The 230686-nt window shown below is 38.5% G+C and carries 204 protein-coding genes, 8 tRNA genes and 4 pseudogenes (2 of these 216 only partly in view); 111 read left to right on the forward strand and 105 right to left on the reverse strand.

Annotation, left to right across the window (positions count from 1 at the left end):
* The 4 genes from V5M36_RS01530 to V5M36_RS01545 all read right to left on the reverse strand — a co-directional run.
* Positions 1-584: the beginning of an FAD-dependent oxidoreductase gene (locus V5M36_RS01530; protein ID WP_338561295.1), read on the reverse strand. The gene continues 700 nt to the left of window position 1, outside the view; only the first 584 of its 1284 coding nucleotides appear in the window; its start codon is at positions 582-584; its stop codon lies beyond the left edge, outside the window.
* Between the two features lie 180 nt (positions 585-764).
* The gene (locus V5M36_RS01535) at positions 765-1868 is read right to left on the reverse strand and encodes a hypothetical protein (RefSeq protein WP_338561297.1); all 1104 of its coding nucleotides are present in this window, start codon (positions 1866-1868) and stop codon (positions 765-767) included.
* 70 nt (positions 1869-1938) lie between these two features.
* Entirely contained in the window at positions 1939-3390 is a 1452-nt protein-coding gene (locus tag V5M36_RS01540) for a hypothetical protein (protein ID WP_338561299.1), read from the reverse strand.
* Between the two features lie 474 nt (positions 3391-3864).
* Positions 3865-5667, reverse strand: coding sequence for an ABC transporter ATP-binding protein (locus V5M36_RS01545; protein WP_338561301.1), 1803 nt, complete (start codon positions 5665-5667; stop codon positions 3865-3867).
* A 161-nt stretch (positions 5668-5828) separates the two neighbouring features.
* Here V5M36_RS01545 and V5M36_RS01550 point away from each other — a divergent pair, with 161 nt between their 5' ends.
* The gene (locus V5M36_RS01550) at positions 5829-6455 is read left to right on the forward strand and encodes an alpha-ketoglutarate-dependent dioxygenase AlkB family protein (RefSeq protein ID WP_338561303.1); all 627 of its coding nucleotides are present in this window, start codon (positions 5829-5831) and stop codon (positions 6453-6455) included.
* Here V5M36_RS01550 and V5M36_RS01555 read toward each other — a convergent pair.
* On the reverse strand, positions 6445-7233 hold the full coding sequence (locus V5M36_RS01555; protein WP_338561305.1) for an IclR family transcriptional regulator: 789 nt from the start codon (positions 7231-7233) through the stop codon (positions 6445-6447). The genes V5M36_RS01550 and V5M36_RS01555 overlap by 11 nt on opposite strands.
* Before the next feature lie 349 nt (positions 7234-7582).
* Here V5M36_RS01555 and V5M36_RS01560 point away from each other — a divergent pair, with 349 nt between their 5' ends.
* The 3 genes from V5M36_RS01560 to V5M36_RS01570 all read left to right on the forward strand — a co-directional run bounded on the left by V5M36_RS01560 (position 7583) and on the right by V5M36_RS01570 (position 10965).
* A complete protein-coding gene (locus V5M36_RS01560; RefSeq protein WP_338561308.1) occupies positions 7583-9715 on the forward strand; it encodes an FUSC family protein in 2133 nt (710 codons plus the stop codon).
* On the forward strand, positions 9708-9908 hold the full coding sequence (locus tag V5M36_RS01565) for a DUF1656 domain-containing protein (protein WP_338561312.1): 201 nt from the start codon (positions 9708-9710) through the stop codon (positions 9906-9908). Before V5M36_RS01560 ends, V5M36_RS01565 begins: the two co-directional genes overlap by 8 nt.
* Positions 9909-10008: 100 nt before the next feature.
* Positions 10009-10965: an HlyD family secretion protein gene (locus tag V5M36_RS01570; protein WP_445206320.1), complete on the forward strand. Its 957-nt coding sequence runs from the start codon at positions 10009-10011 to the stop codon at positions 10963-10965.
* A gap of 108 nt (positions 10966-11073) precedes the next feature.
* Here V5M36_RS01570 and ruvX read toward each other — a convergent pair whose 3' ends face one another.
* The 3 genes from ruvX to recN form a co-directional block, all read right to left on the reverse strand.
* Positions 11074-11517: a Holliday junction resolvase RuvX gene (gene ruvX / locus V5M36_RS01575; protein ID WP_338561316.1), complete on the reverse strand. Its 444-nt coding sequence runs from the start codon at positions 11515-11517 to the stop codon at positions 11074-11076.
* Positions 11510-12064: a YqgE/AlgH family protein gene (locus V5M36_RS01580; RefSeq protein ID WP_338561318.1), complete on the reverse strand. Its 555-nt coding sequence runs from the start codon at positions 12062-12064 to the stop codon at positions 11510-11512. The genes ruvX and V5M36_RS01580 overlap by 8 nt, the downstream gene beginning before the upstream one ends.
* A 172-nt stretch (positions 12065-12236) precedes the next feature.
* The gene (gene recN, locus V5M36_RS01585) at positions 12237-13901 is read right to left on the reverse strand and encodes a DNA repair protein RecN (protein ID WP_338561320.1); all 1665 of its coding nucleotides are present in this window, start codon (positions 13899-13901) and stop codon (positions 12237-12239) included.
* A gap of 530 nt (positions 13902-14431) precedes the next feature.
* Here recN and V5M36_RS01590 point away from each other — a divergent pair.
* From V5M36_RS01590 to V5M36_RS01605, 4 genes are all read left to right on the forward strand, one after another.
* Positions 14432-15183 (forward strand): IS5 family transposase gene (locus tag V5M36_RS01590; protein WP_445206301.1). Its coding sequence is split into 2 segments (ribosomal slippage): positions 14432-14645 and positions 14645-15183, totalling 753 coding nucleotides; the frame shifts between segments, so codons are not numbered across the junction.
* 355 nt (positions 15184-15538) lie between these two features.
* Positions 15539-15862, forward strand: coding sequence for a pyrimidine/purine nucleoside phosphorylase (gene ppnP / locus V5M36_RS01595; RefSeq protein ID WP_338561323.1), 324 nt, complete (start codon positions 15539-15541; stop codon positions 15860-15862).
* A 133-nt stretch (positions 15863-15995) separates the two neighbouring features.
* Entirely contained in the window at positions 15996-16745 is a 750-nt protein-coding gene (rlmB, locus tag V5M36_RS01600) for a 23S rRNA (guanosine(2251)-2'-O)-methyltransferase RlmB (RefSeq protein WP_338561327.1), read from the forward strand.
* A gap of 105 nt (positions 16746-16850) precedes the next feature.
* The gene (locus tag V5M36_RS01605) at positions 16851-17774 is read left to right on the forward strand and encodes a DMT family transporter (RefSeq protein ID WP_338561329.1); all 924 of its coding nucleotides are present in this window, start codon (positions 16851-16853) and stop codon (positions 17772-17774) included.
* Positions 17775-17805: 31 nt separating this feature from the next.
* On the opposite strand, the gene coaE is transcribed toward V5M36_RS01605, so the two are convergent.
* From coaE to pilB, 4 genes are all read right to left on the reverse strand, one after another.
* Positions 17806-18426 (reverse strand): dephospho-CoA kinase, encoded by a 621-nt coding sequence (gene coaE / locus V5M36_RS01610; RefSeq protein ID WP_338561331.1) that lies wholly within the window; start codon positions 18424-18426, stop codon positions 17806-17808.
* Positions 18427-18556: 130 nt separating this feature from the next.
* On the reverse strand, positions 18557-19417 hold the full coding sequence (locus V5M36_RS01615; protein ID WP_338561334.1) for a prepilin peptidase: 861 nt from the start codon (positions 19415-19417) through the stop codon (positions 18557-18559).
* Positions 19417-20643: a type II secretion system F family protein gene (locus V5M36_RS01620; protein ID WP_338561335.1), complete on the reverse strand. Its 1227-nt coding sequence runs from the start codon at positions 20641-20643 to the stop codon at positions 19417-19419. The genes V5M36_RS01615 and V5M36_RS01620 overlap by 1 nt, the downstream gene beginning before the upstream one ends.
* Positions 20644-20668: 25 nt before the next feature.
* Positions 20669-22381, reverse strand: a complete 1713-nt coding sequence (gene pilB / locus V5M36_RS01625) for a type IV-A pilus assembly ATPase PilB (RefSeq protein WP_338561337.1) — start codon at positions 22379-22381, stop codon at positions 20669-20671.
* A gap of 263 nt (positions 22382-22644) precedes the next feature.
* Between pilB and tpiA the strand changes: the two genes are divergently transcribed.
* From tpiA to V5M36_RS01710, 17 genes are all read left to right on the forward strand, one after another.
* Positions 22645-23436 (forward strand): triose-phosphate isomerase, encoded by a 792-nt coding sequence (tpiA, locus tag V5M36_RS01630; RefSeq protein ID WP_338561339.1) that lies wholly within the window; start codon positions 22645-22647, stop codon positions 23434-23436.
* A gap of 13 nt (positions 23437-23449) precedes the next feature.
* Positions 23450-23779, forward strand: a complete 330-nt coding sequence (gene secG / locus V5M36_RS01635; RefSeq protein WP_338561341.1) for a preprotein translocase subunit SecG — start codon at positions 23450-23452, stop codon at positions 23777-23779.
* Between the two features lie 53 nt (positions 23780-23832).
* A tRNA-Leu gene (locus V5M36_RS01640) sits at positions 23833-23917 on the forward strand.
* A 47-nt stretch (positions 23918-23964) separates the two neighbouring features.
* Positions 23965-24041 (forward strand) — tRNA-Met (locus V5M36_RS01645).
* A 65-nt stretch (positions 24042-24106) separates the two neighbouring features.
* A tRNA-Met gene (locus V5M36_RS01650) sits at positions 24107-24183 on the forward strand.
* A 165-nt stretch (positions 24184-24348) separates the two neighbouring features.
* Positions 24349-24425 (forward strand) — tRNA-Met (locus tag V5M36_RS01655).
* A gap of 65 nt (positions 24426-24490) precedes the next feature.
* A tRNA-Met gene (locus tag V5M36_RS01660) sits at positions 24491-24567 on the forward strand.
* 194 nt (positions 24568-24761) lie between these two features.
* Positions 24762-24838, forward strand: a tRNA-Met gene (locus V5M36_RS01665).
* Between the two features lie 203 nt (positions 24839-25041).
* Positions 25042-25566 carry a ribosome maturation factor RimP gene (rimP, locus tag V5M36_RS01670; protein ID WP_338561343.1) on the forward strand — a complete coding sequence of 175 codons (525 nt, stop codon included), beginning with the start codon at positions 25042-25044 and terminating at the stop codon, positions 25564-25566.
* A gap of 40 nt (positions 25567-25606) precedes the next feature.
* Positions 25607-27091, forward strand: coding sequence for a transcription termination factor NusA (gene nusA, locus V5M36_RS01675; RefSeq protein WP_338561345.1), 1485 nt, complete (start codon positions 25607-25609; stop codon positions 27089-27091).
* Between the two features lie 14 nt (positions 27092-27105).
* Complete coding sequence (infB, locus tag V5M36_RS01680) at positions 27106-29805, forward strand: translation initiation factor IF-2 (protein WP_338561348.1); 2700 nt, start codon at positions 27106-27108, stop codon at positions 29803-29805.
* Complete coding sequence (locus tag V5M36_RS01685; protein ID WP_338561351.1) at positions 29805-30209, forward strand: ribosome-binding factor A; 405 nt, start codon at positions 29805-29807, stop codon at positions 30207-30209. Before infB ends, V5M36_RS01685 begins: the two co-directional genes overlap by 1 nt.
* A 553-nt stretch (positions 30210-30762) precedes the next feature.
* On the forward strand, positions 30763-31353 hold the full coding sequence (locus V5M36_RS01690) for a LemA family protein (RefSeq protein ID WP_338561353.1): 591 nt from the start codon (positions 30763-30765) through the stop codon (positions 31351-31353).
* 73 nt (positions 31354-31426) lie between these two features.
* Positions 31427-32533 carry a TPM domain-containing protein gene (locus V5M36_RS01695; protein ID WP_338561355.1) on the forward strand — a complete coding sequence of 369 codons (1107 nt, stop codon included), beginning with the start codon at positions 31427-31429 and terminating at the stop codon, positions 32531-32533.
* On the forward strand, positions 32527-33087 hold the full coding sequence (locus tag V5M36_RS01700) for a TPM domain-containing protein (RefSeq protein WP_338561357.1): 561 nt from the start codon (positions 32527-32529) through the stop codon (positions 33085-33087). The genes V5M36_RS01695 and V5M36_RS01700 overlap by 7 nt, the downstream gene beginning before the upstream one ends.
* 329 nt (positions 33088-33416) lie before the next feature.
* Positions 33417-33953, forward strand: a complete 537-nt coding sequence (locus tag V5M36_RS01705) for a hypothetical protein (RefSeq protein WP_338561359.1) — start codon at positions 33417-33419, stop codon at positions 33951-33953.
* A gap of 250 nt (positions 33954-34203) precedes the next feature.
* A complete protein-coding gene (locus V5M36_RS01710; RefSeq protein ID WP_338561361.1) occupies positions 34204-34989 on the forward strand; it encodes a hypothetical protein in 786 nt (261 codons plus the stop codon).
* 32 nt (positions 34990-35021) lie between these two features.
* On the opposite strand, the gene V5M36_RS01715 is transcribed toward V5M36_RS01710, so the two are convergent.
* Positions 35022-35642: an HAD family hydrolase gene (locus V5M36_RS01715; RefSeq protein ID WP_338561363.1), complete on the reverse strand. Its 621-nt coding sequence runs from the start codon at positions 35640-35642 to the stop codon at positions 35022-35024.
* Between the two features lie 104 nt (positions 35643-35746).
* On the reverse strand, positions 35747-36013 hold the full coding sequence (locus V5M36_RS01720) for a hypothetical protein (RefSeq protein ID WP_111884149.1): 267 nt from the start codon (positions 36011-36013) through the stop codon (positions 35747-35749).
* A 159-nt stretch (positions 36014-36172) separates the two neighbouring features.
* Here V5M36_RS01720 and V5M36_RS01725 point away from each other — a divergent pair, with 159 nt between their 5' ends.
* Positions 36173-36382 (forward strand): helix-turn-helix domain-containing protein, encoded by a 210-nt coding sequence (locus V5M36_RS01725; protein WP_338561368.1) that lies wholly within the window; start codon positions 36173-36175, stop codon positions 36380-36382.
* Positions 36383-36451: 69 nt separating this feature from the next.
* Here V5M36_RS01725 and V5M36_RS01730 read toward each other — a convergent pair whose 3' ends face one another.
* Both V5M36_RS01730 and V5M36_RS01735 read right to left on the reverse strand, forming a co-directional pair.
* A complete protein-coding gene (locus tag V5M36_RS01730; protein WP_338561369.1) occupies positions 36452-36877 on the reverse strand; it encodes a hypothetical protein in 426 nt (141 codons plus the stop codon).
* Between the two features lie 15 nt (positions 36878-36892).
* On the reverse strand, positions 36893-37276 hold the full coding sequence (locus V5M36_RS01735; protein WP_338561371.1) for a helix-turn-helix domain-containing protein: 384 nt from the start codon (positions 37274-37276) through the stop codon (positions 36893-36895).
* A 117-nt stretch (positions 37277-37393) separates the two neighbouring features.
* Here V5M36_RS01735 and V5M36_RS01740 point away from each other — a divergent pair, with 117 nt between their 5' ends.
* From V5M36_RS01740 to V5M36_RS01760, 5 genes are all read left to right on the forward strand, one after another.
* The gene (locus tag V5M36_RS01740; RefSeq protein ID WP_338561373.1) at positions 37394-37585 is read left to right on the forward strand and encodes a hypothetical protein; all 192 of its coding nucleotides are present in this window, start codon (positions 37394-37396) and stop codon (positions 37583-37585) included.
* Between the two features lie 192 nt (positions 37586-37777).
* The gene (locus tag V5M36_RS01745) at positions 37778-39205 is read left to right on the forward strand and encodes a tyrosine-type recombinase/integrase (protein WP_338561376.1); all 1428 of its coding nucleotides are present in this window, start codon (positions 37778-37780) and stop codon (positions 39203-39205) included.
* On the forward strand, positions 39202-41139 hold the full coding sequence (locus V5M36_RS01750) for a hypothetical protein (RefSeq protein ID WP_338561378.1): 1938 nt from the start codon (positions 39202-39204) through the stop codon (positions 41137-41139). Before V5M36_RS01745 ends, V5M36_RS01750 begins: the two co-directional genes overlap by 4 nt.
* A complete protein-coding gene (locus tag V5M36_RS01755) occupies positions 41136-43175 on the forward strand; it encodes a hypothetical protein (RefSeq protein ID WP_338561380.1) in 2040 nt (679 codons plus the stop codon). Before V5M36_RS01750 ends, V5M36_RS01755 begins: the two co-directional genes overlap by 4 nt.
* A gap of 3 nt (positions 43176-43178) precedes the next feature.
* Positions 43179-43538, forward strand: a complete 360-nt coding sequence (locus tag V5M36_RS01760) for a hypothetical protein (RefSeq protein WP_338561382.1) — start codon at positions 43179-43181, stop codon at positions 43536-43538.
* A 65-nt stretch (positions 43539-43603) separates the two neighbouring features.
* On the opposite strand, the gene V5M36_RS01765 is transcribed toward V5M36_RS01760, so the two are convergent.
* Positions 43604-44056, reverse strand: coding sequence for a pilin (locus V5M36_RS01765; RefSeq protein ID WP_338561384.1), 453 nt, complete (start codon positions 44054-44056; stop codon positions 43604-43606).
* An 800-nt stretch (positions 44057-44856) separates the two neighbouring features.
* On the opposite strand from V5M36_RS01765, the gene V5M36_RS01775 reads away from it, so the two are divergent.
* The 3 genes from V5M36_RS01775 (at position 44857) to V5M36_RS01785 (ending at position 48647) form a co-directional block, all read left to right on the forward strand.
* Entirely contained in the window at positions 44857-45267 is a 411-nt protein-coding gene (locus V5M36_RS01775; RefSeq protein WP_338561386.1) for a pilin, read from the forward strand.
* Positions 45268-45315: 48 nt separating this feature from the next.
* The gene (locus tag V5M36_RS01780; RefSeq protein ID WP_338561388.1) at positions 45316-46959 is read left to right on the forward strand and encodes a PglL family O-oligosaccharyltransferase; all 1644 of its coding nucleotides are present in this window, start codon (positions 45316-45318) and stop codon (positions 46957-46959) included.
* A 62-nt stretch (positions 46960-47021) separates the two neighbouring features.
* The gene (locus V5M36_RS01785; protein WP_338561390.1) at positions 47022-48647 is read left to right on the forward strand and encodes an O-antigen ligase family protein; all 1626 of its coding nucleotides are present in this window, start codon (positions 47022-47024) and stop codon (positions 48645-48647) included.
* 104 nt (positions 48648-48751) lie between these two features.
* On the opposite strand, the gene bfr is transcribed toward V5M36_RS01785, so the two are convergent.
* The 6 genes from bfr to gmk all read right to left on the reverse strand — a co-directional run bounded on the left by bfr (position 48752) and on the right by gmk (position 53551).
* Positions 48752-49216 (reverse strand): heteropolymeric bacterioferritin subunit Bfr, encoded by a 465-nt coding sequence (bfr, locus tag V5M36_RS01790; protein ID WP_338563979.1) that lies wholly within the window; start codon positions 49214-49216, stop codon positions 48752-48754.
* A 241-nt stretch (positions 49217-49457) separates the two neighbouring features.
* Positions 49458-49652, reverse strand: coding sequence for a bacterioferritin-associated ferredoxin (locus V5M36_RS01795; protein ID WP_338561392.1), 195 nt, complete (start codon positions 49650-49652; stop codon positions 49458-49460).
* A gap of 160 nt (positions 49653-49812) precedes the next feature.
* On the reverse strand, positions 49813-50196 hold the full coding sequence (locus V5M36_RS01800; RefSeq protein WP_338561395.1) for a RidA family protein: 384 nt from the start codon (positions 50194-50196) through the stop codon (positions 49813-49815).
* Between the two features lie 72 nt (positions 50197-50268).
* A complete protein-coding gene (locus V5M36_RS01805; protein ID WP_338561397.1) occupies positions 50269-52374 on the reverse strand; it encodes a RelA/SpoT family protein in 2106 nt (701 codons plus the stop codon).
* 199 nt (positions 52375-52573) lie between these two features.
* Positions 52574-52855: a DNA-directed RNA polymerase subunit omega gene (gene rpoZ / locus V5M36_RS01810; RefSeq protein ID WP_004809957.1), complete on the reverse strand. Its 282-nt coding sequence runs from the start codon at positions 52853-52855 to the stop codon at positions 52574-52576.
* A 75-nt stretch (positions 52856-52930) separates the two neighbouring features.
* Positions 52931-53551 carry a guanylate kinase gene (gene gmk, locus V5M36_RS01815; protein ID WP_338561409.1) on the reverse strand — a complete coding sequence of 207 codons (621 nt, stop codon included), beginning with the start codon at positions 53549-53551 and terminating at the stop codon, positions 52931-52933.
* A gap of 133 nt (positions 53552-53684) precedes the next feature.
* Between gmk and ispH the strand changes: the two genes are divergently transcribed.
* The 11 genes from ispH (at position 53685) to rplS (ending at position 64555) form a co-directional block, all read left to right on the forward strand.
* On the forward strand, positions 53685-54635 hold the full coding sequence (gene ispH, locus V5M36_RS01820) for a 4-hydroxy-3-methylbut-2-enyl diphosphate reductase (protein ID WP_338561411.1): 951 nt from the start codon (positions 53685-53687) through the stop codon (positions 54633-54635).
* A gap of 521 nt (positions 54636-55156) precedes the next feature.
* Positions 55157-55675, forward strand: a complete 519-nt coding sequence (gene pilV / locus V5M36_RS01825; protein WP_338561414.1) for a type IV pilus modification protein PilV — start codon at positions 55157-55159, stop codon at positions 55673-55675.
* Complete coding sequence (locus V5M36_RS01830) at positions 55675-56697, forward strand: PilW family protein (protein ID WP_338561416.1); 1023 nt, start codon at positions 55675-55677, stop codon at positions 56695-56697. Before pilV ends, V5M36_RS01830 begins: the two co-directional genes overlap by 1 nt.
* Positions 56697-57434 carry a PilX N-terminal domain-containing pilus assembly protein gene (locus V5M36_RS01835; RefSeq protein WP_338561419.1) on the forward strand — a complete coding sequence of 246 codons (738 nt, stop codon included), beginning with the start codon at positions 56697-56699 and terminating at the stop codon, positions 57432-57434. The genes V5M36_RS01830 and V5M36_RS01835 overlap by 1 nt, the downstream gene beginning before the upstream one ends.
* A gap of 115 nt (positions 57435-57549) precedes the next feature.
* The gene (locus V5M36_RS01840; RefSeq protein ID WP_338561421.1) at positions 57550-61251 is read left to right on the forward strand and encodes a PilC/PilY family type IV pilus protein; all 3702 of its coding nucleotides are present in this window, start codon (positions 57550-57552) and stop codon (positions 61249-61251) included.
* A 7-nt stretch (positions 61252-61258) separates the two neighbouring features.
* A complete protein-coding gene (locus tag V5M36_RS01845; RefSeq protein WP_338561424.1) occupies positions 61259-61765 on the forward strand; it encodes a type IV pilin protein in 507 nt (168 codons plus the stop codon).
* Positions 61749-62219: a type IV pilin protein gene (locus tag V5M36_RS01850; RefSeq protein ID WP_338561426.1), complete on the forward strand. Its 471-nt coding sequence runs from the start codon at positions 61749-61751 to the stop codon at positions 62217-62219. The genes V5M36_RS01845 and V5M36_RS01850 overlap by 17 nt, the downstream gene beginning before the upstream one ends.
* A gap of 138 nt (positions 62220-62357) precedes the next feature.
* On the forward strand, positions 62358-62615 hold the full coding sequence (gene rpsP, locus V5M36_RS01855; RefSeq protein WP_067655474.1) for a 30S ribosomal protein S16: 258 nt from the start codon (positions 62358-62360) through the stop codon (positions 62613-62615).
* 25 nt (positions 62616-62640) lie between these two features.
* A complete protein-coding gene (gene rimM / locus V5M36_RS01860) occupies positions 62641-63189 on the forward strand; it encodes a ribosome maturation factor RimM (RefSeq protein WP_338561430.1) in 549 nt (182 codons plus the stop codon).
* Between the two features lie 42 nt (positions 63190-63231).
* Positions 63232-63966, forward strand: coding sequence for a tRNA (guanosine(37)-N1)-methyltransferase TrmD (trmD, locus tag V5M36_RS01865; RefSeq protein ID WP_338561432.1), 735 nt, complete (start codon positions 63232-63234; stop codon positions 63964-63966).
* A gap of 211 nt (positions 63967-64177) precedes the next feature.
* Positions 64178-64555 (forward strand): 50S ribosomal protein L19, encoded by a 378-nt coding sequence (rplS, locus tag V5M36_RS01870; protein WP_338561434.1) that lies wholly within the window; start codon positions 64178-64180, stop codon positions 64553-64555.
* 77 nt (positions 64556-64632) lie between these two features.
* Here rplS and V5M36_RS01875 read toward each other — a convergent pair whose 3' ends face one another.
* From V5M36_RS01875 to V5M36_RS01890, 4 genes are all read right to left on the reverse strand, one after another.
* Entirely contained in the window at positions 64633-65592 is a 960-nt protein-coding gene (locus V5M36_RS01875) for an esterase/lipase family protein (RefSeq protein WP_338561437.1), read from the reverse strand.
* Positions 65593-65818: 226 nt separating this feature from the next.
* A complete protein-coding gene (locus V5M36_RS01880; protein ID WP_338561439.1) occupies positions 65819-66028 on the reverse strand; it encodes a hypothetical protein in 210 nt (69 codons plus the stop codon).
* Positions 66029-66307: 279 nt separating this feature from the next.
* On the reverse strand, positions 66308-67291 hold the full coding sequence (locus tag V5M36_RS01885) for an esterase/lipase family protein (protein WP_338561441.1): 984 nt from the start codon (positions 67289-67291) through the stop codon (positions 66308-66310).
* Positions 67292-67405: 114 nt separating this feature from the next.
* Positions 67406-68443 (reverse strand): lipase secretion chaperone, encoded by a 1038-nt coding sequence (locus tag V5M36_RS01890; RefSeq protein WP_338561443.1) that lies wholly within the window; start codon positions 68441-68443, stop codon positions 67406-67408.
* Positions 68444-68587: 144 nt separating this feature from the next.
* Here V5M36_RS01890 and truB point away from each other — a divergent pair, with 144 nt between their 5' ends.
* From truB to V5M36_RS01905, 3 genes are all read left to right on the forward strand, one after another.
* Positions 68588-69493, forward strand: coding sequence for a tRNA pseudouridine(55) synthase TruB (gene truB / locus V5M36_RS01895; protein ID WP_338561445.1), 906 nt, complete (start codon positions 68588-68590; stop codon positions 69491-69493).
* Positions 69494-69608: 115 nt separating this feature from the next.
* On the forward strand, positions 69609-70376 hold the full coding sequence (locus V5M36_RS01900; protein WP_338561447.1) for a sulfite exporter TauE/SafE family protein: 768 nt from the start codon (positions 69609-69611) through the stop codon (positions 70374-70376).
* Between the two features lie 191 nt (positions 70377-70567).
* Positions 70568-71026: a hemerythrin domain-containing protein gene (locus V5M36_RS01905; RefSeq protein WP_338561449.1), complete on the forward strand. Its 459-nt coding sequence runs from the start codon at positions 70568-70570 to the stop codon at positions 71024-71026.
* 69 nt (positions 71027-71095) lie between these two features.
* Here the strand turns inward: V5M36_RS01905 and V5M36_RS01910 are convergent, their stop codons facing one another.
* The 3 genes from V5M36_RS01910 to serA all read right to left on the reverse strand — a co-directional run bounded on the left by V5M36_RS01910 (position 71096) and on the right by serA (position 74617).
* Complete coding sequence (locus tag V5M36_RS01910; RefSeq protein ID WP_338561452.1) at positions 71096-71986, reverse strand: EamA family transporter; 891 nt, start codon at positions 71984-71986, stop codon at positions 71096-71098.
* Positions 71987-72273: 287 nt separating this feature from the next.
* A complete protein-coding gene (locus V5M36_RS01915) occupies positions 72274-73152 on the reverse strand; it encodes an EamA family transporter (protein ID WP_338561454.1) in 879 nt (292 codons plus the stop codon).
* Positions 73153-73384: 232 nt separating this feature from the next.
* The gene (gene serA / locus V5M36_RS01920) at positions 73385-74617 is read right to left on the reverse strand and encodes a phosphoglycerate dehydrogenase (RefSeq protein WP_338561456.1); all 1233 of its coding nucleotides are present in this window, start codon (positions 74615-74617) and stop codon (positions 73385-73387) included.
* Positions 74618-74968: 351 nt separating this feature from the next.
* On the opposite strand from serA, the gene V5M36_RS01925 reads away from it, so the two are divergent.
* The 6 genes from V5M36_RS01925 (at position 74969) to craA (ending at position 81573) form a co-directional block, all read left to right on the forward strand.
* Positions 74969-76381: an FAD-binding oxidoreductase gene (locus tag V5M36_RS01925; RefSeq protein ID WP_338561458.1), complete on the forward strand. Its 1413-nt coding sequence runs from the start codon at positions 74969-74971 to the stop codon at positions 76379-76381.
* 80 nt (positions 76382-76461) lie between these two features.
* Positions 76462-76875: a hypothetical protein gene (locus tag V5M36_RS01930; RefSeq protein ID WP_338561460.1), complete on the forward strand. Its 414-nt coding sequence runs from the start codon at positions 76462-76464 to the stop codon at positions 76873-76875.
* Positions 76876-76974: 99 nt separating this feature from the next.
* Complete coding sequence (locus V5M36_RS01935; RefSeq protein ID WP_338561462.1) at positions 76975-77358, forward strand: hypothetical protein; 384 nt, start codon at positions 76975-76977, stop codon at positions 77356-77358.
* A gap of 95 nt (positions 77359-77453) precedes the next feature.
* Positions 77454-78848: an AbiH family protein gene (locus V5M36_RS01940; RefSeq protein WP_338561464.1), complete on the forward strand. Its 1395-nt coding sequence runs from the start codon at positions 77454-77456 to the stop codon at positions 78846-78848.
* 104 nt (positions 78849-78952) lie between these two features.
* Positions 78953-79837 (forward strand): pirin family protein, encoded by an 885-nt coding sequence (locus tag V5M36_RS01945; protein ID WP_338561466.1) that lies wholly within the window; start codon positions 78953-78955, stop codon positions 79835-79837.
* Positions 79838-80343: 506 nt separating this feature from the next.
* Positions 80344-81573 carry a chloramphenicol efflux MFS transporter CraA gene (gene craA, locus V5M36_RS01950; protein WP_338561468.1) on the forward strand — a complete coding sequence of 410 codons (1230 nt, stop codon included), beginning with the start codon at positions 80344-80346 and terminating at the stop codon, positions 81571-81573.
* Between the two features lie 175 nt (positions 81574-81748).
* On the opposite strand, the gene yccS is transcribed toward craA, so the two are convergent.
* The 5 genes from yccS to V5M36_RS01975 all read right to left on the reverse strand — a co-directional run bounded on the left by yccS (position 81749) and on the right by V5M36_RS01975 (position 87397).
* Positions 81749-83911 carry a YccS family putative transporter gene (yccS, locus tag V5M36_RS01955; protein ID WP_338561470.1) on the reverse strand — a complete coding sequence of 721 codons (2163 nt, stop codon included), beginning with the start codon at positions 83909-83911 and terminating at the stop codon, positions 81749-81751.
* A gap of 137 nt (positions 83912-84048) precedes the next feature.
* Positions 84049-84627, reverse strand: a complete 579-nt coding sequence (locus V5M36_RS01960; protein ID WP_338561473.1) for a hypothetical protein — start codon at positions 84625-84627, stop codon at positions 84049-84051.
* Positions 84628-84789: 162 nt separating this feature from the next.
* The gene (gene sodC / locus V5M36_RS01965; protein WP_338561476.1) at positions 84790-85353 is read right to left on the reverse strand and encodes a superoxide dismutase [Cu-Zn] SodC; all 564 of its coding nucleotides are present in this window, start codon (positions 85351-85353) and stop codon (positions 84790-84792) included.
* Positions 85354-85509: 156 nt separating this feature from the next.
* Positions 85510-86619, reverse strand: coding sequence for an AI-2E family transporter (locus tag V5M36_RS01970; protein WP_338561479.1), 1110 nt, complete (start codon positions 86617-86619; stop codon positions 85510-85512).
* A 133-nt stretch (positions 86620-86752) separates the two neighbouring features.
* A complete protein-coding gene (locus V5M36_RS01975) occupies positions 86753-87397 on the reverse strand; it encodes a ParA family protein (RefSeq protein ID WP_338561481.1) in 645 nt (214 codons plus the stop codon).
* A gap of 134 nt (positions 87398-87531) precedes the next feature.
* Here V5M36_RS01975 and V5M36_RS01980 point away from each other — a divergent pair.
* The 3 genes and pseudogenes from V5M36_RS01980 (at position 87532) to V5M36_RS01990 (ending at position 89698) form a co-directional block, all read left to right on the forward strand.
* Positions 87532-88009 (forward strand): annotated as a pseudogene (locus V5M36_RS01980) (Holliday junction resolvase-like protein).
* 460 nt (positions 88010-88469) lie between these two features.
* Positions 88470-89027 carry a hypothetical protein gene (locus V5M36_RS01985; protein WP_445206302.1) on the forward strand — a complete coding sequence of 186 codons (558 nt, stop codon included), beginning with the start codon at positions 88470-88472 and terminating at the stop codon, positions 89025-89027.
* 263 nt (positions 89028-89290) lie between these two features.
* Positions 89291-89698 (forward strand): protease inhibitor I42 family protein, encoded by a 408-nt coding sequence (locus V5M36_RS01990; RefSeq protein ID WP_338561483.1) that lies wholly within the window; start codon positions 89291-89293, stop codon positions 89696-89698.
* 162 nt (positions 89699-89860) lie between these two features.
* Here V5M36_RS01990 and V5M36_RS01995 read toward each other — a convergent pair whose 3' ends face one another.
* Both V5M36_RS01995 and V5M36_RS02000 read right to left on the reverse strand, forming a co-directional pair.
* A complete protein-coding gene (locus V5M36_RS01995; protein ID WP_338561485.1) occupies positions 89861-90415 on the reverse strand; it encodes a hypothetical protein in 555 nt (184 codons plus the stop codon).
* A 39-nt stretch (positions 90416-90454) separates the two neighbouring features.
* On the reverse strand, positions 90455-91255 hold the full coding sequence (locus V5M36_RS02000) for a class I SAM-dependent methyltransferase (RefSeq protein ID WP_338561487.1): 801 nt from the start codon (positions 91253-91255) through the stop codon (positions 90455-90457).
* 121 nt (positions 91256-91376) lie between these two features.
* On the opposite strand from V5M36_RS02000, the gene V5M36_RS02005 reads away from it, so the two are divergent.
* Together V5M36_RS02005 and V5M36_RS02010 are read left to right on the forward strand one after the other, a co-directional pair.
* The gene (locus V5M36_RS02005; protein WP_338561490.1) at positions 91377-92639 is read left to right on the forward strand and encodes a hypothetical protein; all 1263 of its coding nucleotides are present in this window, start codon (positions 91377-91379) and stop codon (positions 92637-92639) included.
* Positions 92640-93386: 747 nt separating this feature from the next.
* Entirely contained in the window at positions 93387-94340 is a 954-nt protein-coding gene (locus V5M36_RS02010; RefSeq protein WP_338561493.1) for a 2-hydroxyacid dehydrogenase, read from the forward strand.
* Between the two features lie 189 nt (positions 94341-94529).
* On the opposite strand, the gene V5M36_RS02015 is transcribed toward V5M36_RS02010, so the two are convergent.
* The 10 genes from V5M36_RS02015 to glyQ all read right to left on the reverse strand — a co-directional run bounded on the left by V5M36_RS02015 (position 94530) and on the right by glyQ (position 107838).
* Entirely contained in the window at positions 94530-95180 is a 651-nt protein-coding gene (locus V5M36_RS02015) for a hypothetical protein (protein WP_338561496.1), read from the reverse strand.
* 736 nt (positions 95181-95916) lie between these two features.
* On the reverse strand, positions 95917-99150 hold the full coding sequence (locus V5M36_RS02020) for an efflux RND transporter permease subunit (RefSeq protein WP_338561499.1): 3234 nt from the start codon (positions 99148-99150) through the stop codon (positions 95917-95919).
* A complete protein-coding gene (locus V5M36_RS02025; RefSeq protein WP_338561501.1) occupies positions 99140-100414 on the reverse strand; it encodes an efflux RND transporter periplasmic adaptor subunit in 1275 nt (424 codons plus the stop codon). The genes V5M36_RS02020 and V5M36_RS02025 overlap by 11 nt, the downstream gene beginning before the upstream one ends.
* A 1-nt stretch (position 100415) precedes the next feature.
* Complete coding sequence (locus V5M36_RS02030; RefSeq protein ID WP_338561503.1) at positions 100416-101804, reverse strand: TolC family protein; 1389 nt, start codon at positions 101802-101804, stop codon at positions 100416-100418.
* Positions 101805-101861: 57 nt separating this feature from the next.
* The gene (locus tag V5M36_RS02035; RefSeq protein WP_338561506.1) at positions 101862-102257 is read right to left on the reverse strand and encodes a cation efflux protein, CzcI-like; all 396 of its coding nucleotides are present in this window, start codon (positions 102255-102257) and stop codon (positions 101862-101864) included.
* A 361-nt stretch (positions 102258-102618) separates the two neighbouring features.
* Positions 102619-103002 carry a hypothetical protein gene (locus V5M36_RS02040; protein WP_338561508.1) on the reverse strand — a complete coding sequence of 128 codons (384 nt, stop codon included), beginning with the start codon at positions 103000-103002 and terminating at the stop codon, positions 102619-102621.
* A gap of 132 nt (positions 103003-103134) precedes the next feature.
* The gene (locus V5M36_RS02045; protein ID WP_338561510.1) at positions 103135-104109 is read right to left on the reverse strand and encodes a hypothetical protein; all 975 of its coding nucleotides are present in this window, start codon (positions 104107-104109) and stop codon (positions 103135-103137) included.
* 142 nt (positions 104110-104251) lie between these two features.
* Positions 104252-104653: a hypothetical protein gene (locus V5M36_RS02050; protein ID WP_338561511.1), complete on the reverse strand. Its 402-nt coding sequence runs from the start codon at positions 104651-104653 to the stop codon at positions 104252-104254.
* A 132-nt stretch (positions 104654-104785) separates the two neighbouring features.
* Complete coding sequence (gene glyS / locus V5M36_RS02055; RefSeq protein ID WP_338561513.1) at positions 104786-106855, reverse strand: glycine--tRNA ligase subunit beta; 2070 nt, start codon at positions 106853-106855, stop codon at positions 104786-104788.
* Positions 106855-107838: a glycine--tRNA ligase subunit alpha gene (glyQ, locus tag V5M36_RS02060; protein WP_338561515.1), complete on the reverse strand. Its 984-nt coding sequence runs from the start codon at positions 107836-107838 to the stop codon at positions 106855-106857. The genes glyS and glyQ overlap by 1 nt, the downstream gene beginning before the upstream one ends.
* Positions 107839-108163: 325 nt before the next feature.
* Here glyQ and V5M36_RS02065 point away from each other — a divergent pair, with 325 nt between their 5' ends.
* Positions 108164-108970: a transglutaminase-like domain-containing protein gene (locus tag V5M36_RS02065; RefSeq protein WP_338561517.1), complete on the forward strand. Its 807-nt coding sequence runs from the start codon at positions 108164-108166 to the stop codon at positions 108968-108970.
* 349 nt (positions 108971-109319) lie between these two features.
* On the opposite strand, the gene V5M36_RS02070 is transcribed toward V5M36_RS02065, so the two are convergent.
* Both V5M36_RS02070 and V5M36_RS02075 read right to left on the reverse strand, forming a co-directional pair.
* Positions 109320-110729 (reverse strand): SLC13 family permease, encoded by a 1410-nt coding sequence (locus V5M36_RS02070; RefSeq protein ID WP_338561520.1) that lies wholly within the window; start codon positions 110727-110729, stop codon positions 109320-109322.
* A 76-nt stretch (positions 110730-110805) separates the two neighbouring features.
* Positions 110806-111588, reverse strand: a complete 783-nt coding sequence (locus V5M36_RS02075; protein ID WP_338561522.1) for a sulfite exporter TauE/SafE family protein — start codon at positions 111586-111588, stop codon at positions 110806-110808.
* Between the two features lie 668 nt (positions 111589-112256).
* Between V5M36_RS02075 and V5M36_RS02080 the strand changes: the two genes are divergently transcribed.
* The gene (locus V5M36_RS02080; RefSeq protein ID WP_338561524.1) at positions 112257-113504 is read left to right on the forward strand and encodes a hypothetical protein; all 1248 of its coding nucleotides are present in this window, start codon (positions 112257-112259) and stop codon (positions 113502-113504) included.
* Between the two features lie 217 nt (positions 113505-113721).
* A complete protein-coding gene (locus tag V5M36_RS02085; protein ID WP_338561526.1) occupies positions 113722-114831 on the forward strand; it encodes an HPP family protein in 1110 nt (369 codons plus the stop codon).
* A 153-nt stretch (positions 114832-114984) separates the two neighbouring features.
* Here V5M36_RS02085 and V5M36_RS02090 read toward each other — a convergent pair whose 3' ends face one another.
* The gene (locus tag V5M36_RS02090; protein ID WP_338561528.1) at positions 114985-115236 is read right to left on the reverse strand and encodes a PspC domain-containing protein; all 252 of its coding nucleotides are present in this window, start codon (positions 115234-115236) and stop codon (positions 114985-114987) included.
* Positions 115237-115543: 307 nt separating this feature from the next.
* Between V5M36_RS02090 and V5M36_RS02095 the strand changes: the two genes are divergently transcribed.
* Positions 115544-116143: a hypothetical protein gene (locus V5M36_RS02095; protein ID WP_338561530.1), complete on the forward strand. Its 600-nt coding sequence runs from the start codon at positions 115544-115546 to the stop codon at positions 116141-116143.
* 161 nt (positions 116144-116304) lie between these two features.
* Here V5M36_RS02095 and V5M36_RS02100 read toward each other — a convergent pair.
* The 4 genes from V5M36_RS02100 to V5M36_RS02115 all read right to left on the reverse strand — a co-directional run bounded on the left by V5M36_RS02100 (position 116305) and on the right by V5M36_RS02115 (position 122235).
* A tRNA-Lys gene (locus V5M36_RS02100) sits at positions 116305-116380 on the reverse strand.
* 21 nt (positions 116381-116401) lie between these two features.
* Positions 116402-116477 (reverse strand) — tRNA-Lys (locus V5M36_RS02105).
* A 130-nt stretch (positions 116478-116607) separates the two neighbouring features.
* Complete coding sequence (locus tag V5M36_RS02110; protein ID WP_338561532.1) at positions 116608-118449, reverse strand: long-chain-acyl-CoA synthetase; 1842 nt, start codon at positions 118447-118449, stop codon at positions 116608-116610.
* 204 nt (positions 118450-118653) lie between these two features.
* On the reverse strand, positions 118654-122235 hold the full coding sequence (locus tag V5M36_RS02115; RefSeq protein ID WP_338561534.1) for an Rne/Rng family ribonuclease: 3582 nt from the start codon (positions 122233-122235) through the stop codon (positions 118654-118656).
* A gap of 749 nt (positions 122236-122984) precedes the next feature.
* Between V5M36_RS02115 and V5M36_RS02120 the strand changes: the two genes are divergently transcribed.
* From V5M36_RS02120 to V5M36_RS02135, 4 genes and pseudogenes are all read left to right on the forward strand, one after another.
* Positions 122985-123959, forward strand: a complete 975-nt coding sequence (locus tag V5M36_RS02120) for an RluA family pseudouridine synthase (protein ID WP_338561536.1) — start codon at positions 122985-122987, stop codon at positions 123957-123959.
* A 90-nt stretch (positions 123960-124049) separates the two neighbouring features.
* Entirely contained in the window at positions 124050-124733 is a 684-nt protein-coding gene (locus V5M36_RS02125) for an HAD-IA family hydrolase (protein ID WP_338561539.1), read from the forward strand.
* Positions 124734-124793: 60 nt separating this feature from the next.
* Positions 124794-125492, forward strand: a pseudogene (locus V5M36_RS02130) (helix-turn-helix transcriptional regulator).
* A gap of 51 nt (positions 125493-125543) precedes the next feature.
* A complete protein-coding gene (locus V5M36_RS02135) occupies positions 125544-126152 on the forward strand; it encodes a glutathione S-transferase family protein (RefSeq protein ID WP_338561541.1) in 609 nt (202 codons plus the stop codon).
* A gap of 46 nt (positions 126153-126198) precedes the next feature.
* On the opposite strand, the gene hcaR is transcribed toward V5M36_RS02135, so the two are convergent.
* On the reverse strand, positions 126199-127104 hold the full coding sequence (gene hcaR, locus V5M36_RS02140) for a DNA-binding transcriptional regulator HcaR (RefSeq protein WP_338561543.1): 906 nt from the start codon (positions 127102-127104) through the stop codon (positions 126199-126201).
* Between the two features lie 1112 nt (positions 127105-128216).
* Between hcaR and V5M36_RS02145 the strand changes: the two genes are divergently transcribed.
* Positions 128217-129221: an MBL fold metallo-hydrolase gene (locus V5M36_RS02145; protein WP_338563984.1), complete on the forward strand. Its 1005-nt coding sequence runs from the start codon at positions 128217-128219 to the stop codon at positions 129219-129221.
* Between the two features lie 99 nt (positions 129222-129320).
* Here the strand turns inward: V5M36_RS02145 and V5M36_RS02150 are convergent, their stop codons facing one another.
* Together V5M36_RS02150 and V5M36_RS02155 are read right to left on the reverse strand one after the other, a co-directional pair.
* Positions 129321-130841, reverse strand: a complete 1521-nt coding sequence (locus V5M36_RS02150) for a catalase (RefSeq protein WP_338561545.1) — start codon at positions 130839-130841, stop codon at positions 129321-129323.
* Positions 130842-131704: 863 nt separating this feature from the next.
* Positions 131705-133954: a TonB-dependent receptor gene (locus V5M36_RS02155; protein WP_338561547.1), complete on the reverse strand. Its 2250-nt coding sequence runs from the start codon at positions 133952-133954 to the stop codon at positions 131705-131707.
* 290 nt (positions 133955-134244) lie between these two features.
* Here V5M36_RS02155 and V5M36_RS02160 point away from each other — a divergent pair, with 290 nt between their 5' ends.
* From V5M36_RS02160 to V5M36_RS02170, 3 genes and pseudogenes are all read left to right on the forward strand, one after another.
* Positions 134245-135894, forward strand: a complete 1650-nt coding sequence (locus V5M36_RS02160) for an acyl-CoA dehydrogenase family protein (protein WP_338561549.1) — start codon at positions 134245-134247, stop codon at positions 135892-135894.
* A 417-nt stretch (positions 135895-136311) separates the two neighbouring features.
* Positions 136312-137427 carry an efflux RND transporter periplasmic adaptor subunit gene (locus V5M36_RS02165; protein WP_338561552.1) on the forward strand — a complete coding sequence of 372 codons (1116 nt, stop codon included), beginning with the start codon at positions 136312-136314 and terminating at the stop codon, positions 137425-137427.
* A gap of 5 nt (positions 137428-137432) precedes the next feature.
* Positions 137433-139253 (forward strand): annotated as a pseudogene (locus V5M36_RS02170) (ABC transporter permease); the annotation flags it as partial.
* Between the two features lie 757 nt (positions 139254-140010).
* On the opposite strand, the gene V5M36_RS02175 reads toward V5M36_RS02170, so the two are convergent.
* The 3 genes from V5M36_RS02175 to V5M36_RS02185 form a co-directional block, all read right to left on the reverse strand.
* Positions 140011-140832 carry a DUF4882 family protein gene (locus V5M36_RS02175; protein WP_338561557.1) on the reverse strand — a complete coding sequence of 274 codons (822 nt, stop codon included), beginning with the start codon at positions 140830-140832 and terminating at the stop codon, positions 140011-140013.
* Positions 140833-141138: 306 nt separating this feature from the next.
* The gene (locus V5M36_RS02180; RefSeq protein WP_445206321.1) at positions 141139-141624 is read right to left on the reverse strand and encodes a transposase family protein; all 486 of its coding nucleotides are present in this window, start codon (positions 141622-141624) and stop codon (positions 141139-141141) included.
* Positions 141557-141796: a transposase family protein gene (locus tag V5M36_RS02185; RefSeq protein ID WP_338561561.1), complete on the reverse strand. Its 240-nt coding sequence runs from the start codon at positions 141794-141796 to the stop codon at positions 141557-141559. Before V5M36_RS02185 ends, V5M36_RS02180 begins: the two co-directional genes overlap by 68 nt.
* 889 nt (positions 141797-142685) lie before the next feature.
* Between V5M36_RS02185 and V5M36_RS02190 the strand changes: the two genes are divergently transcribed.
* Positions 142686-142862 (forward strand): DUF7230 family protein, encoded by a 177-nt coding sequence (locus V5M36_RS02190; protein ID WP_338561564.1) that lies wholly within the window; start codon positions 142686-142688, stop codon positions 142860-142862.
* A gap of 3 nt (positions 142863-142865) precedes the next feature.
* Here V5M36_RS02190 and V5M36_RS02195 read toward each other — a convergent pair whose 3' ends face one another.
* From V5M36_RS02195 to V5M36_RS02205, 3 genes are all read right to left on the reverse strand, one after another.
* Positions 142866-143078: a hypothetical protein gene (locus tag V5M36_RS02195; protein ID WP_338561567.1), complete on the reverse strand. Its 213-nt coding sequence runs from the start codon at positions 143076-143078 to the stop codon at positions 142866-142868.
* A gap of 46 nt (positions 143079-143124) precedes the next feature.
* Positions 143125-145419 (reverse strand): phosphoenolpyruvate--protein phosphotransferase, encoded by a 2295-nt coding sequence (ptsP, locus tag V5M36_RS02200; protein WP_338561569.1) that lies wholly within the window; start codon positions 145417-145419, stop codon positions 143125-143127.
* 70 nt (positions 145420-145489) lie between these two features.
* Complete coding sequence (locus tag V5M36_RS02205; protein ID WP_338561571.1) at positions 145490-145990, reverse strand: RNA pyrophosphohydrolase; 501 nt, start codon at positions 145988-145990, stop codon at positions 145490-145492.
* A gap of 184 nt (positions 145991-146174) precedes the next feature.
* On the opposite strand from V5M36_RS02205, the gene V5M36_RS02210 reads away from it, so the two are divergent.
* The 5 genes from V5M36_RS02210 (at position 146175) to V5M36_RS02230 (ending at position 150322) form a co-directional block, all read left to right on the forward strand.
* Positions 146175-146825: an HAD family hydrolase gene (locus V5M36_RS02210; protein WP_338561574.1), complete on the forward strand. Its 651-nt coding sequence runs from the start codon at positions 146175-146177 to the stop codon at positions 146823-146825.
* A gap of 489 nt (positions 146826-147314) precedes the next feature.
* A complete protein-coding gene (locus V5M36_RS02215; RefSeq protein WP_338561576.1) occupies positions 147315-147554 on the forward strand; it encodes a DUF2789 domain-containing protein in 240 nt (79 codons plus the stop codon).
* A gap of 228 nt (positions 147555-147782) precedes the next feature.
* The gene (locus V5M36_RS02220; protein WP_338561578.1) at positions 147783-147980 is read left to right on the forward strand and encodes a hypothetical protein; all 198 of its coding nucleotides are present in this window, start codon (positions 147783-147785) and stop codon (positions 147978-147980) included.
* Between the two features lie 430 nt (positions 147981-148410).
* On the forward strand, positions 148411-149802 hold the full coding sequence (locus V5M36_RS02225) for a GntP family permease (protein WP_338561580.1): 1392 nt from the start codon (positions 148411-148413) through the stop codon (positions 149800-149802).
* Between the two features lie 58 nt (positions 149803-149860).
* Positions 149861-150322 (forward strand): MaoC family dehydratase, encoded by a 462-nt coding sequence (locus V5M36_RS02230; RefSeq protein ID WP_338561582.1) that lies wholly within the window; start codon positions 149861-149863, stop codon positions 150320-150322.
* Positions 150323-150605: 283 nt separating this feature from the next.
* On the opposite strand, the gene V5M36_RS02235 is transcribed toward V5M36_RS02230, so the two are convergent.
* On the reverse strand, positions 150606-151466 hold the full coding sequence (locus tag V5M36_RS02235; RefSeq protein ID WP_338561585.1) for a LysR family transcriptional regulator: 861 nt from the start codon (positions 151464-151466) through the stop codon (positions 150606-150608).
* A gap of 322 nt (positions 151467-151788) precedes the next feature.
* Between V5M36_RS02235 and V5M36_RS02240 the strand changes: the two genes are divergently transcribed.
* Entirely contained in the window at positions 151789-152940 is a 1152-nt protein-coding gene (locus V5M36_RS02240; RefSeq protein ID WP_338561586.1) for a hypothetical protein, read from the forward strand.
* Between the two features lie 110 nt (positions 152941-153050).
* On the opposite strand, the gene V5M36_RS02245 is transcribed toward V5M36_RS02240, so the two are convergent.
* Positions 153051-153281 carry a DUF2061 domain-containing protein gene (locus V5M36_RS02245; protein WP_338561587.1) on the reverse strand — a complete coding sequence of 77 codons (231 nt, stop codon included), beginning with the start codon at positions 153279-153281 and terminating at the stop codon, positions 153051-153053.
* Between the two features lie 240 nt (positions 153282-153521).
* On the opposite strand from V5M36_RS02245, the gene leuC reads away from it, so the two are divergent.
* The 4 genes from leuC (at position 153522) to leuB (ending at position 157447) form a co-directional block, all read left to right on the forward strand.
* Positions 153522-154985 carry a 3-isopropylmalate dehydratase large subunit gene (leuC, locus tag V5M36_RS02250; RefSeq protein WP_338561589.1) on the forward strand — a complete coding sequence of 488 codons (1464 nt, stop codon included), beginning with the start codon at positions 153522-153524 and terminating at the stop codon, positions 154983-154985.
* A gap of 20 nt (positions 154986-155005) precedes the next feature.
* Positions 155006-155656, forward strand: coding sequence for a 3-isopropylmalate dehydratase small subunit (gene leuD, locus V5M36_RS02255; RefSeq protein WP_338561591.1), 651 nt, complete (start codon positions 155006-155008; stop codon positions 155654-155656).
* Between the two features lie 104 nt (positions 155657-155760).
* Positions 155761-156336: a hypothetical protein gene (locus V5M36_RS02260; protein ID WP_338561593.1), complete on the forward strand. Its 576-nt coding sequence runs from the start codon at positions 155761-155763 to the stop codon at positions 156334-156336.
* A 31-nt stretch (positions 156337-156367) separates the two neighbouring features.
* Positions 156368-157447, forward strand: coding sequence for a 3-isopropylmalate dehydrogenase (gene leuB, locus V5M36_RS02265; protein ID WP_338561595.1), 1080 nt, complete (start codon positions 156368-156370; stop codon positions 157445-157447).
* A 144-nt stretch (positions 157448-157591) separates the two neighbouring features.
* On the opposite strand, the gene V5M36_RS02270 is transcribed toward leuB, so the two are convergent.
* Both V5M36_RS02270 and infA read right to left on the reverse strand, forming a co-directional pair.
* Complete coding sequence (locus V5M36_RS02270) at positions 157592-157930, reverse strand: hypothetical protein (RefSeq protein WP_338561597.1); 339 nt, start codon at positions 157928-157930, stop codon at positions 157592-157594.
* Positions 157931-158177: 247 nt separating this feature from the next.
* Positions 158178-158399 (reverse strand): translation initiation factor IF-1, encoded by a 222-nt coding sequence (infA, locus tag V5M36_RS02275; protein ID WP_004692529.1) that lies wholly within the window; start codon positions 158397-158399, stop codon positions 158178-158180.
* Positions 158400-158627: 228 nt separating this feature from the next.
* Between infA and V5M36_RS02280 the strand changes: the two genes are divergently transcribed.
* Positions 158628-159647, forward strand: coding sequence for an AraC family transcriptional regulator (locus tag V5M36_RS02280; protein WP_338561603.1), 1020 nt, complete (start codon positions 158628-158630; stop codon positions 159645-159647).
* A 151-nt stretch (positions 159648-159798) separates the two neighbouring features.
* Here the strand turns inward: V5M36_RS02280 and truA are convergent, their stop codons facing one another.
* The 4 genes from truA to asd form a co-directional block, all read right to left on the reverse strand.
* Complete coding sequence (gene truA, locus V5M36_RS02285) at positions 159799-160596, reverse strand: tRNA pseudouridine(38-40) synthase TruA (protein WP_338561604.1); 798 nt, start codon at positions 160594-160596, stop codon at positions 159799-159801.
* A gap of 17 nt (positions 160597-160613) precedes the next feature.
* Positions 160614-161585: an asparaginase domain-containing protein gene (locus V5M36_RS02290; RefSeq protein ID WP_338561607.1), complete on the reverse strand. Its 972-nt coding sequence runs from the start codon at positions 161583-161585 to the stop codon at positions 160614-160616.
* Positions 161586-161633: 48 nt separating this feature from the next.
* Positions 161634-162986 carry a hypothetical protein gene (locus V5M36_RS02295; RefSeq protein ID WP_338561609.1) on the reverse strand — a complete coding sequence of 451 codons (1353 nt, stop codon included), beginning with the start codon at positions 162984-162986 and terminating at the stop codon, positions 161634-161636.
* Positions 162987-163498: 512 nt separating this feature from the next.
* On the reverse strand, positions 163499-164617 hold the full coding sequence (gene asd, locus V5M36_RS02300) for an aspartate-semialdehyde dehydrogenase (protein WP_338561612.1): 1119 nt from the start codon (positions 164615-164617) through the stop codon (positions 163499-163501).
* A 196-nt stretch (positions 164618-164813) separates the two neighbouring features.
* Between asd and V5M36_RS02305 the strand changes: the two genes are divergently transcribed.
* Positions 164814-165941 carry an endonuclease/exonuclease/phosphatase family protein gene (locus V5M36_RS02305; RefSeq protein WP_338561614.1) on the forward strand — a complete coding sequence of 376 codons (1128 nt, stop codon included), beginning with the start codon at positions 164814-164816 and terminating at the stop codon, positions 165939-165941.
* Between the two features lie 568 nt (positions 165942-166509).
* Here the strand turns inward: V5M36_RS02305 and V5M36_RS02310 are convergent.
* Complete coding sequence (locus V5M36_RS02310; RefSeq protein WP_338561617.1) at positions 166510-167445, reverse strand: LpxL/LpxP family acyltransferase; 936 nt, start codon at positions 167443-167445, stop codon at positions 166510-166512.
* 410 nt (positions 167446-167855) lie between these two features.
* Here V5M36_RS02310 and V5M36_RS02315 point away from each other — a divergent pair, with 410 nt between their 5' ends.
* The gene (locus V5M36_RS02315; protein ID WP_338561619.1) at positions 167856-168743 is read left to right on the forward strand and encodes a DMT family transporter; all 888 of its coding nucleotides are present in this window, start codon (positions 167856-167858) and stop codon (positions 168741-168743) included.
* Positions 168744-168911: 168 nt separating this feature from the next.
* Here the strand turns inward: V5M36_RS02315 and V5M36_RS02320 are convergent, their stop codons facing one another.
* Positions 168912-170816, reverse strand: a complete 1905-nt coding sequence (locus tag V5M36_RS02320) for an ATP-binding cassette domain-containing protein (RefSeq protein WP_338561622.1) — start codon at positions 170814-170816, stop codon at positions 168912-168914.
* A 33-nt stretch (positions 170817-170849) separates the two neighbouring features.
* Here V5M36_RS02320 and V5M36_RS02325 point away from each other — a divergent pair, with 33 nt between their 5' ends.
* From V5M36_RS02325 to topA, 5 genes are all read left to right on the forward strand, one after another.
* Entirely contained in the window at positions 170850-171095 is a 246-nt protein-coding gene (locus tag V5M36_RS02325; RefSeq protein ID WP_338561624.1) for a SlyX family protein, read from the forward strand.
* A gap of 105 nt (positions 171096-171200) precedes the next feature.
* Positions 171201-172214: a hypothetical protein gene (locus tag V5M36_RS02330; RefSeq protein WP_338561627.1), complete on the forward strand. Its 1014-nt coding sequence runs from the start codon at positions 171201-171203 to the stop codon at positions 172212-172214.
* Positions 172215-172313: 99 nt separating this feature from the next.
* On the forward strand, positions 172314-173033 hold the full coding sequence (locus V5M36_RS02335) for a hypothetical protein (RefSeq protein ID WP_338561629.1): 720 nt from the start codon (positions 172314-172316) through the stop codon (positions 173031-173033).
* Between the two features lie 56 nt (positions 173034-173089).
* Positions 173090-173539 (forward strand): ammonium transporter, encoded by a 450-nt coding sequence (locus V5M36_RS02340; protein ID WP_338561631.1) that lies wholly within the window; start codon positions 173090-173092, stop codon positions 173537-173539.
* A 31-nt stretch (positions 173540-173570) separates the two neighbouring features.
* On the forward strand, positions 173571-176210 hold the full coding sequence (gene topA, locus V5M36_RS02345; RefSeq protein WP_338561633.1) for a type I DNA topoisomerase: 2640 nt from the start codon (positions 173571-173573) through the stop codon (positions 176208-176210).
* Positions 176211-176338: 128 nt separating this feature from the next.
* Here the strand turns inward: topA and V5M36_RS02350 are convergent, their stop codons facing one another.
* Positions 176339-176788: a carboxymuconolactone decarboxylase family protein gene (locus V5M36_RS02350; protein WP_338561634.1), complete on the reverse strand. Its 450-nt coding sequence runs from the start codon at positions 176786-176788 to the stop codon at positions 176339-176341.
* Positions 176789-176877: 89 nt separating this feature from the next.
* Between V5M36_RS02350 and V5M36_RS02355 the strand changes: the two genes are divergently transcribed.
* The 7 genes and pseudogenes from V5M36_RS02355 to V5M36_RS02385 all read left to right on the forward strand — a co-directional run bounded on the left by V5M36_RS02355 (position 176878) and on the right by V5M36_RS02385 (position 182430).
* Positions 176878-178008 carry a glycerate kinase family protein gene (locus tag V5M36_RS02355; protein WP_338561636.1) on the forward strand — a complete coding sequence of 377 codons (1131 nt, stop codon included), beginning with the start codon at positions 176878-176880 and terminating at the stop codon, positions 178006-178008.
* Between the two features lie 84 nt (positions 178009-178092).
* Positions 178093-178491: a putative four-helix membrane protein gene (locus V5M36_RS02360; RefSeq protein WP_338561638.1), complete on the forward strand. Its 399-nt coding sequence runs from the start codon at positions 178093-178095 to the stop codon at positions 178489-178491.
* Positions 178492-178666: 175 nt separating this feature from the next.
* A complete protein-coding gene (locus V5M36_RS02365) occupies positions 178667-180655 on the forward strand; it encodes an ATP-dependent helicase (RefSeq protein ID WP_338561639.1) in 1989 nt (662 codons plus the stop codon).
* Between the two features lie 101 nt (positions 180656-180756).
* Entirely contained in the window at positions 180757-181023 is a 267-nt protein-coding gene (locus V5M36_RS02370) for an RNA recognition motif domain-containing protein (RefSeq protein ID WP_338561640.1), read from the forward strand.
* A gap of 85 nt (positions 181024-181108) precedes the next feature.
* Positions 181109-181445 (forward strand): annotated as a pseudogene (locus tag V5M36_RS02375) (ASCH domain-containing protein).
* 76 nt (positions 181446-181521) lie between these two features.
* Positions 181522-182025 carry a DUF6586 family protein gene (locus tag V5M36_RS02380; protein WP_338561641.1) on the forward strand — a complete coding sequence of 168 codons (504 nt, stop codon included), beginning with the start codon at positions 181522-181524 and terminating at the stop codon, positions 182023-182025.
* Between the two features lie 126 nt (positions 182026-182151).
* On the forward strand, positions 182152-182430 hold the full coding sequence (locus tag V5M36_RS02385; RefSeq protein WP_338561643.1) for a hypothetical protein: 279 nt from the start codon (positions 182152-182154) through the stop codon (positions 182428-182430).
* Between the two features lie 65 nt (positions 182431-182495).
* On the opposite strand, the gene V5M36_RS02390 is transcribed toward V5M36_RS02385, so the two are convergent.
* The 4 genes from V5M36_RS02390 to V5M36_RS02405 all read right to left on the reverse strand — a co-directional run bounded on the left by V5M36_RS02390 (position 182496) and on the right by V5M36_RS02405 (position 186393).
* Positions 182496-184214, reverse strand: a complete 1719-nt coding sequence (locus V5M36_RS02390) for a cation:proton antiporter (RefSeq protein ID WP_338561646.1) — start codon at positions 184212-184214, stop codon at positions 182496-182498.
* A 160-nt stretch (positions 184215-184374) separates the two neighbouring features.
* Positions 184375-184530 (reverse strand): 50S ribosomal protein L33, encoded by a 156-nt coding sequence (gene rpmG / locus V5M36_RS02395; RefSeq protein ID WP_001205031.1) that lies wholly within the window; start codon positions 184528-184530, stop codon positions 184375-184377.
* A gap of 12 nt (positions 184531-184542) precedes the next feature.
* A complete protein-coding gene (rpmB, locus tag V5M36_RS02400; protein WP_010325866.1) occupies positions 184543-184779 on the reverse strand; it encodes a 50S ribosomal protein L28 in 237 nt (78 codons plus the stop codon).
* A gap of 165 nt (positions 184780-184944) precedes the next feature.
* On the reverse strand, positions 184945-186393 hold the full coding sequence (locus tag V5M36_RS02405) for a coniferyl aldehyde dehydrogenase (protein WP_338561651.1): 1449 nt from the start codon (positions 186391-186393) through the stop codon (positions 184945-184947).
* Between the two features lie 112 nt (positions 186394-186505).
* On the opposite strand from V5M36_RS02405, the gene V5M36_RS02410 reads away from it, so the two are divergent.
* From V5M36_RS02410 to V5M36_RS02430, 5 genes are all read left to right on the forward strand, one after another.
* Entirely contained in the window at positions 186506-187198 is a 693-nt protein-coding gene (locus V5M36_RS02410; RefSeq protein ID WP_338561652.1) for a TetR/AcrR family transcriptional regulator, read from the forward strand.
* A 109-nt stretch (positions 187199-187307) separates the two neighbouring features.
* Positions 187308-188174, forward strand: a complete 867-nt coding sequence (purU, locus tag V5M36_RS02415; RefSeq protein WP_338561653.1) for a formyltetrahydrofolate deformylase — start codon at positions 187308-187310, stop codon at positions 188172-188174.
* Between the two features lie 227 nt (positions 188175-188401).
* Complete coding sequence (locus V5M36_RS02420; RefSeq protein ID WP_338561655.1) at positions 188402-189214, forward strand: energy transducer TonB; 813 nt, start codon at positions 188402-188404, stop codon at positions 189212-189214.
* 20 nt (positions 189215-189234) lie between these two features.
* On the forward strand, positions 189235-189858 hold the full coding sequence (locus tag V5M36_RS02425; RefSeq protein WP_338561657.1) for a MotA/TolQ/ExbB proton channel family protein: 624 nt from the start codon (positions 189235-189237) through the stop codon (positions 189856-189858).
* The gene (locus tag V5M36_RS02430; protein ID WP_338561659.1) at positions 189858-190262 is read left to right on the forward strand and encodes an ExbD/TolR family protein; all 405 of its coding nucleotides are present in this window, start codon (positions 189858-189860) and stop codon (positions 190260-190262) included. The genes V5M36_RS02425 and V5M36_RS02430 overlap by 1 nt, the downstream gene beginning before the upstream one ends.
* A 69-nt stretch (positions 190263-190331) precedes the next feature.
* On the opposite strand, the gene msrA is transcribed toward V5M36_RS02430, so the two are convergent.
* The 7 genes from msrA to lgt form a co-directional block, all read right to left on the reverse strand.
* Positions 190332-190856: a peptide-methionine (S)-S-oxide reductase MsrA gene (gene msrA, locus V5M36_RS02435; RefSeq protein WP_338561661.1), complete on the reverse strand. Its 525-nt coding sequence runs from the start codon at positions 190854-190856 to the stop codon at positions 190332-190334.
* Positions 190857-190996: 140 nt separating this feature from the next.
* On the reverse strand, positions 190997-191452 hold the full coding sequence (locus V5M36_RS02440) for an META domain-containing protein (RefSeq protein WP_338561663.1): 456 nt from the start codon (positions 191450-191452) through the stop codon (positions 190997-190999).
* Between the two features lie 98 nt (positions 191453-191550).
* Positions 191551-192612 carry an Lnb N-terminal periplasmic domain-containing protein gene (locus V5M36_RS02445; RefSeq protein ID WP_338561665.1) on the reverse strand — a complete coding sequence of 354 codons (1062 nt, stop codon included), beginning with the start codon at positions 192610-192612 and terminating at the stop codon, positions 191551-191553.
* Between the two features lie 29 nt (positions 192613-192641).
* A complete protein-coding gene (locus V5M36_RS02450; RefSeq protein ID WP_338561667.1) occupies positions 192642-193154 on the reverse strand; it encodes a dihydrofolate reductase in 513 nt (170 codons plus the stop codon).
* 128 nt (positions 193155-193282) lie between these two features.
* Positions 193283-194125, reverse strand: coding sequence for a thymidylate synthase (gene thyA, locus V5M36_RS02455; protein ID WP_338561670.1), 843 nt, complete (start codon positions 194123-194125; stop codon positions 193283-193285).
* Positions 194126-194487: 362 nt separating this feature from the next.
* On the reverse strand, positions 194488-194862 hold the full coding sequence (locus V5M36_RS02460; RefSeq protein ID WP_338561672.1) for a hypothetical protein: 375 nt from the start codon (positions 194860-194862) through the stop codon (positions 194488-194490).
* A 255-nt stretch (positions 194863-195117) separates the two neighbouring features.
* Entirely contained in the window at positions 195118-195927 is an 810-nt protein-coding gene (lgt, locus tag V5M36_RS02465) for a prolipoprotein diacylglyceryl transferase (RefSeq protein WP_338561674.1), read from the reverse strand.
* Between the two features lie 93 nt (positions 195928-196020).
* Between lgt and V5M36_RS02470 the strand changes: the two genes are divergently transcribed.
* Positions 196021-196803 carry an NRDE family protein gene (locus tag V5M36_RS02470; protein ID WP_338561676.1) on the forward strand — a complete coding sequence of 261 codons (783 nt, stop codon included), beginning with the start codon at positions 196021-196023 and terminating at the stop codon, positions 196801-196803.
* Between the two features lie 40 nt (positions 196804-196843).
* On the opposite strand, the gene V5M36_RS02475 is transcribed toward V5M36_RS02470, so the two are convergent.
* From V5M36_RS02475 to tatA, 4 genes are all read right to left on the reverse strand, one after another.
* On the reverse strand, positions 196844-199093 hold the full coding sequence (locus V5M36_RS02475; protein ID WP_338561678.1) for a PhoX family protein: 2250 nt from the start codon (positions 199091-199093) through the stop codon (positions 196844-196846).
* Between the two features lie 157 nt (positions 199094-199250).
* On the reverse strand, positions 199251-200030 hold the full coding sequence (tatC, locus tag V5M36_RS02480) for a twin-arginine translocase subunit TatC (protein WP_338561679.1): 780 nt from the start codon (positions 200028-200030) through the stop codon (positions 199251-199253).
* Positions 200027-200554 (reverse strand): Sec-independent protein translocase protein TatB, encoded by a 528-nt coding sequence (gene tatB / locus V5M36_RS02485; protein ID WP_338561682.1) that lies wholly within the window; start codon positions 200552-200554, stop codon positions 200027-200029. The genes tatC and tatB overlap by 4 nt, the downstream gene beginning before the upstream one ends.
* A 16-nt stretch (positions 200555-200570) precedes the next feature.
* On the reverse strand, positions 200571-200801 hold the full coding sequence (tatA, locus tag V5M36_RS02490) for a twin-arginine translocase TatA/TatE family subunit (protein ID WP_338561685.1): 231 nt from the start codon (positions 200799-200801) through the stop codon (positions 200571-200573).
* A gap of 210 nt (positions 200802-201011) precedes the next feature.
* On the opposite strand from tatA, the gene V5M36_RS02495 reads away from it, so the two are divergent.
* Complete coding sequence (locus tag V5M36_RS02495) at positions 201012-201884, forward strand: AEC family transporter (RefSeq protein WP_338561688.1); 873 nt, start codon at positions 201012-201014, stop codon at positions 201882-201884.
* Between the two features lie 66 nt (positions 201885-201950).
* Here V5M36_RS02495 and rdgB read toward each other — a convergent pair whose 3' ends face one another.
* The 8 genes from rdgB to V5M36_RS02535 form a co-directional block, all read right to left on the reverse strand.
* Positions 201951-202577: an RdgB/HAM1 family non-canonical purine NTP pyrophosphatase gene (rdgB, locus tag V5M36_RS02500; RefSeq protein WP_338561689.1), complete on the reverse strand. Its 627-nt coding sequence runs from the start codon at positions 202575-202577 to the stop codon at positions 201951-201953.
* 106 nt (positions 202578-202683) lie between these two features.
* On the reverse strand, positions 202684-203274 hold the full coding sequence (locus V5M36_RS02505; protein WP_338561690.1) for a tetratricopeptide repeat protein: 591 nt from the start codon (positions 203272-203274) through the stop codon (positions 202684-202686).
* Positions 203271-203864 (reverse strand): methionine biosynthesis protein MetW, encoded by a 594-nt coding sequence (metW, locus tag V5M36_RS02510; RefSeq protein ID WP_338561692.1) that lies wholly within the window; start codon positions 203862-203864, stop codon positions 203271-203273. The genes V5M36_RS02505 and metW overlap by 4 nt, the downstream gene beginning before the upstream one ends.
* Positions 203864-205024 (reverse strand): homoserine O-succinyltransferase MetX, encoded by a 1161-nt coding sequence (gene metX, locus V5M36_RS02515; protein WP_338561694.1) that lies wholly within the window; start codon positions 205022-205024, stop codon positions 203864-203866. Before metX ends, metW begins: the two co-directional genes overlap by 1 nt.
* Before the next feature lie 100 nt (positions 205025-205124).
* Positions 205125-206822 carry a 2-isopropylmalate synthase gene (leuA, locus tag V5M36_RS02520; RefSeq protein ID WP_338561696.1) on the reverse strand — a complete coding sequence of 566 codons (1698 nt, stop codon included), beginning with the start codon at positions 206820-206822 and terminating at the stop codon, positions 205125-205127.
* A 349-nt stretch (positions 206823-207171) separates the two neighbouring features.
* Positions 207172-207855: a Fe2+-dependent dioxygenase gene (locus V5M36_RS02525; RefSeq protein WP_338563986.1), complete on the reverse strand. Its 684-nt coding sequence runs from the start codon at positions 207853-207855 to the stop codon at positions 207172-207174.
* Positions 207856-207978: 123 nt separating this feature from the next.
* Positions 207979-210294 carry a TonB-dependent receptor gene (locus V5M36_RS02530; RefSeq protein WP_338561699.1) on the reverse strand — a complete coding sequence of 772 codons (2316 nt, stop codon included), beginning with the start codon at positions 210292-210294 and terminating at the stop codon, positions 207979-207981.
* 292 nt (positions 210295-210586) lie between these two features.
* Positions 210587-212797, reverse strand: coding sequence for a TonB-dependent receptor domain-containing protein (locus V5M36_RS02535; protein ID WP_338561702.1), 2211 nt, complete (start codon positions 212795-212797; stop codon positions 210587-210589).
* 263 nt (positions 212798-213060) lie between these two features.
* On the opposite strand from V5M36_RS02535, the gene tig reads away from it, so the two are divergent.
* From tig to V5M36_RS02555, 4 genes are all read left to right on the forward strand, one after another.
* A complete protein-coding gene (gene tig, locus V5M36_RS02540) occupies positions 213061-214395 on the forward strand; it encodes a trigger factor (RefSeq protein ID WP_338561703.1) in 1335 nt (444 codons plus the stop codon).
* Positions 214396-214588: 193 nt separating this feature from the next.
* The gene (clpP, locus tag V5M36_RS02545; RefSeq protein ID WP_067655829.1) at positions 214589-215200 is read left to right on the forward strand and encodes an ATP-dependent Clp endopeptidase proteolytic subunit ClpP; all 612 of its coding nucleotides are present in this window, start codon (positions 214589-214591) and stop codon (positions 215198-215200) included.
* Positions 215201-215233: 33 nt separating this feature from the next.
* Positions 215234-216544 carry an ATP-dependent protease ATP-binding subunit ClpX gene (clpX, locus tag V5M36_RS02550; RefSeq protein WP_338561705.1) on the forward strand — a complete coding sequence of 437 codons (1311 nt, stop codon included), beginning with the start codon at positions 215234-215236 and terminating at the stop codon, positions 216542-216544.
* A gap of 163 nt (positions 216545-216707) precedes the next feature.
* Positions 216708-217460: a DUF2846 domain-containing protein gene (locus tag V5M36_RS02555; protein WP_338561707.1), complete on the forward strand. Its 753-nt coding sequence runs from the start codon at positions 216708-216710 to the stop codon at positions 217458-217460.
* Positions 217461-217503: 43 nt separating this feature from the next.
* On the opposite strand, the gene V5M36_RS02560 is transcribed toward V5M36_RS02555, so the two are convergent.
* A complete protein-coding gene (locus V5M36_RS02560; protein WP_338561709.1) occupies positions 217504-218055 on the reverse strand; it encodes a DUF2059 domain-containing protein in 552 nt (183 codons plus the stop codon).
* Between the two features lie 184 nt (positions 218056-218239).
* A complete protein-coding gene (locus V5M36_RS02565) occupies positions 218240-219766 on the reverse strand; it encodes a fumarate hydratase (RefSeq protein ID WP_338561711.1) in 1527 nt (508 codons plus the stop codon).
* Positions 219767-220232: 466 nt separating this feature from the next.
* Between V5M36_RS02565 and V5M36_RS02570 the strand changes: the two genes are divergently transcribed.
* Positions 220233-220343 (forward strand): hypothetical protein, encoded by a 111-nt coding sequence (locus V5M36_RS02570; RefSeq protein ID WP_338561713.1) that lies wholly within the window; start codon positions 220233-220235, stop codon positions 220341-220343.
* 421 nt (positions 220344-220764) lie between these two features.
* On the opposite strand, the gene pta is transcribed toward V5M36_RS02570, so the two are convergent.
* The 4 genes from pta to V5M36_RS02590 form a co-directional block, all read right to left on the reverse strand.
* A complete protein-coding gene (gene pta / locus V5M36_RS02575) occupies positions 220765-222906 on the reverse strand; it encodes a phosphate acetyltransferase (protein WP_338561715.1) in 2142 nt (713 codons plus the stop codon).
* Between the two features lie 62 nt (positions 222907-222968).
* A complete protein-coding gene (locus V5M36_RS02580; protein ID WP_338561717.1) occupies positions 222969-224189 on the reverse strand; it encodes an acetate/propionate family kinase in 1221 nt (406 codons plus the stop codon).
* Between the two features lie 373 nt (positions 224190-224562).
* Positions 224563-224967: a hypothetical protein gene (locus V5M36_RS02585; protein WP_338561719.1), complete on the reverse strand. Its 405-nt coding sequence runs from the start codon at positions 224965-224967 to the stop codon at positions 224563-224565.
* Positions 224968-225191: 224 nt separating this feature from the next.
* Complete coding sequence (locus V5M36_RS02590; protein ID WP_338561721.1) at positions 225192-226457, reverse strand: glutamate-5-semialdehyde dehydrogenase; 1266 nt, start codon at positions 226455-226457, stop codon at positions 225192-225194.
* Positions 226458-226744: 287 nt separating this feature from the next.
* Between V5M36_RS02590 and V5M36_RS02595 the strand changes: the two genes are divergently transcribed.
* A complete protein-coding gene (locus V5M36_RS02595; protein WP_338561723.1) occupies positions 226745-228052 on the forward strand; it encodes an alpha/beta fold hydrolase in 1308 nt (435 codons plus the stop codon).
* 193 nt (positions 228053-228245) lie between these two features.
* On the opposite strand, the gene V5M36_RS02600 is transcribed toward V5M36_RS02595, so the two are convergent.
* Entirely contained in the window at positions 228246-229109 is an 864-nt protein-coding gene (locus V5M36_RS02600) for a class I SAM-dependent methyltransferase (protein ID WP_338561725.1), read from the reverse strand.
* A 133-nt stretch (positions 229110-229242) separates the two neighbouring features.
* On the reverse strand, positions 229243-230262 hold the full coding sequence (gene nagZ, locus V5M36_RS02605) for a beta-N-acetylhexosaminidase (protein WP_338561727.1): 1020 nt from the start codon (positions 230260-230262) through the stop codon (positions 229243-229245).
* 195 nt (positions 230263-230457) lie between these two features.
* Here nagZ and V5M36_RS02610 point away from each other — a divergent pair, with 195 nt between their 5' ends.
* A protein-coding gene (locus V5M36_RS02610) for a carboxy terminal-processing peptidase (protein ID WP_338561729.1) crosses the window boundary here: on the forward strand, positions 230458-230686 show its beginning. It continues 1958 nt past the right edge of the window; 229 of the gene's 2187 nt are visible here — the first part of the coding sequence; it begins with the start codon at positions 230458-230460; its stop codon lies off the right edge, out of view.

The raw sequence follows: 230686 nt of genomic DNA on the forward strand, positions 1-230686 counted from the left end.
TCTAATTCTAGGCACTCAGGAACAATGGTCCATTTTGCTCCCCAAGGATAAGCTTGATCAATCTTCACCCATTTTCGGGGTCTGAGTTCGCTACGCGCACCATTGGCAATCAAGATTGCATCGAAGCATTCAGTATAGTTTTGCGTAGCTACACTGCCTTGAATACGCACTTCATTTTGACTTTCTTGATAGCTTTGAATGTCTGCATTCATGCACCAATGAATCAAATCAGGATATTCTCTGGCCTTCGTTTCTAGGATATGGCATAAGCTGGCACGGTGAATACCAAGGCCATAGAACTGAGGATTGGCCTGATGATAGTGACTATTGACCAAAAGTTTATGGTTGGACAGGCGACCTTCTAAACCTGTGACTTTCGCACCAAGTTTAAGCGCGTGTTCTAGAACATCTAAGTGCTCAAATACTGCTAAGCCTGAAGGTTGAAGGAGTAATCCAGCACCAACAGGTTCTAGCGCCGAGACTTTTTCAAATATCGTGACATGAATACCCTGACGAGCGAGTAAAATTGCAGTTGTGATGCCAGCAGTTCCAGCACCGATAATGGCTAAATGAGTCTTTTTCATTCTATCTTGCTTATTTTTATTCGATTTTAATTTAGCAAAATTAAGCAGGCTTTGATAGTCAGATGAAATTTAAACGTGAATACATTTATTTAGATTTGAATGAAAAATAGGAAAGATGTGGATGAACGTATATTTTAAGTTAGCCTAAAAGCTATTAATTTATCTTTTAGGCTGTGTTTTTTAAAATAGTTTAAAGTTTAATCCTAGTGACGCAATCCCATATTTTTTATCTAAGCGTGATGCTGTAACGCCGTTATATAAAAAAGGAATTTTCCCTACAAAGTTATGTTTATAGAGTTCACCTTGGACAAAAGTTGAAATTTTAGGTGTGATGTCGTAGCTGAATTTCATCCCAAGCGTGTGATTGTCTTTAATGGGTTGATTGCCAAAGTTAGACACACGATCATCGATGTCATTACGCCACAAACGTTGGTATTGATACGCGACTTGGCTTTCGAACTTCTTGTATTTTAAATTCCAAGAACCACCGAGACTTGCATAATAACTATCGTAATTGAGGTCTTTTTGCATATTTAGACCGAACTCTTCAGCCTGCCCGGAAATATCGAGCTTATGCACAATTGTATTATCAATTTGACATGGCTGAGCCAATTGTCCGCTATATTGATTATCAGAAGCTATGTTGATATTCATGGCACAATTTCGATAACGAGTGCTTACTTCAAGCTCGTTAACTTTAACTTTGCTGTAACCTATATTGCCAAGAACAGACAAAGTATTCATAAAGTCAATTTTTTTTGAAAAAATAGCATCCAGTTGTAACTGTAAATCTTCCGGATTTTTTACGGTAATTTGATCAAATACATAACCATTGATGTGAGAGCTTGTTGATTTTTTTAAGTCGCTTGCTGTATTTGTCCATGCACTTAACTTAAAGGCTAAAGCATCATTTTTACTGAGATTAAGATCAGGTGTAAATGTCACTCCGATTTGAGCACTTTTGATTTTATTTTCATCTGAGGCGTATTGAATTTCTCTATCCCAATAACCCGCATCAAATTTCCAATTTGGATTAAGGATATATTCGGCTAAAATATGTCCGCCAATATAATCACCCGTTTGATTGTCTTGGATTCCCTCTTTAGCGCGAAAATCAAGAAAATCTATTTTATCGTTCACGGCATCAATAGCGACAGTTATAGACAGTCCGGTTTGAGTATTGAATTGCGGATTTTTTGCAGTGAGGAACAAATCGTTAGGTGATGCTTGGATAGAAGTATGAGCAAAAGTACAAATGATTAAAGCTAAGCACTTATTTTTCATTGAAGTAAAAGCCTAATGGAAGTTGTAAAAGTAAAAAAGCCAGACATAGAGACTGGCTTTTTGATAAGACTTAGTTCAATACAAAATGACCAATAATGCTTGTGCCTACGAATTGCTTCGAACCAACAGCGATACTTCCATTGTTAAGACTTAATTCTTTATTTGGGATAGCGTAGAGCGTTGGTAAAACATAAACAGTTGCTTTTACGCGATCACCCGTCGCTAACTTACTATAATAAGTATTATAAGCATTAGATAGGACAGTACTACTATCAAGCACAGCTGTTAGATTTAATGAACCATTAGCATTTGCACTCGCAAGATTGACTTGATCTAGGTTGCTAATCGTTGTATTTCCTACGGTACTTAATGTTGAAGAAATCTCAATTGGTGCATTTGCTGGAATTATCGCTGAAGTAATTTGACCTGAGATATCGTATTCAATTACTACTCGATCAACAATTAAATTCAGAGTTTCTGTTTGACTACCACGTTGTCCATCAAGTTTTATACCAAATTTAACAGTGTCGGTTGCATTTGATGTCAGATTTGACAATTTGAAAGAAAGATTCAAACTATTTAAAAGTGCAGCTTTAGATAATGAAATTGGCGCTGCTGCTGATGAACTATTTAACTGAGTAAGCGTATTTGATGCAAAGCTTAGATCTCCATAGCTTGGCGTACGTAATTCATCTTTTAGAGTTGTATTGCTTTGTAATGCATCTGCTAATGCTTGACCATTACCCGTATTTGTTTGTGGATCATTGATCACACTGACAATAATACTCGTGATTGTATTTAAAGAATCACTAATACCAGTCAGAGTAGCACTATTTAAACTTGAATCAGCTAGGATATTGCTGATCGTTGTTGGATTGATTGCTAAAGGAACATTTGGACTAAACAAAGGCGTTGTTATTAATTGATTAATGATAGCCAGTGTTGCTGCTTTATGGGCATCATCTTGAGTTTGATCGGCTCCAATCTGAAGTGCATCTTCAAGTTTAGTAATTAGTTGTTGTAAAATAAATATCTTTGCAGTGGTATCTGCGGAGCTGGTTTCTGGTTTAAATGTTTTAACATCTCCAATATTGGATAAACCTAAATTGGTTAAAATTTGAGTAAATTGGGCTGGGGTTGTATAAAACTCAAGGGATGTTAATGGGGAAATTGTGATATTGCCTAAGCTTGCTAGGTTATCATTTTTAATTTTTAAGGTGCCTGTAAACGGAAGCCCAGTCCCATTATCTGTACCGCCTGTAACACTAATTGCATCTGACTCTACAGTACAGTCTGTTGTATCAAGTTCAAAATATCCTGTATTGTCTGTAATTGCATAATTATTACAATTGTCCAATGCAACAACTGCACCTTCTAATGCGAAGTCGATTGCATATCCTTTAATGATTTTATTTTCTGGTGTTGTGTCGCCACCATTACTACTTACCCCACAACCAGCGAGTAAAGTCGCTGTCGCAATTGCTGTTGTTATAACTGATGCTTTCCATAATTTATTAGACATTAAAATCCCCATAAGTAAGTAATAACAAGACTTATATAAAATAATATTAATAATAACAATACCTTATATCTAAACAGTCGGTTGGGTATAACTTAACAATTAATCTATCTTAACAATTAATGTAATTATTGTGAGTTGTTTTGTATTAAATTCGTTAAGTGCCTACTTGTGATTAAACTAGGCTTAAGTATTGAGTTTAATTATTTAATTTTTATAATTTTTTTTTGTAAGTAAAATGCTATCTCATCTTGCTTCTTTCCAATAATTTAATCTTTGTTGCACTTCATTTAAGAATCTTAGCAATCAAAAAAGATCATTGAGTGGTAATAAGTAGATAGGTAAAATTCCTTCTCCATTGGGGAGAAGGTGAGGATGAGAGAATACGCCTTGTGAGTGTGCTGTGTGAATAATGAATTATAAAAAAGTCTATGTTATTAATATCGATATGCCCTCAAACAGTTGAGTGAAGACTGATTAGCTATGCGTTTCTTCGTCTCCATCATCGCCAAACGTTTTCGCAATCTTCTCGATGTTCAGACTTTTCGCCATGGCATCAAAAATCTCTTTATATGCACCATCTTGGTGGTATAGCTCGTTATGTTCACCGTGTTCTACAATGCGACCTTCTTGCATCACATAGGTATAATCTGCGTCGATGATTTGCGCTAAGCTGTGTGAAATCATAATGACGGTGCGGCCTTGCTTGATTTCATCCAAGCTTTGTTTGATTTGCTCTGAAGCGATGGCATCTAGGCTTGCTGTAGGTTCATCTAGAAAAATAATGGGTGGATTTTTTAAAAACATCCGTGCCAGTGCGATACGTTGTTGTTGCCCGCCGGAAAGCATCAGTGCATCTGCATCATAGGCTTGTGGGAGCTGTAAAATCTGATCATGAATTGAAGCTTTTTGAGCAGCTAATTCCACTTCTTCCTGTGTGGCATCTATTTTTCCATAACGAATATTGTCAAAAATAGACCCTTGGAAAATATGATTTTTTTGCAGAACTAAACCGATATGATCACGCAAATACTGCGTATCAATGGCTTCAATATTCACACCATCTAATAAAATCTCGCCAGAATCAGGTTGATAAAACTTGTCGAGTAAACTGATCAATGTTGATTTACCTGCGCCAGAAAGGCCGACCAGCGCCGTAATTTTATTGGGACGGATGGTCATTTGTATGTTGTTTAAGGCCTTGTGATCATTTGGATAAGTAAAATCGACATGATTTAACTGGAACTGACCTGTGATCGGTGGCTTATTATTTCCACTAGACTCAATTTCATCATCGGCTTCTAAGATTTTGAAGAAACTTTCCGAGTAAATCATGGCATCATTCACTTCATCATAAATTCGATGTAACGAGCGAATTGGTGCAGACACATTATTAAACAACAACACATGGAACATAATCATCCCGATACTCATTTGCCCGTCTAAAACAAAATAAGCAGTGAGAATAATGATCAGGACAATACCAATTTGCTCAACAAATGTTTTAGCACCATCAAATAAAAAGCTAATTTGTCGCGTTTGCATCTGATTATCGGTCAATTCTTTTTGTAATTTGAGCTGTTTCGTGGACTCAATGGTTTCGCGGTTAAAAGACTTAATCACAGTGATCGAATTAATAATCCCTAAGATTCCTTGACTCTTTTTCTCTCGACCATCACGTAAATTTCTGCGCCAACCCCCTAGTTTTTGCGCTTGTTTATAGGTTAACCAGAAATAGATTGGCACAATAATTGTTGCGACTAAACCGACATAAATGTTGGCATAGTACATGAGCGCTAAAGCCACAAATGCGCTGGTAAATAACGGTAAAATATCAATAAAGAAAATTTGAACCAAGCGGGTAAGTGAACCAATTCCGCGATCGATACGCGTCTGTAGTTTACCTGCCTGGTTATTGTCTTCATTAAAGAAAGCCAAGCGATAGGTCAGAAACTTTTCAATAATGCCTTGTGCTAAATCCTGAGATACTAAAATTCTGAGTTTTTCACCATAAAATTTCTGTCCAAACTGGACGAAAGCATTCACGATTTCTTTGCCCAATAAAATGACAGAGATGGTGATGAGGATATTCCAGCCTTCTGCTAATCCAAGACCATTTTCAATCAGTTCATTAATACTATCCACGGCATATTGAAGCGTGAGCGCATTTACTTGTGCCGTGAAGGAGCCGATCAAGGTCAGAATTAAGGTGGCAACGACAAGTATTTTATAGGGTTGAACAAAAGGTCTTAATTTTTTAAACAATAACCATAAATTCATAAGCGGTTGTTTTTATTGTTTGAAGTGCTTTAAGTCTATGCTTGAAAATAAGTCGTCACAAGCTTTTGCTGTGTTTTAAATTGTGAATGCACTTGCTGCAATGTCATAAACCCGCTTATATATAAAATATTATTTTTCGAAAAGACATTATATCTGCCGCTATGAACTTCGAGCTGTTTTTACCAGAAAGCGCTGATAACGTATTGCCTTATGATGGTGTGGTACAGGATTACGGCATTATTTTAGAGGCTCATCAGGCAGAATCATATTTAGATTATTTTTTGACAGATTTGAATTGGCAACATGATGAAGCATTTCTGTATGGAAAACATTTTAAAACGGATCGTAAAATTGCTTGGTATGGAGATGAAGATTATCAATATCACTATTCGGGCGTGCGAAAACAAGCGCAACCGTGGAATCCACGCTTATTGCAACTGAAACAACAAATTGAGCAAATCACGAATCACTCATTTAATTCATGTTTGGCAAACTTATATGAAAATGGAACGCAGGCCATGGGGTGGCATAGTGATGATGAAAAGTCTTTAGTCTCTACAGATTGTGAGACCGTTATTGCATCTTTGAGTTTAGGGGCGAAGCGTAAATTTCGTTTTAAGCATAAGCGTAATGCTGAATTGGTTGATGTGATGTTGCACACAGGCCAATTGATCGTGATGAAAGGGCAAACTCAACTTCACTGGAAACACATGCTTGCCAAATCAACTAAAATTATAGAGCCTCGCGTGAATTTGACTTTTCGGTATTTTTATCCGACTACAACATAATATCGCTATCCACAGAAAGGGGTTCAACCGCTTGAAATTTTTTTTCAATTTGCAGTGAAATTTGCTTCAATACTTCAATAATTTTTTCGACATTAATAAATTCAAAACGATTTGTTGATGCAAGCACAGTCAGTGCTAAAGGTGCTTCTTTATTCGAAAATTTAATGGGAACTGAGAGTCCAGAAATATTGGGATCAAGCTCTCCTTCAGACAAATGAAAGCCATCTTTTTTAATTTTTTTCATTTTTTGCATAAATGTGTTTTCATCAGACGCGAAACCGACTTCATCTAACTCTTGCGCGAAACGATCATAATAATTTTTAATTTGCGGTTTAGGCAGATACGCAATAATCACTTTCGGGGAAGAGCCAATAAACACAGGACGAGGGCAACCTCGACCATATGAAAGTAAGGGCGTATCTTTATATCGCTCATGATGGAGGTCAATACAATTGTCTTCATTGAGATGTGTAATCAGACAACATAATTCGGTGCGCTCAGTGATTTCACGCATGTAGGGAATACTGATTTGAACGAGAGGATCTGTTTTACGAGAAATAAAATCAAGAACTGCAATTTGAGTCCCAAGCGTATAATCACCTGAGGTTCCGCTTAAGCGTTGCAATAATCCCGCAGCAACAAGTTCTTTTAAATATCGATAACTGGTCGGTTTTGATAACGAAAGTTCCTCAGCGATGACGTCTACATTAATCACTGGACGTGAAATTGAAAACAAATTAAAAATCGTGAGAATTTTACCAAAACTTGTTAGCGCCATAGGTTTTTGCACATTTTATAAAATGAGAAATGATACTGAATAATATAGCTTATAAATTATAAAATAGCGTTTAGAAAAAATAACTTAAATGATTTAATGTGAAAAAAATATCAAAATATCGTATTTAAAATGGATTCAAATATCAAAATACGATAATTTAAATAAAAAATCAATTGAAGTTATTTAAAAATATTTATAAAATATCCTAATGTGATTAAATTGAAATCACTTCTGCTACAAACCACTCTCATTTTCGATCCAATTTGCGATTCAACTTTTAAAATCACTTCACTTTTAAGCTGAAGGGATGAGACAGGCTGTGCGAAATTAAACCCCTAATGGAATTTTTATGTTTTTACTTAAGCCCATTCTTGCTTTTAGACCTTCAAAAAGTGATTGGATATTTGCAGTAAAAACATTTATGGCCGGTATTCTGGCCTTGTACGTCTCTTTTAAGCTGAATCTGCATTATCCCATTTGGGCGATCGGTACGGTTTTTGTCATTGCCAATCCGTTTACAGGGTTAACACTTTCAAAAAGTGTTTTCCGTGTATTGGGTACCATGATGGGGGCATTGGTTGCTTTATTTGCAACGCCAATCTTGCTGCATTATCCACTGCTCTTTACCTTGTTTTTAGCCAGCTGGGTTGCATTATGTTTGTATATTTCTTTGCTGGATCGGACGCCGCGCAGCTACGCTTTTTTATTGGCAGGATATACAACTGTTATTGTTTGCTATAACAGCGTTCATTATATTGACACTGTTTCAATCTTTGATATGGCTTTGGGGCGTTTTCTTGAGATTACCGTCGGAGTCGTCTGTAGTGGCTTGGTCAGCGCATTGATTTTCCCACAGTCGATTGGACGTGTTATTCAATCTAGAATCAAAAGCACCCTGAAAGACAGTGAATCGACTTTTATCCGTATCATTCAAAGAGCGGAAGAGGCTGAGCCTAAAAAAGCATTGTCTAAAATCACACGTGATATTGCTGATTTACATGTTTTAGCGATTCATTTGAATTATGAGAATTCAACCTTATCAGGTTTGACTAAAACCTTACATGAAATGATGCATCAGCTTTCCATCTTGGTGTCTAATCTGGTTGCAATGTCTGAACGAATCAAACAGCTGAATGAAACAGAAGACGCTCAAGTTTTTCTAACGGCTGTGGAAGCTCAAATACAGTTGGCGATTACGCAAGGTTTAGAACATTCATCTTTAATCACCAATGAGCTGCCTGATGGACTCAAAGGGCTATTTCAACAAGCAATCCATACAGCAAATAGCCAGCAAAAAGTGATTTTGATGAGTTTGCAAATGGATATTCGGCATGCTTTACAAAATGTTCAAAGTTTAAGAATGATTTGGGCATACATACAGCAAGAAAATAATCAAAGTTCTCATAGCAATAAAAGTGTTCGTAAGTTTGAAGTAAAAAGAAAGCTAAAAGGTCAGTATCCAAAATTACATCGCGATCATGGTGTAGCCGTTCGTGGTGGTATTTCTGGATTTTTAATTATTTTTATATCGACTATGTTTTGGGTTTTAAGTGGTTGGAATGCAGGCTTTATGATGGCGGAAATGGCTGCAATCAGCGCGTGTATTCTCACAGCAATGGATAATCCTGTGCCCGCATTACGCATGTTTATTCGGGGGAATATCTATGCGGGGGTTATTGTTTTTATTTATGCTTTTGGTATTTTTCCCGTTGTAACAGAGTTCTGGCAGTTGGTGCTGGTACTCGCACCGTTTTGTATTTATTGCCTCATGCTTTTCCCTCATCCACCTTTAACAGGTATTGCTTTGCCGCTAATAATGGGCGTGATGATGGGCTTGAATTTTCAAAATATTTTCCATTTAGATCCTATTTTATTTTTTGATGCGACTTTGGGTACGATTTTAGGTCCGATTATTTCTGTTTATATTATCCATATTGTGAGAGCTATATCTCCAGATATGTCCATTCAACGAATTTTATCTTTGCATTATCGTGCCTTGAAAGAAGCCTTATATTTACCTTATGGTGAGCAATTTCAAAGACATTTACGTCTTATGTTTGATCAAATTGGTGTGCTCAATACCAAAATGACAAAATCTGTTGGACTCCAGAACAAGATTTATCTGGTTTTAATTGAGGCCAGTGCAGCTGTTGATTTGAGTCGATTAAATGAGTTGATAGAGCAACAATCACGGTTTAAACAAAACAACGAACGGATGGCATCACCTCAGTTATTAAGGGATTTGAAAATCTTTCAAACGGGTTTGGATCAGTACTTATCTCAAAAGGTTTTAGATAAAAATACTGAGGATGAGCAATTAAAGATTTTGAAGATGATCGAGAAAATATTTTTACAGATTCATGAAGGTGCACGTTCAGAATGGTCAGAGCGCTTAGCAATGGCTTTGAATAATATTCGTTGTAGTTTATTCCATACGAGTGCGATTACATCTTTATCTCAGGGCGACAAAGTATATGGGTGAGTTTAATTTTTATGGTGTATATGTGCCGGTTTTATTGGTTTATGCACTCATTGCTTATCTGATATTTCTACTGCTCCGCGTAGGAATAAATCGTTATGTGGAAGAGAGTTGGCTTATTTATCCCAGCCTTTTTTATCTTTGTCTTTACGTCGTTGTACTCTGGCTTACGCATAGCACAGCTAGATTCTTTTAAGCCCAGTAGGCGATCAATGCAGCGCACACGAAATAGGAAAATTTAGAGTATGAATAAAACGAAGATACAGCAGTTTGGTCGCCCGCTGCTTGGTATCATTATGTTGATATTAGCGATTTTTGCTCTGGTACAAATTTGGAATTATTACACCGTAGAACCCTGGACTCGGGATGGTCGTGTGCGTGGTGATATTATTCATGTTTCATCCGATGTTTCTGGCATTGTGACTGAAGTTTTGGTGCAAGATAACCAAACGGTGAAAAAAGGTCAGGTGCTTTTTAAGATTGATGTTGCCCGTAAACATTTGGAAGTGGAACAAGCGCGTTCAGACTTACTTAAAACCAATGCCGAATTGGCATCAGCTGAAGCTGAATTGGCGCAAGCCGAAGCCAATCTCATCAAGTCTAAGGCCAGCACGAAACTTGCTGAACAAAATGCAGTGCGCTATGCCAGCCTCATGGATGGTGCGATTTCGAAGCAAGAACAAGATCAAATGTTTGCGGCACGTGATCAAGCACAAGCGGAACACATTCAATTAGAGGCGATGATCACTCAAGCCCACGCGAATATTAAGCAACAAAAAGCGTTGATTGAGGTGGCCCAAAATCAGGTCAATTTAGCGCAGTTGAACTTAACGCGTTCGGAAGTGGTTGCACCATCAGATGGGACACTGTCCAATTTTGAATTGCAAGAAGGCAGTTATATTACCACTGGACAAGCTGTTGCAGCTTTGATTGATCGTGAAAAATTATATGTTGTGGGATATTTTGAAGAAACCAAGCTCGATCAAATTTATGTTGGTGCTCCCGTTACGGTTGAGTTAATGGGCGACTCACAAAAATTGAAAGGACATGTACAAGGCATGGCTTCAGGGATCGAAGACCGTGAACGCAGTCCAAGTTCAGGTTTACTTGCCAATGTGAACCCGACATTTAGTTGGGTGCGTTTAGCGCAGCGTGTACCTGTTAAAATTATCTTAGATGAATTGCCTAAAAATGAATTATCGTTTGTGGCAGGACGGACAGCGACCATCCATATTGAAAAGGCAAAACAGTAAGACTAAGAGACAGTGGTGCGCGCTGTTGAGGTTAATTAAAAAAATGCATCTTTCGATACATTTTTTTGATGTTCCACTTTTAAATCATTTTGAAGATTCGATTGGTAGTTATGGCGTCAAACCTTCAGGATTTCGATACCAACTTTCAATGAACAGCGCAGCAGCAATACTATCTGCTGAAAGTTTTTTAGCACGGCCTTGCGCTTGATACTGATCTAACTCATCACGTGCTTCACGGGTGGTGAGACGTTCATCTACCATCAGTGTTTCAATGTTGGTCTGATGACGTAATCGACGTGCAAATTTGCGCGCACGTGCAGACAAATCAGACTCTGAATCATCCATATTTAATGGCAAACCGACCAAAAATAAATTTGGCTGATGTTGTTTAACGATTTTTAATAGCTCATCCCAATTGGGAATACCATCTTTCATGGGAAATAGCGCTAGCGGGGTTGCACTTTCGATCAGTGAAGAACCCACCGCCATTCCTGTTTTTTGTGTGCCGAAGTCAAAAGCCATGATTAATTGTGGTTGCGTCAAATCAGGCATGTCCAATCTCTGAAGATAACCAAGTCCGATCTATACCCATTTTTTTATAGGCAGCGTCCCAGCGATCGTCATAAGGTAAGTTAAATATTAAGTCCATATCTGAGTCGCAAATGAGCCAATCGCCACGTGACATCTCATCTTCGAGTTGGTTTTTCTCCCAACTGGCATAGCCTAAAGCAATTTGATAACGTCCAACGCCTTGATTTTGTGCAATCGCATCTAAAATGTCTTTTGACGTGGTAATACATAAGTTTTCATCCATGGCTATGGACGAATGCCACGTCGGTTGACCAGTGTGTATCACAAAACCTGCTTCAGGACGTAAAGGGCCGCCTTGCAATACTTCGTGTGGATGAACATGATCTGCTTCGATATCTAAATCATTGAGCAATTCTTTGACTTGAATACCTGTAGGCCGATTGATAATAATTCCTTGAGCTCCATCTTGGTCATGGCGTGCAATATAAACCACTGTATGCGCGAAGAAATCATCCGCTAAATCAGGCGGTGCGATAAGACAACGATGGGTCAGAAATTGTTTAGTCACCTAAAGGCTTCTCCTTCATTTAAATATTTTGAAATTTGAAAGCTTTAATCATCAACATACTTGAATCAGCACGAATGAACAATGAATTTATGCATGAATGACCAGACTAACTGATTAGAAAAAATTAACAATAACCGAGCTTTAGATCTATATGAGTGATTCAAGCTCATTCTTATGAGCGTGCTTGGAATTTTAATTGACGAAGTTGTTTTGCATGTTGCAGCGTCGTTTCATTGATTTCAACGCCTCCAGTCATGCGTGCCAACTCATCTATACGTGCCGATTCTTCCAGAGAAATAATGGTGCTACTGGCAGGGTCTGTCTGCAACTTTTTAACCAGTAAGTGCTGATCGGATTGCGCTGCAACTTGAGCTTGGTGGGTAATACATAGAATTTGGACGTGCTGTCCCAGTCCCGCCAGTAGACGACCGACAATCTCAGCCGTTCCACCACTAATACCGACATCGATTTCATCAAAGACAAGAACTTCAGCTTCTGTTTTTTCAGCATTCATCACTTGCATGACGAGGGCAATACGAGACAATTCTCCACCTGATGCCACACGGCCTAGCGGTTGAGCGGGGATGCCTTTATTCGCAGTAAAGAGCAGTTGAATAAAGCTAAAACCTTCTGCTGATGGTTGTTCCAAAGGATCGAATCTAAATTCAAAATATGCTTCAGGTAAAGCCAACTGTTTTACTTGTTCAGTGAGTTGCTTTGCCAATGGCGCTGCTGCAGCGCGACGAATTTCATCTAGGTATTGTGCTTTTTCTAAAAATATTTGATGTGAAGCTTCAACTTGTTCAGCCAAGATCTCAGGGTCTTCGAGTTGATGTAACTGGGTTAATTCGTCTTGCCATGTTTCGTATTGGAGTTTGAGCTCTTCAGGTTGAATACGGTATTTACGTGCTAGTCTATGAAACACTTCAAGTTGAGTATTTAGCTCTTCCATGCGTTCTGGATCAAAACTTTGACGATCAATATATTGTTTTAAGTTTGCGCTGGCATCTTCCAATTCACTTTGTGCATTGAGCAATGAGTTATAAATTTCAGAAAGCTGTCCGCTACGTCCCGAATGTGTTTCTAATTTTCGTATGATCGTGGATATTTCTTGGCTAATATTTTGTTCGTCTTCAGCAAGAGTATTTACGGCATAACTACAGTCTTGCATGATGTGTTCATGATGGCTTAAACGATCAAATTCTTGTTCAATTTCTGTGTAATCGGTGTGAATCGTTTCTTCAAGTTCTTCAAGCTGTAGGTTTAAGCTATCAATCCGCTGTAGACGATTACTTTGAGCATCTAAAGCAGCCTGATGTTGTCGAATGTTCTTTTGCCAAGCGTTGTAGCTGTCTTTAACAGCGAGCGTATCTTGATGAAAATTATGATAGCGGTCTAACCAATGTTTAGGATAAGGCGGCTCTAAAAGCTGTTGCTGACTGTGCTGACTATATAACTGCACCAATAAACGACCAATTTCTTTGAGTTCAGACAGACTACTCGGGCGACCATTGATCCAAGCCTTGCTACGTCCAGTGGCAAAAATTACGCGACGTAAATGAATTTCACCTGACTCGTCCGCCAACTCATGCGTGTTCAACCACTCTGCTTCAGGGCTATTTAGGTGATAGCTAAAAACGGCAGTGACATCAGCTTTTTCTGATCCATAACGAACATAATTTGTATCTGTACGTTCGCCTAGACACGCAGATAACGCATCCAGTAATAAAGATTTACCTGCACCTGTTTCACCAGTAAGAACATTGAAACCTTTTTCAATATCAATGGATAAATTATCGGCTAGGGCAAAATTGATCAGATTTAAGTGTGTCAGCATAAACGCATCCAAGCTGCGAAATTGTGGTTCTAAGATAGTGAATTTTTGTTTATGTCACAAGTGACTGGATATTTTAATATAAGACGATTCATGACAATTCTAACTTAAAAAGACCCTGAACATAAATTTCTCTGCTATAAAACAATCAATGCCCTGAAAGCTTTAAAGAAAATTTAAAATAAATTCTGCGCTTTAGTGAAACTTAGACATATGAATCATACAAATTTCAAGTGCATAAAATTAAATTCAGGATGAATATACTGTTTGGAAAGTCAGGGGGGGTGTCGTGTTTGGGATGAGTATAAAGTGATAGTAATCTTGATCAGAATGCTTAAGGACTTTATCTATCGTAAATATACCTTTTTCATCTGAGAGCTTAGGATAAGGGATGACTGATTGTGAACTTGTTGAGTGAAAAATGACTGATGAGATAAGTCTAGGGCGTGTCCTCATTTGGAGTATATATTTCGCTCGTGAGTTATATTCAATTAAAATACCTTTACTTGTTGTCTTGAATTAAGCTTCCGATCATGTCACGCAGAATCATTACAGACGAAATTTGGACCCAAATCCAACAAACTATGCAATTCTATGGCTGTTATCGTTCACGCAATAGCAAAAATATTATGGAAGCCATCCTATGGAAACTTCGTACTGGTGCTCCGTGGCGTGATATTCCTGAAGATCTTTGCCCATGGCAAACTGCTTATAACCGATTCAATCTTTGGGCCAGCAAAGGGCTTTGGGAGAATTTTTTTTTAAACTACGAGGCGTATTGGATAAGGAATGGGTCTTCATTGACGGAAGCTATGTCCGCGCGCATCAGCATGCAAGTGGAGCTCGGCGTGGTGAAGATAGAGCAATTGGGAAATCAAGAGGTGGAGCAACTACAAAAATTCATCTTGCCGTCGATGCGAGTGGATATCCGATTGATTTTGAAATCACTGGCGGTGAAGTTCACGACAGTCAAGTTGCAAGCCAATTAATGGGAATGGTCGGTGAAGCAGAGTATTTGATTGCAGACAAAGGTTATGATTCAGAGAATATCCGTGAAATTGCTCGAAATCATCATATGATTCCGATCATTCCAAGAAAATCTAATAGTAAAAAATTAAATATTGAGTTTGATCATTACCTTTATGGATTAAGGCATCTGGTTGAAAATGCGTTTGCTCGCTTAAAACATTTCCGAGGTATTGCTACTCGTTTTGAAAAGTTAGCTCGTAATTACAAGTCAATGTTATTCTTAGCTTGCTCATTTATTTGGTGCAAAGCCAAATGAGGACAGACCCTAATAGGCTAAAAATAAAGATACGTGAATAAAATAGTAATTTTTTCATCGGTTTTTACTGGGGTGAAAACAAATTAAGCTGCTAGCATAGAAAAAATTAGACTTAAAACTGTATATTCGACCTTAGTCGATGAACTTAATAATAGGCTTTTTCGGTATACTGCTCCTGTCTTAAATCGTGACAAAATTTATATCGAATGCTTAGGCAGGATGAACTGAAATTTAAAGTCTGAATGATATAATTTAAACATGAATAAGACTTAAAACACCAATTGATTAGTTGTGCGAGCGCTATTAAACTACGTCAACTAAAATCTATAATATGCGCATCATTTGGAGAATACGCATGACTTCACAATTCGATCATGTAACGGTATTAAAAAAATCAAATGTATATTTTGGCGGAACATGCATTAGCCATACCGTACAGTTTGAAGATGGAACGAAGAAAACATTGGGTGTTATTCTCCCCACTGAACAAGCCCTAACTTTTGAAACGCATGTGCCTGAACGTATGGAAATTATTTCAGGGGAGTGTCGAGTTCGAATTGGTGAAAGTGAAGAGCATGAGCTATTCCGAGCAGGCCAGTCATTCTACGTACCAGGGAACAGCAAATTTAAAATCGAGACAGATGAGGTTTTGGATTATGTGTGCCATCTAGAGGGTTAATCCTTTTCTAACTGAATTTGACAAAGAAATTTTAAGCAAAATCGGTTAAACTAAAGTTCAAATGAAATCCTGTAAAGTTGGCTTTGCGGGATTTTTCTTTTTCTGTTTTTTATTAAATGAGTTGAGGTCGTTCATGGCTAAACCCGAATATTATTATGGCATTCATTCAGTTGAGTCATTATTGGAGTTAGAACCAGAACGTGTTTTGACTTTATTTGCATTAAAAGGTCGTGACGATCAGCGCTTGAAACGTATTTTTGAATTGGCAGATCCTTTTGGGGTGAGTATTCAACAAGCCAGTCGAGATAGTTTAGAAAAGCTCGCGGGTCAGCCTTTTCATCAAGGTGTTGTAGCAGCTGTTCGTGCGCATCCAACATTAAATGAAAATGACTTGGAAAAATTGATTGAGTCTAATCAAAATATTTTTCTACTCGGACTTGATCAAGTAACCGATCCACATAACCTTGGGGCGTGTATTCGTACGGCTGCGGCGATGGGTGTACATGCAGTTGTTGTGCCTCGTGACCGTGCGGTAGGACTTACACCTACAGCGCGTAAAGTGGCTGCTGGTGGTGCTGAAAAAGTGAAGTTTATTCAAGTGACCAACTTGGCACGTACCTTAGCAATGGTCAAAGATAAATATAATGTTCGCGTGATTGGAACAATGCTCGATGAGCAAGCTTTACCGGTTCATGAATGTGATTTGACTGGGCCAATTATGTTGGTGATGGGCGCTGAAGATACAGGTTTACGTCCAATTACACAGTCTCAGTGTGATCAAAAAGTATTTATTCCTATGGGTGGCAACTTACAAAGCTTAAATGTGAGTGTGGCGACAGGAATGGCATTATATGAGGCTTGTCGTCAACGTCAATCCAAGTAATCCACACTGCTTATTGAGATTGTTTATTGAGGTTATTGTTGATTATTAAAGTCTTGTTTTAAAGGATTTTAAGTCTTTTAAAATCACGTGATAAAAGAGATCGAAATGGTGTTGTCCACCCGTTATCAAGGTTATGCATTTGTAGTGATTACAATGTGTATTTGGGGTGGCTTCACCATTAGCGCTCGTTTAAATGCAATTTGGCATATCAGTCCTTGGGACATTACCGCTTTAAGATTTATTTTGGCATTTTGTATTTTAATGCCTATTCTCATTTATAAAAAAGACTTACGCTTTTTATTTAAAAAAGAACCTTTTATCTTGGCAATGTTGGGTGGTGTTGCATACTGCTTGACGTGTTATAGCGCTTTTCACTTTGTTCCAGCAGCCCATGCGGCCATTTTCTTAAATGGCAGTATCCCGATTTGCACCGCTTTAGCGGCCTATATATTGTTTAAACAACCTTTTGATCGTCACACTTGGCTGAGTTTGAGCATCATGCTGTGTTCGATTATTGCAATGAGTTATCTGATGTATCAAGCAACGGGAGTTGCTTTTAGCATGGGTGACATCTTGTTTTTTATGAGTGCGATCTGGTGGGGAATTTTCACTGTTTTATTAAGGCAATGGAAACTCTCCGCTTGGCATGCGATGACAGGCGTCGCGATTTGGTCAGCATTGGTCTATGTGCCGATTTATCTATTGTTTATACCTAAGCATTTAGCAGATGCTCAAGTTGAGCATTTGGTAATGCAGACGATTTTCCATGGAGTTTTCGTGGTGATCATTGCAACCTTGACTTATATTGAAGCGATCAAACGTTTGGGTGCATTTAAAACAGGGAGTATTGTAACTTTGGCACCTTTTATTGCTGCCATCATCGCGGTTCCACTTTTGGGAGAACCACTGAGTTTTGCGATGATTTGCGGGTTAGTAGGGATGGGCGTTGGGGCATTACAACCTTGGCGTTGGTTCAGAAAAGATTCCTTACAGCAGCAATTAGATCAGCAAAAAAAACAGTCTAATTAAGACTGTTTTTTTCAGTACTATTTTTAGGGCGCTAGTGATTATCAGCACTGTTCTTTGTAGCGCTGTGCTTTAAATAAAATTGATGCATGCGCGCTAATTGTTGATATAAATGCTCTAATTTTCCATCATTTAAAACAACATCATCTGCAAGTTCTAATTTATTTTCGCGTGACATTTGCACACTGATGATTTTTTTAATCTGTTCAATGGTTTGCCCATCACGCTGACCTGCACGTTGAATTTGTAATTCTACGGTGCAATCAATTAAAAGAGTGCGCTCAGTCAATTCGTGTTGATTGGTCTCGAATAAGAGTGGCGACACCAAAATGACATAAGGACTGCTGGCAGCAGCCAATTGTTGAATCAATGATTGTCGAATTGCAGGGTGGGTAATCGCTTCAAGTTGCTGACGAGCTGAGGCATCTTTAAAAATATAGTCACGTAAAGCTGTGCGATCTAACTCACCATTGTCGAGTATGACCCAGTCGCCAAAGGCGGTATGAATCTGTTCTAAAGCAGGTTGACCCTTCGCAACGACTTCGCGGGCCACAATATCCGCATCAACCACCGTAATACCTTGGGTTTCGAACCACTGACTTGCAGCGGATTTTCCGCTACCGATACCACCTGTTAAACCCAAAATGAAAGACATCGTGATTCCTATTCGAGATGATTTGTCTGGCTTGTATGCTTAGATGATCTATGCTGGATCTTATTCAATATTTTATACGGATTCTAATTCAGGGTTTTATTCAGAGTCTTATTCAAACACTGATCAAACCTTATCCACCGAGATAAGCCGTCATGATCTTTCCACCCCATAAAAAAGCAATCCAACCAGCAATGGCGATATAGGGTCCAAATGCAAAAGGCTGATTCTCTTTTCTGATTTTGAGCAAAATGATACCAATAATGGCACCGACCAAGGAAGAGAGCAATACAATCAAAGGCAATAGTAGGGGGCCCATCCATGCTCCTAATGCAGCTAGGAGTTTAAAGTCGCCATAACCCATACCTTCTTTACCAGTAATCACTTTAAACAAGTAATACACTGTCCAAAGACAGAGAAAACCAATGATATAACCCCAGATAGCGGAACTTGGTGAGACATAAATAGAATAACTATTGAGCGCTAAACCTAATCCGGCTAAGGTTAGTGTATATCGATCGGGGAGAAGTTGCGTATCAAAATCGATAAACGTGAGTGCAATTAACATCCACGTTAAAATGAGACCGAACAGCATTTGAATGCTTGGGCCATAAACCGCAACGACCATCAATGAGCTCACTGCTGTAAGAAGTTCGATCAAAGGATAGCGAATGCCAATTGGGTTTTCACAAGATCCACATTTGCCTTTGAGAAAAAGCCAACTGATGACCGGAATATTCTGGAACCAACCAATTTTGGTTTTACATTGTGGGCATGTAGAAGCGGGTTGACTTAATGTTAGTTTGGATTCATCAATAATGGCTTGTTCAGGGTGTAACAGCATGGTGCATTCTTGCTGCCATTCCTGTTCCATCATCTTTGGCGTTCGGTAAATCACGACATTTAAAAAACTACCGATACAGAGCGACACCACGCCCACCACAAGGTAGAGTGCGATAGGTGTTTGAATTAAATAGTGAATAAGCTCGTTCATTAAACCACGGAACCCATTTGGAAAATTGGAAGGTACATCGCAATAACAAGACCGCCAACCAGAACGCCGAGTATCGCCATGATAAAGGGCTCCATCATCGAGGTTAAGCCATCAACGGCATTGTCAACTTCACTTTCATAATGCGTTGCGACTTTGTCGAGCATCGTATCTAAAGACCCAGATTCTTCACCAATCGCTACCATCTGAATCGCCATTGAGGGAAATAAATTGGTAGCACGCATGGCAAATTGAAGTTGTTGACCTGTTGCAACATCATCACGAATACGCATCACGGCTTCTTCATAAACTACATTGTTGGTAGCACCTGCAGTCGACTGTAATGCGTCGATCAATGGAACACCTGCTGCAAACGTAGTTGAAAGCGTGCGGCTGTAACGAGCAATGATGGCCTTATAAACCAAGTCACCAAAAATAGGGACTTTTAATGATAATTTGTCTAAGCCATCGCGCAATTTTTTACTGCGCTTTTTGGCTTGGATAAAAGCAATAATGACAGCAATAATGCCAATCAATAAGACAAACCAGTATTTTTGCGTCCAGTTCGACATGCCAACCACCATTTGGGTGAATGCTGGAAGATCAGCCCCAAATGAACTAAACATTTCAGAAAATACAGGAACGACTTTGACCATTAAAATAACGGTGACAATGAGGGCTACAATAATGACAGCGATTGGATACTTCATTGCTTTTTTAATTTTTTGTTTCAGAACCTCACTTTTTTCTTTATAAACCGCTACACGGTCTAGCATGGTTTCAAGCGCACCCGATTGTTCACCTGATTCGACCAATGAGCAAAATAAATTATCAAAGTGTTGAGGATATTTTCTGAGTGCACCCGCAAAAGTATTACCACCTTCTACTTCACTTTTGATTCCCAAAACGACTTCACGCATGGCAGGATTGTCCAGACCTTCTGCGACGATTTCGAAGCTTTGTACCAGCGGTACACCCGCTTTAATCATCGTTGCAAGTTGGCGAGTGAAAATCGTGATATCGAGTGTCGATACTTTTTTCTTCATGACGCCTTCGAGAATATTCTTCCTTTTTTCTCGAATACCTCTGACACTGATGCCTTGTTTGCGCAGCGTGACTTTTGCCAATTGCAGGTTTCGAGCAACGATTTCCCCTTTAACCTTCACTCCCTTACGATCGAAGCCTTCGTATGAGTAGGTTGGCATTATTTGCACTTTATTAACGGCCATAATGATTCCTTATATTATTTTATAATTATTCACTGGTTACGCGATTAACTTCTTGCAGTGAAGTTAAACCTTTCATGACTTTAATCAATCCAGAGCGACGGAGATTTTTGACTCCTTGCCTTTGAGAAGCAGCTGCAATATCAAGTGCATTTCCATCTTCCATGATAATTTTTGAAATTTCTGGTGTGACTTTCATCACTTCATAAATTCCCAGACGACCTTTATATCCTTCTCTACATTCAGAACAGCCCACAGGTTGAAAAATAGTTAGGTCAGGATTAGCCAGATCATTTTCAGTGAAACCTAATTCAAGTAAGCTTTTTTTAGGAACATCAATCGGCGCTTTACAATGATTACATAAACGGCGCGCCAACCGTTGAGCAATCACGAGATTGATCGATGTGGCAATATTGAAAGAAGGTACTCCCATATTTCTTAATCTTGTCAGTGTTTCAGGCGCGCTGTTAGTATGCAAGGTTGACATCACCATATGACCTGTTTGCGCTGCTTTGATGGCAATTTCAGCAGTTTCTAAGTCACGAATCTCACCGACCATAATAATATCTGGATCTTGACGTAAGAATGATTTAAGCGCGAGCGAAAAAGTAAGCCCGACTTTGGTGTTGACGTTGACTTGATTAATGCCATCTAAATTAATTTCGACAGGATCTTCGGCAGTAGAAATATTCGAGTTTTCAGTATTTAAAATATTTAAACCAGTATAGAGCGATACAGTTTTACCAGAGCCTGTTGGCCCTGTGATTAAAAGCATGCCCTGTGGCTTTTCAAGGGCTTCCATAAACAATGCTTTTTGATCTTCTTCATAACCCAAAGCATCAATACCGAGCATGGCACTGGTGGGATCAAGTATACGTAGGACTATTTTTTCACCAAACAGTGTGGGTAAAGCATTTACACGGAAATCAATGGCTTTGGATTTTGAAAGTTTTAATTTAATTCGCCCATCTTGCGGGACACGTTTTTCAGAAATATCCATTTGTGACATGACTTTAAGACGTGATGCCAAACGATTGGCAAGTTTTAAAGGTGGGTTTGCGATCAGTCTTAAAACGCCATCGATACGGTAGCGTACACGGTAGCTTTTTTCATAAGGCTCAAAATGCAAATCTGATGCGCCCATGCGAATTGCATCGACCAATAACTTATTAATATATTTAACGATAGGGGAGTCATCACCTGGCGCGTTATTGTCATCATCGTTAGTTTGATTGGGGTCTGTAGCGATGATATCGACATCTAAGTCTTCGCTGTCAAAATTAAAATCGTCGCTATTCGCAAAGGTTCTATCAATAAGACGTTCGAGTTTGTCCAATTCGACCGTGATGGGAACAACTGTAAGCTTACTGTTAAAGCGTATCGCTTCGAGGGCTTCGATATTTGTTGGATCGCTGGTGGCAACAAAAAGTGTAATACCACGTTGAAACAGCGGGAGAATTTGATGCTTAGTGATCAGGTTTGTAGCGACGATATCTTTAGGTAATAAGTTCGTATCATAGGCATCTAGATCAAAAAAAGGTTCGCCAAACTCTTGAGCCACCAGTTCTGCAATGATGCTCGATTTAATATGCAAATGTTCGACTAAAAACGGGATAAGTTGTTGATGGTTTTTTTTTGCATTTAGAACTGCAGACTGCATTTGTTGAGCACTGAGAATCCCTTCACTCACTAAGCGACGACTGATCCCTGAAAATTTTGGTGCAGTTTGCTCTAAACTCATCCCCAACGCCTTAAATTATTTTATAATTTTCAATATGAAAATTATACGGTTCTGAGTAAAAAATTCTATACTTAAAACCACTAATATAGGCTGAATTGATTAAAAAAGAATGAACTAACTAAGGTTTTTTTCATTAATCATGATGTGTTTATTGTTTATTTTTTAACACATGCTTTTCAAGTCATCTCTTCAGAATTGAAAATATACTTTAAAATTCAAAATTACGTGTAGAATATGCGCATTTTAGAGAGAAGGTTAGATCTATGTCGGGTTCGACTATTACTCCGTGGGTTGTAGGCAATTGGAAAATGAACCCAATGCAGGCTAACGCTCAACAATTAATTATAGATTTAAAGCAACAACTTAAAGCTGGTGATATCCTCGCTGGGACATGCCGTATAGGTGTAGCACCTGTTTCAATTGCGCTTTTAACAACTAAAGCTCAGTTGGAAGACGCTACTGTCGAGGTCATGACTGTTGCACAAGACGTTTCTCGTGTCGCAGGGACAGGTGCATATACAGGTGAGGTGAGTGCGGAATTACTCAAAGATAGTCAAATTGATTATGTGTTGATTGGTCATTCTGAACGCCGTGAAATATTTGCAGATACAGCATCTGTTGTTGCTGAAAAAGTAAAAAATGCTTTGTCAGCAGGTTTACACATTATTTATTGTGTAGGTGAAAGTCTTGAACAGCGTGAAGCTGGTCAGGCGGAACAAGTTGTATTACAACAAATTTGTGACATTAGTGTCGTGGTAAATGCAGAGCAATGGTCTAATATTACCGTCGCATATGAACCAATTTGGGCTATCGGAACGGGGAAAACAGCTTCTCCTGAAGATGCTCAGTCAATGCATGCAAAAATTCGTCAAGGCTTAACTCAAATTACGCCATTCGGTGCAAACACAGCTATTTTGTATGGCGGTAGTGTTAAAGCAGAAAATGCCGTAGAGTTGGCTGCTTGTCCAGATATCAATGGTGCGCTGGTTGGTGGTGCATCGTTAAATGCTGAGTCGTTCTATCAAATTGCTCACGCATTTGCTCAATCAAAATAATTAGGAGTTCATCATGCAAAATTTTGTACTGGTGGTGCACATCATTTTAGCAGTATTAATGATCGTTTTAATTTTAGTGCAGCACGGTAAAGGTGCAGATGCAGGTGCTTCGTTCGGTGGTGGTGGCGCAGCAACAGTATTTGGCGCTTCAGGTTCGGCTAACTTTTTAACACGCTTAACAGGTGTGTTAACGGCGATTTTCTTTATTACCAGTATTACTCTGGCATATTTAGCAAAACAGCAAACTACAGATGCTTATGGGCTTAAAACTTTGCCTGTAACTGAGCAAGTTGAACAAAAAACGCCTGAAACTTCAACAACTGCACCAAAACCTACCCCGTAATTGAATATTTTACTTTCAATTTTTTGATCAAGCCACTAGAATGCCTGTCAGCTGCGGTGGTGGTGGAATTGGTAGACACGCTACCTTGAGGTGGTAGTGCTTTCGGGCGTGGGGGTTCAAGTCCCCCCTTCCGCACCAACTTATGAATCCAGAATATAAGTTGGTGTATGCAGTGTATTTATTGTTGCGGGATGGAGCAGTCTGGTAGCTCGTCGGGCTCATAACCCGAAGGTCGTTGGTTCAAATCCAGCTCCCGCTACCAATTTTAATTAAGAAGCAACTTAATTAAAGCAAAAAGAAATTTTTGTAAATGTAAATGCGCTTTGTTGCGGGATGGAGCAGTCTGGTAGCTCGTCGGGCTCATAACCCGAAGGTCGTTGGTTCAAATCCAGCTCCCGCTACCAATTTTAAGGTAATCAATTTTCTATTTTAAATGTTCTTGGCTCTTTGGGTTCAAGTCTTTTTTAACGGCAAAATTTGTTGGTTAACACTAGCATTCGTTACCTCCTTATTTTTAAGCGAAGAAAATAAGCAGCTTAATTTTTTAAGTTGAAAGTTTTTGCATTTGTTGCGGGATGGAGCAGTCTGGTAGCTCGTCGGGCTCATAACCCGAAGGTCGTTGGTTCAAATCCAGCTCCCGCTACCAACTTACTTTGAGCAAAACAAGGTAAGCAACTTAGTGTTTTAAGTTGAACGTTTTTTTGTATTTGTTGCGGGATGGAGCAGTCTGGTAGCTCGTCGGGCTCATAACCCGAAGGTCGTTGGTTCAAATCCAGCTCCCGCTACCAAGTTTTAAGATGATGAATTGTTTATTTAAAAAGTATGTTGGCTCATCGGGTTCAACGCTTTATAAATAGCGAAGGTTATTGGATTAATTCAATTTCCACGACCAAAACTGATTTGGGTGCAACTAAATCAGAGCAAGTATGAAGTATTTTGATTGAAAAATAGTTCATGTTTGTATATAATTTTTGCACGTTGATGCGGGATGGAGCAGTCTGGTAGCTCGTCGGGCTCATAACCCGAAGGTCGTTGGTTCAAATCCAGCTCCCGCTACCAAGTTTCTTAAGGAGGCTCACAACTAGGTGGGCCTTTTTGCACAGTGGACTTTGGTTTTCTGTGTAATAATGGGGGCGATTGCGCCCTTTTTTGTTATCTATCGTGTAGTGTGGACATCAATTGGTCAAAATATCATGCTATCACTATAGTAAGTTTGTATCGGTCAAAAGGCCGATTGAATCGCACATAAATGACGAGAGTAAATGAAGTTATCTAACAAAACCCAAGCATTATTTGAACTGATCGCGCCTGCAGTAGAAGCATGCGATGTTGAACTTTGGGGTGTGGAATTTACACCGCAAGGCAAACGTTCACTTGTGCGCATATTTATTGATAAGCCAGATACTGAAACTGCAGAATCTATTGTTTCTGCTGATGGTGAAGAAAGTCAGGGCCGTGGTATTGGTGTACAGGATTGTGTTCGTGTAACACAACAAGTGGGTGCAATTCTTGATGTTCATGATCCTATTTCAGGTGAGTATGCATTAGAAGTGTCTTCTCCAGGTTGGGATCGTCCATTTTTCAAACTTGAACAAATGCCTGCTTATGTAGGACAGCAAGTTGCACTACGTTTGATTTCAGCGGTTGAAAATCGTCGTAAATTTCAAGCGAAGCTGGTTTCTGTTGATATTGAAAACGAAGTCATTCAGGTCGAAGTTGAGAATCAACATGTGCTTGAAATCGATACGCATAATATCGATAAAGCCAATTTGATCTATCAGGACTAAATTAATTTTAACTAAAAAGAATTTGAATAGTAGGTGACTTATGGGCCGTGAAATTCTTACCGTTGCAGAGACGGTCAGTAATGAGAAAGGTGTTAGTCGTGAAGCGATCTTCGAAGCACTAGAGCAAGCTTTAGTAGCTGCAACGAAGAAAAAATTCTACGAAGGCACAAATTCTGAAGAAGCTGAGCTACGTATTGAAATTGATCGTAAGACTGGTGAATACAGCACCTTTCGTCAATGGACAGTCGTTGCTGATGAAGATCATGAAATGCCGGCTTGCCAAGATGCAATTTCGGATGTAGATCCTGAACAATGGTCTATCGGTGATGTTCGTGAGCTTGAAGTACCATCAATTGAGTTTGGTCGTATTGCAGCTCAAATTGCAAAACAAGTGATTGTACAAAAAATTCGTGAAGCTGAACGTGCATTGATTGCCGATGCTTACGAATCTAAAGTCGGTCAACTTGTTTATGGCGAAGTGAAAAAACAAACCAAAGATGGTTTTATTATTGATCTTGGCGAAAATGCAGAGGGCTATCTTGCGCGTGAAGAAATGATCGCAAAAGAAATTCTTCGTCCGAAGCAACGTGTCAATGCAATTCTGTTTAATGTCAATCGTGAAGGTCGTGGTGCACAACTACAATTAACACGTTCTCGACCAGAAATGCTGATGGCGTTGATGAAGAAAGAAATTCCTGAAATAGCGGAAGAGATTATTGAAATTAAGGCAGCGGCTCGTCAGGCTGGTGTCCGTGCTAAAATTGCAGTGAAAACAAATGATCATCGTATTGATCCTGTGGGTGCTTGTATTGGTATGCGTGGTACACGTATCCAAGCAGTTCAATCAGAATTAAACGGTGAACGTATTGATGTTGTTGTGTGGTCTGATGATCCAGCTCAATATATCGCAAGTGCTTTAGAGCCTGCAGATGTATCGGGTATTGTGATTGATGAAGAAGAACGCACTGCAGATATCATTTTTGCAACCAGTGATCAATTGGCTCGCGCCATTGGTTCTCAAGGTCAAAACGTTCGTCTTGCTTCAGAATTAACGGGTTATAAACTCGATATGATGTTGGAAGATGAATACCGTGCACGTCAGCAAAGCGAAGCACAACAATATTTAGACATGTTTATTGGTCGTCTAGATATTGAAGAAGATCTTGCGATGGCATTGGTTGAAATGGGCTTTACTTCACTTGAAGAGATTGCCTATGTTCCTGCAGAAACATTCGATGAAATCGAATTAGATGCAGAAACTGTAACGTTATTGCAAAGTCGTGCGAAAGAAATTGCATTGGCTGATGCATTGAAAGAGCAAGAAAGCATTCAAGATCCAAGTCCTGAACTTCTAGCAATGGAAGGCATGACAAACGAATTTGCTTTGGCTCTAGCAGCTCGCGGTGTAATTACTGTAGATGATTTGGCTGATCAAGCAACTGACGATATTTCTGATATCGAAGGTTTAGATGCTGAGAAAGCGGGTCAACTCATTATGAAAGCACGTGAATCATGGTTTAACTAATTTGGAGGTCATACATGACGGATAAGTCAATACAAGAGTTAGCAGTCAGCGTAGGTCTTCCAGTTGAAAAACTATTAGATCAAGTTCGAGATGCTGGATTGCCACAAGCAAAACCAGAAGACAAAATTTCGGTTGAACAGCAAGACCGTCTCGTTTCTCACTTGAAAAAAGTGCATGGACAAAGTGACGGCAGCGCAGGAAAAATCACGTTGAAACGTAAAACCACCACTACTGCTAAAGTAGCGAGTACATCAGGCAAAGCAAAAACGATTAATGTGGAAGTTCGTAAGAAGCATACATTTGTTAAGCCTGATCATGAACAAATTAAAGCAGAAGCATTGGCTAAAGCAGCTGAGTCTAAAGCTCAAGTTGAACAAGCAGAACCAAGTGCAGCGCAAAAGCCTCAAGCAACTTTTGTGAACAACGCAGCGGCAAACTTAAATGCGATGCGTGCTGCTGCTAAAAATGAAACAGCAAAGCAAGAAGTTTCTAAAGCTGCTGTTGTTGTTAAGCGCAAATCTACGAACAAACCTATTGTAAAACAGGTTGTTAAGGTTTCTGAAACTGCTGAACAGAAAAAGCTTCGTGAAGCGCAAGCTGCACAATTGAAAGCAACTGAAGAAGCAGCACGTCGTAAATCTGCTGAAGAAGCGCAACAGCGTACGCTTGAACAGATGCGTCAAATGGCATCTAAGTACTCTGCTGACGAAACGACCCCAACGATTCGCGTTGTTGATGATTCTCCATTGGCCGCTGGTCTTGTTGGTCAAGCTTATGAAGACTCATTTGCGAAAGAAGACCGCGAAATCAAACGTGGTACGAATACGCCGACTGCTCGCGCACCGAAAAAAGGTGGACGTCGTGGTCAAGAAGAACAAAGCTTCAATAAACAGCCTAAACGCGGTTTAAAAACAAGCCAAGGTAACAAGCATGGCTTTGAAAAACCAGTTAAAAAACAAGTTTATGATGTTGAAATTGGTGAAACGATTGTTGTTGCAGACCTTGCAGCAAAAATGGCAATCAAAGTACGTGAAGTTATTAAATCACTCATGAAAATGGGTGAGTTAGTGACTCAAAACCAAGCGATTGAGCAAGACGTTGCAGCACTTGTTGTTGAAGAAATGGGTCATAACCCCGTTCGTGTATCTGATACGCAAGCTGAAGACAACTTACTTGTTGCTGCTGAAGAAGCGCGTGGTATTCAAACGACACGTGCGCCAGTAGTAACAATCATGGGTCACGTTGACCATGGTAAGACTTCACTTCTTGACCATATTCGTCGCGCTAAAGTAGCAGCAGGCGAGGCTGGTGGTATTACTCAGCATATTGGTGCTTACCATGTGAAAACTGAGAAAGGGATTATTACTTTCCTAGATACACCTGGACATGCTGCGTTTACGTCTATGCGTGCACGTGGAGCGAAAGCGACAGATATCGTAGTACTTGTTGTTGCAGCAGATGATGGTGTAATGCCACAAACTGCAGAAGCAATTGATCATGCGCGTGCTGCGGGTACGCCAATCATTGTTGCAATCAACAAAATGGATAAAGAATCTGCAGATCCAGATCGCGTATTGAATGAATTAACTGCGAAACAAATCGTTCCTGAACAATGGGGTGGTGATGTTCCAGTTGCAAAAGTTTCTGCGCATACCGGTGAAGGGATTGATGAGCTTCTTGACTTAATTTCAATCCAAGCTGAATTGCTTGAGTTGAAAGCATCTGAAGAAGGTGCTGCACAAGGTGTTGTTATTGAAGCTCGTGTAGACAACAGCCGTGGTGCTGTAACGTCTATTCTGATTCAAAACGGTACATTGAGTGTTGGTGATTTGGTTCTTGCTGGCGCATCTTATGGTCGCGTACGTGCCATGACAGATGAAAACGGTAAGCGTATTCAATCTGCTGGTCCTTCAATTCCTGTTGAAATCCTCGGTCTTCCAGAAGCACCGATGGCAGGTGATGAAGTTCTCGTTGTAACTGACGAGAAAAAAGCACGTGAAGTTGCTGATGCACGTATGGATCGTGAACGTCATCAACGTCTTGAGCGTCAAAGCGCAATGCGTCTTGAGAACCTTATGGCATCTATGGGCAAGAAAGATGTGCCTGTAATCAATGTGGTTCTTAAAACTGATGTACGTGGTACTTTGGAAGCACTTACAGTTGCATTGAATGGCTTGTCTACAGACGAAGTTGGCGTGCGTGTAATTGGTTCGGGTGTCGGTGCAATCACTGAGTCTGACGTGACACTTGCTGAATCTTCTGAAGCTGTTCTTCTTGGATTTAACGTACGTGCCGATACAACTGCACGTCAAAAATCTGATGCAGATGGCATCGATATTCGTTACTACTCAATTATTTATGAATTGATTGATGATGTTAAAGCAGCAATGAGCGGTAAGCTTGCGCCTGAACATCGTGAAACAATTCTGGGTGTTGCGCAAGTACGTGAAGTATTCCACTCAAGTAAATTTGGTGCAGCTGCAGGCTGTATGGTACTTGAAGGTATGCTACATCGTAACAAACCGATTCGCGTATTACGTGATGACGTGGTTGTGTTCCAAGGTGAGCTCGAGTCTCTTCGTCGCTACAAAGAAGTGGTTGAAGAAGTTCGTGCAGGTATGGAATGTGGTCTTGCGGTTAAAGGTTATAAAGACATCAAAGCACTCGATAAGATCGAAGTGTATGATGTTCAATTGATTAAACGGAGTCTTTAATGGCGGGTAGTCAACGTCTAAAGCGCATGGCGGATACTGTTCAACGCGAGTTGTCAGAACTGATTCGTCAAGAGCTAAAAGATCCTCGCTTAGGTGGTCTAGTGACCATCTCTGCGGTGAAGGTTAGTCCTGATCTTGGCTATGCAGAAGTTTATGTGACTGTAATGGGTCGTGAACTTGGTGATGAGCAAAGTGAAGCTGCGAACAAAGAAACTCTAGATGTACTCAATAAAGCTTCTGGATTCTTGCGTCACGAATTGAGCCGTCAAATCAAGACACGTATTACACCGCGTCTGCGTTTCCATTATGACAAGACCAATGCATATGGTAACTATATGTTCGGTCTAATTGCTGAAGCAGTGAAGGACTTACCTCCAGAAGACGCTAAAAAAGAAGACGAATAATTTCGTTATTAAAAAGCCACCTTAGGGTGGCTTTTTTTATTTATGTATTTGTCTTTTCGAGCCATTTATTTGATCATTTTTTTGCATAAAGACCTTAATTCTAGATGGATTTATCAAATGATTTCTTTTGAAAGGTATTTCTAATCAACAATTTTACAATCATTATCTGCTCATTCTTTCTCTAGCTCAGGGGGGGATTCTAAAAATCGATTTATTGTTCTTAAATGATTTTTTGAATTATAAAAAATATTAATGTTTAGGCAATTCAGCTTAGACTTGAACGCGATGTAATAATAAAAGAACATATCTTAGATAGATTGGACATTCAAATAAGAATCCATTTAAATAGAGTGGCTTAATGATCGGCTAAGATGTTTTAGCACTTTATAAATGAGATGTAGTTAAGTACTTTTTGTTTAGATATTAATTTTATTTGATGATTGAATCATTTGATTGAAATTGAAACCGTAAAGAAAAAATACAATTCAATTTTTAAATCTGGGTAAAATAAATTTATATGAACAAATACAAATAAATAATGAGGGGTAAATAGATGAAAATGTTGAAAAAAACGTTACTTTCAATTGCATTGGTCAGTACGTTGACATTATCAGGTTGTGGTTATAACACCTTACAAGCCAAAGATGAGTCTGTCGTTGCTTCATGGTCAGAGGTTCAAAACCAATATCAGCGTCGTGCAGATCTCGTACCTAATTTGGTGAATGTGGTAAAAGGCTATGCGAAACATGAAGAGCAAGTGTTAACAGAAGTGACGCAAGCACGTGCCAATGTCGCAGGTTTAAAAGTCGATAAAGAGGTTCTAGAAAACCCTGAATTATTTAAACAATATCAGGAAGCACAGTCACAGATGACAGGGGCATTATCGCGTCTACTCGCTGTAACTGAAAACTATCCTGATTTAAAAGCCAATGAGCAATTCCGTGATTTACAGGTACAACTTGAAGGTACTGAAAACCGTATCGCTGTAGCCCGTAATCGTTATATTTCTACAGTGCAAGATTACAATACCTATGTTCGTCAGTTCCCGCAAGCGATGACAGCGAAAGTGATTGGAATGGACACCAAAGAAAACTTTAGTGCTGAAGCAGGTTCGCAAAAAGCACCAACCGTTTCATTTAATTAATCGAAAATAATGAATTGTATTCTTTTTTGAGTTTTAGATTTAAGTGAATCGTTAATGGAGATATGGTGCAACTATGCTGGGATTAAGAAATGTTGAATTTCTGCAAAATTTGAAGGCAATCTTTATCGCCAGTTTGATTTTGCTTACGAGCATCGTTCTGCCGTCTGCATATGCGGAAACAGCAACTGCCGTAGATATGGAAGAAGCGATTGTACTTAAAAAAATCATTCAACCTGATACACAGCAAAACTCAAATCGATCAAATCCAGCGTTAGAAAAAGGTTCTACAGTTGCCTCTGCACCACAGAGCGGTGCAACTACAGCTGTTGAGAATGATCTGGCAGATGGCGAGTCCATTCGTCAGCTGCCTACATTGAATGCACCTGTGATTGATCTAGCTAAAATTTTAACGGCTGCTGAAAAATCAAAAATTGAATCGCAAATTCTTAATTTACATGAACAAGGAAAAGCACAAATTGGTTTGGTGATTGTGCCAACCACTGGGCAGGAAGATATTTTTGATTTTGCAATGCGTACTGCTGAGCAATGGAAATTAGGCTCAGCGGAACAAGACAATGGGTTGCTGATCACTGTTGCTGTGAATGATCGTAGAATAAATATTGCGACAGGTTATGGGCTTGAAGGGGTGATACCCGATATTATTGCCAGTCGTATTATTCGAGATCAAATTACGCCTTATTTTAAAGCCAATCAGTATGGACAAGGTCTGATAGCGGGTATTTCTGAAATAGAGCGTATTTTAAATCTAGATCCAGAAATTGCACAAAAAGCTGCTGAAGAATTGAAAGAGCGACAAGCTCAGGCTTTACGAGAGCAACAAGCCAAAGAAAAAACCTTGAGTACCAGTTTATTTATTCTGATTGCAGGCGTTGTTGCCTCATTTATGATTGGAAATCGTTTAAGTGCATCTGTTGCAGGAGTAACCGCTTTTGCTGCGGCATTAATCTATGGAACAGGCATTTTGATGAGCCTGATTGTCGGAATTGGTATCTTCTTTCTGCTCTTTACATCAATTGCGCAGCTTATTTTCCAAGCTTTTCTCTCCGGCGCAGGTCGAGGCGGCGGAAGCGGAGGTCGTGGTGGTGGTTTTGGTGGCGGGGGCGGTTTTAGTGGCGGTGGCGGTGGATTTGGCGGTGGAGGGGCATCAGGCTCATGGTAGTAAAAACAGAAACAACAGAAATTATTACAGAACCTAAAGTTCAGCAAAGTACTGAGCCCAGCTTAAAACGATGGTTTAAGCATTTTTTCTATATGCCCGCTTCAAAGCGCTATTTCTCTAAGCAAGATCAACAGGTGATTGCAGAAGCAGTCAATCAAGCAGAACAAGGGCATATTGGGGAAATTCAGGTCGTGATTGAAGGCTATATTCCTTGTTCTTTAGCGTATTATCAAGATACTCGACTGCGTGCACAACAGCTTTTTGCAGAACTGGGTGTATGGGATACAGAGCAAAACAGCGGAGTGTTGCTCTATTTGAATTTATGCGAACAAAAAGTCGAAATTGTCATTGATCGAGGTATTCAACGCGCGACTGAACAGAAGGTTTGGCAAGCTATTTGTGATCATATAGTTTTAGAATTAAAAAATAAGAATTATCGTCAGGGAGTGATACTGGGCGTGCAAGAAATCGGTGAAATTTTGAATACATTCTATGACGGTCAAGTCGTAGATCAGTCTAATGAACTTCCAAATATTCCTTTAATTTTGAATTAACTGCGGAAAACTGACAAAAATTGTCAGTTTTTACCTAAAATTACATATAAAAACAAAAGAATTAAAAAAAGATTGTATGTTTTGGTAATAAAAACAAAAATACCTTCAATACGTTGGCAATCCTATTGATTAAGAACAAAAAATCAAAAGTGAAAATGCTGACCTTATAAGTGCTTATTCAAAGCGATAAAAATATATTGGAGAAATGTTATGAATGCTCAAAAAGGTTTTACCCTGATTGATACTCCATAAGTGTCCATATAAAATGAACAATCCATAAGTTAGTCGATATGGACATCATAAAGTAGATCACAAATAATAAGCCAACTATGAAGCATAGATATTACTTCAGCCTTCTTTTGATACTCTCCTCGTTTAGCCATGCACAAGAATTAGACTTAATTCAATATTCAGATATTTCATCAATTCCTCAAATTGCTTTGAATCAAAAAATCCAAACAGAACTTCAAGCATTGTTAAAACATGATTACCCAAAATTCCATGCTAATTTTAAACATTATTCAGCGCCTTATTTATTGAAAACAGACGAAGCTTTGTATTATGAAGGTAGGTCTGCATCTAGTTTAGATGCTTCATCGGCTATTATTTTTAAAGATGGACGATTGTTTTCTGCAATTTATTTTGCTGAAACTAAGGTGTTAAAATATTTCAGTAATGACGTGAGTTGTTTAGAACAGTTACATCCTGCGATTCAAGTCTTTGCTCAGCAGCGTGAAATTCAAAGTATTGAGTATGTGACAGCAAGAGTGGAAAGCACTTTAAAATATTATCTTGGTTTAGCTGCTCAATGTGAGACTTATATAGAAAAACTAAAGAAAGGAAACTCAAGTTTTTTGAACATCTAAACCAATATGAAAAATCTATAATGGCTCAATGGAAAGGTAAGTGAGTCGTATAAAATAAACGGGGAATATTTTTCCTTCAATAAGCTCAGGAAACTGTTGGCTGAAACTTCGGTGTGAACTTAGTCGGACGCTTGTCGAAGCCATTGTGTGACAATATACTCCTATGGACTAACTTATACTCAACTTGCACAAATTATGTTGTGTAACGTATGTAATAAGTTGAAATTGTTAGAAAATAGGATAAATAAAAATGCAACCGACTGAATTAAAACAATTACCAGACTGGCTATTAGAACAGTTACCCCAAATGACTGAACCAGCAATTTTATCACTGCGAGATAAGAAACTTGTCGTCACTTACCCCGATCGTATGGAAGCAATTCACGAGAGCTTAAAAGACGTACAACACCAGATCCATCATGTCAAACCGACAGATTTACAGATTCTTCCAGAGGTTTATCAATATTTTGGTAAGGATAAAGAAAATGGTTGCCTATTTTTTAAAACCTCTGAGCATTTTTCTAGTAGTTTATTTTCATATACCGATCAAAATAAATTTGAGCATTTACAATCTGCTTTACAGACTGCCTTTGAACATGAGCAAGCATATCTCGCAAATCCAACGGACTTTTTAACAGCCTATCATTTTATTGATACACACCCAGCTTTTTGGACGGTTACTGGCGATGTACCATCATGGCACTGGAATACATGGGGGCATTGCCAAAATATTTATCACGGTGCATATAATGATGAAGATGATGGGAAATTAGTGATTTATTTAGAGACTGGCTCACATCTAAATAAAGTAGAAGATGGTGGTAAATTATACCAAGAGCATTATCATGATTATCGTTTAGATGTTTGGGCAGATACGTTTGAACAGGCATTTATCAAGTTGGCGGCAATGGTGTATAAGTTTTTTGACTATCAAGGTGTTGAGCGTCCAGATGTGCCTCATATAAAACCAGCATGGATTCTGGAGCTTGATGAACAAATTGCAGAATTTAAAAAATGGAAAGATGAGGAACTGTGAGTATTCACTATTAAAAGGATGTCCACGAGTTGTTAAAGTATGTCGCCTAAAACTTCTGCCAATGTTTGACCATTTTGATGATTGATCAATCTAGCAGACATACCAAATGCAGTCGGCCCTGTAAAATCTGCAAGTGCTGTATCCCCAATAAATAGGACTTCTGAAGCTTGGCAACCTAGTTGGTTAATGAGTGACTGATAGATTTTCGACTCAGGTTTAATTGCAGCAACTTCATAACTCCAAGCATAAGCATCAAGGGGCGGTAATAATGAAGAAACAATTTTTCCATATGGCATAGCTAAATTTGAGCATAATGCCAATTTAATTCCCAATTTCTTTAATTCTTCCAAAGTTGATAAGGTATCTTCATACAATCTAATAGAGCGTAACTCTTCATCTAAATCATGCTCAAGTTCTTGCAGAAATTGGTCTGGAATATTTACTGCTAATCGCTTTGCAAGCTCTGCCAAATTTAAATTGTGGGACATAATAAATTTGGCATCATCAGGCTTTGGTTGTCGCCCATTTTCTTTTAGCCATTTCATTAATTTTCTATATGGGGAACGTCTGTCTCCTATTTTTACAAGTGTACCAAATACGTCAAAAGTAATGACTGATGGCCCAATATGACCTGCTTTTGTTGATAATTCCATATTTTTATAACCAATTAAATTAAGTTTTACTTCTTGTTGAGATTACCATAAGAGCATTGTTATAAAAAATTAAGGGAGATATTTGATATCTCCCTTTGATTATTTTATTCACTGAAGTTTGCAAACATAATTTTAGGAAAATTTTTCATAAAGTGGCGTCTAACATGATTGAAGTCACTCAGATCATGTTGATTTTTTTCAAAATAATTAACCCAGGCTAAAGTTGCATCTTGGTCATTTAAGTTAGGATTAACATTTAAGAATAAAGCTAAATCAAATGTACGGTCAATATTAAACTCTTTGATTAGAGCAACAGCAGTTGAGCGGACTTCTTCTGAAATAGAGAATTTTGGAGAAAAATAGTTATTCATAGCTGAACTTCTTTAAAAAATTATATAATGAAATTTAGAACGGCTAATTTGTTTTTAATAGAACAATATAACCTGCTGTAGGTTAAATTATCATTTTGAAAGTTATTTATCAAGTTAAAATAACCTTCTGTAGGTTAATTTTTTAATTTAAAGGTTGTTATGATTAGATGTAGGTTGTCAAATTTGATGGGTGAGCGAAAAATTTTAAAGTTAAGTGAGGTAGCTCAAGCGACTGGTATCAATCGTAATACGCTAACAAGTCTTTACTATGACCGGGCAATACGAATTGAACTTTCGGTTGCTGATACCTTGTGTAAATATTTTGATTGTAATATGCAAGATCTATTTGAATACAGCGAAGATTTATGAATCGGGAAACTAAGTTACTTATAATTTACTAATAAATTATAAGTAACTTAGAGTGGATGACGTTTTATGTTAGTGGTAGCTTAAATTTTGATTAATATATTTCTTGGCTAATACATGAGCGTAAGCTCTACCCGCTAGCAAAATTACACAGCATAACGTTAAGGTTGATAGAAGAGGAATAAGTGAGGTAATAAAAAAATTTTCTTGAAATATTAGGCCCATAAAATTTGGTAAGCGTCCCCTAATGAAATAGAATCCACTGATTATTAAGACACAGATTACCGAGCAAATTGCGATTGCATGTTTTTGATAGCGAAAATATACGTGATCACGAAACGATGAGATACATTTATTACAATAAGAAAATCTCTGGTAGTCTTCATAAGAAAGCATTCCATCACCATTTTTGCATGGCAATGAATTATTAATTGTTAAATTACCGCCACACACATTGCCTTTATTTGAATGACCGACAGAAACAAGATTATTAGTCATAAGACTCCTAACTATTTATTTTAAATTAATATTTTTTCCTGCAACATTTCCTGCATTGTCATTACCGACCGTTACGACATTGCCTCTAGGTGATTCTGTTGTATTCTGAGTTAATAACCCTGCCAAAATATGCCTTTGTACAGTTTCTGAGGCTTGTCGAAATAACTCAATTAACATTTTTTCTTGTGTTGTCAGACTTAAAGACTCTCTTTTTCCAGTCAAAACGTAATTAATATCGAAGCCTAGTTCTGTAAGTCTAGCAAGATATGTTGCATCTGGGGAACGTTTACCATTTTCATAATTAGACTGTGTGGGAATTGCTACTCCAACAAATTCAGCTACATCTTTAGCCTTTAAATTTAGTCGGTTTCGCTCTTCAGTTAAAAATAATTTAGTCAATTGAATAATTCCTATTGATTAATGTTAATCAAATGATTAATATTAATTCTGTTAGTAATACTAACACATTGTAACATCATAAAAAACGTCATAAACAGACACTCAAGGATAAGCGATATGAGAGGAAAACCATTTATGGTTCGATTACCAAGTCCTGAAATTCGTGATGCTTATAAACGGTATTGTATGGATCATTTAAGAAGTCTTGATGCACAGTCATCGTTACTCATCATGAGAGAACTTAAAACGCAAGGTTATTTGAATGATTTATCGGATATAGGTCAGAAACTACAGTATCGGAAGGTATAGGTGGTGAATTAAGGTTTCAACAATAATTATTTGTATTAGGCAAAAAGTATAAAAGCCCATGCGGGAACATGAGCTTTTATGAATGTCTTGATTGGCGTCCAGACACTTCGATTTTGATGGATAGAGGCATTTTTGTCAATCCTACCTCAAGATCGCTTTTTGCCTGTTTTTTTTAATAAACAGGAGGCTCACATGAGCACTAAACTAAAAAATGGTCAGTCACGCTACAAGTCTAAAGCTAAAGTCGTGACCATTAAAAAATTTCAGTTATTGACGTTGGTTAAGGCAACCCGTTGTTTAAATGATGCAGAATTCGAAAAATATGGTGATGCTTACCTTGAATTCCCCATGATTATCCAGGGAGATGGGCAACCATCTGAAATTTTTAATCTGTACTTGCTGAAAAAATTACAACAAACAATACAGTATGATTTTAAAACATTTTCTTCAATTGCTAACCAATTACTTGATTTTCAGCGCTTTTTAGAAGATGAGCAGCTGGACTTTTTGAAATTTCATAAATTAAAACAGTTGAATGCGATTTTTAAATATCGTACTCGTCTTATTGAGCAGGCAAATGCAGGTCTCATTTCCGCCAGTTCTGCACGTGGTCGAATTAATGCAGTGGTGAATTTTTATCGATTTCTTGTAATGGAAGACTTGGTTGATCATCAATGTTATGGACTTCCATTTCAAGATGTCTATAAATATATTGCTGTGGATAATGAGTTTGGCGCACGTCGAAAAATGGCAATTAAGTCGCATGACCTTGCAATTCACGTTCCTGCTAAAGCCCAAAACTCTGAAACTATTGTGGATGGTGGTGAGTTAAGTCCACTGACCGTTGAAGAACAAACAATCATATTAAAAGCACTGCAAAAATCATCACGTGAATATCAGTTGATGTTCTATCTTGCATTGTTCACTGGTGCTCGCCTGCAAACAATTTGTACTTTACGAATCAAAAACTTAATTGGTCGTGAGCCTGATAGCCAGGGTTTTATCCGCCTGCCAGTTGGGGCGGGTACAGGCATTGATACCAAATTTCAAAAGCCAATGACGTTGCTAGTTCCGAATTGGTTAGCTCAAGACCTGAAAGTTTACATTAATAGTGAGCAAGCGCGTTTGCGTAGAGCAAAGTCAAACTATGGTGACTCAGATGAAAATTATGTATTTCTCACTAAACTTGGTACGCCTTTCTACACAAGCAAAGCTGAACAACAGGAATTGACCGAGCAGATCAAGGCCTCTGACTCATTCGGGACTAGGCTTAAACGCTATGAAGGTGAAGCGGTACGTAGTTATTTAAAAGTCGTATTATTACCTGAAATTCGCTTGATTGATCCGCAATTTCAAAGTTTTAAATTTCATGATTTACGTGCCAGTTTTGGTATGAATCTGCTTGAAAGTCAGTTACAACACCTGCCCGAAGGGCATTCGGTGATGACAGCTGTCGAATATGTGCAAGCTCGTATGGGGCATCGCAACATCAGCACCACTTTACAATATTTGAATTACAAATCTCGTTTACAGTGGCGCAATAAAATTCAGCATGAGTATGAATCAAGTTTAATGAAGTACGTGATGTCTTCTGTCAATTCAGCAGGAGATTTGTCATGAGCTTCACACGTACCCCATTGTTCGTCCATATCACCGATATCAATAAACAGATTAATGAACATGAGCGACTTATTCTCGTTTGCAAGGATAAAACCGCTTCTTTTGCTTTTAAGACATTTGACATTGGAACTCTGTTTTACCGTAAAAGAGTATCTGGCGAGATTTTGTCAGAACAGCAGTTATGTGCATCATTTGATGAAAAAAGGCGTTATTTTTTACAATGTTTGACCGACTATTTGCTGCAAATGGGCGGATCAGATTTGTCAAAAGGACTATTTTATTACACCAGTAAACTTTTTTTAGATTGGGTAGGTAGCCAAAAAAAGACATTTGATTTTTCAAATCAAGACAGTGTGATCGATGCGTATCGTCGTTACAGTAAATCTTTAGTTGATCGCACTTTGCTTGCTGATACTGAAGAGGAAAGTTTAGCTGCACATACAGCAAAGCAATATCAGCGTAATGCAGCTAAATTAATCGCATATGTATTTGACTGTCATGAAATTGATATTGTTAGTCAAGCAATGCAAGTACAGTCGCAGCGTTATGATGTTCCTATATTACCCATTGCGGAAGAAGATCATCAGAAAACTTATGCGACTTTGCAGAATGTCTTTCTTGAAATCCATCGCATCGTTGTGCAAGAAGAAAGCTTTCCAGCGCATTTTAAATCGGTTGATGAAGAGAACTTTTATTTTTATTCCGGTTTTCATCATCAAACTGAAAAACAGCACATCCAGTTTGATATACAGAGTTATTTAGTCAAATATCCGGTTATTCCAGCTTTTTCTAAAATGCTGGCTGATTTTGAATTAGAAGAAGATAGTGAGCATCGAAAGCGCTTACGTGAAAATCGTAATGAAGCTCTGTATAAATTGCAGCAACGTAATGAGAATAAGCGACACATCGAGCGAGAACGACTTGCCTCCTATGGTCTTTGCATTGGTATGTTGTTATTTATCGCACAAACTGGGGCAAATTTAGACACTGCTCAACAGTTACAACTCGATACGATGGAAATCCTACCAAGTACCCAGGGGCGAAGGTTTTCGGGAACAAAAAGCCGTGCAGGAGGCAAGATAGTATACCCAGAATTTGGGGTGAAATTTGAGCCAGTGTTTAGGAAGCTTTTGGAACTTCGTGAATGGTATATTCAAGATGAAGCATGTGATTTCATCTTTCCATTACGCAACGAAATTCAACAGTTGGGATCTGTCAGCTACAGCAGATTACAATTAATGAAAAAGTTTTTTCAGCGTATTTTCCCACAAATGGTCTGGATTACACCACAACAGTGGCGTAAGCATAAAAGCAGTCAAACTGTTGAGTTTAGCGATGGTGATCTATTGCTTGAAGCTGAGGTAATGGGTCACTCACTCGATACTGCAAGAACTAATTATGCACGTACTTCATTCAAAGATGCAGCCCAGCAAATTTCACAGTTTTTTAATGAGCTGCGAGAAGTCGCAGTAGCACAAACTCGAACTGTTGAACGTATTGCTGTGCAAACGTTAGATGAGCCTGTTGATGTTCAGACCTTACCTGTCGGGGCTTGTACGACAACAAATCTACAGCCCGAAAAAGCAATGGGTTTTACTGCACAAGCCCCAACTCCAAACTGCCAGCAATTTGAGCATTGTCTATTTTGCCAACACTATGCAGTCCACGCTGATGATGAGGATGTGCGTAAGCTTTTATCACTGAAAAGTCTGCTCGGCTACGTTAAGCAAAAAGCCACGGATTTAATCAATTGGGAACAACAGTTTGGGGTTGTACTACATCGCATCGATGAAGTGATAAAAGAGTTATCAAATACTTATGAAAATTTACGTGATCGTATTTTTTCGATTCAAGAAGAAGTTGAAAGTGGTGATTTAGATGCCTATTGGCTGAATCATTTTGAATTGCTAATTGATTTGGGGTGGGTCGAATGAGTTCATTTAATTCATATTTATACGCTCTTGGTGTTGCTGAGCAGTTCTTACCTGATGAGTACAATCTACAGAATAATCAGCTGCATGTTCCAAGTACTTTTGTATTATCGCGAATGAAGAGTGGTGAAACATTGTCTGTCTATGCAGATAATGTCTGGGATCTTTCTCCATATTTACCAAAGTGTCACTGTCGCTTGAATTTTGATAGTTGGCTTGAGAACTCCCGTGAAGATGACTTTCTCTTCTGCCAAATTCGGACAGAAATGAAAAAAATCAGTTTTGCTTTGCTTTATATAAAATCTGGCAAGTCGATTATTAAAAGTATTGAGCAGCGGCATACGGTTTTGCGCCAGTTTGCTGCTATCGCATACCGCAATGGCTGTACATTGCAGCAGCTGTTTAGCGATGTTGCTTATATGTCAAAAGTGAATGATGCTTATATAAACGTGAGCTATCAAAAAGCACTCCAAATCAAAGCATTTTTAACGGATTGTTTTTCTATTCAACAACAACACTCATTGCTCATTCCTGCATTTAGTACATATCAACCGATTGAGCATTTAGCAAAGTTGGCTGCTCAACTCAGGTTGCAGTCAGGCAAAGTAGGTCCACAAACCAAAGTCGTTCCTTCACGGCTTTATATTGCCTTAATTAATACTTTAGCGGATAAATTGAACGAGTTTAATCAAAATGCACCTGCTTTGCTGCAATGGTTTCAACGTATTCAGCAAGATAAAGCTTTTGCGCGTATGCCCCGCGAATTTAAAGACTATAAAAATGCAGTGAGTTTTGTGGATGCTCATGACTTACTTGGTTTAACTCAACTTTTTGAAAATAACCAGATTCAAAAACATGCCAACCTCACCCGTTATATGACGCTGATTCAAGGTATGGGCAAGTTGTGGATTCATCTGTTTACAGGGATGCGTGATAATGAAGTGAATCAGCTGTCTTCTGATTGCTATCAAACTATTCAAAGTAATGAGCATCTTGTGCATGTCATTATGGGCTATACATCAAAATTACACGGGGGTGGCAACAAGTCTACGTATTGGATTACGTTTGAAGATATTCAAGTAGGCGTACATGCAGCACAAAGCATTGGTGAAATCTACGCTCTGCTCAACTCACATTATGATATGTCTAATCCTGCTGAATACCCATTATTTCCAACGCGTTATTTGCAAAATCGGAATAAGCAAAATAAAAAGGATTTTATTTCCAATTTTTCAGGTGCCCCGACTCGAACACAGTCTAATTTTAATCAGTATTTAAGCCGTATTTCTGTCTTGCTTGGAGAGGGGGTGAAAATCACAGAAAGTGATATCGCCGAGCTTGAAGCTTTTGATGGTTTTCGCAATTGGCGAGAAGAAAAAGACTGCCAAGTTGGTGAGTACTGGAATATCTGTACCCATCAATTTAGACGTTCGCTTGCAGTTTATGGCGCTCGTTCAGGCATGATCGGACTTGGCGCTTTGTCAGTCCAATTTAAGCATCTAACAGAGTCTATGACGTTGTATTACCGTAATAATGCGGTATTTGCACCAAATATTTTAGTGAGTGACAGTCAAAAAGAGTTTATTCAAGAACTGGAATATCAGCGCTTGGTACATTCTTATGCGCAATTTGAAGAGGGTGTAATTAATAGTGCTGGCCGTTTACTTGGTGGGGCAGGAACCTATTTGCAGCTACAAAAAGACCGCGAGCAATTACTCACAGTATTTCCAAACCGTGATGAAACCATTAAGCGTATGAAAAAGGGTGAAATTGCCTATAAGCCTAGCTTGTTTGGCGCATGTACCAACCCTGATTCTTGCGAAAAAATTTCTTTTACGGCTATTACGAGCTGTTTGAGTTGTGCCCATGCTGTGTTTGATGCAACAAGTGCTGAAAAAATACAAAAAGCGGTTCAGCGACTACAACGGCAGCGAGATATGCAAGTACAGAACAGTCTGCTATACGAGCAAATGGACAGTGATATTTTGGCTTTAAACAAAATGATTCAAAAAATTAAAACGATTAATATTGAGGTGTAAAATATGAGTGTACTTAATGATTATTACGCTGCTCTAGAGCGTTTAAAAGCGAATAAGCCGAACGTCTTAGCCAAAGGCTTTGCGATTAATAATGATACCGTCGCACTTGAAGCAGGGCGTAAGCGAGGTTCAATTAAGAAGAGTCGTCATGCTGTATTAATTGAAGCTATTGAGCAAGCAGCACAGCAAGTTCGGCAAAATGTTCTTTCACCGGCACAACAGGTTGTAAAGGCTAAAACTAAGACCAAAGCGGTGAAAAGTGATTATGATCAGTTGCAGGAAGATTATGAAAAACTGCTCGAAAAGTTTAATTCACTATTGTTGGAAAATTTTGAGTTAAGACAAAAAGTTGAGAACCTTTAAAATAAATACCACTAAACTTTGGTTTAGTGGTATTTTTCTTTCAAAATATAAGTTTATTCAAATAATTATGAACATGTTTTTGGCTCAACGCCTGCTGGTAAGTCAGATGTACAAGCCCAAGCACCTGTATCAACTGTATAAGTTAAAGTCACCTTTTTGCCTGCAATCATATCGTTAATACCTGCTGAAGCGGCCTTAAACTCAGCCTCTAAAGCACATGTACCTACAAGTGGAGCTGTGCCAGCTGTAGCTGTAGGTGTAATACTTGTGACATATTTTCCAGTAGTAGTAGTAGAAGCTAGTCCACCTGAAGTACTACAACCAGTTGTTAAGCCATCATTACTAATAGATTCAACTACAGGTGTTTTAAGACCATCTAATAATGACATTGCTTCAGCTGCCTGAGCTCTTGCAGTATAATTTTTGTATTGTGGGATCGCAATTGCAGCCAAAATACCAATAATAGCGACAACAATCATAAGCTCGATGAGCGTGAAGCCCTTCTGCATTGTATTCATAACATTCTCCACAAATGTTTTGTTAATTTAATTATAAGCTTTGTAAGCTAATTTATAGTTTGCACGAAGTGTGCCAAAGTATAGTATCTAGTTATTTCATATAAAATCAATACCTTGTTGGAATTTAAAGATTAGTGAAATCATTTTGAGTAATTTTATGTAAGTTAGTGACAAAAAATGTCAGCTTTGTTTGTTTTGTGAGATGTTATGATGCTAATTATTTATAGCTGGAAAAAGCAAAATGCTCAGCAGCTAAGCAAGTAGATAACTATTGATTTAACGATAATTATTTTAAGCATTGGTGAGTGCAGTTTAAAATTCAAAAGCAATGTTCTATGCTGAATTTTTCATACATGTAGGGGAGTTATCAAATTAAACGACTAAAAGATTTTAAAATCGATGATCGAACACCTCGCCCAGCTATAAAAGTTATGCCTATGCAATTTGATGATGACGAAGCGATTCGTCGTATTATGATGCATGATGCATGATGCATCATGCAAGACGTGTGATTCGTCAGCATAGAGAAGAACTACAAAAGCTGGCTTATAAATGAGTTTGGATTTTTTTATTCTGTTTTTAGCTTATCAAAATTTTAAAATATCTCACGACCAGTCTGCTTTTATAAAAATTCACCCTATCGCACTGAGTAAAAGCCATTTTCTGATATGGACAAATTGGAAAAATTTGTCTATTTAAAACGATGTCCATATGGACAAAATGAAAAATGAAGTAAAACAAGACAATTCAATGGTTTAATTCATGTGCATATAAAGTGACTTATGGAATGAATTGAATTAATGATTGTTGTAGCGATTATCGGTATTTTAGCTGCGATTGCGATTCCTGCTTATCAAAGCTATACAGCTAAATCACAAGTTGCTGCTGGTCTTGCTGAGATCTCACCTGCTAAAACCAACGCTGAAGCAAAACTTGCTGAAGGTATTTCTGATACTATTGCATCTGCACCACTGTTAGGTGTGCAGTCTTCTACAAGTCGTTGTTCAGCTATTACTGTTAGTGTGGCAAGCACTGGTGCAAGTACAATTTCTTGTACGTTGATTGGTACATCTTCTATTAATACTAAAGTTATTAAATGGACTCGTGGAGCAGATGCTACTGATACTTCAGGTGCAATTGGCGGTTGGACTTGTTCAACTAATGTGGCGACAGAATTTAAACCTAAAACTTGTTTAGCAGCTTATTCTTAATTCCTGCATTAAAAGAAGGGTAATTTATTACCCTTCTTTTTGATTATTATGAATAAATCATCACTTATAATTACAGTACTTTTGATTACAATTTCTGTTGTTAATCCAGTATTTGTTAAACCTATATCTTCTTTTTTTTCGGAATATATTTTTTTTACATCTTTTATATTTTTTATACTTTCAATTTCTTTATTGCTAAAAAAGATATCTATCCCAAATATTGCTTTAGCGATTATATTAATAATTATAGTTTGTTTACTGCATTCTTATATATTTGAAATACCATTATATTTTTTTATTATTTATCTTTGTGCCTTGTTTATTGCAATTATTTTAGGATTTAATCAAAGTAATTCTTCGCAAAGTATGACCTATTTTTCGGTAACGTTGTTAATTACTGGATTGCTATCGAGTGTGTTGGCATACACACAATGGTTAGGTTTTTCCCAAAATCAAAATTATATATTGAGCCTTGTGGGTACTCGTCCTTTTGCAAATTTTTCACAACCTAATCATTTAGCAACATTTCTTTTTTTAAGCCTCATTTCACTCTACTATTTATTTGAAAAACAGAAAATTAAGCCATTATTTTTATTAGTAGTGTCATTATTCTTAATATGGGGAATAGTACTTACTCAATCACGAACATCATGGATAGTCATTTTTTTTATCCCCTTATTCATTTTATTTAAATCAAAAAAAACTAGTTTGAATATTTCCAAATTGCAATTGGCTGGAATTTTTAGCCTATTTTGGCTCATGGTTATAAGTCTGCCGTATGTTAATCAATTACTTTCACCACATTTTAACATTGCGCAAACTAGTACACTGCTTGAGCGGGCTACTACAGGTCATTTACGTCTTAATATTTGGAATCAAATGATTCATGCTATTTGGGAAAAACCATGGTTTGGTTATGGATGGGGACAGACAACAGCGGCACAATATGCGGTCATTGATCATTACCCTGGCACAGAGTGGGCTTCAAGCGCGCATAATATACTGTTAGATATTTTGATATGGTGCGGTATACCATTGGGATTAGCCATAATTGGATATTTTGCTTATTTATATTTAAATTTCTTTTTTAAATCTAAATCTATTGAGACTGTTTGTTCGACATTGATGATATCTGCAGTGCTCATACATGCAATGCTTGAATATCCATTACATTATGCTTATTTTCTACTACCTGTTGGCTTCTTGTGTGGTATTTGCTTAACAGAACAAAACGTTAAAACATTTGAAATAAGCAATAAGTGGGGCTATTTAGTCGTAATTATCGGACTAGGATTGTTATATCAAGTTTTTAAAGAATATGACCAAATTACAGACAATATGGTTGCAGCAAATACACACGAAATGAATGAGTTTAAAACTGAGCTTGTTCTACCTTACGATTCAATATTCTTTGATAAGTTTGAAGATCGTGCTCGATGGATTGCTGTATACCCTTATATGAAAGTTGATCAAAAGGTCTTAGATTTAGCTGAACGAAATATAAATGCATATTTAACTTCTTATGATTTACAAAAGTACGCAACTTTGCTTGCTCACAATGGTTATAAGGATAAAGCTGAACGACAACTTAAGATTTTGAAAATAATGTATGGTGAGGACTTAAGTTATGAGAGCTTATTTATCAAAAAACCAAGTGTAAATATACCCTTAGAAAATTCAGTACTGAATTAAGAGATACAGTTTTTTTGACCGCTTGAGGATATAATGTACTAACCCATTTATTTATGCTCTTTATGCGCTTATTTATTTTTTTTTCAATTATTTTTTTAATACTCGCTTGGCTCCTTCCTTTCCATCGCTCCCCATGGCCTACATTTGGATCAGAAGTTCTGACTTTTATTTCTGCCTCAATCCTATTGTTTGGTTTTTATAAAACTAAAATTTCTATTCCAAAACCACAGCTTTTAATCTTGCCTATTGTTTTTGTTCCTTTACTGCAACTACTCTTCGGGCAGGGAATTTATTTCAGTAATGCCATACTGTGCACTGGTTATATCCTCATGTTTTGGTGCATGGTGGTTGTAGGATTTAACCTATCGGATACACCAGAGAAAAGAGAAAAAATCTTTAAATTGTTTAGTTTTGCACTTCTCGTTGTTGGTTTGGTTTCAAGTTGGATTGCGATCTTCCAATGGTTAAATTTAAATTCCTATTTCTCGACGTGGATGTATACGTTTAAAGGAAATCGACCTTACGCAAATTTAGCTCAACCTAATAATTTAGCGACATTACTCACGATATCATTGTTGGCATGCTTATATTTTTACGAAAAAAGAATCATCAAAAATGTATATCTGATTCCCTATTCAATTATTTTACTGTTTAGCATTGCACTGACACAGTCACGCACAACTTGGGTGGTGTGTTTATTCATCCTGTTATATTTACCGATAAAACAGTGGAGAGCTCCAGCAAGATTTAGTACGCTAAAACTATTAAGTTGGATCGCTGTATTCGTATTATTCATTGGATTTTTACCTGCTATAAACTCATGGGTTGCTCTCGTTTTAAATCACAATATGGTCGAAACGGCTTCTGTGATTGAGCGAGCATCATCCGGCTATCTACGACTGGATATGTGGCAACAGCAGTGGGTTGCTCTCATGCAGCAGCCTTGGTTTGGATATGGTTGGAATCAAACTGGTATCGCTCAAATTGCAGCATTTGATGCGCATCCATCACATGAATGGTATAAGAGCGCCCATAATATTGTCTTTGATCTGCTTATTTGGAATGGTGTGATCATTGGTGGATTGATGATTGTTTATTTTAGTGCGTGGTTGTATTGGCTAAATAAAGGCGTTAAAGATACGATTTCGATTGTTGCAATGCTCATGGTTTGTGCGATTTTAATCCATGGTATGCTCGAATTTCCGCTGCATTACGCGTATTTCTTATTGCCTGCCGGCTTCTTACTTGGGATTGTTCAGTCACAGTATCAACGATTACCCGCTGTTAAAGTGAGTGGTAAATCTTTTGTCGTTATTACCATTTTTATCATCATCGGCTCGGCTGTTTCAGTACGAGATTATTTTCTCTATAAAGAGCAAAGTGTGATTGCGGGGAAAACGACACCGCTAACAGAAAGTCAGCAACTTGTGATGAATAAAGAAATCATTTTGCTCACCCAGTTTGAAGAGCGTGTCTGGTGGATTCAATTAAATCCCAAGACGCATTTCAATTCAGCAGAACTCGCATATTTAGATACTATGGTAGCAAATATGGCTTCAAAATATGATTTGTATAAATATGCCCAAGTATTAGCATTTAATGGTTATAAGGCCAAAGCAGAGCATCAGCTGTGGATTTTGGAAACACTGCATGGTGAAAAAAGTCATTATGAAGATCTTTTGAAATAGAAATTGATGATTCAAAAGAATGTAAAAAACCCCCGATCTTCGGGGATTTTTAATATGTTTAAATGATATTTATTGTGCTTAATGATATAACTTCAAGCTTAAAATTACATTTGGCTTTGAATATAATTTTCGATACCAACAGTTTCAATCAAGTCAATTTGGGTCGTGGTCCAGTCCCAGTATTCTTCTTCTTTCTCTAAAATTTCTTGAAGAAGATCTCGGGTAACATAGTCAAGTTTTTGTTCCGCAAGTTTGACCGCAGATTGAATTGCTTCTATGTTTTCTTTAACTTTACGAACATCACAATTTAAAACTTCAGCTGTATGTTGACCAATATAAAGCTTGCCCAAATGCTGTAAATTCGGCAATCCTTCTAAAAATAAAATACGCGCAATCACTTTATCGGCATGTTTCATTTGATGAATGGATTCTTTATATTCAGCAGAGCCCAACTGTTCAATACCCCAGTCATTGAACATGCGTGAGTGCAAGAAATATTGATTAATTGCGGTAAGATGATGATAAAGAACCTGATTGAGTTGATTAATCACATCACGGTTGCCTTCCATTGTCTCTGCTCCAAAATAATAATGTATGCCTTCGACAGGCGATGATGGAGTCATCTTAACCTAAGTTGTTCATAGCTGACGAGTAGTTTATTGAACGGCAAATGAAAATCGCAATCAAACACGATAGTGATTTCAGGATTTTCAAAAAAATAACCCCGCCTGAGTCAGAGGCGGGGGGAGAAATATTGTTTTACTTTGTTTTCTTATTTTATCAAATAACTAATTTAAGCAGCTTACAGGTTTAAGCAGCGTACGAGATTCGCGCAGCGATAGAGCTCAGCTCTTCGTTTATGATACTTCGTGCTTCGGGTACACATCGACCGCAGCAAGTACCTAAATCAAGTAGCTCACGTACTTCACGATAAGACTCAGCGCCATTTTCAACGGCGTCTTTAATATCTTGATCTGTAATACCGCGGCATAAACAAACGTACATATTGAAAGCTAACTAAGTAAATACGATAGTTAGTATTATTGATAATTATTATCGTTTGTCAATGAAATTCATTTAAAAGTTGATTTATTGTCATCGAATTTTTGAATAAAAAAATACTACCTGATAGGTAGTATTTAAAATAATGTTTTAATTCATTGGTTTATTGTGGGATGACAACAATACCATCCATTTCGACCAAAGCATTTTTGGGTAAGCTTGCCACACCGAGCGCTGCACGAGCAGGGTAAGGTTGTGCAAAGTATTCACCCATAATTTGGTTGACGAGTTGGAAGTTAGAAAGATCTGTAAGGTATATATTGAGTTTCACGATATCTGTCAAAGTGCCGCCTGCTGCTTCACATACGGCTTTTAAATTATCAAATACACGGCGAATCTGAGCTTCAATGCCTTCTACCAACTCCATGCTATATGGGTCTAATCCGATTTGACCTGAAAGGTAAAGGGTATCACCCACTAAGATCGCTTGTGAGTAAGTGCCGATTGCAGAAGGTGCATTTTCAGTATGAATTACTTGGCGGGACATCAATTTCTCCTTTTTCATCTTCAATCATCATAAAGGATGAAATCTATTCATGAAAGTCAAAAAGAGAAATAGTTAACCTGCTTTTGAAACTTCTGGTGTCGGCAAGGGCATTGCCAATCTTGAAATACGAGGAAATCCAAATTGCATGCGCAGTTCACGAATAATTTGTGCGATTTGCTGGCGATCATGAACCACAATATTTAAGTAGGTTTTCGATTCATGCTTACGTACAGATTCAATCCCGATTTTCGCCTTACGACAAATATAGATTAACTCAGAAATCTGTTCATCATTTAATAATAAATCGATGCAAAGGAAAGCATTAAAGTTAATTTCATCATCTTCTGCATTTGCCCAATGAAGTGGCATGATGTTTTCAGGGTGTAAGTGTTGTTCATGCAAAAGATTATGGCAGCGAGCACGATGCACAATTAAGCCACGACGTGATAAGTGGCCCTGGATAGGATCATCGAGCACAGGATTGCAGCAATGCGCATATTTTACGTCCACACCATCTGTGCCTAAGATAAGACGATCTGAGACATTTTCTGAATTTGAGGGATCTTGTGAAAATAAGTGATTGGCAACCAACTGCGGGAGTAAATCACCGACTGCGATTTGTTCAAATAAACTGTTTTTATTCGGGATATGACGCCATTGTAAAAGTTCAATCCAGTCTTCTTCGGATAAATCTTGAATTGACAAATTAAACAATTTTAAAGCCCGATTTAAAGCCTGCTGACCCACTAAACGTTGTTCATCGGGATCTTGGTCTTTTAAAATATTTTGAATCGAACGACGCGCTTTCTGCGTATTAATGAAACTGAGCCAATCTGGGTTAGGTGATGCTAAGACATCGGTAATGACTTCGATTACTTGACCACTAGAAAGAGGTGTTGATAGTGGTTTTGTTTCACCATCTATTTTTGCACCAACAGCATGGTTGCCTAAAAATAAACTTGCTGAATAGGCAAAATCAACTGCAGTTGCCCCTTTTGGAAGCTCATGCAAATGACCCTGCGGCGTATACACCCAGATTTTATCTTGATGTAAATAATCTAGGAGATCGCTGAAGGTGGTTTTTGCACAATCTCCTCCTACCAGCGTATTCAAATTTTGCATTGAGGCTTGGATGGCTGAACGGCAGGCTTGAGGTGCATTTTCACCAAGAACCACACCAAAGCGCGCAGCTTTGCGCATTAACTCAGTTTGAATGGTGAGTGACAGCGTCGTTTTTTCGCCTTTGAGGCGTAACATTAGAGATTGATTGCCTCCAGGAAGTGGAGAGCGAATGTGATCTTGATAGCTTAGCACTTGGAAATTATCTTTTAAGCCTTCAACAAGACGGTCGCAATCAGCAATACTTTGTAAAATAATTTCAAAAGCATGGCTATGAGAGAGTTCTTGTAGGTCAATTTCATTTTTTATAAAATGTCGTAACAGTTCAATGTTGTTATTTTTCTTTTTAATTCGACCTGGAATATTGGAGTCGCTGAGAAAATCGCTGAGATGTTGTTCCCATTCAGTTTGATATTTACAACGTTCAGGTTTGGTTTTTAATAAAGCTTCTTGAATGTCATTAAACATGTCTAAATCGAGGTTTTGATAACACAGATGCTCTAAGTTATCTGCCATTTCATTCATGCCGACTAAGCGAGCCATCGGGACAAAAATATCATAGGTTTCTTGCGCGATACGTGCACGTTTATCTGGGCGCAAAGCTTCAAGTGTCGTCATATTATGATAGCGGTCTGCCAGTTTAATAATAATGACACGTGGATCTTGTAAGGTCGCTTGCAGAATTTTACGAAAAGAAGCAGCTTTATTGTATTCCTTATCACTTGAATGGCTAAGTTTGGTTACGCCATCGACAAGCTCTGAAACAGTTTTGCCAAATTTTGAACTGATATCATCTTTATTAAAGTCGGTGTCTTCAATCACATCATGTAGAAGTGCAGCCATTAAGGTTTCAGCATCTAAACGCATGTGCGCCAAAATACAGCTGACGGCTATCGGATGCAGAATATAGGGTTCACCACTCTTGCGGGTAATGCCATCATGCGCAATGTCAGCATAATCGCAGGCAACAAGAACACGCTCGACATCTTTTTCAGATAAATAAGCATCGATGATGATTTGCAATTGCTGCTTCGCTTGGCTGACCAATGGGCCTGGCATAGTGCACCTTTTTGTATCACAGGAGAGTAAAAGTTGTATTGCTTTCAAAGTAAAGCATATTGCACAAAGTGCCAAGTTTTCAAATCAAAAACTACATAATTTTTTAACAAATTTTTTTGATTCTGTCGATTGTTTATATCAATAAAGTGCAATAAAAAAGCCTAGTACAAAGACTAGGCCATTTTATGATGCAAAAAACTTACTGGAAAGAGAAACCATCCAAGTTCAAATTATTTGCAGAAAGTGCAAGATCTAAACTTGAAGTTTGGTAATCTTGATCACGTTGTTTAAGAATATCTTTACTGACATGACCTTCAGCAATTTCGCGTAATGCAACGACAGTCGGTTTATCATTATCCCACTCTACAGTAGGTTCGATACCTTGACGAGCCAGTTGACGCGCGCGCTTGCTTGCCACTAGTACAAGCTCAAAGCGGTTGTCCACATGGTCTAAACAATCTTCAACGGTTACGCGTGCCATAAGACTTCTCAGTTATAAGTAAAATTTCAATAGACTGCGAAGTATAAATTGCTTCGTCTATAGACTCAAGTTTAATCACGATTTAGGTGTGATTAATTTTTGAATCAGTTCCTGATGACGCACAGATTGTTGCTCTACCGATAAACGATTAGCGTGAATAACGGACTCAAGATCGTGTAAAGCTTTATTAAAATCATCATTTAAAATGATGTAATCAAAGTTTACATATTGCTGCATGTCTTCAACTGCACAGCTTAAACGATGCTCGATAATATCTACCGCATCTGTTCCGCGATTAGATAAACGCTGACGCAAATCAAATTGAGTTGGTGGTAAGATGAAAATTTGTTTAGATTCAGGAAAAAGCTTACGTACCTGTTCTGCACCTTGCCAGTCAATTTCAAGCAGAACGTCATGACCTTTGGCCAATTGTTCTCTTACTGTTGCTTGAGCAGTACCATAATAGTTACCAAATACTTCTGCATATTCAATAAAACCACTTTCTTGAACTTGTGCTAAAAAGAGCTCTTTACTGGTAAAGTGATAGTGAACACCATCAAGTTCGCCAGGACGCTGTCCACGTGTGGTGTGTGAAACAGAAACGTGTAAGTTGCTTACGCGCTCAAGTAGGGCTTTCACTAACGATGTTTTGCCTGTTCCAGATGCTGCTGAAACGACAAACAAGAGACCCGACATGATATTTTTCCTGATATGATAAAATATCTTCTCTATTTTAGAGCAGACGAGTTTCAAACAAAATAGCAATTCGCATTTTGTTTGCAAATTTATTGTGAGTTGTCCATGAAATTAAGTGAACATTGAGGATCCTATGGAAATTGTTTTGGCTAATCCACGTGGTTTTTGTGCAGGTGTAGACCGTGCCATTGCGATTGTGAATCGTGCACTGGAATGTTTTAGTCCACCGATTTATGTCCGTCACGAAGTGGTTCACAATAAATTTGTCGTTGATGATTTACGCCAGCGTGGCGCGATCTTCGTCGAAGAGCTTGATGAAGTACCTGATGACAATATTGTGATTTTTAGTGCGCACGGTGTTTCTAAAGCCGTACAACAAGAAGCAGAGCGTCGTGGTCTAAAAGTTTTTGATGCGACCTGTCCCTTAGTCACCAAAGTGCATATAGAGGTGACTAAATATGCACGTGAAGGTGTCGAAGCGATTCTGATTGGGCATGAAGGGCATCCTGAAGTCGAAGGCACCATGGGGCAATATGACCTCAAAAAAGGTGGTCATATTTACTTGGTTGAAGATGAAGCTGATGTGGCTGAGCTCAATGTAATTAATCCTGAAAAATTAGCATTCGTCACTCAGACTACGTTATCGATAGATGATACGGCAAAAGTGATTGATGCTTTACGCAGTAAATTCCCAAAAATTCAAGGCCCAAGAAAAGACGATATTTGCTATGCAACTCAGAACCGTCAAGATGCAGTCAGAGATTTAGCCGAAAAATGCGATGTAGTATTGGTGGTGGGTTCACCTAACTCATCAAATTCGAATCGTTTACGTGAATTGGCTGAGCGAATGGGTAAGCATGCATATTTGGTTGATAATGCAGATGAGCTTAAAAAAGAGTGGTTTGCTGACTTGAGTAAAATCGGCGTTACTGCGGGTGCTTCTGCACCAGAAATTCTGATTAAACAAGTGATTCAGCGCTTACAAGATTGGGGTGCAAGTTCGCCGCAAGAATTAAATGGGCGTGAAGAAAATATTACATTTAGTCTGCCAAAAGAATTAAGAATTCAAGTGACGCAAGCTTAAGCCGAAGCTTAAAACACGAGCTTTAGTGTATTGATGTGTGGCAAGAGAACAGATAAAATAGACATAATGTGCTCTTGTCCGCATTTTACTACCTTCTATCGTATCTGTATTTTGTTTTTATATTATAAATATTACTTTCGTATCTAATAAGAAGAAGTATAAGAGTAGAACAATATGCCCTATGTGCAATTAGGCACTTTATCCTTTATTGTTTTCATTTTGACGTGCATGATTTTAATCACACAGACTCAGATGTGTATTTTTTTATTCTATCGTTGGATGGTGCATTTTTACTCTCACCGTAATCAGAAAACGCATTTCATCTTTATTCAATCCAATTTTTTTATACGTCCTCGACACCATATTCAATTCATAAAGCAGAAGTCGATTCAACCCCTCATTGAATTTTTTAATGTCTTGTCTATTTCCTTTTTCAGAATTTCGCATCTCAAAATCTTTCAGTCTCTGCAATTCGCATGTATTCAACATTGTTCTGGACCTCTTAGTCGGGGCAGTTTTTGATGCGAAATCAACAGCTGGGTGTAGGCCTGATCGAAGTGCTGATTGCATTATTTATATTAGCAATCGGTGTTATTGGGTTTGCTTTATTACAACTCAGGGCTATTGATGCTTCGCGTGAAGCAATGAATAAAATGCAAGCAATGAATTTGGCTCGTGATCTTTCTGAAAAAATTCGAGCCAATGCAAGCCAGTATTCTGAATATGCGCGTAGGTTGAATGCTGAATCACCAAGCGCTTCAGTTAAAGCATGTGTGCAATTGGGAGCGACAAATCCATGTCCAACTTTGGCTCAATTTACCGCATATGATGTCGCGCAAATTATAAGGCAAGCAAATCAATTGGCGATGAAGATTAAAATGCCGAATTGTCAGCAAACCCATGCTGGACAAGACCGAAGATGCATCTATGTAGCTTGGGGCGAGACGAAAGCGATTGATAGCGGCTCAGATCCTGATGCTTGTACAAATGGTGGAAGCTATTTACCTCAAGCACAATGTATCGTGATGGAGCTTTACTGATGTATTGCAAACGTCGTGGTTTCACTATCGTAGAGCTCATGGTCTCCATTACGCTTGGATTACTCATTACCGCAGCAGCAGTTCAATTGTTCTTCTCAGGCCAATTAAGTTACATCATGCAAAAGGGAATGGCTGATGTACAAGACAATGGCACTTTTGGTTTACGCTTTGTCACCTATGAGCTGCGTAAGTCTAATTATGGACAGATGGATAAAATCAATGATCGTCTAAAGAATGGTGGGATTGTAATAACCTCTGCACAAGCACCTCTTTTACCCACAGTCAGCGCTCTAAACCATTCTAATAACACGATTCCACTTAATTTGCCGAGAACGATTGTGAGTTCTGCTCAAATTCCAGTTTCTAAATCAGGTTTAGTGACTAATGCGAGAGCGGCGGACTCTGCGTCAGGGCTGCAAACTTCAATTGGTTTAGGGAGTGATCAGTTGGTGATGCAATTCTATGCAGATCGTAACGGTATCGACTGCGAAGGAAATAGCTATACAGCGGGACGTTTTATTGTACAAAGATTTTTTTTAAGAGAGGATATTAAAAACAGTTTGGACCCTCATTCAGCCTTAGTGCTGGCTTGTGAAGCGGGTTCATATGTGAGTGATGAAAGTACGACTATTTTAAGAAATGTCAAAAGCCCCTCAGTATTTGGAGGCACCGTTGGGCAAATTTTGATGTACCGCGTTGATCATTTTCACTATTTGTTGGGAATATCGAATGAAAGCAACACGGCCAATAAAAGATACATCGCTATTGAAGATTATAAAAAAATAAATGAGTTTCCACGGCCCAGAATAAATTCGATACAAATCGGAGTGTTGCTTCGCTCAACAGAAAGTATAGGTCAATCCAATCTGGTATCGGATGATCAGGAATTTCAAGTTTTAGATCAAGTTGTGCAACTCAAAAAAGCCAAAGGGACAAACTCAAAATATATACGTCAAGTCGTCAGTCAAACCATTGCCTTAAGAAATGGATTAACTGTGACAGATGCCGCGGAGGGTTTGTAATGAAAAAAGTCAAAGGCGCGACATTGATCGTTGTCTTGGTTTTATTAATGCTCATTACCATGATTGGCACTTGGGCAATAAGACAGAGCCTAACGAGTCTAAGTGTGGCTACTCATAGTCAAGCGCAGCAATTATTAATGCAATCTTCAGATACTGTTTTTTATCACTTGGGCTTGGGCGGGTACGTGGCTAAAAGTGCAAATCCATTAAGTCTTTTAGGTTATGTCATACAAAATGAAGGTGACGAAGTGGTTTTTTGTTTCAGGGGTCAATCGAGTTCAACTTCGTTTAATGTGAGTAATACCAGTCTGCTCGAATGGAACGATGCGATGTCAGATATTATAATCAATGGTGTATCAGGATTTTGTTCTTTGAGCGCTGAAGCAGATTATGCTAGCGCTCGTAAAGCTCAGATGACCCAAGTTTCAATAATCGCAAGCCCACCTTCTTCAGAAGAAGATGATATTCCATTGAATCATGTCAATTTAGGCACGGATAATGAAAGCTTGGGACAGGGCGCTAAGAATAAAAGAATTACAGTTTATGCAACATCTTTGATTCCTATACTGGCTTCGACTAGCCAAACACAAGAAATACAACAATGTTTAAAACGTCCCAGTGCACAACCTTTAATAGGTTCAGCAACAACGATCTCAGATTGTTTGCGCAATTTGGGTGTTCCCTTTAATACACAAGTTCAAAGCTATATTTTTGATGCGGTTCAACGTGCGAATTAATATTTTTTAGATCAGACTTTGTAGATAAAGCTATAGGACTAAAACTTTATCATGAAAGCCTTGCGGTTAAAGCGTGGTGGTAAATCGTTATAGACAGATCGTTGTAGGTAGAATAATGAAAAATAATAAATTGAAAATAAAGTCTACGGTTACACAGAAAATCATTGTACATGCGCTGGCAATACTGAGCGCATGCGTGCTTATGGAAAATGTAGGTAATGCCAGTGATATTCAAATATATCAGCATCCTACAGCTAAAAATAATCCAATTTTGATGTTGGCGATTGATAACTCTTTAAGTATGACTTCTGTCGATGCTTACTATAAAGGACAATTGGTCTCACGAATCAATGCCTTAAAAAGTTCGCTCATTGATGCATTAAATGCAAAAGACAGTTCTGGGCAATTCAATATTCCAGAAAATACCTATATTGGAATTTCAGTTTTCACATCAACCAATGAAATAGGCAACAGCAGTGATTGGCTGAAGGATGGCGAAGCTGCACGTTCATCTAAAATACTGATGGAAGCAAAGCCTCTTTCAATCACACATCGTGCAGATCTGATTCGTAATATTCAGAATATTTCTGCAGTGGGAAGCACACCAACCCCCTTATTACTTGCTGAAACTTATGCGTATTTATTGGGCAATAGAACCGATGGTGAAAACTTAAATAATTTAGATAATACTATTGCGACAAAATACTCAAATTATTCAAAAGGATTATCTGGAACAAGTTTAGCGCCAATCGGTACGCGAAAATCTGATGGTTCTTATATTGCACCTTTGTCAAAACTAACAAGCAGTGATGCTCAATGTAGTACTCAAGGCGTGTTTTTTTTAAGTGATGGGGCGCCAGTTGGTCTTAGATCTGCCACGGTATTACCTGTCATGAAAAATGCTTTGGCTGATCCAAGTTTTAGTTGTGAAAACTCACCCTTGGACGATGTTTATTATCATTATACAACGGCGAAAGGAGGATCTTCGGCACCGACCTATAATGGCGAGTTTAAGGAGATGGCTACACGTAATTATCCGATAAAAATGGATGATCTCGGCTCAGCCTCAGTTCAACAGTCTGGTTGGCAGAACAGAAGTTCATGGGCTTGTGTGGGTAAAATTGTACAGCGGCTCGCTCATCAGACACAGCTTACAAGCGATGCTCGTCAGAAAAGAATTTATACCTCCACTGTAGGATTTGGTCCGCTCTTTCAAAAACATCCGAATGAAACATGCACTGCCTCAAGTGAGAGTGGACTTTTGAATTATTGTATTTTTGATCGTTCTTATACGGGCATTGGTGCGACAGTTTCAAATAGTTTAAATGCCCAGGCTTTAAAAATATTGGGGAATAATATTGGTAAAGGTGACACTTTAGGCACAAGAAATGAAATAGGGGGGTATACCCAAGCAACCACGGGAGAAGATATTCAGCAAGCATTGAATAATTTTCTGCTTGAAGTCTCATCTGGAAATTTTGAATCTGCAAGTTTCGGAAGTTACGTTACACCTTTAGATCCTTTATCAAACACACCGTATCCTTATATTTTTGCACCTCAGTTTCAACCTAAAATAAGTCATGTAAATTCAAAATTCGGCTCCACACATCGTTTATGGCTCGGTAATTTAAAAAAATATACATTGAATCTGCAGGGTGAAATGATCGATAAGATCAGTCGCAAAGTGCTTAATCCGTCGGGAGCACTCCAGACCAATACGCGTGATTTTTGGAATATCAGCAATCAGGATGATGGTTTTAGTGCAATTGAAGGCGGTGTCTATTCCAGATTAGGCATACCGATGGCGCAGCCGAATCTGATGAAGGCCAATGATGCAGAACAAATAAAAACACGGCCCATATTCATCAATGCAAAATGGTCAAGTTCAGGGCAACACGCAAACGTTGTTGTGGCAGACCGTGCTTTAACGAAAATCACAACTAAGGATGTAATTACTGCAACTCAACTCGATTCAAATTTAAAAGGCTGGAGACAAAATCTTTATCAGCCTTATTTATTGTCTGCTTTGGGCTATCGTTTAGATCAAGATTTTTTAAATGGCTTAGCGTCGGGTTATGTCTGGGATTCATTGTCCAAAGTGAATACTTTAGAACCGATGAGACAATTAGGGGGTGTGCTGCACTCAGACCCTTTGCTGATCACGTTGGAAGCCAAATATAGTGAGACAGCGGGAGAGAAGATTGGAGAAATGGGTGGTTTAAGTCACCGTAAGGATTATTTGCTTTTTGGCACGATGCAAGGTTTATTGCATATGATTGATCAAGACACTGGTGTTGAAGAGTTTGCATTTTTACCGCATGAAATTCTCCAAGATCCAAACAAGCGTGATGCACTATTAGCCCAATCCAATACAATGATTGGCTCCCCAGATCCACTGTATGGAATTGATGGCGCATGGACTTCAGATGTTGCCTATCGCGTTGATACGCAAAATAAAAAAATAATCGCATCAAAAGCCAATGTGTATGGTGGGATGCGCATGGGTGGAAAAAGTTACTATGGCTTAAATGTGATGACTCCAGCATCGCCATCATTCTTGTTTCACATCGATCCGACATCGGGAACTATTCGCAGTGGGAAAGCAGGAATATCGACATCTGTCGTCAATCCAGCGCTGAAAGCGATGGGGCAAAGTTGGTCTAAGCCAAGCATCGCTAAAGTAAGGTTGAATGGGCTTATCCAAAATGTCTTAATCGTAGGTGGAGGTTACGACACTGCATACGAGACAGAGGGGTATCAACCCAAAACAAGTTTGACGCAAAATACTGCAAATGAAGGAGCTGGCATATATATTTTCAATGCCAACACTGGAGAGTTGCTTTGGAATGCGCGTTTTGGTGAGATTACTCAGGTTGGTTCAACAGATGTGCGCAATAAAGAATTAAAATATAGCGTGGTGAGTCAAATTAAAGTGTTTGATCGCAATGCAGATGGCTTGGTTGATCATTTATATTTTGGTGATTTGGGTGGCCAAGTATGGCGAGTGGATTTAAATAATAAACGACAAACAAAAGCAGAAGGCTTTGGACGAATTAAAAAAATAGCAGATTTTAGTCAGATTAATCAGAAATTTTACGAAATGCCAGCCTTAACGATTCATGATCAATCGGGGCAAAGATTTGGCGTATTAAGTTTAGCTTCTGGCAATCGGAGTATTCCGCTAAGTACAGAAAATGATGCAGATCATCGCGTTTATGTACTGCATGATTATGAATTGGCTGAACGTGACCTCTTTAGCTCAACTTCGAATCATTCAAACATTAATTTAAACAATAATTCAAAACAGATCACTGAGGCTGATTTACTGGATTGGTCAAATATATCAACAGCTTCTATCCATTCGCTTTTAAGCAAACAAAAAAAAGGTTGGTATTATGTGTTGAGACAAACGACAGGGATGGATGAAGGAAAAGATACAGGTACTGTCAAAGCTATGAATGGATATATTGCTATCGCAAATAGTCCTGTGCATTCTGACCTTTATGTATCGTTGTATAACCCAAACGACCCTTCGTCTCAGCAACCCAACCAATGTAGCGGTGGAATTAAAGGTTCAAGTCGTACCTTACAACTCTGTCTTCCTTATGAAATTTGCGGAGATGCTCATTCAGCACTAGATATTCAAAACAAGAAAAATGCAACGATCTCAAATCATAAGTCAGATGGTTTGACGAAGCTAAATCGAATTGCAATCACAGAAGCGGGACAGAAAAAAATAACGTTGCTTGGCGATGGAAATACCCGCTACACAACCACAAAAAAGCTGAAAGCCTATAACTGGTTTGAGCGTCAGTAGGTGAATGATGAATACATATAAGGGATTTACTTTACTTGAGTTGATGATCGTTGTTGTCATGATCATGATCACGATCATTGTCACTATTGCTATTCCGTCTTATCAGGCCTATACAAAGCGAGCAATCACAGTACAAGTACAACAAGAAATATCTAAAATCGCAGAACAACTTGAACGTTACAAAACCAAGAGTTTTTCTTATCGAGGGTTTGATGCCAAGTATCTCTATGATCACTCTACAGCGCTGAGTAGCTTTAAATTTCCAAGTGAAAGCGATGCAAAATATATTATTTCGATTGCAGATATCTCAGAAGCTTCTCATAAAACTCTACTTCATACAGATCAGGGTCTTGGACAAAAATGGGCTATCAGTGCTATTCCGTTAAAGACTAATTTTGATGCCCTATTGCTGACCAGCACCGGTATTCGTTGCAAACATAATCATCTCATTGCCAGTGACTTGGAGAATATCAAAGCTTATAAAGGATGCCATGCACATGCAGATCAATGGTAATCGTGGGTTTAGTTTGATTGAGTTAATGTGTGTAGTCGCGATTATAGGTATTCTTACTGTGATTGCTTATCCCTCATATCAGGAACACATTCGAAAAACCAAGCGAGTCGAAGCTCAATCTGAAATATTGGCTTTGGCGAGTCGTTTACAGCAGTACCAAGTGATTCATCATACTTTTTTGAAAATTTCAGATCACACCTCGGTCCCAATTTCATTAAAGGATCTCGGTCACTCAGGTGTCATTCCTGAAAATAGTGATCCGATGTATGATCTAGAATTCAAAGAAATAACTGAAAATAAATGGGTGTTGGTCGCATCGCCACGACAAGGTACAATACTTGAAGGGGATGGAAGCCTAATGATAAATGAAAAAAATCAACGTTGCTGGATCAAAGCTAAAGCGGTATGTAGCTTATCCAATCAGAGCAATTGGCATAGCGCGGTAAAACAATAAATTCAAAATTGTGGATAAACAATTTTTGATCTTTCTTTCGAAGTAAATATAACGTAAAATATTGCCCTCTATGAAAGGGGTTTGAAATGTTCCGATGGTCGGTGCGTGGATAATCCGTAAAAACTATAAGGTTCTATCATGGTTGTAATTCGTCTTGCACGCGGTGGTGCTAAAAAACGTCCTTTCTATCAAGTTATTGTAACTGATAGCCGCAATGCGCGTGACGGTCGTTTCATCGAACGTATTGGTTTCTTTAACCCTACAGCTCAAGGTAAAGCAGAAAAACTTCGTTTAGATGCTGATCGTTTTGCTCATTGGGTTTCTCAAGGCGCTCAACCGTCTGAACGTGTTGCTTCTTTAGCTGCTCAAGCTAAGAAAGCTGCAGCTGCTGCATAATTTTACATTAAGTAGTAGGTAGCCCATGATACCAACACAGAATGTTCCCGAAGATCGTATTCAGATTGGACAGTTACGTTCAGCATATGGATTAAATGGGTGGCTCTGGATCTATTCCAATACAGAACCAATGAGCAACATCTTTGATTATCTTCCTTGGTACATTGAGACCAAAGAAGGTTGGCAAAGTGTAGATGTAAAACGTTGGAAACCGCACGGTAAAGGCTTGGTTGTTTCGCTTAAAGGTGTGATTGATCGCACTGGAGCAGATAACTTGGTTGGAACCAATGTTTGGATTTCTAAAACGCAAATTCCGAAAGCAGGAATGGACGAGTTTTACTGGACAGATTTGAAAGGCTTAACAGTGTTAGGTTTGGACGATGCTGAACAAGAAGTGAATCTCGGTAAAATCCATGAAATGTTTGAGACAGGTGCTAACGATGTGATGGTGGTTCACGCAACACCAGACAGCGTTGATGCTGAAGAGCGCATGATTCCATGGCATAAAGATGTGGTACAGCGTGTTGATCTTGAAGCTGGTCGTATTTACGTCAATTGGGGCGTAGATTACTAATCCTTAAAGGATGAACGCATTCGGAAAATAGAGGAATCTGCGATGTTTTTTGCAGTGATTACGCTTTTTCCTGAAATGTTTGAAGCGATTACAGCCTACGGTATTAGCGGGCGTGCAGCAAAACGTGATTTGATACAAGTCACTTGTATTAATCCGCGCGACTTTGCAACGGGTAACTACAAAAGAGTGGACGAACGTCCATTTGGTGGTGGTCCAGGCATGGTAATGATGGCTGAGCCTTTGTCTCAAGCAATTAAACATGCCAAAGAGCTTGCTTCGCAAGCGGGATGTGTTCAGGTTCCTGTGGTGTATATGTCACCGCAAGGGAAAACCTTAAATGAAACTGCGGTACAAAATTTTGTCGAATATGATGGATTAATTGTACTGTGTGGTCGTTATGAAGGTGTCGATGAACGTTTGATCCAGACTTATATTGATCAGGAATGGTCAATTGGTGATTATGTTTTATCGGGTGGGGAGCTTCCTGCGATGGTTTTATTGGACAGTATTATTCGGAGACTTCCGAATGTCATGTCTGATGAGCAATCACACGTACAAGACTCATTTGTGGATGGTCTTTTAGATTGCCCACAATATACCAAGCCAGATCATTTTGAAGGTTTGGATGTGCCTGAGGTGTTAAAATCTGGGCATCATGCAAATATTGAAAAATGGCGGTTTTTGCAACGCTATCAGCGTACACTTGAGCGCCGCCCAGAGTTGGTGGAACAAGTCGAACTGACCAAGCAGCAAAAAAAATGGCTAAAAGATCAGTGAGGATAAGTAAAATATTACTTTATCCGAGCGTAAAGCGAGAAGTTTAGCTTCAAGCAAATACTTAAATTTGATTTTGAGTATTCTTTAAATAGGCTCTTTATTGTTTGAGATGGTCAACGATAAAGAGAAAGATAATCGGGTCTATGCGCTTTAGCCTCTATACCCAGCGATGATCAGACCTCTTCTGACTCGCACATATCGGAGATACCCCATGAGCGGTAAGCATCCTTTAGTACAAGCTGTTGAAAATGCACAATTAAGAACAGATCTACCTTCATTTGCACCAGGTGATACTGTAATTGTTTCTGTAAAAGTTAAAGAGGGCGATCGTGAACGTCTTCAGGCTTTTGAAGGTGTTGTAATCGCGATTAAAAACCGTGGCTTGAACTCTGCATTCACAGTACGTAAAATTTCTAGCGGTATCGGTGTTGAACGTGTTTTCCAAACACATTCTCCAATCGTAGCTAAAGTTGAAGTTAAACGTCGTGGTGCTGTTCGCCGTGCGAAACTTTATTACCTACGCGAATTGTCTGGTAAAGCTGCACGTATCCGTGAAAAGTTACCAGCTCGTAAAGTTAAAGCTTCTTAAGTTTAGGCTAAAGTTAAGTTTTATCTTGAGTTAAAAAATGCGCCCTTAGGCGCATTTTTTTATTCTAAAATTTAAAGTTATAAACCTTCAAGCTTTAAGCGGTTCGCATGTTGGCGATATAAGGAAACAGGATCTGGTGCTGTCCAGCTTTTTAATCCTAGCACTTGGTTAACTTCATCAAAGTGATTGAGTTTGTAGTCGTCACGAATAGTTTTACCAAACTTACTACTACACTGACTGACTAAACCATCATTTTTTTGACCATTAAACGCAATGAATCCTGCAGCAGTGAGCGTTGTGTCTGGATCAAGAATATTGGTGGTGATTGCTGTTCCTGTCCATGAGTAGAATGAAATCCCATCCGCAGAATCAGGTCCACTTCCACATTCTTCAGTAGGTAAACCTAAAGGGAATTTGGCATTAAAAGCTTGGCTGCCGTTATACGTTAGATCGTGGATGGATGCTTTGAAATCACTCGGTAAATTACTACGTAATTGACTGAAACTGATAATCGGTGAAATCATATAATCTACAATCGCTGCAAAAACTGTATTTAATGGCTTAGCGCCTTGTACAAAATCGGCGATTGGAGAACCAAAGTTTGAACCACCGACAGTGGTGATAGATGCAACTTTTTCTGGTGCAACGCCTGAAATATAGCGTGCTGTTGGGCCACCATGACTATGGCCGATTAAATTGATTTTATCTTGTCCTGTGAGCGCAAGGACATCGTCAATATCTTGGAGTAATTGTTCACCTCTGACTTCCGTTGAGTTGAGTGGGGACAGTTGTGCTGCAAAAGGACGAGCGCCATTACGTTTGAAATCTGGCAAAATCTGATACCAATAATCCATGCCAAACTCAGGTGTGCCTAATTTGCTAAAACCAAACATGCCATGCACAAAAAGTAAGGGATATTTTGTTTGCGCATAATCACTGTTCGCTTTCCCTTTGACTTCAAGAACTTGAGCATTACTATTGGATATTGCTAACAAAAGACTTAATCCAACGGCTAAATTTAAAAGTTTTATTTCCATGAATGAAATTCTCACATTTATTGTTTTATGGAATGAATCAGTTTTTTTAGATCTCCTATGGGTTATATATAAAAATCGATCATTGAGAAGAATGAGGCCATTAATAAAAAATGGTTGAGTAAAAAGAAATAAATTAAAAATAAAGCTTACATATTGTCAGAAATATTTTAAAAGAAACTATTTTTCAATTGCTTGTGCTTAATAAAGATTTATTTATAAAGTGTGTTTATACATTTTGATGCCAAGCTAAACTCAAGCTTTTAGCAATAAAACGCGAAGATTCAGTCAAGCCATAACTGAAAACTAAGAAATATTGGATTTTAGATAAGTTTGATTGCTCACATTGAGCATCTACTTTTTTAGATGGAGCCGAAGTCTTTGCATCAATAGACCTGAAGCTTGAAATTAAAGCAGGCCAGAACAGTGTGGTTTCCATAAAAAGTCCTTATTTATTCTTATGTTTCTTGCACAATCTAGTGCTAAATTGATTATATCGTCACCATTTTATGCTTGCTGCATTAAGCGACCAGCGGTTTAACGATGGTAGGGCTTTAAGCATCTCTAAAACAACCAGTATCAAGTCATGTGAATATTAAATAGTTAAAACAAGAGCTTATCTTTTGGTTTTAATTGCATATGAATAAATCCTAAAAAAAGGATATCACTCATCAGAGTAATATCCGATATGTTGAATTGAGCGTTTTAATGAAATGGCTTACAGGCCTTGAAGTTTTAATCGGTTCGCATGTTGGCGATAGACTGAAACTGGATCTGGAGCAAGAATGGCGGTTAAACCAAAGAACTGATTAATTGCATCTAAATGGTTCCAGTTGTAGTTGTCACGAATGGTCTTGCCATATTTGGCACTACAACGTGAGACCAAGCCATCATTATCGCCTTTAGGATCAGTCAGTTTAGCTGTAACCCCTAAGAGCATATCTGGATCAAGTACATTGGTCACTGTTCCCGTGCCACCAAATGAGTAGAAACGAATACCTTTTTCAGTCGCAAGGCCTTCGCCACATGCAGTTTTTGGCATACCCAGTGGATATTGAGCTTGGAATTTGGCAGAACCCTGTAAACTTAAACTTTTACCCGCGCTGAGTGAGTCATGGGGGAAGCTATTTGGATCGAGACCTTGTGCCCAGACCAGCATTTTGGACGCAAAATTAACCACATCAACCAAGGGTTTCTCGAGTGGACTATTCTGAACGGAAATAATTAAATCGGCGACTTTAGAGCCTTTTAGGGGGCTGGCAATTGCGGTAGAGGACGCTACTTTTTCAGGAGCGACGTTGCTTACATAGGCGATGCTATGACCACCGTGACTGTGTCCCAGTAGATTTACTTTCGGTTGGCCGGTGAGTGCGATAATTTCATCGACTTGTTGTAAAAGTTGTTCACCTCTAACTTCAGAAGAGTTGAAAGGTGAGACACGTGTTGCCCATACATTGCCGCCATTACGTGCAATATCAGGCAAAATTTGATACCAATAATCTACGCCCAATTCATCAATGCCAGCTCGAATCCAGCCGCCCATTCCGTGTGCAAATACCAATGGATATTTGGTTTTGGCATATGTAGAAGTAACAAATCGCTCCTTAATTTGACTGGTATTTCCCGCATGTGTGAAGGATGTGGACGTAATGAAGCCACATGATAACAAGGTAAATATGATTGGTTTGACGTTCCATTTCATTTTAAGTGCTCTCATTTTTGTTGTTCGGTGATGATGATTCGCTGTTTTAAATAATCATCCGATTTATATTCTGAACATATCCATGTCGAATATTGATGACCCGCTGCGATTAAGTTAATCGCCATAAGGGAGCTTTCCTCCTTTGTCATATACAGATTCAAAAGTTTCCAGACGCAATTGCTCTTGTTGATTATTAAAGTTTTGATTGCGTAATTGTTGTATCGCCGTTTGTTTGGCACTGTCACTCATATTGCTTTTTAAAATGCTGTCACGATTTTGAAGGTAGCCATCTACACGAGTTTTCCAATTGCTTCGCTGACCATCTAGATTTTCTAAGCGTTGGGTGGCTTCAGGTCCGACCAAATTCAAACGCATTTGACGGATTTCTTCACGACTACCGCCACGCGCTTTAATCTCAGCGGTGAGTTTTTTTAAATCTTCCAGCTGTGAAAGTTGCTTGAGGTTTTCTTTCCAATCCTCAGGTAAGTCTTCAAATAAAGCTTGAAGTTTCTGAGCTTTTTCCGCTTCAGAGAGTTTTTTATTTTCCATCACGCTCATTCGCGCAAGGGTATAATCGTTATACGTATCTTCCACACCAAATAATCCTTCACTTTCATAGTCAGAAAAGAATTTTTTGCGCAGATTTTTTATATTATTAAAAATTGCTTTGTAATAACTCGCTTGTTCTTTGTCGATGTTTGGTGCATCAAGGCGACCCATTTGCTCACGATACTGCATATAACGCGACCATAAATCGGTAAGTTGAGACAGTAGCGGTTCGGTATAAGTAGCCGTTGCATAGGTGACGAAATCAATCTTAATCTGTTGAATTTCTTTTTCACCGTATTGAGTCATAAAAAATTCGAAACAGTTTTTAGTCGCTTCGTTCACAATTAAACGATTTGAGGCATCTATTTTCAGCTGGCAATTGATTTGAATATCTTGCTGACTGGCACTGGAGAAAAGCTGACCTTGAGCATTGGCTTGAACTGTGGCTGTACTCGTTTCTAAGGGATTCAGTTGTTGTTCAGCAGGTTGTGCTTGCTTAGATGAATTAAAAGCGGTTGGTTTCAACCAAAAGATGAAAGCAATAATCGCGGCAATAATAAATACAGAAAAAATAATCAATCGTTTCTTTTGATTTTGTTGCATTTCAAATCCTTTGAAATAATTGCATTATTGTTGTAATGAGTTGCTAATTTGCCATACTCAAAACAAAATCAAAACTTAAATTTGTAAAACTTAATTACTGGATTTGATAAGATAGCGTTATCAAATTTTGATGAAATTTACTGTATGTCTCAACAATCTCCAAGAATTAAGCGTCGCCATATTAGTGGCGTATTTTTATTGAATAAACCGTTGGGGATTAGCTCGAATGCTGCATTACAGAGAGTACGTTGGTTGTATCGTGCAGAAAAGGGCGGTCATACAGGTGCTTTAGATCCGTTGGCATCCGGTTTATTGCCGATCTGCTTAGGCGAAGCCACTAAATTCTCTCATTATTTATTAGATTCCAATAAGCGTTATCAAACGACCATTCAATTGGGTCACAGCACGACTACGGGCGATGTTGAAGGTGAAGTCTTGTTAGAGGCTAAGGTGCCTGAACTTAGCGATGCTTCGATCCAAAAAGTGATTCGCCAATTTTTGGGTGAAGGTACTCAAATTCCACCGATGTATTCTGCGCTTAAGAAAGAAGGGCGTCCTTTATATGAGTTGGCGCGTAAAGGGATTGAAATTGAACGTGAAGCACGTCCGATTCATTTATATGCCATTGAGCTTTTATCCTTTACTGAAAACAGCATTACTTTAGATATTACCTGTTCAAAAGGGACGTATATTCGTGTTGTGGGTGAAGACATTGCCAAAGCATTCGGCACTTATGGCCACTTAACTTATTTACATCGTATTCAAACAGGACATTTCGATCTTATACCTGAATATACCATTGAATATTTGGAAACGCTGACTGAGCAAGAGCGTGAAAATTTACTGTTACCTGCTTATGCACCAGTGGATCATTTTCCCAAAGTACAAGCACCTGAAGGCAGAGCAGAGTTTTTCAGTCGTGGTATGGAAAGTAATATTGAACATGCAGAAGAAGCACAAGTCTTAGTGTTTGATGGTGAAAAATGTTTAGGTTTGGCTGAAATTACCGATAAAAAACGTTTAGTGCCAAAACGTGTATTAAACCTCTAACAGAATAAACCTTTGCTCGAATACAAGTAATCGAATAACGCATTACCAGAATAAACCACCAATTAAATAAACCACTAAATTGAAAAAAGAACGACAAATCAGGTGAGTCTAAAGTATGGAAGTTGAAATTATTGTCAGCCTCATCTTTTTTGCATTTTTTGCAGGTGCAATTGACGCGGCGGTTGGTGGTGGAGGTTTGATTCAAACGCCTGCACTTCTGGGTGCATTACCGCAATATTCTACTGCGACGATTTTTGGAACCAATAAGCTGGCATCTATTTTTGGTACAGCTTCAGCCGCATATACGTATATGCGAAAAGTTAAATTAGAGTGGAAGCTATTGGCGGTGATCGCCGTCACCGCATTTATAAGCTCATTTGCAGGCGCAGCTTGTGTTTCGATGATACCGCAAGAAATAATGCGACCTTTTGTGTTGTTCATGTTGATCGTGATTGCGTTATATACCTTCATGAAAAAACAATTTGGTCAGGTGCATTTTCAGCAGAAACTGAGTCGGAAAATGCTGATTTTAGCAGGGCTTGGTGGTTTGGCGATTGGATTCTATGACGGGATATTTGGACCTGGTACAGGCAGCTTCTTCATTTTCTATTTTATTCGTTATCTTAAAGTTGATTTTTTACATGCCTCTGCCTTGTCTAAAATTGGCAATTTTATGACCAACTTTGCAGCGCTAAGTTTCTTTGTCCCGACTGGTAATGTGTTGTTTGCTTTGGGCTTGATGATGGCTGTCGCCAATGTGTTTGGTTCATTGGTGGGCGTGAAAATGGCGCTTAAATATGGCAGTGGTTTTATTCGAATTTTATTTTTGATTTTGGTGAGCATTCTGATTTGTCGTCTGGCTTATCAGATGTTTTTAATGTAACTCATTCTCAACATTAAACTTATTCATACAAATTGCAGCATGATTGCTCTGTGTTGTTGGCGCTAGATTTCTTAAGATTGGGCTACACACAGATCATTATTGCTGCATTTTAAATCATGTGTCCTTTAGTTTATTCCTATTGTTCGTCAAAAGAATCGTCATATAACAGATCTTAAAAGAAAGGAAAACAGATGAATATTTTTGAAGCGTTAAGAGAAAGTCATGAGATACAACGTGATTTGGCTGAAAAGTTAGTGACAACCTCAGGGGATACGCCAGAACGTCGTGAGCTGTTTGATCAATTAAAAAATGAACTTTTTGCGCATGCCGTGGCAGAAGATCGTTATTTTTATATTCCTTTGATGATGACAGATTCAGGTTTAAACATTAGTCGTCATGCGCTGGCTGAACATCATGAAATGGATGAATTGCTTGAGCAATTGACCGAAACTGAATTTAGTAACCCGGGCTGGTTAGCGATCGCTAAAAAACTATCGGAAACGGTACATCATCATCTGAAAGAAGAGGAACATGGCTTTTTTCAACAAGCAGGAAAAATATTAGAAGATAAAGAAAAGTTGTCTTTGGCAAAAAAATATCAAAGTGAATACAGCAAATATAAAAAGATTGAAAAAGACAGTCTAGTCTAAACGGCAATCGGGTTTAAGTTAATGCAATAAAAAAGATGGCTCAAGCCATCTTTTTTTAATCTTTTATTTTTATGATTCATCTGTCGTTGCTAGAGTTGAGTCTGATCGTCTGCTGGCTCTAAAGGTTACGCCGACCGATGCGACCATAATACAAAGTAAGGCAACCCCTTGAAGCAAGCTGATCTGCTCTTTAAGGAGCAACCAACCTGCCAGAGCCCCAAGCGCGGGTGACAGACTCGAAAGAGTGCCATAGCTCATTTTGGATAAGCTTTTTAAGGCCAATAAATCTAATGCATAAGGGATGGCTGTTGCCAATAAAGCAATCAAAAGCGCTTGCGGCCAGTATTCAAATTTGATCAATGCTGTTGGATTATGGACTGCACTGATCGGCAATAATACGAGAGCGGAAAGCACAATAGCAATACTGAGTGCGTGCATCCCAATATTTTGTCGAACCACTTTTTGACCAAAATAAATATAAGCTGCCCAGCAGACACCTGCGCCAATCGCCATAGCAGCACCAATAAATGAAAAGTTTGCAGCATTGGCATCTTGCCATGGCACCATTAATCCGACGCCAAAAATAGCCAAAATGACCCAGATATAATCACTTTTATATTGAATAGAAAGTAATGCCAAGGTGAGTGGGCCTAAAAACTCTAAGCCAACAGCAATACCTTGCGGGAGTTTGCCGAGTGAAGCATAGAACAACACATTCATCAAACACACAGAGCCGCTATAAAACAGCAAATTTTTCCATTTTAAATGTGGTAAACGTTTGAAGATTCTCCACGAACGAAACATCAATACAACTAAAATAGAGGCAAAACATAGCCTTAAAGTCACAACGGTAAAAGGGTCGAGTACTTCGAACAGTTGCTTGGCAAATGATGCGCTGATCTGATAGGCCACCATGGACAAAACCATAAACAGGACAGCGGTAAGTTGGGTGTTTGGCATGGTGCAATGATATTGGAATTATTGCTTAAATTTTAACATTTATTCTTGGTTAGCAGCAGAACAATTCCATTAGACGAGCACGCTTTGAGTTTATTTTTATATTCTTTTTAATCCTATAAAGCTGTTTAAAAGCTGAAGCAAATAGTGACTAAACTAAATCTAATGTTAAAGAGTGGAAGATACGCGCAAACTCCATTATAGATTTTATTCTCAATTCTCAATTCTCAATTCTCAATTCTCAATTCTCAATTCTCAATTCTCAATTCTCAATTCTCAATTCTCAATTCTCAATCTTTAACTTTTAGCTTGGCTTGCTGTGTTGTATATGTACAGCCAATAGATGCACAAATGATGGTTGCCAACGCGAGCCATTGGTTCCAGAGGAGTTGTTCATTTAAAAATACAAAACCTGATAAGGCTGCGATTGCAGGCTCAACACTCATTAGTGTGCCAAAACTGAGTGCAGTCAAATTGCGCAGAGCGATCATTTCCAAGCTGAAAGGAAGTGCACTGGCTAAAATAGCCAAGGCGATAAAATAAATAAAGTTTGAGGATTCAAACACCTTATTGGGGAAGCCCATAAAGATAGCGAGCGGGAGCAAAATCGCTGTTCCAACGAACATGCCTAAGCAGACAGTATGATTACCCGAAATACCCGATGGTTTTTGTCCAGCAACAATATACAGCGCCCAGCATGCACCGGCAGCCAACGCGAAGAGCAGACCAGTCGGATCTAAACTTGGCGATGCTTGGTTAAATGGAAAGAGCAGAATTAAACCTAAAATTGCTAATCCAACCCAGATGAAGTCAAACTTTTGTCGAGCGTAGTAGAGGGCTACACTGAGTGGCCCAATAAACTCAACAGATACGGCAATGCCTAAGGGTAGACGTTGAATCGCTAAATAAAAGAGTAGATTCATGCCAGCCAATGCACAGCCATAACTGAGAATGGCTTTCCATTTCACATGTTTAACGTTGAGCTGCCAAATTTTGAAAATCACGGCCAAAATGAGCGCACTTAAACACAGTCGTAGTGCAGATACGGTGAGCACTGGAAACTGATCGAATAAGACTTTGGCAAGTGAGCCACTGCTTTGTAAGCTGATCATTGCGATAAGCAATAACAGGATAGATTGCAGTTGAGGCATATTTTTCATATTGAACATTTGTTTTGGCTATATCTGCTTTATCTAAAGTTATGACATTAAGTGGTGACGTTAAGTGATGACGATTTTAAGAAGCATAAAACGCGAACTTAATCTTAGATGTTTGAGCCATCGAGCATGTTGGATTTTAACTGCAAATAAAAAACCACAGCTCGAAAGCTGTGGCTTCAACAACATCCGATGAATTAAAATCAGACTGTTTAGAACAAATTGATTTTAGAACAATGTGATTTTAGAACAATACGCGTGCGCGAATCGTACCTTCAACGTGATGAAGTGTATCTAAAGCTTCTTGAGATGCTGTTGCGTCAACATCCATCACCAAGTAACCCACATCGCCTTTGGTCATTAATGATTGACCAGAGATGTTGATCCCATGTTCAGCAAATAAATTGTTAATTTTAGACAACACGCCTGGCACGTTTTTATGAATGTGTAGTAAACGATGTTTACCTTCAGTCAATGGTAGTGCGATTTCAGGGAAGTTGACTGCAGATAAGGTCATACCTTTATCTGAGTACGCAACGAATTTCTCAGCCACTTCAAGACCAATGTTCGCTTGCGCTTCCATGGTTGAACCACCAACGTGCGGTGTTAAGATCACGTTAGGTAAGTTACGTAGTGGTGAAACAAATTCCTCACCATTCGCTTTTGGTTCTTTCGGGAATACATCGACCGCAGCACCGGCAATGTGGCCAGCTTTAATCGCATCTGCCAAATCTTCGATCACGACACACGTACCACGTGCAGCATTAATGAAGATTGAACCTTGTTTCATTTGAGCAAATTGTGCTTTGCCAAAGAAGTTACGTGTAGACGGAACATCTGGCACATGAAGTGTCACCACGTCAGCAGTCGCAAGAAGTTCAGCCATAGAGCCAACTTGACGTGCATTACCTAAAGGTAATTTGGTCACTGCATCATAATAAATCACTTTCATACCCAAGCTTTCAGCGAGAACTGAAAGTTGCGAACCGATAGAACCGTAACCGACGATACCTAAAGTCTTACCACGTGTTTCAAATGAACCCACCGCAGATTTATTCCAACCACCGATATGCGTATCTGCTGATTTTTCAGGTACACGGCGAAGAAGGAGAATTGCTTCTGCAAGTACAAGCTCAGCGACTGAACGTGTATTTGAGTAAGGTGCATTAAATACTGGAATACCACGAATCATGGCAGCATTTAAATTCACTTGGTTGGTACCAATACAGAAACAACCCACAGCAATGAGTTTGTTCGCTGCTTCAAAGACTTCTTCAGTCAATTGAGTACGAGAACGAATACCAATGAAGTGAGCATCTTTTACCGCTTCTTTCAACGCTTCACCCTCAAGCGCAGTTTTACGGTAGTCAATGTTGGTGTACCCAGCAGCATTTAAAGTGTCGATTGCGTTTTGGTGAACGCCTTCTAACAACAAGAAACGAATTTTATCTTTAGGCAAAGAGAGATGTTGGCTCATTACGGCTCCGCTACAAAGGCCAAATTTAGTGGCGGTATAATAACATACGAGAACGCGCTATAGACATTTCCTTTATGACAACAATGTTGGTTATTTTTACCATAGGGCAGTCGTTGTAGGTGCAGTGTGGTCTAATTAACTGCATCATATCTAAGCGCATTATCAAAATGTCTTATTTTGTCAGGGTTTCACAGGAAAATGCTTTATAATAGAGAATCGTGAAGTGAACCAATCCCATCGTGCTTGGTTTATATTCATAACAGTCTAAAAATGTTTCTTTAAAAATCAGTCATAAAGGAATAAATTTTAGACTTTCCAAAATTCGTAAATTTCTTGCTAGGTCCGCAAACGATGAATGCTCAAGTCGCTTTAACACCTGAATTACTGACTCAATTAACAGCAATTGTGGGTGAAAACCGTATTAAAACTGATGGGGATAGTCTTGAAAATTGGGGACGCGATCACACCAAACATTTTGATCCAAGCCCTTCAGTCATCGTTTTACCTTCCACCACAGAGCAGGTTCAAGCGATTGTAAAACTTGCAAACCAGTTTAATGTTGCGATTACCCCATCGGGTGGACGTACAGGTTTATCCGCGGGTGCAGTAGCTGCGAATGGCGAAATTGTGGTGAGCATGGACAAGATGAACCAAATTTTGGAATTCTTCCCAGCAGACCGCATGGTGCGTGTTCAAGCAGGCGTCGTGACCGAACAGCTGCAAAATTATGCTGAAGAACAAGGCATGTATTATCCAGTTGATTTTGCTTCTGCGGGTTCATCGCAAATCGGCGGAAATATTGGCACCAATGCGGGTGGCATTAAAGTAATCAAATACGGGATGACTCGTAATTGGGTACTCGGTTTAACGGTGGTAACCGGTAAAGGTGATGTGCTCCGTATCAACAAAGGTATGATTAAAAATGCAACTGGCTACGCACTTCAACACTTGTTTATTGGTGGTGAAGGTACTTTAGGTTTAGTGACTGAAGCTGAAATTAAACTTGAACGTCAGCCACAAGATTTGCAAGTGATGGTATTGGGTGTGCCTGATTTTGATGCCATCATGCCTGTACTTCATGCCTTCCAAGCCAAAATTGATTTAACTGCATTTGAGTTTTTTGGTGAACTTGCGATGCAGAAAGTGCTAGATCATGGTCATGTGCAGCGTCCGTTTGAAACAGCATGTCCTTTCTATGTCTTGTTAGAATTTGAAGCGCCGTTTGAGCCGATCATGGACAAGGCGATGGAAATATTCGAGCATTGTATGGAACAAGGTTGGGTGCATGATGGCGTGCTGAGTCAAAGCTTAGATCAAGTAGAAAGCTTATGGCGTTTACGTGAAGATATTTCTGAATCGATCGCACCATTTACGCCGTACAAAAATGATATTTCTGTATTGATTACTCATGTTCCTGCATTTATTAAAGAAATTGATGCGATTGTTGCATCAAACTATCCAGACTTTGATATTTGCTGGTTCGGTCATATTGGCGATGGTAACTTGCATTTAAATATTTTGAAGCCGGCTGATTTAAGCAAAGATGACTTCTTTGCAAAATGTCAGGTGGTGAATAAGTATGTATTTGAAACCGTTAAAAAATATGATGGTTCAATTTCTGCGGAACATGGTGTTGGGATGACCAAAAAACCATATTTAGAATATACGCGTTCAGCTGAAGAAATCGAATACATGAAAGCTTTAAAATTAGTATTCGATCCAAATGGCATTATGAACCCAGGTAAGTTATTTGATTTGAACTAGTTAACAAATTACATATTCAATTGTTTGAAAAGATATAGCATGATTTAGTGCTGTATCTTTTTTTATAAGTGGATTTTTAAATGTTGAAAATAAAAATAATGCTATTGGGCCTGCTGACGACTGTTGCTCTCGTAGGTTGTAATCAGCCTACAGAAAAAGCGAATCAAGAGGTTGATGTGAGTGCTAAAGAGGTTGTTAAAGATACAAATCAAGAGAATTTAACGCCTCTGCAGCAAGTATTAAATCAACAAACTTATTTGGATGAAGCGCGCGAGATTGATATTCAACAAAAATCTGATTCTGAGCGAGCACAGAACGTCGAAGTTACTCTAACTTTATCTGGTTTAGCAGATGACTCCATTAATGCTGAACGTAAAGTGTATCAATTCAAAAAAGTACAAGATCAATGGCAACAACAAGGTGAATCTGTGAATACACAACGTTGTGGTCGTGGTGATGATACGACTTCATTTCATAGTAAACTCTGCCCTTGATTCGATTAAATACACTTAATTAGTATTATTTTATTCATATTTTTTTGTGCATGAAAACGACAAAATTTTCGTAGAAAATTGATCAGGAGGGACAGGAATATGTTACGAGTATGGGCTGCAACTGCATTGTGTGTCGGCATTTTGTCGGGATGTTCGACGACTCAGAATTTAGTGAATAAAGTATCGAGTAAAGTATCAGGTTCGGATACGCCGTTGGCGCAAGTTTTAAAAGAGCGCACGGATTTGCATAAGGAATTGAGCACAGTTGAAATTCGTCAGTATTTTAACAGGACTGAACAACCCACTGTGGCAGAAGTCAAAGTCACTGAAACCAATTTGTTGGATGATTCTGTGACGTCGATTCGTACTATATATAACTTTAAACTGATTGATGGTACTTGGAAGCGTTTAGGTAGTCAAAAGGCCTATCAATGTGGACGTGGGAAAAATACCAAGACTTTCCAAACAGCATATTGTCCTTAATAAATATTTGATTTATGGTTGATTTTTAGTCTGGAATGCTTCATAAAAAGCGTATCGATTGATGCGCTTTTTTTGCGTCTGGGGGAAGAATAGCTGTGAATATTTTGATTGTCGGAAATGGTTTTGATTTGTCGCACTACTTACCGACGAAGTATGACCATTTTATGGCAGCAATGGCTGCGATTGAAAAATGGGATAAACCTCAAGATGATATGAATTTTGATGACTTATTTGGCTCTTTATATGAAAAAGAAAGCAATTTTTTTGGTTATACAAAAGCAATCTATAAAACTGATGAAATTAAAATTTCAGTTGATCAAATCAAAGAGTTACAAACTCAATTAAAAGAAAATGTTTGGTATCAGTATTTTTCAGACCATGTTAAAGACGTAAAAACATGGATTGATTTTGAGGAGAAAATTGCACAAGCTCTAGAAATAGTATGCAATTTTTTGATGGTAATAGAATCTTACTCGAAACAAAATAATTCTTTTAATGATTTTATTAAAAGTAAAATAGAGGCCAATAATAATACTTATTATTTAATCCAGAAGAATATAAGAATACTAGAGTTGTTTACACTGTTAGAAGTTAAATATAAAAAAACAGGTGTAGATTTTAGTCCTCAAATAGTTAGATTTTTTGATGATTGGAATACAAGTTCTCAAAAATTATCAACAAATTTTTTGCTAGTACGTAAAGGGTTTAGTGAATATACCTATACTAAAGTAACCAGTTTTTTACATAAATCTTTATTAGAATTTAGTCGTGAGTTTAACAATTATTTAAAAAGGATTGAAAGCCTCCAAAGTATCAACAATGTTATAAAAATTCCTGCGTTAGAGGCGGTAGAGCGAGTATATTCGTTTAATTATACTTCGACTTATAAGAGATTATATACTTTCGACCTTCAATCCTATTTTTTACATGGAAAAATAGGTGATCAATCTAAAATAGTATTAGGTGTATCTGATTTAGATAATCAAATTTTACAAAAATTTAATCTTTGGGGATTTACGAAGTATCATCAAAAATTACTATTAGATACTGATTATAATTTTATTGATGAGTATTTAGTTAAAAGTAAATTAATGAAAGAGCATGTGAATTTAACTAGAGATTTTTGGTTATCGAGAACTGCAAATACAGAGGCAGGATCAGTAAAATATATTGAGCAAAAAATTCAAGAAACTTTACAAAATAACAATTTAAATCTCCATTTTTATATCTGGGGGCATTCATTAGATGTTTCAGATAATAACTATATTCAAGAGTTATTTTCATTTAATGAGTTATATAATCAAAATGTAAAAGTTACGATATATTATTTTAATGACCAAGCTCATGCTGATCTTCTTGCTAATTTGATGCGTATTTTAGGAAAAGTAAAAGTTGAAACATGGAGAAAACAGGAATGGTTAGAGTTTAAAAAAAATCCTGATATTGCTGAAATTAATAGTATAAAGCCTGTTGATCTACTAATAAAATAGAATGCTAAATTTCCTAAAACTGCAACACTGAATGCTATTCAGCTTGTCGAAGTGCATTGTGGATTAGGCTAAAATCTTAAAACTTAATGAATGACGATAACAAAATGAAAAAAATTGCGTTTATCCATGAGCCAAGTTCTACTGGCCCAGTAGGTGATTTCTCTCCAGTCACTTCAGTATTTTCCCATTACGAATTGGGCAATACAGTTTCGCCTTTTTTACTACTTGATCATTTAGGGCCAGGAACACTTCAACCGACACGATTACGCAAAGGCGTATTGGAACATCCACACCGTGGATTCGAGACAATCACTTTTGTATACAAAGGTGAAATTGAGCATCGTGATTCAACGGGGGCAGGTGGTGTAATCCAACCTGGCGATGTGCAATGGATGACCGCTGCATCAGGAGTCTTGCATGAGGAAGTCTTTAGTGAGGCATTTTCAAAAACAGGCGGCTCGTTTGAATTATTGCAGTTATGGGTAAACTTGCCGAGCAAAGATAAAATGAATCCAGCACGCTATCAAAGCTTATCTAAGGCAATGATCCCACGTCTAAACTTGGACAATGATCATGACAATGGCAGTTTTTTAAGAGTGATTGCAGGAGAGCATTTACAGCAAAAAGGCCCTGCGTTGACACATACACCTCTGCAAGTCATTGATGGTTATTTCAAAGCAGGACAATCTCATCAATTTGATGCGAAAGAAGGTGAAACCACACTAATCTATCTTCGTTCAGGGCGTATGGTGTTTGAAGGAGAAGACACGCTTTTAGACGCGCAGCAAATGGCGGTACTGACCAATCAAGGTGAACAAGTACAATTGACTGCTGTTCAAGACACTCAGTTTTTGTATCTTTCAGGCGCACCCTTAAATGAACCTCTTTATGGGCGTGGCTACTTTGTCATGAATACATTTCAAGAGGTCTTACAAGCCTATGAAGATTTGAAAAATAATCAATTTATTGATTCGAATGAAACGAAGTAAATAGCCAAATCGACAATCAAGCAGACAACAAAAGAAACAACAAAAGAAACAATAAAAAAGAACATAAAACTGATTAAAGTTATTTTGAATCAGCTAAAATGTAGCCAATTCGATAGTCAGGAATAAAGCGATTGCTTTTTTAAGTGAAGCTTAATTTTTGGAACCATATTTTTAAAATAATCGATTTAAAAATTTAATTTGACATACTCAATCTCAACGACTAAATCACAATTCGTTTTATTGGATTGATGGTCTATTAAAACGAATCTGATGAAGTTGGTCGCACAACCCAAAACTAAGATTTATATTTTAAAGATCATTATTTAAACTTCACAATTTAAACATCACAACTTAAAGATTTTAATTTCAAGATCACAGTTAAAAGATCACAGTTAAAAGATCACTGTTTAATGATTGATTCAATCCGTTAAGAAAAGCATCTGCTGACTTAAACGGTTCTCCTTTAAAAAGATTGCAAATAATTGCATCAAAACTAATTAGAGCACATGCAAAACTTCCAAAAAGCCACGTTAAATCGTGCCACCTTTATGTTCCCTTTGGCATTGGTGTTATTCGAATTTTCTGTTTATATCTGTAATGATTTAGTCCAGCCAGCCATGCTGACGATTACGCAAGAGTTTGGCGTAAGTAGTTCATGGGCACCGTCATCGATGTCTTTTTTTCTGTTGGGTGGTGCATGTTTAGCATGGCTCTTAGGTCCTTTGTCAGACCGACTGGGACGGAAAAAAGTCTTACTTTGGGGCGTGGTGTTTTTCGTTATTTGTTGTTTACTCATTCTTTTGACACAAAGCATTGAGCAGTTTCTGGCATTTCGTTTCTTACAAGGTATTGGTCTGACGATCATCTCTGCGGTTGGATATGCCGCTATTCAAGAGATTTTTGAAGAACGTGACGCGATTAAAGTGATGGCATTGATGGCCAATATTTCACTGATAGCGCCATTACTTGGGCCTGTACTCGGTGCATTTATGATTGACCATGTCTCATGGCATTGGGGTTTTATCGGTATTGCAATACTGGCTGCATTGAGTTGGTTTGGACTCAAAGCCAAAATGCCAGAACATCAGATCAGTGTTCCGAAACAACCGATTGCTTATGTTTGGGATGACTTTAAAGCCGTATTTAAAAATAAACGTTTTATGGTATTGGCGCTATCTTTGCCTATGGTATCGATTCCCTTAATTCTCTGGATTGCTTTGTCACCTGTGATTTTGGTGGAGCAATTGGGACTCACCAATATGCAATACGGCTTTGCACAAGTGCCCGTATTGGGCGGCTTGATCTTGGGGAATATTGTGCTGATTAGCGTCATTGACCGTTTGGCTTTGGGTAAAACGGTGATGCTGGTATTGCCTCTGATGCTATTGGGTACACTGATTTTAATTGCAGGGGTGATTTGGCAAGATTATTTACTGTGGTCTTTAATCTTAGGAATGACCTTAATCAGTTTTGGTGAAGGTTGCAGCTTCTCAGTTTTGTATCGCTTTGCATTAAGTGCTTCTGAAGTGTCTAAAGGAACCGTTGCCGCAGCAGTCGGAATGATTCTGATGGTGGCATTTTTTGTTGTGATTGAAATGGTTCGCGTGTTGTATGTTTATTTTGATATGTGGGCATATAGTGTGGCATGTTTTATATTGATTGCACTTTGGTTTAGTGCACCGAGAACAGCCATTAAGAACATCATGGAGGAGCGTGTTGAACAAGGAATCTTCTAACCGATTCTTTGTATGAAAAATCAGTATATTCAACGTAGATCATAAAAAACCTCTTAATATTAAGAGGTTTTTTATTGAATTTATTTTTTATCAATTGATATCTATGATCAGTTTTTTTCACAATCAACATAGAGTCAAAGTCTTAAAGTTATGATTAGAATGAGTCGAATCAAAATCATTTAATCTCTAATTCTAATAATGTATTTCTGAGTTGAATGAGCTCAGGTAATGTTTCCAGCAACAAACGAATTTGATTAAGCGCCAACATGAGATTTTCTGAATCAGTTTCTTGCACATTCAACATTTGTATTTCATCCAGTTTCTTATCGATGCTTTGCTGGTCAATCACTTCATGCTGAGTGAGCGCATTCTTTAGAGTGAGCTGACACCATTGCATCAAATCCAGCACCTGTGAATCTTTAACCTGAACACGATGACTACCGAGCGCTGATACATAGCTCAGCTGACTATGGCTATAAACCAAATAACGAAAAGCGTGATGGATCAGCGTTGGATTCGGATTGGGCTCTGTACTTAGGCTGGAAATCATACTGGACAGTTCAATATGCGCATTGTGTGCAAAACGACGCGCCATTCGATAATCCATACTGTTATTTTTACCGTGTTGATATTGATCAATCACCGCTGTGAAGTATTCCAAGGTCGCGAGACTACTTTTTTGAATAGTCTTTGAAATATTGCGAAAATTCCAATCTGGCCAAATAAAACTGACTGCAAACCAAGCTAAACCACAACCGATTAAAGTATCCATGATTCTGGGTAAAATAATGGCATAGCCTGCACCTTTTAAATTAAAAATCAGCATGACCATGAGTGTTGCCATCAGGGTCGCCATGGCATATTTTTTTGATCTTAAATAGAAAAATATTACCCCAAAAATAATAGTTAAGAGCAGTTGCCCCTCAACACTCGGAACAAAATATAAGATGGGTATACCGAATAAGACACCTAAAACAGTTCCTAAGGTTCTCAAGCGTAAACGGCTTTTGGTGGCAAAATAACTGACTTGGCAGACAAACAAACTGGTCAGTAAAATCCAGTAGCCATTTTTAGCAAAGGGTAAAAGCGAAATTAAACTACCTACAGCAAAGACAAAGCCAATCCTGACCGCATGTCGAAACAATGCAGATTGTGGGCTTAAATGTTGTTTGAGCTTTAGCCATAAATCATCTAAGCCTTGAATGTCATCATCTAATAAATTTAAATTATCTAGAGCTTGAGATGACTTGTGTTCATCATTCTGTGGTCCATTTTTTTGTTCAATAGCCAAATGCTGAAATTGTTCTTGAATATTGATTAAGTTTTTTAAGATTAAGCGTAAATTTTTAACTTCTATATTCTGAGGATTATCTTGAATCCAAGCATGCATAGATGTTTTGAGGTGTAGCAAGGCAATGGGTTCTGCCTCAGAAAGTTGGAGTTTTTTATTTTCAAGAATAGAACTGGCTAATAGTCGACAGTGTTGTGCGTGTAATTGAATATTTTTTTGGATGCGGTAGATGAGATCAGTACGGCTAAAATTTTGATGTATTTTTTCATAATGTAAATAATTAGAGGTGGCTTGCTCATGAATGTCTTGTGCTAAGAAATATAGATTGAGTCCGTAAATCGTATTTTTATTGGCACGGGATGCTTTTAAGCGACTGAGCAGGGTAGTTTTACAGTTATTTAGGCTGTGTACGGTTAAGCTATTTTGCAAAGATAAGGCATAGAGCAAATCTTCAACATTATCGGTATTGTCTGGATCAAAGAGTAGCGCCTTGGCTTCGAGCAGCTGTGCCAATTGCTGAAAGCACTCAGCTAAGTTGTCTTGGACGGCTTGCGTAGGTTTAAGCAAGTAAAAAACGATGGTGCTCAGGCCGTACCAAAGTGTACCCAAAACAAAGTAGCTCGGTTGGGCATACCATGTTTCATATTCTCCAAAACCAAACATTGTATAAATGGACAGTAATACGGTGCCAAAAGAAATAGTGGCATAACGCTGTCCCAAAGCACCGAGCAGGATCAGTGCTGCGCTAGAAAGTGATAAATAGACAATGAAAATAAATTTATAAGGATATAAAAACGCTAAGATACTGCTAACACTAAAAAATAAAACACAGATATACAGTAAGTTACGCAACCGAATACTGAGGCGGTCATCAAAATCAGTGAGGGCTGTGGCAATGGCACCTAAGGTTACTGGAACAATGAGTTGCTCATATCCAAGATAAAAAAGACCCAAAGTTGTACCTGACAATACAATAAAAATTTGTAAGCAATACACCAAAATAGAATTTGATTTGAATTTTAAAAATATCGTTTTAAAGTAATTCACATTAATGTCTTAGTGCATAATTCATGTTTTACAGACTGAGCTTTTTTTAAAGTACTGTCAATTTATGATCGAATCGATTTCTGAATTATGAAATTTTAGAAATAATGATTTTAATGCTTCATATTTAGTAAAGCTGGTTATTTATTTTCATCCAGCTTTTTAACAAAGTCTATTTTACCTAAATATGCAGGAATTAGATCTTTTCGATAAGGATAAATATAGCGACTTTGTAATTGAAACAGTTCAGTCATCGCTTGAGCAAGCAAGAGGATATGTTTCTTTGGTTCTAAAAGAGGACAATCGCGAATGATAAATACACATTGATCTATGAGCATAGTTAAAGCACGAATTTCATCCTCAATTTCTTCAATTAAAAAATGAGATTGTTCTAGAGATTGATTATTTAAACTATCTAAATTATCGATCATTTGTGTGATTAAAACGAATGAAACAGGATGAATACTTGCTTGTGGATAATCAGTTTCAATGAGGTATATAGAATGATTGACGTAGTGAAGTGACTGTTTAAAATGTTCACGAACTGCCATTTTTATCTGTAAAAATTCAGCACAGTTTTCACAGTGAAACAGAGCCGTACTGAAAACTAAAAATACACTCCCAAACTTCTTTTGAATGTCGTTGAGCGTAGTTTCAGCTGTACCGTGTCTAGTAAGCTGAACGCTTTTATTTTGAGGCTTTATTTTATTGTGATGCATAGTCTATTTGTGGGAGGGTTAGAGTTCGTAATTTTTTTAATTTTGAGTTATCCAAAGCGATAGCGTAATCATTTGCAATATTTTGATTTTAAAAAGACTTGTAAATAAATCGATATTTATCCACAAGCCTATGTTTACCGATTGAAATGCTGTGAATCTAAATTAAAGAATCACACCACATGCAACACGGTCACCACCACCGCCAAGTGGTTTCGGTTGATCAGCATAATTGTCTCCACCAGCATGCACCATCACAGCAAGACCTTGAATATCAGCTAATTTTAGGCGAGGTGCAACAACAGCAGTTTTCGCTTCACCTTTAGTGTCGACATTGAGCACTGGTAAATCACCTAAATGACCATCATTCGGCGTGCCGTGGTTTGGTGCTTGGTTGGGGTTAAAGTGACCACCAGCAGCGAGAGCTGCGCCCATTTTTCCATCTTTTTCAGCGGCTTCACAAGAGCCTTTTTCATGAATATGAAAACCATGGAAACCTGGAGAAAGTTCGGTCAATTGTGGTGAAACAATCAAACCTTGAGGTCCATCTTGAAAAGAAATAGTACCAATTTTTTTCCCCACACCTTGAGCAGAAACAGCATTTACAGTCACAGTTTGAATGGGATGATTATTCTTTTTTTCAGATGACATTTGTGTGTTTGCACAACCAACAGCAAATAAGCCAATTGCAACTGACATTAATGTGGTTTTAAAAAGATTATATTGCATGGTTTCATCCTTGGTTGACGATGGTTTTATAGCATTCAAACAAAATTAAAATGATCAAACAATGCAACTCATGCAAGGACTTGTATAAGTTTCTTAACTATTTTCCCTTAACTATTTTCCCTTAACTATTTTTCATTGTTAAGAGTTACATGAGCTTTATAGTTTTGGAAGGTCTTCATCATCATAGATCATCGTTGCTTTGGGTACAGGCTCTGGATCAATCGTTTCGTGTAGCCACTCACGCCAAATAGCCAACAAGACTGCCAGAATAACAGGGCCAATAAAGAGGCCGACCAATCCGAAACTTGCAAGGCCACCCAGTACACCAAACATAATCAATAAGAAAGGGATCTGAGTAGCACCGGAAATAACCAAAGGACGAATCACGTTATCTGCAGTACTAACCACACAGACACCCCACGCCATAACACCAATGGCTTCAACCGTTTGACCTTGTGAGAATAACCAAAGCGAAACTGCACCATAAGCTACTGGAGGTCCAAAAGGAATTAAGGCCATCAGGAAGGTCATGATGGTCAAAACCATCGGATTAGGTACTTCTGCAACGTAATAACTCACGCCAGCTAAAATTGCCTGAGCAAGCGCCGTTAATCCAACACCATAGACCACAGCACGTGTAGTTTCAGAAATGGTGTCTACATAATGTTGAATACGAGGGCCAATGACTTTTTCCATGGCTTTGCTCACTTGAAGCACAATAGTTTGACCATCGCGATAAAAGAAGAACAAAGACATCATGGCAAATCCAAGCTTCACTAAGTTTTTGGTGATTTCGCTAATCACAAACTTACCGTAGTTCAAATGCCCTTGAACCCAAATGCTAATGTTACTAAACAAAGAACTTGGATCCGCATTGATTTCACGGACAATCCTACTGATTTCCTTACCGACGATAGGTAAATCTCGAATAATGTCTGGAACACTCAGATGACCAGAAGAGAGTTGACGTTGAATGTCAAAAAATAGATTACGACCTTCATGTTGCAATAAAAAAATAGCAAATGTAAACGGTATACCCACCACTAACATGAGCAGTGAGGTCATAATCGTTGCACTTAAAGTTGGACGATTGAGACCACAAAAGCGTTGAATACGCTTATAAATCGGCCAAGTCACATAGGCAATAATACAGGCCCAAAGTACAGGGACAATAAAGTATTTCAGAATGTCATATCCTAAATAAATTAGAATAAAGAACAGTCCAAATAAAAGAGCACGTTGTAATATCGGATTAAAATCTTGCACTAATATCTCTAATCTATTTTTTGATATTCAATGAAATGAAAACTCTTTTCTAGAAAATCATTTTTGAATGGGTTTTCATCATATATGAATTTCTAAAAAAGTGCTTATCTTATGACATACAGTCACTTCGATGTTAAAACCAATCACTTGGATCTTCAATTAAAGCATCTAATAAAGGTTGCCATTGTTGTTGTATTGCTAAGTACATTTTTTGATTTTTATCAAAGACGCTTAAACCTTGCATTGCCAATGTGCCGTAAGCTGCACGCTCTGAAACCCAAGCGACCGGTTGTTGATCAATTTTGGCAAAAAATTGTTGAATATCTTTTGCACTGGCACCTGAGGGTTTAACGCGATTGGCCAATAAAAACACATCAACTTTTCCCTTACGAATTCTTTTAATATCCTGAATATGCTTTAGGAACCGTTTAGTGCTGTCAATATCAAAAAACGAAGGCTGTAAAGGCGTGACCACGGCATGACATTCACTGATTAACTGTTCAGCATGTTCATCCGTTAAGGCACCCGGCGCATCGATAATTAAATATTGAATATTTTTAGGCGCTTCGCCAATTGATTTTTCATGACGCCAATCCAAGCTTTGAATTTCGGTTGCATCTTTTGGCCGTTGTTTGAGCCATTGCAACGCCGACTTTTGATTGTCTGCATCCGCTAAAGCGACTTTATATCCTTTTTGGGCAAGTGCTGTTGCAAGTGTTATTGCTGTAACAGTCTTACCACAGCCACCTTTTTGGTTTGCAATCAATATGGTTTTCATGAGCCTACAATTTTATGAATATACAATGGAAGTCTATTTTGTAGCTTAGCATTTTTTCATTGTAAAACGCATATACATGACAAAAGACTAGATCTTGTTTAAATTGGGTGGAATTTATTTTAAGAGAAGTCTGAATGTCCATTTGGATGGCAATGCTCATTGGTGCATGTATTGGAATCGTAATAACGACTATTGTTTTATCAAGTACACGAAATGGCAGAATCAAAGCAGAATATGAGCAATATATTGCTGAACTTGAAATGGAACATCGCGAAAGTTTAATCCTGGCACAAAAGCGTAGCGTCAATACCAGTCGTGCCGTTCTTAAAGGTAAAATGGCTGAACAAATGGCACCGATCATGCCTGAGTTCCAATATTTGCCGAGTGATGCCAAGTTCTTAGGGGATCCTATCGATTACGTGGTTTTCGACGGTTATAGTGACTTTAGAGATGGTGATGGCTTAGCCGAAGATATCAATGTGGTACTGATCGACATTAAAAGTGGAGGAGCAAGACTCACCAAAGGGCAAAGGGCAAATGGCAATTGCACAAGCGATTCGCGATGGACGCGTGCGTTTTGAAACCATTCGAATTGATTTAGATGCAGACTGAATTAAAAATTAATATTGAAATTTTGCTTAAAATATTCTTTTATTCGATTTCTTTTATAGGTCAAAAAAATTATTAAGCATGAATAGATTATTAATCAGGGATAATAAACAGGGATAAATTGTTAAACAGCGAATATCGATTACAAAATGCCTTCTTCATCTCGAAGAAGGAGAGGAAAGGGAAATATTGGTGCTAAGTTTGTTCTGTAAAATGAATGATGAAAGAAGTCTATTGATCCACGTCATGATCAAAATATTTATAAATAGATATTCTGTTTTTTTGTTACTGTAAATTGTGATTCAACCCCATTTTAAAAAAGCTAAAAAAGATTTAAAAACTATACTTTAAAAATGCTAAAGACAAAAAATGACGAATTAACGATATATTGTTACCTTTTCTTAATTTTCACTTAAGCATTTAGCTTTATATTATTCATAGTTTTAAATTAAGGGGCTTAACATTGAAAAAATTATTCTTTGCTGCATTTTTGGCAAGTAGTGCTTTATATACGCATGCTTCGGATGCCACGAATTTTAATATCGCCAAAGGTTTAGCTCCAGTTTCAGCAGAACAAAAAATTTCTGTGCTTGAATCTTTTAAAGGTGAGTTCCGTATATTAGGTTCAAAAGAATATACTAATGATGCTCAAGCACAATTTTCACCTATTGATTATGCTGTAACAAGAGGAATTTTTACCGAGCCTGAAATTGCTCGTCAAATTTCAATCAACCAATATGATCGTTATCTGAATTGGAAAATGGCAAAACCACCTATTCCACCAAAACTGGCGACTCAATTGGTGAGTAATATGCACATTATTCCTGCCAATCCTGAAATTGCGCAAAAAATTAAGCAAGTAAAACGCGGTGATTTGGTTCAAATCGAAGGGGATTTGGTACAAATTAATGCCAAAGACTTAGTCTGGAAATCTGCTTTAGATTGGAATGGCATTGGAGATGGTGCGTGTAAATTAATTCGTGTAGATTCAATTAAATGGGTTGAAAAACAAAATATTTAATCACTCATTTTGATTGCGATTATTTATACATTTAATAGTAGATACAAGAATTGAAACAGGAATAGTCCTTCGCTAATCTATCTGAATTTAAAATATTTTTATTAAATTTAGTGTGTTCAAATCTCATATTCATGAGTGGGATTTGAGCTGTGGCTTTTATGGTGATATGTTATAACTGCGCCGACATGGAAGAAAAACGACACAATGGCTCAATGATGTTGTGTGGTTGAAACGGTATTTAAAAAAACGACAGAGCAATCAAAATGAAAAATTTATTTTGCATGACAATCCTGTTTGGAGGGCTGATTTTGGTTGGATGTCAAAGTTCTACGCCTCAAACTGAAGGAAAAATACATCACTATACTTTGAACCAGAAATGTCCCGCTTTGATGGTTATGAAAGTCGGTGAAACATTGGTTTTTAATGCCAGTGAAAATCCGTCTACAGGCTTTCAATGGCAGCTATTACAACCGTTAAAATTATTTAAAGTTGAAGAAAGTTATCTGCAAACTGAAGCCGAAGAGGGCATGGTTGGCGTAGGTGGTGAGAAATCTTTCCGCTTTAAAGCTGAAAAACCAGGTCAAGAGCTGATTGAGTTGGTTTATGCGCGTTCATGGGAACCGAATAAGCAAGCTCAGCAACAGTGGCAGTGCCGTATTCGGATTTCGTGACACATAACCACATGACTCAATGATTCAGATTAAATGATTGAGATTAAACGATTGAGATTAAACGATTGAGAAAGAGTGACCGAGTTTGAGAATCAGTGATTGTACTAAAAGACACTCAAATCTCATCTTATGCTTATCGACGGTTTTTAGTGCAGTTAGAGTTTATGGAGTAACAGAGCTCCAGTGCTCTAGCTGTGCTTGTGCGGTGTAGTAATCACTCATATTTTTTAGCGTATCGGTTGGATTTTGCAACTCACCATCATTAGATTGAGTAAGCTCATCATACACCTGAGTCTGACTCTCCCAATATTGATAATACAGTCCTTGAATATATCGCCCTTGTTCGGTTTTCAAATCTAAGTCTTTGAGCATATTTAAAGAAGATTGGATCAAGTCACGCTTTCTTTGACTGTTCATTTCTTCGGTTAAATTACCGTCTTTTTTTAATTGAATAAGTTCATTCTCTAAATCAGTACTGAGTGAATTAAAGTTTAGTTCATACTCTTTCAAGAGCGCGATATCCTGAGCATCATGCACAGTACTGCTAAAGGTTTTGATCGGTTTAGCTTTGAGTTGTTCTTGCAACTCACTTGATGGATCGTTGGATTCTTTGGCTTGTTTTGAACTCTGATCTTTCGTGTCTGAGCATGCAATCAAAAGCAATGAACTGATCAGCGTGATACTTATTAATCGGGTAGGTATTTTTAAACTCGTCATCAGCTCTTCCTTATCTAGAATCATCAGTCTTGGGTTTTTTCAATTCTTTCGGCAATCTGAAAATTTAAACATTTTTTGGTAGTGATACGCATAGGTTTGGTAAGGAAATGAGATTTCATCTTGAGCTTTCTTTCCTGTAAATTGCTCAACAATGTCCTCAAATTTCAATTTTAATTCTAGCTGTTTCTGTTCAGGCATGGCAGCAATAAAACTGGTTGATAATAATCGCTTACTCACGACATTTTCAACCGAACCAGTTTGATGATGGCTAAACTTCTTTTCGTTTTCAAGTTTAAATAACTTTTGGTCAAGGAATACTTTTTGCCATTCTTGACTATGAAAACGAGGCGTATCTGTTTCGTATTCTGCAATAAAGTCTGCTAAAGCTTTAACCCAATCGACGCTTTCATCACGTTGATTCCAAACTAAACCTAAGTGACCATCTGGCTTAAGCAAACGATGAATTTCAGTGAGCGTTTCGTTATTGGCAAACCAATGGAAGGACTGAGCGCATAAAATAGCATCAATACTGTTGGAGTTGAGTAGAATTTGATGGCTAAAGGCTTGTTGTGTCTGTACATCAGGATGTACTATTTTCAATTGCTCTAGCATTTCTGCTATTGGTTCTACGGCCACGATATTGGCCGTTGCTTGTTTTAGGTAGTCTAAAAATTTACCTGTACCAGCGCCCAAGTCAATCACTTTAGATTGTTCGTTTAATTGTAAATCCTGAGTCAACCATACGATAATGTCTTGCGGATAATTAGGTCGAACATCTTGATAGAGTTTAGCAGCGGAACTAAATCCATGTTGTGCGGCAGGATGCAATGAATGTGTCATATTTTGCGCTTTTTTATCTGAAGAGTATCTATAAAATATGACACTTGCTGCAATCTATAGGCAAGTGAACAATTGATTCATTTTGCATACAAAGTTATGAGAACCTTTTTTCGGAATTGCAATGGACAAGCAGATAGTATTTGAAGATGAACACATTAGAGCAATTTATTTAAAAGGAACATCTGAAACTTTAGTTTTATCTTTTGGTGATTTAATTACACGTGCAAAAGGTAATTCCATTAATGCAGAAAAATCATTAAGTAAATATGAATATAGCGTTATTGGTATTATGCCTAAACAAAAGTCATGGTTCCCAGCAGTAAGCATGCTTGGTGTTTTAGCCGCGATTCAACCGATTTTGGCTCAGTTTAGAAACATTGTCTCTTATGGTGGTTCTATGGGGGGCTATGCAGCGATTAAGTATGCGAAAGCCTTTAATATGAATCGTGTTGTGGCTATGGTGCCGCAATACTCGATTGATCCAGAAGAAGTGACCGATCGTCGTTATACCGATTTCTATGATGAAGAGCTGAATGGCAATATGCGCATTCAAGCGGAAGACATCGTAGCGGATTGTGAATATATTATTGTCTACGATCCATACTTTGATCTAGACCGTGAACATTATGACAAGATTAAACCGCTGATCCCGCATTTACATACGCTACATTTGCCTTATACCGGTCATGATGCTATTGCGGTATTGGCAAATTCTGCGCTATTACATGATTTTATCGAGCGTCCGTTTGATCAGACTTATTTTTACAAACAGATTCGTGCCGTCAAAAAGAACAGTAAATTTTATTACCGCAGTGTGATTGCTCATTTGTTGGGTACGCATAATGAAGCTTTGGGTAAAATTCTGAAGACCATTGATTTGCAATTGGACAGTACTTTTTTTGATGCGAGTTTAAAGCAAACGATTACGCGCATTTTATTGACCAATAAGCGTGTTGATGAGCAAGATCTGCAAAAATTGGGTATTTCCATTCACTTGCCTTTTGAAAACAAAACACAGCTGCATGATAGTTTTGGAAAAGTGTTGGTTTTTAATGTGATCACTCAAAAGCTGGAAAGTTATGATCAGCATGTGATTGATGTGAATGGAAAATACATTATTCCATTGCATGTAGAAAATAGTGGCTTAGCTGAAATTGAGATTAAAAAACAAACTTATCTCATCTGCATGAATGATCGCCGTGTGACCAAGCTGATTAAACATGATGAAGCTTTAAGTTCTGATATGAGCCCTTTGGTGATTAAGAAAGGGACAGATTTCTTTAGCATTGCTTATAAAAACCAATATATACATTGCGATGAGTTAGGCAACTGTCTATTTGAAGCTGATAGTGTGGGTGAATTACAGAAGTTTGTGGTGAACTAATTGCTGTTGCACAGTGTTAAATAATGCGTAGGGAAAAGGGCTTTATATCTTATAAAGTCCTTTTTTACTTGGGTATCTTGAATATTTAAATGTGCTGAAGAATGTTGATAAACATGAGTTACATGCATTAAAGAGCCTTCATGGTCTTTTTCATACTGATAGCGAAATACTCTTTCAGTTGCAGATTTCAAGTTATTAATTTCATGGCATTATTCTGGAAGATGTATGAACTGAGTGTATTTTGATAAGATATATAAAATCTCGCTTCTATTTTACAACCCGTGTTGAGTTGAATTAATTTAAACTCATTTCCTTCATCAGTACGCAGTTCATCGTCATCTAAGTTTTCTATGGATTGTAAGGTTTTTTCTGCAGCATAAATGAGGTCACTGAAACTAATAAGAGTGGCTAGAATGCAAAGTTTCATAATTTTAAAAATGGAATAAACCATGTTCAATTTTCTTCTTCTTGGTTGTTTTGATTTCTTGAGTATAACGATAAAAATGTAGATGAATTTCCTCATTGAATTTTTAAAATTACTTAAATACTAATTTATATTTCAAAACTGATTGATTTTTAAAGGCTTATGAAGTGATGTTAAGATAAGATGATTTGAGAGTGATGATTTAAATCAGATCAAAAAACCTCATTATCAATCATGGATGAAGTGGATCTTTCGCTTTAAAAAAGTAAGTGTATTAGAAAAATTAGGCTCAAAAGCTCACAAGATAAAGGATGAATCAACAGATGAAAGCTGTATTTTTAGATCAAAGCTCTTTGGATTTAAACGATTTAGATTTAGAGCCGCTTATAGCTGTTTTTGATCATTTAACACTTTATCCAGTCACGCGGTCTGATCAGATTGTGGAACGTATTCAAGATGCTGACGTGGTGATTAGCAATAAAGTCGTGTTGGATGCGGAGACCATCAGACAATGTAAAAACTTAAAACTCATTTTGATTTCTGCGACAGGCACCAACAATATTGACTTGGTACAGGCCAAAGCTCAAGGCATTGTGGTGTGTAATTGTCAGGCCTATGGCACTTCTGCAGTAGCACAGCATACTTTAATGTTAATGCTGGCTTTATCCACCTCATTGATTCAGTACAACCATGCAGTACAGCAAGGACAATGGAATAAGGCTTCGCAATTTTGTTTGCTTGATTTTCCGATTGTAGAGCTTGCGGGTAAAACCTTGGGCATTATTGGTTATGGTGAGCTGGGGCAAAATGTGGCCAAATTGGCCAAGGCTTTTGATATGAATGTGATCGTCGGTGCTATACCGAATCGACCTCATGTAGATGGGCGAGTGCCAGTAAGAGCATTATTCAGTCAAGTGGATTATTTAAGCTTACATTGTCCATTAACCGATGACACCCGAGACTTGATTGATGCTGATGCGTTTGATTTGATGAAGCCTACAGCTTTTCTGATCAATTGTGCACGTGGCGGTATTGTCAATGAACAGGCGCTTGCTGATGCATTGCGTCAAGGAAAAATTGCAGGCGCAGCGACAGACGTATTAACCGTAGAACCTCCTAAAAATGGCAATGTTTTATTGGAAGATGATATTCCAAACTTAATTATTACGCCGCATAGCGCTTGGGGCAGTGTAGATGCTCGACAGAGAATTGTTCAGCAATTGGTTGAAAATACACAGGGTTTCCAAAGCGGACAGCCCATTCGACAAGTCAATTAATTATTGAGTAATTTCAGCAAGGACTATTTAAGTGACAAGTAAGATATTTCAAGTTATAGCCAAGGCATTTTCAAGTTCCAAATATGATTTTTGAAACATTCTAAGTTAAACAACCGCTTCTCAATTGAAGCGGTAGCTGGTTCATCTTCCAATCATCTAAATCACTTCATCAGTTAAATCACTGTATGTTTAGCGTGGAATATCAGTAGTAGTCTTTGGCTGTGGTTGACTCGTATTACTCTCTTGAGTGCTCATGTTCTGGATAGGAATAGATTGACGCTGAATTTCAGGTTCACCTTCATTGTTTAACTTTAAATCTAAGTTTGAGTCATTGCCCATAGCGGTACTTTGTGGCATGACTGCAGGTGTGTTTTCAGATTGTGGCGGTGCATTTTGAATGCGTGGGGGCATCATCGCTTGGGGTGAAGATTGAGAAGATGTCGTTTGACTCAGTGAACCACGTTCAATGGGAACACCCCCTTGACCAACTATATTTTCTTTGGTTTGTTTGACTTTTTTTACTGTGGTGTCGATACCTTGACGCGTGTTGTCACGTGCAATCACGGCTTGTTCTGTGGTGTACTCTTTGGTGTTATTCCATGTTTGGCTGACGCTAGGTTTGATCTTCGCAATGCCTTTTTCAGTTGCTTCACCGACTTTATCCGCTGTATTTTGCACTGCTGTTTGAGTTTTACCAGCCAGAACACGCAGTAAATTGGGATTATCACCATAGGTAGTCTGCTGCGCATTATTTTGAGTGTTTGAATCAGCTTGCGCGAATGATATTGGCACTAAAATCAAACTGGTGCTGAGGAGTAAAGCAGATTTCATTATTTTCATTGTCAATATATTCCTAATAACTGTTTTGATGTTACTCAACTTTGATGTTACTTAATTTAGATCTTACTCAATTTTTTCGTGACTCAACGTTGTTGGACGAGATTATTCGACTTTAAGATCAACGCTTTAATATAAGTGATCTGTCAGTTATTTCATTCAGCTTTCAAAAATAAAAAATCTTAAAGCCGAAAATTATAAAATCATAGATTCAACATTTTCGAGCTCATCACGAACAATCACCAAATGAATGATTAAGACTTAAACCACGAAACTCAATCCTTCTTACCCTACATCGAATGGTTTAGCTTGAGTTACTGTCTTCTTAGCAATGTTGTACATCAATGAAGATGGATTCAACGATGAGCGTATAAGCACAAATTCAGCACAGGAAAGTCCGCACAATTGAGCTACTGATTTGAATGATCATAATACGTCTTGGACATAGACACGCACAAAAGCTTAAAAAATCATACAGCAGTCCTGCACACAGAAACAATCTATGTAATTGATGCCACTTAATGATCGATGAATGATCTTTTATTTTACATAGATGATTTAAATAGTTTTTTTTATGGATTGTCTGAATCAGATGTATAGGTAAACTTTTAAAATGATAGAGAGCTACTTAAAGGATAGAGAGTGACTTAAATGATAGCGAACGACCAAAAAATAAAATCCTCAAACCTTTCAAGGTTTGAGGGTAGTCTCATGAATATTAAAAAAAGATGTTTAAAGTCTATTTAGACTCTAAACTTGAACCATCTTCCACAGGATGAGTTGGATCTGAGTGAGGAGTTGCCTGATGTTCATTACGGTGATTCATCCAACGATATAAGACTGGAAGTAAAATCAGCGTTAATAGCGTCGAGGAGATAATCCCACCAATCACTACGCTGGCTAGAGGTCGTTGTACTTCAGCACCTGTTCCTGTCGATAATGCCATCGGTACGAAACCTAATGAAGCTACACAAGCGGTCATGAGTACAGGTCTGAGTCGAAGAATTGCACCTGTCCATGTTGCTTGTGCCAAAGGCATGCTGCTGCGTAATTCTTTAATAAAGGTCAACATGACTAAGCCATTTAACACAGCGACTCCCGACAGCGCGATAAAACCGACACCAGCGGACATCGACAATGGAATATCACGCAGCCACAACATGACCAATCCACCCGATAACGCAAAAGGTACACCACTAAAGACCAAAAGGCTTTCTTTGATATTGTGGAACACGGCCATGAGCAAGACAAAAATCATGATCAGTGCCAAAGGGATAACCACCTGCATCCTTGCTTTAGCTGAAGCCAAGTTTTCAAACTGACCACCATACTCTAACCAATAACCAGCAGCTAAAGGTTCTTTACCAAGTTTGAGTTGCAGTTCACTGACAAATGACCCTAAGTCACGTCCTTCAACATTTGCCGTAATTACGATACGTCTTTTGCCATTTTCACGGCTCACTTGGTTAATACCCAAAATGTTTTCAACCCGAGCAACATCTTTAAGCTGGATTAAACCGCCGTTCGGAAGCTGAATGGGGAGTACAGCCAATTGTTCAGGTGTACGTTGCGATTCATCTAAGCGAATCACAAAATCAAAGCGGCGATCGCCTTGTAAAATTTGCCCAACACTTTGACCACCCACACCACTGGCTACTAAGTCTTGAATACTCTTCACAGAGAGACCGTATTGCGCTGCAAGTGCTTTATCGATTTCAATATTAAGCAAGGGCAAACCACTGGTTTGTTCAATTTTGACTGCACTTGCCCCAGGAATAGCCGAAATTTTTTGAGACAGTCGCTGTGCTTCCTGATTCAAAATATCCATATCATCCCCGAAAATTTTCACACCAACATCGCTACGAATACCTGAAATTAATTCATTAAAACGTAATTCGATCGGTTGAGAAAACTCACTATTATTGCCCGGAAAAGTCGCTAGAAATTCTTGCATACGAGTACGCAAAGCATCAATGCTTTCTTTGGGGTTTTTCCATTTCTCACGGGGATTCAATAAGATGACACCATCTGAAATGTTGGGTGGCATGACATCAGTTGCCACTTCGGCTGTTCCTGTACGTGCAAAGATGGCTTTAATTTCTGGGAACTCTTTGAGGAGTAACTTTTCCGTATTTTCTTGCATTCTAAGTGACTGTTCCAAACCTGTGCTAGGGGAACGCATTTGCTGAACAGCAAAATCACCTTCACTTAATTGAGGTGAAAACTCGCTCCCGATTTGTAAGGATAAAATACCGGTGAGTACTAGAATACATACGGCTAAGGTCAGTACAAAAGCTTTAAAGTTATAGACCCAGTTTAAAAGCATTTCGTATTTTCGCTTCAGCCATAACATCCAACGGCTTTCTTTTTCTTTTACTTCTCCAGTTACAAAGAGTGCAACAGCAGCAGGAACGAAAGTGATGGATAAAATAATGGCAGCGATTAGCGCGAGTACCACGGTCATTGCCATAGGATGAAACAACTTCGCCTCTACGCCTGATAATGCAAATATAGGCAGATACACCACGAGAATAATGAGTTGACCGAAAATTAATGGGCGTCGTGCTTGTTGAGCAGCGAGAAAAACCTCTTTGAAGCGTTCAGCACGGGTTAATATTCGACCTTTTAAATGCTGAGCTTCAGCGATTCGACGAATACAGTTTTCAACAATGACCACCGCACCATCGACAATGATCCCAAAATCGAGTGCACCTAAACTCATTAAATTCGCACTGATTTTTTGTTCAGCCATTCCTGTTAAGGTAAAGAGCATCGACAGCGGAATGACACAGGCTGTGATCAGGGCTGCACGAAAATTACCTAAGAATAAGAACAGAATAATAATGACTAAAATTGCGCCTTCAACCAAATTTTTCTGTACCGTTGTGATCGCACGTTCAACCAAATCGGTACGGTCATACACTGTTTCGACCATAATGCCTTTGGGTAAAGTCGGTTGAATACTCTTTATCTTTTCATCAATTGCTTTCGCAACTGTTCGGCTGTTTTCACCCATCATCATCATGGCGATACCGAGTACGGTTTCTTCGCCGTTTAATGTCGCTCCACCTGTTCTTAAATCATGACCAATAGAAACGGTTGCGACATCAGAGACTCGAATCGGGAAACCATTTTTATTGGAAATAGCCATGTTGCGAATATCTTCAAGACTATTCAAAGTGCCGGGCACGCGTACTGTCAGTTGTTCACCATTGTTTTCAATAAATCCTGCACCCCGATTTTCGTTATTTTCAGTCAAAGCTGTTTGTAAATCGGTGAGTGGAATTTGTAACTGTTGCAAACGGTTTAAGTCGGGTGCAACCACATAGGTTTTGTTAAATCCACCAATACTGTTGATTTCTGCTACACCTGCAACACGTTGAAGTTGCGGACGTATAATCCAATCTTGAATTTCACGTAAATCCATTGCGCTATAGGCAGTTCCATCCGGCTTTTTGGCATTCGGGTCAGCTTTAACCACCCATTGATAAATCTCTCCCAAGCCTGTGGAAACTGGAGACATGGTCGGTGAAATATCATCAGGTAATGCTTCTTTGGCTTCTTGCAAGCGTTGATTAATCAACTGTCGAGCCCAATAAATATCCGTCCCATCTTTAAAAATAATGGTGACTTGGGATAAGCCATAGCGTGAAATCGAACGCGTCTGTTCTAGCTTGGGTAAACCCGCCATTGAGGTTTCAATCGGGTAGGTAATTCGTTGCTCTACTTCTAATGCGGTAAAACCATTGGCAGGGGTATTGATTTGAACTTGAACATTGGTGATGTCAGGCACAGCATCGATCGGAAGTTTTTGATAACTCCATACTCCTACTGCAATCCAAGCACAGGCAAAGAGCATGACCCAAATGGCATTGCGAATAGAAAACTGAATAATTCGATCAAATAACCCTTCTGGTGCTGGCAAATGGTCATGGTTTTCTGGGGTTGGAGTTTTAGACTGATTAATGTCCATGACTCGCTTCTCCTTTTTCCATTTCAGATTTAAGTAAGAAGCTGCCTTGAGCCACGTAAGTTTGACCTTGCTTCAGGCCACTTTTAAGCGCAATCCATTGGCCGTCTGCTGAAACTTCTCCCAACTCTACATTTTGTGCTTTGAATTCAAATTGCTTACCTGTTTGCGTGGCAACAAAAATGACATTTTTCTGCTCAATTTGTTGAATCGCGGTTTTTAAAACTCTTAAACTTAGACCTGGCTTTGTTTTATTCAGCTCTACATTGACCATTAAATTTGGGCGCAGCTCGGTTGTATCTGAAATCACTTTGGCGCGCACTTGCAAACGTCCAGTTTGTTGATCGGCCTCTGTGTTGAGCGTTTGGATTTTGGCTTTATAGGTTTTATTGGTTTGCAGCGACTTAAATTTCACTTCTTGATTTAATAGCGTTGGGTCAAATTCTTCGCTGGGTAAAATAAATTCTAACCACAGTTGATCCAGTTGGTTAATGATAAAAAGCTGCGTCGCAGTTTGCACATTTTCTCCTACCACAATGTCTTTTTGACTAATCACACCTGAAATAGGCGCAATTAAGTTGTAGCGACCACGTGAGTTTGGACTTGCGCCATAAGCAGACAAACGTGAACGCGCCGTTTGAACCTGAATTCTTGCTTGTTCGACAGCGTTGGAAGCACGCTGAAAATCTTGCTTTGCGGAAACGCCTTGTGACCAAAGTTTTTGTTCACGCGCATAGTCTTGTTGCGCCAAATTTAAACTGGATTGTGCAATTTGTAGGTTAGATTGTTGATCAACCAGTTCTGGAACAAATAGGCTGGCTAAGACTTGTCCTTTTTTTACCGCTTGGCCTAATTCGACTTGGACTGCTTCAACACGACCACTAAAGTTTGGGGAGACGTGCGCTTGGCGGTCAGTATTTGCCATTAATTTCGCTGGATAAGAAACAACTTGAGACACTTGTCCAAGTTCTGTTGCTGCCAATTGAATTCCTTGTTCAGCTATTTGTTGTGCAGTTAAATGTAGAATGCCGTCTTCTTCAGTGTCTTCATGACTTTCAGCTGTTTCATTACCTTCAGCTTGAGCCTCTGACGTTATTTTACTTTTTTCTGCATTTTCAGTTTCATCTCCGTGTCCATTTGGTGCAGCATTTTTAGATTTGCCTGAAAAGAACAGAAAAAAAGCCAATATAGTGGTGATGATCAGTGCTAAAAAAATCAACACTTTTTGTGACGTTTTACCGTTCGGGATGTGATTATTATTTTTCATGTTAGTTTCCTCCACCAATCACAGGCAATGCTTGTAATTCAGCCCAAGTACTTTGATTGATTGTAAAAATGGCATCCTTCGCTGTGATTTCACTACTGTCGATACCGATACTTAAACTTTCGACATCAATGGCGCGTTGCCAACCATCTTTAAGCAATTGGATTTTGCGCATGCGAATGTCTTGAATTTGCTGAGTGGCTTGTTGTACATCTGAGATATTGAATTTACCGGCGCGAAAACCTGCCAACATGCGTTGCTGTACTTGCGCGGCAAGCGGAATCTGACTTTGTTCCAGTTGTTGGAATTGTTGTTCCAGTCCTAAAATTTCGTCCACTAAACTTTGAATAGACAGCTGATTTTGTTGTGCATAAAGCTGTTGCTGGCTGGATAACGCATTTTGCTGCGCTTGCGCAATTTGAATTCTGTATTGATTGCGATTAAAAATATTTAACGGAATTTCAATCCCCAACATTGTCTGATTGTCAGTTTTTGCTTCAGGCGATTTGATTCGATTGAGGCCTAAACTCAGGGTTGGATTCGGACGAGCTTTCGCCTTTAAGTAGTCAAGATTCGCTTGGTTGATTTGGACATCCATTTGCAAAGACTGCTGGAAAACATTTTGGGATAGGTTTTCAGTAATCTGATTTTGAACATTTTTAGGCCATAAATTTTGAGCACTCAATTCAATATTAATCGGGCGATTAGACTCACCCCACAGGTGACTGAGTTGTTGTTGCGCCAAGTTCAGTTGGAGTTGGCTTTGCGTTGCTAATCGTTGATTTTCAAGATGCAGCATTCGAACGCGATCGACATCCACTTGCGCAATACTGCCTGCTAAATATCGATTTTGAGCAGCATTTAGACTTTCTTGACTCAGCTGTAATTGTTCTTGAAGTAGGGCTTTTTCCAAGGTCAAAATGGCCACTTGCGACCATGCGTGCTTGACCACCAGTTTTAATTTGGTTGCATAGATTTGTTGTTTTAAAGACACCTGTTGTTGCGATATTTTCGCTACACTTTTTTGGGCTTTACGTTCTCCAAAAATATCTAAACGTTGCGAAATCGTCATCGCTAATTCTTGATCTTTCTTTGAATCAAAACCCGTTTGTTCGATAGAAAGACTTGGGTTGTCCCATAAGCCAGCATTTTTGACATTCAGATTGGCAATCTGCTCTTGCGTTTGCCAAACATTTTGACGGTTTTGAAAGTCTTCAACTTGACCAATAATGGCATTTAAACTCGTTGCTTTACTGGTGTTGGTTTCAGCCCAACTCATCTGGGATATACCCAAAAAAAGGGAGAGCATCGCCGCACTTAAATATGAGTGTTTAAGTTGAAAACTCGATTTACGGTTCACTTGCGCCTGAGCAAGCATGATTATTTTTGACATGATCTTATTCCACTAAATTGAAAAAATTAGTGGTGAGAAAATTTTAGGCTACCCCACCTATAGCGGGGTGAAGTTCGGTGGGGGATTCAGAAAAGCGAGATGTGGGGATTGGTAAAAATTGTGCCAATCAAAATTAGGTTTGTTATTCGAAAAAACAGAATGATGGGGCTTTACAGCACTTCGATCTTCTAAAAGCAACAGATGAGCAAAAGAGGGTAAATGATCGCTATGATCATCATTTTGGTTTTGTTCAATTGAAATTGCATGCGCACTTTTAGTTTCAGACGTCGATTCATTAAAATGGACATGAGACGAAATATGATGACCAAAATGAAAGGTTTTTTGAGTGGTCTGGCTATTTTCATGGGTACAGAAAGCCGCAGCTACATTCCACATACTTTGGAACATAAACAAGCTGAATAAGACTGTAATGAAAATGCGAGAACGTTTCACACATTTGCCCCTTTAGAATATGTGAACTATATCAAGTAAATACGCTGTAATAACATTACATGGCTTTGTATATAAATCATAAAAATCATTTACTTAAAATTTATTAATATTTCGTTACAAAAATTAGAATCGTATTGTATATAAAAACTTAGAGCGATCTTAAGCATGAATAGGATCTTTTTAAGAGTTCAAATGTAAGGTTTTTAAGATTTGCGTAGTGTTAGAGGGAGAGCTTATTCTCTTCAGTTTATATAGATGGGTCTATCAATCGACGGCCTCAATGTTCAATAAATATCTGTCAGCACTGCTTTTGGATTATCTTGAATCCTTTAAAGATTAAAAAGCAGTGCATTTCTAAGTCTTAAATACATTTTTCCAAATTGGATGACTTAAAGTTTTTCTTGAGCATATTGAAGTTAGCTAGTTTTTCAGCATCTTGTGGGTCAAATACGGTTTGTTTATTTTCAACGTCCGCATCAACGTTGGAAAAGGCTGAGATGAGTTGATCGCCTTTAAAGATCCAGTGTTCTGTGGCCTTACCCGTTTCAAAGTTGCCTGTGAACTCAATGACGCAGTTGTCTGATTGTTTGATGAGTCGGGCAATATTATGTTTGGTTTCTGGTTGAGCCGAGATGTTTTTGTGTTGTTCTAGAACAACAGGGGCGGTTGGATTGGTTGGAGTAGTCGAGCAAGCGGTGAGAGTGAGAGCTATTAAAAAAGTTGTTAAAAGTATTTTAAAATGCATTACATATTCTCTGAAAATTAATTTAATAAATTGATTTTATACAATCTATTGAGAAGATATGGATTTTTTAATTGTAGATTGTTAATTACTTTTGTTAAAAATAATCGATATTTTGATTGTGATTGAAATCATTTATAAAATACATACTGAGCTAGATAAGCGATCACTACTTAAATAATACTCACCTTTATAATTTAGAATATTTAGTAAATATTCTCGTAATAAATTATTAACGCTGTGAAAATCTTTAATGGCTTGAACCATATAGTTTTTATCTCCAAAGGGTAAAAGAAGGCCTTCATGAATCATTTGATTTCTTTTCTCTATAATATTTTTAGTTTCTTCTCGCGAAATATTGACATGCTCAAATACTCGTTTAATCATTTCGTTTGAACCACACTTCCCAAATTGCTTATGTCGATAAATAAAATTATTTCTAGACTGAAAAGGTTTGTAATTTTCTATATCTTCAGGACGAGCCTCTAGATCAGGATATTCTGGATGTTCAAATCGGTTGCCATTATTGATATATCCAAGCATTTCAGCATATGTTCTTTTTAGCTGTTCTATGAGCACATAAGAAATAATAAGTTTTGTTTCAACTGCTAGTTTAGGCTGATTGATTTCTAGAAGGTATCCAAATACAACGGTTAACTCTCTAGATGATTTTAGTTTTTTAAATGTTGGATAAACTTGTTCTATAAATTGTCGAATGTATTGACCTCTATTTTCAATAATATAATTAGGAGGATTGATCGTATACTCTGAACAGTTAATTGAGTTTTTAGCCCTAGAGTTGATTTTGTAACTTTGACGATGAATAGGTGATTGTAGAGCAAATGAAAGTAACCAACATAGATCATCAACAATACTTAAAATAGCCTTGAGTTGACTATCTTTAATATTATGAACCGTCACGGTTGTAGTAATTCTGGTTTCATTAATAAATTTTTTTTGTTTCAGATTTATATCATGTTGTTTGAATTCAAAAATAAAATTATCACATTCAATTTTAGTAGTATCTTTGATAAAACCACCATGTGGAGAATCCGAAAAAATCTCTCCAATCATGAATAAATTAATAAGATATATTTCTAAATTTTGCATAATAAATTTTAATAAAAATCATTCAATTATTTAAGCAGGATTTTATTTTTATTTTTATTTCAATGATTTAGCTTAAGTCTGCAATATTGAAATATCCGCAATACGGATTATCTAATTGAACCGATAGATCGATATTTTAGATTTATGTAAAATTACATTGTTTAAGTTCAGCATCTGAAAAAAATTGTTTAGTAGCAATAAAGCTTTCAATGGTTTGAGAATATTCAGGATCATTCCAAGTGCTTGTCATCTTTAGGTTGTCACGCTCATCAGGCATGATTGTTGAGGCTGAAATGAGCTTATTATTCTTAAAAGTGTAGCGATAAATAACATTTAATTGATCTGGATATAAAAACACTTTATCGAGCTGGCAGTGATTTTCGTGCTTAGTAAGAACTAATTCTCCATCAATATTTTTAGATTGAATATCGTCACTCATTATAAAGTTGGTTTTTTTTATCACCGAATGAGGCTGAGGATTGCTCTTAGAAGCGTTATTTGATTCCTGATGTGAATGAATGGGTTGTGTTCCGCATCCAGCCATGATTAAGAGTGGTATACATAAATAGATTATTTTCATAATTAAAAAATTAAATTGATATTATTACGTATCACTATACTGAGTTATTTAAAATAGAAAACCCGCTTTAAAGCGGGTTTTTTTCAAACTTATAACTTAATGCTGCAACACCGAAATATCCGCAACTTTCGTGAACAAGTCACGAAGCTGTGCAAGCATACGTAAACGATTGGCTTTTAACTCAGCATCATCCGCCATAACCATCACACCTTCAAAGAATGCATCGACAGGTGCACGAAGTGCTGCAAGCATAGACAATGCAGCGGTGTAATCTTTAGCAGCAAATAATGGCGCAACGATTGGCGTGATTCTCGCAAGTTCAGCGAATAATGCTTTTTCAACATCTTCAACCAAGTTTGCTTCAACCACAGCACCTGTAGGCGCAGCTTCTTTCGCCAAAATATTCGCAACACGTTTATTTGCAGCAGCAAGAGCAGCAGCTTCAGGCAAGGCACGGAAGTGATTGACTGCATTCACACGCTTATCAAAATCAAGAGGTGATTTTGGTGACAAGGCTTGAACGGCTTGAATCACATCAACCGCAACGCCTTGATCTTCATACTTCGCACGGTAGCGACCTTCAAGGAAGTTCACAGCATCAGCTAAAGTTTTGTCGTGATCTTTTACAACATCGCTATAAGCGGCTAAAGCAAGTTTGATCAGTTCTTCAATAGACACGTCTAATTCATTTTCAGTCACTAAACGTAAGATACCAATCGCAGAACGACGTAGCGCAAACGGATCTTTCGAACCTGTCGGTGCTTGACCAATACCAAAAATACCTGTGAGCGTATCTAAACGGTCTGCAAGTGCGATCGTTGTACCCGTTTTAGTTTTAGGTAAAACATCACCAGCAAATTTAGGTAGATATTGCTCACCCAATGCTTCTGCAACTTCGTTATTTTCGCCTTCAAGACGTGCGTAATACGTTCCAGCGATCCCTTGAAGCTCAGGGAATTCACCCACAAGTTCAGAGGTTAAATCACATTTTGCAAGTAGCGCCGCTTTTTCAGCATCAGCAGGGTTTGCACCTGTAATGTTCGATAACGCCACAGCCAGTTTCGCAATACGTTCAGATTTATTCCAAAGTGTACCCAATTGTGCTTGGAAAACCATATTGGCTAATTTTTCTTTACGCGATGCAAGCGGTTGCTTTTGATCTTGTAAGAAGAAGAATTCCGCATCAGACAAACGTGGACGAACCACTTTCTCATTGCCTTCAATAATTTGAGCAGGATCTTTAGACTCAATATTTGAAACGGTAATGAAGTAAGGCTGAAGTTTATTGTCGCTATTCACTAAGCAGAAATACTTTTGATTGTCCTGCATCGTCGTAATTAACGCTTCTTGCGGTACAGCAAGGAAACGTTCTTCAAAGCTAGCACGAAGCGCAACAGGCCATTCGACCAATGCGGTCACTTCATCACGAAGATCGCTTGGCACAATCGCAATCGCATTGACTTCATCTGCCAAAGCTTTGACTTGTTGATCAATCATCGCTTGGCGTTCTTCAAAGTTTGCCACGACATAAGCCGCTTTTAACTTCGTCAGATATTCATGCGCGTGACCTAAAACGATTGCTTCAGGTGCATGGAAACGGTGACCGTAGCTGATATTGCCAGACGCTGTATCTTGAATCGTTGCTTCAAGCACCGCATTGTCCTTTAACAACACAACCCATTTTACAGGACGTACGAATTCAGTACGGCTTGCCGCTGAACGCATACGTTTTGCAATCGGTAGATTATCCAAAGCAGTTTGTAAAATTTGTGGCAATAAAACATCAAGGCTTTGACCTTTAACGTCTTTCAAGTAGCACACTTTTTCAACTTTACCCGCTTGGAAAGTGCTGACCTGATCTGCAGTAATGCCTTGACCACGCATAAAGCCTTCCAAAGCTTTGGAAGGGTTACCTTCGGCATCATACGCAGCTTGTTTTGCAGGGCCGTCAAAACGTTTTTGAGTATCAGGTTGTGCCGCATCAATATTGGTGATTTTTAGTGCAAGACGACGCGGAGCTGCATAGGCTTCGATAGAATCAAACGCTAAGCCTGCATCTTTTAAGCCTTTCACCGTTTCTGCTTGTAATGCATCACGTAATTTTTTAAGGCTTTTTGGCGGTAATTCTTCACAGCCCAATTCGAACAATACTGAATGTTTAGACATTATTTGCTCTCCTGAGATGCTTCTTTTGCGTCCGCTTCAACTTGTGCTTTTAACTGCGCTAAAACTTCATCACGTAGTTCAGGCTCTGCCATAGGGAAGCCCAGCTTCGCACGTGCAGCCACATAGCTTTGTGCAATTGAACGCGCCAAAGTACGTACACGTAAAATATAACGCTGACGTTCAGTCACCGAAATCGCACCACGTGCATCTAACAAGTTAAAGCAATGAGATGCTTTAATGACTTGCTCATACGCAGGAAGTGGTAATTCAGCTTCAATTAAACGTGTTGCTTCTGCTTCATAGAAATCAAATAGTTCAAACATTTTTTCAACGTTGGCATATTCGAAGTTATAGGTGGATTGTTCCACTTCATTTTGATGGAACACATCACCATAAGTTACTGTGCCAAATTGACCTTTGGTCCATACCAAGTCGTAAACTGAGTCTACGCCTTGTAGGTACATGGCTAAACGCTCAAGACCGTAAGTGATTTCGCCAGTCACAGGGTAGCATTCGATGCCGCCGACTTGTTGGAAGTAAGTGAACTGAGTTACTTCCATACCGTTTAGCCAAACTTCCCAACCTAAGCCCCAAGCACCGAGTGTTGGAGATTCCCAGTTGTCTTCTACAAAACGAATGTCATGAACTAAAGTATCAATCCCAATCGCTTTTAAAGAATCTAAATACAATTGTTGGATATTTGCAGGGTTTGGCTTAAGTACCACTTGAAATTGATAGTAGTGTTGTAGGCGGTTCGGGTTCTCACCATAACGACCGTCTTTCGGACGACGTGAAGGTTGAACATAAGCTGCGTTCCAAGTTTCTGGTCCAAGCGCACGAAGGAAAGTCGCGGTGTGGAAGGTTCCTGCGCCCATTTCCATATCGTAAGGTTGTAAAATCACACAACCTTGTTCAGCCCAGTAATTTTGTAAGGCAAGAATTAAGCCTTGAAATGTATCAATATGCGATATGGCGCGACTCATGGTCATCCACTTAAAATGAGATAAAAATTGGCTCTAAGTATAAGGATTTTGCATGACAGTGGCAAAGGGTTAATACATTCAGAAGAATTGAAAAAAATGAACCTTATTCTGAAATCGTAGACGCCGTTGTTCTCATCTCAATTGTAAATGAAACGGGGGATGCGCAAGCGATACAGATCTTAAAAACCAAGAGACAAATAGCTTTAAAAAGTACAAATATCTCGGTTATAAAATTTCGAGATTATAAAAATATTAAATTACAATCACGATTGAGAATTAGTTTAATCTTCAAGCAATAGCACTCAAACTGTGTGGCGAGAAGAATATGAATACCTATAAAATTGAGTGCAACTTACATTACCAAATCATCCAGCCCACAGATTTTATTTTCATGATTCAGGTTGCATATCACCCTCAACAGGTGATTGTCACTGAACAACTTGATTTTAACACTGTCGTCAAATGGCATTCCTATCAAGATGCTGCACATCAAAATCGTCATCTACGTTTGCATGCGCCCGTCAGTGATTCATTTCAATTGACTTATCATGCAACAGTCGAATTAGCTCCTGCTGCATCTGTGGCTCGTCTGGAATCCTTACAAGAAGTCTCAATTGCCGATTTGCCGCATGAGGTGTTGCCTTATTTGCTGAGTAGTCGTTATTGCGATGCTGAACGTATTGCAGAGATGGCGAATCGCTCTTTTGGATGGATGACGCCTGGTTATACTCGGGTTCAGGCTATTGAGCAGTGGATCTACAATAATATTTTTTATGTTTCAGGCAGTTCTAATGCGCAAACAACATCAACTGATGTTTTGGTTGAGCGCGCTGGCGTATGTCGTGATTTTGCGCATTTAGGGATCGCTTTATGTCGCGCGTTGGGTATTCCTGCGCGTATGGTGGTGGGCTATGTTTCAATTAAGAAATTTCTTCCCGATTTTCATGCCATTTTTGAAGTATATTTAGATGGGGGATGGGTCTTGTTCGATCCAACGCGTTTAGCTTCTGTAGATAAATTAGTACGGATTGCGACAGGGATTGATGCTGGAGATGTTGCCTTTGCGACATATTATGGCGAAGTAGCGCTATTAAATATCACACCATTGATTACTGAATATACAGCGACATGATTAGAGAAAACATAAACAGGAAATTAAGTCTCTTTTCTGTTTAACAGAATATTGAGGATGAATAAGCGCTAGAACCGTAATTTTTTTCATTTTTCATTTTTAATGAGTCATACATTACCAATAAATAACTGAATCAAATGGCAGGTTTGATATTAGACTTCTTTCAAAAGTCATTATTCACTCAACACACTCATTATTCGTATTCCCTCATCCTAACCTTCTCCCAAAGGGAGAAGGGATAATTACGTATCAATTATTGTCATTCAATGATCATTTTTTGACTTATGAAAGAGATCTATTGATTAAACAATAAAAAAGCACGCTTGCGCGTGCTTTTTTATATTGAGTTCTAAAGGTAGAACCAATAGATGAACAGTGAAACGATAAAAATACACATGATATTGAGTAGGAAACCAACTTTCATCATTTCAGACTGCTGAATATGTCCTGTACCAAACACAATTGCATTTGGAGGTGTTGCGACAGGTAACATAAAGGCACATGAAGCACCGATCCCGATCACGATCACCAAGATTTCTTTTGGCATACCCATTTGGTCTGCGATTGCAGCAAAGACAGGAACCAAAAGTGCAGCAGAGGCTGTATTACTGGTAAATTCAGTCAAGAAAATAATGAACGTTGCCACCACAAAGATGATGACCAGAGGTGAAGCATCACCAAAAGCATTCGCCAAGGTTTGACCCAGTACCAAAGAGCTACCTGAGTCTTTCAAAATGGCACTGAGGGTCAGACCACCACCAAACAAGAACAATACGCCCCAGTCCGTATTTTCTGCGACCTGTTTCCATTTTGCAGTACCCATCATCACCACTAAACAGGCTGCTAAAATTGCAATCCAGGTATCGGGTTGAGTGATCCCAAAATTTTCAGTCAATTTTTTACTTAAAATCCAAGCCATCGCAGTACAGACAAACAAAATCATGGTGGCAATACGAGTGCCTGTCCATGGAATATCTTCAGTGACGAATTGAACTTTTTGATTCAGCTTAGGACGTAAGACCAAATACAAACTGAGTAGCATGGCAGGTAGAATGATTAGCATCATCGGTAAGCCAATCTTCATCCAGTCGGCAAAATCATAGCCCAATGCTTTGGCTGCAATTGCGTTCGGTGGAGAACCGACCAATGTCCCTAAACCACCAATACTTGCAGAGTAAGCAATACCAAGCAAAATAAACACAAAGGTTTTGCGGTCACGAGAAGCATCTAAATGTGAAAGCAATCCAAGAGCAAGAGGCAGCATCATGGCTGCGGTGGCTGTATTGGAAATCCACATTGACAAAACAGCGGTCACCACAAAAATAGCCACTACTGAAATACCCAGATGACCACCAGACATGGAAATAATCCACATCGCAATTTTTTTATCGAGCTTTTGAATATGTAGCGCCGTTGCTAAAGCAAAGCCACCAAAAAATAAGAAAATAATGGGGTCAGCAAAGGTGGCTAAAGCCGCTTGCGTGGTGACGGGAATCAACTCATCGCCTTTCGCCATCGGCATGGCAAACAAAACTGCAAGCACAGGCACCAAAAGTGCGGTAATGGTGATGTGAATCGCTTCGGTTAACCACAAGATGGCAATAAAAGTCAGTAAAGCCAACCCTTTATTGGCATTCTGATCATAAGGCAGAACATTGTAGAGCCCATAGGAAATAATCGCGGCAATAATAAGGATGACCCAACCTTTGAGTATGCCTTTCGGCATGACATTGGTAGGTGTGGCTAAATTTTCAGTCATAGATCATCGCCCTCCGTGAGCTGTTTATTTAATCGTTGTTTTGAGATTTATGAATTTGTGATGAATTAAAAATATACTATTTAAACAGTAGATGCGAGTGTTCTAACAACCCAATGCTCTGCCATAGGGCTTGAATGCCTAAGCCGAAAAGGGCAATCAAGACCAAAATTTTAAAATGTCGTTGCGACAAGTGGTGACGAATTTTGCTGCCGATCCATACCCCAACCAAAGCAAATAAGGTAATCCAGATTACCAAATATTTCTGCTCGATACTGATGCTGATCAAAACAGGAAAGAGCAAAAATAACTGAATTATTTTACTGGCAACAAAACTTAAGTTACTGATGATGACAATATCGACTTTAGAGAGTTGTCGACTGAGTAAATACATCATTAAAAAAGGTGCCATCGCATTGGTTGCGCCACCAATAATGCCTGCAAGCAATCCAAAACATAGCATACTCAAAACACCTTGTCCCGTTTGAAATGGCTGTGTTCTAAATTGGTCAAAAACATAAAAAATGATAACAGCGCCCAGGAGCAGTTTTAAATAACCCTCGTTAAGCCAAAGAAGGAGTTGAACGCCGATTAAGCTTCCCAACAGACTGCTTAAAATCAAAGGCCAATATGCTTTTAAATAATATTGAATACTGCTCAAAAAACGATGCTGAGGGTCGGCATTCAGCATTAATAAATTGAGCGCCAGACAGGGAATAATCACAATCGTGACTGCGACGCTGAGCGGATATTGATTTGACAGCACCGCTGTACTCATCATAGGGAAACCAAAACCGCTTAAACCGTGAAGCAGAGCAGCAAGAATACAAATGCCCAATGTGGTCCATTCTGATGTCTGCATGCTGATTTTTCCTCGACGGTTTTCATCTGAGCTTAAAACAATTTAACGTGAGAGATAAAGCGATAAAACCAATACTTTATTCTAAATCATCTTAAATCAAATCATCCCATCGCTCTGAACGTGTAAGAACAACGACTCAAGCAGACATTGTGTTTTATGTTTAAATGCTGATTGACCTCATGAAATGCTGTCTTCGTTATTCAGTCGCCTTTTATTGTGTTGCCGTGTATTTTTAGTGGTTGCCGAATGTCTTGTAGAGAAAGTGCTTCGTTCTTATTAAGTGATGAGATTTGACTAGATTCGACTTCAAGGCATTCAACAGTGGATCCGTCAGTATTTTTTTACGTATTTATCCTATTTTAATATTTCATTAATCTTCTATTTTTATACAGTTCAAAGATGTAAATCACATCATTTTTAGTTTGTTTCGATCTTGCTGCTGAGAGCTATAATTTTATAGATTCTAAAAACGATTCATCCAATAGAGAAGATTTTTCTTTCTCATTGTATTTTTAAAATTCTTAGATTTTCTGAGTTTGAAAACAAATAATTAATCAGACTTTTTCAATAGCACTTGCTAAAAAGATTAAAATCGTAAATCATATGTAATGTTATAACATTACATATATTGCATTTATATAATCATAAAATCACAACTGGACTTTTATATGAAAACCACACATTCTATTTTGGGAATTCTAAGCATAAGTTTGCTGCTCACAGCATGCGGTGGATCATCCAATTCAAATAACGCGGCTCAACAGAATCCTGAGCCTGTCAAACCTACACCAGAACCGAAACCATTGAATGATCAGGGGCGACTTTTAATCATCAATGATGATGCCACACGACCAGAACTCAGTTTGTATGATTTAACTCAGAAGCAAACCATTCAGACGACATTACTGACACATTTACCTTCAGAAATCTATAGTAGTCCAAATTATCGTTATGGCGTATTGCTTGCACGCCAGCAGGGGCAAGTGAATTTTTATGATTCAGGCTTAAGCTTAAATAATGGAGCGCTGGTAGAACAAACACCAAGCTTACTTAATCATCAACTCTTTGGTGCTGCACCTACGCATTATCGACAGTTTAATGGTCAGGCTGCGATTTTCTATGATGGTAGTGAAACACAAAACTCTAAGTTTGATGTCTTTACTGATGCTGATATTGCCAAGAAATTTGTGGCTAGCCAAAAAATTCCGATGAAACATCATGGTGTTGCAGAGCCGCTAGGTGAATTGGTGCTGAGTAGTTATGTGGCTGAAGGGGCAACAAGCCCAAGTTTGGTGAAAAGCTATTTGTTACATGGCGATCATTATCATGAAGAGCAAAAACTGGTTAATCCTTGTCCTGGACTGCACGGAGCCGCATCCATTCAAAAATTTACAGGATTTGGTTGCCAGGATGGTGTGCTTTTAGTTGAACAACAAGGTCAGAAATTTATAGATTTTAAATTACCATTGGACGTTCGTATAGGAACGCTTGTGGGCCATCCAAATGCGTTGAATTTGGTCGGGATTTCTTCGGCTTCACCTGATTTATTTGTAATTGATGCCGCCAAAAAATCAATTAATCAAATAAAGTGGATAAATCAACCTGAAACCAAACGCTTAAAGCAAAGCTATAGTGCGACAGGAAAGTATTTCGTGGTTTTGGACAGCACGGGGACTTTGAATATCTTTGATGCTCAAACTTGGGATATCACATTCCGTACTCCGGTTTTAAGTATTCAACCTGAAAACTTGAACAAAACGCAATTGGTGATGCATGGCCAATTGGATGAGGTTTTCTTAAATGATACTCAAAATAATTCAGTGATCCATGTCGATCTGAAAACAGGTAGCATTAAACAGCGTATTCAATTGCAAGCAATTCCTCATAAAATGGCGTGGGTAGGTGTCAAATCTTAATAAGTCGATTGATAAAACTGAGGACCGTTAAGGATCGTTATAGATTTCTATATTTTAATCGTCCATTTTGATCATTGGTTTTCGTCTTTTATTTTCAATACAAACAACTCAAATCACGCTGATTTGAGTTGTTTCTTTCAAATGCATAATAAATACATCTTAAAAATTAAATCGTTTTATAATCCCCCAAAGTTTTTAAGTAATGAATAGGAAAGTTGTGTTTCACTCAAAAATTGAATGGTTAAATGTCCTAAAACCAAACTTTAAATTATTGCCTTTAAGCGAGCGAATTATTTGTAGTGTGGGGGCGTTTATTGGCTTGCTTATATCATCATGTATCAGTTGGTGGGTCTTAGGCGAGATTAACCCATGGTATATTGCGCCGATGGGAGCCTCAGCAATTTTGCTATTTGCTGTGCCTGCAAGTCCTTTATCACAGCCATGGAATATTGTGGTTGGAAATAGTATTGCAGCCCTCGTTGGCGTGCTTTGCTATCATCTTATTCCGAATCTGAGTTTAGCTTTTAGTACTGCTGTAGCGATCTCGATTGTGATAATGATGAGCACAGACTCACTGCATCCGCCCAGTGGTGCAGTTGCCATTACCGCCGTTTTAGGTGGAAGTGCTGTACATGACTTGGGATATTATTTTTTATTCTATCCAGTCTTACTCAATTCGATTTTACTGTTGGTTGTTGCCATCGTATTTAATCGATTGTGTGATCGGCAATATCCACACGTTGCACAAATTAATCAGCGTACAACAGATCCAACGCCTACTCAGAAAGTCAGTATCCAACCCAAAGATATTCAAGAGGTATTGGATCAGCAAACTGAGCTGTTAGATATCAGTGAATATGATTTACAAAAAATAATTTTAGAAGCACAAGCCAAAGCAAATTTAAGACAGAATTCTGTCTATATGTGCCGCGACATTATGAGCAGTCACGTGGTGAGTTTGAATCAGGAAGACGATATTCAGCTTGCACTCAATAAATTTAAAGACATGAATCTGATGAGCCTACCTGTGATTAATGATGAAAATCAATTGGTAGGAACGCTGGCACTTTATGAAGTGGTTGAGTGGTTTAAACAATCCGCTGACTTAAGAAGCACATGGAAATATAAAGTTGAACACATCATGGTTCGACAGGTTGTAACGGTTAAGTCAGAGCAACGTATTGAGGATTTGATCCCGTACTTCGTAGAGCGATCTTTTAATTATATTCCAGTTGTTGATCATCAGAAAATGGTCGGTATTATCAGTCGTGCAGATATGATCGCGGCATTAAATCAACAATTAATTCAACAAGTAAAAGACGAATGAACCATTAAAAGACAACTTAACTATTACAAGAAGAATTAATAATTAAAAGACGAATTAAGATTGAAGACAAAAAAGCTACGACATCTTGGAGGGAGATGAAGTAGCTAATACTTAACATAAAGAGGCGAACAACAGGAAAAGAAAACTAAAAAATTAATCCTGATTTACAGTTCTTATCGGTGCTGAATGATTAGACAGTGGATCATGTCGAATCGTTTGTTTAGGCATGATCAACCACAATATTAAATACACGAGAATACCGGGGAATGCGGCGCTCATAAGGGAAACAATCACAAAAATAATGCGCAGTAAATTGGCATTCCAACCAAAACGTTCAGCAATACCACCCATAACCCCTGCAATCATGTTGTGGCGATTAGAGCGATATAAACCAACATTGGCCATTAAGGTCTCCTTAAAACCTGAAATTTAAATAGATGCTTGAAACAACAAAATATCATCAAGCTATGAATAATTAATGGAGATGTTAATGGGATATTAAAAGGTAAATCTGCTCAAAAAATGTAAAATTGTGTAAGTTACAAAATTGATTATGATTTTCAGTGATATTCATAAGCCTATTGAAATATTCTGTCAGACCTATCGCATATTCGAATTGGTAACAATATAAGCCATTGATATATAATTTAATTGAAGAAAAAGTTAGTGATTTAATCTGTTGATATCCGATGGTTTTTTTAATGATGCCTTTATGAAAATATCTCCTTGGGTGTGTTTGTTAACCAGTCTCATGTTATGTGCTTGTCATAACTCAGACGTCTCATCTGCAGTCGAGTCTGTAGAAAATTCAGGCTATCCCTTACAACACAATCCAGAAATCAAAAATAAACTGACGGATTTGGCGGGTAAGGCAACCTTGCCAAAAGCTCAAGAAGCACAGGTCAAACCCTTATTGATCGATGAAGCACAACCTTATATTGGCCGTTACCAAGTTGAAATAGATTGTCATGATCCATTTGTTGATTGTCAGCAGGGCAGAGCGAATTTCATTATCACTTTACTGCCTGATGGCACAGCGCATCGTAGTATTGTGTATATGGGAAAAATAATGTTTGCCTCCAACCAGCGTTATCAAGAAGATCAATGGTTCTATGATCAAGCAGATCATCAAATTATTTTGAGACGCAATAATGGTGTTGAATTTTTTTATGATATAGATGAGCAGCATAATTTGATTATGAATCTTGATAAAATCGCTCATGCAAATAAAATTAATCAGCAGTTTTTCAGTAATGAAAATCCATTACCAGAACTGTCCTATGTGTTAAAAAAGACGGCTGCAAACTCTTAAATTCTTAAACTCTTTTAAAATTCTTTGTCTTCATTCTTTATTTATGGACCCTGTTGAAAATCCAACTTAAATTATGATCTTTGTAATGTATTAAAGATTTCTATATTTAAAATTTATGCAATAAAAAAGCCTATCAAATATGATAGGCTTTTTTACGAATTTGGTGGGTCGTCCGCGATTCGAACGCGGGACCAACGGATTAAAAGTCCGCTGCTCTACCAGCTGAGCTAACGACCCATAGGGGTTCAAAACATAAGATGGTGGGTCGTCCGCGATTCGAACGCGGGACCAACGGATTAAAAGTCCGCTGCTCTACCAGCTGAGCTAACGACCCATCTCGTTTTGATGTTGCGTATTTTAGCAAGTTATCAGCAGAGCGCAAGCTAAAATTTTAAAACTTTGTTACGTTTGGCTAGAAATAACACAATTTGCTGTTATTGAGCTAAAAAATAAACAAAATTCACTTAAAATCGGTATTTATACTGCTGAATATTACTCAAAATCTCATCATTCACATCGCAATATGCATCTGAATTGGGCAATAAAATCAAAATTCGATCTGAAGTCTTCTCTGGATCATAGGCTTCATCTTTCAATTTGCTTTTCTGATATTTAAAAGTACCTGTAGTTTCGAGTATTTGTTGAACACGTAAAAATACAGGGACTGCATATGGCGGTAATTCTTTTTTAAATGACTGAGCCATGTCAGTTAAATCTTGATCATTTAGCTCAGCACCATCTCTTAAAGTAATCGCAGCCATGCCTGCACGACCATTGGTGTTTGGAATTTCAACCCCATACACAACGGCTTCAGTAATTTTTTCGTATTCGCTACAGATATTCTCGACTTCTGTTGTCGATACATTTTCACCTTTCCAGCGGAAAGTATCACCTAAGCGGTCAATAAATTGCGCATGGCGACAGCCGATATCACGAACCAAATCTCCAGTGATGAAATACGAATCGCCTTTGCTGAATACATTATGCATGATTGACGATTTATTTTTTTCAGGGTCGGTATAACCATCAAATGGAGAGCGATTGGTTATTTTACCAATCAGTAAACCAACCTCACCTTTTTTGACTTTTATACAATGACCTTTTTTGTCGAGGATCGGTTGCTCTTTTTCTTTGTCATATTGAATAATGGCATAAGGAATAGGGGAGAAACCAACGGTATTATCAAAGTTAAATAAATTTGAAAAACCAACATTTCCTTCACTTGACGCATAGAGTTCAAGTACTTCTTCAACACCAAAGCGTTGTTTAAACTTATCCCAAATATTCGGACGCATACCATTACCAATCATTTTGGTTACACGATGGTTGCGATCCTGCTCACTTTCTGGCGCATCCATAAGATAACGGCAGAGTTCACCGACATATCCAATCGCAGATGCATTGTATTTTTGCACATCTGACCAAAATGATGAGGTAGAGAATTTACGACGCACCGCTAAAGCAGAGCTGCCTGCAATCACACCACACCAGCATACGACCATACCTGTTGCATGATAAAGCGGCAGTGTTACATACATAACATCATCTTTATTTAAGTTTAAGACGTGTCCATAGGTACCATATGCCAGCATCCAACGGCTATTGGTAAAGATCACAGCTTTAGGTAGGCCTGTTGTCCCCGAGGTGTAAATATAAAATAAGCCATCTACGCCTGTAACCTTATTGGTTTCAGCGAGATTGTCAGTTGAAAACTTTTGAATCTGTTGGGCGAGGTTGTGAAAGCCTTCAGGTGCTTCACCTGCGTCTTGACGGGTATTCTGATCCGCAAACCAATACAAAGCATCTGAAGGAACTGTGAGTGCATCACGAATATCTTGTACAGCCTGTCTGCATTCTTCACCCACAACCACAGCGATTGGTTTAACAAGGTTAATGCTGTGTGTAAGAACTTTACCTGTTTGTGAGGTGTTGACCAGAGCACTGATCACTCCAATTTTAGCCAATGCAAGAACAGTGGCAACCAGCTCAGAACGGTTTTCGATAATTACGGCGATAACATCGCCTTTTTGTGCACCTTTGCTTAGATAAAGCTGTGCAATTTGATTCGCCCACTGATTGAGTGCGTGATAGCTATAGCGTTGATCTTCAAATATGAGTGCAGTGCCGGTGGGATTGCGTTTAACTGCGCGTTCAAAAGCCAAAGCTAAGCCAGCGGGTGTAGACGCCGTTCGCACATAAGCTTGAGAAAGTCCCTTTGCAATATGTGGGAGTTTTTTTAAGAATTTAGGTAAACGTACCGCAACATCCGAGATTCCTATCAGATCACTTTGATTGGTTTGGCTCATATTTCTTCCATTTATTTTAGTATCTAATCAATCTGTCTTTTTGAGTAAGCGAACAACATGCTTTATTTTCAGGTTTAATTTTCTACATCATGTTCGACATAATTACAATCATGATTTCTGACTATAAAGCTTAATCGAACATAACAAAAAAACCTAGCCACCGTAATGACTAGGTTGATCGAACATTACTATCTTTTATGCAACTTACTCAGCTGGATTCACTTTTTTAGGTGGACGTCCACGAGGGCGACGAGGGCGAATAGGTTTATCCTCTTCATCTGTCTCGGCATCATTTTGCGCTGTAGCCGCAGCTTCTTCAGCATCTACGATTTTTTGCTGTGCTGCTGCAGCTTTCGCTTTAGCAGCAGTAGTTTGCGGTTTAGTCGGCGTTGCTTTGCTGACCTCAGGCTCTTCTGGTTTAGCCACAACAGGTGCGTCAATCGCTTCAATCATCACCGAAGGTGTTGTCTCTGTTGATTCAGCCACTGTGTTTTCCACTGGAGCGACTTCTTCTGCAACCGCTTCAACTGTAGTGACCTCTGCAGGTGCTGCTTCTGCAAGAGACACTTCTTTAAGACGCGCTTGCTTTGCTTGTTCAGCCGCTAATTTTGCTAAACGACGACGTTCGCGAGGGTCATTGGCAACACGGTTGTCAGACACTGGCTTTGGTGGTGTCAAATCTAACACTGGCGCAGGCTCAGCTTCGACTTTAGCACTTGAAACGACCGCATCACGTGTGACTGGTTTTTTCTCAGCTTCAGGCTCAGATACATTGCTGCTGAGCGTTGCTGCATACTCATCTGCAAATTTTTGCAAAGCACGGTTGAATGTTGGAATTAAACCGAATTGTTCAATTAAGACTGAACAATCTGTGCCATAGACATGACGAATCAAGCTGATCACTGTGTGCTGTGCTAAAGCAGGAATCTGTGAAGGATTCACTTTAGGTGCTACCGGTTTAGATTTGGCGGCATCTTTATGCTTATTACGACGACGCTGGCGCGGATCGTTAGCTGCACGAATGGCAGGTTGTTGCACATCAGCTTGCTCTTGAACCGCTGGTTGCTCGACAACGATTTCAGTCGGTGTGCTTTCAACCACTGGGTTAACAAGCACTTCTGTCTGAGCAGTCAACGTTTCAGTTTGAGTCGCTGTTTCAGGCGCATTGTTTAACGCAACAATTTCACTTTTCGCTTGGTCAATATTGACCATCAGCGCTGTAGTCATGTTTTCGTTGCGTGGTACTTCAACGACATCCACTTTAATTTGTGGCGCTTGCTCAGTGTTTGTTACGACCGGAGTTTGCTCGTTGAGTACAGTTTGATCACGTTGACGATTTGGTCGCTGTGGGCGTTGTGCATTACGATCGCGACGTGGAAGCGCCTGAGCATCTTGCTGAGGTGCATCCAGTTGTTGATCATTTTGATGCGGACGTTTTGGATGACGAGGTTTTTGATCACGCTGTTCATGACGTAAGTCATTACCACGGTTATCTAAACGATCTGAACGTTGCTCTTGACGTGTATCATTGCGGTTGTCTAAGCGACTATCTGTACGATTATCAACACGATTGTCTGAACGACTGTCATTACGATCATGTCGTTGGTCGTGACGTGTATCGTTGCGATTGTCTACACGACTGTCTGTACGGACATCTGCACGATTGTCAACACGATTGTCAGCACGATCGTGACGTTGTTCATGGCGAGGAGCTTGAACAATTTCTTCAGTTACATGATGGTCATTTGATAATTCACGTTGTTCACGTGGCTTGTTACGAGGCTTCTTATGATTATTGTTACGCTGTGGACGATCTTCTTTTTCAAGTTGACGTTCATTGGCTTCACGAGGCTCTTGTTTCGCAACAGGTGTATGCGAAATATAGGCATTTGTTTCTGCTACGACAGGTGTTGCAACAGCAATCGGCGCAGCTTGTGAGATTTGGCCGAATTGACCACGGCTCACAGCACCACCATTCACCATTTGTTCAATTGCTGCGGCTGCATTGTTTGCAGTGCGTGAACGATCAGTAGTGGTTGCTTGTTTTTGAACAAACAGATTTTCTAACCAAGCACATGGGCTTGAAGCAGGTGCAGCGACTTGAGCTTGAACCTGATTTTGCTGTCCAGCAGATGCGACAGGCGTAGTGTTATTTTTACGCTTTGGATTCTTATCTTGCTGTTGAGCAGAAGCAGCAGGCGCAGGAGCAGCAGCGCGCTGAACCGTTTGTTCTTCTTCTAAATGCCACTCAGAAGATTCGTAACCTAACTCTTTTTCACTATTGCGCGTTGCTTCAGTGCGTTCATAGCTGGTCGGTGCAAAACCTTCTGGATTAAACGTGATTTCGTAGTGTGGTGTTTCTAAATGTGGATGTGGTAATACCGTCACACGTACATTTGATGTTTGTTCAAGGTAAACCAGGCTATGACGCTTTTCGTTCAATAGGAAGGCAGCGATTTCTACTGGCACTTCTACTTGTACTTCACCTTGACGTTCACGCAATGCGATTTCTTCTACTTTACGCATGATCGAAAGTGAAAGAGAGCGTAAGTCACGAACCATCCCTGTGCCATGACAGCGCGGGCAAACATAACCGGTTGCTTCTTCAAGAGATGGACGTAAGCGTTGACGGCTCATTTCCATTAAACCGAAGCGAGACAACTGACCGAATTGAATACGAGCGCGGTCACTTTGTGTTGACTCACGAAGTTTCGCTTCAACCATACGTTGGTTGCGTTCTTTGGTCATATCGATGAAGTCGATTACAACCAGACCACCAATATCACGCAAGCGTAGTTGACGTGCAATTTCTTCAGCAGCTTCTAAGTTGGTGCTGAGCGCAGTTTCTTCTACGTCATGACCGCGTGTTGATTTTGCAGAGTTAATATCAATCGATACCAATGCTTCAGTTTGATCGATTACGATCGAACCGCCAGCGGGTAGTTTTACTTCACGTTCATAAGCCGTTTGAATTTGGCTTTCAATCGCAAAATGAGCGAATAAAGGTTCATTCAATGTATACGTTTTTAACTTATCTAACTGATTCGGCATAACCGCTTTTACGAAGTTATACGCTTCGTTATACGCTTGCTCAGAGTCAATTAAGATTTCAGCCACGTCATCACGTAAATAATCACGAATGGCACGTGTAACCACGCCAGCTTCTTGATGAACGAGCATTGGTGAAGGACCAGAGGTTGACGTGGTTTGAATACGTGCCCAAAGATCTAACAAATGTTGAAGATCAAGCTGTAATTCTTCTTGCGAACGGCCAATACCTGCTGTACGTACAATCACACTCATGCCACGTGGGACATTCAGTGATGACAGCATTTCTTTGAGCTCTTCACGAACTGCACCAGAAATTTGACGGCTAATACCACCACCTTTCGGGTTGTTTGGCATCAAGACTAAATAACGACCCGCAAGTGAAATGAAGGTAGAAAGAGCAGCACCTTTATTACCGCGCTCTTCTTTTTCAACTTGAACAAGAAGCTCAGTGCCTTCGGTGATCAATTCACGGATATTCGATGTTTGACGAGGATCAGCTTTGTAATAAGAGTTGGCAATTTCGCGCATCGACAAGAAACCTTGACGACCTGCACCATACTCTACAAATACAGCTTCTAGAGAAGGTTCAACGCGAGTCACGTGACCTTTATAAATATTGGCTTTCTTTTGTTCACGGGTACGATTTTCTAAATCAAAATCGTAAAGACGGTGACCAGTGATGAGTGCAACGCGAACTTCTTCGGCATGTGTTGCATTGATCAGCATACGTTTCATGGGTGTAGCACCTAATAGTAATACACAACTCATAGTCGCTATTCACGTAGCGAACATCAACGCTCATGGATCAAGCTTAGATCTAAAAACAGGTGGATCTAAGTGTTTACCGGCCTTTTTTGATGGGCTTCGGTTTTTGATTCACGTATTGGTGATGGCAATACGGCTTTAATCATAAAGTGATTAAAGAGACCTGAATATTCACTGGCGGACAAACGGTGCATTGGATGTGAGTAACTTTCACTGTCACATTGCTCTAAGATCACCTCTTCATACTTGATAGAGTGACTTGATACGGAATTATCATCGTATCTTTGCAATCTGTGCAGATCCAATGCATCTAACGTTGTAGCCTGAATATTGAATCAGGTTGCGACTATTCTGATGTGTATCAGTTTACGTTTAAAACCAACTTAACATTGGCGACATATTTTTTTAAACAAACTGATTTATGTGCAAAAGCACAATTAAACGCAACAGTTTGTCTTTTTGCCGATATAATAAGCCATCGGCGTTGGCATATTCTTTTGGGACCATTCCGAGTTTATGCTAAACATTAAAACTTAGTTTTGATTTCAAAGTTTTTGAAATCTCTAAATTAATGTTCACTTACGGCGGTATCCGTGCGCTGACTATAGCAAACCTTCGATCATCTGCCTATGGGCTATACATGCATTTCTTATGATATGTGTAGTTCAAGTGATCAGTTTTTAATCAAATTTAGTATTTTTTTAGGTCAACGTAACTGTATGAATTCTACACAAGAATGGCAAGATGTCACTTGGTTTGAAGTGAATGAGCACCAATTGGGGCAGCGCATCGACAATTTTTTGTTTTCACGTCTAAAAGGTGTACCTAAAAGCCGTATTTATCGTTTAATTCGTGAAGGCCAGGTACGTGTCAATAAAAAACGTGTAAAAGCAGAAACTAAACTCGCTATTGGCGATCAAATTCGTGTCGCACCGATTCGTTTTGAACCTAAAGATGAAACACCTGTACCTGTTTCAGACAAAGTGGCACAAAGTCTATTAAGCCGTGTTGTTTATGAAGATGAAGGTCTGATGGTGGTTAATAAGCCATCTGGAATTGCAGTACATGGTGGCAGTGGCGTCGCTTATGGTTTGATTGAAGGTTTACGAGCCGCTTCTGGTAAAAAATATTTAGAGCTGATTCATCGTATTGACCGTGATACATCTGGTTTAGTGATGATCAGTAAAAAGCGTAGTACGTTAAAGGCGTTACAAGATTTACTTCGTGAACACAAGATCAAAAAAACTTATGCAGCGATTGTGAAAGGCCAAGTGGCTTTAGATAAGCAGCTGATTGATGCGCCTTTGCATCGCTATGAACTTGCTAATGGTGAGCGTAGAGTCTGTGTGTCTAAAGAAGGTAAGCCAAGTAAAACACAGTGGAATGTGGCTGAACGTTTTATGCATGCAACCTTGGTTTATGCATCGCCATTGTCGGGACGTACACATCAGATTCGTGTTCATGGTCTCAGTATTGGTCATCCTTTAATTGGGGATGATAAATATGGACATGAAACTGACTATCGAGGACCGAAAGCACGTCGTTTGAGTCTACATGCATTACGCTTAGATATCCCAGGTTATCCAACGATTGAAGCGCCATTGCCTGAAGATATGCAGAGCTTAGTGGCACAGTTAAGAGCACAGAAGAAAGATAAACAACAGATCACTCCAATGGGAGATGAAGACGATTAATTTTTATTCTTTTTCTTGAAGAAAACGATGTCATGAAGAAAGCAATGTTAAAAGTCATGAAGTAAACTGAATCAAATATTGGGTAATTTTATGAAAAATGCGGTAAAGCTGGTTATTTTTGATTGGGATGGCACTTTATTTGACTCAGTTGGTCAAATTGTTAAAAGTTTACAATTTGCTGCACAACAGTTCCAACAACCGCTCACTGATGATGCTGCAAAAAGTATTATTGGTTTGGGTTTGCCAGAAGTGATGCAAATCTTATTTCCACAAGTTCCTCATTTACATCAGGAGTTATTACAAAGCTATTCGGATCATTATGTTGCTCACTCTAAAAGTGATGTGTGGTTTGATGGTGTGGCTGAAATGCTGGCGGATCTTACAGCTCAAGGTATTATTTTAGCTGTAGCAACAGGCAAGAGTCGTAAAGGTTTAGACCGCGTGTTGGATCAAACCAATAGTCGTAATATTTTTAGAATTACGCGTGCAGCGAGTGAAACTCAATCTAAGCCTAATCCACAGATGCTAGCTGAAATTCTAGCGTACACTGGGGTGGATGCAGATCATGCAATCATGGTGGGTGATAGTTCTTATGATCTGGAGATGGCACAAAATATTGCCATGCCACGTGTAGGAGTGAGTTATGGAGTACATAGTGTTGAAACTTTACAACGTTATCAACCGCTCACTATTGCAGATAATGTGCAAGAATTGCATGGTTATTTACAAGGTATTATACAGTCGACTGCAATGACTGAGAGTGAAGTGATTTAAGAACAACAACATGATGGAGGAGGATGCTCTTCCATCAAAAATAATAAAAACAGGAATGCCATGAGTCGTTCAATTCGTTTGCTAAATCTTTTGCAGCTATTAAGAGAATATCGATATCCTGTGACTGCAAAAGTATTGGCTGAACGGTTAACGATTAGTCAACGGAGTGTTTATCGTGATATTGAGAGTTTACGAGAACAAGGTGTCAATATCGATGCTGCTGCTGGTTTAGAATTTCAACTCTAAGGGAATTTTTTACTCCCACCGATGACTTTAAATGAAACGAAAATAGAGGCCATTTTTTTGGCTTTAAATTGGTTAAATGATATTCCAGATCAAGCTTTAAAATCTGCATCAACCTCTGTGCTGGCGAAATTAAATGCGGTGTTACCAGAGCATTGTCAGCATTTATTGCAACAAACAACCTTAAGATCAATCCAAACATGGTTGCCTGTTAATGAGCAATTGGTAGAGCAAGTCCGAGTCGCCATTCGTCAGCAAGTTAAAATTATGGTTGATTATAAAGATGAGCAGCAGAGAGTGAGTTCAAGAGTGTTGTGGCCATTTGCAATAGGTTATTTTAATGACCGTATCGTTTTAGCGGCATGGTGTGAACTGCGTAATGGGTTTCGACATTTCAGAATTGATCGAATACAACAACTGCGTTTAAGTCAGGAATTATATCCACATTTTAAACAACAACTTTTCCAACAATGGTGGGTACAAGAAGTTTGTCGTTCGACTACTGACAAGAACTGACAATTAAAACAAGTAAATTTAAATAAGACCAATAAACAAGGAAATATAAAAATGGCTCTAAAACTATATACAAATTCTTTTTCACGTGGTGTTGTTGTCGATTGGTTGCTCATCGAGCTCGGTATTCAATGTGAACGCATCGAAGTTGCATTTGAGACGGATATGAAAACACCACAATATTTAAAAATTAATCCTTTTGGGAAAGTGCCTGTTTTAGTTGATGATGGAATCGCGGTTTATGAGTTGGGTGCAATTTTTGCCTATTTAGCCGATAAATTTATTGAAAAAGGTTTAGCGCCTGCATTGAATGACACTCAGCGTGGCATTTACTATCGATGGTTATTCTTTATCTCTGGACCGTGGGCAGCTGCAGCAACTGACCGTAAGTTGGGTGTACGGGTTAATCCTGAACTAAAGTCTTCTGTTGGCTATGGTGATTATAATGATGCGTATAATAGCTTTGTCGTAGGGTTGAGTGAAGCAGCTCCCTATTTGTGTGGAGAGCAATTCACTGCTGCCGATGTGTTGGTGGCAGCAATGTTATTTTGGCAGCTAAAAATGGGTGAGATAGAATCTCATCCTGTTATTGAACGTTATTTAGAAAGTATCAGTAAACGCTCGAGTTATGAACAGGTTGCTGCATTTTTTAGTAATGTATAAGTAATAAGATAAAAAAACAGCCGTACTATTTGGCTGTTTTTTTTCATCAATTTTCCGAACCATTCACATCTAGATGAAATATTTGGGTGAGTAATTCAATAAATTTTTGAACCGCTAAGGAATTAGAGTTTTTTTGATAACTTACGAAAAGATCAAGGTGGGGAAGCTCTACATCTAGAGGACGAATGACCGTGTTATTCATGGTGAGAGGAGCGACGTAAGTTGGGAGAATGGTGCAACCTAGTCCCATACCAATTGAATTGATATTAAATAAGATGTTATCTGCTTTTTGAACGATATTGAGTTGAATATCATTGGCTTTAGCAAAATCTAAAATAATATGATGCAAGGTATTTGATTTTTCTTCATCTGGAATAATAAAATCAACGTTATTTAAAGCCTTAACAGGAATTTTTTCGTATTTTGCGAGTGGATGATCTTTAGGTAAAATAAAAATTAAGGGCTCTCTGAGTACAAATTTACTTTCAATTTCATCATTGTTCATATTCTCGCGTGTAAAGGTAATATCCAGTTCACCTTTCTTAATTCCACGTATTTGTTCTGTATTATTTAAACTGTGGAGTTCAATTTTAAAATCTGAATTTTGGACGCGTAGATGAGGAAGCACTAGAGGGAATACTTTCATTTCAGCGACAGGAACAAAACCAATACGCAGCAGTTGCTGCTTAGCTTTAGAGACTTGGCGTGCCATTGCAATGGCTTTTTCAGCTTGTGCCAAAGTTAAACGTGCTTGTTCTAGAAAAACACTGCCTTCTTCCGTCAGTTCAACCTTACGTTTAGTACGATTAAGTAAACGGACACCGACATCTTCTTCTAAGTCTTTTATTTGCTGACTTAAGGAAGGCTGAGCAGTGTAAAGCTTCAATGCTGCTTTGCTAAAATTTAGCTCTTCAGCAACAGTCACAAAGTATCTAAGGTGGCGTAATTCCATATAAACCGTCCAAGCAGTAATCTAAAATATGTCTTACTTTGTTTTCGCTGATTATAATCTAAAAAAATTGTATGGTGAATTTAATTGCAATATTTATTAAATAGATACCCTAACTTGGTTTTAAACCATTTTAATCAAAATGGAAATTTATTTAATAATCGTTAAAACATCTTAATTGAAAAATAAATATTTTTTTATCGTTTATCTTTGAACAGTCATTAACTTAAAAAATGGGATCAAATTTTTCTGCTCCCTTGTTTGTGTACACGATTATCATAGGAAAGCTTGAGTGAATTGAAAATTGAGATTGGTATCCACTTCAAAAGTCACAATACTTTTTATTAGACAACATTTACTTATTCAAGAGCATAGCACATCAGTGCATATGGCTTCGTTTTAGCATGATCATGTCTTTCAGTTGTGGCAATCTAGCTATTTTTGAATTATACGCCGTTTAGCGAATTTGAATGTATCTTTAAGGGATGTGATGACACTCGTGGTTGTATTCATTTTAGCGACAATATTAGTTTTGAAGACGACACTCAATTATGAATAGATGAGTTTAAGGGGCACTCTACGAAATGTTGTCATTATGTTGGAGCTTTGGATGTGCTTTTACAATAAATGGAAAGCTAAATGTTTAACAGTTTCTTCTTATGAATTCACTCGCGTTGATAGAGATGCAGCATCTCGTGAGGGTTTAAGATTAAAGTTTGAATGATCGGGTAGATTCACTTGATGATTAAAGCAAAAATAAATCAATGCAAAGCTCATTTTTGAATACATTCATTGACTTAAAGTTCGCTAAAAGCAACAAAATAATAAAGATATAGTGATGATTAGTTCGCTAATATGAAGTAAAAGAGCTACCTTAATCAAATATAAGTATTTGATTCTTTATACTGGTCAATCGTTGTAAAATTTTAATATCACATTATTTTTATCTTAAATGCGTAAGAAAAACTGCAAATGAAAGGATGTTAAAAGTCGTAATGTCTAAATTGGCTGAAGTTAAACGCGCAGGAGAAGTTGCTTTAGTGAACAGCAATAAACCAAATACTAAAGCGGCAATAATCGCTCCATTACACTATCAATTATTGACTGAAGACTGCATGCGTCATATGTGGTTAAAGCCAAAATTTAACTACGTCTCTTCAAACTATAAAGCTGACCACGGCTTTGTAAATCAATCGCCACATCCAGAGGGTGGACGCCGTTGGGATTTGTTTAAATGGCTGATGCGCCGCAAATCTGCGACTTGGGTCGGAGACTTTAAAAAAGAACGTGCAGATTTTTATGCAACTAAAAAATTAAAGCCTGAAGAACGCCCATCGGCGGATATGAATGACTGGCAGGTGTGGTTTGTGGGGCATGCCACTGTTTTGATTCAAATCGGTCCTTATAACTTTTTGACCGATCCAGTGTGGGCAGAGTATGTGAGTCCGAAACAAGGTAAAGGACCAAAACGCGTGATCCCAGCGGGTATTGCTTTGGAAGATTTACCGCGTATTCATGCCGTGTTACTGAGCCATAATCATTATGATCATATGGATTTAGCAAGTTTAAAATGGTTGCATAAAAAATTTGCGATGCCGATTTATACAGGCTTAGGCAATGCTTATTATTTGCCTAAATCATTCCATGTGATTGAAATGGATTGGTGGCAATCAGCTTTGTTGCACGATATCAAAATTACATATACACCTGCACAGCATGGTTCAGGTCGAGGGTTGCGAGACCAAAATGCTGCTTTATGGGGTGGTTTTTCGGTGGTTTCAGCGCATGGTCATTGTTTCTTTGCTGGGGATACTGGGTATGCGTCGCACTTTAAAGAAATTTATAAACGCTTCGGCGCACCACGTATTGCACTGTTACCTATAGGTGCTTATGAGCCTCGTGAATTGATGCGATATATGCATATGAATCCGCAAGATGCATTTCAAGCGCATACAGATTTGCAATCTAAACGCAGTTTAGCCATTCACTATCGCAGTTTTCAATTAACGGATGAATCACGTGAGCAACCTGAGTTAGATTTGCACCAAGCAATGAAACATACCTCTAAGCTGATGAGTCCTTTTTATTGTATTAAAGAAGGCCGAAAACTGATTGTTTAGCATTTTTTTTGATTAGATAAACGCTTGATGATAAAAATGCTTGATCATAAAAAAACCACCTCAAAAGGTGGTTTTTTTATTTAAGACAAGAATTTAAACTTAAAGTAGTCCAGGATTGCCCTGAGCTGGATCTGTTGCACGTGCAGCTTGTGCATCCGCAACAGTCATACCTAATGCTTGAGCTACACCTTCACCATAAGCTGGGTCGCAAGAATAACAATTACGAATATGACGATACTTAATAAAGTCTAAAGCATCTCCCATTGCGCCAGCAGTGTTATTAAACAGCGCTTGTTTCTGCTCATGATTCATCAGATTAAACAATGCACGTGGTTGACTGAAGTAATCTGAATCATCCTGACGATAATCCCAGAAATCTGCATCGCCATTAATTTTCAATGGTGGTTCACGGTACTGAGGTTGTTCTTGCCATTGGCTGAAGCTGTTTGGTTCGTAGTGTGGTAAACCACCGTAGTTACCATCCATACGACCTAAACCATCACGACGGTTTGAGTTTACAGGGCAGCGTGGCGCATTCACAGGAATTTGTGCATGGTTAACACCGACACGATAGCGAGCAGCATCCGCATAGTTGAATAAACGTGCTTGAAGCATACGGTCAGGTGAATAGCTAATCCCTGGAACCAAGTTGCTTGGTGCAAATGCCGCTTGTTCAACATCTTGGAAGTAGTTTTCAGGATTTTTATTGAGTTCAAATTCTCCCACTTCGATCAGTGGATAATCGCCCTTAGGCCAAACTTTAGTTAAGTCGAATGGGTGATAAGGAACTTTTTCTGCATCCGTTTCTGGCATGATCTGAACGAACATTTTCCATTTCGGGAAGTCACCTTTTTCAATCGCACCGAACAAATCAGATTGAGAGCTTTCACGATCTTTAGCAACAATCGCTTCTGCTTCAGCATCGGTCAGATTCTCAATGCCTTGTTGGGTACGCATGTGGAATTTAACCCAGAAACGTTCGTTATTGTCATTGATGAAGCTGTATGTGTGGCTACCAAAACCATGCATATGACGGTAACCACGTGGAATACCACGGTCTGACATCACAATCGTTACTTGATGTAATGACTCTGGTAATAATGTCCAGAAATCCCAATTGTTGGTTGCGCTACGCATATTTGTTTTAGGATCACGTTTTACTGCTTTGTTTAAGTCAGGGAATTGACGTGGATCACGGAAAAAGAATACAGGTGTGTTGTTACCAACAAGATCCCAGTTACCTTCTTCAGTATAGAATTTAAGGGCAAAACCACGAATATCGCGTTCAGCATCTGCTGCACCACGTTCGCCAGCTACAGTGGAAAAACGGGCAAACATTTCAGTTTTCTTACCCACTGAGGAGAAAATTTTTGCACGTGTATATTTTGAAACATCATTGGTCACTGTAAACGTGCCAAATGCACCAGAACCTTTTGCATGCATACGGCGCTCTGGAATCACTTCACGAGAGAAGTTTCCTAATTTTTCATTTAACCATAAATCTTGAGAAAGCAGCGGTCCGCGAGCACCTGCCGTCATACTGTTTTGGTTGTCCACAACGGGAGCACCAGCGTCAGTGGTCAGGTGGGTAACAGGACATTTTTTAGCGTCATCGCTCATTATGTATCTCCATTCATATCATCATGATTTGTGTTTTTAAAATATCAATTCAATTTAGAAATAGCATGTTCCATACATCATGACATTAATCGTTTTGTTAAATTATTCTGAAGCAAAAATATGACAAAAATTTGAATCAAATTATTTCTTCTAAACGATATTCTTTTTGATATAAGGTGAGTTCACATTACATTAATTTAAAGATATTTATTAATTTAATTTCAATTATCAGTTATTTCAAGCTAAAAACTTCCAAATATTGATTGTTTAATATTGGTGAATATTTCTGTTATTCATCATCCTTTTAAGTAGATAGCATTATCTTGCTAAAACCTTTTGAGATAAACAAGTCTAATTGTTTCATGGCAATGAATATCTAAATATTAAAGGGTACTGATGACACTTTCGAGAAGAATTTATAATGAAATGGTTTTGAAATAACGCAATGGTTTTGAAAAAATGCATAAATGTGCACCGATATGAAAAAGTACTCTCTTTTATTACTTTCTTTATAAAGTCTCTTTCTATAAACAAATCATTGAGCAGCAATCAATTGATAAGCAATGATAAGCAAAAAGCCTCCTCGTTCAGTGAGAAGGATAGACTGAGAAAATATAGATTGTGTATCTGCTGAGTAAAAAGTGACGGATGAAAGACGTCTAATTTTATGGATTCAATAAAGTTATGGGTTAAGTTGAAAAATCAGCTAGACCTAAATTTCCTTTATTTAAAATTTAAAATTTAAAATTTAAAATTCAAAATTTCATAGTGTGGAGTCTTCATGATGGCTATAGGAGAGTGACCTCGGTTAAAGGTTGAGCGAGACCTCAACCCATAGCCATTCAAACAGACTTTATTCAGTATTAAAATTCATAATTCATACGTAATAAATAATTTCTAGGCATCCCTGGCATCGAATTTGAACGCCAGTATTCTTTATCCATCAAATTGCTCACCGCAAAACTCAGCCCCCAACGATCATCTTTATAGCCTATCGCTGTGTCATAGCGTGTCCAACCATCGATTTCTGTTGTATTGGCATCTGATGTATAGAAAGGCCCCACATAGGTGGCTCCGACTTCACCGTATAACTTTTCAGTCGGTAAATAGCGTAGAAATAGACTTCCAGAATGCTTAGAGATATTTGCTAGGGACTTGCCATTCAGATTCGCTGCAGTTGTAATATTTGAGCGAGCATCTTTGGACCACGTCGTATCAGTATAGCCATATCCGCCACGAATAAAGACATTATCCAATAAACGGCCAATAAAACTAAACTCTACACCTTCGGATTTTTGCTCTTGTCCAACGGCCCAAATATTTGGCCGATTCGTGGCATCAGGTCTATAGCGAATGTTGTCTTTTTTAATTTGGAAAATTGAGAGTTGCGTGTTTAAGCGCTCATCTAGCCAATCACTTTTTACACCGACTTCATATTGAACATTATATTGCGGTTCAGCATCGTAAACGGATGTATCCTGAACAGCGGGATCAATACTGATATTCCCTCGACCACCGTAGGGAGAATAACTTTTACTATAAGAGGTGTAGAAACTCTGTGATTCAATGGGTTGCCATACAAAGCCCATGTTTGGACTTACGCTTTCTCCTTGATAGCTTTTAGCCAGATCGACAGGTTTGCTATTTGCAACCGATGCTTTTGTTTTAAAATCATAGCGGTCATAACGTAGTCCCAACATCATTTTTAGTGTTGGCGTCAGGCTAACCAAATCTTGAATGAATATACCTATGTTTTCTGCACGATGTTGATTAACGGTCGTTGTTTTTTTACTTGCTCCTTGAGGAAGTTTGTCAAAATAATCTGATGGATTAAATGGATTAATATAACCATAGTAGCTGGTGTTGCCACTCGAATAATTGCCTAATTTTGGGTCGCGGTTTTCTTGCGTCCAATCACCTCCGAACATGAGTTGATGTTCAAAGATCCCTGTTTTAAATTTCCCTGTAATATCAAAAGTATTACTTATAGTTTTATTAATCGTCTTTTGCCATGCATAATTTTGTCTTAAATAACCTCTTTCCCAACTCTCATCTGTACAGCTAGCGCCTGTAATTTGTTGACCATTTAAGTCACACCACGTACCACCAAAGAAGTTATCAAAGTTTTGTTCGGCTTCACGGTAACTGGCTGCCCAATGAAACTTCCAATCAGGCGAAAACTCATAACTTAAATCAGTGCGCAGTGTGTGAGATACGTCTTGAATATAGTCTGTTGGACGCGCAAAAGCAGTTCTGATTGAAATACCAGCAGGAAGGTTTTCATAACTTGGGCCACGGTCAGGGATTCGATCTACATTGTCATAGGTATACTGAGTGGTCCAAAGTATGCTTTGATCGTCATTTTGATAGCTGACACTTGGTGAAAACATTTCAATTTGAGTGCCAATCCCTTTACGGAAGCTATTACTATCAGATTTTTCCCCTGTTAAACGAACAGCCCAGTTGTCATTTAAGATTTGATTTAAATCAACAGTTGCACCGACATAATCATAGGAGCCAGCAAACAGTCCAACTGAGCTTTTTGAATTAAAATTGGCATACTTAGTGACCATGTTGATGACACCGCCACCTTGGCTACGTCCATAAAGTACGGACGCTGGACCTTTTAAAATTTCAATACGTTCCACGTTGGCTGTACTTCGTCGAATCTGTCCACTCTCACGAATCCCATCACGATAAATATCACCAGCATCAGCGCTGAAACCACGGATTGAAATTCCGTCACCACGGGTATCGTAATTGGTAGAGACACCCGGTGTTCCTTGTAACATGATGCTCAGATCATTCGTTCCATATAACTTATACTTTTGTACATCAATGGTGTTGATGGTCTGTGGTATGTCTTTCTGTTTGAGGCCATTACGCGTCACATTGGCTTCATCATAGTCAATATAACTCCGAGTAGGATCTAGATCATTTAAAGCGGAAATACTGATTGTGGGCAATACTGCCTTATTGGTATTTGTCGGCGCTAAATTGGCTTGATCATCATCGGCGAAGGCGAACTGACTCACACTCACCATCATCATGGTCGTTAAAAGATTTAATTTAAAAGCTTTAGCGCTCAGTAAATTTGAATTTGATGCTGACATTTTATCTTTCATTTTGTTGGTATTTTAAGTGCAGCATATTATTACAAACGATTCTCATTTGCATCTAATTTTGGATTAAATTTTTTTGATCTTTAATGATGCTGCTATATATATTTGATCTGCATTTTAAATTCAGAATAAGATATTGATTTAAATGTGAATTTTTATTTGAAAGCTCGGTGAGTATTAACTAAATAATTTTTCTTAAACTTATATACTGAGTTAATATGCTCAAAATACAGTCGTAAAAATTAAAAAGCCGCTAAAACGAAATGAGATAGGGTTTAAAAATGAATTCATGGATGACACACCAAATCAGTAATCAATTTGATGAGCTACAAGATTATAATCTTTTTGAGTCTGACTCAATTTTACAAGAAATATTAGCGAATTATGGAAGTAGGAATCAGGCTCAACTGGCTGAATTTGGGCATGTCGTTGGTTCAAGTCAATACTATGAATATGCTGAACTCGCGAATACACATACGCCTATTTTGCATCAATTTGATCCAAGAGGGCGTCGAAAAGATGTTGTTGAATTTCATCCTGCTTGGCACGAATGGATGGCCTTAAATCGTAAATATGCTGTTCACTCTCATCCATTTTCAATCTTTACCAAACAAGCCGGTTGGATAGATTGGGCCGCAAAGTTTTATTTAGCAGGACAAGTTGAATGTGGAAACTTGTGTCCAAATTCAATGACCTTGGGCAGTATTCCACTCATTCAAAAAGAGCCAGAGTTGTGGAAGAAAATAGGTGAAAAGCTGTTATCTACAGAATATGATCAACGCGATATACCCATTTCCAAGAAAAAATCGATTTGGTTAGGTATGGGCATGACTGAAAAGCAGGGCGGTTCAGATGTACGTGCCAATGAAACGACTGCTGTACCTGTCGCTGAATCAGGACGTGGCAAAGCATATTTACTTACAGGGCATAAGTGGTTTTTCTCTGCACCAATGTGCGATGCGCATTTAGTGGTTGCTAAAACTGAATTGGATGGCTTGGCTTGTTTCTTTGTTCCAAGATGGCTAGAAGACGGTCAAAAAAATGCAATTCATATTCAGCGTTTAAAAGATAAAGTCGGAAATAGCAGTAATTCCAGTAGTGAAGTGGAGTTTCAAAATGCATGGGGCCTAATGATAGGTGAGGCTGGACGTGGTATTCCGACCATCATCGAGATGGCAAACTATACCCGTCTCACCTGTTCAGTCGGATCAAGTGCCATGCTGCGGCAGGCCTTGGTGCAATGTATTTCTTATACCCGTCAGCGAAAAGCTTTTGGTCAACATTTGGCAGATCAGCCACTCATGCAATCTGTTTTGGTCGATATGGCTTTAGAGACTGAAGCGGCAATGCAACTGAGTTTTTATCTGGCACATTGTTATGAATCTGATGATGCATTATCCACTGCTTGGAAGCGTATTATGACGCCTGCTTCAAAATTCTGGATTTGTAAACGTGCAGTTGAGATGACAGGTGAAGCCATGGAGGTTTTTGGCGGAAATGGTTATGTCAATACAGGCATCATGGCACGAATATTTAAAGAAGCGCCGGTCAATACGATTTGGGAGGGTTCAGGTAATGTCATGTGCTTAGATGTACTGCGTGCGATGAGTCGAGAACCTGAATCAATTGAGCTTTTGTTGCAAGATTTAGCAACGACTGCTTTGCATCATGAAACGCTTAAACATGAGTTGCAAAGTTTAACGCAAGTGTTTGCGCAAAGAGCTGAAGATTTACAGTTCATGGGACGTAGCGTCATCAGTCGATTAGTGATATTGGCACAGTCTGTTTTATTGTTGCGACATGCTCCAGACTACATTGCCCAAGCTTTTATAAACTCACGGTACAGTACTTTTCACGGCAGAGTCGTGGGAATGCTCAATCCTGTGGATATTGACGTTGATGCGATTCTTGAGCGGGCTCTGACTAGTTGAAATCATTAAGGACTAGAGTGATTTAATCGCCGTCTTTCATAAGTTATGATTCACACAAAATATTCATCATGAGTATTCCCTCATCCTAACCTTCTCCTCAAGGGAGAAGGAATTTTTACAGATGAATTGATTGCCACTCAATGATCATTTTTTAATTGCTAAAATAGGTTTAATAAAATCATGACATAAAAATGTGATTCATTTTACTTTTTATAATATATAAACAAAATAAATCACATAATAATATATAATGCTGCTGAATTTGAGTCTCTCATATCGTAATCATATGTCTTTTTGATGAGCCGCTTTCTATCCATCTCCTTTAATTGAATCAATATATAATTTATAAATCTTATGAAACCAAAGAAAACTAGAAAATATTCCAAAATCATTTTCCTCTTATTTTTAAGTATTGTTGTGCTTTTTATTGTTCTTTATTTTTTTGTTTTTGCAAAAAACTCAAAAATTGAACCGAGTACTTTTGAGGTTAAAACTGGCGATATCACTGAATTGGTCAAAGCCACGGGGGAAGTTTATGCCTCTGAAATTGTATCAGTCGGCGCGCAAGTTTCTGGTCAAGTACAAAAGCTTTATATTCGCTTAGGCCAACCTGTTAAAAAAGGTGAATTGATTGCAGAAATCGACTCAACCACACAATTAGACAAGCTTAATACCAGTAAAGCTCAATTAGAGTCAGCCAAAGCAGAGTTGGCAGCACAAAAAATTGCGCTGCAAACAGCACAACAAGATTATCAGCGAAAATTGACGCTTTATCAGGCTGAGGCAGGTTCTAAAGAGGAGATGGAACAGTCAAAAAATGCATTAAAGCAAGCTCAAGCAAATGTAGAAACCAAGCAATTTCAGATTAAGCAATTACAAATTAATGTGAATACTGTGCAGACTGAGTTGGGCTATACACAAATCCGTGCACCTTTGTCAGGTACAGTAGTTTCCTTACCTGTTGAAGCTGGTCAAACTATTAACTTCGCGCAGACCACACCCTTGATCGCCACGATTGCCAATTTGGATAAAATGGAAATCAGAATGCAGGTTGCAGAAGGTGACTACACCAAGTTGAAAGTGGATATGCCTGTTCGATTTAGCACTTTGGCAGATCCTAAAATAAAATTGAATGGCAAAATTCAAAAAATAGATCCTGCATTAATTAGTCTGACCAAAGGCACTTATGATAATAAAAGCGAGAATGCCAATTCAGCGGTATTCTACTATGCACGGATGACCGTGGATAATATGGAACGTAAGCTCAGTATTGGGATGACCACGCAAAATGACATTATTATTCATCAAAAAAACAAGGTCATCATGATCCCCAAAACGACGGTGATGTCAGAAAATGAAATATCTTCTGTATTTGTATATACCCCAGATAAAAAGACAGAAAAACGTCAAGTTAAGACAGGTGTTTCTGATTTCAATCATATTGAAATAACCTCAGGCCTTAAAGTGGGTGAAAAAATATTGATGGAATTCCCTGATGATTCTGAGAAAGAAGCTCAGGAGATTTCAAAGTGAGCTTAATTGAGCTAAAACAACTCAATAAATATGTTGGACCAGAAAACAATCAACAGCACATTCTCAAAGATGTCAGCTTAACGATTGAAAAAGGCGAATTTATTTCGATCATTGGACAATCTGGCTCAGGTAAGTCAACGCTCATGAATTTGCTAGGATGCTTAGATCAAGCGTCTTCTGGTGAATATTTATTTGAAGGCGAAGATGTTTATTCTCTTGATCCTGATGAACTTTCTGCGTTGCGACTAAGTCGTTTTGGATTTGTATTTCAGCGCTATAACTTATTGAATGCTTTAACAGCACTTGAGAATGTCGCTTTACCTGCAATTTACTCCAGTTTAAGTGCCAAGCAACGTCAAAGCAGAGCAATGGAACTATTGACTCAATTGGGAATTGAGGAGAAAAGTGAAAATAAACCCAATGAAATGTCAGGCGGGCAGCAGCAAAGGGTAAGTATCGCTCGGGCTTTGATGAATGGTGGTGAGGTTATTCTTGCAGACGAACCCACAGGTGCACTCGATTCACAAAGTGGCGAAATGGTACTGCAAATTTTAGAAGACCTTCATCGGCAAGGGCATACGATTATTTTGGTCACACATGATCAAAATATCGCGCAACGAGCAAATCGTATAATCGAGATCAAAGATGGCAGTATTCTGTCAGATCGTCGCCAGAAAGAATCCACACAAATCAATAATCAAAAAATTTATCATTCGCAAACCAAATTTAGTTTGTTTTCTCAAGTTTATGAAGCTTCCAAAATGTCATGGCATTCGATCTTAGCCAATAAGCTTCGCTCTTTTCTGACCATGTTGGGCATTATCATTGGAATATGCTCGGTCACCATCATTATTGCGATAGGTCAGGGTGCGACGCAAAAGTTTTTGAGCGATTGGGAAGGTTTAAAAGAAGCGACCTTGTTTGTTTATCCTGGATCGGATGGGCTGAGTTCAACGGCAAGTCGCTTAAACGTCGATGATGCAGATGCCTTAAAGAGTTTGTCAGAGGTCAAGCATGTTTCGCCGAATGTCAGTATGAGTGGCGAAATTATTTTTGAAAATAAGAATATTACGGCCAGTGCTAAAGGGGCGGATGCATTTGAGCAAAAATTTAATAATATCAAAGTTGAAAGTGGGCGGTTCTTAACTGATAGCGATATTGAACAAAGTAATCAAATTATTGTTTTGGATCAGCAAGCTTCAAAAAAACTCTTTGGACATAGCAAAAATGCTCTAGGTAAAACAGTTTTATTTAATAAACGTTCATATGAAGTGGTAGGCGTTGCTAAATCACAATATAGCTCTAGTAGTTCAGAAGTTTGGGTTCCAAATACAGTGCTACTTTCGCAAATGTCTAGAAGTACGAGTTTAAGCTCTTTAACGGTTGTGATTGCTGCGGGTCATGATCCGAATAAAGTTGAAAAGAAAGTGAAACAACAGCTCATTTCAAGGCATGGTGTTGAAGATTTTTCAATTTTTAATAGTGATGAAGCCGTCAAATCATTAACGAAATATATGGGAACGATGACTTTCTTTGTTTCTGCTGTGGCCTTTATTTCGCTTTTAGTCGGTGGTGTGGGAGTGATGAATATCATGTTGGTCTCCGTCACTGAGCGAATTAAAGAAATTGGTTTACGTATGGCTGTCGGTGCAAAACAGAGTGATGTTCGTGCTCAATTTTTGATTGAGTCGGCTGTACTTTGTTTGATTGGTGGTGTGATAGGTGTTGCTTTGGCATTTATGAGTAGTCTTATATTTAATATGATTAGTCCTGAATTTAAAATGGTTTTTTCATGGACAGTGGCATTTGCTGCACTCATCTTTTCTTCAATCATAGGTTTGTTATTTGGTTATATACCGGCAAAAAGAGCATCAAATTTGAAGCCAATAGAAGCGCTTGCTCAGGAGTGAAAGATTACTTTTCGTTTCTTTGATGGATATCTCTGTGCTCAAGGATTAAGAAGGCTTTGAAAATTTATATATATTTAAGACGCTATTAAATAATCTGAATCGCAAATAAGGATTTTTAAAAAATTAGGTAATAAGAGTAATTTTATGCTTACTTTGTAGAGTTCTTAGATCAGAATACGAGCTTTATTTTGCTTAAAATGATGTGTAATTTTCAAGATAGAGATTGTATTTTCTTAAGCAGGATTCGGATTAATTAGTTTCTGCTTTTTTATTTCCATTAAAGAAAATTTTAGATTACGTACAAACATAAATTTTGCTTTCATCGTAAATAAGGCAATAGACCTTCTTTGATTTTGCATAATATTATAACAGTCTTGTTTCTATAACTTATTGCACTTCTACTTACAGCACTAAGTATATCTTTAAATTTTTCATCTAATTGAAAAATAAATAGCTAAATAATTTCTTCATTTTCAATTAAGCATGCCTGAAGCTGCATTATATTATCCAATTAAGCTAGAGGAATTCACCATTCTGTGAATGATTAAATGTTAGTCAAGTATGAGAAATCTCCAATGCGTAAAATATTTTAATAAGAGCATCAATTGTCATAGTTTATCTTCTACTTGAATGTATAAAACCGCCATTTAGACGGTTAGATAAAACTCAGCTATTAAATTGTGTTACCACAGATATCTTTAGTCCCTGTTGGATATAATTGAGATATTTTTGTTGCATCGGTCTTTGTCTCAACAGAAAATTCCTTATCAATATCAAAAGTGTTAATATTTTGATACATCGCATTTATCATAAATCCGATGTTCTTTGCTTTACTTGGAAGAGTATAAACATATCCATGATTTACACCATTTACAATCAAGCCGATTTGATTTGAAACTTGATTAATATAGAAACCAATTTTTTGTAATTGAGTAGAATTTGATACATATGAACCTTGTAAGTTATTAAGTTCTGTCTGTTTCCCCTCCTCTGTGATAAACATGAAAAAGAAATTATTTTTATAATCTCCACCAGTGGAATCGGTGTTGTTTCCATACAACGTATGAAGCATAAATGTTTTACCATTTTCCATGTTTCCACTCGCACTAATAGGGAAAGTAACTAATTGGCCTGTTTTGCTAAGCTTATCAGGAACGTTAAAACTTAATTCGAAAGCAATAATACCGTCAGAAGGTAAGGATTTATCACCTAGAATAGTGCCATTATTTGTAAGTTTTTCTATTGTATTATTAGCAAACTCTCTACTCGTTGCGATATTTATCCTGTAATCTCCTAATGATCCTGTTGGCATCCCTTCTTGTAAAGTTAGTCCAATTTTTTGATTTGAATTTTGAGGAAAAAGTGTGATATTAGGTGCTTTATATCCTGACATTGTTTGTATTTGGCTTAAGGTAGCATCAAAGTTATAAGTGCAGGCACTCCACCCAGTCATACTTACTAAACTAGTTGTTATAGCGATCATTAAATTTTTCATTATTCTCTCCTTGTTATTTTAAAAATAAATATAGAGTAGTGAGATTAGTTATGCTAAACAATCCCGATGAAAATTTTTAATATTCTATTAAAAGCCTTACTTAAGGAAGTAGGGGTAAGTCTGTTGGTTATTCAAACAAGTATGGCTTAGTCTGATGAGCTAAATTTGTGATTATTTTTGTTAAAAAAGCTTCGTTGCTTAATAAGCGATTGAAGGTCTTACAGGTTTAATATTTAGATCAATAGATCTCTTTCATAAGTCGGAAAATGATCATTAAATGGCAATACATTAGACCTCTTTCATAAGTCACTTTTTGCTCAATTCCATGTTGTAAATTCCAGCAATTAAATTGAATCTTAAGCCGAGTCTTTTTCCTCTATTTCGGTAACGTTCAGCAAGTATTTTAAAATGCTTCAGCGCACCAAAAACATGTTCAACAAGGATTCTTCTTTTATTGATTTCTCGATTGTATTTTTTAAGCTCAGGATCTAATGTACAGCCTTTTTTTGCTTTCAACGGAAGCAAACTGTTTGCGTAAATATTATGAATACCCTGATAACCTTTATCCGCTAATAGAAATGAATTCTTAGGAATTAAATTTAAGTTTCTTTTGAATAATTCAAAATCATGCACTGCACCTTTACACATACAAAAACTGAGTATTTTCCGTGTTTTAGCATGAATAATCGCTTGTACTTTAAAGGTATGTGTCTTTTTCTTACCGCTATAGCTTTTTTTCTGTTTTTTTGGGCCGTTGAATGGGTATTTCTGTTGCATCGATGATGACAACATTCCAATCAATGTCTTCACCTTCAGGCAAATCCTTCGGTAAATTAAAAAGATTAGACTGGATTAAGCAGTCTTCAACATGCCGAACAATTCTTGAAGCCGTCGGCTCTGAAACACCATAACTGGTCGCAACATGAAATAAGGTTCGATATTCACGCCAATAGCTTAGACTCAAAAGAACTTGATCTTCTAAGCTTAATTTAGCGGGTCTACCCGTAGTTGGTAAATGCTATTTCAATTGCTCAACCATTAAATAAAAAGTTGAGTATGAGATGCCTGTATAACGCTTAAACTGCGGATCAGAAAGCTTTTTAGAGTCGATATATTTCATACTGAAATTATGCATCAATGTCACAAAGTTAAGGGTACATATAATCACCAAAAAGATGACTGTTTTTTGAGTTATGAAAGAGATCTAATACATATGAAGATACATTCACGTTGTATTGATAAAAGCATGGTTGATGAATATTCTCCATCTATGAGGCTTGTCTTTAGCGGCTTCAAATAAACAGCAATGTTAAATTGCATTTACAATCCCCATTATCAGCCATCACATTCTCTTTTTAAATTACTATCTTTGTAGACAACAGAGTCATCATCTTCTTTATTAAAAGAAATGCGGTGATTACCACGAAAACTACTTATTATATAATTTCATATCAACTAAAAGCGTATATTAAAAAATGATGAGGATTAAAAAAATGAATTGTAACGATGAGATATTAACTACTAATCTTCATATTATCATTTCATATTTATCAATGTGTAATTAAGTGCTTTAAACAATACCAAAAGGAAAATTGATTAGAATGGTTTCTTCAAGTGGGGTTGCTATTTATTCAGAAATAACGGTTCATTAATAACAGTTTTAAGTTTATTGGATTGAAAGCTTATTCAAATTATCTTTTATCATGAATTATTCAGATTTATTGATATCTTTCAGGCTTTAAACTTGTATTTAATTTAAGTTTTAAACATTATTAAGCTTGAAATCTGAGCACAAAAGCATCATATTACTTTTGTATTGTATCTATGGTGCTCAACATAAAATAGGTGTAGAAATGGCAAAGAAAAAAGTATTGCCAGAAGTTGTGATTCATAACTTTGTGGCGAAACATATGCATGAGGTTAACCAAAGCCAAGTGTTTGTAGATCGAAAGAAAAATTTAAAACGTGGTTATACAAAACACAAAAAAGGGAGATATTCGAATGATTATCTCCCTTTTCAATCGCATTGATGATTAACCACCACCACCACCATCTCCAGAATCATTGCTAGAATAATCACTAGAAACTTTATGATGATATGAATCAGACGTTGGGTTGTAGTTAAAATTTGCTGCTGAAGTGCTATTTTTTTGTTTTGACTGAGCAGATTCTGATTTTTTGAAAAAAATAATTAATAAAAAACAGATCAAAATGATAGCTAAAAAAATTAGAATAAAATTGAGCATGCTATTTTAATTCTCATATTAAGATGATTCTCAATGATATTTTAAACTAGACACCCAGCATTCTGTTGGATTTTACCATATCTGCAAGTCCATGATGTTTAAAATAATATTCCATCCAGCTCTTAACAATCAGCGGGTTACTCATTTTCACGACATCTTCTAATAATTTTTCTGCATCGCTCATAGGGACATGGCAAATCGCTTTGCGTACACGCAAAATATTACTTGAGCTCATCGATAATGTATTAAAGCCCATCGCCATCAATAAGATCGCGGATAAAGGGTCGCCAGCCATTTCTCCACAAATACTGATAGGCTTGTCATATTTATGACATTCCTTAACCAGTCGTTGTAAGGCCCGCAATACAGAGGGATGAAAGTGTGAATAAACACTTGAAACACGTGGATTATTACGATCAACCGCCAGTAGATACTGAATCAAATCATTTGAGCCAACAGAGAAAAAGTCGACTAACTCAGCAAATTCACCAATTTGTAAAAGTACACTTGGCACTTCAACCATAATGCCAATTTTAGGCTTTTTGATCTTCACTTGTTCTTCTTCTTGAACAGCCATCCAGTCACGTTCAAGTAAATATAATGCTTCTTCTACTTCGCTAACGCTGGTCACCATGGGCAACAAAATGTGTAGATTATTTAAACCGATACTCGCTTTGAGCATAGCGCGTATTTGTGAAGAAAAAATTTCTGGATGATCGAGTGTAAAGCGAATACCTCGCCAACCCAATGCTGAGTTTTCTTCTTCAATATGAAAATAAGGCAGGTCTTTATCTGCACCAATATCCAAGGTACGCATGACCACAGGTTTGTTGGCAAAGTGACTTAGCTGCTGACGATAGATTGCGCGTTGTTCCTCTTCACCTGGAAAGCGATCACGCAGCATAAATGGAATTTCAGAACGATAGAGTCCTACACCTTTGGCACCGCGTTGTACGCCACGCACAACGTCAATCATTAAACCTGTATTAACAAATAAGTGCACTGCAACACCGTCTGGCGTGATCGCATCTTTGGTTTCATATTGCTTCAAATCTTTGGCGATTTGTTCTTCTTCTTTTTGAATTTCTTTATAACGTTGACGTAAACGACGCGGAGGGTTGACGAAGACACGTCCTTGATAGGCGTCCACAATCATTTCAGCATCATCAAGCGTATTGACTGGCAGTTCAGTCACACCAACCACAGTGGGTATGCCTAAGGCACGAGCCACGATCACCATATGTGAATTGGCTGCACCTTCAGAGGTGACGATTGCAGCGATACGATCTACAGGTAATTCGACCAATGCAGCAGTACTAATTTCCTCGCCCACGATAATACTGTCATTGCTAATTTCTCGATGGCTTAAGTCATCTTTTTGCAATGCAGCAAGAATACGTCTTCCGAGATCTTTTAAATCAGAAACTCGCTCACGTAAATAATCGTCTTCCATCTGAGCAAAAATTGCGATGTGTCGATCAATCACACGTTTAACTGCACCTTGGGCCCAGTTGCCATCTCGAATCAGCTCTTTGATTTCTGCGGGTAGCGCATTTTCATCCAACATGCGTATAAACACACTAAAGAGCGCACGTTCCTCAGACATGAGAGAGTCTTGCATCTTTTCATCTAAGGAACGAATTTCCGCTCGGACTGAATCCACAGCTTGGTCTAAAAATTCAAGTTCTTCGCTAATATCCTCTGCTTCACGATCTGGAACAGCAGCCAAATCTGCAGGTGGATACAGAATCAACGCTCGTCCGAGTGCTATGCCACCCGCACCAGAAGAACCTTGGAAAGTTTTATAGGTTGGAGAACTTGACGGCTTACGAAATACATCAATATTTCCCACAGCATGCGCATGCGCAATCACACCAGATAACTGTGCACAAAGTGTGACTAAAAAGGATTCAGCTGCTTCACTAAAGTCTTGAGGCTCTTCATTTTGTACGACCAGTACGCCCATCACTTTACGGCGATACATGACGGGTACTCCGAGGAATGAGTTATAAATCTCCTCACCCGTCTCTGGAAAGTAGGCGAAACGTTCATGTTTGAAGGCATTATCAATATTGACAATCTCTTCACGTTGACCGACTAAGCCGACTAAACCTTCACCAAGTTGAAGAGAAACCGTTCCTATTGATTCGGCATTCAAACCTTTAGAAGCCATCAATACATAGCGTTGATTTCGTTCATCTAAAAGATAAATAGAGCACACATCTACATGCATTGCTTGAGAAACTTGGTTTACCATAATTTCTAAAGAATCATGCAAACTGACTGAAGCATTGATCTCTTGAACAATGCGTCGTAAAGAGTCTAATTGCATGTTAGACATGAAGGTGTGCTCCTCTTTAAGGGAATGAGTATGTTTCGTTCATTTTATTACAGTGCCTATGGCAAAGTATTTATATCCTTTTTGCACGATCCAAGTTTTGCTGTGGTAATTGCATGCACAGCTCCAACATAGCTCTACGGTAAACATCTCGTTTAAAGTTCACCACTTGCCCTAAGGGATACCAATAACTGACCCATTGCCATTGATCAAACTCTGGCGGATCCGTTAAATTCAATTGAATATGACTCGGTGAAGCAGTCAATTTCAATAAAAACCATTTTTGCTTTTGTCCAATACAAACAGGATCAGAATCTGACCTGATATATCGAAGTGGCAAACGATAGTGCAACCAACCTTCGGTTTGCGCAATTATCTGGACATGTTCTGGCAATAAACCGACTTCTTCTCGCAGCTCTCTGAAAAGTGCCTGTTCAGGAGTTTCTCCAAAGTGGATACCTCCTTGTGGAAATTGCCAAGCATTGTGTCCAATGCGCTTTGCCCATAAAACTTGTCCAATATCATTTGCCAAAATGATCCCGACATTGGGTCGGAAACCTTCTGAATCGATCATTTGGCTACCTAAAATTTATTAAATTCGTTGACTTTGAGTTCGGGGGCATCCACTCTCTATGCCCAACTCGAATAGTTCAAAGTAATAATGTTTTAAAATTGCTATGATCTTAACGAATTTCTATCCCTTAGCGGTGATAGATTTACATTTTTTTTCTTAAATTTCAGTTTGAACGAGTATTTTTATGAAATTGGCGTTATTTGATTTAGATCACACCTTATTAAATACAGATTCTGATCACTCGTGGGGAGAGTTTTTAGTCAATGAGGGGCTGGTCGATCCAGTTCGACATCGCCAAATCAATGATAAATTTTATAACGATTATAAAGCAGGGCAACTCGATCCAATCGCCTACAATGAATTTGTTTTTGAATTTTTAACACAGTATGATAATTCTTATCTCGTTGAACTACATGAACTATTCATGAAGAAAGTCATTCGTGCACAAATGCGTCCTGAAGGCTTTAAAGCAATTCAACGTCATAAAGAGGCAGGGCATGAGTTGGTCGGTATCACCGCAACTTCAGATTTTATTACAGCACCGATTTTCCGCGAGTTTGGAATTACAGAAATCATTGCAACCAATGCTCAAGTTGTGGATGGGAAATACACGGGTAAAGTCATAAACGTGCCATGTTATCAAAAAGGCAAATTAACGCGATTGGATCAATGGTTAGCTGGTCGTGAAGTCACGGAGTCTTGGGCTTATTCGGATTCGATTAATGATCGTTTCTTGTTGGAATATGCAGATCATGCGATTGCTGTAAATCCAGATGATCGATTAGAAGTATTGGCCAAAGAGCAAGGTTGGGATATTCAGGATTGGTCTATTTAATCGACTTTTATTAATTTTGGTGCTGTAGTAGAACAAGTCATAAATATTAGATTTATCTCAAAAGTTATTATTCATACAACCCACTCATTATGAATACTCCCTCATTTTAACCTTCTCCCAAAGGGAGAAGGAATTTTAAAAGATCAATTTATTGCCCTTCGATGATCATTTTTCGACTTACTAAAAGAGATCTATTGAGTCGTAGTCATGATGACGCGACTCGATGTTTAGTAAATATGATTATCATCTATTGTTATTAAGTCGTTTAAGCGAATAAAAATAAAATTTATGAGTGAATAGTAAAGTTATTTTATAAATTCTGGTGATCTTATAAATGGTGTAACCAATTAGTCAGAAATTATAATTTTTTTAGTAGTAAACTGATTATGTTGAATATTGTTATATTTAATAAAAGTTATATTTAATAAAAAGATGTTATGTTGTATCTAGAACTATGTTGTACTTAAAGCAATGAAAAGAGAGGAAGTTATGTCGAATACACGCCCAAGAATGACCAATCTATTTGAACAATTAGGTTTAGACTCGAGTGAGCCTGCAATTGAAAAATTTATAGAAAAACATCAGCTTGATGCGCATGTCAGTCTTGTCGATGCAGTGTTTTGGTCTGATGGTCAACGTCAATTTTTAGCTGAAAAAATTAAATCAGATGGAGAGTGGGCTTTGGTGGTTGATCAATTAAATGAAGCGCTTCATGAAGATTCTGTGTAATGTTGCTCTAAAGTTTAACCCATTGGAAATATGCTGATGGGTTAGCTAAAAAAGAATTGATACACTCACAAGAAATAGAGCAATTCGAAAATGACACTTAAATCAAAAAATTAAGCACAGTACATATGACTGAATAACAGTCGATTCATCCACCCATTTATAATATTCAATAGGAAATCAATAATATTGACCATGAAAACGATATCATTGTAGGGCAGAAATATTATCGTGATTACAAAGATAGAATATTTACACAGACAGGGTCTAAAAATTAAGCAAACCAAACAGTTTGCTGCAACCAATTTAAATACTTCGATCTTAGGTGCTTTGATTTTGGACGTTCTAGGGTTGTTTTCCCGTCAAATGTATCCTTATGGTTTTATTGCTGTAGGGGTATTTTTGCTTGATGTTGTAGAGCAAATCTAAGGAATTTCAAATGCCGCTTCTAGCCTTTTTATACTGTGGCGATCGGTTTAGTAGGGAATAATATATAAATCTTTGGTTAATAAGAAAATTCAGAAAATAAACAATGTAGTAGGTTCTCATCGAAATAATGATCAAGAGTGACTACAAGGTTTAACGAATATTGCCGTATGTAATCACATGATTTCTTTTAGCTATTGCAACTGTAATACGTTCAATCTGTGCATAATTTAGAAACGAATATATGGAATAGTACAATTATTAATCTTTGAAAATTAATGGATAATTTCAAATTCGATATGCTAATGTGATTTTAACATTGCATCAATGTCCTTGCTTCAAAACGGTGTCACCTCAAATAAGACAGCCATGATTCAAGGACAATTAGAAAAAACGTTATGGATAACGGAAAAATAAATATCAAGGAGAAACCATGGGCACTTTAGCAATCATCATCTCATTGGCATTACTGATGTTTTTTGCCTATCGCGGTATTTCAGTATTGATTTTAGCACCCATTATGGCGGCCATTGCCATTCTGCTTTCTGGTGACATGATCTACATGATGCCACAGTATACTGAAACCTTTATGTCGGCTTTAGGCGGCTATATTTTAAAATTCTTTCCTATTTTTTTATTGGGTGCCTTATTTGGACAATTGATGGTTGATTCAGGTGCTGCATCTAGCATTTCAAACTGGATCATGGAGAAATTAGGGCACAACCGCGCCATTTTGACAGTGGTATTGGCGTGTGGTGTGTTGACTTTCGGTGGGGTTTCACTGTTTGTAGTCGCTTTTGCTATTTACCCCATTGCCAAATCTATGTTTCAAGCGGCTAACATTCCAAAACGCTTAATTCCCGGTGCCATCGCTTTAGGCTCATTCACCTTCACCATGACCGCTCTTCCAGGTTCGCCTTCCATTCAAAATGCGATTCCAATTCCTTTTTTTGGTACCAATGTATTTGCTGCCCCTGGTATCGGCATCATTTCTGGTTTAGTCATGTTTGGTCTGGGCTGCATGTGGTTACAAAGCCGTGCAAGTAAAGCTTATAGAAATGGCGAAGGCTACGGTATTGATACCCAAGAAGGAGAGAAGTTTGAAAATGGCGTGAACTCTCAAGGTAAAATGCCAGTATTCTTAGCATTTTTACCATTGCTCTTGGTGATTGGTGTAAATGCTTTGTTCACCTACATACTTTTTCCAAACATGGACTTCACGTCGTTTACTGAACTCTATCCAAAATTAGATCCGAGCAAGCAAACAGGTTTGTGGGCATTGGTGATTGCCTTGGTGGTCGCTTGTTTAAGCCTGATCTTGTTACGTTTGGGCAAATGGAACAACCTCAAAGAAACCGTTAACAAAGGTGCTTTAGGCTCAATGTTGCCAATTTTCAATACTGCCTCTGAAGTAGGCTATGGCGCTGTCATTGCGTCTTTGGCTGGTTTTGTCATCATTCGCGATCTGGTATTAAATGTATCAAGTAATCCATTGATTTCAGAAGCCATTGCTATGAACATTTTGGCAGGTATCACTGGTTCTTCTTCTGGCGGTATGTCGATTGCCTTGTCTACATTGGGTGCCGATTACTTAGCCATGGCCAATGCTGCTGGTATCAGTCCTGAATTATTACACCGTATTGCGGCTTTGGCGGCAGGATGTTTGGATACCTTGCCTCACTCAGGTGCGGTCATCACCTTATTGTCTATTTGTGGTATGACACACAAGCAGTCTTATGGCAACGTGGCGATGTGTACGGTTGCGATCCCAATGGTTGCGGTAACGGTTGCCATTACATTAGGTACTTTGTTCGGCTCATTCTAAATAAAAAGCGTACAAGACGCTTTTAAAGCGTTCTGTACGCCATATTAAGGAATAAACTATGAAATTGGCTCATATCGATGACTTCTATGTAGGTTTGTCGCACACCTTAACCCGCACTATAGACGCTGAAAAAGTGGCTCAGTTTATCAATTTATGTGGTGATAAAAATCCTATACATCATGATGAAACATATGCCGCACAGACCAAATTTAAACGCCCCATTGCTCATGGATTTTTAACCGCCTGTTTTTTCTCTCCGATTTTTGGCTTGCATCTTCCAGGTCCCGGTGCAATTTATGTCAATCACAATTTGCGTTTTTTAAAACCAGTATATGTGGGTGACACTGTTGATGTAGTCGCAACAGTCATCAAAGTTGATCATGAACGGAAACGAGTTTACTTTGACACCATTTGCAACATAAATGGCGAACAGGTTATTGAAGGCGAAGCGGAATTATATGTGCCTACCCCTACAGAAGCAGGGCAGTCGGCATTAGATGCAGCAACAACACATGTTTAACATGATGCAATAATTTCAAATGCTATACAGATGGATTTTAGCCTTTCTTCATCCATAAAAACGAAGGATTAAGTCCATCTTTCAATCAAAGTGAATTAACGAGTTAAAACGTGAAGATTTATCTGGCAGCTTAAAAATTAAAAAATATGAAGTAATAGAACATAGTAAGAAATAAAAATATTAAGAAATAGAAAAAAATATTAAGAAATAGAAAATGTTAAGACATAAAAAATGCCGTCATAAGGACGACATTTGGAGCTTAAATATTTAAAACTTTAAAAGCTTAATGAATCATCAAATCAACCAAAGCTTTTGCTGCTTTGGACTGTGTCCGAGAAGGATGCCACACCATACCGAGCTGACGCTTCATTTCTAAATCTAAATCCAAGGTGACTAAGTCTTGACTCACTAATGTTTTAGGGAGTACAGACCAACCAAGTCCTATAGATGCCAACATACGAATTGATTCGAGTGGATTATTACTCATGGTCACTTTAGGTTTTAAACCTTTTTTCTCAAACTCAGCCAGTGTGATTTGTGCCGTATAAGTATTTGAACCGGGTAATAAACTTGGAAATTGCATTAAATCATCAAGGCTTATATCTTTTTTAACCGCTAAAGGATGAAAAGCTGCAGCCACGAAAACCAAAGGATCATTCCAAAGAGGAATATAGCGAAGACGATCATCGAGGTTTGGAGGAAGTGTTAAAAAGGCCAGCTCTAAATCACCTGCCAATACTTTTTCATGCGCTTGTTCTGAATCAACAAAATGCACATCAAGTGTCACGTCAGGGTGTTGTTGAACATAATTTTTTAAATGCTCGGGTAAATGATGTAAGCCAATATGGTGGCTAGTGCCAATCTTCAGTTTACCTTTAATCTGAGCTTGGTCATGACTAAGCGTATGATGAATATCGCCCAATTCATTCATCCAATTTTTTACTTTGGGTAACAGTGAATGTGCTGCGTGAGTCGCTTGGACACCGCGACCTGCAGATTCAAAAAGCTTGACACCAAAATAATCTTCTAAACTATGAATACGTTTTGTGACAGCGGGTTGGGTAATAAACAGATGCTCAGCTGCCATAGAGATTGAACCAGTTTCCATGACTTTAATAAAAGCTTCAAATGCAGCAAGATTCATGACAGGCAATCTGAAAAATAAACTTTTCAATTATTTATGATTTAATAATATTAATCAAACTTAATTCGTATTTGCATTATTGATAGACGGACATTCAATCGATCAAATTTAAATATCACATAAAATCTTGTGATTAATGAAAATTCTCAAAACTTTTAACATTAAATATTGTGACCTATATCACACTATTATTATACTTTTCCCTTAAAATATATTTGTAACAAGGTATTATTATTAATGTTTTCTTTATAAAGCGTTGCTATTTTAATTATGCTTCTTAATTGATTAATTATAGCAATTACAAATATATTGAGGAAATATTATGTCATTTTTTAAGAATATCTTTAATAAAATCATACCATCATCAACAAAAAACAAAGAGATTGCACAGCATTCAAATACAGCCCATCATCATGACTCGAGTAATATAACGATAAGTCATGCTAAACAATCGGGAGGTTTATTAGATGTATTGTTTAGTCCAATTCGAGCTGTGACCAATGTAGTGTCCAAAGTGCTCGATATTTTTCCTGATCCGACCAAAACAGGAACTTTATATGATGGTGTGAATTCAACTTACAATGCGATTGCTCAAACTGTGATCAACTTGCCTTCAAATATACTGGGTAAAATTCCAGTTGTTTCTGTGGTTGGTGACGTTGCAGGCAGTATATTATCTGCAGGTTTCAAAGCCGTCGGAATTGTTGCAGATCACACCATTATGATGGCTGCGAATGTCGTTGAAGTTGCTAAAGCAGGCGTAGTAGGTAGCGTTAATATTCTAGACAAAAGTATCAATGGTCAGGCGCACGTGGAGTTCAATGGACAAAGTCCAGAAACGCTAGATAGTATCAAAGAGGTAGCAAGTCATAGTGCCTCTTATACGATTAATAATTTAGAGTCACATTTAGTACACGACATAGATTTGATCGCAACGATTCCAGATCTATTGATTGATATTATTCATGACGTTGAAAATAACTTAAAGATTGATATTCCAGGTTCTGATTTTTTAAATCACATTGTTGATTCGTCTGTCGTCAATATACGTGATACCTTGATTGACGGCGTAATCGGAAATGCGATTAAAATTTCTGAAGGCATAGGTCTAACGCATACCAATGCTGGCATTATGAGACATGAAGCGATGGATCATGTTGGCGAAGGAAATATTCGTGAAGGATATCCAATGCACGGATCTCATGCAGATCATAGTGAGCATAGTAATCAGAATCAACAGACTGATCACAGTCAGCACGGTAATCAGAATAAACAAACTACTGATCACAGTCAGCACGGCAATCAGAATAAACAAACTACTGATCAAAGTCAGCACAGTAATCAGAATCAACACACTGATCACAGTCAACATGCTAACCAAAATCAACACGCTGGTCATTCACATGCGACTCAATATGATTTAAGTGTGACTAAATTTTTGCCTGATTTAAATACATCAGTGCAATTATATTAATTTTTAAATATTCTAAATAAGACTCTTCTAAAGAAGCCTTTCACTTGATAGGCTTTTTTTTGATTTTACGAATTTGATTTTACAAAACCGCTTTTACTCTCTAAAAAAAATTAAATGCTATATTCTTTATCTATCGTATATTTATTCCAGATTTTCTCATGAAAGAAAAATGCAAAGGCTTGTACAGTAGGCTCAAGTAAGCTTAAGGTTAATGCCATTGCAATACTGCCTGTTACAAAGTAACCCACCATCATCGCAATCGTCATATGCATAATGTAATAGCTTAATGTTTTTTTAAACATACGCTGGTTATTTACCATAAAATTTTGAATATGAACCATGGGATAATCCCCTAATCAAGTTGTCTATCATTGGTTAAATGATAAGCATTCTTATTTAATATGTAAAAACGAATATTATGCAAAAAACAATCTAATATTCCGATCGTGCTCAAATAAGCAAAAATTAAAACATTCCAAAAAGTTAATTAATTTATAAAAATGATAAATTAGATTTATGTGATTTCAGGGTTATAATCCTACTAATGAAAGAATTTACCCAGTCCAGTGGAGCACATCGACATGGCAGGCGAAACCCAAAATACAGAATTTCAAAAAGCAATAAATCAAAAAGCAAAAACCTTATATGACAAGTTGTGGGATGACCATTTGGTTGCACAACGTGATGATGGCTCTGCTTTACTTTATATTGACCGCCATTTATTGCATGAAGTTACCTCACCTCAAGCATTTGAGGGATTACAGTTAGCAGGTCGTAAACCTTGGCGTTTGAGTGCTAATATCGCAACACCTGACCACAATGTACCTACGTCTAAAAAAGAACGTGCTGATGGTATTGCAGGTATTGAAGATGAAACCTCTCGTATTCAAGTGCAAACCTTAGACGATAACTGTAAAACCTTTAATGTGGTTCAGTTTGATATCAATGATATTCGTCAAGGTATTGCGCATGTCGTTGGTCCTGAGCAAGGTTTGACATTGCCAGGTATGACAGTCGTTTGTGGTGATTCTCATACTGCAACACATGGCGCTTTTGGTTGTTTGGCACACGGGATTGGGACATCAGAAGTTGAGCATGTCTTAGCGACCCAATGCTTAGTGCAAAAGAAAATGAAAAACATGTTGGTTCGCGTTGATGGAAAGTTAGGTCAAGGCGTGACGTCAAAAGATGTGGTTTTAGCCATTATTGGTAAAATTGGTACAGCAGGTGGTACAGGCCATGCGATTGAGTTTGGTGGCCAAGTGTTCCGTGATATGTCGATTGAAGGGCGTATGACAGTATGTAATATGGCGATCGAAGCTGGTGCACGTGTGGGGATGGTGGCTGTCGATGACAAAACAATTGAGTATGTAAAAGACCGCCCTTACTCACCTAAAGGCGAGCAGTGGAATGCTGCTGTTGAGTATTGGAATACATTACATTCAGATGAGGCCGCTCATTTCGATACTGTGGTTGTGTTGCAAGGTGAAGAGATTGAGCCGCAAGTATCATGGGGCACTTCGCCTGAAATGGTGATTCCTGTCTCTAAAGCTGTTCCAACTTTAGAACAAGCTAAAGATGACGTTCAACGTAGCGACTGGAAACGTGCTTACCAATACATGGGTTTAAATGCGGGTCAAGCTTTGGCTGATATTCAGTTAGATCGTGTTTTTATTGGCTCTTGTACAAATTCACGTATTGAAGATATCCGTGCTGCTGCAGAAGTAGCGAAAGGTAAAAAAGTAGCGTCTACCATCAAACAAGCGATGGTTGTGCCTGGCTCTGGTTTAGTCAAAGCACAAGCAGAAGCAGAAGGCTTGGATAAAATTTTAGTTGAGGCTGGTTTTGAATGGCGTGAGCCAGGTTGTTCGATGTGTTTAGCAATGAATGCCGATAAATTACAACCCGGTGAGCACTGTGCTTCGACGTCTAATCGTAACTTCGAAGGTCGTCAGGGCAATGGTGGTCGTACGCATTTGGTGAGTCCTGCAATGGCTGCTGCTGCTGCGATAGCGGGTCATTTTGTTGATGTTCGTACATTCTAATTGGTGCAAGGGAGTTAACTATGAAAGCTTATGCCATTGAACAAGGTATCGTTGCGCCATTAGACCGTGCCAATGTAGATACAGATTTAATTATTCCAAAGCAATTTTTGAAGTCGATCAAACGTACGGGTTTTGGCGATAATTTATTTGATGAGTTGCGTTATTTAGATGAAGGTTATTTGGGGCAGGATATTAGCAAGCGTCCTAAAAATCCGGACTTTGTTTTGAATCAAACTCGTTATCAAGGTGCCAGCATTCTTTTATCTCGTGCAAACTTTGGCTGTGGATCTAGTCGTGAACACGCGCCATGGGCACTTGAAGAGTTTGGTTTTAGAACGGTTATTGCACCAAGTTATGCTGATATTTTCTTTAATAACAGTTTTAAAAACGGGATGTTACCTGTGATTTTGGCTGAAGAGATTGTTGAGCAACTGTTTCAAGAGTGCGCTGCCAATGAAGGTTATCAATTGACTATTGACCTAGAAGCTCAAGAAGTACGTACTCCAGCGGGCGAAGCCTTTAAATTTGAAGTTGATCCTTTCCGTAAGCATTGTTTACTCAATGGTTTGGATGATATTGGTCTTACTTTACAAGCTGCCGATAATATCCGTGAATATGAGGCAAAAACCAAACAAGTACGTCCTTGGGTATTTCAAGAAATAAGTAGCTAAGTGATTGTTCTTTTGAGCCCTATGACGAAAGCTCAACTCTTGTTAATATCAGTGCAAAATGAGTTAAAACATGTTGCGGATTTTAGTAAGGTTGGGCGTAGATCATGGCAAAGCTTCTCAAAAGATTAGCAGTTTTTACGGGCATGGCCATCACAATAGCGGGTTGCCAAAGCTTTAATACATTACATCTTAAAAAAGTGAAAGAAACCGAGCAAACTAAATCCAATGCTTTGATTTATTGTGACGGTACAAAAAATTGTGAGTTTGAGCGTTTGGGTAAAACTCGTATTGTTGATGCGAACAACCATCGCTTAGAAAAAGAGGCAATTCAGCAAGGTATTGTACGGCTGAATAAAGCATCGCTCAACGATGATAATGCTATTTATCTGTCTGTACCTGCGGCACAGTATGAATTGGTGGTTCGCTTTTATCCTATTTCTGAAGATAAAGCGGAAACTTTACACCTGATTCATCGTTTTAATGCGAATAGACAGTATCGCTTAAATATGTTTCGTGATCGAAGCAAGAATAGAGGAAGTTTGTTGAATTCATCTGCGCCAGATCCGCTCTGTGTAGATCTTCAACAAAATATGAAAACAATTCGACGTTTCTGCAAACCGTATAATGTTTTAAATGGTTTAGGCGAGTTTGTAGAGCAGAAAAATTTTAAAACCCGTTAGCAAAATACTAACTTTATAAATGGAATAACTCATGTCTAAACATATTTTGATTTTGGCTGGTGATGGTATCGGTCCTGAAATCGTGAAAGCTGCTGAGCAAGTACTTACACGTGTTAATGATAAATTCAATTTAGGTTTGACGTGGGAGCAGGGACTATTAGGTGGTGCGGCGATTGATGCGCATGGCGAACCATACCCTGCAGTGACTGCTGAGCAAGCAAAGCGTGCAGATGCGCTTTTATTAGGTGCAGTCGGCGGTCCTAAGTGGGATAGCATTGAACGTTCAATACGCCCAGAAAGAGGCTTGTTAAAAATTCGTTCTGAACTGAATTTATTTGCTAACTTACGTCCAGCGATTTTGTATCCACAATTGGCTGATGCATCGAGCTTAAAGCCAGAAATCGTTTCAGGCTTAGATATTTTGATTGTACGTGAACTTACGGGTGGTATTTACTTTGGTGAACCACGCGGTATTCGTGTACTCGAAAATGGTGAAAAACAAGGTTATAACACTGATGTTTATGCTGAGTCTGAAATTAAACGTATTGCCAAAGTTGCGTTTGAAATGGCGAATCTACGTGGCGGTAAAGTGTGTTCGGTAGATAAAGCCAATGTGCTTGAAGTGACTGAACTTTGGAAGCAAACCGTAACGGATTTAAAAGAAGCTGAATATCCAAATATCAACTTGTCTCATATGTATGTTGATAATGCAGCGATGCAATTGGTACGTGCACCGAAGCAGTTTGATGTAATTGTGACAGGTAACTTATTTGGCGACATCTTGTCTGATGAAGCGGCAATGCTTACAGGTTCGATTGGCATGTTACCGTCTGCATCTTTAGATGAGAATGGAAAAGGCATGTATGAACCATGTCATGGTTCAGCACCAGATATTGCGGGTCAGAATGTGGCTAACCCACTTGCAACGATTCTTTCTGTGGCGATGATGTTGCGTTATACATTCCGTGAGGAAGCGGCAGCTAAGGCCATTGAAGAGGCAGTTGGGCAAGTCTTAGATCAAGGTTTACGTACAGCCGACATCATGTCAGACAACATGAACAAAGTTGGTACGATCGAAATGGGTCAAGCCGTTGTCAAAGCTTTGAATTAATCAAATTCTGAATGTATTAATAAATGCAGCTTTATCGCTGCATTTTTTATATATGATTTGATTTTGGGAAAAACTAACAGCCTCTTCCTTTAAATTCGATACTTTCAGCTAGATTTTGTTTGAATTTGAAAATAACGAAACACTTCAGAGAATGATGGTAGCCATCGCTGGTGGATGAGAGTTGGGTCGGAATGATAAAACTCTTATGGTCACGAGTGGATTTACCGGCAGGAATAAACACAGTTGCTTGCCGTGTAAATAAACCAACTGATCTTTGTTCGTGCTGGGTTGAGGGTGAAGAGCAACATTGAATCTCTCTAAATCAATATTTTTTTGAATCGAAGCCATGCTTTGCCCTATATAAGGTTGTAAAGCACTTGATAAGCTTGAGTTGCGCTGCTGTTTTGCTGACTGGCACGCCGTTAAATACACGCTTAAGCAATATAAAAAAAGTACGGATACGGACTGTTGAATGAACTTCATATAAAACCTTTCATTTATTTTTTTATTTATATTCTTTTGTTTATTTTTTTAATTCTAAAACATTGAACCATTAAAATTTAAACTTAAAACCGAAATTAAGCAAAGGATTTTTAAGTACCTAGCAAGATGTGGATTTACACGCATGCAATCATCTGTCCAAGATGTGTTTAAGGCATGTAGACATGTATAAGATAAATCATAGACGCAATAAAAAAGCCACTTAACGTGGCTTTTCGCTTACTAACACTTAACGTGCACGGTAAGTAATACGACCCTTAGATAAGTCATAAGGTGTCATTTCTACTTTAACACTGTCGCCAGTCAAAATACGAATATAGTGTTTACGCATTTTACCAGAAATGTGTGCGATTACTTCGTGACCGTTTTCTAAACGTACACGGAACATAGTATTAGGAAGCGTTTCGGTGACAACGCCTTCGAACTCGATAAGTTCCTCTTTATTGGCCATAGCCTACCTGATGATCAAATTGGAAAGGGGCAAATTATAGGCAAAATTTTGGAAAAATACAAGGTTAAACGCTTTGATGTGAATGTATCTGTAGTCAAAATAGACGAACACAGAGATATAATAAACAAACAAAAATATGTAGATCTATATTGTCAGTTTGGTCAATCGACTGTAATCTTGAAGATAAGTTTTGAGTATATATTAATAACATACAAGGAAGGGCACTGCGTGAGTCAGCTAACTGATGCTTCGGTTGTTCTGCGTTTAGGCTATCAAGCGATACGTCGTGCTGGATTGCCTACAGAAGAAATACTAACAAAAGCGGGTGTGGCCTTAAATCAAGTGGATCAAAATGCACGTACGCCTTTAAGCGCGCAGTACGCATTTTGGGTCGCGGCAGAAGAAGTCAGTAAAGATCCTGACATCGGTTTGCATTTGGGGGAACATCTTCCATTATATCGTGGTCAGGTCATTGAGCACTTATTTATTTCGAGTGAAAACTTTGGCGAAGGGCTAAAACGTGCCTTGGCTTATCAACGTTTAATTAGTGATGCATTCCATGCCAAACTGGTCGTTGAATACGATCGTTGTTACTTAACCAACGGTGAACAACCTAATTTTTCTGAGAATATTGTCAATCGTCATTTTTCAGAATGTGCGATGTCAGGTATTTTAAGATTCTTTAAATTCATTACCGAAGGACGTTTTAATCCGATTTATATTGATTTTAACTTCAATAAAGGTGCGGAAGATGACGAGTATTTACGTGTATATGAATGTCCTGTGAGTTTGGGGCAAAAAGAAACGCGACTGTATTTTGATCCGTCTATTCTAGACTATACATTGTGGCAAGCAGAACCTGAGCTTTTACAATTACATGAACAACTGGCGATCGAGAAACTTCAAGAGTTGGCTCGTTATGATCTGGTCGGTGAAGTCCGTCGTGCAATTGGTTCAACCCTTGAAAGTGGCGAAACAACGTTGGAAACCGTTGCAGCGCAATTAAGTATTACACCGCGTCGTTTACGTACACAGCTTTCTGAGGCCAACACTAGCTTTCAACAAATTCTTTCTGATTACAGATGTCGTTTGGCCAAAAAATTATTAGCCAATACCAACGAAAGCGTAGAGCGGATCGTCTATTTAACGGGATTCTCTGAGCCGAGTACTTTTTATCGTGCTTTTAAACGTTGGACCAATGAGACACCAGTGGAATATAGAAAACGTAAACAAAACGTTCGTCCATGAGAAAAAGCCATGCATTGCATGGCTTTTTTGATGTTGAAGGCCAGATTTAGCTTTTCAATTTTTATAAGAAATATTGCGTTTATGCATTGATGTACAAAATGAACTAAAGTTAATCTGACGCTCATCTTCGAAAATGTTTAAAGCGATAAAATTATTCAGGCATATTGAGCCAGTGTGGCCCTAAAGGCATCTTCGGCAATTTAAACTGATCAGGATAGTCTGCATAAATAAAATATAATCCATCAGGGGGGGCAGTGACGCCTGCAGCTTGACGATCTTCAGCGGCAAAAATCGTATCGATGTGATCAATATCATACATATCTTGTCCGATTTCCAATAAGCATCCCATAATATTACGGACCATATGGTGTAAAAAACCATCAGCTTGGATGTCGAGGACAAGATAGGCACCATGCTGGATGAGTCTACAATGTGAAACGCTGCGAACAGGTTGATTGGATTGACATGCTGCGGCTCTAAAACTCTCAAAATTATGCGTACCTTCAAACTTTGAGGCAGCCAGAATCATTTTTTTTACATTGAGAGGGGCGTGGATGTGGGTGACTTGTTTATGCAGTAATGCAGGGCGCACACGGTTGTTATAAACTACATAACGATAACGACGCGATTTAGCTTTGAAGCGCGCATGAAACTCTTGATCCATATCCTGAATCCATTGGATCGAGATATCTTTGGGTAACAGGCTATTTGAGCCTAGAAGCCATCCATCCAATGGACGTTTAGCCTGCGTGTCAAAGTGTGCCACCATATTTGTGGCATGGACACCGGCATCAGTGCGTCCAGCACCTTGTAGCTGTATGGGTTCATTTGCGACTTTAGACAGTGCCTGCTCTATGGTTTCTTGAAGGCAAATGACGCCAGATTGCTGTGTTTGCCAGCCTCTATAGTTTGCACCATTAAATTCAATACCGACCGCCAAGCGCTGCATATCTACCTCTATTGTGATCAATCGTACCAATGCTCATGCCATTGATTCGTGGAGGGGTATTGTAAATACATTTTTAAAATTTTGGCATAAAGATCAGCATGACTGTGTGTGTCATTGATTAATATTTTTGCCTCATTAAGCCATTTACTCACAGCGTAGCGTTGATCTAAACCGCCAAAGGCCACTTGAGTATCTAAAATAATAGGGCAGCCAAATTGCTGAATCTCAATGCAATGATTGATGATCTCTCTATTTGTAGCCATATTTCCTGTACCGTAGGCTTGTAGAATAAGGACAGTTGGCAGTTGTTGCTTAAGAATAGAGAGCGTTTTACTCAATTGCTGAAGCTCTATCGGTTGTAGGGTGAGATTAATTATATTTAAGGCGTTAATTTGAGTGAGATGCTCAACTTGAACGATAAATTGCTCAGCGCTTTTAGATTTTGATTGAATTTCTTGTGTAGATGGTATGCCTTGAAACGCATCCAATGCCGTACTGTGTATTTTTAATACGGTACTTGCGTGAAAGATTTGATGGTGAAAAGCAACATAAACACCCATTGGAACTTTTTGGATATGGTCAATCGCGGTATTAAGATTGTCTAAAGCATCTGTAAAATCGCGGATATCTTGGCCTGACACATTTAAGAGCGGATATTGACTTCCTGTCACAATGACCCGTGAAGATTGTTGTAAAAAATGGGCTAATGTTGCCGCAGCATAACTGAGTGTGTCGGTCCCATGAATAATAATAAAATTTTGATAATGTAATAATTGTAAATCTTGAATTTGCCGAATCAGTAGAAACCAATCTTGAGCAGTGAACGCACTACTGTCTTTTACACTGGCTGCTGCAAAGCAATCAATGCCAACATTCCTGGCAAATATCTTTTCTAAAATAGGAAGAAATTCTGATTCAGGCATTGGGCTTAAAGGTTGACCAATACAACCGAATGTTCCACCCATATAAATTAATGCGATTTTTTTCATAATAAAAAAGCAGCCAATGATGACTGCTTCATGTTAAGGCGAAAATACTTAAGACGCTATTTGATTCAGTAGTTTTTCCGAAATATGACGTTGTTCTGCTGAATATTGATCGGCTTTTTCATTGATCAAGCGCTTGGCTGCATCGTAGGCACCCAATTGAATGTACTGTTGCGCAAGTTCAAAATTCAATTGAATTTCATTGGTGCTCAAAAGTTGTGGAAAGGCTTGTGCAAGTGGATCTTGAATATGTTCAGATGAATCTTGATCAATCTTTTGACTTGCTGTTTGCTGGATTGAACGTTGAAGTTCTTCTTCAAAAACTAAATCTTCAGGTGTGGTCGCAATCGGGGTATCAAGCTGGAATTTATAATCTTGATTCGTTTGCGAATTCAACTCAAAATTTGATTGAGGAAGGTTTAATTGAGATTGATCTTGCAGTTCAGTGTTTGTATTTTTGTTTGTATTTTCAATATTTACTTTTTCAACTTCAATTTTTTCAAATTCAAATTTTTCAAAGTTGAGTTCATTTGAAACGAGACTTTCAGATGAAGCGAAGTCCGTTTTTTTTTCATGAGTTTGAGCCGGAAAATCAGAGCTGAACTCTAAAGGCTTAATATCATCAGTTTGCCATGTTCGGCTTTGTGTATTTGATTGATCGAGAGCTTTGTTGTCTCTGTGGTCCTGATTAAGACGAGGCTCACTCAGATCATGAGTGAGATCTGATAAGGTGAACTCAAGAGGTTCTATATCTGATTGTGGTGATTTTTTTTCGAATTCAAATGCAGATAAAATTTCATTAAATGCTGCGTTATTTTGAGCCGCTTGTGGAAAAGTTGTTGTTTCTTTAGGCTCAATCAAGTGATTAAATTCAATATCAGCCTGACTTGGGTTGATCACATTCTGAGTTATTGACGGAGTAGATGGTGATGTCTTTAGCCAAGGTGCATTTTCTAGTTTTTGATTGGCTTGGTCTATAACGTCATGTAAACCCAATAAGCGTAGATGATTGAGTAATTGCTTGGTGGCTAATTCATCACTTTGTTCAAGATGAATATCGAACAAAAATAAATACAAATCATGCTGGCTACTGTCTTGATTTAATGCCTGATTGATTTTGGCTTCAGCAGATAAAAAACGTCTGGTTTGAATTAATTGTTGGATTTCAGCTTTGTCGTCATCATTTAATGTGGCACCCGATTTTTTTGTTTTATTCTCAACGATGATGGGCTTTTCTTCAACACGTCTTGAGGCTTTTTCACTACGCGTTAAATTTTTATGATGAAGCTGAGCCTTCGATTTTTTTTTGTTATTTATGGTGTTATTTGAATCTTTTGCATTTTCTCGCTTTTTTAAAAGCAAGGCAATAATCAGTAAAATAACAAAAGGAATGACGTATAGCATATTTTTACCCCTTCATTGAAATCAATGAAATTTATTCCTTTATTGTGGATTGAGAAAATTTTATTTCAATGGTCTTATACATGCTGACTTTATCTGTTTCATCTTAAGGTGTCATTAGTAATATTAAAATTCTGAGTAATGACCGCTTTATTGCACAATGTATAGAGAACATCTATTAAAAAAGAAATGCTACATATGACGGAAAGTTAGGTAGTAAAGTCAGGTAGTAGTGAGCAGTTCATAATTTTCATTACCACATCTAACTATTTCTGAGCAATTTTAAGGTCGTCAAGAATCATTCTGACTGAAAAGTTTGTTAATGTTGAAAATGGTGGTCTAGAAAACGCAAAAACTGAAGTAAGAGCTAAACAAAAAACTAAGATCTCAGCCAAAGCCAAAGCCAAAACCAAAAACAAAATTAAGTCACGAACAAAACATTGGATGAAAATTGAAATAAAAAGGCCGATTCATAAAAATCGGCCTTTTCTTAACTTTAAAATAAAGCGTTTGGTTTATGCATTTTTATAGTCGATAAGAATACGTAACATACGACGTAAAGGCTCAGCAGCGCCCCATAACAATTGATCACCTACAGTAAACGCACCTAGGTATTCTTTACCCATATTCAGTTTACGTAAGCGACCTACAGGAACGCTTAATGTGCCAGTTACAGCGACAGGAGTAAGATCTGTCATCGATGCTTCACGCGTATTTGGAACGACTTTCGCCCATTGATTTGCGCTACGTAACATATCTTCGATTTCATCTAATGGCACATCTTTCTTCAGCTTTAAAGTTAAAGCTTGGGAATGACAACGCATTGCGCCAATACGGACACAGTGACCATCAATTGGAACAATCTGTTGATTACCTAAGATCTTATTGGTCTCTACCTGACCTTTCCACTCTTCTTTAGATTGACCGCTTTCCAATTGCTTATCAATATAAGGAATTAATGAACCTGCCAAAGGAACACCGAAGTTACTCGATGGGAAGCCTTCACCACGTTGTAGTTGAGCGATTTTAGAGTCAATATCTAAAATTGGCGAGCGCGGATCATCTAGTAAATCTTTGGTATTGTTATATAAATAACCCATACCGCTGATGAGTTCACGCATATTTTGAGCGCCAGCACCAGAAGCTGCTTGATACGTCATTGACGTTGCCCATTCCACTAAATTATTTTGGAATAGACCGCCTAAACCCATCAACATCAGTGAAACTGTACAGTTTCCGCCAACAAAAGTTTTAGTGCCTTTGACTAAACCTTCTTTGATGACGTTCATGTTTACAGGATCAAGTACAATGATTGCTTCATCATCCATACGTAATGTAGATGCAGCATCAATCCAGTAACCTTTCCAATCTTCAGCTTTCAGCTTCGGGAAAACGTCTGAGGTGTAATCACCACCTTGACAGGTAATAATGACGTCCATCTGCTTTAGACTGTTAATGTCCGTAGCATCCATAAGTGCTGGAGCAGTTTTACCGCCAAACACAGGCGCTTCACCACCTGCATTACTGGTAGAGAAGTAGAATGGCTCAAAGTGAGCAAAATCATTCTCTTCAACCATACGTTGCATCAAGACGGAACCAACCATCCCGCGCCAACCGACCAGACCTACTTTCATGTCATTTTGCCTCGGTGCGTAAAAAAATAAAAAGGGGGCTTGAGTGTATCAAAAGAGCGTATAACTGCAAGCGCTACAGAAAGAAAACAGCAATATTGTTGTGCAATATATCTTGTTTATGTTACATGGAAAATTGATATTCATTAGTGAATTAACAAAAAATACAGAATATAAGAGAGAACATAAGAGAGTGATGATGATTTGGATTGAGATAATGGCAGTGATTGTCATATGGTTGACATTTTGGTCATTGATACCACGAGATGAATGGTGGTTCCGGGGCGCTGATTTTCCAAGACTGCAAATTTTAGCGGTCGGCTTTATAACTTTCTTGTTATTACTCTTTTGGAATAGCGAGTGGGACTTGTGGCGTCAGCTCATTTTCGTGGGTTTAATTGCGGCAATGGCTTATCAACTCAAAATGGTGTTGCCATACACCATGATATGGAAAAAGCAGGTCAAGCAAGTCCAACCCGATCAATTGGATATTGAAAAGCAGTTTTCTTTAATTGTATCCAATGTACTCACACCCAATACCGAATATCACCGTTTAATCAAGCTGATTCAAGAATATCAGCCAGATATCGTCTTGACGCTAGAAACAGATCAAACCTGGCAAAATGAACTCTCCGTAATCGAAGCAGATTATCCATATCGTGTACCTGTTCCATTGGATAACTTATATGGAATGCATCTCTACAGTAAGTTAGAGCTGGCGGATACTGAAGTGAAATTTATTTTAAGTAATGAAATTCCTTCGATTCATACCACAGTGAAATTACGTTCAGGTCAGACCGTACAGCTTTATTGTTTACATCCTAAGCCACCGAGTCCAACTGAGGCGAAAGATTCAACATTGCGTGATGCAGAACTCCTGATCGTAGGTGATCAGATTCAGGATCTGGACGAAAGTTGCATCGTGATGGGGGATTTAAATGATGTGGCATGGTCAAGAACAACGCGGTTATTTCAGCGTATCAGTGGATTACTAGATCCGCGGGTTGGTCGTCATTACGTCAATACTTTTCATGCTGACTATCCATTGTTACGTTGGTCATTAGACCATGTTTTTCATAGTACGGATTTTGCATTGGTTGAAATGAAGCGCTTAGAACATATGGGCTCAGATCATTTCCCCGTTTATGTTGTACTACAAACTGGACGAGAGTTTGAACAAGTTCAACAAGAGTTAGAGCAAACAGCAGAGGATGAAAAAGAAGCGCACGAAGCCATTCAGGACGGGATTCAAAAGGCAGAACGTGAAGAGAAAAAAGTGACAGATGAAATTGCACAAGGCTATAAGGATGGAACGAAGATTGTGTAAATTTATCCTTTTGTAAGCTTTTTCTTACACGGATTGACTCTACTTGCGAGTATACGAATGTATAGAATCATTCTATGATTATTTCATCGGCACAGGGAGTGGGAATGGAATAATCCCAATACGGAAGACGAAGCCGATGGAAAGTCACTATGGATATGGTGCAGGAAAGGAAAGCCACTACAAAATAAAAATATTTTTTTGAAAAGCACAACCTCATAAGCCCGAGTTTTACAGGATGTAGAACTCGGGTTGAGTTTTTATGGATATTCAATTTTTGCCCTTATTCACTTTATAGATTTGTGCTGGATCTTTAAATCAAAGAGTCGGGCCTTTAAATCCAAATCTTAAGTAGCTAATTTACTCTTATTTTAAGGCAATTTACTCAGACATTAGGCGCTATCGTGCGAGATAAAAATTGCTACATATAACGGTGATCTTTAATAATTTACGTTGGTGATCTTTCATAATTTAAGTTTATGTTTCATCAGTCAATATGAAGCCTAAATGGCCATAAATAATGCCTATCTAAGCCATATACAATCTAATCAATACTTAAACTAATGAGCGTCTAGTAAATTTTATCATAACCCTCTGGACGAGTTTTAAAGCGACGATGGAACCACATATATTGTGTGGGTGCTAAACGTAATTGTTCTTCAATGATGAGATTAGTACGAGTTGCATCAGCCACTTCATCATCACTCGGCATATTGTCTAGAGCTGGTTCAATTAAAATACGATATTGTGGATTCGCAATATTCCCAGTTCGATAAAAATAGAGTGGTATTGCTTCCGCTTTAGTGATTTTCATTAAACGGCGGTGTGCCGTTACGGTCGCAGCAGGTATACCAAAGAATGGTGCCATAACCCCTTGCTTTAAACCAAAATCTTGATCTGGACTATACCAAATCATTCGTCCATTTTTGAGCTGACGACTTAAACCACGCATATCATCATGGTCAATCTGATGGGTATAAATAGTTGCACGACAACGGTAGATCAGCATGTCGAGTAGTGGATTATTTTGTGGACGATAAACGACGTCGGGATCAAAATATTGTGAACAGATATAACCACCAGCATCTAATAAAGTGGAATGTGTACCGAGTAGCAGCGCCCCTTTACCTTCAGCTTGGGCTTTTTGAATATGTTCTAAACCTTCAATTGAAATACGACCTTTAAACCATTGTGGACAATACCAAGCATTTAATGTTTCAAAAACACCGACCATTTGGTCAATAAAGACTTGGCGAGTATTTTCGTAAACCAACTCTGGCATCCACTCTGGGAAACAGATTTCTAAATTACGAATGGTGGTTTCACGACGAGATTTCAGGGATCTGAAGGCAATATTTCCCAGTAAAAAAGCCAAACGATGTTGAATTGCCCATGGAAGAATAGCCAAAATCATTAAAAAGAGAATTCCAATCCAAATACCCCAATATTTAGGCAGTAAGAATGACCATTGGAATTTACTGGGTTCGTGATTCGACGCTTTACTCATAACGGTTTAGAACAACATTTTAGTGACTAAGTGAAGTTTAACATGAAGCTTTATTACTGTATAAATTAACAATTTCGATCTGGTCACAGAATATCTGCTTGTTTACTTGCTTATTTGATTGAAAGTCTTCTGGACAATCATTAATTTTAGACATGAAACTTATGAATTGATTTCGGATCAAGTGGAGAGGTATTTAGATGCGTTGTTTAGCAAAGATAGATTTTTCGGCATTTTAGTCTTTTTAATCCTCATTCTATTTTTTCGATCAATATGCCGTAGAGAAAAGATTGCAACCGAAGATGAAAGATCAATCTAAACTTTCCGCTATTAACTAACATCCTATTTTTAATTAGTCATCCATCATTCAAAAGCATAAGATTTGTACCATTCTCAAGATTTAGAGTTGAAGTATGGCTTTCAGTTGGATTTTATTCACGCTTATGGCTGCATTTATGCAAGCTTGGCGGAATGCCTTTCAAAAACAACTCAGTAGTACTGTTGATGTTTGGGGAGTGACTCTGGCGAGATTCATTTTTGGATTTCCTTTTGCGATTCTTTATTTGTCTGCCCTATATCATTTCTCTCCTATTACAGCAGCGGTAACGTTCACACTCAAATTTTGGATTTATATTGTCATTGCGGGTTTAAGCCAAATTTTAGCAACGGCTTTAATGGTGCAACTTTTTAAACAAAAGAATTATGCCATTGGTGTTGGACTAGCCAAAAGTGAAGCGATTCTTGCTGCTGTGATCGGCGTCGTATTTCTTGCAGAGTATTTATCGATTTGGGCTTGGTTTGGTGTTTTGATCGGTGCTTTAGCAATTTTCTTGCTTACGAAAGGTCATCAATTCAGTGGTTTTTCTGCAAAAACCCTATTGATTGGGATTGGTAGCGGTTTGGCTTTTGCCATTACCTCCTTACTTGTACGTGAGGCCAGCTTAGAATTAGCGATGTTACCTCAAATGCACCGCGCAGCTTGGGTCTTGCTTTTGGTGATTGGTTTTCAATGCTGCATTATGCTGAGCTATTTGGGCATATTTAGCCGACAAACACTCTGGGCGATGTACGAGCGAGTTGGACTGACATTCCGGGTGAGTACCTGCAGTTTTTTAGCATCTTTAGGCTGGTTTACGGCCATGAGTATGATGAGCGTCGGCGTGGTAAAAACCTTAGGTCAAATTGAAATTTTATTTAGTTTACTTATTTCGGCATATTTTTTTAAAGAAAAATTAGCACGAAATGAACATGTTGGTTTGGCTCTTGTTGTTCTTGCCGCCATTCTGGTGATTTGGGCATAGTGATAAAATGAACAAGCTTTGATATGAAATTCGAATATGATTATTTTGATGATTAAAATAAATGCCCACTGAAAAATAAAGGTTGAATCAATATAAAAAACTCCGTCATGAAGACGGAGTTTTTTAATTTAAAGCAGTTGAAACTAAGCTATCAAAATGACCAAGGAATTAACCTTTGCTCATTTCTTCAAGTTGTTCCCATTGCTCTAATTTTTCAAGCAATTGCTCATCAATTTCTGATAAGCGTGCAGACAGTTTCATCGCTTGATCATTGTTTGATACAAACAAAGTGCCATCAGCAAGTTTCGCATTAATGTCCGCTTGTTCTTTTTCCAAAGCTTCCATTTCAACAGGTAATTGCTCTAAAGCACGTTGATCTTTATAGCTAAGTTTTACTTTCTTAGGTATCGCAGCGGCAGCAGTTGCTTCTGCTTTGGCTAATGCTTTTTTTACATCACTTTTTTGATCGACTGCAGTTTGATCAGGACGTTGCTCTAAATAATCCTGATAACCACCAATGTATTCATCGATATGGCCTTTACCATCGAAAACCCAAGTTGACGTCACGACATTGTCCATAAATGCACGGTCATGCGAGATCAATAACAGTGTGCCTTTGTACCCGCCAAGCATTTCTTCCAAAAGCTCTAGAGTCACCATATCCAAATCGTTGGTTGGCTCATCCATAACAATTAAGTTTGATGGTTTAAGTAATAGTTTAGCGAGAAGAATACGGTTGCGTTCACCACCAGACAAAGCTTTTACGGGGGTGCGTGCGCGTTCAGGAGAGAACAAAAAGTCTTGTAAGTAGCTGTAAATATGACGACGGCCACCATTTACATCGACAAAATCTGAACCTTCAGAAACGTTATCTTTAACCGTTTTTTCCAGATCAAGTGCATTACGTAATTGGTCAAAGTAAGCGACTTCTAACTGTGTGCCTGTTTTCACAGAACCCGTATGTTCAAGTTCACCCAAGATGGCTTTGATGAGTGTCGTTTTACCTACACCATTGTCGCCGACTAGGCCAATACGGTCGCCACGTAGCACCAACGCAGAGAAATCTTTGATGATTGGCGCATTGTTGCCAAAAGACACACTTAGATTTTCTATATCAAATACAAGTTTACCTGAGCGGTTGGCATCTTGAGTTGCCATGTTCACTTTACCTTGTTGTGAACGACGCGCTTTAGATTCTTCACGTAGCGCTTTTAATTCACGAACACGGCCTTCGTTACGGGTACGACGGGCTTTAATCCCTTGGCGAATCCAAACCTCTTCTTCAGCTAATTTTTTGTCGAAAAGTGCATTTTGCTTTTCTTCAGCTTCCATTTGCATCGCTTTGAGTTCTAAGTAACGTGAGTAGTTACCTTCGTAGCTGCGCAAAGTGCCTCGATCGAGTTCAACAATACGCGTGGCAATGCTGTCGACGAATGAACGGTCATGCGAGATAAACAATAGCGTTAAATTGTTTTGATCAAGTAAGAATTTTTCTAACCATTCAATACTTTCAACGTCCAAGTGGTTGGTTGGTTCGTCAAGAAGTAACACATCGGGTTGTGTTAATAACGCACGTGCAAGTAGTACACGACGTTTACGACCTCCTGAAAGATCAGCAAGGTCTGCTTCTGGGTCGAGGCCCATTTTGCTGAGAATTGAGTTTACTTTGGTTTCGAGTGCCCAACCATCCACTTGGTCAAGCTTGTGCTGTAGCTCGCCCATACGGTCGCAAGCGTCCATGTCACCAAGTACACATGCATCACTGGCTTCATGGTAAGCTCGAAGCACAGTCGCGGCTTCTCCTGCACCGTCAGCAACGATATCAGCGACTCTACCTGAGTCCATGGGTACATCTTGAGCAAGCATTGAAATGGTAATGCCATTTTGTAAAGAAACTTCACCACGATCTGGCAGTAAGCTTCCCTCAATCAGCTTGAGTAAAGTAGACTTACCTTCACCGTTACGACCAATCAAACAAACTCGTTCGCCGCGCTCTAAATTAAAGTTTGCGCCGTCGAGCAGGGAGGGTCCGCCAAAAGCAAGTTGGACATCCCTTAACGTAATATAGGCCATACTGTTTCCTGAAATCCTAAATGAGGACTTAAAATGACTAAACAAATAAATATGAATGAACAGGCGTCATTTTCCGCACCCATAGAAGATTTGCAAGTCCGAATTGCATTTTTAGATGAATTAGTTGATCAATTGAATACCCAAATTGCCATTCAAGACCGTGAAATTACTGACTTAAAGAAGCAAATGAAAATTTTGTATCAACGTATGGAAGCAACCAGTTCAGATGATGGAATTGCAACATTTGATCCGATGGCTGACCGTCCACCGCATTATTAATATACAAACTTAGCTTTAGATGCATAGATCTATGTATTTTATTTGACCTTTATCTATAACAGCGTTGTAATAAACACTTCACCTAACGAGTTTTTGAAACTGACTATGAATGCCAAAGTTGTCCTTTTAGATCTGGAAAATAATCTTCCTACAGCACAACTATTTAGAGATATTATTGAACACTTTTCAACATTATATATCTTTAATGGACAAGGTCGTTTTGAATTTCCTTTAGTTGATTTAACTGAGCTTGCAAGTTGGATCAGTAGTGGTCAAGTTATTGTTTTAGATACCTTAGCCGCTAAAGAAAAAGAGTTTGAATATGCAGTGGTGGTCGGACAGTTGTTGGCACTGCTTGAGCCAGAGACACATGTAGAAGTTATTTCTGTCATGGACAGTAGCCAAATGCTGGTGGACATGATGCTCGCTTCAGGTTTGAGTGGTCACTTGATACAGTTGAAACGTGATTTAGCCGACACCAAAGCCAAGAACTCGCTGCCAAGTATCGATGCGATTTTAGCAAATCCACATTTACAACAGATCAAAAAATATTGTGATACCTTGGCGAAAATGTCAGGTAAACCCAATACAGTTTTGAAACTTAAAAACTCGATTGTGAATATCCTAAACATTGATGCGGATCAAACGCAGCATATTTTAGGCATGTTGATCAATTTAAAATTGGTCAAAAAACAAGATGATCAAATTTCATTTCGTAAAAAAGCTCTTAAACAATGGGTGCAACTCGATTTAAATGCAGTACAGCAACCCCTTGAACCTCAGCTAAAACTGGCAAAAGTCGATTCACTTCTTGCTAAATTGCATACCCATTCAGAACAAATTTTTGCTGATGTCGATTCACATATAGCTGCACAAAACACGCCAGATGATTTATTCAAAAACTTTGAGCAGATTGATCCTGTTCAGATGGAAGTGATTCAGAAGTTGAATCAATTGAAATCTGAGAAACCTAAAGATATTTATGAGTTGCGCGATTTGCTCGAGCAATTATTTCCAAAGTCAGATGTGCGATTATTGCTCAAAGAAATGCTCGACAAAGGTTATATTTATTGGAATGGAAGTGCAGTGATCTACAGTCATGAGATGTTTCTGAATTAATTTAAGTGCTAAATAGATGATAGATCATTTTTTAATAGAATTAGTCGTTTAGTCTTTGTGGTGACTTTTTTTACGATCTCGATTTCTTTTGCTGGACTCATGTATATTGATGGATTAGCACATACGTTAGGCTTCGATGTATCACTGTTTGATTTAAATTTTTATGACTTTTTTATATACGTCGTAATTTCAGATAATTTAAATGTTTTTCCAGTTTTTATTCTATCTTTAGCAATCGCTATATCTTTCGTTCTATATCCTAAAGCAATAATCTTTGTATATGATTTTACTTATATTTTCTTTATATACCTATGGAATTTTTTTGGTGGATCAAAAAAAATAGTTCCATTTTTCTTAATATTTATTTCACCATTTCTAATATTTCTTTTTTTTATTTGTTTAATTTTCTATGCTGTAATCTTAAAATTAAATGAACTTAAACTATTCAAAAATTATTTTTTAAAAGTTAAAGAAAAATTAATTGATGATGATCAATATTTAAAATCTTCAAATCGGCTAGGGGAAGGGAGTCACAATTTTTTTAAATCTTATTTAGTTTTTTCATTTATCTTATTGCTGTTTATTTCATGGCTAGGTTGGGTTGTTCATATTGGTAAGCAAGGACAGGTTCATGCCCAAAAACATTTGGATTCAACAGAATATAAAACACTATATTTAACCAATAATACCAAACTTAAAGTCGTTATGGTTTCCAAAGTGAAAAATGGATATATTTTTGTTTTGAATGAAAATAATAAGAATAAAGAGAAAGCCTCGTTTATTCCAGATAATGTGATTTTGCGAATTGATTCATTCTGAACTTGCGTTTTATATTCACCTTATGCAACTCTAATATAAGAATCAAAAGGTGAACTATGGAAAATGCTGGTCTTTGGATAACAATCCTTATTGTGGTTTTTGTATTGGGCTCAATTTTTGGCCTGCGTGTGAGTCCACGAGAAAAAGCATTGGGCATCATGCGTGATAAAGCACGAAAAATGGGATTACATCCACGTTTGGTTGCTGCTCCAGATTGGACAAAAGTACCTAAAGCTACTGAAAATCGTGCCAGCATGGTGGCGTATTATAGTGTCATTATTCCAGAAGGGCGTTTACTTTTAATGCGAGCATTGGTTGAAGACCAAAAGCTTAAGGTTATTCATGGCGATGATAAATTTAATGATTTTCCCATTGCATTAAAAGGGATTTATGCTATTGATATGCAGTCAAATTGTGTTGGGCTATATTGGGACGAAGAATCCGATCTGCACGCAACTCAACTTGATGATATGAAAGCATTTTTACAAAAACTGGCTGAAATTTAACTTTTTAAATAAACAGGAATAACGGTTCATTATGGCGAACGCTCCTAAGTCGACATCCAAAAGCACAACAGCAAAAACTCCTGATGCTGTAAAAAAACGTGCCTTAGTGATTGTAGAATCGCCTGCAAAAGCGAAAACGATTAATAAGTACTTAGGTTCTAACTACATTGTGAAATCTTCTGTGGGTCACGTGCGTGATTTACCTACAGGGGCTTCAAAAAGCACAGAAAAAAAACCTGCGACACGTACCAAACTTAACGATGCTGAGAAGGCCGAAAAGGCCCAGAATGCATTGGTTAATCGTATGGGGGTTGACCCTGAACATGACTGGAAGGCTAAGTATGAAGTCCTTCCTGGTAAGGAAAACGTTGTCGCTGAACTGAAAAAACTGGCTTCTCAAGTTGACGAAATCTATCTCGCAACGGATATGGACAGAGAAGGGGAAGCGATTGCTTGGCATTTAAAAGAAGTTATTGGTGGTGATGAATCACGTTATCAACGTGTGGTTTTCAACGAAATTACTAAAAATGCCATTCAGGAAGCTTTTAAACAGCCTTCTCGCCTTGATACAGACAAAGTTAATGCACAACAAGCACGTCGCTTTTTAGATCGCATCGTCGGCTTTATGATCTCACCCTTACTGTGGGAAAAAATTGCTCGTGGTCTTTCTGCAGGTCGTGTGCAATCAGTTGCAGCAAAACTTGTAGTCGAACGTGAGCGTGAAATTCGTGCCTTTGTTCCAGAAGAATATTGGCAAGTCTTTGCAGACACGCAATCCAAAAAAGATCACATTCGTTTAGAAGCAGTGAAGCAAGGTGGAAAAACCTTAAAGCTGCAAAATAAAGCACAAACAGATGCTTTGTTGAACATATTAAAAGATGCTGACTATAAGGTTTCAGTTCGCGAGGATAAACCGACCAAGGTTAATCCGAGTGCACCGTATATCACTTCTACGCTACAACAAGCAGCGAGTACACGCTTAGGTTTCTCTGTGAAGAAAACCATGACCATGGCTCAGCGTTTGTATGAAGCGGGTTATATTACCTATATGCGTACAGACTCCACTTTTTTAAGTGATGATGCTGTCAATATGGCGCGCAATTACATAGAACTAGAGTTTGGTGAAACCTATATTCCGGCTAAGCCGAACCGTTATGGCAACAAAGCGGGTGCACAAGAAGCACATGAAGCGATACGTCCTTCAACGATTACGCTTAGTGGTGATCAGCTTGTTGGTGTAGACCGTGATGCACAGCGTTTATATGAGCTCATTTGGCGTCAGTTTGTAGCATGTCAAATGACACCAGCTGAATATTTATCTTCGACCATTTTAGTCGATGCCAATGGTGTTGAGCTTAAAGCCAAAGGTCGTACCTTGGTTTTTGATGGTTTCACTAAAGTTCGCGGTGCCAATAAAGCAGATGATGATGTGTTATTGCCTGCGGTAAAAGTGGGTGAAATTCTTAAACTTGAGAAACTTGATCCATCGCAACATTTTACCAAGCCACCCGCACGTTTTACAGAAGCATCATTGGTTAAAGAGTTAGAGAAAAAAGGCATTGGTCGTCCATCTACCTATGCTGCGATTATTTCTACGATTCAAGATCGTGGTTATGTGAAGATTGATAATCGTCGTCTTTTTGCAGAGAAGATGGGTGAAATCGTGACAGATCGTCTCGATGAGAACTTCAATAACTTGATGAACTATGCTTTTACTGCGGATCTTGAAAGTCAGCTGGATAAAGTGGCTGATGGCGAGCGTAATTGGAAAGAGTTACTTGATAATTTTTACGGTGATTTTAAAAAGCGTTTAACCACTGCTCAGGGTGAAAACGGCATGCGCCGTAATCAACCCGTAGAGGTTGATGCTGTTCACTGTAAAGAATGTGACCGCCCAATGCAGATTCGTACGGGAACTACAGGCGTTTTCTTGGGTTGTTCAGGTTATAACTTGCCACCGAAAGAACGTTGTAAAGGTACATTTAATTTAACCCCTGTAGAATCTTTGGCGATGCTGTCCGATGATGAGGGTGCAGAAACAGCTGACTTAATGTCGAAAAAACGTTGTCCAATTTGTGAAACTGCAATGGACAGCTATGTGATTGACGGTGGTCGTAAATTACATGTGTGTGGTAACAATCCAGATTGTGCTGGTTTTGAACTTGAAGAAGGTGAGTTCAAAATTAAGGGATATGATGGACCCACTATTCCATGTGACAAATGTGATGGCGAAATGCAGTTGAAAACAGGACGTTTTGGTCCTTACTTCGCTTGTGGTAGCTGCGACAATACACGTAAAGTTCTAAAAAGTGGTCAACCTGCGCCTCCACGTGTAGATCCGATTCGTATGGAACATTTGCGTTCAACCAAACATGATGACTTCTTCGTGTTACGTGATGGTGCAGCAGGTCTGTTCTTAGCTGCGAGTAAGTTTCCTAAAGTACGTGAAACACGTGCACCTAAGGTAGCTGAGCTACGCTCTGTTGCTGAGCAACTTGATCCGAAGTATCAATTCATTTTGAATGCGCCAGATCAAGACCCTGAGGGCAATCCAACATTGGTTAAATTTAGCCGTAAGAACCAAGAGCAATATGTGGGTTCTGAAAATGCTGAAGGTAAGCAAACCAAGTGGAGTATGCTTTATAGAGATGGGAAATGGACTGAAGCTTAAATGCTTTTGATACCATGATCTAAATAAAAATGCTGACGAAAGTCGGCATTTTTTTTGTATCATGGCAAAGTAATTTTTTACTGACTGGGTCTATTGATCGCTAAAATAAACAAATCGAGTATCTTAAATCAAATTTTCACAGCATAGCGACTGCTAATCGCAATGCGATTCCACGTATTAATAACAATCGCCAGCCATTCAATAGCGCTGATTTGCACGTCAGTTAAAAAAGGAAGCGCATCCTCATAAACAGCATCAGGAACTTGATTTTCAGAAATTAAGGTGATGGCTTCAATAAGTGTAAGCGCTGCGCGCTCTGTATCATTGAAGTATTCAGTTTCACGCCATGCATTGAGTAGACTAATACGTTCAAAACTTTCACCTGTCTTGAGTGCATCTTGTGTATGCATGCGGATGCAAAATGCACATTGATTGATTTGTGAAGCACGTAGTTTCAGTAAATGAGCAAAACCTTCATCTATATTGACTGCATTTATTTGTTGCATCGCCAGTTGATCAAGTTCAGTAACTTTCTTATAAAGTTCAGGTGCGGCTTGAGCAAGATTAATACGTGACATGGTCAGCCTTTGAGGGGAATTAATTTGTTTTACTGTACCTCAGATCGCTAATCCGTTATGTTTGATCTGTCCAATTAATAAAAAATGCGATGAAGACTTTTGTTTTAGCCCCTGATTCATTTAAAGAAAGTATGACTGCTGAACAGGCTTGCGCTGCGATGCAGCGTGGTATTGAGCAGGTTTTCTCAGATGCAATATGTATTCATGTACCTATGGCTGATGGTGGTGAAGGAACTGTTGATGCTTTGATTGCTGCTTTACACGGCGAGAGAGTAGCATGTGAAGTGACTGGACCTTTACCTCATCAGAAGGTTCAAACTTATTTTGGTTTAATTGATGCAGGTCAAACAGCTGTTATTGAAATGGCAGCGGCCAATGGAATGCATTTATTATTATCAGAGCAACGTAATCCATTACTCACCAGCACTTATGGTACAGGTGAAATGATTAAATGTGCGCTTGATCTAGACGTTTCTAAAATCATCATTGGCTTGGGGGGAAGCGTGACCAATGATGCAGGTGCAGGTATGGCACAAGCATTAGGTGTCAAATTTTATGATGAATGGGGCGCTGAAGTTGATAGGGGTGGTGGGCAGCTTGGACATATAAAAAATATTGATCTCTCAGAAATAGATGCACGTTTAAAACAGACTCAAATCATCATTGCTTCCGACGTGAATAATCCTCTGTATGGTGACAATGGAGCCTCTCGAGTTTTTGGACCACAAAAAGGTGCAAGCTTGGAGATGGTTCAACAATTGGATGACAATCTTCGTCATTTTGCAGATGTGGTTGATGCTGAATTAAACTTAGATTTGCCTCATGTGGCAGGTGCAGGAGCAGCAGGTGGCTTAGGCTTTGGGTTGATGGTATTTGCAGATGCAACTATTCAATCAGGTGCAAAATTAATAATTGAGCAAGTTGGATTAGCTGAAAAAATTGCCAAAGCAGACTATATTTTTACAGGAGAAGGTCGTATTGATTTTCAGACTAAGTTTGGTAAAACACCTTGGGCTGTGGCGCAAGTGGCAAAAAAGTTGAACAAGCCTGTAATCGCATTTGCAGGACGAATTGGTGATAATATTCAGCCATTATTCGATGAAGGTTTTACGCAAATCATTGATATTAATAATGCGGATTATGATTTTGAAAATGTATTGAGAAATGCGAGAAGAAACTTAGAAAATTGCTGCTCTGATTTTGTAAAATCATTGAAGTAAATAAATATTAAGATGGAACTGGATATGTGGTGTAGGTAAACTGATTATGTATAAGAAAAAATTAATAATATTAGGTATAACCAGTTGATAAATAAAATAATTGTTTATACGTTGCTTTTAACCACTTCATTTCATTGCATAGCTTTACCTTTAGGTACTTTAAGCAATACGAGTGGAGGCACACTTGGATCATCTTCACCTTCATTATTAATTTTACTTGTAGGTACATTAGCTTTTTATCTTTACTATAAAATATTTATGGATTGGATGAGTCGTAAAAGAAATCAGATTAAACCTGAGTTGAGGGTGGGTATTCAGGCATGGTTATTAACGGTTATAATTTTTGCATTCATTTCTTTATTTGCATCTTCGTTGATTTTTTTAATGCTTGACGCTATTTGGGGGGAAGAACTAATAAGAAGCATTGGACTTTATGTTTGGCTGGTGCTTTTTATCATTTTATTATTTTTAGCAATGACTTAATGAGCTTGTTAAAAGTAATTATTACAATGTAGTGGTATTTCAAAGTCTCATAAAAAAAGCGGTGTAATTAAACTAATCTTAATAAAAGAGCAGAACAAGGCGTAAATGAGCACTGAGGAGGTTTTCTTGGAGTGGCTCTGTTAAACTATGCGCTGATCACGCACGATGAGACACCATGAGTTTAGCCACCCTGATTGACGAATTAAACCCTCAACAAAAGCAAGCAGCAACAACTGACACCAAACATAGTTTGGTTCTTGCAGGGGCAGGTTGTGGTAAAACCAAGACCATTGTGGCACGCGCGGCCTATCTTATAGAACAAGGTGTTCCTGCCAATCAAATCCAAATTCTCACGTTTACCCGACGTGCTGCCAGTGAAATTGTAGCGCGAGTTGAACTGGCGCTGGGTGATCAAGCCAAAGGACTGCGTGCTTCAACATTTCATACCTTTTGTATGTATTTATTGCGTCGTATACCGCAAGCGTTTGGTTTAGATCAATTCACAATTATAGATCGTGATGATCAAATCATGATGTTTCGTCTTATACGAGGTAAAGACGATAAAAAGAATCCCAATCAATTGCCGAAGCCTCAAGAACTTTGCGATTTATATTCTTTTGCACGAAACACACGTCAGAAACTCAGTTTAGCCTTAGAAAAACAACATCCTGAACATTTAGCATTTAAAGATCAAATTGCGGACATTATGAAAGAGTACGAGACACGAAAACGTGCTCGGAGCTTTCTAGATTATGACGACATCTTGGCGATTGTGGCTTCTGCTTTAGAGCAGTCGGATGGATTGGTAGATTATGTCGCATCAATTTGCAGACATATGCTGGTGGATGAAATGCAAGATACCAATCCACTGCAATGGGCGCTGCTTGAACCATTAAAAGATAAAGTCAGCTTATTTTGTGTGGGTGATGATGCGCAATCAATTTATGGTTTCCGTGGTGCCGATTTTGAAAATATCCATCATTTCAAAGAACGCGTGCCAGATGCCGAAATTTTTAAATTAGAAAAAAATTATCGTTCAACCCAAGAAATTTTAGATTTATCCAATTGGTTGCTCGATCAAAGTGAAATTAAATACGAGAAGCGTTTAGATGCCTATCGCGGTGAAGGGATAAAACCAAAGTTACATATTTTCCCCAACGAATTTGATGAAGCCAAATGGATTGCGATTGATATCAAAGAGCGTCATTTCATTGAAGGTAGTGCATGGCGCGATCATATGGTTTTGGTGCGTTCGAGCTTTGCAGCACGTCATATTGAAGCAGCGTGTATTCAGGCCAATGTGCCCTACCGTTTTATTGGTGGAATGAAGCTACTTGAAACAGCGCATGTGAAAGACCTATTAAGTTTATTAAGACTGATTTCCAATCCATTGGATGATATTGCGTGGATGCGTTTCTTAACGCTCTGGGATGGTGTGGGTGATGTGGGCGCAAGTCGCTTGGCTCAGCAATTACTTCTTGAGTCAAACAATGAAAAAATCATGGATCAATTGGAAAAGTTTGGTCGTATTCCGCAAGAAACATTGTTGATCATGAAACAAATGGATGTGCTCAGAAATGAAGTGCAGGCATGTGTAGGATTAGCAATACAAGCCATTGAAAATCAGCTCAGTGAAAACTATAAAAAAGACTGGAAGCGTCGTCAGGGCGATTTTGAATTGGTTAAACAATTGGCCTCGAAACACAGTCAATTAAGTGAGTTTTTAGAAGCATATGTGTTAGATCCTGTTTCGATCACTGAAATTGAACGCCAATCACAAGATGATGTCGTCACACTGATTACGATTCATTCAGCCAAAGGAACCGAGCAAAAGGTGTGTTATGTGGCCAATGTGTCCGCTGGGCAGTATCCAAATGCACGTGCTCAAGGTGACTTTGATGATGTTGAAGAAGAGCGCCGTGTGCTCTACGTGGCGCTGACTCGTGCGCAAAATGAGTTGATTTTGACCAAACAAAATTTAAGTATTTGGACCAAAGATCATGTTGATGAACAAGGGCGAAAGGTTGAAAATTATTTTTTAAATGATTTAACTCGACATTTATGTACGACTGAAACCCATTACAAGACACGTCAACAAACAGTGAAAAGTACTTTAATTGAACGTCAGTCGATTAATTTAGATTTTGGCATAGATCTCGATTAAACTATCGACATTGCGCTGTTTAGTTTTTTTTTAATTGCGAAGTTCAAAAAGTCGAGTAGGCGAGTGCTTTTTGATTATTTTGCCTATTTTAAGGTTGTAAGATGAAAATTTTAGTTCGTAATTTAGAGCGTACTGTACGAGAGCCTGAATTACTTAAGTTGTTTCAACAGTTTGGTAAAGTAGACTCATGTACATTAGTGATGGATGAAGTCACCAAGAAGTCTAAAGGTTTTGCCTTTGTTGAAATGCCAAATGGACGCGAAGGTGTGAAGGCGATCAAAGCGCTCAATACACTACGTCTACATGGTCAAGGTATTCGTGTGAAGCAAGCTGAAGACAAGCCAGTAGATGACGCTGAAAGCAAATAATTGAGAAGGAGCATTTGCTCCTTTTTTATTGTCAAAAAATAATGCTAAGCATAAGAGAGTGCGATTAAAATTTTAGGCTTTATCCATTGTGCAACCGAGTGGATGCTTCATTGTTCAGGGTATCAAACGCTTGGAAATTCGTTTATGGCAACCTGAGCTTACGCTACTAAAAAAAATTAGTCATTGTGGAAAATAGTCATTATTCAAATCAAGATGGTGATGAAAAAAAGGTCATGGCTGTAGCAATAGTCGATTTTGAATCTATTCATGCATGGCAAGAAAATGAAGTTGAACTTGCATGTGCAAGTACTTGGTCTGAAGGGTATTTTGCATGGGTAATCACTCATGTTAGACCCATTGAACCACCCATCCTCGTTCCTGCTCAACGAAAAATCTATTTAATTGAGATCGATCATGTATAAATTTTATTGTGATTTTTTTTAAATAGCGTTTAATCTTGAAGAAAGTAAGAAAATTGATAATTTAAGGAATATGTTCATGTCTCGTGTCGCTCGCTTTCATGCCGATCGTACCAATCAAAAATTATATTTTGCTCGTCTTTCGTGTCTACAAGCTGAGCAAGTCGAACATGTTCAACAAGCTCAAGCATATCGTGAAGCAGCAGTATTTCATTTGCATGGTGCTGTATTGGCATTTTTACAAGAGTTAGCTCGTTATTATCGACTCAGTGACACTGCGCCAACCTTAAAGTCGATTGAGGATCTTATGGCGGAAAAAGGGCAAGTGTCACCTGAAGTAACGGTATTACAGCAGTTAGCGAAACATGGCTTTATTGCTGAACTTAAGCGTGCATTCCGCATGTGTCAGTATGCTCCTGAACCCAGTTCACCTGAACCTGAACAAGAAACCTCATCTAATTTGATCATCAAAGTAACGCAAACATCGCAAGCGTGGTTGCCTGATGCACAGATCCTAAGAGAATGGCTACGCGATTTAACTCAACTTATTGATGGTTTTCGTAATGAAATGGTTGAGTTTTAGAAATATTCATGCCAGTTTAAATACATAGACTTGAATTTAGGTTAACTTGATCCAATATAAGAAAGTCAAGGTGATACAAATCGCATCCAGCATTTTGTCATCATGTTTGGTCATGGAGGGTGGTGTATGTCTATAGAGCAGTTAAAAGAGTTGTTTGGCACTCAAGAAGCCATTCTAGAGTTGGTTCAGCTAGAAGGTGGTGAGCTAGCTTTACGCAATGCTGACTCTGAAAAAGATCCATTGCTCACTATCCAGTTTAATGATGACATTAAAGCCCTGTTAGGGGATCAAATGCCTATAATCGCTCAACAAATGATTCAGGCTGCGCTTTTGGCACTTTTAGAAAAACAGTCGAATGAGTGGAATGCTGAAGTGGTCGATGAAAAACCTCAGTTTTTGAGTTGATTCAGTCCTTGATTTAAAAACCGCATAAGAAGTGCGGTTTTTTTATACCTATATTTCTGACTTAATCAATGCGAGGGAGACTGGTGATGCGCAATTTCAATTTGATTTAAAATATAATTAGTCATATTTCTCGCCATCTCTTCTTTTGCGTAATACACCTCACCTAAGTTGTCAGCACGAATCAACTCGGCTTCTGCATTATTTTCAGCGCAGACGAGGACTTGAATTTTTGGATTCAAAACTCTAGCAGTATCGACAATTTTATGAATGTCTAAAATATCCATTGGGGAAATAACCAACAGGCGTGCATGTTGAATATGCGCTTGAATAAGCACTCCAGGTTCTGTTGCTGAACCCGATACTGCTGCAATTCCTTTAGCACGTAGATTTTCTACGATTTCACGATTCTCTTCCGCAATCACGACTTTAATATTGTTTTGCATTAAAGACTTTGTAATACGCCGACCGACTTCACCATGGCCTATCAGAACCACTTGATCACGTAAGTAATCTTGAGATACCTCATCTGGCAACATCGCCAGCGGGTCACCACTACGCTCTAATAAGCGCGCAAGATGAGAATGTTCACGAATCCATTTTTGTACAGGCTCGACTGCAGAAAATAAAACAGAGTTCAATGAAATTGAGAATAAAGCGCCTGCAATAATGAGGTTTTGTGCTTCTAAGGTCAGCAATCCCGTAGATAGTCCAAGGGTCGCCAGAATGAAAGAGAATTCCCCAATTTGCGCTAAACTTGCACCGACAGTGAGTGCTGTATTAAGCGGATAACGGAAAAATAGCACCAACGCCATTGCAGCCAGCGTTTTACCAATCATGATGATCCCAATCACCATTAAAATATGTAAAGGTTGATCAATGATGATTCTTGGATCAAAAAGCATGCCGACGGATACAAAGAATAAAATTGAAAAAATTTCGCGTAAAGGGAGTGTTTCTTCTTCAGCTCGATGACTAAAATCAGACTCTTTAACCACCATGCCTGCGAAGAACGCACCCAGCGCCATAGATACGCCAAAAATAGCGTATGAGCCATATGCGATTGAAATAGCAGCTGCAACCACGGTCAGGGTAAAAAGCTCTCTAGAGCCTAAACGAACCACAAATTGCATAATCATTGGAACGAGACGTTTACCAATAATCAGCATGAAGGCGATAAAACCTGCAACTTTGATTAAGGTGATGCCCAAAGTCATCCAAATATTTTCATTTGGATCACTCCCTTCTAACGCATTTCCGCCCAAGATCACGGCCATTGCAGGAAGAAGCACCAAGGCCAAAACCATAACTAAGTCTTCAACCAATAGCCAACCCACTGCAATTTTACCATTCACAGAGTCAAGCAAGCCTCGGTCACCCAATGCTTTGAGTAACACGACCGTACTTGCACAAGATAAGCTTAAGCCAAAGACCAGGGCTGAACCAAAGCTCCAGCCCCACATCATGGACACAGCAATCCCCATTAATGTTGCAACGGTGATTTGTAAGATGGCACCAGGAATGGCGATTCGTCTGACTTGTAATAAATCTTTGAGGGAGAAATGCATGCCGACCCCAAACATGAGGAACATCACGCCTAATTCAGCCAATTGATTGGCAAGGGTGATATCTGCAACGATACCAGGTGTTTTGGGACTGATAATAATACCAGCAATAAGATAGCCAACAAGAGGGGGTAGACGTAAACGTGCGGCAAGATAACCAAAAATTAAGGCTAGACCAAAACCAACCGCAAGTAAAATAATAAGATCTACATCATGTGGCACTAAAACCCCCTTAAAAAACTTTTTAAATGAATAGGAAATTGAACCTCAGCACAGATTAAGCATGATTAGTGCCAAAGGACCAAGAGATTGTAACAACTCGAATAAAAAAAAGGCGAAAAAAAGCGACCCAAAGAGGATCGCTTTTTTAAGAAAACCAAAATTATTTAATTTTAGCTTCTTTGAAGATTACGTGTTGACGGATTTTTGGATCAAATTTTTTGATTTCCATTTTTTCCGGCATAGTACGTTTGTTCTTAGTCGTGGTATAGAAATAACCTGTACCAGCAGAAGAAACTAGGCGAATTTTATCACGCATGGTTCAGACTCCTTAGATCTTTTGACCTTGAGCACGTAGGTCTGTAACAACCTTCTCGATACCCAATTTGTCGATAATACGCATACCCTTAGTGGTTAAACGAAGACGTACAAAACGTTTTTCGCTTTCTAACCAGAAACGGTGGTGATGCAGGTTCGGCTCGAACCGGCGTTTAGTTTTGTTGTTGGCGTGTGAGACGTTGTTACCAACGACTGGACGCTTGCCGGTAACTTGGCAAACCTTAGACATGGTGTAACTCCATTGATTTAGCCAACAGCAATTCTGTATGGCCAGTCAAAATAAAACGGATTGAATTCATTCAAGGGGCGTTTTATATCAAAATTCCGCTTAAAAGACAAGCGGAATCGATAAAAATGCAACATGATCAAGTGTGATAGATCATGCCTTGATCACTTAACGAAGAAAGGCTTTCTTGATTAGACTCGGGATAGGTCTATCAAACGGCGGCAGAATGAATTTCAAGCTAAACAGCTTGGGTACAGACATAACCGAACGTTCATTAGATAAACTAAAGAAGCCTTCAGGACCGTGGTATCTGCCCATTCCTGAAGCGCCGACGCCACCAAATGGTAAGTCATCTTGCGCGACATGAGTCACTACTGAGTTTTGCCCAAAGTGGCCAGAATGAGTACGCTGAGCAACATATTCCGCTCGCGCATCGTTAAAGTCGAAGTAGTATAATGCAAGTGGACGTGGGCGGTCATTAATAAACTCGATAACTTCGTCTATTTGATCATATTCTAAGATGGGCAAAATTGGACCGAAGATTTCATTCTTCATAATATCCATGTCTGGGGTGACGCCAGTCAGTAATGTAGGCGCAACTTTACGGACTGCGGTTAAATCTTCATTACGCGGATTTATTTCAATACTTTTCGCACCATTTTTCAAAGCATCTTCTAAATAACCTTGCAGACGCTTATTTTGTTTGTCGTTCACAATAGACGTGTAATCTTGGTTATCGCGTAAAGATGGATACATATTTTGTGCGACAGTTTTGAAACAACGAATAAATTCTGCTGTTTTACCGCGTGGAAGGTAGATGTAATCTGGTGCAACACAAGTTTGTCCTGCATTCCAAAGCTTACCAAACGCAACACGTTCAGCCACATCATTCATATCGCTGTCTTGATGTACAATAACTGGAGACTTACCACCAAGTTCAAGAATGACTGGAACAAGGTTTTCAGATGCAGCTTTCATGACTGTTTTGCCGACGTTGGTCGATCCTGTGAAGACCAGTTTATCAAAAGCCAAATGACTAAAAGTATCTGAAATGATGCCGCCGCCTGTAACCACAGCAACCAACTCTTGTGGGAATGCTTCAGATAATGCATTTTGTAAAACATAACCAAAATGATGAGATGAACTCGATACTTTGATCATCGCGTGATTTCCCGCAGCCAAAGCACAAATCAGTGGGCTTAATGCCAGCAGAAGAGGGTAATTCCACGGCGCAATGATGCCCACGACACCCATCGGTTGGTATTGTACCCATGCTTTTGCAGGTTGATGCAGAATACCAATATGACGTTTAGACGGCTTCATCCATTCAGTTAAATGCTTGCTATAATATTTAATCTGTTCTAAACACGTCAGTAATTCGCCAATTTTGGTTTCTGAAATTGAACGATTGCCATAATCTTTATTAATTGCTTCAGCAATTTGATCTTGATATTTAACCAAAACCTTTTTGAGACGAGCTAAACGTTCAATTCGTTGTTTTGCTGTTGGGTGGGGATAACGTCTGTATGCTTCTTTCTGTAGTGCAAGAAGATCATGGATGTGTTGAACGTCCGATGTTTCAGTCGTCATAAAATTTGTTTTTGTTTGACTGTTCATGACCAATACCACTAATGTAGATTTAATGTATTTTTTATTTTTAGAGTAATTACTCTAAAAAGTCAAGTAACTTTTATGTTAGCGTATGCTAACGGTTGTCGATGGTATTAGGATGTCAAATTCCAAAACGTTAAAAACGAAAGATCGAATTTTGCAAGTGAGTTTGCAACTTTTTAATGAGCGTGGAGAGCGTACCGTCACCACGAATCATCTTGCGGCTGAAATGAGTATTAGTCCGGGGAATTTGTATTATCACTTTCGTAACAAGCAAGAAATTATTAAAGAGTTAATGGAGCAATACCAGCAAGAAACTTTAGACTTGCTTGCTTTGCCTGATGACCGTGCAGTCAATGCGAATGATAAAATTCGTTATTTTCAAGTATTAAGTAGTCAAATGTGGGAATATCGCTTCTTGCATCGTGATGTTTATCATCTTGTGGAAAATAACGATGATTTTCGAAAAATTTATCCTCGATTCGCGGGTAAGGTAATGCAACAAGGGCAAAAAATTTATCAAGCTTTTGTGGATGCGGGTCTCATGCAAATGACAGCGTCAGAAATTGAAGCTTTGATTATTAACTTGTGGATTGTATTGACCAACTGGACGAATTTCCTTTATATGTCTGGTCATTTAAAAGATTCAAACCATCTGGATGAAAAGTGGGTATGGCAGGCATTACGTCAAATGGTCTTTTTAGAAGGACCTTATTTGCGTGGTGAAAGTCGTCAAACCTATGAGCGCTTATTGGAAACTTTAGGTCCTTCCGAATTGTTTGCGAGTTTATCTGCGGATAAGAATGACTAGTCTGCGGATAAGAAAGACTAGATCGATTAAAGAAAATTTGAAAGCCTCTCAAAAAGCGTTAGAATACGCGGCTATTTTTCAATTTACCTGTTAAGTGACATAAATCATCATGAATATGACAACTGCGAACACTGCACGCTTACTGATTACTTGTGAAGACAAGCCAGGCATCGTACAGGCTGTATCGAGCTTTTTGTATCATCAAGGCGCGAATATTACTGCGCTTGATCAATATGCAACTGAAGCTCAAGGCGGACGTTATTTTATGCGTGTTGAATTTGAGCTAGAAAATTTGCAAAGCCGCAAAGAAAATATTCTTCAAACTTTTGCTTCAAACGTTGCGGTTCGTTATGAAATGCAGTGGCGTTTAGGTTTGGTGAGTGATGTAAAAAAAGTGGGGATTTTGGTTTCTAAAGTAGACCATGCCTTGCTTGAATTACTCTGGCGCCATGCACGTGGTGGTCTACCTTGCGAAATCACCAAGGTTGTTTCTAACCATGAAACACTCCGTGAGTCAGTTGAAAACTTTGGTATTCCATTTGAAGTTGTACCTGTAACCAAAGACAATAAACGTGAAGCCTATGCAAAAATTGATGAATTAATGCAAGGCAATGATTTATTGATATTGGCGCGTTATATGCAAATTCTGGATGAAGAGTTTGTACAGAAGTGGGAAATGAAGGTGATCAATATTCATCATTCATTCTTGCCTGCTTTTGTTGGGGCTAATCCATATAAACAAGCACATGAGAAAGGTGTAAAATTGATTGGCGCCACGGCACATTATGTAACGGCAGACTTGGATCAAGGGCCAATCATTGAACAAGATGTAGAGCGTGTAAATCATGACTTTACGGTTGATCAATTACGTGATTTAGGTCAGGATGTTGAGCGTAATGTATTGGCACGTGCAGTCAAATGGCATTTAGAAGATCGTATTATTGTTGACGGTAATAAAACCGTTGTATTCCAGTAAAACGCTATATTTGCTCATTTAATTAACTAAAATAACGTCTTAAAAGGCATGCTTATAGTATGCCTTTTTTATTAAGCATTCAAAAAACTAATAAAAAGACGACAATTAATTGTTGCAAATGAAAACACTTCTCATTTATTATTGACATACTTTAATTGTTCTAAACGATAAATTCGATTGAATTTACCATTTTGGTGGTCATCACTTGTATTAGGTTCCAAACTTTAATGAGTCAATCTCCTACGTCTATACCGCAAACTCCTAACACGATGAAAAAGAAAGTTCTTACTGCAGTGATTGCTGTGGTGATAGGACATATAGGCGTATTATTTGCTGTCAGTCAAATGCAGTCACCAGAACTCAAAAAGATTGAAAAAGAGCCACTGAAAGTTAGATTTGTCAAAATTACAGAAGATGTTCCACCACCTCCGCCACCAGCAGAGCCAGTTAAACCGAAGGTTCAGCCGAAACCTGAGCCTAAAGTGGTAGAACCAAAACCTGTGGTGAAGCCAAAAGTGATTGCAGAAAAACCAAAACCTAAAACCGAATTATCTAAACCCGTTGTAGACGATACGCTTGAAAAGCAAAAACTTGAAAAAGAGCGTTTAGAGCAACAAAGACAAAATCAAGAGCGTTTAGATCAGCAGAAGCGTGAACAGGCTCAACGTGATCAAGCAGAACGTGAGCGTAAAGCACAAGAACAGGCTGAGAGAGATCGTTTAGCACGTGAGCAAGCTGCAAAAAATACCCCGAGAACCTTGAGTCAAGGTCAAATTTCATGGGTTCGCTCGCCGAAACCATCATATACAAATAAAGATTTACAAGGTTCTGACCGTATCATCGTGGTTTCTGTTGAAGCGGATGCAAGCGGTCGTGTAACCAATGTTCAAGTGATTAAATCGAGTGGTATTTCGACTCTAGATCAGAAGATTGTTCGCTCGGTACAAAATGCAAAATTTAGACCCTACAAGGAGAATGGCGTCGCTTATCCATTTAAGGCTGAGCAACCATTTGAATTAAAATTGAATTCTAACGGCTAACTATTATTAGGAGTTCGAGTATGAACTTTTCAGTTTATTGGCAACATGCAGATGCGGTGAGTAAAACGCTGTATTTTGTATTACTGGTAATGTCAATTGCGACATGGACGATTGTTGTTTTACGCATCATGGGTACACGTCAGCTGAAGCAACAAGCTAATGCTCAACTTTCGAAAGCGTTATCAAGCCTGAAAGCTAAACTCATCCCATTAAGTTTTGAGCAGCGTAAAGCTGTCGCAGAGCAAGCATTATTACGCCAAATTGCAGTTGAAAAATCTTCAGCTGAAAAAGGTATTGCTGTATTGGGTACAATCGCGTCTCTTGCACCATTCGTGGGTTTGTTCGGTACAGTATGGGGAATCTTCCACGCACTTGTTGCAGTCGGTAAGAGTGGTCAAGCAGGCTTAGCACAAGTTGCGACACCCGTCGGTGAAGCCTTAATTATGACGGGTATTGGTCTTGCAGTTGCTATTCCAGCCGTGATTGCATACAACATCTGTGTGCGCTTTAACCGTACGCTCAGTCATGATCTGCAAGATCATGCGCACAGTTTGTTAATCGACACGATGTTGCAACAAGATTCAACAGTACAAGCAGCACCTGTAAAATCCACACGTGAAGGTTTAGTTGGAGGTCAAGCTTAATGGCTTTTCAATTGGGTGAAGACAACGAAACTGGTATGACGGAGATGAACCTCATTCCGTTAATCGATATTATGTTGGTATTGATGATCATCTTTTTGGTGACAGCAACCGTTGCTAACCCATCAATTCCATTAAGTTTACCCAAAACAACTGCTGATATTATTGATCCGCCACCCGAATCAATTCAAGTCAGTATCAACGCCCAAGGCGAGTTGGCTTGGGATGCTGAAATCATTACGATTGATGAACTACAGAAACGTTTTGATAGCGCAGGTCAATCAGCACAACAACCGACCATTATTTTAAAGGCGGATAAAGATTCACGTTATGATACTGTGGCACAAGTGATGTCTCGTGCGAGCGAAGCCGGGCTTTCTGATATTGCTTTTGCAACAGATAACTAATCTTAGAAATTCAAAAAAGCGACCTGATGGGTCGCTTTTTTTATGGGCTGGAGAGTTGCTAAAGGTAGGTTATTCAGACTTTAATAAGTCTTGAAACTTACTACGCAATTTCATCAGCTTAGGTGGAATTGAGAAATTGCAGTAGCCCTGTGCTGGATTACGGGCAAAAAAGTTTTGATGATATTCTTCTGCTGGATAAAAAACAGGTGCAGGGCTTAGCTCTGTCACTATATTTAAATCTTCAGCTTTTAATTGATTGATTGCCTGTTCTGCTTCATATTGCTGTTGTTCATTGAAATAGTAAATGACAGAGCGATATTGAGTTCCAATATCGTTGCCTTGCCGATTCAGGGTTGTGGGATCATGAATGGCAAAAAAAACGTTAAGTAATTGCTCGAAGCTGATTTGGGTTTCATCGAAATCAATTAAAATCACTTCAGCATGATGGGTATCGCCTCTACAGATATCATCATAAGTGGGATTGAGTGTATGACCACCTGCATAACCACTCACCACTTTATCGACACCTGTGAGCTGTAGAAAGACAGCTTCTACACACCAGAAACAACCGCCGCCTAAGAGTGCTTGTTGCATCGTCTAATCCTGTTTGTTGAATCTCTTAATATGGATAACATGGAGTGCAAATGCACATTCTCGAATTTTACAGCCCGAATGCGCGAGCTGTATTGGCAAGATTTGTAACATCCATACGACGAATTACCATATCAATGAGCTTAGCGTGGTTGTACGCTAGATTCATATTGCAATACAGGATTACCATGTGGATCAAGCAAACGTAATGTTTGGTTATATACTTGGTATCCTGCAACTTTAGACAAAGCGTGATTATATTGCTTCGCAAGTTCCATGGTGTTTTGACACATCATTTGAGTGCCTGCAAGTTGACTGAGGTTGAGTTTATGGCCTTCAGTGCTATAACTTCCCATAATTCGATTACAGCCGTCAGCACCACTCACACGTTGTGTCGCTTCATCAAATTGAATGCTTGGAACATTGTAAGCAGCCGGATCTGTTTTAAATTCTACTGCACCGATATGCGTTAAAACCCAAGTTTTATTTTGTAGTAAAGCCAAGTTTTCAGCCTTTTTTAATGAGCTTTGTGTTGTTGTACAGCCAGTGCCCACTAGAACTGCGCAGACCGCTGCTGTTGCCCATACTTTTTTAAACATTGCTTGCCCCCTCTATACGATTTTTTTGTGCTTCTATCTAAGCAAAAATAGAAATGAATCACCAGTTTAACAATGTATCTTGATGTATTTTTTTATCCCTATTCAATTTTGCTTTTCGGTAACCCTGAACGAATAATTTGCGAATAATCGGCAGTATTCTGATCATCAGAATGCTCCACTTGAGCCATCTTTGGATTAATATGGGCACGTTGATACCAAGTCTTCATGTCCCAGTTTCGATTAAGAGCACCCAGATCATATAAATAATTGGGTAGATATCCTGAGGCAAGCAAGCGATAGTCCGTAGGTAATTCTTTATTGGATACGGCTTGAACCATATCAAACACCAAAGTCGTGCAGTTGGTGGTCAGCGTGTTATACCATTTGGCTTGTTGATTTAATTCATCAGCTTGATGCAAATATTCTTCAAACAACGCTTTCATTTCTGCTTTTGGCATATTTACAGGGAAAAAATACACCTGCTCATTGCGAATATTACTGCGTGTATAAACGATATCTTTTTCATCTGATGCGACTAAGCTCACTTCAAATTTTCGGAAGAATCCGCCAATCGCAGAAAATTCTTCTGTTTTTTCTTTACGAATTTCGATAGAGAAGGTGAGTGGTTTACTGTTGGCAAAGTCAAAACTGACCAAAGTATGCGCAATTTGAGGCCCCATCCAATATGAGGTAATAATGTTTACACCCGTAATTTGATCTAGATCGTATTCACGACTTTCCCAACGCTCATCAAATTGGCCATTTGGATACCAGTTAAAATTTCGAACATTGTTCAGTGTGATGATGTCACCTTGACGCTCATAATTTAAAATACGCGCAACTTCAGGACTCCACTCGCGGTCTTGTCTAGCTTCTAAGCCAAAATACCAAAATAGACTCAGAACAAAGATGATGATATAGAGCAGAACATCCTTGGTGCGACTAAAAAAATGTCGACTGACATAGATACCTAAAATACTTAAAGCAAAAGCGATCCATGAACCAATCAGAACTCTACTGAACAGCCATCCCCATGGTTCTTGAATCCAGAGCGCTAAACAGAGCCATATGGATGATAAAATGACAAATAAACTAAATATAAAATGCAGTGCGCCCATCCCGAGCGCCCTCAAAAATTCTCGTTTACCGATGTTATGCATATAGGATCATTATAAGTATAAATTAGCGATTATTTTTGGTAGGTTGCGAACTCAAAAGCAACCCCAGTTTTGTCGTCTATATGTTGTTCAGATGCGACCTTTTTGAAGTCAGCGGGTATGTCTGGATAGTAGGCATCACCCTGAACGTCAAGCGCTACATGCGTCAGTTCTAAGCGATCTGCAATGGGAAGGGTTTGTTTGAAAATTTCACCACCGCCAATAATAAAAAGCGTAGATGGTTTTTCTGATGCTTTGACGTCTGCGACTGCTTGGCTTAGCGCATCTTCAATGCTGTAGGCGATTTTTGTTCCCGTAAAGTTCCACTCTAGATCACGAGTAATCACCCAGTTAACGCGTTTGGGTAAAGTTCGACCCATCGACTCTAGAGTCTTACGACCCATAACCACCACACCACCTTGGGTAATTTCTTTAAAATGTTTTAAGTCAGCAGAAATATGCCAAGGCAAGTCATTACCTTTACCGATACAGTGTTTTTGATCCATGGCAACAACGTGAACGACTTCTAAATTTTGGAATGACATAAACGGGCTCTTAATCTTTGAATCGTATTTAGCTTCCTGTTTAAAAAGCGGGAGAAACTCGATGGATTGGTTTCTTCCGCTTTTAAAAAGTTGAGGCTAGACGAAAATTTTTGAATGATGATTATAAGTTACACGGCTACAGGTGCTTTAATTCCTGGGTGCGATTCATAACCCACAATTTCAATATCTTCAAATTTAAAATCAAACAAATCTTTAATCTCAGGATTCAATTTTAATTGACAGAGTTCAAGCGGTTCACGGGTCAGTTGCAATTGCGCTTGTTCAAAATGATTTACATACAGATGTGTGTCGCCGCCTGTCCAAACGAAATCACCGACTTCAAGATCACAAACTTGCGCAATCATGTGTGTTAGAAGTGCGTAGCTGGCAATATTAAACGGTACGCCCAGAAATACATCTGCACTGCGTTGATATAATTGACAAGATAATTTGCCATTGTGTACAAAAAACTGAAATAAGGTGTGACATGGCGGAAGAGCCACTTGACCCGCTTCATTAGGATTCCAACCTGACACAATCAAACGACGTGAATTAGGATTGGTTTTAATTTCATTGATCAACCATTTGATTTGATCAAAACCATCTTGTTCATATAAGCCATTTTCTTTTTTGGTTGCGCCAAAATTACGCCATTGATGACCATAAATCGGGCCGAGCTCACCTTCAGGACGACCAAAGCGCGCTGTTTGTTCAGCTGTAGACCATTCATCCCAGATACGAACGGTATTGTCTTTTAAATACTGAATATTGGTATCACCTTTTAAAAACCACAGCAGTTCAATCACGATTGAACGGAAGTGCACTTTTTTAGTGGTGAGCAATGGAAAGCCTTTGGCTAGATCAAAGCGCATTTGATGACCGAATACAGAACGTGTTCCTGTACCCGTACGGTCGCCTTTATCACCGCCGTTGTCTAGGATGTGTTGTAGTAGGTCTAAATACGCTTTCATAAAATTCCTAAAAAAATAGAACGATCTTGAAGGGTTCAACAGCAATAAAAAATTGTCTGATGATATCAAATTGGGAGTTTTGTCTCATTCCGAAGTGTACCTGATTGGTCTCTGTTTTTTAAGTCTCTTGAATCAAATAGAAAACTTAACAATGATGGACCATTCTATTTCCTCACATTGAAGCTGATAAAAATGATCAAGATACAATTGAAGATGTTCAACAAAATAATGTGGAATTGATTTTAATGTTGATGAAGCTAAATGGATCATCAAAACTCCTGAAATGAAGATGAATCCTGTTCACTCAGGACTTAGTTTTAATGATCCTAAAAAACGCTCTGACGAGAAAATTTTATTTTGCATCATGTGTTTTTATTGTGGTTGAGTAATGACAAAGGTGAAAACAAACAAATCGCGAGCGCCATAAACGCCAGTCCTTGCGCACCAGGGAGTAGAATTTCACCGTCTTTCATATGCATAAAAATCAAGCTCAATAATAATGCAATAGGAATCCAGAGCAGCAATCGAGACAAAAGTCCTGTCGGATTCTTTGCAGCGAAATGAATTTTGCAGTAGCGACATATTAAGAAAATGATACCTGTACCTAAAAACATTAAAATCGCTTCTAAGGGTAAAGGATCGATCCAATACAGCACAGCGGTGATTGATGCAATGATGATAAAAAAAAGAAATTTATGAGTTGTTGAAACGCGTGGATCAAACCAAAATTCGAGCATAGACAGTGTGATTAGACATTGTGAGATATTTTACTTTAGCATATTTAAATTTCGAAATATGGGTGGAATGATTGGATTGCTATTCATTGGCTTGATATTGCATTTATTGTTAGTAAGGTGTGTGGTTATTCAAATTTATCGTTATTTAAATTCGTAGTTATTTATACGTTGTTATTCATACATTGTTATTAAAATTTGCAGTTATTAAAAAAGCACCCTAAGGTGCTTTCATTGATTATGATGAAGGCGTCTAGATTAAGTCGTTTTTTGTGGACCCCAGTCGTACACTTTCTTTTGATAGGCATACCACATCATCCAGAAACCAATCAAAATCATTGGAAGGCTAAGGAATTGACCTTTACTCATCCATGCAATAAACAGTTGACCATTATCTGGTTCGCGGAAGAACTCCACGATAAAGCGAGCTAAGCCATAGCCGATCAGGAACAATGCAGATACTGCCATACGTGGGCGAGGTTTCGAACTAAACCACCATAAGACGATGAATAGGATTAAACCTTCACACAGTGCTTGATAAAGTTGTGATGGATGACGAATGAGTTGCAGTGGATCTGTCGGAAAAACCATACCGAACGCAAAATTTGGATCTACAACTTGGCGGCCATACAGTTCACCGCCAATAAAGTTACCAATACGACCAAACATGAGTCCAGTTGGAACACATGGCGCAATAAAATCAAGCGTTTGGAACCAGGTCATTTTGTATTTTTTACACCACAGTAGCATGGCGATCATGACACCTAAGAATCCGCCATGGAAGCTCATGCCGCCCGTCCATACTTGGAATAACCAGAGTGGGTTGGCTAAAAACTGGTCGAACCCATAAAAGAAGACGTAACCAACGCGACCACCCAGTACTACACCTAAAGCGCCATAAAAGATTAAGTCAGAGACCATATCTGGTGTCCAACCACGTTGTTTAGCACGATAAGTTGCAAGTCCCCATGCAAATAAAAATGCAAGTAAGTACATCAGTCCATACCAGTGGACTTGAATTGGACCCAGCGATATTGCGACTGGATCAATAGATGGGTAGGTCAGCATTCCTGTTCCTTGATATTATGTTTTGCACAGATTTTAGCTGAAACATTTAAAAAATGTTGTACATTCAATGTGTATCGTTAATAGGTAACAAGAATGTGTATTGTCGCTATAGCATGGCAAGTGTTACAAGATAGAGCACTTTGCATGATTTCGAATCGTGATGAGTTTTATAATCGACCTGCTTCGAGTATTCATTTTTGGCCGAATAGCCCGATTGTGGCGGGACAAGATTTACAGTCGGGTGGGACTTGGATGGGGATAACTCAAACAGGACGTTGGGCGATTGTGACTAACTTTCGTGATGCTAAAGATCAGACAAAATATCCAACTTCACGAGGTCATCTGATTCAGCAGTATTTGGAGTCTAATTTAACCCCGATCCGCTTTGCAAAAGAGATCGAAAAAGTGCAATGCGATTTTGCTGGTTTTAATCTATTTGTCGGGGATACTGAACAAGCCGTTTACATGAGTAATCGAGGTGAGGCACCTCAGGTATTGGCAAAAGGGGTTTATGTCGTTTCCAATGGATTAATGAGTGATGATTGGGAAAAAACCAAACATCTACGCAAACGTTTTACTCAAGAATTGTTGCCCATGTTGCAACGTGAAGAGATCTCCTCAGCTGAAATTGAATACGCTGTTTGGGATATTTTAGAAGATGAACGAAAAATACTTACGACGCGATTACCTGAGACAGGGATTTCAGTTGAAATGGAGGCTTTACTTTCATCAACATTTATTCAAAGTCCAGTCTATGGGACACGATGTTCAAACTTTTTAGTAATGCAACAACAGCAGTGGACATGGTTGGAAAAGTCTCAGCAAGGTGAAAATATAGGTGAAATTCGTACATTAAATATTGATATTCATAGATAAAAAATGCCGACATGAAGTCGGCATTTTTTGAAAATTTATTTTATGCGGTTACTTTCGTCTCTAAAGCTTCACCAGCAATAACTCCACCATCTTTACGCGTAATCACAACTGTTGCTGAGCGAGGTGTTTTACCCATTACACTGTGTTTCGAGCTTTGGTTTGCAGGCCAAGTACCACCTGGATGTTGCACATTAACAAAGATCGCTTTGTAATCAGGTGTCATCGTTACACCTGTAATTTCACAACCACTTGGACCCGTTAAGAAACGACGGACGCGATCATTTTTTAATTGAGCACCAACAATTGTTAATTGACCACCTTCTTTAGTTGTTGCTGCTGCTACTTTTTCTGTACCACCATCACCAACTTTACCAGGCAAAGCAGCAAGCATCATACAGTTAGTTTCATCGGTATATTGGCCATCATCAGTTTGGATCCAAAGCACACCACGTGGGTCGAACCACATACCATCAGGACTAGAGAAGTCATTCATATCATCTAGACCAGATAGATTAATATTTGACGCTGCATCAGCTTCAGCACCGAACAAGAAAATATCCCAAGTAAATGCAGTAGCAGTCACAGTGTCTTCATTTTCATGGAAACGAATAATATGACCATTCATATTACCTGACTGACTTGCTGAACCATTTTTAACATCAACATAACTACGTGGATTAGCTGCATCTGTATCATATGAGCGACCGCGGCTGCCATTGTTAGTCAGTGTTACATAGATCTCGCCATTTTCAGGATTAACTGCAACCCATTCTGGACGATCCATTTTTGTAGCACCCAAATAGTCTGCTGCTAATCGTGCATTGACCACCACATCTGCTTGGTCAGCAAAAGAATAGCCAGTATTTGATGTGTCTAGTCCATTTTTATTATGGGTTAACTCTAACCATACACCAGTACCATCATCATTGAATTTTGCGACGAATAATGTACCTTTATCCATATATTTATCACCGGCAGCATAACCACCGTTGATATCTTTTGGATCCCATTTTGCATCAGATACAAATTTGTAGATGTATTCGCCTGTTGCATCATCACCCATATAAAATGCTAGTGGTTGACCAACAATAGGATTACTAGAGCGACAGTCTTCATGCGCAAAACGACCTAAAGCAGTACGTTTTACTGGGCGGCTGCGATTATCAAACGGATCGATTTCTACAATCCAACCACATGTATTCATCACATTACGGTAGTCTTGAAGGGCATTAGCATTTTTAGCAGAAATATCCCAGCAATCATATAAATCACGATTTCCTGTTAATTCTGCTACAGGTGTTTCCCAACGATATTGACCGCTTCTTGCAGAAGTTCCACCACGTCCATAACGGCTTAAAGAGGTTTCTTCTTTTACCGAACGAGTATCGTTTGCTTGACGTGCAAAGTAACCACTCCAATTCTCTTCAGCAGTGATATACGTACCCCAAGGAGTATAACCAGATCCGCAGTTAGCAAATGTACCACGCGTACGAGTACCATCTTGAGAGAAAAAGGTTTTAAGTAGATCTGAACCACGTGCTGGACCATTTAGCTCCATTTCTGTTTGAGCAGTAATACGTCGGTTAAATGGTGAATCCATGTTGATGCGAACATTTTGACTTGTTTCATCTTTGACGACTTCAACGATAGAGACACCATGAGCGTTAATTTCACGCATGACTTGATCTTCAGAACGGACGCCTTTCGTCACAGCATCGGGTACATGGAGTTCAGTCTGTGATAAATACTCATGATTTAAAACTAAAAGACCTTGCTTTGACTCTTTAAGCGAGTAATTTTGTTTGGCAGGATCCATACCAAAGAAACTCATTCCATCATGACAATCGCCTGAACGGAATTTGTATGAAGCACCCGATTGTGAAATTGCATCAGTTTTTATTGCATAATTTTTATTGATTGGATCACCAACTGCATACAAAACTTTGAGTTCATAGCCTTCAGGAACAGTGAAATAATTTTCAGTATTTTTTTTCACGTGTTCGAAAGTAAATTTACTTGGGCGTGCTTTGAGGTCGCTCCATGTATGAGCATCAGGATTCGGTTCTGGAGTAGGAGGTGTGTTTGATGAGTCAGAGTTTGAGTCATTATCATCATCTGAACAACCAGATACGGATGCAGCAAATGCTAATGCCATAGCCCCGCTAGTAGATTTTGTAATAAAGCTACGGCGACTCATATGGTTCGCTAGAATAGTCTGAAAATGTGTATTCTTTGAAGTATTACTATCTTCTGTAAGATCCTGACAAGGGATCATATCATCTTGATTCATATTTTTTCCTAGCAATGAGGCTTGGTTGTTTTAAAGTTAAGAACAAAATACGCACTAATTGTGACAGGATGTTGAAGGTAATATTTCAAAAATATTAAATAAAACAATTATTTGAATATTTGAAAGGCAGCTAAAGCTGCCTTGATTTTATTTTCAATTACTCAGTTACTGATTTACGTTTTTCAAAGATTTTGCCCAAAAATAAGCCTAATTCAAACAGCATCCACATGGGTATAGCCAACATAATCATTGAAAGTGCATCGGGTGGAGTCACAAACATTGAAACGAAAAAACAGCCTACGATAATAAAGCGGCGTTTTTCGACCAGCTGGGCAGTGCTGACTAATCCAATCATAATCAAAACAAGTGTGATAATTGGAATTTCAAACGTTAAACCAAACACTAAAAATAATTTTAAACAGAAGCTGAGATAGCTATTAATATCGGTCATCGGTGCAACCGTTTCAGGTGCGACACTGATAAAAAAATGCAAAATGGAAGGCAACGCAACCATATATGCGAAAGTAACACCAATATAGAAAAGACTAATACTGCCGAGAAGTAAGCCAACAGCTAAAGACTTTTCAGCTTTATACAGAGCAGGTTTCACAAAAGACCAAAGCTGATAAATGATATAAGGCATTGCAATCATCAATGCCACAAAAAAATTCAGTTTAAACGGCGCCATAAAAGTGGCTGTTACATCAGTTGCGATCATAGATGATGTAATGGGTAATTGAGCACGTAAAGGCTCAGACATCAATTGGTAGTTTTTATTCGCAAAAGGTAATAAACAAAAAAATAGAATGACAAGAAGACCGACAATTTTAAATAAATGTTTTCGCAAAATGACCAAATGCTTGGTAATTGGCATCTCTTCTAATGGCGGAATATCTTGCTCAGTTGACGTTGTTTTTTTGATTAATGAGGTGCTCATACGGCCACCTTAAGTTGACTCATTTCATGATTGATTGAAGATAAAGGCATTTTATTTAACTTGGTTTGAGCATTTATTCTTGAGTTATTGATACGAAAAGCGAAAGGGGGTTGAGGTTGTTCGATATAAGTATAAATCTTTAAGCGTTGAGCCTGAATTAATGGTGTTGATGTGTTTGATAATTCACTAGAATTTAATCTATCTGACTTTGCATTATCAGATTTTGCTTCATTAGGCTTTGTTTCATCAGCAATTTCTATTCGCTGATTTTCTAGAGCACTCATCTGAACTTTCATTTTCTGTTCAAGCTCTTGAATTTTATTCATTTCATTATTCATTTGCTCGCGTAATTCAGACAGGCGTAATTCGCGATCTAAATCGTTTTGTGCATTGCTCACCATACGCTTGATTTTCGCATACCATTTCCCTGCAAAACGCACACCTTCAGGGAGCTTCTCTGGACCTAAAACCAAAAGTGCGATAATGCCGAACATCAGGAGCTCTGCCATTCCAATATTGAGCATATTCTTACCTCAATGCTTAATTCTTGACTGTGGAATTTACTTCTGTTGTCGTGTTTTGATGTTCAAGCGTACGTGGTTCACTTAAAGATGCAGTCGTCGCAGCCGCTTCATCTTCTTTAATTGATTTTTTGAAATCTTTAACTGCGCCACCGACATCTTTACCTAAATTTTTGAGTTTAGATGTACCAAATAATAGAAGAACGACAATCGCGAATATAAGTACGTGCCAAATTGAAAGACCAGCCATGGTTTTTTCCTTGTCTAATTTATAATCGTCAATTTGAACAGGATTATGTGACAGTGAATTGACGTTAATGTTTCAATTCAAAGACAGTTTCAAGCTTTGATAATGTTTGAAGCAAAATCAATAATGCATTTTTCAAGTTTGATGAGCATGTTTTATACTGCTGCTGTGCTAGCATGAGAATGATGAGCTCACCGAATAAAAGTCACTGATATGACGCTTCTTCTTCCATTGATTGCATTTTTAATTGGTTATTTTGCAGTTCAATATTTATCGCCTTTTCGTCCTTTTTTAGCGCTGATTTTGGCTAAAATTCTGATTCCAGTGATCATTATCTATCATATGGTGTTTTATCAGCAGGGCAGTATTTGGTTGATGCTGTTTAGCTTTTTTTCATCATTACTGATGTATTTATTTTTTTATAGTCGTGATCAAGATCGTTTAAAAGCATTGTGCCTCAGTTATTTAAATATGGCTTGGTTGGGTTTTCCATTTGCATTAGCCGTATTTGGAACAGAGGCGACCAGCCCGATGGTTGCACTCTATATTGGTGGATCAGTCTTTGGAAATATTTGTGCAGTGATGGCGCTGGGAGATGGAACGCAGAGCAAACAAAGTATCTTTAGAAAGGTGATTTTGTCACCGCCGATAATCGCCTTGAGTATTGCAGCATTGTTGTTGCCTTGGGATTTTTCAGATGATCAAAATCATGTGGTGATTCAAAGCGTTTACCTTACATCGAAATGGCTTATGACGTTTACAGGGATGTGCATTTTAGGTATGTGGCTGAGTCAGGTAAGAATCCAGTTCCAAGATCTCCTTGAAAGCACTCGATTTGCGATTCAAAAGTTAATTCTAGGTTTGCTGTTCTGTGCTTTTGCTTATTATTGTTTACCGATTCCGCAAGATTTTATTACGTTTTCAGTCATGCTGATGTTTTTTTGTTTGCCTCCAGCGGCCAATATTGTGGCGTTGGAAACCCATTATCAGGGCACAGGCCGCTCAGCGCGCTATATTGCTTCAGACACAGTGGTGAGTTGTATCTTGATCGGATGCTTATGGTTGTTGGTGCATATTCTGACTTAATTTAGGTCGATCCCATGACGAGATCAAATAATGATGATCTGCGTCTTGGGACATCATGGATTATGCCTATTGATTTAAACTTGATTTGAATAGTTGCATCGCTTGACCACGATGACTGATTTTATTCTTATCTTGTTTGCTCATTTCAGCACTTGAAAGGCCAAGTTCTGGTAACCAAAATAAAGGATCATAGCCAAAGCCTTGTTCACCGCGTGCCTGTTCAAGGACTTCGCCTTTCCAAATGCCTTGGAAAATTTGTGGTAGGGGATCTTCAGCGTGTTGCACCAAAGCCAAAACACAAACAAACCATGCTTCAATGGCTTCACCTTCTTTACGGTGCGGTTTTAAGTCGACCAATAATTTAGCATTGTTTGCAGCATCATCACCATGCTCACCTGCGTAACGCGCAGAGTAAATTCCTGGAGCACCCCCTAAAACGGGAACACAAATGCCAGAATCATCTGCAATGGCTGGTTTCCCAGAAATCTTAGCGGCATGACGCGCTTTGATAATCGCATTTTCAACAAAGCTTAAGCCGTCTTCAATTGCATCTTCAATATTTAATTTGCCCTGAGCTATCACTTCAACGGGAAGATTTAACTGTTCAAATAGCTTTTCAAACTCAGCAATTTTACCTTTGTTGTTGCTGGCGAGGACCAACGTGCCTTGAGATAACCAATCTGTTGAAGACATAGAATTTCATCATTAAAACCTTACATGGCACTAAGTGTAGCAAGTTGCTCGTCATTCTAGGCAATAAAAAAGCACCCGAAGGTGCATTTTTTAAAGTCGCATTATATTACTGCGCTTGAATCCACTTATCAGCACGGTCACGTGCAGTACGAATTTGTTCAGGGCTCAGGTTTGCAGCCAAAGCGGTTTTCTTGGTTTCTGACATATTGATGACTTTATTGTCGAGCATCCCATCACGAGTAGACAGTTCATACCACTGGTATGCACCCATGTAGTTTTTCTTTTGCTCTTCCATGACAGCTAAATTGAAGCTGGCACGGTTATCCCCATGGCTGGCTGCTTTTTCAAAATAAGAACGTGCAAGCGCTTCGTTTTTAGATACACCAATCCCATCTGCATACATACGACCCACATTCAACTGGGCAGATGAAATGCCTTGATCCGCAGCTGCTTTAAACCATGTAAACGCTTGTTTTAGATCTTTACCAATTTCTTTACCTTGCTGATAGTGATTAGCAAGATAGAACTGCGCAGCAGGCTGACCCGCTTTGGCTGCTTTTTGCAAATCCGCTACAGACATGAGTGAGTACTGTGCTGCTTGAGCCGCTGTTGACTGTTGTTGTGGTACATAGTCTGCATGTACTTGAAGGCTGAATAACCCCAAACATAATGTACTGCCTAATATTAGTTTTTTCATAGAGCGCTCACTCGATAAATAGCGACTTCACCAAACAAATTCGGAAGGTGCTTACTGAGTAAGCTTCCTTGTTGATTTCCATTCACGGCAAGTCGGTCAATAATTTTAATCTGATTTTCAGCACACAGTGCTTCAAAATCGCGAAAAGTGCATAGGTGGATATTTGGAGTGTTATACCACATATACGGCAATGCTTCAGAAACTGGCATCTTTCCTTTGATTGCTAAGAAAGAGCGAGTCTTCCAGTAGGCAAAGTTAGGAAAAGTAATAATGGCTTGCTTCCCAACACGCACCATATCGCGTAAAAGCACATCGGGCGCATCTACAGCTTGCAAAGCTTGTGCCATAACCACATAGTCAAACGACTGGTCGGCAAAGCGTCCCAAACCGAGGTTCAAGTCTTGTTGAATGATATTTAACCCGCGACTGACGGCAATTGCAATCTTTTCTTGATCAATTTCGAGTCCATACGCCCGAATTTGGTGTTTTTTACTCATTTGCGACAATAATTCGCCGTCACCACAGCCCAAATCTAGCACGCTAGAACCTGGTGCAATCCATTTTTCTGCTAATTGTTGGTCAATACGCATTAAACTGTCTCCTGAGCTGTAGTTTGCAAATGTTCAGGACCACCCAAGAAGGCTCTCAGGGTTTTGACATACATAGGAATAGGGAACAAGAAGGAATCATGTCCTTGTTCTGCATCGACATCTATATAACTAACAGGTTTTTGGCAAGTGATGAGTGCATCCACGATTTCTTGTGAGCGCTGAGGGGTAAAGCGCCAATCTGTGGTAAATGAAATGACCAAGAAACGACATTTGGTATTGGCCATTGCCTTGGTCAATGAAAGTTCATATTCACGTGCGGGATCGAAATAATCCAAGGCCTTGGTCATAATCAAGTAAGTGTTGGCGTCAAAGTTACGACTGAACTGTTCACCTTGATAGCGCAAATAACTTTCAACCTGAAACTCAACATCAAAACCATACATGAATTTACCTGATTTTAAGTCACGGCCAAATTTTTGCTTCATGGCTTCTTCAGATAAATAGGTGATATGACCAACCATACGCGCCAAAATCAAGCCACGTTTTGGATAGCTATCATTTTCCAAATAACGCCCATGATGAAAATCTGGATCAGACAAGATGGATTGACGTGCCACTTCATTAAATGCAATGTTTTGGGCAGAAAGTTTTGGCGCACTTGCAATGATCACACAGTTTTTTAAACGATCAGGATAATCGACAGACCATTGTAAAGCTTGCATACCACCAAGCGATCCGCCAATTACAGAATACCAAGTTTCAATTTCTAAACGATCTGAGAGCATGGCCTGAGTTTTAACCCAATCACGAACAGTGACGAGTGGGAAATCTGGACCATAAGGACGGTTTTCATTTTCAGGGTTTGGAGAGGTTGGACCCGTCGAACCGCTACAACCGCCAATATTGTTGAGCGCCACCACAAAAAACTTTGATGTATCTATGGCTTTACCTGGCCCAATACAAGCATCCCACCAGCCCACTTTTTTATCATCTTCATGATGATAACCTGCAGCATGATGATGCCCAGACAGGGCATGACAAATGAGAATGGCATTGGATTTGTCCGCATTAAGCGTACCGTAGGTTTCGATCATGATATCGAAACGAGGGAGAATTCGACCACATTCTAATGCGAGTGGTTCTTCAAATTGAATTTTTTGCGGGGTTACTAAGCCCACGGAGTCAGCTGGAAAAGACACAGGATGGATTCGCCTTAAATCTTTAGTATGAATAAACAAAAGGATACCACTTGCGGGTATCCTTCTAAAGTCATTTTAATGTTATTACAATCGCAATTGCTTATACAGCAGCACCCACACGTTGCTCTGTGCTAAGTACGCCTTGTGCGATTAAGCGGTTGGCACTCGCAATAATGGCATCAATGGAAGAGGTGACAATATTGTCATGTACACCCGCTCCAAATGCTGACTTGCCTGTACCTTTCACTTGAAGTTCTACCAAAGCCAAAGCTTTTGCATTCGCACCAGAACTGATACTGCGCTCTTCATAGTTTAAAACATCTATAGGCAATTGAAGAGCATTTAACACGGCTGAAATAGGTCCATTACCTGCACCGCGTAATTGCTGTACTTCACCATCGATTTCAATATCTAAAGTAATGACTTGGTTGCCATTCTCATCTGATAAACGATAGTTTTGAACATTGTAAAAACCATGTTTAGTATTTACGTATTGTTCATTAAACAATGCCCAAATATCTTGTGCGGTCACTTCTTTGGCTTGTTCATCCGTGACTTGTTGAACAGATTGAGAAAACTCAATTTGTAAGCGACGCGGTAAAACAACGTTATAGTTCGACTCCAATAAGTATGAAATCCCACCTTTACCTGACTGTGAATTGACTCGAATAACTGCGTCATAGTCACGACCTAAATCTTTAGGATCGATTGGTAAGTAAGGCATATCCCACATTTCTTGGTTCTTTTGGAACTCGAAACCTTTTTTGATCGCATCTTGGTGTGAACCTGAGAATGCTGTAAAGACCAAATCACCTGCATATGGATGGCGTGGATGAACCGGTAAACCTGTACATTCTTCAATCGTGGCAATGATTTCATTGATATTTGAAAAATCAAGTTCAGGCGCAACACCTTGGGTGTACATATTCAAAGCAATTGCCGCAACGTCGACATTACCTGTACGTTCACCATTTCCGAATACACAACCTTCTACACGATCTGCACCCGCCATCATCGCAAGTTCAGATGCTGCGATACCACAGCCACGATCGTTATGACAATGCACTGAAATGATGACTCCATCACGACGTTGTAAGTTGCGATGCATCCATTCAATTTGATCTGCATAGACATGTGGACCTGAAACTTCAACAGTTGCAGGCAAGTTTAAAATGACTTTGTTGGTTGGAGATGCTTCCCAAATCTCGGTAACTGCATCACAAACATCTTTTGCAACTTCAAGTTCTGTGGCAGTAAAGCATTCTGGGCTGTACTGGAAAACCCATTCAGTATTTGGATATTGTGCTGCATATTCTTTAACTTTTTCAGCAGCATTCATCGCAAGTTTCTTCGCACCAGCGACATCAACATTCAATACTTTGTCACGGAAAGTCGGTGAATTCGAGTTGTAAATATGCACAATAGCGCGTTTAGCACCTTCCAAAGATTCAAACGTACGTTGAATCAAATGATCACGGGCTTGTACCAAAACTTCAATATAAACATCTTCAGGGATATGATTTTCTTCGATCAATTTACGTGTGAAATCAAAATCAATTTGTGATGCAGAAGGGAAGCCGATTTCAATATGTTTAAAACCGATCTTTACCAACATTTGGAACATTTTGAACTTTTGTTCAATGTCCATAGGCTCGAAAATCGCTTGGTTACCATCACGCAGGTCGGTACTCATCCAGATTGGCGCTTTATTAATTTCATTGTTCGGCCACTGGCGGTCGGGCAAGTCTACACGTTGATACATGCGACGATATTTTGTACTTGGATCTGCCAACATCATGAGATAACTCCTTGCGTAGTTTTCGTTGCTTCAATCTTGGGTAAAGGCAACGTCCTACAAAGATAGATTGTGTCTATTTAACCATTTACAAGTATTGTCTATTTCGTTGGTGATTAAATATAAACTTTAGATTTATATCACTTTGCTTGACCAACGATATTCTTGTAGCTTTATAACTTAAAGTCTAATCGAGCTCAGTCGAAAAGTTTTTCCTATTTCTATGGATTTTACTCTTATCTTAAAAAAGTATTTCTGATATGACTTATTAAGTGATAAATATTCCCGTATTAATTATAATGAACTTAATTTTTTCTCAAAAGATATCTATATCTTAACTTTTAAGTTTAATTTAAAGCTCAGCCCATTTTCTCATCAGATTATGATACATGCTGGTGAGATGAATGACTTCGGTATGTTGATCACCCAGTTCAAGGCGTAACTTTTGTATTGTTTGGTCTAAATTAAACAGCATAAAACGATCGGCATCATCACGAATCATACTTTGTACCCAAAAAAATGATGCGATGCGACAACCAGAAGTGATCGCTGTGACTTCATGCACACTAGTAGATGGATAAAGAATCATATCGCCTGCAGGAAGTTTAACTTCATGGTAGCCGTACGTGTCTTCAATTACTAAATCACCTCCTTCATACTCATCTGGTTCACTTAAAAAAACCGTACAGGATAAATCTGTTCTTAAGCGGTCATTGCTTCCTCGAATACGTCGAATGGAATTATCGACATGAAATCCGAAAGCTTCATTATTTTCATAACGATTGAATAGAGGCGGAATAATATCTAAGGGAATTGCAGCGGATAAAAAAAGAGGATGTTGACCTAAAGATTCTAAAATAATTGTGCTGAGATGATGAGTGAGAGGATGATCTTCAGCCAGTTGTTGGTTTTGTTTGACTGTGGCAGAAAGTGTGCCAGCTGTAACTTTTCCATTCACCCATTCAACTTTATTCATTTCTTCACGAAAGTATTGAACCTGTTCTTTGCTGAGTATGTTGGGAATATGATGAATCAAGATCAATACCTTTAGTGAAATCATTAAGCTGATGCATAAAAGATAAAATAGCCCCAAATTAGAGGCTATTCAATCTTCATTCTAAAGAAAATATTTTAAAGTTTAGGTTTTAAAATTTAGGCTTTAAAATTTGAAATTAGCTGAAAGTACAGCACTACGACCTTCAGCTTCAGTTGCATAATGTGAAGCATACGCTTTAGTAAAGTATCGAACGTCGGATAGGTTATTTACATTGAGCTGTACATCTACATTTTTATTGACGTTATAGCGGGCCATTGCATCATATCGAACATAGCCCGATACAAACTTAGTATTTGCTGCATCACCAAAAACTTTGTCCATTGCAATCGCACCTGCACCGAGTTGCAGTTTAGGAAGCACTTGGTAGGTTGTCCAAAGCGTCGCTGAGTTTTTAGCAACGTTTTGTACTTGGTTGCCATTTGTTGGACTTGCTGCATATACGGCTGGTTGACCTGATGCTGCAGTATTCACAAAACCAGCATCAACAATTTCGCTGTCTAAGTAGGTATAACCGACAGATACTGCCCATTTATCTGTAAGGTTACCATTTGCGCCAAGCTCGATTCCTTCAACACGAGTTTCACCAATATTGCGCGTAAATCCATCTGTATCTAAAGCTCGGGTATTTTGTTTTTCTGTACGGAAAATGGCTGCTGTTAAGTTCAACTTATTGCCCAGCACATCCCATTTTGTGCCAATTTCATATGTTTTTACTTCTTCAGGTTTTAGATTGTTGATCGCTCTTGCTTGTTCGTCTGTTGTGTTACGACCGGGTACTGAAATACCCTCTGAACCATCACCTGCATCAACACCTACAGGATTGGCAGAAGTCGCATAACTTGCATAAATGGAACTATTCTCTGTGGGTTTAAATGTGATACCAGCCTGATAGTTAAAGAAATCATTGCTAGATTCGTATTGAGTTCCAGCTTTGATTTGTGACGTACCTGAACCTGAAGTTTTGTTATATTTCATGTCCGTTTCGAATTTATCCCAACGAACACCAAGATCGATTAACCATTGAGGTGTTATTTCTATATTATTCAAAGCATAAATAGACTGTGTTTTAGTCGTAATATTCATCATATTAGGATTCGCTTGAACTGAACCTAACCAAGCATCCTTGGTGTTGGGATTGTATAGACCTGTACACCAGCCATTTGAGTTTGGTAATGAGCATGCATTGTTTGCATTGTTATTATTTGAGCTTCCACCAATTTTAGTGGTGTTTGGATCGGTAACAATATTAGACCCACGGTCAGAATCTTGTTTTGAATATTCTGCACCGACGTTAAATTTATGTTTAAAAGCACCTGTATTCAATTTACCCGTCAAAGCAAGTTGATCTGTAAAACTGTCGGTACTGGTTAAATTTGTGTTTACACGACGCCAAACTTGATTATTTAAAACATTACCTTGGCTATCATCGGGCTGTGTCCATAGATAATTATTTTTCGATTTATTATAAACCGCAGTATTACTCAATGTGAGATTGTCATTGATGTCATGTTCAAGTTTAATCGTACCCGCCTGATTTTCTTGCTTTTGAAAATCACGATCTTTCCAACCGTAGTAAATACCTTGAGCTACATCTACAGGTTTACCAACGGTTGCTTTTTTACTTGCATCGTATTGATAAGGAACACCTGAGTCAGGTTCATCATTAGATTTTAAATAGTAATAGGAGAGGGTTGCTCGAGTGTCTGTATCTAGACCAAAGCTGATACTTGGAGCTATACCTGTACGTTTATATTCAGCACCATCTTTTTGTCCAGCTTTTTCATTTTGATGCCCAAGTACTGCCACACGCGCTGCCACACCATTTCCAAAGTCTTTATTGCCATCTAAAGTGATCCGCGCGTATGCATCTGTCCCACCAGCTACAGATCCTTCTAAAAAGTTCCCTTTTTTTGCAACTTTAGAAATCATATTAATGCTACCACCCGTGCTACCTGCACCGCCAAGCGCTGAAGCTGAACCTTTGGTCACTTCCACTTGTTCAATTGCAAACATTTCACGGTTTTGCGAGGTCGCATTGCGAACGCCATCGACGTAGATTGAACTTTCAGAGTTATAGCCACGAATAAATGGGCGGTCACCATTTGGATTGCCACCTTCGCCTGCACCTAACGTAATACCCGGTACTGTACGTAATGCATCACTCAGCGTAGTCACTTGTGTATCTTGAATGAGTTGCTTTGAAATCACTGAAACAGATTTTGGCGTGTCGAGTAGAGGCACAACATACTTGCTATTTGCAGATTGATCTACTTTTAGGCTTTGTTCTGCACTGGCTTTACTTTTGAGAGTTTCAAGTTGTGTGATTTGATCTTGAGCAATTGCTTGACCTGCTATCGCCGTTACTGAGGTCATGATTGCTGAAGAAATAATTTTCTTACGTGTTTTAATAAAGTCCATTTCGACTCGGTATCAGTTAATAAAGATTAGGATGAGAATAGTAATGATTCTTATTTTTTAATGGGGTTTCGAAAATTGGTAATCTCGATGTAATGTTCATTAGATGATGGAACATTAAATGTAACTGTGTAACAAAATATTTATAAGTCTTTGAATTAATTATTTATTGATAAAAACGACTATTATCCTTTTAATTATGATAATTATTTATGCATCAATTATTTAGATTTAATGCCAAATTAAAAAGAAAAAAGCCCTGTTTTAGCAGGGCTTTTTAAAATAAATTTATAGCTTAGAAGTCATAAGAAACGGATAACCAATAGTTACGACCTGATAAATACGTACCAGATGTTGAAGAACCTACGTCTAAATATTTATAACCTGTTGCTGTTTGAGGGCGATTTCGATTATCTAAATATTCATAAGATTGGTTTCCACGTGTAAAGTCTTTATCAAGTAAATTATTTACAGCCATATTAAAACGTAAATTATCACTATAAGAGTAGCTGCCGCCTAGATTAAATAAGTTATATCCACTTAATTCATTTCCAAAAATTAAAAACTCTTCGTAATCACTTGAACCAATACCAGTGGCAGGAGCCGTAGGTTGTGTTTTAAAACGATCTTTGTTTGAGCGATATTCATGTTGTAACCATAAATCAATTTGGCTATTTATGTGCCATGTTGATGTGGTGTTTAGAGCGTGTTTAGGTGTGTTGTTGTAATAAGCCCCTTTATCACTCCCCTTAGTGATTTCAGTTTCCATCAAAGTATAAGCAGTACGAATATCCCATTCAGGAATAATTGAATACTTAAGACTTAATTCCAAACCTTTAGATTCTGCTTCATCTGCATTAACATTTTTAGCGAATGTATCTTGGACAATTTGTGGGCCATAACTGACGCAATTTGGTCGATTTGGAGATGCTATAAAATTACAGTTTGGAGTCGGGTTGCCTGATACGATTAAATCACTAATTTTACTGTAGAAAACAGTTGAACTAAAATCGAAATTATCATTATTGGTATAGTAAAATCCTAACTCATAGTTAATGGACTCTTCAGGTTTTAAATCAGGAGAACCCACACCGAAAGATGCGCCTTGGCCGCTCACACTGATGATGCCATCATAAAGTGCTTTTGGTGAAGGTGTTTTATAACCCGTACTTACACCACCTTTGAATGTCACTTCATCAGTTGCATTCCATACTAAATAACCACGAGGACTAAATTGCCCGCCAAAACCAGAGTGATCTTCGTAACGACCACCAAGAGTAAAGTTTAAGTTATCTAAAATAGACCATTCATTTTCCAAATATACAGACCAAGAATCTTTTTTAAACTCTGAACCTATACCTGCAATATCATCTTCAATTTTTGCTTCTTTATATTCAGCACCTACTGTGACCTTATGTTGACCTATAGGTAAAACAAGATTGGTATCAAATACTAAATCAGTATTGGTCAAATTACGATTAGCGCCGTTAAAAGCACCATCTTTAAATGTACCATTTGGAATAGTTCTGCCAATTGTTTCTGTTTCAGTTTGGCTTAAATAGGTTTTCCAAACACCGAAGTCATAATCACCGTCATGACCAATTGAAATCTGCGAACGATCAAACTGAAGCTTGTCTTTATAGCCATTCGCTTGTGTAGGTGTATCCTGAGTTCCAAGTCGATTATCTGTATTTGGATATTTTTGAGTAGATTCAAAGCCATCAATCCAAATATGGTTCTGATCATTCAATTTAAAATCTAATTTTGCACCGATATCATAATTATCTGCCTTGCTTGGACGCGGATCACGACCTGTAGTACCTGTAATACGTTCAGATTCTTGTCGATCTAAGTAACTTCCACGAATTTGTAAGCCTAGACGATCATTAATCAGTGGACCGTTTAAAACGAAGCTAGATTTCCAAGAGTCAGCTTCACCTTTGTGCTCCATCAAATTACCACTTAAAGTGACGTTACCAGTCCATTCATCACTTACTTTTTTAGTAATAATGTTAATGACACCGCCCATAGCCTCAGAGCCATAACGTGTAGCCATAGGACCACGAATAACTTCAATTCTTTCGATAGTTGATAATGGTGGCAAATATCCACTAAACGTGTCAGAGAAACCGTTTGGTGTTACATCGCTAGAAGTAGTTTGTCGGCGACCATCAATAAGGATGAGTGTGTATTCAGAACCCATTCCACGAAGGCCAATATTTAAATTTCCTGTTTTGCCTACACCATTACGAATATCGACACCAGGAACATCTGAGAGTAAATCAGCAATACTTGTGGCATTTTTCTTTTCGATATCTTCTTTTGTTACAACACTGATAGAAGCAGGTGCATTTTTAATATCTTGTTCAAAACCTGCCGCAGAAACTACAATTGTAGAAAGTTGATTAACATTTTGAGATTCTGGATTTGTTGTATTCGCAATTGCAGGTGTTGTAGTAATCGTGAAAAGTGCGATAGCAAGTGGCTTGATTTTGAAATGACTCATAGATTTTAATCCTAAAGGTATGAGTTATGCGAGAGAGCATGGACAAATTTGATGCAAATATTAATGATAAAGTTTATCATTTGCAATAAGAAATATACAAAAGATACGAAATATGAATAGATTATGTAGTGAAAATTGTAGTTAAAAAGTCATAAAAGCCAATATAACAGTGGTTATAAAAAGGTATTTTGTATATCTTCGTTGGTTGTCATATAATGTGGCACTTAAAAAATTGCAATTACTATTTCTATATCGAGGAAGCCATGCAAGTAACTTCTGAAGCGGTTTCGGGCGTTGCCCGTCGTTTAAATGTATCTGTACCGACGAGCCGTGTGAATGAGCAGTTTGAAGCTCGTTTAAAACGCACTGCTAAAACTGCGAAGATTAACGGCTTCCGTCCAGGTAAAGTGCCTTTAGACGTTGTGCGTCGTGAATACGGTGCTGGGATTTACCAAGAAGTTGTGAACGACATCATTCGTGACACAGTTTTTGAAGCAATCCAACAAGAGAAAATCAACGCTGTTGGTATGCCAAACATCGAAAAAACTGAAATGAAAGATGACGCTTTAGTTTATGAAGCGACTGTTGAAGTGTATCCACAAGTGGATGTTAAATTTGATGGTTTAGAAGTTGAACGTAAAGCGTCACAAGTAAATGATGCTGACGTAGATCAAATGATCGAAAATCTTCAAAAACAACGCCAAGGTTGGGCTGAAACAAAAGGCATGGCTAAAAAAGACATGCAAGTTACTTTTGATTTCGAAGGTACTGTTGATGGTGAGAAGTTTGAAGGCGGCGCGTCTGAAGACTTTAAACTTGTTTTAGGTTCAGGTCGTATGATTCCTGGCTTCGAAGACGGCATCGTTGGTATGAAGAAAGGCGAAGAGAAAGTTATTGATGTTACTTTCCCTGAAGACTATCAAGCTGAAAACTTAGCGGGTAAAGCTGCACAGTTCAAAATCACTGTGAAATTGGTTGAGAAGCCTAAGCTTCCAGAAATTGATGCTGAATTCCTAAAAACTTTCGGTGTTACTGAAGAAGAAGGCGTTGAGAAATTAAAAGCTGACGTTCGTAAAAACATGGAACGTGAAGTACAAAACGGTCTTCGTAATCAAGTAAAAGGTGCAACTTTTGATGCGCTTGTTGCTGCAAACGAAATCGAGATCCCTGCTTCAATGTTGGCTCAAGAAGTTGACCGTCAACGTCAACAAATGATTCAACAGTTCACTCAACAGTTTGGTGCTCAAGGTGCGAAAGCATTTGATAGCAGCATGCTTCCAGATGAGTTGTTCAAAGAACAAGCTGAAAAATCAGTTAAATTAGGCGTATTGGTCAGCAAAGTATTGGCTGATGCTAAACTTGAGCTTGATCCAGCTCGCGTAGATGCTTATATCGAAGACATGGCTTCTTCTTATGAAGATCCTGCTGAAGTAATTGAGTATTTTAAAAATGATGAAAAACAACGCGCTCAAATTGAAGGTGTTGTTTTAGAAGATCAAGTTGTAGATTACATCTTAGCTTCTGCAAAAGTAACTGAAAAAGCTGTTAGTTATGAAGAGTTGTTAAAAGAGCAACAAGCTCGTCAACAACAAGGCTAATCGCTAAAAGTTAAAAAAGGGGCGCATCATGCGCCTCTTTTTTATGTTGTAGACTCTTTGTTAAATGTCCTGTATTCACAGTGCTTATTCAGAAAATATCTGATATTTAATGGGGAATATTTTGCATTTTCGACAATTATCCCTCATATTGTGAATATGTGTTGAGTAACAAAAAATCAGGAATAAATAAAGTATGTATGTTCCAACAATTGATAACGCATTAGTCCCAATGGTGGTTGAACAATCTTCACGTGGTGAGCGTTCATTTGACATTTATTCACGTCTTTTACGTGAACGTGTTATTTTTTTAACTGGTGAAGTTGAAGATAATATGGCGAATTTGATTGTCGCTCAAATGTTATTTTTAGAAGCAGAAAATCCTGAAAAAGATATTCACCTTTATATTAACTCTCCAGGCGGTTCAGTGACTGCGGGTATGGCAATCTACGACACCATGCAATTCATTAAGCCTGACGTTGTCACTTACTGTATGGGTCAAGCTGCGTCAATGGGTGCATTTCTATTGAATGCAGGTGCTAAAGGCAAACGTTATTGTTTGGAAAATGCACGTGTGATGATCCATCAACCACTCGGTGGTTTCCGTGGTCAAGCATCAGACATCGAAATTCATGCTCGCGAAATTTTATTTATCAAAGAGCGTTTAAATCGTTTGATGGCTGAACACAGCGGTCAAGATTATGAAACAGTGGCCCGTGATACAGATCGTGATAACTTTATGACAGCTCAAGCTGCAAAAGAATACGGTTTAGTCGACGAAGTTTTGTCTAAACGTCCACAAATTTAAGCTGTAAAGCATAGAGAAATATTTGGAGTGAAAATGTCTGAAAATCCTCAAGGACAAAAGCATTGTTCATTTTGCGGTAAAACGCAGTCTGAAGTGGGTAAGCTCATTGCAGGCGAGGACGCGTACATTTGTAATGAATGCGTAGATGTGTGTTTAGACTTAGTTCAGACCAGTCAACAAGTTGAAACAGGTGAATGGGAAACTCGTCCATTGCCTAAGCCACATGAAATTCGCGCTGCATTAGATCAATATGTTATTGGTCAAGACACTGCAAAGAAAACCCTTTCAGTTGCCGTTTATAACCATTACAAACGCTTAAAAGTCACTCAAAGTTCGAGCAAAGCAGATGATCAAGTAGAACTTGCAAAAAGTAATATTCTGCTTATTGGACCTACAGGTTCTGGTAAAACCTTGCTTGCGCAAACACTCGCACGTCTTTTAGATGTTCCTTTTGCGATGGCAGATGCAACGACTTTAACTGAAGCTGGTTATGTCGGTGAAGATGTCGAAAATATCGTGCAAAAGTTGCTACAAAAAGCAGACTATGATGTAGAGAAAGCGCAAAAAGGCATTATCTATATCGATGAAATTGACAAGATTACACGCAAATCTGAAAATCCATCGATTACTCGTGATGTGTCTGGTGAAGGTGTTCAACAAGCGCTTTTGAAAATGATCGAAGGTACGGTTGCCTCTATTCCACCTCAAGGTGGTCGTAAGCATCCACAACAAGAATTCATTCAAATTGATACGTCGAACATCTTGTTCATTTGTGGTGGTGCATTCTCAGGTCTTGAGCGTGTGGTACAACAGCGTCAAGAAAAAGGTGGTATTGGCTTTACGGCAGATGTGAAATCTAAAGATGATGGTAAAAAATTATCTGAACTTTTCCGTCAAGTTGAAGCTGCTGACTTGGTGAAATTTGGTTTAATACCAGAATTTATTGGTCGTTTACCTGTGATTGCTACGCTTGAAGAACTTGATGAAGAAGCGTTGATGCAGATTTTGACTGAGCCTAAAAATGCTTTGACTCGTCAATACCAATATCTTTTCGAAATGGAAGATGTTGATTTAGTCTTTGAAAAGTCTGCTTTGCTTGCGATTGCAAAAAAAGCGCAAGAACACAATACTGGTGCTCGTGGTTTACGTTCAATTTTAGAAAATGTTTTGCTTGAAACAATGTATGACTTACCAAGTCGTACTGATGTTGGAACTGTGATTATCAATGAAGCCGTTATTAAAGATAAAGCAGCGCCAGAGTATCAATCAGAACGTCAGAAAAAAACTGAACAAGTGATTGAAGAAAAAGTGGATTTAAAAATTTTAGACAGTAAATCTGCATAAAATTTTACAGTGAATCTTTAATTTACTGTATTTCATCCGAAAAGGTGGGGAAAGTGAGACTTTCCTCGCCTTTTTTATTTTTTATATTGGCTTGGAATGTTAAGCTAAATTCATAAGATCATTTAAAACCAAACAAAATAAAAATACGTGATGAGGGATAATCATGCGCTTTTTAACTTTAATTCTTTTGACTGGTAGTGGCTTGGTTGCGTGTAGTCATGCACCGAATCAGCAAACTGTTGCTCAAAATCAGATTATTTCAACTTTAGATCCAGTAAACTTTGCAGAGAAATCGAGTTTTATCTCCTCAAAATTAGATCAATACAAAGTGAGTGGTTTTTCGGTTGGTTCCTGGGTCAATCAACAACCCGGTCAATATTTTAAATTGGTAAAGCCTCAGCATCAAAATGCAGCAGTGCTTTATTTATATCGTCCTGATAGTCAATGGAATCGACAAGAAATTATTGCACAGAGTTTTTTCTTAAATGGTAAGCGTATTCCGAGTTTGATCAGCAACCATTATTATTGGATTGAATTGGCTGAAGGGGACTATAAACTCAGCTTAAGTCGTCCATTGACAGTGCTGCATTTTCAAAAGCCTTTATCTGCGCACTTTAGTGTGAAAGCAGGGCAGCAGTACTTTTTAAAATACGAAGAAGAGCAATTTCGTGGTGGGCCAAATGGTGGTGAAGAACTACTCAGAGTGGGTCCATTGATGCAAATGCCGATTCGACAGGCTTTGAAAGAAATTGGTATGACGCAGCTGAAGTCACCAGGTCTAAATTATGTCGCTCAAATTACGCCAACTGGTGAAGTACTAAAAAGCAAAGAAAAAATCGATAGTGGCAAATATAAAGCCAGTGATGATGTCCGTCTGAAAGAGCCTTTTAAATTATGGAATCCAATGACTTGGTAAAATTTTGCGACTCATTTTTTATTGAGTCATTCTATTTAAATCATCAGTTTTTAGACTTTATTAAAGGTTCTATAATGTCTGAAAGCTTGCTGATGAATTCTGCTTTTTGGGTCGGATTTTCTAGGCGTTGTTGTGTTATTTCCATCGACTCTTTCATTAATTCTCCCATTAATAAAGTGCTTTTTTGGGTAATCGATTTGCCGACTGGCGTGCTTAGAAAAGCAATGTAGGCTTGTGCTTCTTCCTCAGTATATGCTTTCTTGTAGGCATTTTTGATCATGTCATAAAATTGTTGATCTTCCGTGACATTGGTTGTGAGTGAGGAAATGAGTTCAGATATTTTGAGTGCGGCTTCTTGTTCTTTTTCATTTAAATTATCGACAATCAGAGCATCTTTTAGAATCTGTTCTGCTTGTTGATCATACATGGGTTTAAGTTCTTGATTTGATTTTTTGATGATGCCTTTGATGTCTGAAAGTTGCATCAGTTTTTCAATACTTGAGTCTTGAATAGGTGCTGCAAAAGACATACTGCTCAATAACAGAGTCGATACGATGATATTAAAATGGAACAAATTTTGAAGGATTTTTTTCATCTAGATAGCTCTAATTTATATAAAAATTTACGTATCATGCTTTTTTGATGCATGCTCAATGTCTATGAAATCATAACAATCTGATAGTGGAATGAATAGTCACTTTGAAAAACTTAAGCATGAAAAATCTTAAGCCCAAAAAAAAGCACCTCTCAAGGTGCTTTTTTATGAATATCTTTAAATCTTAATTGGCTGCAGCATCAATGACTGGGATTTTACCAATTTTTGCTTGCCAAATTTTTGGAGCAGTCGCATGAATAGACGTACCATTCACATCAACTGCAACAGATACAGGCATGTCTTCAACCACAAACTTGTAGATTGCTTCCATACCTAAGTCTGCAAAAGCGACAACTTCAGCTTGACGTACAGCTTTAGACACTAAGTACGCTGCACCGCCGACTGCCATAAGATAAGTTGCTTTATGGTCTTTGATGGCTTCAATTGCTGTTGGACCACGATCTGCTTTACCAATCATACCGAATAAACCAGTATTTTCTAAAACTTGACGAGTAAATTTATCCATACGTGTCGCTGTAGTTGGGCCTGCAGGACCAACCACTTCATCACCTACAGGATCAACTGGGCCAACGTAGTAAATGAATTTCCCTTTAAAATCTACAGGAAGTTCTTCACCGTTGTCGAGCATTTCACACATACGTTTATGTGCAGCATCACGACCTGTATAAATCGTACCATTCAACAGTAAGGTGTCGCCTGGTTGCCAAGCATTCATTTCTTCTTGTGTAATATTGTCTAGGTCGACACGCTTAGATGTCGATGAATCCCATGTTACTTCAGGGTAGTCAGACAGTTTAGGTGCAACAATATTTGCAATACCTGAACCATCGAGCGTGAAGTGAGCGTGGCGAGTTGCTGCACAGTTTGGAATCATGCCGACTGGTTTACCCGCAGCGTGGCAAGGATAATCCTTGATTTTGATATCAAGTACAGTCGTTAAACCGCCAAGACCTTGTGCGCCAATACCTAAGGCATTTACTTTTTCGAACAGTTCGATACGAAGTTCTTCAAGTTTGCTTTGTGGACCACGACGAAGTAACTCGTCCATGTTGATCTCTTCCATCAAAGATTCTTTGGCAAGCATCATCGCTTTTTCAGCAGTACCACCAATACCAATACCAAGCATGCCTGGTGGACACCAGCCTGCACCCATAGTTGGAACAGTTTTCAGTACCCAGTCTACGATAGAGTCAGATGGATTAAGCATCGCAAGTTTAGATTTATTTTCTGAACCACCACCTTTTGCAGCAACAGTAATATCAACTTTATTGCCTGGAACAAGTTTGTGATAAATCACAGCAGGCGTGTTGTCTTTGGTGTTTTTACGGCCGAATGCTGGATCAGCTAAAACAGATGCACGTAAAATGTTTGAATTTTCTAAGTAACCTTGACGAACACCTTCGTTAATTGCATCGTCTAAGCCCATGGTTAAATCAAATTTAACATCCATACCCACTTCAACGAATACGTTGACAATACCAGTGTCTTGGCAGATTGGGCGGTGACCCTCTGCACACATACGTGAGTTAATTAAAATTTGCGCAATTGCATCTTTAGCAGCTTTATTTTCTTCACGATCATAAGCACGGCTCATCGCTTGGATGAAGTCCTGAGGATGATAGTAAGAAATAAACTGTAGCGCATCTTTTACCGATGTGATCAAGTCGTCTTGCTTGATAATAGTTGTCATATCAAATATCTCTTGAGCGGGCTGTTGGCTAGCGGGCTAAATTATAAGGGATATCAAAAGACTTTTGGGGTTTTTAGCGAAAATTTGAGCGAAAGTCTAAGCGCAAATCTAAGTGCAAATATTTTAATAGGTAGCACTGCAATTTAGACTGATAAATATAAGCATTAAATACGAATTAACTCAGCTGTGAAATCTGTAAAGCAAATTCAAAAAGCTCAATTTAAACTACATGTTGATTCTTAATTGTATAATAGTTTTTGGATGAACCTTGGCCGAGAGCTTAGAGAGTATACGAATCAAGAGCTCAATTAGTTCATCTCATCGGTTCGTATCATCAGTTTATTAAGCGATATACATTGAGAATAAAACATGAAAATTATTGAATTTATAAAAGAATTAAACAGCCATTTTTTGTTATAGGTATGAGATAATCTTAATTAAAATACGAAACAGTAAGGGTAAGGTTATGAATTCTTTAAAAAAGAAAAATAAAGCTTTTTTTGTTTTTTTCATTATTACACTTTATTCAATTATCGGTTTTATTCTGGGACACTTAATCTGGACCTATCTACTGTAGATTAACAAGAACTTTTTATTCTATTCGCTTAAGAGCGTTTAAATTAGTTAAGAGCATTTTAAAAAATGATTCATAAAAAGTTGATCGCTGATCAACTTTTTTGATGAGCGCTGCGCTCATGTATATATTCCAATAGACTTTCATCAATCAAAAAATGCTCATTGAGCAGCACTAATTTGATCTGTAAAAATTTATTCTTTCTTTGCATGAAGATTGGGATGAGTGAATACTCATGATGAGTGTGTTGTGTGAAGAAGGACTTATCAAAGAAGTCAATTAATAGTTATTAATCATAAAAAGCCACCTATGTTTAATAGATGGCCGCACTCTTTTATTCAATCAAATTTATGAAACCAGACGTTATTCATTCAGTTTTATCGAAACAGATTTTAAACAACTGGTCTGCATTCAACGCTGTTGTTTAAGTCTCTTGCTGTGCTGATTGAATGGCCGTTAATGCGATGGTGAATACGATATCATCAACTAAAGCACCACGAGATAAATCGTTCACAGGTTTGTTTAAACCTTGCAGCATTGGACCAACACTGATCACGTTTGCAGAGCGTTGTACCGCTTTATAGGTGGTATTGCCAGTATTCAAATCTGGGAAAATAAACACATTTGCACGTCCAGCCACTTTTGAGTCTGGCGCTTTTGAGCGTCCGACACTTTCCACCGATGCTGCATCGTACTGAAGCGGACCATCAATGAGTAAATCGGGGCGGCGTTCTTTAGCGATACGTGTTGCTTCTGCCACTTTTTCAACATCTGCGCCTGTGCCAGAAGTACCCGTCGAGTATGAAATCATCGCAATACGAGGGTCGATACCAAAGGCTTTGGCTGAATCTGCAGATTGAATTGCAATTTCAGCTAATTGTTCAGCATTTGGATCTGGATTAATTGCACAATCTCCATAGACATAGACCTCGTCGGGTAAAAGCATAAAGAAGATCGAGGAGACGAGTGAATAGTCAGGGGAGGTTTTTATTAGCTGAAATGCAGGACGAACCGTATTGGCCGTAGTATGTATAGCACCAGAAACCAGACCATCAACTTGGTCCAGCGCTAGCATCATGGTTCCTAAGACGACAGTGTCTTGAAGTTGTTCAAGCGCTTGAATGTCCGATAACTTTCCTTTACGCAGCTCAACCATTTTGTCTACATAACGATCACGAATTGAATCTGGATCAATGATTTCGAGATGATCAGGTAAAATGATATTACGTGCTTTGGCGATCTCAATTACCGATTCAGGTTTTGCAAGTAAGATACAATCGGCAATACCTCTAGACTGGCATATTGCTGCTGCCTGAATCGTACGAGGTTCGTCACCCTCGGGAAGCACGATACGTTTTTTGGCTTCAATCGATTTTTGTACAAGTTCATGACGAAAAGCAGATGGAGAAAGACGTGGTTGATAAGAGCCATTTAATATTTGAGTGATCCATTCCGCACTAATATGACTTGAGACAAAGCGTGTGACTTGCTCTGCGCGCTCAATATCATCTACAGGAATTTCATTGCTTAAATTTGAAAGTTTTTGTGCAGTTTCAAAAGTGCTTAATGACGTTTGAAGAATGGGTAAGCCATTTTTTATTGCGGTTTGGCAGAAATCGAAGACCAATGAATTCGGTCGATACTGTTCAGTCAAAACCAAACCAGCCAATGGAATTCCATTACTGCTCGCAAGACTTGCCGCCAAAAGGACATCTATTCGGTCAGATGCACTAATGATCAGCTCTCCAGCAACGAACTTATTTAATTCATGTTCGATATTAGACGCGATTAAACTACTGTGTAAAACTCGGCGTTGTTTTGCTTCACCTAAATTGACCCATTCCGCTTGAATATGAAGTGCTATATCCGAAATACGAGGAACACTTAATGTATTGCTGAAAGGCACCATGCCAATCACGGGAAAGTTTTCTGAACCAATTTGTGCATGCGTTTTTTGAATACTTTTTACAAAATTTTCTGTCTCAGTCACCAAACGAAGGCTTAGATCAATCGTCACAGGAATTTGTGCTGACTCTTCAGGTAAGCCTCTGGTCCGCATAAACAATACGCCAGTAGTGCGACTGTTTGTAGCTCCACCAAAATGACGTAGTTGGCTTTCAACTTTATCTGCAGTCGCGACCGTATTTTGAATATTTGCATTGCTGACAATAATCACTTTGGCATCAAGCGCCTGAGCCAATTGAGCATTCAGTTCAGAAGCAAAGGCATCTCGACTATTCGGCACCAAGCCTTCAACAATGATCAGGTCATGATTTTTCGCAATTTGACGATGTAAGCGGACAGCCTCTTCAAGTAACTCATCACTTTGATCTGCACTTAATTGCTGATTAATGATGTTATACGCGATAGGTTCAACGGTTTTGTTTTTAGAGATGTGGCGATACAGCGCGGTACTTGGGTCGGCAGTATTGGCGTGCTCTTCTTGTGAAAATGGTTTTAAGAAGCCCGCTTTAACCCCTTGGCATTCTAAAGCATAGATTAAGCCTAAGCATGCTGACGTCAGTCCGACACCTTCCCCGGTAGGTACTAGTAAAATTGTTTTCATAATCAATATTTCAAAATTTAAAAAGTTAGGCTCAGTGTTTGTAAGCTATCAATGTCAATATTCTATGCCGTTGTAATCTCAGCTTGAGACTTTTTTACATTTGAAGTACTCATTTTTTGATTAACAACCAGCGTTGTTTCTTGCGCAATGCGTCCTTCTTCATCTGTAGGAACAACCCAAATTTGTGGACCTGTACCTGCATCAATACGTCCTTCAGTACCACGTTTTAAGCTGTCATTTTTTTCTTTACTAAAGTTAAAGTCAAAATGCGGTAGATAAGACAAAGTCTTTTCACGGATAAATGCAGAATTCTCACCAATACCACCAGTGAAGAATAAGCCATCTAAACGTGGTAAACCACAGCTGAGTGCCGCCAATGATTTTGCCAAACGATAGCAGAATACTTCGATGGCAAGCGTTGCATCTTCATGACCCTTTTCAGATGCTTCAATGAGTGTACGCATATCATTTGAAAGATCTGATAAACCGAGAAGGCCAGATTGGCTATTCAACATTTTATCAATTTTATAAATATCCCAGCCTAAATTTTTGGCAAGGAAACTGTGTAAGCTAGGATCCACATCACCGCTACGCGTGCCCATCACCAAACCTTCCAATGGTGTTAAACCCATTGAGGTATCTATGCTTTGACCATTCCAAATCGCACAAGTTGAGCTACCATTACCTAAATGTGCTGTTAACCAACCGCCTTTTTTATAACTGCCTGCGAGTTCTGAACCACGCTCAGATACATAGGCATGGCTTGTTCCATGGAAACCATAGCGACGCACGTTATGTTCGGTATATAGATATTTAGGCACAGCATAACGATAAGCATGTGCAGGCATAGTTTGATGGAATGCGGTATCAAATACCGCAACTTGAGGTAAGTCAGGAAACAAGCGACGGGTCGCTTCAATACCCACCAAATGCGCAGGGTTGTGTAAAGGTGCTAAGGGTGTAGCAGCACGAATGATATCAATAATATCGTCAGTAATCAGCTCTGCTTGAGTGAGTTTTCCGCCATGCACAATACGATGACCGATTGCATCGGGCTTGTGATTTGCGATACGAGATAAACCGACTTCTAAGGCTTCTTTATGATCTGCATTGGGAATATGAATATCAACAGGTTCATTGCCCATAGTCACCCCTTTAATCCGCGCATTGGGCGTACCCAAATTCTCAGCGAGTCCATGAATTCGGAAATTTTGATCTTTAAGTAATAAGGCAAACTTAATGGAAGAAGATCCGCAATTAATGATAAGAACTGAGTTAGGCATGAGGTTTCCTTGGCCGACGATTTTAGGATTTGCTTGTTGTTGTACCCATGATCAGAAGTGCTTTTCTTGATCTGGGCGTATTTGTATCATGGCGTTTTTTTTTGTCCTAGATAGACTTTAGGTGATTAGACTTAAGCACTATCGACTGATTACACAATAATCACTAGAATTTATTAGCTTACAGATTCCATTTTCTAATGAAATAATGGTGTCTTGGTTCAAATATTTGTCGATGAATAAAACATAACATGCTTCTTTTTAAGGCACAAATATTCTGTAAATTGTCATTCTTTTTTTGTATCTAGCTTAGAACTGATTTTATCTTGAGCTTGATTTTGATTGAGGCATGATTTTATTTTTGGCGACATCTTTTTTAGGCTTTGTATTTAGCTTCAGACCTGCGAACGATAACATAAGCAAACAGTGCCACCATAAAGAAGATTAACATCATCCAAGCTAAGCCTTGTAATGTTTCAATAATAGTTCGATAAATTTCTAAAAACCAACGCTCTTGGGTTAATTCGATAATGATATTTTTTTGATTTTCGCCCGTATAGGTTAATGGCGTGATGTATTTTTCCATGTCATATATTCGAATACCAGACGATGTTCCAACAACCATGCCAGCAAACTTGGTGTATTTCGCCCATGCGCTGTGAATGGGATCATGAATGATACGCGCTAAGATATCGTTGATCGAACTTGAGAATAACCACATCACCAGTAGCGATACACTGAGTGCCAAAATAAATGTAGTGATAATGAGATAGTAGAACATCACGCTTTCCTCAGATTTTTGTTATGTATTGATGCTACTGCGCCTGAAAAGCTTTTTTGTTGTAACTCTGTTCAGCGACATGGGCGTAACTGAACAGATTGAAGATTTACTGATGGAGTACTATTTAAAATCGAGTGATATTCAAAATCGAGTGTCATTCAAAATCGAGTGTCATTCAAACTTTTCGTTTTAAATGTCGAGATTCAAATATTGCGGTTCAAATGTTATTGACGAATTTGACCATCACCCAGAACAATCCACTTTTGTGAAGTCAGTCCTTCCAAACCAACTGGACCACGGGCATGAATTTTGTCCGTAGAAATACCAATTTCAGCACCGAGACCATATTCAAATCCATCAGCAAAACGTGTAGAAGCATTGACCATAACCGAACTTGAATCCACACGCGTTAGGAATTTACGTGCAGTACTGAAGTTTTCTGTGATGATTGAATCTGTATGATGCGAACCATATTTATTAATATGTAAAATCGCTTCTTCTAATCCACTCACGACTTTCACGGCAAGAATAGGACCTAGGTATTCTTCATACCAATCTTCTTCACTGGCCGGATTGACGGCATCACCTAAAATTTTCTGTACTTTTAAGCAGCCACGTAACTCCACTTGTTTCTCAGCATACAGCTCAGCGATGAGTGGAAGAAACTCATCTGCTACTTGCTCATCTACCAGCAGAGATTCCATCGCATTACACACGCCATAACGATGCGTTTTAGCATTCAGCGCGATAGGTAGTGCTTTATGTAAATCTGCTTGTGCTTCAACATAAACGTGACAATTACCATCTAAATGTTTAATCACGGGAATGGTTGCTTCATTGGTAATACGTTCAATTAAGCTTTTCCCACCACGTGGAATAATCACGTCAACAAACTCTGACAGGGTAATGAGTTGACCTACCGCAGCGCGATCGACAGTATTGACCACCTGAACTGAGTTTTCAGGCACTCCCGCTGCCTGTAAACCATGTTGAATGGCAATCGCGATGGCTTTATTCGACTCAAGCGCTTCTGAACCGCCTCTTAAAATAATGGCATTGCCAGATTTGATCGCAAGAGAAGCAGCCTCCAAAGTGACATTAGGGCGTGATTCATAAATCATGCCGACGACACCCAGCGGAACGCGCATTTTACCCAGTTGAATTCCAGATGGACGATATGCCAAATCGGTAATTTCACCGATTGGATCGACGAGACTGATGACATCTTTTAAGCCATCTAACATGCCTTTAAAGCGTGTGGGCGTAAGTTCCAAACGATCCAGTAATGCGCTGTCTAGTTGATTATCATGACCTTTGGTCATATCAATTTTGTTGGCAGCTAAAATTTGCACTTCGCTATTTTTTAAAGCGGTGTAAATAGCGGACAAAGCGTTATTTTTTTCAAATGTAGAGGCACCAGCCAAGAAGCGTGAAGCTTCTCGCGCATTTTGACCTAACATTTGCATATACTGTTCGATGGACTCTTGCATAGCGATCTTGATTATTTAAAAATCTCGCTTAAATAGTAGCAGCCGAGGTTATAACAATCTATGTTTATTCAATAAAAAACCCAACAGAATAAAACTTGTAACTCTTTTTTTTAATTTTTAGCCTTAGAAACAAGATAAATAGTCAGAACAGTGATTGCATATAAAACACGCATTTGTATAGAATGAGTGAGAGTGTAGGCTAAGTTGCAAAAATAATTATATTTGTGAACTTTGTCGGATTGTCTGGCTTGCAAATTAAAACAATAAAGCCAAAAGGAGATAAGGGAATGAATTCCATCATGAAAATGGATTTAGAAGAGCATCCTCATAGTTCAGGATTTAGTTTTTTTGATATTTACAATAAAAATAGCTTTAAACAACCGCCTCGTGTGACGTGGATCGACGGTTGGAAAATTGAATATATGGCTATCGCTGATCCACTGACTTTGCATAACACACCGATTGTGATTGTTGGAGGAGCTTTTCAAAACTTCAATTCATATAAATATTGTGTTGAGCAACTGTTTGAAAAAGGTCCAGTCATTCTGATCGATTTACCTTCTCTTGGTTCGAATCAACAAATTACCAACCGTGATACAGGTTTATCAGCAGCGACTTTAGATATTCCTCAACTTTCAACCATGTTGGGAGAATGGTTAGATGGCGTTGGGATTACCAAAGTTTCCATGATGGGAATGTCTTTGGGGTCTGTGGTCGCCTCTTGTTTTGCCGCTCAACGTCCTGAACTTATGAATCGCATGATCTTGATGGGCGTAATGCAAAAAACACGCAAAAGCTGGCGCATGTTATTAGAAGAATCATTAATGCTCATGCAAGAACAACGTATGGACGAATTTGGTCAGGCTGTTATTTTGTATCTGGTTAATCATGCACAGTTAGAGCAAACGCGTATGTCGCCTACGGCCAAGCGTTTATTCTTTAAGCAAATGGCTGCATTTTCTAATACTGAACAAGAGCGTTATGAAATCAACTGTAATCGTCTGTTGAAACTCGATAATGTTCCAGTGCCGCAATGTAAAACATTGGTGGCGTGTGGGCAATATGACAGTTTTACCTTGCCATATGAAAATGCAAACTTTGCATTGCAATGTCCAGATGTAGAGTTTGCGATGATTGCTAATGCTGACCATGTACCCCAATTGCAGCGTCGTAAAGAAACCATGAATTTGTTCACGGCATTTTTAAAAGAAGAATCGATTGAAAATATTGAAGGCATCATCGCATTAAAACGTCAGCAAATTGAGAACTTAGATCGCCGTGGAGAGGCGCGGGTGAAAATCACGCATCCTCACACACAGTTAACGCATCGTACTTTAGATAAAGTCATTGATGTAGAAATTGAAAATATCAATTATTTTGGAGTTTTACTCAAAACAGATGACTTGCACTTAGATTTTATCAATCAAAATACACGTGATTTAGCGCTTCATTTACGAGATGAAGAAGGTGATTTTAAGGTTGAATGTTTGATTTTTGAAACAAGTGAGCAAGGTGTACGTGCTTTATTTAAGCATGGTTGTTTTGAAGTTGCGGACCGACTTTTCCATTTTATAGCACAAGAAAAAAACCATTGAAGAAATGATGCATTCTGCTTCTTCAATGTATCTTCAGTGATTTAAAAGAGAAGCATCATCAATAAACGAGATCAATAAAGTTATTTCACCATCAATGTGTCAGGTTATGGTTATGACACATGCTTGGGTCACCTTGTTATGTCAAGGCATTATGTCTAGGCGCTATGTTAAAGCATTATGTTAAAACGCCATGTCACTTTTTTAGTCCCTGAGCATGAACCATCCAGACCAAATCACCTAAATGTTCATCTACACTGTTTTGATCCACAGAATCGGATTTATTTTGGAAATAGTGTTGTGGTTGAATCACCTCAACGTGATCAAAACCTGCTGTATGAAAGAAATCTCGTACCTCTTTTGGACTGATAAAATGAAAACTAAAGGCGCTACGAGACATGAGTTTTAATAATTTACTACTCGACCAAATGACTTTGGCCAGTTTGTTGGTGATCGGCTCAGGATAAAGGTCAGTGAGGTAGTGCAAAGTATTAAATACTTGTCCATATTGCACAATTGATTTTAAAAGCTGCGCAAGAAGTGATTTATCAAAATAATTAATCAAGCCTTCACTAATAATGACCAATGGTCGCTCAGAATCAAAAACAGCAAATGCCTTTTGAAAATCTTCGGTAAATAAATCAGCTGAAAGAACTTGCGGACTATTGGGATCGATTTGTTCTAAGGCAATTTGTTTTGTTGCAGCCATCGCAGGTAAGTCTAATTCGCGATAATCAATATGTGGAAATTGTTGTCTAAACCACCAGCCACGTGGTGAAAGGCCCGCAGCAATTTCTAATACTTGTAAATTTGGATATCGTTCAATTAATTGCGTTAAATGCTCATCTAAGAGGGTATGACGTGTTTTTAATGTGGTGCGCATGCTTCCACCGACATATTTTTCTGCAAGGGTCTCTACTGGATTGGCTAGCGTTGCAAATAACTTTCCTTTGGTTGTTGCAAGTGCAGGATGGGAAATCCCCATCTGAAACCAAATATAGCCCGTGTAGTGAGCAGTAAATGAAATATGTCGATGTTTAGACAGGTCTGATTTAGACATAACAATCCTTCTCTATTTTAGTTTTAGATCAGCGCGATGTAGAAGTTTGAATCAATATTTTTATAGCGAAACGTATTCCGATTCCAGATCATGTGAGAACTGAAAAGGAACACGCAACGTGTTCCTTGTGTTTTTATAGTGAATTTCTAAAATCTTCAATGATTTTTTTGACAGATCTCCACTCATCTCCTAAATCTAATTGATCCCCGATACTGATTTGAGGGATTCGACCACGCATTCTTTCTAAACGTTCTTGGTTCGGTAGAGGAAGATTTTCAATGGCTTTAAGCGCCAAGCAAGCTGCCTCACGCTCGTTACAAACCAATCCCATATCGCAGCCCGCATTTAATGCCGCAAGTATGCGGGCATCGGCGCCGCCTGCCACACAGGCTGCTTGCATGGTGAGATCATCGGAAAATAATACGCCATCAAAACTTAAATCTTGGCGTAAAACTTTTTGAATCCAGTAGGGAGAAAAACCTGCAGGATTGGGATCAATATTTTCATAAATGACATGTGCAGGCATGAGCGCATCCAGCTGCGGTTTAAGCTGAATGAAGCTTTGCATATCATGCTGATATATTTCTTCATAACTGCGAAGGTCGATTGCTGCTGCAACATGTGAATCCGCTTTAACTGAGCCATGTCCAGGAAAGTGTTTACCTGTATTGGCCATGCCAGCACGCTTCATTCCGTTCATGAAGGCCGCTGCGAGAGGGATAATATCGGATACATTTTCTGCAAAAGCACGGTCGCCAATCACATCACTGATGGCATTGATGTCTAAAACAGGGGCAAAACTAAAATCAATACCTACAGCTAAAACCTCAATTGCCATGAGCCAGCCGCATAACTCAGCAAGTTCCACAGCACGTTTTGGTTCAGTCAAATAAAGTTGACCAAAGCTACCCATGGCTGGTAGTAATGTAAATCCTTGTTTTAAACGTTGAACACGACCACCTTCTTGATCAACGGCAATCAAAATATCTGGGCGTATTTGACGCATATGATCGGTTAATGCACGTACTTGTTGAGGAGATTCAATATTTCTTGCAAATAAAATCATGCCACCGACTTGCGGAGCGCCTAATAGTTGAATATCTTCTTGATTAAGTTTTGTGCCCGCAATATCAAGCATCAATGCGCCAATCATAGTGGAATCCGAGATTATAGTTTTAAAAAAGAAAACAATACCCCAAAGTTGCAATGATTTGCTACATTTTATCGGGGTAGATTATGTTAAAACTATTCGTTATAAACATAAAAAGTTGTTTAAGATTCTGAATCTGAAGGGTTCTCATCAAAAACACGATTGAATTTGGTTCATCCAAGGAAAGACAAAGTATTTATGAAACTTCAAACAATAGCTTGCGCAGTTGCATTGGCAACAGGTGGTTTATTTTTTAGTCATGCAATGAATACAGCCATTGCAGCCAATGAATCCACCGCTGTAATGGCTCAGAAAATTCTACCTACACAAGAGCAAGCATTGGTTTCTCGCCAGTTGGCAACCTTGGTGGATCGTCAACATTATTTAAATATGCGTTTAGATGCGAATACGTCAAACCGAATTTTAG

The sequence above is a fragment of the Acinetobacter sp. KS-LM10 genome (genome assembly GCF_036896575.1).
Lineage (GTDB): Bacteria > Pseudomonadota > Gammaproteobacteria > Pseudomonadales > Moraxellaceae > Acinetobacter > Acinetobacter avistercoris.

What these genes read in the sequence shown, in the direction of transcription:
- V5M36_RS02560 (WP_338561709.1), bottom strand. Translation starts at nt 218,055, where the DNA reads ATGAAAAAAATCCTTCAAAATTTGTTCCATTTTAATATCATCGTATCG.
- V5M36_RS01995 (WP_338561485.1), bottom strand. Translation starts at nt 90,415, where the DNA reads ATGACGAGTTTAAAAATACCTACCCGATTAATAAGTATCACGCTGATC.
- tatB (WP_338561682.1), bottom strand. Translation starts at nt 200,554, where the DNA reads ATGCTCAATATTGGAATGGCAGAGCTCCTGATGTTCGGCATTATCGCA.
- V5M36_RS02405 (WP_338561651.1), bottom strand. Translation starts at nt 186,393, where the DNA reads ATGAACAGTCAAACAAAAACAAATTTTATGACGACTGAAACATCGGAC.
- V5M36_RS01885 (WP_338561441.1), bottom strand. Translation starts at nt 67,291, where the DNA reads ATGAAATGGAACGTCAAACCAATCATATTTACCTTGTTATCATGTGGC.
- V5M36_RS01620 (WP_338561335.1), bottom strand. Translation starts at nt 20,643, where the DNA reads ATGGCCGTTAATAAAGTGCAAATAATGCCAACCTACTCATACGAAGGC.
- truB (WP_338561445.1), top strand. Translation starts at nt 68,588, where the DNA reads ATGTCTCAACAATCTCCAAGAATTAAGCGTCGCCATATTAGTGGCGTA.
- pta (WP_338561715.1), bottom strand. Translation starts at nt 222,906, where the DNA reads ATGAAAACAATTTTACTAGTACCTACCGGGGAAGGTGTCGGACTGACG.
- V5M36_RS02460 (WP_338561672.1), bottom strand. Translation starts at nt 194,862, where the DNA reads ATGCTCGAATTTTGGTTTGATCCACGCGTTTCAACAACTCATAAATTT.
- recN (WP_338561320.1), bottom strand. Translation starts at nt 13,901, where the DNA reads ATGCTGACACACTTAAATCTGATCAATTTTGCCCTAGCCGATAATTTA.
- V5M36_RS02315 (WP_338561619.1), top strand. Translation starts at nt 167,856, where the DNA reads ATGGCTTTCAGTTGGATTTTATTCACGCTTATGGCTGCATTTATGCAA.
- V5M36_RS01925 (WP_338561458.1), top strand. Translation starts at nt 74,969, where the DNA reads ATGAATGCTCAAGTCGCTTTAACACCTGAATTACTGACTCAATTAACA.
- V5M36_RS02340 (WP_338561631.1), top strand. Translation starts at nt 173,090, where the DNA reads ATGGAAAATGCTGGTCTTTGGATAACAATCCTTATTGTGGTTTTTGTA.
- V5M36_RS02505 (WP_338561690.1), bottom strand. Translation starts at nt 203,274, where the DNA reads ATGAAAAAACTAATATTAGGCAGTACATTATGTTTGGGGTTATTCAGC.
- V5M36_RS02150 (WP_338561545.1), bottom strand. Translation starts at nt 130,841, where the DNA reads ATGAGCGATGACGCTAAAAAATGTCCTGTTACCCACCTGACCACTGAC.
- V5M36_RS01535 (WP_338561297.1), bottom strand. Translation starts at nt 1,868, where the DNA reads ATGAAAAATAAGTGCTTAGCTTTAATCATTTGTACTTTTGCTCATACT.
- V5M36_RS02075 (WP_338561522.1), bottom strand. Translation starts at nt 111,588, where the DNA reads ATGCAGACATCAGAATGGACCACATTGGGCATTTGTATTCTTGCTGCT.
- V5M36_RS01915 (WP_338561454.1), bottom strand. Translation starts at nt 73,152, where the DNA reads ATGTTCAATATGAAAAATATGCCTCAACTGCAATCTATCCTGTTATTG.
- V5M36_RS01805 (WP_338561397.1), bottom strand. Translation starts at nt 52,374, where the DNA reads ATGCCAGGCCCATTGGTCAGCCAAGCGAAGCAGCAATTGCAAATCATC.
- V5M36_RS02305 (WP_338561614.1), top strand. Translation starts at nt 164,814, where the DNA reads ATGATTTGGATTGAGATAATGGCAGTGATTGTCATATGGTTGACATTT.
- V5M36_RS01725 (WP_338561368.1), top strand. Translation starts at nt 36,173, where the DNA reads ATGATTAGATGTAGGTTGTCAAATTTGATGGGTGAGCGAAAAATTTTA.
- leuA (WP_338561696.1), bottom strand. Translation starts at nt 206,822, where the DNA reads ATGATGTTGGCAGATCCAAGTACAAAATATCGTCGCATGTATCAACGT.
- V5M36_RS01550 (WP_338561303.1), top strand. Translation starts at nt 5,829, where the DNA reads ATGAACTTCGAGCTGTTTTTACCAGAAAGCGCTGATAACGTATTGCCT.
- V5M36_RS02410 (WP_338561652.1), top strand. Translation starts at nt 186,506, where the DNA reads ATGTCAAATTCCAAAACGTTAAAAACGAAAGATCGAATTTTGCAAGTG.
- serA (WP_338561456.1), bottom strand. Translation starts at nt 74,617, where the DNA reads ATGAGCCAACATCTCTCTTTGCCTAAAGATAAAATTCGTTTCTTGTTG.
- V5M36_RS02120 (WP_338561536.1), top strand. Translation starts at nt 122,985, where the DNA reads ATGAATTCTACACAAGAATGGCAAGATGTCACTTGGTTTGAAGTGAAT.
- V5M36_RS01710 (WP_338561361.1), top strand. Translation starts at nt 34,204, where the DNA reads ATGCAACCGACTGAATTAAAACAATTACCAGACTGGCTATTAGAACAG.
- V5M36_RS01615 (WP_338561334.1), bottom strand. Translation starts at nt 19,417, where the DNA reads ATGAACGAGCTTATTCACTATTTAATTCAAACACCTATCGCACTCTAC.
- V5M36_RS02450 (WP_338561667.1), bottom strand. Translation starts at nt 193,154, where the DNA reads ATGTCATTCCAAAATTTAGAAGTCGTTCACGTTGTTGCCATGGATCAA.
- V5M36_RS01765 (WP_338561384.1), bottom strand. Translation starts at nt 44,056, where the DNA reads ATGAATACAATGCAGAAGGGCTTCACGCTCATCGAGCTTATGATTGTT.
- glyS (WP_338561513.1), bottom strand. Translation starts at nt 106,855, where the DNA reads ATGTCTAAACATTCAGTATTGTTCGAATTGGGCTGTGAAGAATTACCG.
- secG (WP_338561341.1), top strand. Translation starts at nt 23,450, where the DNA reads ATGCAAAATTTTGTACTGGTGGTGCACATCATTTTAGCAGTATTAATG.
- V5M36_RS01565 (WP_338561312.1), top strand. Translation starts at nt 9,708, where the DNA reads ATGGGTGAGTTTAATTTTTATGGTGTATATGTGCCGGTTTTATTGGTT.
- V5M36_RS02350 (WP_338561634.1), bottom strand. Translation starts at nt 176,788, where the DNA reads ATGTCACGTATTAATCTTGCTCAAGCCGCACCTGAACTTTATAAGAAA.
- ispH (WP_338561411.1), top strand. Translation starts at nt 53,685, where the DNA reads ATGGAAATTGTTTTGGCTAATCCACGTGGTTTTTGTGCAGGTGTAGAC.
- V5M36_RS02590 (WP_338561721.1), bottom strand. Translation starts at nt 226,457, where the DNA reads ATGCAAGAGTCCATCGAACAGTATATGCAAATGTTAGGTCAAAATGCG.
- V5M36_RS01900 (WP_338561447.1), top strand. Translation starts at nt 69,609, where the DNA reads ATGGAAGTTGAAATTATTGTCAGCCTCATCTTTTTTGCATTTTTTGCA.
- V5M36_RS02385 (WP_338561643.1), top strand. Translation starts at nt 182,152, where the DNA reads ATGTCTATAGAGCAGTTAAAAGAGTTGTTTGGCACTCAAGAAGCCATT.
- coaE (WP_338561331.1), bottom strand. Translation starts at nt 18,426, where the DNA reads ATGTCTTTCATTTTGGGTTTAACAGGTGGTATCGGTAGCGGAAAATCC.
- V5M36_RS01945 (WP_338561466.1), top strand. Translation starts at nt 78,953, where the DNA reads ATGAAAAAAATTGCGTTTATCCATGAGCCAAGTTCTACTGGCCCAGTA.
- V5M36_RS02440 (WP_338561663.1), bottom strand. Translation starts at nt 191,452, where the DNA reads ATGTTTAAAAAAGTATGGGCAACAGCAGCGGTCTGCGCAGTTCTAGTG.
- V5M36_RS02030 (WP_338561503.1), bottom strand. Translation starts at nt 101,804, where the DNA reads ATGTCAAAAATAATCATGCTTGCTCAGGCGCAAGTGAACCGTAAATCG.
- leuC (WP_338561589.1), top strand. Translation starts at nt 153,522, where the DNA reads ATGGCAGGCGAAACCCAAAATACAGAATTTCAAAAAGCAATAAATCAA.
- V5M36_RS02595 (WP_338561723.1), top strand. Translation starts at nt 226,745, where the DNA reads ATGAATTCCATCATGAAAATGGATTTAGAAGAGCATCCTCATAGTTCA.
- hcaR (WP_338561543.1), bottom strand. Translation starts at nt 127,104, where the DNA reads ATGGAATTACGCCACCTTAGATACTTTGTGACTGTTGCTGAAGAGCTA.
- V5M36_RS02010 (WP_338561493.1), top strand. Translation starts at nt 93,387, where the DNA reads ATGAAAGCTGTATTTTTAGATCAAAGCTCTTTGGATTTAAACGATTTA.
- V5M36_RS01540 (WP_338561299.1), bottom strand. Translation starts at nt 3,390, where the DNA reads ATGTCTAATAAATTATGGAAAGCATCAGTTATAACAACAGCAATTGCG.
- V5M36_RS02600 (WP_338561725.1), bottom strand. Translation starts at nt 229,109, where the DNA reads ATGTCTAAATCAGACCTGTCTAAACATCGACATATTTCATTTACTGCT.
- V5M36_RS02260 (WP_338561593.1), top strand. Translation starts at nt 155,761, where the DNA reads ATGGCAAAGCTTCTCAAAAGATTAGCAGTTTTTACGGGCATGGCCATC.
- V5M36_RS02235 (WP_338561585.1), bottom strand. Translation starts at nt 151,466, where the DNA reads ATGAATCTTGCTGCATTTGAAGCTTTTATTAAAGTCATGGAAACTGGT.
- V5M36_RS02210 (WP_338561574.1), top strand. Translation starts at nt 146,175, where the DNA reads ATGAAATTGGCGTTATTTGATTTAGATCACACCTTATTAAATACAGAT.
- V5M36_RS01990 (WP_338561483.1), top strand. Translation starts at nt 89,291, where the DNA reads ATGAAAAATTTATTTTGCATGACAATCCTGTTTGGAGGGCTGATTTTG.
- V5M36_RS02355 (WP_338561636.1), top strand. Translation starts at nt 176,878, where the DNA reads ATGAAGACTTTTGTTTTAGCCCCTGATTCATTTAAAGAAAGTATGACT.
- V5M36_RS02445 (WP_338561665.1), bottom strand. Translation starts at nt 192,612, where the DNA reads ATGCATAACATCGGTAAACGAGAATTTTTGAGGGCGCTCGGGATGGGC.
- rlmB (WP_338561327.1), top strand. Translation starts at nt 15,996, where the DNA reads ATGGCTAAACCCGAATATTATTATGGCATTCATTCAGTTGAGTCATTA.
- V5M36_RS02145 (WP_338563984.1), top strand. Translation starts at nt 128,217, where the DNA reads ATGCGTCATATGTGGTTAAAGCCAAAATTTAACTACGTCTCTTCAAAC.
- V5M36_RS01700 (WP_338561357.1), top strand. Translation starts at nt 32,527, where the DNA reads ATGGTAGTAAAAACAGAAACAACAGAAATTATTACAGAACCTAAAGTT.
- V5M36_RS02070 (WP_338561520.1), bottom strand. Translation starts at nt 110,729, where the DNA reads ATGACTGAAAATTTAGCCACACCTACCAATGTCATGCCGAAAGGCATA.
- nusA (WP_338561345.1), top strand. Translation starts at nt 25,607, where the DNA reads ATGGGCCGTGAAATTCTTACCGTTGCAGAGACGGTCAGTAATGAGAAA.
- sodC (WP_338561476.1), bottom strand. Translation starts at nt 85,353, where the DNA reads ATGCAATATAATCTTTTTAAAACCACATTAATGTCAGTTGCAATTGGC.
- craA (WP_338561468.1), top strand. Translation starts at nt 80,344, where the DNA reads ATGCAAAACTTCCAAAAAGCCACGTTAAATCGTGCCACCTTTATGTTC.
- V5M36_RS02570 (WP_338561713.1), top strand. Translation starts at nt 220,233, where the DNA reads ATGAATTCTTTAAAAAAGAAAAATAAAGCTTTTTTTGTTTTTTTCATT.
- infA (WP_004692529.1), bottom strand. Translation starts at nt 158,399, where the DNA reads ATGGCCAATAAAGAGGAACTTATCGAGTTCGAAGGCGTTGTCACCGAA.
- V5M36_RS02585 (WP_338561719.1), bottom strand. Translation starts at nt 224,967, where the DNA reads ATGTTCTACTATCTCATTATCACTACATTTATTTTGGCACTCAGTGTA.
- thyA (WP_338561670.1), bottom strand. Translation starts at nt 194,125, where the DNA reads ATGAAAGCGTATTTAGACCTACTACAACACATCCTAGACAACGGCGGT.
- V5M36_RS01975 (WP_338561481.1), bottom strand. Translation starts at nt 87,397, where the DNA reads ATGAAAACCATATTGATTGCAAACCAAAAAGGTGGCTGTGGTAAGACT.
- V5M36_RS01715 (WP_338561363.1), bottom strand. Translation starts at nt 35,642, where the DNA reads ATGGAATTATCAACAAAAGCAGGTCATATTGGGCCATCAGTCATTACT.
- asd (WP_338561612.1), bottom strand. Translation starts at nt 164,617, where the DNA reads ATGAAAGTAGGTCTGGTCGGTTGGCGCGGGATGGTTGGTTCCGTCTTG.
- V5M36_RS02155 (WP_338561547.1), bottom strand. Translation starts at nt 133,954, where the DNA reads ATGTCAGCATCAAATTCAAATTTACTGAGCGCTAAAGCTTTTAAATTA.
- V5M36_RS02325 (WP_338561624.1), top strand. Translation starts at nt 170,850, where the DNA reads ATGACTAAACAAATAAATATGAATGAACAGGCGTCATTTTCCGCACCC.
- V5M36_RS01875 (WP_338561437.1), bottom strand. Translation starts at nt 65,592, where the DNA reads ATGGAAATAAAACTTTTAAATTTAGCCGTTGGATTAAGTCTTTTGTTA.
- leuB (WP_338561595.1), top strand. Translation starts at nt 156,368, where the DNA reads ATGTCTAAACATATTTTGATTTTGGCTGGTGATGGTATCGGTCCTGAA.
- V5M36_RS01845 (WP_338561424.1), top strand. Translation starts at nt 61,259, where the DNA reads ATGAATACATATAAGGGATTTACTTTACTTGAGTTGATGATCGTTGTT.
- V5M36_RS01705 (WP_338561359.1), top strand. Translation starts at nt 33,417, where the DNA reads ATGAAGCATAGATATTACTTCAGCCTTCTTTTGATACTCTCCTCGTTT.
- V5M36_RS02040 (WP_338561508.1), bottom strand. Translation starts at nt 103,002, where the DNA reads ATGCATTTTAAAATACTTTTAACAACTTTTTTAATAGCTCTCACTCTC.
- V5M36_RS01560 (WP_338561308.1), top strand. Translation starts at nt 7,583, where the DNA reads ATGTTTTTACTTAAGCCCATTCTTGCTTTTAGACCTTCAAAAAGTGAT.
- truA (WP_338561604.1), bottom strand. Translation starts at nt 160,596, where the DNA reads ATGCAGCGCTTGGCGGTCGGTATTGAATTTAATGGTGCAAACTATAGA.
- V5M36_RS02160 (WP_338561549.1), top strand. Translation starts at nt 134,245, where the DNA reads ATGAATTCATGGATGACACACCAAATCAGTAATCAATTTGATGAGCTA.
- tig (WP_338561703.1), top strand. Translation starts at nt 213,061, where the DNA reads ATGCAAGTAACTTCTGAAGCGGTTTCGGGCGTTGCCCGTCGTTTAAAT.
- msrA (WP_338561661.1), bottom strand. Translation starts at nt 190,856, where the DNA reads ATGCAACAAGCACTCTTAGGCGGCGGTTGTTTCTGGTGTGTAGAAGCT.
- V5M36_RS02225 (WP_338561580.1), top strand. Translation starts at nt 148,411, where the DNA reads ATGGGCACTTTAGCAATCATCATCTCATTGGCATTACTGATGTTTTTT.
- V5M36_RS02175 (WP_338561557.1), bottom strand. Translation starts at nt 140,832, where the DNA reads ATGAAAAATTTAATGATCGCTATAACAACTAGTTTAGTAAGTATGACT.
- V5M36_RS01685 (WP_338561351.1), top strand. Translation starts at nt 29,805, where the DNA reads ATGGCGGGTAGTCAACGTCTAAAGCGCATGGCGGATACTGTTCAACGC.
- V5M36_RS01745 (WP_338561376.1), top strand. Translation starts at nt 37,778, where the DNA reads ATGAGCACTAAACTAAAAAATGGTCAGTCACGCTACAAGTCTAAAGCT.
- V5M36_RS02115 (WP_338561534.1), bottom strand. Translation starts at nt 122,235, where the DNA reads ATGAAACGTATGCTGATCAATGCAACACATGCCGAAGAAGTTCGCGTT.
- V5M36_RS02580 (WP_338561717.1), bottom strand. Translation starts at nt 224,189, where the DNA reads ATGCCTAACTCAGTTCTTATCATTAATTGCGGATCTTCTTCCATTAAG.
- rplS (WP_338561434.1), top strand. Translation starts at nt 64,178, where the DNA reads ATGAGCGGTAAGCATCCTTTAGTACAAGCTGTTGAAAATGCACAATTA.
- V5M36_RS02050 (WP_338561511.1), bottom strand. Translation starts at nt 104,653, where the DNA reads ATGGCTGGATGCGGAACACAACCCATTCATTCACATCAGGAATCAAAT.
- V5M36_RS01850 (WP_338561426.1), top strand. Translation starts at nt 61,749, where the DNA reads ATGCAGATCAATGGTAATCGTGGGTTTAGTTTGATTGAGTTAATGTGT.
- V5M36_RS02110 (WP_338561532.1), bottom strand. Translation starts at nt 118,449, where the DNA reads ATGAGCCAAACCAATCAAAGTGATCTGATAGGAATCTCGGATGTTGCG.
- trmD (WP_338561432.1), top strand. Translation starts at nt 63,232, where the DNA reads ATGTTTTTTGCAGTGATTACGCTTTTTCCTGAAATGTTTGAAGCGATT.
- V5M36_RS02015 (WP_338561496.1), bottom strand. Translation starts at nt 95,180, where the DNA reads ATGAAAATAATGAAATCTGCTTTACTCCTCAGCACCAGTTTGATTTTA.
- ptsP (WP_338561569.1), bottom strand. Translation starts at nt 145,419, where the DNA reads ATGTCTAACATGCAATTAGACTCTTTACGACGCATTGTTCAAGAGATC.
- V5M36_RS02245 (WP_338561587.1), bottom strand. Translation starts at nt 153,281, where the DNA reads ATGGTTCATATTCAAAATTTTATGGTAAATAACCAGCGTATGTTTAAA.
- clpX (WP_338561705.1), top strand. Translation starts at nt 215,234, where the DNA reads ATGTCTGAAAATCCTCAAGGACAAAAGCATTGTTCATTTTGCGGTAAA.
- V5M36_RS02470 (WP_338561676.1), top strand. Translation starts at nt 196,021, where the DNA reads ATGTGTATTGTCGCTATAGCATGGCAAGTGTTACAAGATAGAGCACTT.
- V5M36_RS02365 (WP_338561639.1), top strand. Translation starts at nt 178,667, where the DNA reads ATGAGTTTAGCCACCCTGATTGACGAATTAAACCCTCAACAAAAGCAA.
- V5M36_RS01795 (WP_338561392.1), bottom strand. Translation starts at nt 49,652, where the DNA reads ATGTACGTTTGTTTATGCCGCGGTATTACAGATCAAGATATTAAAGAC.
- V5M36_RS01755 (WP_338561380.1), top strand. Translation starts at nt 41,136, where the DNA reads ATGAGTTCATTTAATTCATATTTATACGCTCTTGGTGTTGCTGAGCAG.
- pilV (WP_338561414.1), top strand. Translation starts at nt 55,157, where the DNA reads ATGCGAAATCAACAGCTGGGTGTAGGCCTGATCGAAGTGCTGATTGCA.
- V5M36_RS01730 (WP_338561369.1), bottom strand. Translation starts at nt 36,877, where the DNA reads ATGACTAATAATCTTGTTTCTGTCGGTCATTCAAATAAAGGCAATGTG.
- V5M36_RS01930 (WP_338561460.1), top strand. Translation starts at nt 76,462, where the DNA reads ATGTTGAAAATAAAAATAATGCTATTGGGCCTGCTGACGACTGTTGCT.
- V5M36_RS02330 (WP_338561627.1), top strand. Translation starts at nt 171,201, where the DNA reads ATGAATGCCAAAGTTGTCCTTTTAGATCTGGAAAATAATCTTCCTACA.
- infB (WP_338561348.1), top strand. Translation starts at nt 27,106, where the DNA reads ATGACGGATAAGTCAATACAAGAGTTAGCAGTCAGCGTAGGTCTTCCA.
- V5M36_RS01840 (WP_338561421.1), top strand. Translation starts at nt 57,550, where the DNA reads ATGAAAAATAATAAATTGAAAATAAAGTCTACGGTTACACAGAAAATC.
- V5M36_RS02380 (WP_338561641.1), top strand. Translation starts at nt 181,522, where the DNA reads ATGTCTCGTGTCGCTCGCTTTCATGCCGATCGTACCAATCAAAAATTA.
- V5M36_RS02240 (WP_338561586.1), top strand. Translation starts at nt 151,789, where the DNA reads ATGTCATTTTTTAAGAATATCTTTAATAAAATCATACCATCATCAACA.
- V5M36_RS02005 (WP_338561490.1), top strand. Translation starts at nt 91,377, where the DNA reads ATGGACAAGCAGATAGTATTTGAAGATGAACACATTAGAGCAATTTAT.
- V5M36_RS01785 (WP_338561390.1), top strand. Translation starts at nt 47,022, where the DNA reads ATGCGCTTATTTATTTTTTTTTCAATTATTTTTTTAATACTCGCTTGG.
- V5M36_RS02205 (WP_338561571.1), bottom strand. Translation starts at nt 145,990, where the DNA reads ATGATCGATTCAGAAGGTTTCCGACCCAATGTCGGGATCATTTTGGCA.
- V5M36_RS02370 (WP_338561640.1), top strand. Translation starts at nt 180,757, where the DNA reads ATGAAAATTTTAGTTCGTAATTTAGAGCGTACTGTACGAGAGCCTGAA.
- ppnP (WP_338561323.1), top strand. Translation starts at nt 15,539, where the DNA reads ATGACTTCACAATTCGATCATGTAACGGTATTAAAAAAATCAAATGTA.
- V5M36_RS02215 (WP_338561576.1), top strand. Translation starts at nt 147,315, where the DNA reads ATGTCGAATACACGCCCAAGAATGACCAATCTATTTGAACAATTAGGT.
- V5M36_RS02290 (WP_338561607.1), bottom strand. Translation starts at nt 161,585, where the DNA reads ATGAAAAAAATCGCATTAATTTATATGGGTGGAACATTCGGTTGTATT.
- bfr (WP_338563979.1), bottom strand. Translation starts at nt 49,216, where the DNA reads ATGGAAGGCAACCGTGATGTGATTAATCAACTCAATCAGGTTCTTTAT.
- V5M36_RS02135 (WP_338561541.1), top strand. Translation starts at nt 125,544, where the DNA reads ATGGCTCTAAAACTATATACAAATTCTTTTTCACGTGGTGTTGTTGTC.
- V5M36_RS02420 (WP_338561655.1), top strand. Translation starts at nt 188,402, where the DNA reads ATGAGTCAATCTCCTACGTCTATACCGCAAACTCCTAACACGATGAAA.
- V5M36_RS01750 (WP_338561378.1), top strand. Translation starts at nt 39,202, where the DNA reads ATGAGCTTCACACGTACCCCATTGTTCGTCCATATCACCGATATCAAT.
- purU (WP_338561653.1), top strand. Translation starts at nt 187,308, where the DNA reads ATGAATATGACAACTGCGAACACTGCACGCTTACTGATTACTTGTGAA.
- V5M36_RS01880 (WP_338561439.1), bottom strand. Translation starts at nt 66,028, where the DNA reads ATGGAAACCACACTGTTCTGGCCTGCTTTAATTTCAAGCTTCAGGTCT.
- rimP (WP_338561343.1), top strand. Translation starts at nt 25,042, where the DNA reads ATGAAGTTATCTAACAAAACCCAAGCATTATTTGAACTGATCGCGCCT.
- V5M36_RS01780 (WP_338561388.1), top strand. Translation starts at nt 45,316, where the DNA reads ATGAATAAATCATCACTTATAATTACAGTACTTTTGATTACAATTTCT.
- V5M36_RS01890 (WP_338561443.1), bottom strand. Translation starts at nt 68,443, where the DNA reads ATGCAACAAAATCAAAAGAAACGATTGATTATTTTTTCTGTATTTATT.
- nagZ (WP_338561727.1), bottom strand. Translation starts at nt 230,262, where the DNA reads ATGATTGGCGCATTGATGCTTGATATTGCGGGCACAAAACTTAATCAA.
- V5M36_RS02025 (WP_338561501.1), bottom strand. Translation starts at nt 100,414, where the DNA reads ATGAAAAATAATAATCACATCCCGAACGGTAAAACGTCACAAAAAGTG.
- V5M36_RS02320 (WP_338561622.1), bottom strand. Translation starts at nt 170,816, where the DNA reads ATGGCCTATATTACGTTAAGGGATGTCCAACTTGCTTTTGGCGGACCC.
- V5M36_RS02565 (WP_338561711.1), bottom strand. Translation starts at nt 219,766, where the DNA reads ATGACAACTATTATCAAGCAAGACGACTTGATCACATCGGTAAAAGAT.
- V5M36_RS01690 (WP_338561353.1), top strand. Translation starts at nt 30,763, where the DNA reads ATGAAAATGTTGAAAAAAACGTTACTTTCAATTGCATTGGTCAGTACG.
- V5M36_RS02190 (WP_338561564.1), top strand. Translation starts at nt 142,686, where the DNA reads ATGGCAAAGAAAAAAGTATTGCCAGAAGTTGTGATTCATAACTTTGTG.
- V5M36_RS01835 (WP_338561419.1), top strand. Translation starts at nt 56,697, where the DNA reads ATGAAAAAAGTCAAAGGCGCGACATTGATCGTTGTCTTGGTTTTATTA.
- V5M36_RS02095 (WP_338561530.1), top strand. Translation starts at nt 115,544, where the DNA reads ATGAAAATATCTCCTTGGGTGTGTTTGTTAACCAGTCTCATGTTATGT.
- V5M36_RS01935 (WP_338561462.1), top strand. Translation starts at nt 76,975, where the DNA reads ATGTTACGAGTATGGGCTGCAACTGCATTGTGTGTCGGCATTTTGTCG.
- glyQ (WP_338561515.1), bottom strand. Translation starts at nt 107,838, where the DNA reads ATGAGTCGCGCCATATCGCATATTGATACATTTCAAGGCTTAATTCTT.
- rpsP (WP_067655474.1), top strand. Translation starts at nt 62,358, where the DNA reads ATGGTTGTAATTCGTCTTGCACGCGGTGGTGCTAAAAAACGTCCTTTC.
- ruvX (WP_338561316.1), bottom strand. Translation starts at nt 11,517, where the DNA reads ATGCCTGATTTGACGCAACCACAATTAATCATGGCTTTTGACTTCGGC.
- V5M36_RS02535 (WP_338561702.1), bottom strand. Translation starts at nt 212,797, where the DNA reads ATGAGTCATTTCAAAATCAAGCCACTTGCTATCGCACTTTTCACGATT.
- pilB (WP_338561337.1), bottom strand. Translation starts at nt 22,381, where the DNA reads ATGAGTTTAGAGCAAACTGCACCAAAATTTTCAGGGATCAGTCGTCGC.
- V5M36_RS02195 (WP_338561567.1), bottom strand. Translation starts at nt 143,078, where the DNA reads ATGCTCAATTTTATTCTAATTTTTTTAGCTATCATTTTGATCTGTTTT.
- V5M36_RS01545 (WP_338561301.1), bottom strand. Translation starts at nt 5,667, where the DNA reads ATGAATTTATGGTTATTGTTTAAAAAATTAAGACCTTTTGTTCAACCC.
- V5M36_RS01830 (WP_338561416.1), top strand. Translation starts at nt 55,675, where the DNA reads ATGTATTGCAAACGTCGTGGTTTCACTATCGTAGAGCTCATGGTCTCC.
- tatC (WP_338561679.1), bottom strand. Translation starts at nt 200,030, where the DNA reads ATGAGCACCTCATTAATCAAAAAAACAACGTCAACTGAGCAAGATATT.
- V5M36_RS01720 (WP_111884149.1), bottom strand. Translation starts at nt 36,013, where the DNA reads ATGAATAACTATTTTTCTCCAAAATTCTCTATTTCAGAAGAAGTCCGC.
- leuD (WP_338561591.1), top strand. Translation starts at nt 155,006, where the DNA reads ATGAAAGCTTATGCCATTGAACAAGGTATCGTTGCGCCATTAGACCGT.
- V5M36_RS01905 (WP_338561449.1), top strand. Translation starts at nt 70,568, where the DNA reads ATGAATATTTTTGAAGCGTTAAGAGAAAGTCATGAGATACAACGTGAT.
- V5M36_RS02425 (WP_338561657.1), top strand. Translation starts at nt 189,235, where the DNA reads ATGAACTTTTCAGTTTATTGGCAACATGCAGATGCGGTGAGTAAAACG.
- topA (WP_338561633.1), top strand. Translation starts at nt 173,571, where the DNA reads ATGGCGAACGCTCCTAAGTCGACATCCAAAAGCACAACAGCAAAAACT.
- V5M36_RS02000 (WP_338561487.1), bottom strand. Translation starts at nt 91,255, where the DNA reads ATGACACATTCATTGCATCCTGCCGCACAACATGGATTTAGTTCCGCT.
- V5M36_RS02090 (WP_338561528.1), bottom strand. Translation starts at nt 115,236, where the DNA reads ATGGCCAATGTTGGTTTATATCGCTCTAATCGCCACAACATGATTGCA.
- V5M36_RS02125 (WP_338561539.1), top strand. Translation starts at nt 124,050, where the DNA reads ATGAAAAATGCGGTAAAGCTGGTTATTTTTGATTGGGATGGCACTTTA.
- V5M36_RS01555 (WP_338561305.1), bottom strand. Translation starts at nt 7,233, where the DNA reads ATGGCGCTAACAAGTTTTGGTAAAATTCTCACGATTTTTAATTTGTTT.
- tpiA (WP_338561339.1), top strand. Translation starts at nt 22,645, where the DNA reads ATGTCGGGTTCGACTATTACTCCGTGGGTTGTAGGCAATTGGAAAATG.
- V5M36_RS02530 (WP_338561699.1), bottom strand. Translation starts at nt 210,294, where the DNA reads ATGGACTTTATTAAAACACGTAAGAAAATTATTTCTTCAGCAATCATG.
- V5M36_RS02295 (WP_338561609.1), bottom strand. Translation starts at nt 162,986, where the DNA reads ATGCTATACGTCATTCCTTTTGTTATTTTACTGATTATTGCCTTGCTT.
- V5M36_RS01740 (WP_338561373.1), top strand. Translation starts at nt 37,394, where the DNA reads ATGAGAGGAAAACCATTTATGGTTCGATTACCAAGTCCTGAAATTCGT.
- tatA (WP_338561685.1), bottom strand. Translation starts at nt 200,801, where the DNA reads ATGGCTGGTCTTTCAATTTGGCACGTACTTATATTCGCGATTGTCGTT.
- rimM (WP_338561430.1), top strand. Translation starts at nt 62,641, where the DNA reads ATGATACCAACACAGAATGTTCCCGAAGATCGTATTCAGATTGGACAG.
- V5M36_RS02310 (WP_338561617.1), bottom strand. Translation starts at nt 167,445, where the DNA reads ATGAGTAAAGCGTCGAATCACGAACCCAGTAAATTCCAATGGTCATTC.
- rpoZ (WP_004809957.1), bottom strand. Translation starts at nt 52,855, where the DNA reads ATGGCACGCGTAACCGTTGAAGATTGTTTAGACCATGTGGACAACCGC.
- V5M36_RS02555 (WP_338561707.1), top strand. Translation starts at nt 216,708, where the DNA reads ATGCGCTTTTTAACTTTAATTCTTTTGACTGGTAGTGGCTTGGTTGCG.
- V5M36_RS01960 (WP_338561473.1), bottom strand. Translation starts at nt 84,627, where the DNA reads ATGCATCACAATAAAATAAAGCCTCAAAATAAAAGCGTTCAGCTTACT.
- rpmG (WP_001205031.1), bottom strand. Translation starts at nt 184,530, where the DNA reads ATGCGTGATAAAATTCGCCTAGTTTCTTCTGCTGGTACAGGTTATTTC.
- V5M36_RS02045 (WP_338561510.1), bottom strand. Translation starts at nt 104,109, where the DNA reads ATGCAAAATTTAGAAATATATCTTATTAATTTATTCATGATTGGAGAG.
- V5M36_RS01605 (WP_338561329.1), top strand. Translation starts at nt 16,851, where the DNA reads ATGGTGTTGTCCACCCGTTATCAAGGTTATGCATTTGTAGTGATTACA.
- V5M36_RS02230 (WP_338561582.1), top strand. Translation starts at nt 149,861, where the DNA reads ATGAAATTGGCTCATATCGATGACTTCTATGTAGGTTTGTCGCACACC.
- V5M36_RS01570 (WP_445206320.1), top strand. Translation starts at nt 10,009, where the DNA reads ATGTTGATATTAGCGATTTTTGCTCTGGTACAAATTTGGAATTATTAC.
- V5M36_RS01910 (WP_338561452.1), bottom strand. Translation starts at nt 71,986, where the DNA reads ATGCCAAACACCCAACTTACCGCTGTCCTGTTTATGGTTTTGTCCATG.
- V5M36_RS01760 (WP_338561382.1), top strand. Translation starts at nt 43,179, where the DNA reads ATGAGTGTACTTAATGATTATTACGCTGCTCTAGAGCGTTTAAAAGCG.
- V5M36_RS02270 (WP_338561597.1), bottom strand. Translation starts at nt 157,930, where the DNA reads ATGAAGTTCATTCAACAGTCCGTATCCGTACTTTTTTTATATTGCTTA.
- V5M36_RS01800 (WP_338561395.1), bottom strand. Translation starts at nt 50,196, where the DNA reads ATGTCCCGCCAAGTAATTCATACTGAAAATGCACCTTCTGCAATCGGC.
- lgt (WP_338561674.1), bottom strand. Translation starts at nt 195,927, where the DNA reads ATGCTGACCTACCCATCTATTGATCCAGTCGCAATATCGCTGGGTCCA.
- V5M36_RS02180 (WP_445206321.1), bottom strand. Translation starts at nt 141,624, where the DNA reads ATGTTGTCATCATCGATGCAACAGAAATACCCATTCAACGGCCCAAAA.
- metW (WP_338561692.1), bottom strand. Translation starts at nt 203,864, where the DNA reads ATGCGTATTGACCAACAATTAGCAGAAAAATGGATTGCACCAGGTTCT.
- V5M36_RS02475 (WP_338561678.1), bottom strand. Translation starts at nt 199,093, where the DNA reads ATGAATCAAGATGATATGATCCCTTGTCAGGATCTTACAGAAGATAGT.
- V5M36_RS02495 (WP_338561688.1), top strand. Translation starts at nt 201,012, where the DNA reads ATGACGCTTCTTCTTCCATTGATTGCATTTTTAATTGGTTATTTTGCA.
- rpmB (WP_010325866.1), bottom strand. Translation starts at nt 184,779, where the DNA reads ATGTCTAAGGTTTGCCAAGTTACCGGCAAGCGTCCAGTCGTTGGTAAC.
- V5M36_RS02080 (WP_338561524.1), top strand. Translation starts at nt 112,257, where the DNA reads ATGAAAACCACACATTCTATTTTGGGAATTCTAAGCATAAGTTTGCTG.
- V5M36_RS02020 (WP_338561499.1), bottom strand. Translation starts at nt 99,150, where the DNA reads ATGGACATTAATCAGTCTAAAACTCCAACCCCAGAAAACCATGACCAT.
- V5M36_RS02430 (WP_338561659.1), top strand. Translation starts at nt 189,858, where the DNA reads ATGGCTTTTCAATTGGGTGAAGACAACGAAACTGGTATGACGGAGATG.
- V5M36_RS01695 (WP_338561355.1), top strand. Translation starts at nt 31,427, where the DNA reads ATGCTGGGATTAAGAAATGTTGAATTTCTGCAAAATTTGAAGGCAATC.
- V5M36_RS02065 (WP_338561517.1), top strand. Translation starts at nt 108,164, where the DNA reads ATGAATACCTATAAAATTGAGTGCAACTTACATTACCAAATCATCCAG.
- V5M36_RS01775 (WP_338561386.1), top strand. Translation starts at nt 44,857, where the DNA reads ATGATTGTTGTAGCGATTATCGGTATTTTAGCTGCGATTGCGATTCCT.
- clpP (WP_067655829.1), top strand. Translation starts at nt 214,589, where the DNA reads ATGTATGTTCCAACAATTGATAACGCATTAGTCCCAATGGTGGTTGAA.
- rdgB (WP_338561689.1), bottom strand. Translation starts at nt 202,577, where the DNA reads ATGTCTTCAACAGATTGGTTATCTCAAGGCACGTTGGTCCTCGCCAGC.
- V5M36_RS02335 (WP_338561629.1), top strand. Translation starts at nt 172,314, where the DNA reads ATGTATATTGATGGATTAGCACATACGTTAGGCTTCGATGTATCACTG.
- gmk (WP_338561409.1), bottom strand. Translation starts at nt 53,551, where the DNA reads ATGTCGGGTCTCTTGTTTGTCGTTTCAGCAGCATCTGGAACAGGCAAA.